Annotated in this window: 140 protein-coding genes and 1 pseudogene (1 of these 141 running past the window's edge); 89 read left to right on the top strand and 52 right to left on the bottom strand. The window is 62.2% G+C overall.

Features of this window, described 5'->3' with window-relative positions:
- Nucleotides 1–107 carry the 5' portion of an SgcJ/EcaC family oxidoreductase gene (locus V6M90_RS13225; RefSeq protein ID WP_305427214.1) on the bottom strand. The gene continues 412 nt to the left of window position 1, outside the view, so only the first 107 of its 519 coding nucleotides appear in the window; it begins with the start codon at nucleotides 105–107; the stop codon falls past the left edge of the window.
- 156 nt (nucleotides 108–263) lie between these two features.
- Between V6M90_RS13225 and V6M90_RS13230 the strand changes: the two genes are divergently transcribed.
- The 17 genes from V6M90_RS13230 to V6M90_RS13310 all read left to right on the top strand — a co-directional run bounded on the left by V6M90_RS13230 (nucleotide 264) and on the right by V6M90_RS13310 (nucleotide 20,355).
- Entirely contained in the window at nucleotides 264–1,430 is a 1,167-nt protein-coding gene (locus tag V6M90_RS13230; protein ID WP_332846646.1) for a sensor histidine kinase, read from the top strand.
- Entirely contained in the window at nucleotides 1,427–2,080 is a 654-nt protein-coding gene (locus tag V6M90_RS13235; protein ID WP_003174209.1) for a response regulator, read from the top strand. Before V6M90_RS13230 ends, V6M90_RS13235 begins: the two co-directional genes overlap by 4 nt.
- Nucleotides 2,077–4,392: an ATP-binding protein gene (locus tag V6M90_RS13240; RefSeq protein WP_332846647.1), complete on the top strand. Its 2,316-nt coding sequence runs from the start codon at nucleotides 2,077–2,079 to the stop codon at nucleotides 4,390–4,392. The genes V6M90_RS13235 and V6M90_RS13240 overlap by 4 nt, the downstream gene beginning before the upstream one ends.
- Nucleotides 4,389–4,877 (top strand): response regulator, encoded by a 489-nt coding sequence (locus V6M90_RS13245; protein WP_003174211.1) that lies wholly within the window; start codon nucleotides 4,389–4,391, stop codon nucleotides 4,875–4,877. The genes V6M90_RS13240 and V6M90_RS13245 overlap by 4 nt, the downstream gene beginning before the upstream one ends.
- A 36-nt stretch (nucleotides 4,878–4,913) precedes the next feature.
- Nucleotides 4,914–5,444 (top strand): sterol desaturase family protein, encoded by a 531-nt coding sequence (locus tag V6M90_RS13250; protein ID WP_003174212.1) that lies wholly within the window; start codon nucleotides 4,914–4,916, stop codon nucleotides 5,442–5,444.
- Between the two features lie 416 nt (nucleotides 5,445–5,860).
- Nucleotides 5,861–6,772: a methyl-accepting chemotaxis protein gene (locus V6M90_RS13255; protein ID WP_370694855.1), complete on the top strand. Its 912-nt coding sequence runs from the start codon at nucleotides 5,861–5,863 to the stop codon at nucleotides 6,770–6,772.
- Nucleotides 6,773–6,781: 9 nt separating this feature from the next.
- Entirely contained in the window at nucleotides 6,782–7,150 is a 369-nt protein-coding gene (locus V6M90_RS13260; RefSeq protein WP_003174214.1) for a response regulator, read from the top strand.
- A 22-nt stretch (nucleotides 7,151–7,172) separates the two neighbouring features.
- Entirely contained in the window at nucleotides 7,173–7,460 is a 288-nt protein-coding gene (locus V6M90_RS13265; protein ID WP_078733386.1) for an STAS domain-containing protein, read from the top strand.
- A gap of 41 nt (nucleotides 7,461–7,501) precedes the next feature.
- Nucleotides 7,502–9,541, top strand: a complete 2,040-nt coding sequence (locus V6M90_RS13270) for a chemotaxis protein CheA (RefSeq protein WP_332846648.1) — start codon at nucleotides 7,502–7,504, stop codon at nucleotides 9,539–9,541.
- 29 nt (nucleotides 9,542–9,570) lie between these two features.
- Complete coding sequence (locus V6M90_RS13275; RefSeq protein ID WP_003174217.1) at nucleotides 9,571–11,229, top strand: methyl-accepting chemotaxis protein; 1,659 nt, start codon at nucleotides 9,571–9,573, stop codon at nucleotides 11,227–11,229.
- Between the two features lie 36 nt (nucleotides 11,230–11,265).
- Entirely contained in the window at nucleotides 11,266–11,805 is a 540-nt protein-coding gene (locus V6M90_RS13280; RefSeq protein ID WP_003174218.1) for a chemotaxis protein CheW, read from the top strand.
- Between the two features lie 9 nt (nucleotides 11,806–11,814).
- Nucleotides 11,815–12,624 (top strand): CheR family methyltransferase, encoded by an 810-nt coding sequence (locus V6M90_RS13285; RefSeq protein WP_003174219.1) that lies wholly within the window; start codon nucleotides 11,815–11,817, stop codon nucleotides 12,622–12,624.
- Entirely contained in the window at nucleotides 12,621–13,151 is a 531-nt protein-coding gene (gene cheD / locus V6M90_RS13290) for a chemoreceptor glutamine deamidase CheD (RefSeq protein ID WP_003174220.1), read from the top strand. The genes V6M90_RS13285 and cheD overlap by 4 nt, the downstream gene beginning before the upstream one ends.
- Nucleotides 13,114–14,196 (top strand): protein-glutamate methylesterase/protein-glutamine glutaminase, encoded by a 1,083-nt coding sequence (locus tag V6M90_RS13295; RefSeq protein ID WP_003174221.1) that lies wholly within the window; start codon nucleotides 13,114–13,116, stop codon nucleotides 14,194–14,196. Before cheD ends, V6M90_RS13295 begins: the two co-directional genes overlap by 38 nt.
- Nucleotides 14,197–14,506: 310 nt before the next feature.
- Nucleotides 14,507–15,748 (top strand): multidrug efflux RND transporter periplasmic adaptor subunit MexE, encoded by a 1,242-nt coding sequence (gene mexE, locus V6M90_RS13300; RefSeq protein WP_078733419.1) that lies wholly within the window; start codon nucleotides 14,507–14,509, stop codon nucleotides 15,746–15,748.
- 15 nt (nucleotides 15,749–15,763) lie between these two features.
- Nucleotides 15,764–18,943: an efflux RND transporter permease subunit gene (locus V6M90_RS13305; RefSeq protein WP_078733393.1), complete on the top strand. Its 3,180-nt coding sequence runs from the start codon at nucleotides 15,764–15,766 to the stop codon at nucleotides 18,941–18,943.
- Nucleotides 18,940–20,355 (top strand): efflux transporter outer membrane subunit, encoded by a 1,416-nt coding sequence (locus tag V6M90_RS13310; RefSeq protein ID WP_141063935.1) that lies wholly within the window; start codon nucleotides 18,940–18,942, stop codon nucleotides 20,353–20,355. The genes V6M90_RS13305 and V6M90_RS13310 overlap by 4 nt, the downstream gene beginning before the upstream one ends.
- A 118-nt stretch (nucleotides 20,356–20,473) precedes the next feature.
- Here the strand turns inward: V6M90_RS13310 and V6M90_RS13315 are convergent, their stop codons facing one another.
- On the bottom strand, nucleotides 20,474–21,490 hold the full coding sequence (locus V6M90_RS13315) for an AraC family transcriptional regulator (RefSeq protein ID WP_332846649.1): 1,017 nt from the start codon (nucleotides 21,488–21,490) through the stop codon (nucleotides 20,474–20,476).
- Between the two features lie 168 nt (nucleotides 21,491–21,658).
- On the opposite strand from V6M90_RS13315, the gene efeU reads away from it, so the two are divergent.
- From efeU to efeO (V6M90_RS13335), 4 genes are read left to right on the top strand one after another with little or no spacing between them, the layout of a single operon-like run.
- Entirely contained in the window at nucleotides 21,659–22,504 is an 846-nt protein-coding gene (efeU, locus tag V6M90_RS13320; RefSeq protein WP_078824855.1) for an iron uptake transporter permease EfeU, read from the top strand.
- Nucleotides 22,505–22,514: 10 nt separating this feature from the next.
- On the top strand, nucleotides 22,515–23,717 hold the full coding sequence (gene efeO, locus V6M90_RS13325) for an iron uptake system protein EfeO (RefSeq protein WP_332846650.1): 1,203 nt from the start codon (nucleotides 22,515–22,517) through the stop codon (nucleotides 23,715–23,717).
- A 14-nt stretch (nucleotides 23,718–23,731) separates the two neighbouring features.
- Nucleotides 23,732–25,033, top strand: a complete 1,302-nt coding sequence (efeB, locus tag V6M90_RS13330; RefSeq protein WP_332846651.1) for an iron uptake transporter deferrochelatase/peroxidase subunit — start codon at nucleotides 23,732–23,734, stop codon at nucleotides 25,031–25,033.
- Nucleotides 25,034–25,061: 28 nt separating this feature from the next.
- Complete coding sequence (gene efeO, locus V6M90_RS13335; protein WP_003174229.1) at nucleotides 25,062–25,883, top strand: iron uptake system protein EfeO; 822 nt, start codon at nucleotides 25,062–25,064, stop codon at nucleotides 25,881–25,883.
- 61 nt (nucleotides 25,884–25,944) lie between these two features.
- Here the strand turns inward: efeO (V6M90_RS13335) and V6M90_RS13340 are convergent, their stop codons facing one another.
- Nucleotides 25,945–29,661 (bottom strand): hypothetical protein, encoded by a 3,717-nt coding sequence (locus V6M90_RS13340; protein ID WP_332846652.1) that lies wholly within the window; start codon nucleotides 29,659–29,661, stop codon nucleotides 25,945–25,947.
- 149 nt (nucleotides 29,662–29,810) lie between these two features.
- Nucleotides 29,811–31,154, bottom strand: a complete 1,344-nt coding sequence (gene pssA, locus V6M90_RS13345) for a CDP-diacylglycerol--serine O-phosphatidyltransferase (RefSeq protein WP_078824859.1) — start codon at nucleotides 31,152–31,154, stop codon at nucleotides 29,811–29,813.
- A 123-nt stretch (nucleotides 31,155–31,277) separates the two neighbouring features.
- On the opposite strand from pssA, the gene V6M90_RS13350 reads away from it, so the two are divergent.
- Complete coding sequence (locus V6M90_RS13350; RefSeq protein WP_042944779.1) at nucleotides 31,278–31,841, top strand: TetR/AcrR family transcriptional regulator; 564 nt, start codon at nucleotides 31,278–31,280, stop codon at nucleotides 31,839–31,841.
- 40 nt (nucleotides 31,842–31,881) lie between these two features.
- Nucleotides 31,882–32,361, top strand: a complete 480-nt coding sequence (locus V6M90_RS13355; protein WP_003174233.1) for a nuclear transport factor 2 family protein — start codon at nucleotides 31,882–31,884, stop codon at nucleotides 32,359–32,361.
- A 68-nt stretch (nucleotides 32,362–32,429) separates the two neighbouring features.
- Here the strand turns inward: V6M90_RS13355 and V6M90_RS13360 are convergent, their stop codons facing one another.
- Together V6M90_RS13360 and V6M90_RS13365 are read right to left on the bottom strand one after the other, a co-directional pair.
- A complete protein-coding gene (locus V6M90_RS13360) occupies nucleotides 32,430–33,578 on the bottom strand; it encodes a PQQ-dependent sugar dehydrogenase (protein WP_305427221.1) in 1,149 nt (382 codons plus the stop codon).
- 11 nt (nucleotides 33,579–33,589) lie between these two features.
- Nucleotides 33,590–33,904: a hypothetical protein gene (locus V6M90_RS13365; protein WP_042945775.1), complete on the bottom strand. Its 315-nt coding sequence runs from the start codon at nucleotides 33,902–33,904 to the stop codon at nucleotides 33,590–33,592.
- A 184-nt stretch (nucleotides 33,905–34,088) separates the two neighbouring features.
- Here V6M90_RS13365 and ku point away from each other — a divergent pair, with 184 nt between their 5' ends.
- Nucleotides 34,089–34,928 (top strand): non-homologous end joining protein Ku, encoded by an 840-nt coding sequence (ku, locus tag V6M90_RS13370; RefSeq protein ID WP_078733405.1) that lies wholly within the window; start codon nucleotides 34,089–34,091, stop codon nucleotides 34,926–34,928.
- Between the two features lie 24 nt (nucleotides 34,929–34,952).
- Nucleotides 34,953–37,445: a DNA ligase D gene (ligD, locus tag V6M90_RS13375; RefSeq protein ID WP_305427222.1), complete on the top strand. Its 2,493-nt coding sequence runs from the start codon at nucleotides 34,953–34,955 to the stop codon at nucleotides 37,443–37,445.
- Nucleotides 37,446–37,463: 18 nt separating this feature from the next.
- Here the strand turns inward: ligD and lpxO are convergent, their stop codons facing one another.
- Complete coding sequence (gene lpxO / locus V6M90_RS13380) at nucleotides 37,464–38,363, bottom strand: lipid A hydroxylase LpxO (RefSeq protein WP_003174240.1); 900 nt, start codon at nucleotides 38,361–38,363, stop codon at nucleotides 37,464–37,466.
- 312 nt (nucleotides 38,364–38,675) lie between these two features.
- Here lpxO and V6M90_RS13385 point away from each other — a divergent pair, with 312 nt between their 5' ends.
- The gene (locus V6M90_RS13385) at nucleotides 38,676–39,059 is read left to right on the top strand and encodes a TIGR03067 domain-containing protein (protein ID WP_003174241.1); all 384 of its coding nucleotides are present in this window, start codon (nucleotides 38,676–38,678) and stop codon (nucleotides 39,057–39,059) included.
- 138 nt (nucleotides 39,060–39,197) lie between these two features.
- On the opposite strand, the gene V6M90_RS13390 is transcribed toward V6M90_RS13385, so the two are convergent.
- Nucleotides 39,198–40,010, bottom strand: a complete 813-nt coding sequence (locus tag V6M90_RS13390) for a class I SAM-dependent methyltransferase (RefSeq protein WP_003174242.1) — start codon at nucleotides 40,008–40,010, stop codon at nucleotides 39,198–39,200.
- A gap of 155 nt (nucleotides 40,011–40,165) precedes the next feature.
- Between V6M90_RS13390 and V6M90_RS13395 the strand changes: the two genes are divergently transcribed.
- The 3 genes from V6M90_RS13395 (at nucleotide 40,166) to V6M90_RS13405 (ending at nucleotide 44,472) form a co-directional block, all read left to right on the top strand.
- Nucleotides 40,166–41,404, top strand: a complete 1,239-nt coding sequence (locus V6M90_RS13395; RefSeq protein ID WP_332846691.1) for an MFS transporter — start codon at nucleotides 40,166–40,168, stop codon at nucleotides 41,402–41,404.
- Nucleotides 41,405–41,546: 142 nt separating this feature from the next.
- Nucleotides 41,547–43,133, top strand: a complete 1,587-nt coding sequence (locus tag V6M90_RS13400; protein WP_078733410.1) for an ABC-F family ATPase — start codon at nucleotides 41,547–41,549, stop codon at nucleotides 43,131–43,133.
- Between the two features lie 163 nt (nucleotides 43,134–43,296).
- On the top strand, nucleotides 43,297–44,472 hold the full coding sequence (locus tag V6M90_RS13405) for an MFS transporter (protein ID WP_332846653.1): 1,176 nt from the start codon (nucleotides 43,297–43,299) through the stop codon (nucleotides 44,470–44,472).
- On the opposite strand, the gene V6M90_RS13410 is transcribed toward V6M90_RS13405, so the two are convergent.
- Together V6M90_RS13410 and V6M90_RS13415 are read right to left on the bottom strand one after the other, a co-directional pair.
- Nucleotides 44,466–45,503, bottom strand: coding sequence for an alpha/beta hydrolase family protein (locus tag V6M90_RS13410; RefSeq protein WP_003174248.1), 1,038 nt, complete (start codon nucleotides 45,501–45,503; stop codon nucleotides 44,466–44,468). The genes V6M90_RS13405 and V6M90_RS13410 overlap by 7 nt on opposite strands.
- Nucleotides 45,504–45,714: 211 nt before the next feature.
- Nucleotides 45,715–46,326, bottom strand: coding sequence for an FMN-dependent NADH-azoreductase (locus V6M90_RS13415; protein ID WP_003174249.1), 612 nt, complete (start codon nucleotides 46,324–46,326; stop codon nucleotides 45,715–45,717).
- Nucleotides 46,327–46,452: 126 nt separating this feature from the next.
- On the opposite strand from V6M90_RS13415, the gene V6M90_RS13420 reads away from it, so the two are divergent.
- A complete protein-coding gene (locus V6M90_RS13420) occupies nucleotides 46,453–47,361 on the top strand; it encodes a LysR substrate-binding domain-containing protein (protein ID WP_078733414.1) in 909 nt (302 codons plus the stop codon).
- A complete protein-coding gene (locus V6M90_RS13425) occupies nucleotides 47,358–47,714 on the top strand; it encodes an MmcQ/YjbR family DNA-binding protein (RefSeq protein ID WP_305427225.1) in 357 nt (118 codons plus the stop codon). The genes V6M90_RS13420 and V6M90_RS13425 overlap by 4 nt, the downstream gene beginning before the upstream one ends.
- On the opposite strand, the gene V6M90_RS13430 is transcribed toward V6M90_RS13425, so the two are convergent.
- Together V6M90_RS13430 and V6M90_RS13435 are read right to left on the bottom strand one after the other, a co-directional pair.
- Nucleotides 47,703–48,086, bottom strand: a complete 384-nt coding sequence (locus V6M90_RS13430; protein ID WP_003174253.1) for a DUF1294 domain-containing protein — start codon at nucleotides 48,084–48,086, stop codon at nucleotides 47,703–47,705. The two genes, V6M90_RS13425 and V6M90_RS13430, sit on opposite strands and share 12 nt — an antisense overlap.
- A complete protein-coding gene (locus V6M90_RS13435) occupies nucleotides 48,083–48,913 on the bottom strand; it encodes an undecaprenyl-diphosphate phosphatase (protein ID WP_003174254.1) in 831 nt (276 codons plus the stop codon). The genes V6M90_RS13430 and V6M90_RS13435 overlap by 4 nt, the downstream gene beginning before the upstream one ends.
- A gap of 232 nt (nucleotides 48,914–49,145) precedes the next feature.
- On the opposite strand from V6M90_RS13435, the gene V6M90_RS13440 reads away from it, so the two are divergent.
- From V6M90_RS13440 to V6M90_RS13450, 3 genes are all read left to right on the top strand, one after another.
- Nucleotides 49,146–50,780 carry a methyl-accepting chemotaxis protein gene (locus V6M90_RS13440; RefSeq protein ID WP_141063949.1) on the top strand — a complete coding sequence of 545 codons (1,635 nt, stop codon included), beginning with the start codon at nucleotides 49,146–49,148 and terminating at the stop codon, nucleotides 50,778–50,780.
- A 205-nt stretch (nucleotides 50,781–50,985) separates the two neighbouring features.
- Nucleotides 50,986–51,549, top strand: a complete 564-nt coding sequence (gene pnuC / locus V6M90_RS13445; RefSeq protein ID WP_141063950.1) for a nicotinamide riboside transporter PnuC — start codon at nucleotides 50,986–50,988, stop codon at nucleotides 51,547–51,549.
- The gene (locus V6M90_RS13450) at nucleotides 51,546–52,082 is read left to right on the top strand and encodes an AAA family ATPase (RefSeq protein ID WP_003174257.1); all 537 of its coding nucleotides are present in this window, start codon (nucleotides 51,546–51,548) and stop codon (nucleotides 52,080–52,082) included. The genes pnuC and V6M90_RS13450 overlap by 4 nt, the downstream gene beginning before the upstream one ends.
- Nucleotides 52,083–52,093: 11 nt before the next feature.
- On the opposite strand, the gene xth is transcribed toward V6M90_RS13450, so the two are convergent.
- A complete protein-coding gene (gene xth / locus V6M90_RS13455) occupies nucleotides 52,094–52,888 on the bottom strand; it encodes an exodeoxyribonuclease III (protein WP_332846654.1) in 795 nt (264 codons plus the stop codon).
- A 252-nt stretch (nucleotides 52,889–53,140) separates the two neighbouring features.
- Between xth and V6M90_RS13460 the strand changes: the two genes are divergently transcribed.
- From V6M90_RS13460 to V6M90_RS13480, 5 genes are read left to right on the top strand one after another with little or no spacing between them, the layout of a single operon-like run.
- Entirely contained in the window at nucleotides 53,141–54,196 is a 1,056-nt protein-coding gene (locus tag V6M90_RS13460) for an AMP-binding protein (protein WP_003174260.1), read from the top strand.
- Nucleotides 54,197–54,206: 10 nt separating this feature from the next.
- Nucleotides 54,207–54,983, top strand: a complete 777-nt coding sequence (locus tag V6M90_RS13465; protein ID WP_003174261.1) for an ABC transporter ATP-binding protein — start codon at nucleotides 54,207–54,209, stop codon at nucleotides 54,981–54,983.
- A gap of 2 nt (nucleotides 54,984–54,985) precedes the next feature.
- Entirely contained in the window at nucleotides 54,986–55,867 is an 882-nt protein-coding gene (locus tag V6M90_RS13470) for a branched-chain amino acid ABC transporter permease (RefSeq protein ID WP_003174262.1), read from the top strand.
- 22 nt (nucleotides 55,868–55,889) lie between these two features.
- Nucleotides 55,890–56,957 carry a branched-chain amino acid ABC transporter permease gene (locus V6M90_RS13475; RefSeq protein ID WP_003174263.1) on the top strand — a complete coding sequence of 356 codons (1,068 nt, stop codon included), beginning with the start codon at nucleotides 55,890–55,892 and terminating at the stop codon, nucleotides 56,955–56,957.
- A 36-nt stretch (nucleotides 56,958–56,993) separates the two neighbouring features.
- On the top strand, nucleotides 56,994–58,325 hold the full coding sequence (locus V6M90_RS13480) for an ABC transporter substrate-binding protein (protein ID WP_003174264.1): 1,332 nt from the start codon (nucleotides 56,994–56,996) through the stop codon (nucleotides 58,323–58,325).
- A 74-nt stretch (nucleotides 58,326–58,399) separates the two neighbouring features.
- On the opposite strand, the gene nirD is transcribed toward V6M90_RS13480, so the two are convergent.
- Both nirD and nirB read right to left on the bottom strand, forming a co-directional pair.
- Nucleotides 58,400–58,762, bottom strand: coding sequence for a nitrite reductase small subunit NirD (gene nirD / locus V6M90_RS13485; protein WP_003174265.1), 363 nt, complete (start codon nucleotides 58,760–58,762; stop codon nucleotides 58,400–58,402).
- Nucleotides 58,762–61,323 (bottom strand): nitrite reductase large subunit NirB, encoded by a 2,562-nt coding sequence (nirB, locus tag V6M90_RS13490; protein ID WP_332846655.1) that lies wholly within the window; start codon nucleotides 61,321–61,323, stop codon nucleotides 58,762–58,764. The genes nirD and nirB overlap by 1 nt, the downstream gene beginning before the upstream one ends.
- A 579-nt stretch (nucleotides 61,324–61,902) precedes the next feature.
- On the opposite strand from nirB, the gene V6M90_RS13495 reads away from it, so the two are divergent.
- The 3 genes and pseudogenes from V6M90_RS13495 (at nucleotide 61,903) to V6M90_RS30200 (ending at nucleotide 67,980) form a co-directional block, all read left to right on the top strand.
- A complete protein-coding gene (locus V6M90_RS13495; protein ID WP_332846656.1) occupies nucleotides 61,903–65,889 on the top strand; it encodes a bifunctional nitrate reductase/sulfite reductase flavoprotein subunit alpha in 3,987 nt (1,328 codons plus the stop codon).
- 231 nt (nucleotides 65,890–66,120) lie between these two features.
- Nucleotides 66,121–67,125: pseudogene (locus V6M90_RS30195) on the top strand (cache domain-containing protein); the annotation flags it as partial.
- Nucleotides 67,126–67,212: 87 nt separating this feature from the next.
- Nucleotides 67,213–67,980 (top strand): methyl-accepting chemotaxis protein, encoded by a 768-nt coding sequence (locus tag V6M90_RS30200; RefSeq protein WP_408637309.1) that lies wholly within the window; start codon nucleotides 67,213–67,215, stop codon nucleotides 67,978–67,980.
- A gap of 30 nt (nucleotides 67,981–68,010) precedes the next feature.
- On the opposite strand, the gene V6M90_RS13505 is transcribed toward V6M90_RS30200, so the two are convergent.
- Together V6M90_RS13505 and V6M90_RS13510 are read right to left on the bottom strand one after the other, a co-directional pair.
- Nucleotides 68,011–68,784, bottom strand: coding sequence for a nucleotidyltransferase domain-containing protein (locus V6M90_RS13505; RefSeq protein ID WP_332846658.1), 774 nt, complete (start codon nucleotides 68,782–68,784; stop codon nucleotides 68,011–68,013).
- Nucleotides 68,781–69,260, bottom strand: coding sequence for an AAA family ATPase (locus V6M90_RS13510; RefSeq protein WP_003174272.1), 480 nt, complete (start codon nucleotides 69,258–69,260; stop codon nucleotides 68,781–68,783). The genes V6M90_RS13505 and V6M90_RS13510 overlap by 4 nt, the downstream gene beginning before the upstream one ends.
- 169 nt (nucleotides 69,261–69,429) lie before the next feature.
- Here V6M90_RS13510 and V6M90_RS13515 point away from each other — a divergent pair, with 169 nt between their 5' ends.
- Together V6M90_RS13515 and V6M90_RS13520 are read left to right on the top strand one after the other, a co-directional pair.
- Complete coding sequence (locus V6M90_RS13515; protein ID WP_332846659.1) at nucleotides 69,430–69,843, top strand: DUF2231 domain-containing protein; 414 nt, start codon at nucleotides 69,430–69,432, stop codon at nucleotides 69,841–69,843.
- Nucleotides 69,840–71,132 carry a PQQ-dependent sugar dehydrogenase gene (locus V6M90_RS13520; protein ID WP_332846660.1) on the top strand — a complete coding sequence of 431 codons (1,293 nt, stop codon included), beginning with the start codon at nucleotides 69,840–69,842 and terminating at the stop codon, nucleotides 71,130–71,132. Before V6M90_RS13515 ends, V6M90_RS13520 begins: the two co-directional genes overlap by 4 nt.
- Nucleotides 71,133–71,209: 77 nt before the next feature.
- Here the strand turns inward: V6M90_RS13520 and V6M90_RS13525 are convergent, their stop codons facing one another.
- The gene (locus V6M90_RS13525) at nucleotides 71,210–72,124 is read right to left on the bottom strand and encodes a LysR substrate-binding domain-containing protein (protein ID WP_003174275.1); all 915 of its coding nucleotides are present in this window, start codon (nucleotides 72,122–72,124) and stop codon (nucleotides 71,210–71,212) included.
- A gap of 92 nt (nucleotides 72,125–72,216) precedes the next feature.
- On the opposite strand from V6M90_RS13525, the gene V6M90_RS13530 reads away from it, so the two are divergent.
- The gene (locus tag V6M90_RS13530; RefSeq protein ID WP_332846661.1) at nucleotides 72,217–73,215 is read left to right on the top strand and encodes a DMT family transporter; all 999 of its coding nucleotides are present in this window, start codon (nucleotides 72,217–72,219) and stop codon (nucleotides 73,213–73,215) included.
- On the opposite strand, the gene V6M90_RS13535 is transcribed toward V6M90_RS13530, so the two are convergent.
- Nucleotides 73,202–74,605 carry an MFS transporter gene (locus V6M90_RS13535; protein ID WP_332846662.1) on the bottom strand — a complete coding sequence of 468 codons (1,404 nt, stop codon included), beginning with the start codon at nucleotides 74,603–74,605 and terminating at the stop codon, nucleotides 73,202–73,204. The genes V6M90_RS13530 and V6M90_RS13535 overlap by 14 nt on opposite strands.
- A gap of 301 nt (nucleotides 74,606–74,906) precedes the next feature.
- Here V6M90_RS13535 and proP point away from each other — a divergent pair, with 301 nt between their 5' ends.
- Nucleotides 74,907–76,409, top strand: a complete 1,503-nt coding sequence (gene proP / locus V6M90_RS13540) for a glycine betaine/L-proline transporter ProP (RefSeq protein ID WP_078733030.1) — start codon at nucleotides 74,907–74,909, stop codon at nucleotides 76,407–76,409.
- 51 nt (nucleotides 76,410–76,460) lie between these two features.
- The gene (locus V6M90_RS13545) at nucleotides 76,461–76,967 is read left to right on the top strand and encodes a GAF domain-containing protein (protein ID WP_141063960.1); all 507 of its coding nucleotides are present in this window, start codon (nucleotides 76,461–76,463) and stop codon (nucleotides 76,965–76,967) included.
- Here the strand turns inward: V6M90_RS13545 and V6M90_RS13550 are convergent.
- Entirely contained in the window at nucleotides 76,942–77,865 is a 924-nt protein-coding gene (locus V6M90_RS13550) for an AraC family transcriptional regulator (protein ID WP_305427234.1), read from the bottom strand. The genes V6M90_RS13545 and V6M90_RS13550 overlap by 26 nt on opposite strands.
- Before the next feature lie 164 nt (nucleotides 77,866–78,029).
- Between V6M90_RS13550 and V6M90_RS13555 the strand changes: the two genes are divergently transcribed.
- From V6M90_RS13555 to V6M90_RS13565, 3 genes are all read left to right on the top strand, one after another.
- Entirely contained in the window at nucleotides 78,030–79,052 is a 1,023-nt protein-coding gene (locus V6M90_RS13555; protein WP_332846663.1) for an alpha/beta hydrolase, read from the top strand.
- Nucleotides 79,052–80,236, top strand: coding sequence for an MFS transporter (locus tag V6M90_RS13560; protein WP_332846664.1), 1,185 nt, complete (start codon nucleotides 79,052–79,054; stop codon nucleotides 80,234–80,236). Before V6M90_RS13555 ends, V6M90_RS13560 begins: the two co-directional genes overlap by 1 nt.
- A 74-nt stretch (nucleotides 80,237–80,310) precedes the next feature.
- Complete coding sequence (locus V6M90_RS13565) at nucleotides 80,311–82,899, top strand: bifunctional diguanylate cyclase/phosphodiesterase (protein ID WP_332846665.1); 2,589 nt, start codon at nucleotides 80,311–80,313, stop codon at nucleotides 82,897–82,899.
- Here V6M90_RS13565 and V6M90_RS13570 read toward each other — a convergent pair.
- Complete coding sequence (locus V6M90_RS13570) at nucleotides 82,884–83,705, bottom strand: AraC family transcriptional regulator (RefSeq protein ID WP_003174285.1); 822 nt, start codon at nucleotides 83,703–83,705, stop codon at nucleotides 82,884–82,886. The genes V6M90_RS13565 and V6M90_RS13570 overlap by 16 nt on opposite strands.
- Nucleotides 83,706–83,802: 97 nt before the next feature.
- Between V6M90_RS13570 and V6M90_RS13575 the strand changes: the two genes are divergently transcribed.
- The 3 genes from V6M90_RS13575 (at nucleotide 83,803) to V6M90_RS13585 (ending at nucleotide 87,527) form a co-directional block, all read left to right on the top strand.
- Nucleotides 83,803–85,014, top strand: coding sequence for an MFS transporter (locus V6M90_RS13575; RefSeq protein WP_003174286.1), 1,212 nt, complete (start codon nucleotides 83,803–83,805; stop codon nucleotides 85,012–85,014).
- A 119-nt stretch (nucleotides 85,015–85,133) separates the two neighbouring features.
- Complete coding sequence (locus tag V6M90_RS13580; protein WP_305427237.1) at nucleotides 85,134–86,264, top strand: sensor histidine kinase; 1,131 nt, start codon at nucleotides 85,134–85,136, stop codon at nucleotides 86,262–86,264.
- A 96-nt stretch (nucleotides 86,265–86,360) separates the two neighbouring features.
- Entirely contained in the window at nucleotides 86,361–87,527 is a 1,167-nt protein-coding gene (locus tag V6M90_RS13585) for a GGDEF domain-containing protein (protein WP_078733021.1), read from the top strand.
- A 27-nt stretch (nucleotides 87,528–87,554) separates the two neighbouring features.
- Here V6M90_RS13585 and V6M90_RS13590 read toward each other — a convergent pair whose 3' ends face one another.
- Nucleotides 87,555–87,977: an MAPEG family protein gene (locus V6M90_RS13590; RefSeq protein WP_332846666.1), complete on the bottom strand. Its 423-nt coding sequence runs from the start codon at nucleotides 87,975–87,977 to the stop codon at nucleotides 87,555–87,557.
- Nucleotides 87,970–88,275: a DUF2834 domain-containing protein gene (locus tag V6M90_RS13595; protein WP_078733019.1), complete on the bottom strand. Its 306-nt coding sequence runs from the start codon at nucleotides 88,273–88,275 to the stop codon at nucleotides 87,970–87,972. Before V6M90_RS13595 ends, V6M90_RS13590 begins: the two co-directional genes overlap by 8 nt.
- A gap of 83 nt (nucleotides 88,276–88,358) precedes the next feature.
- On the opposite strand from V6M90_RS13595, the gene V6M90_RS13600 reads away from it, so the two are divergent.
- Entirely contained in the window at nucleotides 88,359–89,147 is a 789-nt protein-coding gene (locus V6M90_RS13600) for a helix-turn-helix domain-containing protein (protein WP_332846667.1), read from the top strand.
- A gap of 56 nt (nucleotides 89,148–89,203) precedes the next feature.
- Nucleotides 89,204–90,910: an amidase gene (locus V6M90_RS13605; protein ID WP_332846668.1), complete on the top strand. Its 1,707-nt coding sequence runs from the start codon at nucleotides 89,204–89,206 to the stop codon at nucleotides 90,908–90,910.
- 72 nt (nucleotides 90,911–90,982) lie between these two features.
- On the opposite strand, the gene V6M90_RS13610 is transcribed toward V6M90_RS13605, so the two are convergent.
- Both V6M90_RS13610 and V6M90_RS13615 read right to left on the bottom strand, forming a co-directional pair.
- Entirely contained in the window at nucleotides 90,983–91,717 is a 735-nt protein-coding gene (locus V6M90_RS13610; RefSeq protein ID WP_332846669.1) for a CPBP family intramembrane glutamic endopeptidase, read from the bottom strand.
- Nucleotides 91,717–91,935, bottom strand: coding sequence for a DUF6434 domain-containing protein (locus V6M90_RS13615; protein WP_003174293.1), 219 nt, complete (start codon nucleotides 91,933–91,935; stop codon nucleotides 91,717–91,719). Before V6M90_RS13615 ends, V6M90_RS13610 begins: the two co-directional genes overlap by 1 nt.
- 234 nt (nucleotides 91,936–92,169) lie before the next feature.
- Here V6M90_RS13615 and V6M90_RS13620 point away from each other — a divergent pair, with 234 nt between their 5' ends.
- A complete protein-coding gene (locus V6M90_RS13620) occupies nucleotides 92,170–92,595 on the top strand; it encodes a nuclear transport factor 2 family protein (RefSeq protein ID WP_003174294.1) in 426 nt (141 codons plus the stop codon).
- Nucleotides 92,596–92,607: 12 nt separating this feature from the next.
- Here V6M90_RS13620 and V6M90_RS13625 read toward each other — a convergent pair whose 3' ends face one another.
- Nucleotides 92,608–93,933: an aminotransferase-like domain-containing protein gene (locus V6M90_RS13625; RefSeq protein ID WP_332846670.1), complete on the bottom strand. Its 1,326-nt coding sequence runs from the start codon at nucleotides 93,931–93,933 to the stop codon at nucleotides 92,608–92,610.
- A 91-nt stretch (nucleotides 93,934–94,024) separates the two neighbouring features.
- Between V6M90_RS13625 and V6M90_RS13630 the strand changes: the two genes are divergently transcribed.
- Complete coding sequence (locus V6M90_RS13630; protein WP_141063970.1) at nucleotides 94,025–94,915, top strand: DMT family transporter; 891 nt, start codon at nucleotides 94,025–94,027, stop codon at nucleotides 94,913–94,915.
- Here the strand turns inward: V6M90_RS13630 and V6M90_RS13635 are convergent.
- Nucleotides 94,912–95,469 carry a YceI family protein gene (locus V6M90_RS13635; protein ID WP_003174298.1) on the bottom strand — a complete coding sequence of 186 codons (558 nt, stop codon included), beginning with the start codon at nucleotides 95,467–95,469 and terminating at the stop codon, nucleotides 94,912–94,914. The two genes, V6M90_RS13630 and V6M90_RS13635, sit on opposite strands and share 4 nt — an antisense overlap.
- Before the next feature lie 87 nt (nucleotides 95,470–95,556).
- On the opposite strand from V6M90_RS13635, the gene V6M90_RS13640 reads away from it, so the two are divergent.
- Both V6M90_RS13640 and yghX read left to right on the top strand, forming a co-directional pair.
- A complete protein-coding gene (locus tag V6M90_RS13640; RefSeq protein ID WP_003174299.1) occupies nucleotides 95,557–96,051 on the top strand; it encodes a PaaI family thioesterase in 495 nt (164 codons plus the stop codon).
- Nucleotides 96,052–96,095: 44 nt separating this feature from the next.
- Nucleotides 96,096–96,983 (top strand): YghX family hydrolase, encoded by an 888-nt coding sequence (gene yghX / locus V6M90_RS13645; RefSeq protein ID WP_003174300.1) that lies wholly within the window; start codon nucleotides 96,096–96,098, stop codon nucleotides 96,981–96,983.
- Here the strand turns inward: yghX and V6M90_RS13650 are convergent.
- Entirely contained in the window at nucleotides 96,980–97,855 is an 876-nt protein-coding gene (locus V6M90_RS13650; protein ID WP_141063972.1) for a LysR family transcriptional regulator, read from the bottom strand. The two genes, yghX and V6M90_RS13650, sit on opposite strands and share 4 nt — an antisense overlap.
- A gap of 132 nt (nucleotides 97,856–97,987) precedes the next feature.
- On the opposite strand from V6M90_RS13650, the gene ampC reads away from it, so the two are divergent.
- Nucleotides 97,988–99,142: a class C beta-lactamase gene (gene ampC, locus V6M90_RS13655; RefSeq protein ID WP_080547098.1), complete on the top strand. Its 1,155-nt coding sequence runs from the start codon at nucleotides 97,988–97,990 to the stop codon at nucleotides 99,140–99,142.
- 4 nt (nucleotides 99,143–99,146) lie between these two features.
- Here the strand turns inward: ampC and V6M90_RS13660 are convergent, their stop codons facing one another.
- The 4 genes from V6M90_RS13660 to miaE form a co-directional block, all read right to left on the bottom strand.
- Entirely contained in the window at nucleotides 99,147–99,299 is a 153-nt protein-coding gene (locus V6M90_RS13660) for a hypothetical protein (protein ID WP_332846671.1), read from the bottom strand.
- A gap of 96 nt (nucleotides 99,300–99,395) precedes the next feature.
- The gene (locus tag V6M90_RS13665) at nucleotides 99,396–100,673 is read right to left on the bottom strand and encodes an ATP-binding protein (RefSeq protein WP_332846672.1); all 1,278 of its coding nucleotides are present in this window, start codon (nucleotides 100,671–100,673) and stop codon (nucleotides 99,396–99,398) included.
- Nucleotides 100,674–101,381: a response regulator gene (locus V6M90_RS13670; RefSeq protein WP_003174305.1), complete on the bottom strand. Its 708-nt coding sequence runs from the start codon at nucleotides 101,379–101,381 to the stop codon at nucleotides 100,674–100,676. It lies immediately after the preceding gene.
- A gap of 173 nt (nucleotides 101,382–101,554) precedes the next feature.
- Nucleotides 101,555–102,157, bottom strand: a complete 603-nt coding sequence (gene miaE / locus V6M90_RS13675) for a tRNA-(ms[2]io[6]A)-hydroxylase (protein ID WP_332846673.1) — start codon at nucleotides 102,155–102,157, stop codon at nucleotides 101,555–101,557.
- Nucleotides 102,158–102,306: 149 nt separating this feature from the next.
- Between miaE and V6M90_RS13680 the strand changes: the two genes are divergently transcribed.
- Nucleotides 102,307–103,170: a universal stress protein gene (locus V6M90_RS13680; protein WP_003174307.1), complete on the top strand. Its 864-nt coding sequence runs from the start codon at nucleotides 102,307–102,309 to the stop codon at nucleotides 103,168–103,170.
- A gap of 70 nt (nucleotides 103,171–103,240) precedes the next feature.
- Here the strand turns inward: V6M90_RS13680 and V6M90_RS13685 are convergent, their stop codons facing one another.
- Nucleotides 103,241–103,711, bottom strand: coding sequence for a DUF1289 domain-containing protein (locus V6M90_RS13685; protein ID WP_042944807.1), 471 nt, complete (start codon nucleotides 103,709–103,711; stop codon nucleotides 103,241–103,243).
- A gap of 396 nt (nucleotides 103,712–104,107) precedes the next feature.
- On the opposite strand from V6M90_RS13685, the gene acnB reads away from it, so the two are divergent.
- Nucleotides 104,108–106,717 (top strand): bifunctional aconitate hydratase 2/2-methylisocitrate dehydratase, encoded by a 2,610-nt coding sequence (gene acnB, locus V6M90_RS13690; RefSeq protein ID WP_042944809.1) that lies wholly within the window; start codon nucleotides 104,108–104,110, stop codon nucleotides 106,715–106,717.
- A gap of 118 nt (nucleotides 106,718–106,835) precedes the next feature.
- On the opposite strand, the gene V6M90_RS13695 is transcribed toward acnB, so the two are convergent.
- The gene (locus V6M90_RS13695; RefSeq protein ID WP_078824912.1) at nucleotides 106,836–108,113 is read right to left on the bottom strand and encodes a serine/threonine transporter; all 1,278 of its coding nucleotides are present in this window, start codon (nucleotides 108,111–108,113) and stop codon (nucleotides 106,836–106,838) included.
- Between the two features lie 397 nt (nucleotides 108,114–108,510).
- Here V6M90_RS13695 and V6M90_RS13700 point away from each other — a divergent pair, with 397 nt between their 5' ends.
- Nucleotides 108,511–109,035, top strand: a complete 525-nt coding sequence (locus V6M90_RS13700) for a cysteine hydrolase family protein (RefSeq protein ID WP_332846674.1) — start codon at nucleotides 108,511–108,513, stop codon at nucleotides 109,033–109,035.
- A gap of 1 nt (nucleotide 109,036) precedes the next feature.
- On the opposite strand, the gene V6M90_RS13705 is transcribed toward V6M90_RS13700, so the two are convergent.
- Nucleotides 109,037–113,863 (bottom strand): NEL-type E3 ubiquitin ligase domain-containing protein, encoded by a 4,827-nt coding sequence (locus tag V6M90_RS13705; protein WP_332846675.1) that lies wholly within the window; start codon nucleotides 113,861–113,863, stop codon nucleotides 109,037–109,039.
- 198 nt (nucleotides 113,864–114,061) lie between these two features.
- On the opposite strand from V6M90_RS13705, the gene V6M90_RS13710 reads away from it, so the two are divergent.
- The 5 genes from V6M90_RS13710 to V6M90_RS13730 all read left to right on the top strand — a co-directional run bounded on the left by V6M90_RS13710 (nucleotide 114,062) and on the right by V6M90_RS13730 (nucleotide 118,979).
- On the top strand, nucleotides 114,062–115,015 hold the full coding sequence (locus V6M90_RS13710; protein WP_003174315.1) for a 2-hydroxyacid dehydrogenase: 954 nt from the start codon (nucleotides 114,062–114,064) through the stop codon (nucleotides 115,013–115,015).
- 129 nt (nucleotides 115,016–115,144) lie between these two features.
- Nucleotides 115,145–116,212 carry a phosphotransferase family protein gene (locus V6M90_RS13715; RefSeq protein WP_332846676.1) on the top strand — a complete coding sequence of 356 codons (1,068 nt, stop codon included), beginning with the start codon at nucleotides 115,145–115,147 and terminating at the stop codon, nucleotides 116,210–116,212.
- A 9-nt stretch (nucleotides 116,213–116,221) separates the two neighbouring features.
- Nucleotides 116,222–116,989 (top strand): SDR family oxidoreductase, encoded by a 768-nt coding sequence (locus V6M90_RS13720; RefSeq protein WP_078824917.1) that lies wholly within the window; start codon nucleotides 116,222–116,224, stop codon nucleotides 116,987–116,989.
- A gap of 70 nt (nucleotides 116,990–117,059) precedes the next feature.
- Nucleotides 117,060–118,493 (top strand): MocR-like pyridoxine biosynthesis transcription factor PdxR, encoded by a 1,434-nt coding sequence (gene pdxR / locus V6M90_RS13725; protein ID WP_332846677.1) that lies wholly within the window; start codon nucleotides 117,060–117,062, stop codon nucleotides 118,491–118,493.
- A gap of 84 nt (nucleotides 118,494–118,577) precedes the next feature.
- Nucleotides 118,578–118,979, top strand: a complete 402-nt coding sequence (locus V6M90_RS13730; protein ID WP_003174320.1) for a cupin domain-containing protein — start codon at nucleotides 118,578–118,580, stop codon at nucleotides 118,977–118,979.
- A gap of 70 nt (nucleotides 118,980–119,049) precedes the next feature.
- On the opposite strand, the gene V6M90_RS13735 is transcribed toward V6M90_RS13730, so the two are convergent.
- A complete protein-coding gene (locus V6M90_RS13735; protein ID WP_332846678.1) occupies nucleotides 119,050–119,679 on the bottom strand; it encodes a DNA-3-methyladenine glycosylase I in 630 nt (209 codons plus the stop codon).
- A gap of 216 nt (nucleotides 119,680–119,895) precedes the next feature.
- Between V6M90_RS13735 and V6M90_RS13740 the strand changes: the two genes are divergently transcribed.
- From V6M90_RS13740 to V6M90_RS13750, 3 genes are all read left to right on the top strand, one after another.
- Nucleotides 119,896–121,221, top strand: coding sequence for a C4-dicarboxylate transporter DctA (locus V6M90_RS13740; protein ID WP_181408615.1), 1,326 nt, complete (start codon nucleotides 119,896–119,898; stop codon nucleotides 121,219–121,221).
- A 112-nt stretch (nucleotides 121,222–121,333) separates the two neighbouring features.
- The gene (locus V6M90_RS13745; RefSeq protein ID WP_042944812.1) at nucleotides 121,334–122,035 is read left to right on the top strand and encodes a FadR/GntR family transcriptional regulator; all 702 of its coding nucleotides are present in this window, start codon (nucleotides 121,334–121,336) and stop codon (nucleotides 122,033–122,035) included.
- 16 nt (nucleotides 122,036–122,051) lie between these two features.
- Nucleotides 122,052–122,738 carry a GntR family transcriptional regulator gene (locus V6M90_RS13750; protein ID WP_141063980.1) on the top strand — a complete coding sequence of 229 codons (687 nt, stop codon included), beginning with the start codon at nucleotides 122,052–122,054 and terminating at the stop codon, nucleotides 122,736–122,738.
- 75 nt (nucleotides 122,739–122,813) lie between these two features.
- Here V6M90_RS13750 and V6M90_RS13755 read toward each other — a convergent pair whose 3' ends face one another.
- Nucleotides 122,814–127,682 carry an NAD-glutamate dehydrogenase gene (locus V6M90_RS13755; RefSeq protein WP_141063981.1) on the bottom strand — a complete coding sequence of 1,623 codons (4,869 nt, stop codon included), beginning with the start codon at nucleotides 127,680–127,682 and terminating at the stop codon, nucleotides 122,814–122,816.
- A 487-nt stretch (nucleotides 127,683–128,169) separates the two neighbouring features.
- On the opposite strand from V6M90_RS13755, the gene V6M90_RS13760 reads away from it, so the two are divergent.
- From V6M90_RS13760 to V6M90_RS13815, 12 genes are all read left to right on the top strand, one after another.
- Nucleotides 128,170–128,523 (top strand): hypothetical protein, encoded by a 354-nt coding sequence (locus V6M90_RS13760; protein WP_042944814.1) that lies wholly within the window; start codon nucleotides 128,170–128,172, stop codon nucleotides 128,521–128,523.
- A gap of 165 nt (nucleotides 128,524–128,688) precedes the next feature.
- On the top strand, nucleotides 128,689–129,648 hold the full coding sequence (locus V6M90_RS13765) for an AAA family ATPase (RefSeq protein WP_003174327.1): 960 nt from the start codon (nucleotides 128,689–128,691) through the stop codon (nucleotides 129,646–129,648).
- 5 nt (nucleotides 129,649–129,653) lie between these two features.
- Nucleotides 129,654–130,586: a DUF58 domain-containing protein gene (locus V6M90_RS13770; protein ID WP_141063982.1), complete on the top strand. Its 933-nt coding sequence runs from the start codon at nucleotides 129,654–129,656 to the stop codon at nucleotides 130,584–130,586.
- A complete protein-coding gene (locus V6M90_RS13775) occupies nucleotides 130,583–131,077 on the top strand; it encodes a DUF4381 domain-containing protein (protein WP_003174330.1) in 495 nt (164 codons plus the stop codon). Before V6M90_RS13770 ends, V6M90_RS13775 begins: the two co-directional genes overlap by 4 nt.
- Nucleotides 131,070–132,158: a vWA domain-containing protein gene (locus V6M90_RS13780; protein ID WP_332846679.1), complete on the top strand. Its 1,089-nt coding sequence runs from the start codon at nucleotides 131,070–131,072 to the stop codon at nucleotides 132,156–132,158. Before V6M90_RS13775 ends, V6M90_RS13780 begins: the two co-directional genes overlap by 8 nt.
- Nucleotides 132,155–133,894 (top strand): tetratricopeptide repeat protein, encoded by a 1,740-nt coding sequence (locus V6M90_RS13785; protein WP_332846680.1) that lies wholly within the window; start codon nucleotides 132,155–132,157, stop codon nucleotides 133,892–133,894. Before V6M90_RS13780 ends, V6M90_RS13785 begins: the two co-directional genes overlap by 4 nt.
- A complete protein-coding gene (locus V6M90_RS13790) occupies nucleotides 133,891–135,531 on the top strand; it encodes a BatD family protein (RefSeq protein WP_332846681.1) in 1,641 nt (546 codons plus the stop codon). Before V6M90_RS13785 ends, V6M90_RS13790 begins: the two co-directional genes overlap by 4 nt.
- A 468-nt stretch (nucleotides 135,532–135,999) precedes the next feature.
- Nucleotides 136,000–136,245, top strand: coding sequence for a DUF6124 family protein (locus V6M90_RS13795; RefSeq protein WP_332846682.1), 246 nt, complete (start codon nucleotides 136,000–136,002; stop codon nucleotides 136,243–136,245).
- A gap of 461 nt (nucleotides 136,246–136,706) precedes the next feature.
- Nucleotides 136,707–136,961 (top strand): DUF6124 family protein, encoded by a 255-nt coding sequence (locus V6M90_RS13800; RefSeq protein ID WP_332846683.1) that lies wholly within the window; start codon nucleotides 136,707–136,709, stop codon nucleotides 136,959–136,961.
- 174 nt (nucleotides 136,962–137,135) lie between these two features.
- Nucleotides 137,136–138,377, top strand: coding sequence for an exonuclease SbcCD subunit D C-terminal domain-containing protein (locus tag V6M90_RS13805; protein ID WP_003174335.1), 1,242 nt, complete (start codon nucleotides 137,136–137,138; stop codon nucleotides 138,375–138,377).
- The gene (locus tag V6M90_RS13810) at nucleotides 138,374–142,012 is read left to right on the top strand and encodes an AAA family ATPase (protein WP_332846684.1); all 3,639 of its coding nucleotides are present in this window, start codon (nucleotides 138,374–138,376) and stop codon (nucleotides 142,010–142,012) included. Before V6M90_RS13805 ends, V6M90_RS13810 begins: the two co-directional genes overlap by 4 nt.
- Nucleotides 142,009–142,602 carry a glutathione S-transferase gene (locus V6M90_RS13815; RefSeq protein WP_332846685.1) on the top strand — a complete coding sequence of 198 codons (594 nt, stop codon included), beginning with the start codon at nucleotides 142,009–142,011 and terminating at the stop codon, nucleotides 142,600–142,602. Before V6M90_RS13810 ends, V6M90_RS13815 begins: the two co-directional genes overlap by 4 nt.
- Before the next feature lie 39 nt (nucleotides 142,603–142,641).
- Here V6M90_RS13815 and V6M90_RS13820 read toward each other — a convergent pair whose 3' ends face one another.
- The 3 genes from V6M90_RS13820 to V6M90_RS13830 all read right to left on the bottom strand — a co-directional run bounded on the left by V6M90_RS13820 (nucleotide 142,642) and on the right by V6M90_RS13830 (nucleotide 144,430).
- Entirely contained in the window at nucleotides 142,642–142,821 is a 180-nt protein-coding gene (locus tag V6M90_RS13820; protein ID WP_003174339.1) for a hypothetical protein, read from the bottom strand.
- 156 nt (nucleotides 142,822–142,977) lie between these two features.
- Nucleotides 142,978–144,153 (bottom strand): lactonase family protein, encoded by a 1,176-nt coding sequence (locus tag V6M90_RS13825; RefSeq protein WP_042944817.1) that lies wholly within the window; start codon nucleotides 144,151–144,153, stop codon nucleotides 142,978–142,980.
- A complete protein-coding gene (locus tag V6M90_RS13830) occupies nucleotides 144,140–144,430 on the bottom strand; it encodes a DUF5629 family protein (protein WP_042944819.1) in 291 nt (96 codons plus the stop codon). The genes V6M90_RS13825 and V6M90_RS13830 overlap by 14 nt, the downstream gene beginning before the upstream one ends.
- A gap of 173 nt (nucleotides 144,431–144,603) precedes the next feature.
- On the opposite strand from V6M90_RS13830, the gene V6M90_RS13835 reads away from it, so the two are divergent.
- Together V6M90_RS13835 and V6M90_RS13840 are read left to right on the top strand one after the other, a co-directional pair.
- Nucleotides 144,604–149,289: a hypothetical protein gene (locus V6M90_RS13835; RefSeq protein ID WP_332846686.1), complete on the top strand. Its 4,686-nt coding sequence runs from the start codon at nucleotides 144,604–144,606 to the stop codon at nucleotides 149,287–149,289.
- Nucleotides 149,290–149,446: 157 nt separating this feature from the next.
- Nucleotides 149,447–149,884 (top strand): hypothetical protein, encoded by a 438-nt coding sequence (locus tag V6M90_RS13840; RefSeq protein WP_042944821.1) that lies wholly within the window; start codon nucleotides 149,447–149,449, stop codon nucleotides 149,882–149,884.
- Nucleotides 149,885–149,944: 60 nt separating this feature from the next.
- On the opposite strand, the gene V6M90_RS13845 is transcribed toward V6M90_RS13840, so the two are convergent.
- A complete protein-coding gene (locus V6M90_RS13845) occupies nucleotides 149,945–152,320 on the bottom strand; it encodes an efflux RND transporter permease subunit (RefSeq protein ID WP_332846687.1) in 2,376 nt (791 codons plus the stop codon).
- Nucleotides 152,321–152,335: 15 nt separating this feature from the next.
- On the bottom strand, nucleotides 152,336–153,376 hold the full coding sequence (locus V6M90_RS13850) for a WD40/YVTN/BNR-like repeat-containing protein (RefSeq protein ID WP_305429622.1): 1,041 nt from the start codon (nucleotides 153,374–153,376) through the stop codon (nucleotides 152,336–152,338).
- Nucleotides 153,377–153,683: 307 nt separating this feature from the next.
- On the opposite strand from V6M90_RS13850, the gene V6M90_RS13855 reads away from it, so the two are divergent.
- Nucleotides 153,684–154,799 carry a Gfo/Idh/MocA family protein gene (locus tag V6M90_RS13855; protein WP_332846688.1) on the top strand — a complete coding sequence of 372 codons (1,116 nt, stop codon included), beginning with the start codon at nucleotides 153,684–153,686 and terminating at the stop codon, nucleotides 154,797–154,799.
- A gap of 116 nt (nucleotides 154,800–154,915) precedes the next feature.
- Here V6M90_RS13855 and V6M90_RS13860 read toward each other — a convergent pair whose 3' ends face one another.
- The 10 genes from V6M90_RS13860 to V6M90_RS13905 all read right to left on the bottom strand — a co-directional run bounded on the left by V6M90_RS13860 (nucleotide 154,916) and on the right by V6M90_RS13905 (nucleotide 168,398).
- Nucleotides 154,916–156,619 carry an AMP-binding protein gene (locus V6M90_RS13860; protein WP_305427262.1) on the bottom strand — a complete coding sequence of 568 codons (1,704 nt, stop codon included), beginning with the start codon at nucleotides 156,617–156,619 and terminating at the stop codon, nucleotides 154,916–154,918.
- Between the two features lie 31 nt (nucleotides 156,620–156,650).
- A complete protein-coding gene (locus V6M90_RS13865; protein ID WP_003174349.1) occupies nucleotides 156,651–157,949 on the bottom strand; it encodes an acetyl-CoA C-acetyltransferase in 1,299 nt (432 codons plus the stop codon).
- Complete coding sequence (locus V6M90_RS13870) at nucleotides 157,946–158,836, bottom strand: MaoC/PaaZ C-terminal domain-containing protein (protein WP_003174350.1); 891 nt, start codon at nucleotides 158,834–158,836, stop codon at nucleotides 157,946–157,948. The genes V6M90_RS13865 and V6M90_RS13870 overlap by 4 nt, the downstream gene beginning before the upstream one ends.
- 4 nt (nucleotides 158,837–158,840) lie before the next feature.
- Complete coding sequence (locus V6M90_RS13875) at nucleotides 158,841–160,184, bottom strand: 3-oxoacyl-ACP reductase (RefSeq protein ID WP_141063991.1); 1,344 nt, start codon at nucleotides 160,182–160,184, stop codon at nucleotides 158,841–158,843.
- 67 nt (nucleotides 160,185–160,251) lie between these two features.
- Nucleotides 160,252–162,777: an acyl-CoA dehydrogenase gene (locus tag V6M90_RS13880; protein WP_305427264.1), complete on the bottom strand. Its 2,526-nt coding sequence runs from the start codon at nucleotides 162,775–162,777 to the stop codon at nucleotides 160,252–160,254.
- Nucleotides 162,778–163,007: 230 nt separating this feature from the next.
- Nucleotides 163,008–164,462 (bottom strand): outer membrane protein transport protein, encoded by a 1,455-nt coding sequence (locus V6M90_RS13885; RefSeq protein WP_003174353.1) that lies wholly within the window; start codon nucleotides 164,460–164,462, stop codon nucleotides 163,008–163,010.
- 131 nt (nucleotides 164,463–164,593) lie between these two features.
- A complete protein-coding gene (gene praB / locus V6M90_RS13890; RefSeq protein WP_003174354.1) occupies nucleotides 164,594–165,088 on the bottom strand; it encodes an alkane oxidation protein activator PraB in 495 nt (164 codons plus the stop codon).
- A 132-nt stretch (nucleotides 165,089–165,220) separates the two neighbouring features.
- The gene (gene praA / locus V6M90_RS13895; RefSeq protein ID WP_003174355.1) at nucleotides 165,221–165,715 is read right to left on the bottom strand and encodes an alkane oxidation protein activator PraA; all 495 of its coding nucleotides are present in this window, start codon (nucleotides 165,713–165,715) and stop codon (nucleotides 165,221–165,223) included.
- A gap of 112 nt (nucleotides 165,716–165,827) precedes the next feature.
- A complete protein-coding gene (locus V6M90_RS13900; RefSeq protein ID WP_332846689.1) occupies nucleotides 165,828–167,108 on the bottom strand; it encodes an alkane 1-monooxygenase in 1,281 nt (426 codons plus the stop codon).
- Nucleotides 167,109–167,408: 300 nt separating this feature from the next.
- Nucleotides 167,409–168,398, bottom strand: a complete 990-nt coding sequence (locus tag V6M90_RS13905) for an alpha/beta fold hydrolase (RefSeq protein ID WP_042944825.1) — start codon at nucleotides 168,396–168,398, stop codon at nucleotides 167,409–167,411.
- A gap of 275 nt (nucleotides 168,399–168,673) precedes the next feature.
- Between V6M90_RS13905 and V6M90_RS13910 the strand changes: the two genes are divergently transcribed.
- From V6M90_RS13910 to V6M90_RS13920, 3 genes are read left to right on the top strand one after another with little or no spacing between them, the layout of a single operon-like run.
- Complete coding sequence (locus tag V6M90_RS13910; RefSeq protein ID WP_003174358.1) at nucleotides 168,674–170,203, top strand: flavin-containing monooxygenase; 1,530 nt, start codon at nucleotides 168,674–168,676, stop codon at nucleotides 170,201–170,203.
- Complete coding sequence (locus V6M90_RS13915) at nucleotides 170,200–171,090, top strand: SDR family NAD(P)-dependent oxidoreductase (protein WP_042944827.1); 891 nt, start codon at nucleotides 170,200–170,202, stop codon at nucleotides 171,088–171,090. The genes V6M90_RS13910 and V6M90_RS13915 overlap by 4 nt, the downstream gene beginning before the upstream one ends.
- 15 nt (nucleotides 171,091–171,105) lie before the next feature.
- Nucleotides 171,106–171,948: a metal-dependent hydrolase gene (locus V6M90_RS13920; protein WP_141063995.1), complete on the top strand. Its 843-nt coding sequence runs from the start codon at nucleotides 171,106–171,108 to the stop codon at nucleotides 171,946–171,948.
- Nucleotides 171,949–172,171 lie beyond the last annotated feature (223 nt).

The raw sequence follows: 172,171 nt of genomic DNA on the forward strand, positions 1-172,171 counted from the left end.
GGTGCCTGGGCCACCTCACGGTAGACATAGGGTGACGTCTGCGCGGCCTGAACCAAGGGTGCGCTGAAGGCAAGAACCAGGGCGATCGAAGCGGCTTTGAAAGTCATTGCAATACTCCAGGGGTTGTCGTGGCGCCCACTTTGCCAACCCGCCCGCCGTGCGCCATCGGCCAACCGGGGGCATTTGCCTATGCCATTTGGCAGATAGCGCTCAACCGCCCCGGCAAGGTCTAATAGCCCCCTCGCGCCCCTGAGCATCCCGTTATGCAGAACACACCCTTTGACCCCGGTAGCGCCCTGGCCATGCGCGCGCATTTCAGACAATCGGAAAGTCGCACCGCACGCCTGCGCCTGTTGGTGGACACGGGCCAGGCATTGGCGCAGTTGGCCCCCGATGTCATGCGCGAACGCGTGCTGACAAGGGCCTGCGGCTTCCTCGCGATGGACCACGGCGTGCTGCTGGAATGGGAGGCCGAGGGCGACGCCCAGATCACGGCTCGCCATGGCAGCCCCGCGCGCCTGGCCAACCTGGCCGCCCTCGCCGACCGCGACCTGCGCGCGCCACGCTGGCAGACGCAGCCGCACAGTGCTTTGCAGGTGCCGTTGTGCGGCAGTCACGGCGCGGCCTTTGGCATGTTGATCGTGAGCAACAGCGTCAGCCTGCGAGCGCCGGAACATGAGGACATCGAATCCCTGCAACTGCTCGCCACGCTGCTGGCCACCCATGTGGAGAACCACCGCCTGCTGACCACGCTCAAGGCGCGCGACCGCACGCTGTCCGACCTGGTCAACCGCTTGCTGCATGCGCAGGAAGATGAACGCAAACGGGTGGCCTACGACCTGCACGACGGCCTCGCACAGACCCTTGCCGGTTTGCACCAACGGCTGCAAGGCTTCGCCGGTCGCTGCCCGGACCTGCCGCAGGCATTGAGTGCGGACTTGCAAGCGATCCTCAGCCTGGCCCAGCACTCTGTCGGCGAGGGCCGACAACTGATCGCGGGCCTGCGTCCCACCGTGCTGGATGATTTCGGTGTGTTCAAGGCCCTCGATAAAGAAGCCGATCGCCTGCGTGACGCCGGGATCGATGTGGTGTGGCAGGCGCAGTGCGAAACGCGACTGCCCAGCCAGGTGGAAATCGCCCTGTTCAGGATCGGCCAGGAAGCCATCAACAATGTGCTCAAGCACGCACAGGCGAGCCAGGTGCGACTGGCGCTGGTGTTGCGCGACGCGACGGCCGTGCTGCAGTTGGACGACAACGGCAGGGGTTTCATCTGCGAACAACCACGCGATGCCGCCCAGCACCTGGGGCTTGCCACCATGCATGAGCGCGCCAGCTTGCTGGGCGGTCTTTTCAGCTGCGTCAGTGCAGTCGACGGTGGCACGCAACTGCAGGCCCGTGTGCCGATACAGCCCCAGGGAGCCGCGCAATGAGCCCGGTGTTGCGCCTGGTACTGGCGGACGATCACGAAGTCACCCGCACCGGTTTTGTCGCGCTGTTGGCCGGCCACCCGCAGTTCGAGGTGGTCGGCCAGGCCCGTGACGGACAACACGCAGTAGAACTGTGCGAGCAACTGCTGCCGGATATCGTCATCCTCGACATCCGCATGCCGGTGCTCAATGGCCTGGGCGCCGCGCGCTTGCTGCAACAACGCTTGCCGGACCTGAAGGTGGTGATGTTCACCATGGACGACAGCCCCGACCATCTGGAAGCCGCGATGAATGCCGGTGCGGTGGGCTACCTGCTCAAGGATGCCAGCCGTGACGAGGTGATCCAGGCCTTGCAACAGGTGGCCGCCGGCGGCGAAGCGCTCAATACGGCGGTCAGTGCGCGGCTGTTGCGGCGCATGACCGAGCGCCAGGCCAGCGGTGCCGCGCCCGCCGAACACCTCACGCCGCGCGAGCGTCAGGTATTGGGCCTGGTCGCCAATGGCATGAGCAACCGTGCCATCGGTGAGCAGTTAGGCATTACCACCGGCACGGCCAAAGCCCATGTGGAACGGGTGATCGGCAAGCTCGGCGCGGCCGACCGCACCCAAGCCGCCGTGCGTGGCATCGCGCTGGGCCTGGTGGTGCAACCATGAAGCGGCGCTGGGCCGACTTGCCATTGCGGGGCAAGGCCTTGGTGGTGATTTCGCTGCCGCTGGTGGTGCTGTTGTTGTCGCTGGTGCTGATCTACATCACCGAACGGCAGACCGCCCGCGCCGAAGAGGATGTGCGCCGGGTGCTGCGGGTGCAGGGCGATATCCAGGCCGTGCACACCCTGCTCGCCGAGGCGGCGGCCAGTGTACGCGGTTACCTGCTGACCCGGCGCGAGGACTTCCTGCCCAGCTATTTGAACGCCAGGCCGCAGATCGAGGCGGCGCTGCATCGGCTCGACCGCAACGTGCGCGACCCACGGGTGCGCGAGCAACTCAGTGCGATCAAGCCGTTGATCGACGGCAAGGTCGATGGGCTGGAGGAGATGCTCAAGGACCGCGACGCCACGGCGGAATCGATTGGCGCCATTCTGATCAGCAACAAGCACATTCTCGATGCGTTGCGCCAACACATCAGCAGCATGCTGACCCTGGAAGAATCACTGCTGGCCGAGCGCAGCGCCGCGGCGTCCGAGACCCGTCAACGGCTGTTGCTGTCGACCTGGCTGGCGGCGATCTGCGGGCTGTTCGGCGCGATTGTCGCGGTGCTGTTCCTGTCCAAGGGCATTGTGGCGCGGGTACAGAACGTGCAACGCAATGCGCAACGCCTGGCGCTGGGTCAGCCGTTGCTGGCGCAACCGCCGGAAAAGGATGAGATCGGCCAGTTGGGCACGCGCCTGGTGGAAGCCGGCGTGCTGCTGGCTGAACGCGAACGCGCCTTGCGCGACAACGAAGAACGCTTGCGGCTGATCATCGACGGGGTCAAGGACTACGGGATCTTCGCCCTTGACACAGCAGGTCACGTCACCAGCTGGAACAACGGCGCCGAACGCATCAAGGGCTACACCGAGCAGGAAATCATCGGCCGGCATTTCTCGCTGTTCTACCTGCCCGAGGAATGCCCGCAACACCCCGAGATGGCCTTGCGCGAGGCGACCCGCGACGGCGACTACACCGAAGAAGGCTGGCGCTGCCGCAAGGATGGCACGCGTTTCTGGGCCAGTGTGGTGATTACCGCGCAGTACGACGGCACCGGCGCGTTGCGCGGCTTTTCCAAGATCACCCGCGACATCACCGACCGCCGCGCCGCCGAAATAGCCCTGCGCACCGCACGCGAGGAAGCCGAGCGCGCCAGCCGCGCCAAAAGTGAGTTTCTGTCGCGCATGAGCCACGAGCTGCGCACCCCGCTCAATTCGATCCTGGGTTTTGCGCAGTTGCTGGACATGGACGCGGCCAAGACGCAAAAGGCGCATGTCGGGCATATCCTGCGCGCCGGCCAGCACCTGCTGACGCTGATCAACGAAGTGTTGGACATCGCCAAGATCGAAGCGGGAAGCCTGGCGCTGAACATCGCCCCACTGCCGTTGACGCAGGTGCTGCAAGAGGCACTGACGCTGGTATCCCCCATGGCGACCGACGCGGGTATTGAGTTGCAGCCGCTGCCCACCCTGGCGGCCGACATTGGCATCGTCGCCGACCGCCAGCGCCTGACCCAGGTGCTGCTGAACCTGCTGTCCAATGCGATCAAATACAACCGGCGCGACGGGCAAGTGAGCATCGAGGTGACTGTCGACGCGCAGCGCATCGGCGTGTCGGTGTGCGATTGCGGCAAGGGCATCGCGGCCGATCACCTGGGGCAGCTGTTCACCCCCTTCGAGCGTCTGGGCGCCGACCCGAATGTGGAAGGCAGCGGCCTGGGCCTGGCGCTGAGCAAAAGCCTGCTGGAAAACATGGACGGCCAGTTGCACGTACACAGCCAGGCCGGCATCGGTTCGCGTTTCACCCTGGAATTGCCGTGGGTACGCCTGCACGCCCCGCAAAGCCTTGCATTACCGCTCATCGACAGCGAACTCAAGCGCCCTGCCCCGTTGACTGGCGCGTTTCAGGGCAAGGTGCTGTGTATCGAGGACAACCTCTCCAGCCTCGCGCTGATCGAAACCCTGCTGCAACGTCGGCCGGGGATAAAACTGCTGTCGAGCATGCAAGGCCAACTGGGCCTGGACCTGGCCGCGCAGCATGGGCCGCAGTTGATTCTGCTGGATGTTTCCCTGCCGGACATCGACGGCTTGAGAGTGCTGCAACGCCTGCGTCAGTCACCGGTCACCCACGCCACCCCGGTGCTGATGATCACCGCCGACGCCAGCGACCGGACCCGCCTGGCCTTGCAGGACGCAGGCGCCACGGCGGTCTTGAACAAACCCATCAACGTGCCTGCGTTTCTCGCCCATCTCGACCAGTACTTCCCGGAGCCCGCGTGAACACCGACCTGCGTATTCTGATCATCGACGACCAACGCCCTAACCTCGAACTGGTGGAGCAACTGCTGGCGCGCGAAGGACTGACCAACGTGCTGAGCAGCACCCAGCCGCTGCTCACCCTGGAACTGTTCAACAGCTTCGAGCCGGACCTGGTGATCCTCGACCTGCACATGCCCGAGTTCGACGGTTTTGCGGTGCTGGAGCAACTCAACCGGCGCATCCCCCACGACGAATACCTGCCGATCCTGGTGCTCACCGCCGACGCCACCCGCGACACGCGCCTACGTGCCCTGGCGCTGGGTGCCAGGGACTTCATCAGCAAGCCACTGGACGCGCTGGAAACCATGTTGCGGGTATGGAACCTGCTGGAAACCCGCGCGCTCTACAAAACCTTGCGCAGGTTGGTACCGGCGCAGCGGATCGAGTTGTTGCAACGGCGTGAATCAACGGGCAATCTCCACGCCGCCGGGGACACTCCGGCCTAGCTCCCCCATCGATCGCACCTCAAGGATGGCCCGCACATGGCGGCTTCGAACAAATGGCTGATGTCGTCAGTCGCGTATTACCTGGATTTCTTCACCATCCCCTTGTTCATCGGCTTTGCGCTGTGGCTGGCGCCCCTGGATCCATGGCAACTGCTCGCCGGCCTGCTGGCCTGGACGCTGGTGGAGTATTCGGCGCACCGCTTCCTGTTCCACTCGCTGTACCGCCGCGAACACTGGACCCACCACGTTGATGTACTGGCCTACATCGGGGTGTCGAGCTGGAAAACCAGCACCACCTTTGCCGCGCTGCTGCTGTTTGCCTGGTACACCGGCCTGACCTCGGCGTTCATCGGCGCGGTGACCGGCTACTTCTATTACATCTCGGTGCATTACGTGATGCACCGCCCCGCGCATTGGGCGTACCGCTATATTCCGGGGCTGGTTGCCAATCACGACCTGCATCACCGCCAAGGCATCGAGAAAAACTTCGGCGTGTCCTCGCCATTGTGGGATCACGTGTTTCGCACCTTCATTCGCACGCCGGCGCGGGTTGAACGCGTGGAGTGAAGGTAACGTACCCGTCATAAACCAGACGGAAGGCATATAGAGAGGACTAAAGTTGCGGCGAATGGGGCGGATAACTTCTATGTTGTTTATATCCGCAATACTGTTCAAGGACCGAACTCATGACCCCGAGTCAATCCAGCCGTACTGCCCTTCCCGGTCATCCGCGTATTCTTTGGTTCGCTTTACTCCCAGTCATCCCCGCCGCCGTCTGGATACTCCTGCAGTCCGCGTCGCCGGCCAACCTGGCGGCCTGCGCGGTGCTGGCGTTGATCGGCCTCGGTGCCTGCGCCTGGAGCGCAAGGGCGCAGCACGAGGCGGTGCGCCGCGCCCTTGCGCGGCAAGCCCCTGGCGCCACGCAGGCCGCGCAACAGAGCGCGGATTCACGGGCACAACTCGACGAAGTCTTGCTCGGCGCCATGCCGATCTGGGCCAAACAGGTGGAAAGCTCGCGCCAGCAGACCGAAGACGCCATTGTCAGCCTGGCTAATCGTTTCACCGGTATTTCCACGCGGTTGCAGGACACTGTACAGGCCTCACAGCAAGCCGCCGGCGAGCTCGATGGGCAGGCCGCCGACGGCGCCCTCAAGGTGCTGGCGCGCAGCGACAGCGAGCTGAGCCAGGTCATCGATTCCCTCAGGGCCGCCCAATCGAGCCGCGACCAGACCCTGTCGCAAGTACGCAGCCTCACGGCCTATACCGGTGAGTTGCGCAGCATGGCCGCCGATGTGGCGGCGATCGCGGCACAAACCAACCTGCTGGCCCTCAACGCGGCGATCGAAGCAGCACGCGCCGGTGACGCCGGCCGTGGTTTTGCGGTGGTGGCCGATGCGGTGCGCAGCCTGTCGAGCAAGTCCAGCGAGACCGGCCAGCAGATGTCGGCCAAGGTCGACATCATCAATAACGCCATCAACCAACTGGTGCAAGCGGCCTCCAGCAGCGCCGACCAGGACAGCCACTCGGTGGCCGCGTCCGAGCAGAGTATCCAGCAGGTGCTTGAGCGCTTTCAGACCATCACCGGTCACCTGGCCGACTCCGCCGACCTGCTCAAGCAGGAAAGCTACGGGATTCGCGACGAGATGACCGAGGTGCTGGTCAACCTGCAATTCCAGGACCGGGTCAGCCAGATCCTCAGTCATGTGCGCGACAACATGCACGCCCTGCATGAGCACCTGCTGCAGGCCAGTCAGGCGCCGGACCAGCCGGTGGCCGTGGATGCCCGGCAGTGGCTGGCGCGTATGGAGGCTACCTATGCCACCGACGAGCAGCGGCGTACGCACCATGGCACCACGGCCGTGCAACAGAGTTCAGAAGACATCACCTTTTTCTAGGAGCAGAGCATGGCGAAGAATGTATTAGTGGTCGACGACTCGAGCAGCGTGCGGCAAGTGGTCGGCATCGCCTTGAAAAGCGCCGGCTACGACGTAATCGAGGCGTGCGACGGCAAGGATGCCCTGGGAAAGCTCAACGGGCAGAAGGTGCACCTGATCATCAGCGACGTGAACATGCCCAACATGGACGGCATTACCTTCGTCAAGGAGGTCAAGAAGCTGGCCAGCTACAAGTTCACCCCGATCATCATGCTGACCACCGAATCGCAGGAATCGAAAAAAGCCGAAGGCCAGGCCGCGGGCGCCAAAGCCTGGGTGGTCAAGCCGTTCCAGCCGGCGCAGATGCTGGCGGCGGTGTCCAAATTGATCCTGCCCTGATCGCTAACGGCCCGGAGGCCCCATGCCCATCATCAGCGAAACAGTCGAAGGCATCGCCCGCGTGGGCATCGAGGGCGAACTGACGATCTACACCGTGGCCGAACTGGCCGCCGAGCTGCTGCCCCAACTCGGCACCGCGCCGCGCCTGGAGCTCGACCTGTCGCAGGTCACGGAAATCGACGGCGCCGGCCTGCAATTACTGGCGGTGATCCACCGTGAGGCCACAGCCGGCGGTACGCCGGTAAGCCTTGTCGGACAAAGCCAGGCGGTGACCCAAACGTTGCAATTATGTGGCGGCACTGTCTTTTAGCGCGCCCTACCCCGATCAACGAGCGACAAAGGAATGTCCAGGTGAGTATTAATCTCGATCAGGCACAGCAGACCTTCATCGCCGAAGCACGCGAGCTGTTGCAGGTCATGGAGCAATCCCTGCTGCAACTGGAGAGCGAGCCAGGTGATGAGGATGCCATTGGCGCGGTGTTTCGCGCCGCACATACCATCAAGGGCTCGGCCGGGCTCTTCGGCCTGGCGCCGATCGTGGGGTTCACGCATATCGTCGAAGACGTGCTCGACCGCCTGCGCGACGGCAGTGTGACGGTGGATGCGGGGCTGATCGCGGTGCTGCTCAAGTGCGGCGACCACATCCTCGAACTGATCGAGGCGGTCGACCACCACGGCGGCGCGCTGCAACCTGCGACGCTGGCGCGCGGTGAGGTGTTGCGCGAGGCGCTGAGTGCCTATCAGTCGCTGCAGACCGCCAGCGCCGCCATCGAAACCTTTGGCGCGGATGACGCGCCCCAGGCCGAGGTGCTCTGGCACATTTCCCTGCGCTTCGGCGTGGACGTATTCCGCAATGGCATGGACCCGTTGTCCTTCCTGCGCTACCTCGACACGTTGGGCCAGGTGTTGCAGGTCACAACCCTGACCGAGAGCATTCCGCCCATGGACGCCTGGGACCCGGAAAGCTGCTACCTGGGCTTCGAGATCGACCTGCGTTCGAAGGCCAGCCACACCACCCTTAATGAAGTCTTCGATTTCGTACGCGATGACTGTGAAGTGCACATCCACGCCGTCGATGAGCCGAGCGACAGCGGCGCCATCACCAGCACCGAGCTGGTCACCCAGGCCGCCCCCGGCCCCGTGGAGACGGCGCAACAGCGGGTGGCGACGACCAACGAAGCCAAGCCCCGGGACGGCAGCTACGTGCGGGTCAATGCCGACAAGCTCGATGAACTGATCAACTTGGTCGGCGAACTGGTCATCGCCAGCGCCGGCGCCAGTCTGCTGGCCCGCTCCTGCAACAACGACCCATTGCAGGAAGCCACTTCCACCGTGTCGGGGCTGGTGGAAGAGATTCTCGACGGCGCCCTGCACCTGCGCATGATCCCCATCGGCGATACATTCAATCGCTTCCGCCGCGTGGTGCGCGATGTCAGCCAGGAGCTGGGCAAGGACATCGACCTGATCATCAGCGGCGCGGAAACCGAGCTGGACAAAACCGTGGTGGAGAAAATCGGCGACCCGCTGATGCACCTGTTGCGCAACGCCATGGACCACGGCATCGAAAACGCCGACGCCCGGCGCGCGGCCGGCAAATCGACCAAGGGCCACCTGAGCCTGAATGCCTACCACGACTCCGGCAGCATCGTGATCGAGATCGCCGACGACGGCGCCGGCCTCAACCGCGAACGTATCCTGGAAAAAGCCCAGGAACGCGGGCTGGTCGCCAGCGGTGCGGTGCTCACCGACCAGGAGATCTACAACCTGATTTTCGAAGCCGGTTTCTCCACGGCCGAGGCCGTCACCAACCTCTCCGGGCGGGGCGTCGGCATGGATGTGGTCAAGCGCAATATCACCCTGCTGCGCGGCACCGTCGACCTCGACAGCCGCCCGGGCCAGGGCACCGTGGTGCGCATTCGCCTGCCGCTGACCCTGGCGATCATCAATGGCTTCCTGGTGGGCATCGACCAATCCACCTACGTGATTCCGCTGGACATGGTCCAGGAATGCATCGAGCTGGACGAACGCCAGCGCCAATCCAGCCGCGACCAGGGCTACCTGGACCTGCGCGGCGAGGTGTTGCCGCTGGTGGACCTGCGCGAGCACTTCAACCACGAAGGCCCGGCGGCCCGCCGTCAGAACGTGGTGGTGGTGCGCTATGCCGAACACAAGGCCGGGCTGGTGGTGGATGACCTGCTCGGCGAGTTCCAGACCGTGATCAAACCCTTGGGCAAGCTGTTCGGCGCGCTGCGCGGCATCAGCGGCTCGACCATTCTGGGCAGCGGTGCGGTGGCCTTGATTCTGGATGTGCCGGCACTGCTCAATCAAATCGTACAACAAGAAGCGCGCACGCCTCAGGTGCCACCGTCGGCCTCGGTCGTCGTGCGCTGAAGCATTTGTAATTCCATGGAGGTTTCCCGATGAAATGGTTCTACGATCTCAAGATTTCCACCAAGTTGATCAGCTCGTTCCTGGTGGTCCTGGCGCTCACAGCGGGCATGGGCGCGTTCGCCATCCTCCAGCTCGGCGCCGTCAACCATGCGGCGCAGGAGATCCGGGGCAACTGGATGCCGTCGATGCGCGCGGCGGCAGGCATGCGTTTTTTTGCCGCCAACTACCGACTGAAAGAAAACCGCAACATCAGCACCGAAATTGCCGAGGAAAAAGCCCAGGCCGAGCGTGAAGCCGTGGAAGCGCGCCAGCAGTTCGAAACCCGGCTGGGCACCTACGAACAACTGTTGTCGAACGACGAGGACCGTCAGCTGCTGGTCAGCGTGAAGAGCGCCTGGAGCGCTTACCTGGCAGCCAGCCTGCAATTGTTCGAGCTGTCCCGGCAGAACCAGGAAGCCCAGGCGCGCGCCCTGCTGCGCGGCGAATCCAAGGTGCACTTCGACGAGCTGACCAGCCGCTTGCAGAAAATGGTCGAACTCAACGACGCCGGCGCCACGGTAGCCGGTGACAGGGGCTCGGCGCTGTATGAAGAATCACGCCTGTTGATCATTGTGGTACTGGGCGCGGCGCTGCTGATCGGCCTGGGGCTGGCGCTGTTCATTGCGCGGATCATTTCCCGCCCACTGCGACTGGCTGCAAGCGCCGCCGAGCAATTGGCCGAGGGCAATCTCAATACCCCTATCGCGCCAGGCTCGAAGGATGAAACCGGCATGGTGCTCAACGCCATGCGCAATATGGTCGGCAAACTGGCGCATATCATCGGCGAAGTGCGCAACGCCGCCGACAACCTGGCCAGCGCCTCGGAGCAAGTCAGCGCCACCGCGCAATCGATGAGCCAGGCCACCAGCGAACAGGCCGCCAGCGTCGAGGAAACCAGCGCGTCGGTGGAGCAGATGAGCGCCAGCATCAACCAGAACACCGAAAACGCCAAGGTCACCGATGGCATGGCCAGCAAGGCCGCCAAGGAAGCCACCGACGGCGGCGAGTCGGTGCAGCAGACGGTGGTGGCGATGAAGAAAATCGCCCAGCGCATCAGCATCATCGATGACATCGCCTACCAGACCAACCTGCTGGCGCTCAACGCCGCCATTGAGGCTGCACGGGCCGGCGAACACGGCAAAGGCTTTGCCGTAGTCGCCGCCGAAGTGCGCAAACTGGCGGAACGCAGCCAGGTGGCCGCCCAGGAAATCGGCGAGTTGTCGTCCAGCAGCGTGGACATGGCCGAGAAAGCCGGCAAGTTGCTCGACGAGATGGTGCCCTCGATCAACAAGACCTCCGACCTGGTGCAGGAAATCAGCGCCGCGTCCGAGGAACAGGCCGCTGGTGTCGCGCAGATCAATACGGCCATGACCCAGCTCAACCAGGTCACCCAGCAGAACGCCTCCAGCAGCGAGGAACTGGCCGCCACCGCCGAAGAAATGAGCAGTCAGGCCGAGCAGCTGCAACAAGCCATGAGTTTCTTCGTGCTTGACGCCACCCCCAGGGCCGCGGTGCAAAGCAGCCACGTAGACAGCCAGGGCAGCAAGCCCAGCCGTCAGCCACCGCGCCCGGCACCGCAGGCTCCGCGCCAGGCCTATGCCTACAACATGGCCAGCGCCCCGGACGAATCGGAATTCACCCGTTTCTGATGCCAGGCATCGACACGGGCTTATAGGGAGAATGACATGGGTGCAGTGATGACTACCCGACAGGCCGCGGTTACGGCCGATGAGGATGCCCAATACCTGACCTTCATGCTCGGCGGCGAGATGTTCGCCATCGGCATTCTGGGCATCAAGGAAATCATCGAGTACGGCAGCCTGACGGTGGTGCCGATGATGCCCGCGTTCGTGCGCGGCGTGATCAACCTGCGCGGCGCCGTGGTGCCGGTGGTGGACCTGTCGGCGCGGTTTGGCCGGGCGAACTCGGCGATTACCCGACGCTCCTGTGTGATCATCATCGAGGCGAGCACCGAAGATGGTCAGCCCCAGGACATCGGACTGCTGGTGGACACGGTATCTGCCGTGCAAGAGATCCCGGCGGCGCAGATCGAGCCGCCGCCCAGCTTCGGCGCGCGGATTCGTGCCGACTTCATCGGTGGCATGGCCAAGGTCGAAGGCAAGTTCGTGATTGTGCTGGAGGTGGACAAAGTGCTGTCTATCGATGAGATGTCCAGCCTGGCCGAAAGCGCCCAGGGCCCGGCGCTCGACCTCGACCCGCGTTGAGGTGTGATCATGGCAGACACCTCTTCGCTCAATGACCGTGAGTTCGGTCAGTTCCAATCCTGGTTGTACCGGGCGGCAGGCATCAACCTGTCGCCGGCCAAGAAAGCCCTGGTGGCCGGGCGGCTGTTCAAGCGTCTCAAGCACTATGAGCTGGAGAGCTATGGAGACTACTTCAAGCTGATCATGAGCGATCAGCGCAAGGGTGAGCTGCAAGTCGCGCTCGACCTGCTGACCACCAACGAGACCTATTTTTTCCGCGAGCCCAAGCACTTCGACTTTCTACGTCAGCAGGTGCTGCCCAAGGCCGCGCCGGGCAAAGTGTTTCGCGTGTGGAGCGCGGCCAGCTCGTCGGGCGAAGAACCCTACAGCCTGGCGATGACCCTGGCCGAGGCCCTGGGCACCACGCCCTGGGAAGTGGTCGGCTCGGACATCAGCACCCAGGTGCTGGCCAAGGCGCGCACCGGGCATTATTCGATGGAGCGCATCGGCACCCTGCCCCAGCCGCTGTTGACCAAGTACTGCCTCAAGGGCATCGGCCGTCAGGAAGGCACCTTCCTGATCGACAAGAGCCTGCGCAACCGTGTCAGCTTCGTGCAGGTCAACCTGAACGAACCACTGCCGGGCCTGGGCGAATTCGATGTGATTTTCCTGCGCAACGTAATGATCTATTTCGACCAGCAGACCAAGAGCCAGGTGGTCGCTCGCCTGTTGCCGCTGCTCAAACCCGGCGGCCATTTCATCATCAGTCACTCCGAAAGCCTCAATGGGGTGAACGACACCCTGAAGCTGGTGGCACCGTCGATTTACCGCAAGCCATGAAAAAGCCCCTCGGTGCGGCCGAAGTGGTGTTGGCGCCAGGCCAGGTCAGTTTTATGACGCGGCCGACGCGCCTGCGCACCCTGCTCGGCTCCTGCGTGGCGTTCACCTTCTGGCACCCGCAACGGCTGATCGGCGGCATGTGTCATTTCATGCTGCCGGCACGTTTGCGCCATGATCAGCCCCTGGATGGCAAATACGGTGACGAAGCGCTGGAGCTGCTGCTTCAGCACGCGCGCGCCCATGGCACGCAGGCGCAGGATTATCAGGTGAAGGTGTTCGGCGGCGGCGAGATGTTCCCTGCACAGCAGTATTTGCCGGCGCGCAATGTGGCCAGCCTGAATATCCGCGCGGCGCTGGCCCTGGCCGAGCATCATCACTTGCATCTGACGGCCCAGGACATGGGCAGTACCGGTTATCGCACCATCGTGTTCGACCTGTGGAACGGCAACGTCTGGGTCCGGCATCAACCAATGGGAATCCTTGAAAACAATGCCTTCCAAAAAAATCAGTGTATTGCTGGTCGATGACTCGGCCGTGGTGCGCCAGGTGCTGCTGGCGATCTTCAACGACACGCCGGACATCCACGTCATGGGCGCGGCGTCCGACCCGATCTTCGCCATGGACAAACTCGCACGGGAATGGCCGGATGTGATCGTGCTGGATGTGGAAATGCCGCGCATGGACGGCATCACCTTCCTGCGCAAAATCATGAGCGAGCGCCCGACGCCGGTGGTGATCTGTTCCTCACTGACCCAGAAAGGCGCGGAGACGTCCCTGCAGGCGCTGTCGGCCGGCGCGGTGGAAATCATCACCAAACCCACCACCGGCTTGAAAAACTTCCTGATCGAGTCGGCGCCGGAGCTGGTCGCGGCGATCCGCGCGGCTGCCAATTCCAATGTCAAGAACCTCGGCAAGCGCACTGCGCGACCGACCCCGGCCCCTGTACCGGCGGGCAAGCTCAGTGCCGATGCGATCCTGCCCGCCGCCAACGGCCAGGCCATGGCCCAGACCACCGAGCGCATCGTCGCCATCGGCACCTCGACCGGCGGCACCCAGGCGCTGGAGGCCGTGCTGACGGCGCTGCCGAGGGTGTGCCCGGGCATGGTGATCGTGCAGCACATGCCGGAGAAATTCACCGCATCATTTGCCGAACGCCTCAACAGCGTGTGCCAGATTGAGGTGCGCGAAGCGCGCAACAATGACCGCATACTCCCAGGCCTGGCGCTGATCGCCCCCGGCGGCAAGCACCTGATGGTCACTCGAAGCGGCGCCTTCTATCACGCGCAAGTCATCGACGGGCCGCTGGTCAACCGGCACCGGCCGTCCGTGGACGTGCTGTTTCGCTCGGTGGCCAAGTTTGCCGGCAAGAACGCCACCGGCATCATCATGACCGGCATGGGCGACGACGGCGCCCGTGGCCTCAAGGAAATGCTCGATGCCGGTGCCGCCACGGTGGCCCAGGACGAGGCCAGTTGCGTGGTGTTCGGCATGCCCAAGGAAGCCATCAAGCTCAATGCCGCCCAGCGCATCATGGCGTTGCAGGATATTCACCAGGCGATTTTGCATAAGTGAAAACACCTGTGGCGAGGGAGCTTGCTCCCCTGACGTCCTGATAGCCGACACGTATCTGGCTGATTGCCCACATTTAGGCTGCGGCGCGTCAGTTAGATAGCCGTGCTCCCGAGGCGACCCGCCAGGCCTGACTGCTTCATCAAGTATTATCACGCCTATTGATAGCCCCCTAACGAAACCCCCAGGCTAGAGGGCTAATCTCGCGCTTATATCATTCCGAATGATAGTTACCTTTGCTTCATTCGATTCGTGACATACCGCGTCCCCGCGCATGATCCGCCCATCTCAAATACATTGGCGGATGCACCTCATGGAACAGTCATTCAAACCTTTGCGCTTCCCCCTGGCGATCCTGGCCGTGGTGGTGATGAGCGCGTGCGGCAAGACCCCGGAACAAGCGGCCGCCATGCCGGCGGCCAAAGTCAGCGTGGCCAAGGTGCTGGAACAACCGGTCAACGAGTGGGACGAATTCACCGGCCGTCTTGAAGCGCCGGAAACCGTACAGATTCGTCCACGGGTCTCTGGCCAGATTGACCAAGTCGCTTTCACCGAAGGCGCTTTGGTCAAGAAAGGCGACCTGCTGTTCCAGATCGACCCGCGTCCGTTCCAGGCTGAAGTGCGCCGCCTTGAAGCCCAGCTCGCTCAAACCAAAGCCGCCGCCACCCGCAGCGACAACGAAGCCCAGCGTGGCGAACGCCTGCGCCAGAGCAATGCGATCTCCGCCGAACTGGCCGACTCGCGCACCACCGCCGCCCAGGAAGCCCGCGCCGCCGTCGCCGGGATCCAGGCGCAGTTGGACCTGGCCAAGCTGAACCTGAGCTTCACGCGCGTGACCGCGCCGATCAGTGGCCGCGTCAGCCGTGCCGAAATCACTGCCGGCAACCTGGTGACCGCCGATACCACCGCACTGACCAGCGTGGTCTCCACCGACAAGGTCTACGCCTACTTCGACGCCGATGAGCGCGTGTTCCTCAAATACACCGAACTGGCTCGCCAGGGCCGTCGTGGCGCCACTACGCCAGTGTACCTGGGCCTGTCCAACGAAACCGGCAACCCGCACCTGGGCCAGATGAACTTCGTCGACAACCAGGTCAACCCGGCCACCGGCACCATCCGTGGTCGTGCGGTGTTCGATAACAGCAAGGGCGAATACACCCCTGGCTTGTATGCGCGCCTGAAGCTGGTGGGCAGCGGCACCTACTCCGCTGTGCTGATCAACGACGAAGCCGTGGGCACCGACCTGGGCAAGAAGTTCGTGCTGGTGATGGAAGGCGACAAGCCGGCCTATCGCTCGGTGGAACTGGGGCCGAAGATCGAAGGTTTGCGCATCGTGCGCAGCGGCCTGAACAAGGACGACACCATTATCGTCAAGGGCCTGCAGCGCGTGCGTCCGGGCTCGCCGGTCGCACCGGAAACCATTCCGATGGCCAGCAAGGAAACCCTCGCCGCCTTGGCCCAACAACGACAAGCGCTTGAAGCCAGCAACCTGGAACAAGTGGCGCCGGAAAAACCCGCGCCCAAACTGGCCAGTGTCGCGACTCCACGCGGTTAAGGGATACGACTCAAGATGAATTTTTCCAAGTTCTTCATTTCGCGGCCGATCTTCGCAGCGGTGCTTTCGCTGTTGATCCTGATCGCCGGCGCGATCTCGCTGTTCCAATTACCGATCAGCGAATACCCGGAAGTAGTGCCGCCGACCGTGGTGGTGCGCGCCAACTTCCCGGGCGCCAACCCCAAGGTCATCGGTGAGACCGTGGCGGCCCCGCTTGAGCAGGCCATCACCGGTGTCGAGAACATGCTGTACATGTCCTCGCAGTCGACCGCCGACGGCAAGCTGACCCTGACCATCACCTTCGCCCTGGGCACCGACCTGGACAACGCGCAGGTGCAGGTGCAAAACCGTGTGACGCGTACGCAGCCAAAACTGCCGGAGGAAGTGACGCGCATCGGTATCACCGTGGACAAGGCCTCTCCCGACCTGACCATGGTGGTGCACTTGACCTCCCCGGATCAGCGTTACGACATGCTCTACCTGTCCAACTACGCCCTGCTCAACATCAAGGATGAGTTGGCGCGCCTGGGCGGCGTGGGTGATGTGCAGCTGTTCGGCATGGGCGACTACTCCCTGCGCGTCTGGCTGGACCCGAACAAGACGGCTTCACGCAACCTGACCGCCACCGATGTGGTGACAGCCATCCGTGAGCAGAACCGTCAAGTGGCCGCTGGCGCCCTCGGTGCGCCGCCTGCGCCGAATGCTACCGCCTTCCAGTTGTCGGTGAACACCCAGGGCCGTCTGGTCACTGAGGAAGAGTTCGAGAACATCATCATTCGTTCCGGCGATAACGGTGAAATCACGCGTCTCAAAGACATCGCACGGGTCGAACTGGGTTCCAGCCAATATGCCCTGCGTTCGTTGCTCAACAACCAGCCGGCAGTGGCGATCCCGATCTTCCAACGTCCGGGATCCAACGCCATCGAGATTTCCAACGAAGTGCGCAGCAAGATGGCGGAGCTGAAAAAGAGCTTCCCGCAAGGCATGGACTTCAGCATCGTCTATGACCCGACCATCTTCGTGCGCGGCTCCATCGAAGCGGTGGTGCATACGCTGTTCGAAGCGCTGATCCTGGTGGTGCTGGTGGTGATTCTGTTCCTGCAGACCTGGCGCGCTTCGATCATCCCATTGGTGGCGGTGCCGGTATCGTTGATCGGTACGTTTGCGGTGATGCACCTGTTCGGCTTCTCGCTCAACGCGTTGTCATTGTTCGGGCTGGTATTGGCCATCGGTATCGTGGTGGACGATGCCATCGTTGTGGTGGAGAACGTCGAGCGCAACATCGAGCTGGGCCTGGAACCGTTCCCGGCGACTGAAAAAGCCATGAGCGAAGTGACCGGCCCTATCATCGCCACCGCGCTGGTGCTGTGCGCGGTGTTCATTCCAGCGGCGTTTATCAGCGGCTTGACCGGCCAGTTCTACAAGCAGTTTGCCTTGACCATCGCGATCTCCACGGTGATCTCCGCGTTCAACTCGCTGACCTTGTCCCCTGCCCTGGCCGCCGTGTTGCTGCGCAGCCATGACGCGCCGAAGGATCGCTTCTCCAAGGTGCTCGACAAGATTTTCGGCGGCTGGTTGTTCCGTCCGTTCAACCGCTTCTTCGAGAAGGCCAGCCACGGTTACGTCGGCACCGTACGCCGAGTGATTCGCGGCAGCGGCATCGCCCTGTTCCTGTACGCAGGCCTGATGGTGCTGACCTGGTTCGGCTTTGCCCATACCCCGACCGGTTTCGTACCGGCCCAGGACAAGCAATACCTGGTGGCCTTCGCCCAGCTGCCCGACGCCGCGAGCCTGGACCGTACCGAAGACGTGATCAAGCGCATGTCCGAAATCGCCTTGAAGCAACCGGGCGTGGACAGTGCGGTGGCCTTCCCTGGCCTGTCGATCAACGGTTTCACCAACAGCCCGAACAGCGGCATCGTGTTCGTGACCTTGAAACCGTTCGACGAGCGTAAAGACCCGAGCATGTCGGCCGGTGCGATTGCCGGCGCCTTGAACGGCCAGTACAGCAACATCCAGGAAGCCTACATGGCGATCTTCCCACCGCCGCCGGTACAGGGCCTGGGCACCATCGGCGGGTTCCGCCTGCAGATCGAGGACCGTGGCAACCTGGGTTACGACGAGCTGTACAAGGAAACCCAGAACATCATTGCCAAGAGCCATAACGTGCCGGAGTTGTTCGGCCTGTTCACCAGCTACACGGTCAACGTGCCTCAGGTCGATGCCGCCATCGACCGGGAAAAGGCCAAGACCCACGGCGTGGCGATCAGCGACATCTTCGACACCCTGCAGATCTACCTGGGTTCGCTGTATGCCAACGACTTCAACCGCTTTGGCCGCACCTACCAGGTCAACGTGCAGGCAGAACAGCAGTTCCGCCTGGATGAAGACCAGATCGGCCAGCTGAAAGTGCGCAACAACAAGGGCGAAATGATCCCGTTGGCGACCTTTATCAAGGTCAGCGACACCTCGGGACCGGACCGTGTGATGCACTACAACGGTTTTATCACCGCTGAAATCAACGGCAACGCCGCACCGGGCTACAGCTCCGGCCAGGCCCAGGCCGCGATCGAAAAACTGTTGAAGGATGAACTGCCCAACGGCATGACCTACGAGTGGACCGACCTGACCTATCAGCAAATCCTCTCGGGCAATACCGCGCTGTTCGTGTTCCCGCTCTGCGTGCTGCTGGCGTTCCTGGTACTGGCCGCCCAATACGAAAGCTGGAGCCTGCCACTGGCCGTGATCCTGATCGTGCCGATGACGCTGCTGTCGGCGATTACCGGGGTGATCATCTCCGGCGGCGACAACAACATCTTTACCCAGATCGGCCTGATCGTACTGGTGGGCCTGGCCTGCAAGAACGCGATCCTGATCGTCGAGTTCGCCAAGGACAAACAGCAGGAAGGCCTCGACCCGCTCGCCGCGGTACTGGAAGCCTGCCGCCTGCGTCTGCGGCCGATTCTGATGACCTCGTTCGCGTTCATCATGGGCGTGGTACCCCTGGTGTTCTCCAGCGGTGCCGGTGCCGAGATGCGCCATGCCATGGGTGTGGCGGTGTTCTCCGGGATGATCGGTGTGACCTTCTTCGGTCTGTTGCTGACGCCAGTGTTCTACGTACTGATCCGTCGCTATGTGGAGCGCCAGGAAGCGCGCAAAGCGGCCAAGGCCTTGAAGCTGGAGACACAGCAATGAGTGTGAACGTCTTTTTGCCGAGCTTGCTGGTACTGGCGTTGAGCGCCTGTGCCGTGGGCCCGGACTACAAAACCCAGACCCCGGAAGCGGCGAACATCACCGCCGCCGCCGATGCCAAGCAGTATGACCATGCCAAGTTCGAAGGCATCTGGTGGCAACAGTTCGACGACCCGACCCTGAACCAGTTGGTCACTCAGTCGCTGCAAGGCAACCGTGATCTGCGCGTCGCCTTTGCCCGCCTGCGGGCGGCACGGGCGATCCGCGATGACGCCAGCAATGACGCCATGCCGACCATCACCAGCCGCGTCAGCAGTGACCAGGGCAAGGGCCAGGTCCCGGGGCAAACCTCTCGCCGGATCAAGACCGAGCGCTACGACCTCGGCCTGGACATGGCTTGGGAGCTGGACCTGTTCGGCCGCATCCAGCGCAACCTGGAAGCCACCGACGCCGACCAGCAAGCCGCCGAGGCTGACTTGTACCAGCTGCAAGTCACGATGATTGCCGAACTGGTGGACGCCTACGGTCAACTGCGCGGCGCGCAACTGCGTGAACGCATCGCCCTGGACAACCTGAAGAACCAGCAGGAGTCGCGCACCATCACCGTCAGCCTGCGCGATGCCGGGGTGGGCGACCAGCTCGACGTGGAACGCGCCGACGCACGCCTGGCGGCGGTAGAAGCCAGCGTGCCGCAACTACAAGCCGAACAGGTGCGCGAGCGCAACCGCATCGCCACCCTCCTCGGCCAGCGCCCCGACAAGCTGAGCGTGGACCTGAGCCCGAAAGACCTGCCGGCGATTGCCAAGGCGTTGCCGATCGGCGATCCAGGACAACTGCTGCAACGGCGCCCGGACATCCTCAGCGCCGAGCGCAAACTGGCCGCCGCCACCGCGCGCATCGGCGTGGCCAAGGCCGACCTGTTCCCACGGGTCAGCCTCAGCGGCTTCCTCGGCTTTACCGCCGGGCGTGGTTCGCAGATCGGCTCGGCCGCGGCGAATGCCTGGTCCCTGGGCCCGAGCATCACCTGGGCCGCGTTTGACCTGGGCAGCGTGCGCGCGCGTCTGCGTGGCGCCGACGCCGAAGCTGATGGCGCGTTGGCCACCTACGAGCAACAAGTGCTGCTGGCGCTGGAAGAATCGGAAAATGCCTTCAGTGATTACGGTAAACGCCAACAGCGCCTGGTCTCGTTGATCCGTCAGAGTGAGTCCAGCCGCGCCGCCGCCGACCTCGCCGCGATCCGCTACCGCGAAGGCACCGTGGACTTCCTGGTCCTGCTCGACGCCCAGCGCGAACGCCTGGCCGCCGAAGACACCCAGGCCCAGGCCGAAGTCGACCTGTATCGCGGGATTGTGGCGATCTACAAGGCGCTGGGCGGCGGATGGCAGCCGGATACGGTCGTCGCGACGGCCAAGTAACGTAAAGAGCTCCTTTGGTTGGTCGCATCCAGCCAATTTTTAGCCCCGTGATCGATTCGGTCATGGGGCTTTTTTTGTTTGAAATATCCTAAAAAATTGAAAACAAGACCCTTACGTCCTACGTAGCCTCATTAAGAATCAAACTCCGATAATGCCCCGGATTTGACCCGCTCCACTTACGAAACGCTTTATAAAACGAACTGGTATCAGCAAACCCCAATCGCTCGGCTATCTCGGCAAAACTGATCTGCGGCTCTGCCAGCCACACGATAGCCAACTCCTTGCGCACGCTGTCCTTCAACCCCTGATAGGTCTGCCCTTCTTCCGCCAGGCGGCGGCGCAAAGTCGAAGCGGAAATACAGTGAACCGCCGCCAGGCCCTCGGTTTCCGGCCAGGTATCGGGCGGCATCTGACGCAGGTCGTGCTTGATACGCATGGCCAGGCTGTCGGGATCGCGGTATTTGACCAGGATGTTGGCCGGCGCCTGGGCAAGGAAGCGCTTGAGTTCTTCCGGGCTGCGCTTGATCGGCAGGTCGAGGCACTCAGCGGAAAAAATCATGCGCGTACGGGGTCGGTCAAAGCGCAGGTTGTCTGAAAACATCACCCGATAATCATCACAAAAATCCGGCGGCGGGCAGCGCAACTCGATGGCCAGGATCGGGATGCGCCGCCCGGCCAACCAGCAGGCGACGCCGTGCACGATCATCCAGTAGGTGAAATAGGTAAAGGCGCGATTGGGCTCGACATCGGGTTCCAGCAACACAATTTCCGCAAGGCTCTGTTGGCGCACCAGTTGCGCCGGCAGGTGTTCCAGCATCAGCGAGAGGAAGCCCAAGCCGGTTTCCAGGCCGGCCGCCAGGCTCGGTTGCGCGATGGCCGCCCGGCAGAGAAACGCCAGGCTGCCGGACTTGAGCCTGCGCGGGTCCATGCCGAAAAACTCATCATCGCAACGCCGCGCCAGCAAGCGCCACAGGCGTGCATAGGCAGCCGCCGGCACGCGGGCGGCAGGCTGTTGCAGCAGCGCCGGGTCGATCCCGACTTTGCTCAGGGCCTCGGCGGTGGCCGCCCCCGGCACGCAGCTCTGCAACAAGGCTTCGCGCACCAGGTGGATGGAGATGGTGTCTTTTTCCGACATGGGCAGTGGGGCAATCCGCTCGTGCATAAGGTGGCGTGCATCATAAGGGCGGTTGCGCTTTGCCACCACCGTTCAGCCGCCGTTCAGCAAAAGTCAATATTTCACGTTTAGCAATGAGTATCATTATGTTACAACTTAGCACCCTATCTAATGACCCTGCGGTGCTGAATGCTCGTCCCTTTTCTGATCATGCTGCGCGAAGGCATTGAAGCAGCCTTGATCGTTGGCATCATTGCCAGCTACCTGCAACAGACCGGCCGCGGCCAGTGGATGCCCGCCGTGTGGATTGGGGTGTTCCTCGCCGCTGCGCTCGCCCTGCTGGTGGGCGGCGGCCTGGAACTGGTCAGCGCCGAGTTCCCGCAGAAACAACAGGAGCTGTTCGAAGGCGTGGTCGGGCTGGTCGCCGTGGGTATCCTCAGTTCAATGGTGTTCTGGATGCGCAAGGTCGCGCGCTCGATCAAGCATTCACTGCACGCCTCCCTCGATCAGGCGCTGGCCGGGTCCAGGCACCAGGTCATCGCACTGATCCTGATGGTGTTTTTCGCCGTGGCCCGCGAAGGCCTCGAAACCGTGTTTTTCCTGCTGGCGGTGTTTCAGCAGAGCGAAGGCCCCGGCGCACCGCTGGGCGCCCTGCTCGGCCTGGTGTTGGCGATTGTGGTGGGCTTTTTGATCTACACCGGCAGCATGCGTTTGAACCTGGGTGCATTCTTCCGTTGGACCGGCCTGTTTATCCTGGTGGTCGCGGCCGGCATCCTCGCCAACTCGGTGCAGGCCCTGCACGAAGCCGGGGTGTGGAACCACCTGCAAAGCGTGCTGTTCGATTTCAGCGCCGTATTGCCAATGGACAGCCCATTGGGCTCGGTGCTGGCCGGCATGTTCGGCTATCAGGAAGCACCGACCGTCAGCACGCTGGGTGCCTACCTGATTTACCTGGTGGTGGCGCTGGTGATGTTCTTCCTGCCCGCGACGCCGGCCAAGCCAGCCGCTGCCCCTTCTTCCGCTTCCAGCCAGTAAGGACCGTCTCTTGTCCAACCCAACGCCTCAACCTGCCCCGCCATCCCGCGCCTTGCGCTGGGCGGTGGCCGGCTCGGTGGTCGTGATGATCGCCGCCGGCGGCCTGTTCTACTATGCATCGCAACTGGCCGCCGCCAAGCGCCAGGCCAACAGCAATGAAATCGCGGTGACCATCCATGGCCACGCCTGTGAACCCAATGCGCTGACAGTGCCTGCCGGACGCGCGAGCTTTCGCATCATCAACCGCTCCGAACGGGCGGTGGAATGGGAAATTCTCGATGGTGTGCTGGTGGTCGAAGAACGCGAAAACATCGCCCCCGGCCTGAGCCAGGTGATCAATGCCAACCTGTTGCCGGGCGACTATGCGATCACCTGCGGCCTGCTGAGCAACCCGCGTGGCACCTTGCATGTGACCCCCACGGCGGCATCCGATGCCCAGGCCAAGGCCAAGCCGTCGATGGTGGCGTTTATCGGCCCGCTGTCGGAATTTCGTGTGTACTTGAGCAGCCAGGGCATTGCGCTGGTCAAGGCCACGACCGCTCTGCAACAGGCGATCGAGGCCGGTGACCTGGCCCAGGCCCAGGCGCTGTATTTGCCGGCCCGCGCGGCCTACCAGCGCCTGGCCCCGGCAGCCCAACGCCTGGCGGAACTGGACAATGCCATCAACGCGCGCGCCGATTACTTTGAAAAACGCGAGCAGGACCCGGCCTTCAGCGGCTTCCATCGCCTCGAATACAGCCTGTTCCAGCAACGCAGCCTCGATGGCCTTACACCGCTTGCGCAGCGCCTGGTGACGGATGTCACCACCCTCAGACAGCAACTGCTGGCCCAGTCCCTGCCACCGGAACAACTGGTGAGCATCGTGGTGCGCAACCTCAACAGCCTGGCCGATGCACGCGCCCTCAGCGGTGAAGAAGAACGTTACAGCCACATCGACCTGAACGGTTTCGCCGCCAACCTGGAGGCCGCCCACAAGGTGGTGGAGCTGATGCGCCCGCTGCTGACCAAATCCGGCGCGCAGCTGTTGCCGAAAATCGACAGTGCCCTTGCCGCGTTCGATGCCGAACTCGCAGGCTTTAAGGTCGATAACACTTACAGCACGTACGACAGCGTTACCGTCGATCAGCGCAAGCAGATCGCCGACAAGGCCAAGGCTCTGGCCGTTGCACTCGATGGAATCGACCCCGCCCTTGGCCTTTCCGGCCTGCAGTGAAGACGACCGCACAAATGAGTGATACCCGACAGTTTGATGCACAACGCCGCCGTGTCCTGCTGGGCATGGCCGCCACCGGCGCAGCGATTGCCGGCAGCAGCCTGGCCTGCCCGGCCATGGCCGCCGCCGAGCAAGTCACCACGGCTCCGCGCAGCGACAAGACCCAGGACCACCACGACTTTTTTGGCCCGCACCAGAGCGGCATCGTCACCCCGCGTCCGGCCTGCGGCATGGTCGTGGCGTTCGACGTACTGGCCAGCGACCGCGAAGACCTGGAGCGCCTGTTCCGCACCCTGAACGAACGCATCAGTTTCCTGATGACCGGCGGCCCCGTGGCGCAGGTCGACCCGAAACTGCCGCCTACCGATTCCGGAATCCTCGGCCCGGTGGTCACACCGGACAACCTCACGATCACGGTATCCGTCGGCGAGTCGCTGTTCGATGAGCGCTTCGGCCTCGGCGCCGTCAAACCCAAGCGCCTGAGCCGCATGGTCGGCTTTCCCAACGATGCGCTGGAACCGGCGCAGTGCCATGGCGACTTGAGCCTGCAGTTCAGCTCCAATACCCCGGACACCAATATCCACGCCTTGCGCGACATCGTGAAAAACCTGCCCGACCTGCTGCTGGTGCGCTGGAAGCAGGAAGGCAGCGTGCCGCCCCAGGCGCCCGCCAAGCCCGGCACGCCTGCGCAGAGCGCGCGTAACTTCCTGGGTTTTCGTGACGGTTCGGCCAACCCCGACTCCAACGACGACAAGGCGATGAACCAGATTGTCTGGGTACAGCCCGGCAGCGACGAGCCCACCTGGGCGGCCCATGGCAGCTATCAGGCAGTGCGCATCATCCGCAACTTCGTCGAACGCTGGGACCGCACGCCCCTGCAAGAACAGGAAAGCATCATCGGTCGGGTCAAGACCACCGGCGCGCCCATGGACGGCCAAATGGAAAGCCAGGTGCCCGACTACAGCAAGGACCCGCACGGCAAATTGACCAAGCTCGATGCGCATATCCGCCTGGCCAACCCGCGTACTCCGCAGACCCAGGCCAACCTGATCCTGCGTCGGCCGTTCAACTACTCCAACGGCGTCAACAAAAACGGTCAATTGGACATGGGGCTGCTGTTCATCTGCTACCAGGCTGACCTGGAGAAAGGCTTTATCAGCGTGCAAACCCGGCTCAACGGCGAACCACTGGAGGAATACCTCAAGCCGGTCGGCGGCGGGTACTTCTTCACCTTGCCGGGGGTCACCGGCCCTAAAGATTACCTGGGACGCACGCTGCTCGCGGCTTCGCACCCCCAAACCACTGCCAATACCTGAAACCAACCCCCACAGCGGAAACCGTCCCATGAAGAAGTCGACTCTCGCGTTGTCGTTGTTAATGACCCTCTCGCCCCTGGCCGCCTTCGCCGCCACGACGGCGCCGCTGGACCTGGTAGGCCCGGTATCGGACTATAAGATCTACGTCACCGAACAAATCGATGAGCTGGTGACCCAGACCCAGGCATTCACCGACGCCATCAACAAAGGCGACCTGGCCACGGCCAAGAAGCTCTATGCCCCGACCCGCGTGCACTATGAATCCATCGAGCCGATCGCCGAACTGTTCAGCGACCTCGACGCGTCCATTGACTCGCGTGTCGACGACCATGAAAAAGGCGTGACCGCCGAGGACTTCACCGGTTTCCATCGCATCGAATACGCGCTGTTCTCGCAGAACTCGACCAAGGGCCTGGAGACACTGACCGCCAAGCTCAACACCGACGTCAGCGACCTCAAGAACCGCGTCGACGGCCTGACCTTCCCGCCGGAGAAAGTCGTGGGCGGTGCCGCCGCCCTGCTCGAAGAAGTCGCCGCCACCAAGATCTCCGGCGAAGAAGACCGCTACAGCCACACCGACCTGTATGACTTCCAGGGCAACATCGACGGCGCGAAGAAAATCGTCGACCTGTTCCGGGGCCAGATCGCGCAGCAAGACAAGGCATTCCTGACCAAGGTCGACAAGAACTTCGCCAGCGTCGACAAGGTCCTGGCCAAGTACAAGACCCAGGACGGCGGCTTCGAGACCTACGACAAGGTCAAGGAAAACGACCGCAAGGCGCTGGTGGGGCCGGTCAACACCTTGGCTGAAGACTTATCGACATTGCGTGGCAAGCTGGGTTTGAACTGATACACCCCCTCAGGTAACGCGGCAGAGGTCGGCCGGCCCTGGCCACCTCTGCCTCCGGGGCTCAGGCAACCGGCATGGCCGAAGGTTTAAAGTCATGCAAGGGTGTGCCGAACGGTACGCCTTTTTCAGGATCGGTCGCATACCAATGCTCACCGACCTGAATGGCATGAATGACGACCCCTTGTGAGGTTCCGGCTGTACCGGTTTGCACAGGCGTTGACGCGCGACTCCAACCTCCGGCCAGCCAGTAAGCCCTCAGTTTTTCCTCGACGGTGACCAAATGCGGAGCCGCCTTGCCCAGCCTGGAGACGCCGCCGGCCAACAAAGTGATTTTGAACAGGCCTTTGAGCCCGGCATCGACCAGTTGTGCATAACCGTCCGCCGGGTTCATGGCCGCGCTGGTGAACAACACCGATTCCTTGATGAAGTTAAACGCCCGGTCACCGAAACGGGCCACCGGTTTTGACCAGGCGATTTTGGGCGTGACGGGCGCCACGGTGCTTCCCAACCTGCGCACGATGCCGATGACCGGGTTGGGGGTCAGCCCCTTGCCTGCGCGCAACAGCGACCGCACTCGACCGCCGGCCCCCAGGGCCAGTCCTCCCACATCCAACGCAAGGTTGAATAAACCACTGCCGATGTTGCCGTTCGTAAAATCCTGGTACGCCCCCACAAATGGCACGAGCCCCGTCAGAATCGCTTTTTCACGTGCTAGCACTTCACGCCGCCGCTCCAGCGGTAATGTGCCTTTGGCCCTGGCAAGCATTCCATCGGCGGACTCATAGAAATTATCCTGGGCAATACGCGTCGCAATCTGGTTGATCTTCGGCGAAGCGAAGCTGTTGGGCACCTCAGTACTCAGCGAGTCACCCGTCGCCGGCGCTTCACCGGGGATCGGCGCACCGAGTGCTTCGATGATCACCTTAGACGTGGTATCGGCGCGCGGCACGCTACCGTTTGCATAAGCGTCAAAGTCCACGGCCAGAGGAAACCCACCTGTAAAGGCGACCACGTAGGCACCCTGCAGACCCAAGGGGTTAGGCTTGCCGGCAAGCACGTCGCCCAGCCTCAGTGTTTTGGGAAGGTCGGTACGCTTGACGATTTTCCCATTGGCAAACACTTCGTAATAACGCACGGTGGCGCCGTGTTGAACACGCATCAACGTACCTTGCAGGCCTTTGGCCGCGGCCCGATGCGCCGCCGTTTCTTCGACCGGTGGCAGGCCCGTTTCCGCGCGCAAGGTAAACAGCCTGACCTGGCCTTTTTCCAGGAACTGGCGATCGGCCAAAGGGAGTTCGGCAAACATAAGCTTGAGTTGAGTGCCATAGGCTTTCTGCAACCGTTGGCGGTGCTCGTTGACCGCCGTCTGTACGAGGCTGTCGAGGTCGGGCAGCCGTCGAATACGTGCATCCAGTTCGGCACGTTTGTCCGCTGGCGCTGGGACACCCTGATGGATCTGAAAGGGCGTCGATCTGGGCTGCACCAAGCTCTGCGGCATGTCGTCGGCAAGTACCCATTTGCCGGGTATCAGGTCGCCGGTCATGTACGTTTCTATCAGGGAGCGTGTACGCGGCTCGGAAATGGGCAGGTTGCGACGAGCGTCAACGTCGGCAATCAAGACCTTCATTTTTTCAAGCTGGTCGGGCGTAACGTCTGGGAAAACCTTGAGCAATTGTTCGCTGGCCAGGGACCGACGCATGGGCAGATCAATCAGCGTGTTTACGGCTTCATTGACCTCGCTGCGCTGCTTGAAGAACGCTTCGCTGGCGGTCTTGACCGCCGATGGGGGGTGTTGACCATCCACGGCTGCGGGAACGACACCGTTGAGCACCGCCCAATCAAGCAACACCTTGAGCGCTTCCAGCTGAACCAGGGTAGCCTGGCCCTCACTGGTGGGCGCCAGCGTTGTCAATTCACTGACCTGCTCCTCGCTCATCCTGCGGGAGGTCCCAGGCGCCGTGCGCTCCGCCATCGCCGCCCCGAGGCGCAGTTCCATCCAGGCGGGCGTGCCTATGTGGATCGACTGAGGCACATCCCGCACCAGAAACTCGGGAGCCGCCTGTGCAAAGCCGATATGGGCCGCCAGTGCTGCCATCTTAGGGTCCAGACCGTGGTGATCTTGCAGGTGCTTCTCTACCTCGCCGCGTACCGCGCTGAAGGGGCGCCCCATATTGGCGGGTTGGTACAGGTTGTAGTCGGCGATATGGCCCGGCTTGGCCGGTGCGTTCGGATCGGCACGCAACTTGAGCGCGGCAATCACCAATTGTTGTCGCACGGGCTTGGACAATGGCGTGCCCTGCCATTTCAACAGTCGCGCCAGTTGCTCGCCCAGTGTCAGCGCCTCTTGGCTGTCGAGCAGCTTCTGCAGGTGTTCACTCGGGTGCTGTTGCAGCGCCTGTACACTCTGTTGATCGAGATAGCCCAGACCTCGCGGGCTTGCGCCCTTCCAGTTGTCGTCGAGCCAAGCCTTGAGGAGGGTTTTGTCCTCTGGTGTCAATTGACCGGGTGACCACTCATCGTCCATAAGACCGCTGTAATTTCCAAGGGCCGGAGCCGGCGGTAAAGCGGTGCGCAGCCACTGCACTGCATTGCGCGTCTCGCCAGCGGTTCGGGGCGAGCCGAGGCCCTTGTGATCAAGAAGCTGGCGGATGTCGTAATAAGGCTGCGAATACACGGCATTTCCACGGGTTTGGCTCAGGCTGACCAACGCGCTCAAATCACGGCCCAGGGCCGTCACCTGCGTGACGTAGCTCGTCACGTCGACCCACTCGCCTTCGCTGGTCCGGTGCTCGAGTTTCCCTTCGCAAATCCGAAACGGCTGGCCGGGCCAAAGCAGCTCTTTGCTTTTGAGCAACGCTTGCAGGTCAGGCGATTGGCTGAAGGCCTGAAGACGCTCGCGAAGGGGCTGATCATCCGCTGCCAACGACGAGTCGACCGACAGTGACGCCTGCTGCTGCGACAAATCGACAGGCGTATCGTCAGGCAGGTCCTTGAATTGACCTTGCAGGTATTCGGCCAGGTAGGCGCGCTCATCCAGATCACCAATGGTTTGTCGAACACGCACCACGCCGCTGCTTATTCGCTGATACGGCTCGGGCGACATCACCAGCCCCGAAGTGCGCAGTTGTGTAATGATCTGCGCGCGCTCATCTGTTTCGGCTGGTAACGGCATGCCAAACGCCTGCATTACCAATGAATGAGGCACCCAGTCTTCATCACCGGCCAGGTAATCGACGCCCTTGTCCGCCGGGTCCAGCAGATCCCTGATCGCACGCAGTTTCACACTGGCCTGCCACCAACCGGAGCCGTCCGAGGTATTGAATGTGACGGCCGTGCGCACACCGTTACGGTTGACGTAACCGCTCACGGTGTCCTTGCGAAACGTCAGGGTATCGGTCTCCAACCCCTTGCTGGTGAACCACGCCTGTAATTCAGGGTGGGCCAGAACTTGTCGATAGACAGCCAACGCCGGGGCCAGGGAGGTACCCGGCGGCACTTGCACTACGGAATACCCGTCTTGCATCGAGTTGAGCAGACGCTCTCCGAGAAGCTTGTCGGCAGCCCTGCGATCCGGGTTGGCCACTTGCGCCGAAGACAGGGTCCAGCGGTGTGCGGGCGCCAGTGGTGATATATCCCCGGATTCTCGTCGTGTGCGTCGTGCAGAAGCAGACGCCAAAGGCGGTTGAGGCGTCGTCAACTGGCCGGCGACCATGGCGTCCGAGGGATAAGCATGAGGGATGGGCGTAGCGGGCGAAGCGGTAACAGGCATTATCGACATGAACGTTGCTCTTTCGGATTGACCCATGAAGGATTAACCCGCCCATCCCTGAACGGATGGGAGGCACTCTAGAAAGTCTGTCTATGAACAGGTTATCGGATACTTCTGCCCCTCAAGTGGGAATGCGGCGCCGCCACCAGTGGGAAAATTTACAGGATCCGGTACAGCAAGCGCTCGATCCGCACCCGACTGACCCGGCGCAGGAATTTGCCGACTGCGGGTGGGTAGTCCACCAGGGTCTGCAACTGCTGGTAGCCGCCGATGCGCGTGGCGTGCTGGAAAATCTGCGCCAGCTCCGCGCGCCGTGGCGCCAGCCACTGGGCCTTGGGATCATCGATCAGCAAGGCGTTTTCCAGGTCGAGGCGGAACGCTCGAGGGTTGAGGTTGTTGCCAGTGAGCAAGGTGTAACGCTCATCGACCCACATGCCCTTGAGGTGGTAGCTGTTGTCGCCGTCGTGCCACAGGTGCAGGTTGAGTTGGCCACTGTCGATCATTGCCTGATGGCGCTTGGCGAAACGGCGCAGGCTGATTTCGTACAGGTACGGCAATGCCGCAATGACCTTGAACGGCTCGCTGGGCGGGATATAGAAGTCGTTGGCGGTCTTGTCGCCGACGATGATGTCGATCTTCACGCCGCGCGCCAGGGCGCGGTTGATTTCGCGGGTCACCGGCAGCGGCAGGTTGAAGTATGGCGTGCAGAGGGTCAGTTGCTGTTGGGCGCTGGCGATCAGCTCCAGGATCACCCGGCTCAACGGGTTGTTCTTGCCGACGCCCAGCAAAGGGCTCACCGACAAATGGCCATTGGGCAGTTGCCCGGCCGTGGTGTCGTAGGCCGCGTGTTTGAGACGGCTGCGCAGGTCGCCGATGTCGTTGCGCAGGCTGCGGGTGGTGGGCGGGTTCGGCAGGTCGAGACGGTGCACCGCCTTGGATGCCACCAGGCCATGCTCCACCAGGTGCTGCATGGAGTCGGCCAACGGTTGGCTGTGGATCAGGTGGTAACGGTCGAAACGGTACTTGTCGAACTTGTGCAGGTACACGTTGTTCAGGCTGGCACCGCTGTACAGCACGGTATCGTCGATCACAAAGCCCTTGAGGTGCAGCACGCCGAACAGCTCGCGGGTTTGCACCGGTACGCCGTACACCGGCACTTCACTGGCGTGGCTCTGGGTCATGGCCTGGTACCAGGCACTGTTGCCCGGCTGCTTGCCGGCGCCGATCAGCCCGCGCTGGGCGCGCAGCCAGTCGACCACGACGACGATATCCAGCTGCGGCCGCGCGGCCTTGGCCGCGTGCAGGGCGTCGTAGATCTCTTGCCCCGCTTCGTCCTGCTGCAAATACAGCGCGACGATGTAGATACGCCGGGTGGCCTGGGGGATTTTTTCCAGCAGGCAGCGCCGATAAGCATCGGCGCCGGACAGCACCTCAATGGCTTCGGGTGTGACTGGAAAACCACGTAGCTTGGGCAGCAGGGAGCGTTTGAAGAACGACGGCATAAGGCTCGCAATGGGTCGAATCCGAAGAGGGCCCGAGCTTACACCATGAGCCTGCTCAGGTCTCGCTACCGGGCATGGAAAATTTTATCGACAAAGAAGAACGATCGTTCTACTATATTAAGCATGAACGACATGCCCAGTAATGAAACCCGCGACATTATCCTCGACGTCACCGAGAAGTTGATCTATCGCCATGGCATTGCCGCCACCGGCATGGATTTACTGGTGAAAACCGCCGGCGTCTCGAGAAAAAGTATCTACCGCTACTTCGCCAATAAAGACGAATTGGTGATTGCCGCCCTGCAACGCCGCGATGGGCGTTGGATGCACTGGCTGCGTGGCGAAGTCGAACAGGTCGACGGCAGCGGCGCACGCTTGCTGGCGGTATTCGCCGCCTTGAAAACCTGGTTCGGCTCGGCGGATTTCCGCGGCTGCGCCTTCATCAACACCAGTGGTGAAACCGGCAACCCGAACGACCCGGTGCGCCTGCTGGCCAAGGCCCACAAACAAAAGCTGTTCGAGTACCTGCTCGAACTCTGTACCGCACATGGCACCCCCGACCCCGGACGGCAGGCCGCGCACTTGCTGATCCTGATCGATGGCGCCATCACCGTTGCCCTGGTGATGGGCGATTCAACAGCCGCTGATAATGCGCAATGCATGGCGCAAACGTTATTGGGACTGTGAACGCACGCTGGCGCAACTTCTTCTTAACAGGAGTCATGACATGTCATCCACCCCAGAAACACGCCCGCCCCTCCCGCCGTTCACGCGTGAATCGGCCATCGAAAAAGTGCGCCTGGCCGAAGACGGCTGGAACTCACGCGACCCACACCGTGTATCCCTGGCCTACACCCTCGACACGCAATGGCGCAACCGCGCCGAGTTCGCGCATAACCGCGAAGAAGCCAAGGGTTTCCTCACGCGTAAATGGGCCAAGGAACTGGATTACCGACTGATCAAGGAGCTGTGGGCCTTTACCGATAACCGCATCGCGGTGCGCTATGCCTACGAATGGCACGACGACTCGGGCAACTGGTTCCGCTCCTATGGCAATGAGAATTGGGAGTTCGACGAGAACGGCCTGATGGCCCACCGCTTTGCGTGCATCAACGATATGCCGATCAAGGAAAGCGAACGCAAGTTCCACTGGCCTTTGGGCCGCCGCCCGGATGATCATCCGGGGCTGTCCGACCTGGGCCTGTAAAACCTGCGGGAGGGGCAGTGCCCCTCCCACAGGTGGATCGCTCTCCGGTTATGGATTGCCGACGCAGACTAGTCCTGGTTCAAACCGACCCGATACAGCGCGCCGTTATCCTCATCCGTAAGCACATACAAAAACCCATCCGGCCCCTGCCGCACATCGCGAATCCGCGCCTTCAACCCACCCAGCAAGCGCTCTTCATGCACCACCTTGTCGCCATCGAACTGCAAGCGAATCAGCTCCTGGCTGGCGAGCGCGCCGATAAAGACGTTGTGCTGCCACGGCTTGAAGCGATCGGCATCGTAGAACGCCATGCCGCTGATACCCGGTGATTTCTCCCACACATGACGCGGCTCTACCGTGCCTGCAACGGTTTTGCCCTTGGCTTCGGGAATCGGTGTCAGGGAGTAGTTGATGCCGTGGGTCGCCAGCGGCCAGCCATAGTTTTTGCCGCGTTCGATCACATTGATTTCATCGCCACCCCGAGGCCCATGTTCGTTTTCCCATACCGTGCCGCTCCAGGGGTTCAATGCCAGGCCCTGAGGATTGCGCTGGCCATAGGACCAGATTTCCGGGCGTACGCCTGCCTGGCCCACGAACGGGTTGTCATCCGGCACGCGGCCATCCGGGAAGATCCGCACGACTTTGCCTTGCAGCTTGTCCAGGTCCTGGGCGGTGGGCCGGTCATTGTTTTCGCCAAGGGTCACGAACAGGTAGCCATCACGGTCGAACGCCAGGCGCGAACCGAAGTGATTGCCGGTGGACAGTTTGGGCTCCTGGCGCAGGATCACCTTGAAATCGGTCAAGCCGCTGAGGTCGCTCGCCAGGCGCCCACGACCCACCGCGGTGCCGGCCGTGCCGCCCTTGCCGCCGCCTTCGGCGTACGACAGATAGACCATGCGGTCTTCCTTGAAATCGGGCGACAACACCACATCCAGCAAGCCGCCCTGCCCCTTGGCCCACACCTGCGGGACGCCGCTCAACGGCGCGGAGAGCTTGCCGTCCGGGCTGACGAACCGCAGATGGCCGGGACGCTCAGTCACCAGAAAACCTTGCCTGTCCGGCAGGAACGCGACGGCCCAGGGATGATCCAGGCCTTGGGCGATCGGCGTGACGGAAAGGCTGCCTTGTTCGCTCGGGAACTGTTGGGCATCGGCGGCGTAAACGGCGCTGATGCTGGTTGCACAGATAACGGCTAGCAGGGTTTTGCGTAGAAACATAAGGCGCGTCCTTACCGGCGATTGCCGTTGGCATCATAAGTGGGGGCTTTGGTTTCGGTGGCCGGCCGGCTGGGCGCTGCATCGCGCGTGGGGTAGCGATTGCCGATGCCGCCGTTTTCCAGGGTCGGTGTGCGTGTGGTCGGCCCGGTCTGAATCCCGCGAACCGCCGGCGCACTGGGCTGTGTGCCCTGCATGCTGTTGGGGTTGGCGCGGTGAATGGGGCCGTTGTTGCCGTTATTGTTGCCGGGCAGGTTCTGCGCCTGGGCAGCGCCCGCAAGTGCCAGGCCTAAGGCCAGTGCCGCAAGGTGACGCACAGCAGTGTTCATGACAATGCCTCTCTGGAACGGAAAATACGTGCTTTCGATAACACGCTACGCCCAGGGTTCGGCTTTGGTAACTAAATACTTCCTCATCAGGTGTAACACAATCTGTCCGCGTATCCGTTCGGGGAAACTTTTCCCGCAGCCTCCGAGTCACCAGAACACAGGCTCTGACAGAGGAATCGCACGCATGCCAAGGGCAATCTGGAAAGGCGCTATCAGCTTCGGTTTGGTCCATATCCCGGTGTCGCTAGTATCGGCCACGTCTTCGCAAGGCGTGGATTTCGACTGGCTCGACAAACGCAGCATGGACCCGGTGGGCTACAAGCGCATCAACAAGACCACCGGCAAGGAGGTCACCAAGGAGAACATCGTCAAGGGGGTGGCCTATGAAAAAGGCCGTTACGTGATCCTCAGCGAAGAAGAAATCCGCTCAGCCCATCCCAAATCCACCCAGACCATCGAGATCATCGCCTTTGTGGCCAGCGACCAGATCCCGCTGCAGAACATCGACACCCCTTACTTCCTCGCGCCGGATAAACGCGGTGGCAAGGTGTATGCACTGCTGCGTGAAACCTTGAAGAAAACCCGCAAGGTGGCCCTGGCCAATGTCGTGCTGCACACCAAGCAGCACCTGGCGGCGCTGATGCCGCTGGAGTCGGCCCTGGTGCTGGTCATGCTGCGCTGGCCCGCCGAGGTCCGCGGCCTGGATGAACTGGAACTGGGCAGCGATGTGACCAAGCCCAGCCTGGCCAAGGGCGAATTGGACATGGCCAAGCGCCTGGTGGAAGACATGAGTGCCGACTGGCAGCCGGATGAGTATCGCGACAGCTTCCAGGACAAGATCATGGCGCTGGTGGCCAAGAAGGCCAAGGCCGGCAAGATCGAAGACGTGGAGTCCCAGGAGGGCAGCGACGAGCGCAAATCGGCCGACGTGATCGACCTGACCGAACTGCTCAAGCGTAGCCTGGCAGGCAAACCGGCGGCCAAAAAAACCGCCGCGAAGAAATCCTCGAAAAAGGCCTCTTGAGCCTGCCGATGCCTGGAGAATCCTATGGCAAAGCCCCTGAGTGAGTACAACCGCAAACGCGATTTCGAGATCACCGCCGAACCTTCGGGCGAGGCATCCGCGCGTAAACGCAAGGCGTCGGCGCTGTCCTTCGTGATCCAGAAACACGATGCCAGCCACCTGCACTATGACTTTCGCCTGGAACTGGACGGCGTGCTCAAGAGCTGGGCCGTGCCCAAGGGCCCGAGCCTGGACCCCAGCCACAAACGCCTGGCGGTGCATGTCGAGGATCACCCGCTCAGTTATGGCAGTTTTGAAGGCAGCATCCCGGCAGGCCAATACGGCGCCGGGGACGTGATTGTGTGGGACCGGGGCGTGTGGCAACCCCATGACGATCCCCATAAGGCCTACGCCGCCGGCAAACTCAAGTTCACCCTGGTCGGCGAAAAGCTCTCCGGCGACTGGGCCTTGGTGCGCACCCGCCTCAAGGGCAGCGGCGACAAGGAGCAATGGCTGCTGATCAAGGAAAAGGACCAGCAAGCCCGCCCCGCGAGCGACTACGACATTGTCGAGGCCGAACCGAACAGCGTGCTCAGCGAAGCCACCATCGACACGCCCAAGGCCCGGACCACAGCCAAGCCCAAAGCCAAAGCCAAGCCAAAGCCCAGCAAAAAAACCACCGCCCTGCCCGAGGAGTTCACCCCGCAGTTGGCCACGCTGGTTGACCGCGCCCCCGAAGGGGCTTGGCAGTACGAGGTCAAGTTCGACGGTTACCGCATGCTGACGCGCATCCGCGACGGCGAGGTACGTTTGTTCACGCGCAATGGCCATGACTGGACCGACCGCTTGCCGCGCCAGGCCAAGGCCCTGCAAGCGCTCAAACTCAAGGACAGCTGGCTCGACGGCGAGGTAGTCAGCCTTAACGGCGATGGCTTGCCGGATTTCCAGGCGCTGCAGAATGCATTCGATATCGGCCGCAGCCTGGACATCGTCTATTACCTGTTCGACGCCCCCTTTCTTGAGGGGCAGGACCTGCGCCAGGCGCCCGTCGAGGAGCGTCGTGCGGCACTCAAGGCCGCGCTGGGTCGTAGTCGAAGCAAGCTGCTGCGGTTCTCCGAAGCCTTTACCGCGCACCATCAGGATATCTTCGAAAGCGCCTGCGACCTCGCTTTGGAAGGCGTGATCGGCAAGCGCTTGGGCAGCCCCTATGTGTCCAGTCGCAACAGCGATTGGATCAAGCTCAAGTGCCGCCTGCGCCAGGAGTTCGTGATCGTCGGCTATACGCGCCCCCAAGGCTCGCGCAGCGGCTTCGGCGCGTTGCTGCTGGCGGTGAATGACGCGTCAGGGTTGGTCTATGCCGGTCGCGTGGGCACCGGTTTCGACCAGGCATCGCTGAAGAACATTTACGCACAGTTGCAGCCCCTGGAACGTAAAACGTCTCCCCTGCAAAAAACCTTGACCAGTACCCAGGCGCGCGGCGTGCACTGGGTGGAACCGACGCTGGTCGGCGAGGTGCAATTTGCCGAATGGACCCGCGAAGGCGTGGTGCGCCAGGCCGCATTCGTCAGCCTGCGCACCGACAAGCCTGCCGCCCAGATCGTGCATGAACAGCCGCGTGCGGCCAAATCCCTCAAGAACAAGCAACCGGTCAAGAACGTGAACATCACCCACCCCGAACGCGTGATAGACCCGCAAAGCGGCACGCAAAAACAGCAACTGGCGCAGTTCTACGACAGCATCAGCGAATGGATCCTGCCCTTCCTGCACCAACGGCCCGTGTCCCTGCTGCGGGCACCGGAAGGAATCGAGGGCGAGCAGTTCTTCCAGAAACACGCCGAGCGCCTGGCAATTCCCCACATCCGGCAACTGGACCCGTCCCTGGACCCCGGTCATGCGCGCCTGATGCAAATCGACAACGCCCAGGCGCTGGTGGGAGCCGTGCAGATGGGTACCGTCGAGCTGCACACCTGGGGGGCGACCTCGGACAAGATCGAAACCCCGGACCTGTTTGTCCTCGACCTCGACCCGGACCCGGCGCTGCCCTGGAAAACCATGCTGGAAGCGGCGCAACTGACCTTGTCGGTACTCGACGAACTGGGGCTTGAGGCGTTCGTCAAAACCAGCGGCGGCAAAGGCTTGCACTTGGTGGTGCCGCTGGCACGCCGCGACGATTGGGACACGGTGAAGGCCTTTGCCAAGGCCGTCGCGCAATTCATGACCGCACAACTGCCCGAACGCTTTACCGCCACCAGCGGGCCAAAAAATCGCGTCGGCAAGATCTTTATCGATTACCTGCGCAATGCCCGCGGCGCCAGCACCGTGGCGGCCTATTCGGTGCGCGCGCGGCCGGGGTTGCCGGTGTCGGTGCCGGTCAGTCGTGGGGAATTGGAAGGGTTGCGCGGCAGCCAGCAATGGACCGTTGCCAACCTGACGCAGCGCTTGCAGGCGTTAAAGGAAGACCCGTGGGCGGGTTATGCCAATCGGCAGAAAATCAGCAGGAAAATGTGGGACAAGCTGGGCGCCAAGCCACCGCAGTGACAGGCGCCCGAAGCGGTTTCAGATCCATATGAAGAGCAACGCCAGGGCGGCGAAAATCACCCACTGCTCCAGGTAATAGCGCGTCCGGTTGCGCTTTTTCAGCGCCTTGCCGCGCAAGCGGATCTTGTACAGGCGCGTGAACGCACGGTTGAGTGCGCCCGTCTTGTCGCCCTCATCGTTCGGCGAGCCGGCGGCAGCCATCACGGTACGGCTGAACCAGCGATTGAACGCCGCCGCCCAGCGGTATTTCATTGGCCGCTCTACGTCGCAGAACAGAATGATGCGGTTATGCTGCGTGGTGTTTTCGGCGTAATGGATGAACGTCTCGTCGAACATCACCGGCTCACCGTCGCGCCAATAGTAGTTTTCGCCGTCGACATTGATGTAGCAACCCGGATCATTCGGCGTGTCCAGGCCCAGATGATAGCGGTAGGAACCGGCATACGGGTCACGGTGGCGCACCAGCTTGGAGCCCGGCGGCAGCTCGGCGAACATCGCCGCCTTGATCGAGCCGATGCTTTGCACCAACTGCGTGGTGCGCGGGCACAGCTTCATGGCCGACGGATGGCTGTCGCCGTACCACTTGAGGTAGAAACGCTTCCAGCCCGACTTGAAAAACGAGTTGAAGCCCACGTCGTTGTACTGCTGTGAACGCTTGATCTCGCCTGCGCGCAACAAGTTCTGGCCTTCCTGGCGAATCTCTTCCCAGTGCTCCTGCAAAGGGCTCAGGTCGGGAAAATCGCTGGGAGACAGGTACGGTCGGCTTGGCAGCTTGGAAAACAGGTACAAAAAGCAGTTGATCGGCGCCAGGAAGGTCGAATGATCACTGAGCTGGCGCCCCAGCGTGTGTCGCACCCGGCCACGCAGGTGTACATACGCAATGGAGACAACGTAGAGAGCAACAATGATGAGTTTCAAGGGATTTCGTCACACGTCAGAAGAAAACAGGCTACCCCTGCGTGCCCACAACGGCCGAGGATAATAGCAGCACCTGAAATCACAATTCACACAGGCGGCACGACCGGTTGGATGGCAACCGGTGCATGAGCATTGGCCCATATTTAGCCATATTTTGTAACCAAAGGTTAGCCAAAATTTGTGAAAAGCTGTCTACGGCGGCTATTCGAGAGGATGATAGCGGCGAGGAGCAGGCCCTGCGCCCTCACCCATTTGAATCGGCCAACCGGCCAATAACGCGTCAAAGCACCCGTACCTCAGAAAAGGATTTTCATGCCTCCCCTTTCAGATCCAGACTTCCAGGCCCTACAAGGTGCGTGGGAGCAGACCTCACTTGAAGACAACGGTGTACTGAACCCCGCCGACGCCCATAGCGCCCCCGGAGCAATCACCACGATTACCGGCGATCGCTTCCAAGTCACGACAGTGCATGGCGAGGTACTGCTGGCGGGTCGGTTTTTCCTGGACAGCAGCACTTTCCCCAAGCGCATTACCTGGATCGACGCCATAGGCGCTGACGCAGGCAAAGAGTTACCCGCCAGTTACCGGCTTGAAGGCGATGTGTTTGTGTTTATCGCTGCCGATGAGGGCATGCCCAGGCCAATCAGGTTCAGCACCGGTCCGGGCCAGACCATGCGGACGTTCGTCAGACGTTAATGAGCGGTAGGCCATCCGAACGTGCGACATTTTTTTCACAAGGCCTTCACGTTCTGGCCGATAGGGTAAAGCCTACCTACTCCAGTGAATCCCTTGGCCCGCTTCCCTCGCGGGCTTTTTTTCGGGCGCATGAATGGCTCAGGCGGGCCGCTTGGTCGCGACGAGGGTAAAGCAGAGCGGCAATTGCGCGGACTGGTACTCGTACTGGTCGTAGAGTTCTTCACGATTGGAATGCGCATACTCCTGCAACTCGCTGATCCGCAGGTCGGCGCCTATCGCCGCGTTGAGAATGTCCCCAAGGGTGTGTACGAACCAATAGGACGTCGGTCCGGCGGTCTCGGCCTGGCCTTCGTAGACAATGGCTTCGCGCAAGACAAAAGGCTCGCGCTGAAAGTAGGAACTGGAAGGCTGCAACGGGTTTTCGGCCTTCGGATCGAACATCTCGAGGAACGGATGGGTTTCATACATCACCAGCGCCCCGCCGGGTTTCAAGGTGCTGGCGACATGCTGCATGAACAGCGCCACATCCGGCATCCAGCCGAGTACGCCGATGGTCACCAGGGCAATGTCGAAGCGCTCGTGCAGGCGCGGTGGCAGGTGATGGATATCGCTTTCGATAAATTCAGGATCGTGGGGCGAGCGTGCGGCCAACTCGCGGGCCTGCTCGAGAAACGCCCGGGACTGATCCACCCCCACCACCGACCTCGCACCGAGGCCAAACAGTGACAGGCTTTCACGTCCGTTGTTGCAGCACAGTTGAATCACGTCCTTGCCAGCCACGCCGATATCCTGCAGCACGCCGGTCAGGGTGCCGTCGAGGCAGGAAAACTCGGAATTGCCGACCGCCCTCTGCAGCGCGGTCCAGGTCTCGGTGGTTCTATGCAGGCTGGCGGATTGGTTCCAGGCGTCCTTGTTGCAGGCAATTGCTTCTTGAGCCGAAGGCATGTCCATTTGCGTCTCCAGATAATCACTAAACCGAGTAAGGAACATAAGCCACCTGTTCGTCGAACAAAATACCCTGGCGCGCGTGAAACTAATGTCAAATCGTGCAGGTCATTTACGCAATGAGCGCTCAGCCGTTGAACGCCCCTCCCGAAGACATCGCCGTGGCCCACCACTCCGACCTGCGCACCACCCTGTCGCTGGACAGCCTGAATTTCTTCCTGGCGGATGTTCGCGATGGCCTCGGCCCCTATCTGGCGATCTACCTGCTCGCGGTGCACCAATGGGACCCCGCGAGCATCGGCGTGGTCATGACGCTCGCCGGCATCGCCGGTTTGATCAGCCAGGGCCCGGCGGGCGCACTGATTGATCGCACCCGCAGCAAACGCGCGGTGATCGTGGTGGCCGCGCTGCTGGTCACTGCCGCGTGCCTGATGCTGCCCTTTGTCAGTTCGTTCGGCTGGGTGGCATTGACCCAGGCGGCCAGTGCCGTCGCCGCCTCAGCCTTCGCCCCGGCGATATCCGCCATTTCCCTGGGCATCACCGGGCCCCGCGCGTTTACCCGTCGTACCGGACGCAACGAAACGTTCAACCATGCCGGCAATGCCGTGGCTGCCATGCTGGCCGGGGGCCTGGCGTACCTGTTCGGTCCGGTGGTGGTGTTTTACCTGATGGCCTTTATGGCGGTGGCCAGTGTCGTCGCGGTCAGTTGCGTGTCGGCCAAAGCCATTGATCATGAGGTGGCGCGAGGCTTCGATCCCGCTCATCACAGCGATCATGAGCAGCCGTCCGGCATCAAGGTGTTGCTGGCCAACCGGCCGTTGCTGTTGTTCGCGGTCTGCTGCGCGCTGTTCCACCTGGCCAATGCCGCGATGTTGCCGCTGGTCAGTCAGAAGCTGTCGCAGATCAACCTGCACATGGCCACGCCGCTGACCTCGGCGTGCATCGTTGCCGCGCAACTGGTGATGGTGCCGGTGGCCTGGCTGGTGGGCGCCAAGGCCGATGTATGGGGGCGCAAGCCGTTGTTGCTGGTCGGCTTCATGATCCTGCCGCTGCGGGGCGTGCTGTACACCCTGTCCAACGACCCTTACTGGCTGGTGGCGGTGCAAATGCTCGATGGCATCGGCGCGGGCGTCTTCGGCGCGCTGTTCCCGGTGATCGTCAAGGACCTGACCCAAGGTACCGGGCGCTTCAACGTGAGCCTCGGCGCGCTGTCCACAGTGTTTGGCCTGGGCGCGGCCTTGAGCAACAGTCTCGCCGGTTTCGTGGTGCAACAGGCCGGCTACGACGCAGCGTTCCTGACCCTGGCCGGTGTGGCGGCGGTGGCGCTGGCGCTGTTATGGCTGGCGATGCCGGAAACGTTGGAACGCCCCTCTTTCGCGTGCCATACAACTGTCGCCTGAGATATGCGACAATGCGCGCCAAATTCCAACACACATCCCCCATTTTTTGCTCAGCGACCGGGTTTCGCGCCTTGATGTCGCTGTTGATGCATGCCTGACGGCGCCTGCCGCCATGCTCGCAACCCATTGATAGGTAAAGTAATTGATCTCCACAGCTAACATCACCATGCAGTTCGGCGCCAAGCCGCTCTTCGAGAACGTCTCGGTCAAGTTCGGCGCCGGCAACCGTTATGGTTTGATCGGTGCCAACGGTTGCGGCAAGTCGACCTTCATGAAAATCCTCGGCAGCGACCTCGAGCCGTCCGGCGGCCAGGTCATGCTCGAACCGAACGTGCGCTTGGGTAAACTGCGCCAGGACCAGTTCGCCTATGAAGAGTTCACCGTGCTCGATACGGTGATCATGGGCCACGAGGAGCTGTGGAGGGTCAAGGCCGAGCGCGACCGTATCTACTCGCTGCCGGAAATGAGCGAGGAAGACGGCATGGCCGTGGCCGAGCTGGAAACCGAATTCGCCGAGATGGACGGCTACACCGCCGAGTCCCGCGCCGGTGAGCTGCTGCTGGGCCTGGGTATCCCCCTGGAACAGCACTTCGGCCCGATGAGCGAAGTGTCCCCAGGCTGGAAACTGCGGGTCTTGCTGGCCCAGGCGCTGTTCTCCGATCCCGAAGTGCTGTTGCTCGACGAACCGACCAACCACTTGGACATCAATACCATCCGCTGGCTGGAAAACATTCTGACCCAGCGCTCCAGCCTGATGATCATCATCTCTCACGACCGTCACTTCCTGAACAGCGTGTGCACCCACATGGCTGACCTGGACTACGGCGAGCTGCGCCTGTTCCCGGGCAACTACGACGAGTACATGACCGTGGCGACCCAGTCCCGCGAGCAACTGCTGTCGGACAACGCCAAGAAGAAGGCGCAGATCTCCGAGCTGCAATCCTTCGTCAGCCGCTTCTCGGCCAACGCCTCGAAAGCCAAGCAGGCCACTTCCCGCGCCAAGGCGATCGACAAGATCCAGCTGGCCGAGGTCAAGCCGTCGAGCCGCGTGAGCCCGTTCATCCGTTTCGAACAGAACAAGAAACTGCACCGCCAGGCGGTCATCGTCGAGCGCATGGCCAAAGGCTTTGACGGCAAACCGCTGTTCAAGGACTTCAGCTTCCAGGTTGAAGCGGGCGAGCGCGTGGCGATCATCGGCCCGAACGGTATCGGCAAGACCACCCTGCTGCGCACCCTGGTCAATGAACTGACGCCGGACGCGGGCAGCATCAAGTGGACCGATGCCGCGGAACTGGGCTACTACGCCCAGGACCACGCCCACGACTTCGAAGACGACGTCACGCTGTTCGACTGGATGGGCCAATGGACTCAAGGCGAGCAAATGATCCGCGGCACACTGGGTCGCATGCTGTTCTCCAACGACGAGATCCAGAAGTCGGTGAAGGTAATCTCCGGTGGCGAGCAAGGTCGCATGCTGTTCGGCAAGCTGATCCTGCAAAAGCCGAACGTCCTGATCATGGACGAACCGACCAACCACTTGGACATGGAATCGATCGAAGCGCTGAACCTGGCGCTGGAGAACTACCCAGGCACGCTGATCTTCGTCAGCCACGACCGTGAGTTCGTATCGTCCCTGGCCACCCGCATCATCGAGTTGAGCGCCAACGGCGTGATCGACTTCAGCGGCACCTATGACGACTACCTGCGCAGCCAGGGCGTGGTGTTTTAAGAACAGCGATCAGCTGTTAGCTACAAGCAGCAAGATAGAGCCCTGTCCACTGTGACGGGGCTTTTTGCGTCTGATTGAGCGCTGTGATTAATAGTTAGGCTGCTTCCTTTTCCCCCAAGCCCTTGCCATGATGCCCTCACCGCCCGCCAGCGAACGAATATCCATGTCCAATGCCGCCCCCTCCTCCCTGTCGATCACCCTGCAGATCGTCTCCATCGTCTTCTACACCTTTATCGCCTTTATCTGCATCGGCCTGCCGATTGCGGTCATCCCTGGCTATGTGCATGAGCAACTGGGTTTCAGCGCGGTGGTGGCCGGGGTGACCATTGGTTCGCAGTACCTGGCCACGCTGCTCAGCCGGCCCATGGCCGGGCGCGTGTCGGATAACGTCGGCACCAAGCGCGCGATCGTGCTGGGGCTGGCGGGCATTCTGGTCAGTGGCGTGCTGACGTTTTTCGCGACTCTGCTGCACAGCGTGCCCGGCTTGAGCCTGGGCATTCTGATCGTCGCACGGCTGCTGCTGGGCGTGGCCCAAGGCTTGATCGGCGTGGGTACCATCAGTTGGTGCATGGGCCAGGTCGGCGCCGAGCACACGGCGCGTTCGATTTCCTGGAACGGTATCGCCTCGTATGGCGCCATCGCCGTGGGTGCGCCACTGGGTGTGGTGATGGTGGCCGACTATGGCTACAACAGCCTGGGGATTGCGCTGACGGTATTGGCCGCGTTGGGCCTGGTGCTGATCCGCAACAAGCCGTCGGTGCCGGTGATACGCGGTGAGCGCCTGCCATTCCGGGCGGTGTTCGGGCGTATCGCCCCGTTTGGCGCCAGCCTGTGCCTGGCGTCAATCGGGTACGGCACCCTCACCACCTTCATCACCCTGTATTACCTCAATCGCGGCTGGGCCGGCGCGGCGTACTGCCTCACGGTATTTGGCGTGTGTTTTATCCTGTCGCGGCTGGTATTCATCTCGGCGATCAGCCGTTTTGGCGGGTTTCGCGCAGCGATTGCCTGCATGGCCATCGAAACCCTGGGCCTGGCGCTGCTCTGGCTGGCGCCCACCACCAGCGTGGCGTTGATCGGCGCCGGGCTGACCGGTTTCGGTTTATCGCTGGTCTACCCGGCCCTGGGCGTGGAAGCGATCAAGCAGGTGCCCAACAGCAGCCGGGGCGCGGGCTTGAGTGCCTATGCGGTGTTCTTCGACCTGGCCCTGGCGATTGCCGGGCCGTTGATGGGCTTTATTGCGCTGAACCTGGGCTATGGCTGGATCTTCTTTTGCGCGGCACTGCTATCGGCCACAGCCTTGGGCCTGACCTTGCTGCTCATGCGCCGCGCCTACTGATCAGCCGTTTGCAGGCCGGCGCGTGAAGGTTCGCTGAGGGTATGCGCAAAAAACCGCCCGGCCTCGAAAATCAGGTCACGGTGAATGCCTTCGCGGTCAACCCCATCGGCATCGGTGCAAATGGCCGGCATCGCCGCCAGTTGATCACTGTCGCACGGGGCCATGAACACGAAGTGCCCAGCCCCGGCCAGCAGTTTGAAATCCGGTGGCTGCGGCAGTTTGCGCGCCAGGGCCGCCGCGTTTTTGTCCACCGCAACCAGTTTGTCGCCGTCACCGCTGTAGAGCAGCACTGGCACATGCACGTCGGCCAGGGTATGGCGACCGAACATCAGGCTCAGGGGCGCCATCAACATCAGTGCATGGATACGCGGGTCCGATTGCGGTTGCAAGTCATCGCGGTCCATCACCAACTCGCCCTTGGTAGTGCAGGCGTCGCGGTCTTCCGGGCGCTCCTGGCAATAGCGACGCAGGCGGTCGAAATCCGGTTTGGCGCCCGCCAGGATCAGTGCGGTTTCGCCACCGGCGGAATAGCCGATAACGCCCACCTGATCGACGTCGACGAAAGGCGACAGCATCGGGTCCGCCAACGTCGCGGTGATGGCTTCGGAAATCTGGATCGGCCGGCCGTACAGATTGCTCAGCGTGCCTAAGCGACTGTGGTCTTTATAGTTGTCGCCGGGATGCAGCACCGCCACCACCACAAAGCCTTTGCGCGCCAGCGACGTGGCCAGGTCATGCAACGCCAGTGGCGTACCGGTGTTGCCATGGGACAGCATCAGCATCGGGAAACGGCCGATGGCGATTTTGGAGTCTTCGGTGGCGGCGACGCGATAGGCGCCCAATTGCGTGGAGCGCTCGGCGTCGGTGGAAGGATAGAACGCGACGGCTTTCATCGGCTGCAAGTCCAGCGGGTCGAGAAAACTCATGCGATGAAAGCCCACACTCCAATGGGGGTGCGGCGCAGGCGCGGCGTGCACTGAAATCAGGCTGCCGAGCAGGGAGAGAACCATAACAGCACAAAGACGCATCATGGGGACGTCCACCTTTGCTGCGTGAGAACCGACATGTCGAATGAAAAGTCCAGGGTATTGAACCCATGCTTGCACAACCTGGGCCACATCAGAAAAGACAGCGTACAAACGAAAAAACTCCGTACTCCGTTCGCGTTCAGACGAGCAGAATACAGAGTTTAGGCGCCCAACCTCAGATTGAAACCGAGTAGAGGCCAAATTTACACAAGTCTTACGCTGCGGCGAACAATTCTTCGTTGATACGTACGTTGGCGTCGCTCATGGCTTTGTTGCGCACTTCATCACCATAGGCCAGGCCTTCGGCGCGCACCACTTCGATGTCGGTGATGCCAAGGAAGCCGAACAGCAGCTTCAAGTAGTCGACGTGAGCAGCGCCGGACGCTTGACCCGCATGCAGGCCGCCGGAGGTGGACACGATGATGACTTTCTTGTTGCCGCACAGGCCTTCCGGGCCGGCTTCGGTGTAGCGGAAGGTCTGGCCGGCGACGGCAATGCGGTCGATCCAGGCTTTGAGTTGCGTCGGGATGGTGAAGTTGTACATCGGCGCACCGACGACGATGGCATCGGCGGCAAGGAACTCGGCCAGCGACGAGGCGCTCAGTTCAGCTTCGTGCTTCTGTGCGGCATCACGCAATTCGGCAGCGGTGCCCAATGCGCCCAGGGTCGCGCCGGAAAAGTGATTGATGGCGTCGCTGGCCAGGTCGCGGTAAGTGACCTCCACACCCGGCTCAGCGGCTTGCCAGGCTTTCACTACGCCAGCGCTGAGCTGACGGGAAGCCGAGTTGTCGCCGAGGATGCTGGAATCGATGTGCAAGAGTTTCATGGTGGATCTCCGAGGTGGGATCGACAAGGGCGATCTGATGGCGTTGATCCTACGCATCAATCCAATAGTCGATAAGCTGCCTGAAATGCGATAGTTTGTCCTACTGACAGGACAATAGGCAGCAGTATGCAAGACCTGAACGATCTCTACTATTTCGCCAAAGTCGTCGAAGCCGGCGGTTTCGCGGCCGCCGGACGGCTGCTGGGCATCCCCAAGTCGCGACTGTCGCGGCGCATCGCCGAGCTGGAAGAACGCCTGGGCGCACGCTTGCTGCAACGCACCACCCGCCAATTGACCCTTACCGCCGTGGGCGAACGCTACCTGCGCCATTGCCAGGCGATGCTGTTGGAAGCCGAGATGGCCGATGAAGCCGTGGCCAGTATGTCCAGTGAGCCGCGTGGGCGTTTGCGGGTCACTTGCCCGGTGGGTTTGGCGCAAAACATGATGCCCGACGTGGTCGCCGGGTTTCTTGCCGCCTACCCCCAGGTGCAACTGGAGATGACCCTGGTCAATCGCCGTGTCGACCTGGTCGCCGAAGGTATCGACGTGGCCCTTCGCGTGCGCGATCTGGGCGACGAAGACCCGTTGCTGGTCACCAAGCGCCTGCGCCCGGCCCAGACCGTGCTGGTTGCCAGCCCCAACTTTTTAAACGGACGACAGGTCGGCACCCTCGACGACCTCAAGCAGCTGCCGATACTTGGCGCACTGGAAGCGGATCGCATGGTGCACCAACGCATTCTCGATCCCCAGGGCAACCCCCAGGACCTGGTGATGGAAGCACGTCTGGGGGTTGATGACTTCAATGTGCGCAAGGCCTGCGCCATCATGGGCCTGGGCTTCACCGTGCTGCCGATGATGTATTGCGAAGAAGAACTGGCCAGTGGCCGTCTGGTGCAACTGCTGCCGCAATGGTCACTGCCGGGCGGCTGGCTGCAGGCGGTGTACCCGCATCGACGTGGCGTGCTGCCGGCCATTCGCGCCTGGATCGATTACCTGGAAGAAGGCTTTAAAAGCTGCGGAGACCGCCTGCTATGAAAATGACCGAAGAACAAGTCGCCACGTTCTGCCTGAGCCTGCCCGGCGCGCGGGAAGACTACAAATGGGGTGGCGTGCGGGTGTTTTCGATCGCCGGCAACAAGATGTTCGCCCTGCAGGGCCTGCGCGGCGACTCGTTGGCGTTCAAGGTCGACAAGGACCTTTTCCTGGGCCACGTGGACCGCCCCGGCATCCACCCCGCGCCGTACCTGGCGCGTGCGCAGTGGATCATCATGAACACGCCCTACCCGCTGGGCGCCGAGGAGTTGCGCGACCTGCTGCGGCGCTCCCACCAACTGGTGGTGAGCAAACTGCCCAAGCGCACGCAGATCGGCTTGCGGCTAGAGGACTGACAACAAGGTGCCGCCCAGAAACAACTGGTCCAGCCAGAACACCTGGTGCAGCAACACAATCACCCAGAACAGCACCTGGTAAGAGACCTTGCGCGTCTTGTGACGAAACACCTGCTGGGCAATCAACGCCCCCGGCCAACCGCCCGCCAGTTCCACGGCGTGGAGGATGTTTTCCGGGGTACGCCAACGCTCGGTCTGGGCTTTGCGCTTGTCGCTCCAGTACAGCAGGAATGCAATGACACTGACCACGCCATAGGCCGCCAGCGGAATCACCGTTTCGCCGCGCCGCCACACCAATACCGACCCCAACAGCGGCGCCGCGCATAACAACGCAAAAATCACCGCTTTCAAGCGCGGGTGCTGGATATTCATGCCTTGGCGGCCGACCAGTCGATCCAGCCGAACTGCCAGGTCGCCAGGATCAACAGGCCGAACCCGATGCGGTACCAGGCAAACGCCGCATAGCTGTGGCTGGCGATGAACTTGAGCAGGCCCTTGACCGCGATCATCGCGAAGATGAACGAGGTGATAAAACCGATGGCGAACACCGGTAGATCGGCCGGCTGGAACAGGTCGCGGTACTTGTAGCCCGAATACACCGCGGCGCCGACCATGGTCGGCATAGCCAGGAAGAACGAGAACTCGGTGGCGGCCTTGCGCGACAGGCCGAACAACAGGCCGCCGATGATGGTGGAACCGGAGCGCGAAGTGCCCGGAATCATCGCCAGGCATTGGGCGAAGCCGATCTTCAGAGCGTCTTTCCAGGTGATGTCGTCAACAGTCTCGGCGTGCACTTCATGCGCGCGGCGCTCGGCCCACAACATGACGATGCCGCCCACCACCAGCGCCGTGGCCACGGTGATCGGGTTGAACAGGTAATGGTGAATCAGGTCGGCGAATATCACCCCCAGCGCCACCGCCGGCAGGAACGCGATCAACAGGTTGACCGTGAAACGCTGGGCGTTGCGCTGGGTCGGCAAGCCGGTGACCACGTCCAGGATCTTGCGCCGGAACTCCCAGACCACCGCCAGGATGGCGCCGAGCTGGATGATGATGTTGAACGCCATCGCGCGCTCGCCGCCGAAGTCGAGCAAATCGGCAACGATGATCTGGTGCCCGGTGCTGGAAATCGGCAGGAACTCCGTAAGCCCCTCGACTACCCCAAGAATCAATGCCTGAATGGCGGTCCAAAAATCCATGCTTCCCCCAAAGGTCATGCCCAGTGGCATGCCTTGTTGATCTTTTAATTGGTTCACTGACGACGCGTGCGTTTTATGGCCCGGCGTTGATGATGATCAACGCCGGCCTGCAAAATTTCGTGAAAAATCAGGCAGTACTCAGGTTTTACGATTTCAGGCCGAAAGCCTATCAGACAAGGCGTAAAAGTCGATGCGACGCCCACAATTATAAAAAGCCCGGAGTGACAGGACGATGAACAGTTTGCGCAATATGTCGATCAGCCGCCGCCTTTGGCTGATCCTGATAGTCGCCGTGCTCATGCTGATGGCCCTGGGTCTGCTGATGCTCAAGCAGATTCATGACGACCTTTACCAGGCCAAAAGACAACAGACCCAACACGTGGTGCAGACCGCCAGCGGCATCCTGACGTTTTATCACAGCCTCGAAACCACCGGCGTGATGACCCGTGACGCCGCGCAAAAACAAGCCCTGAGCGCGGTGCGCGGGCTGCGGTACGACCATGACGATTATTTCTGGATCAACGACCTCACGCCCGTGATGATCATGCACCCGACCAATCCCAAGCTCGATGGCCAGAACCTTTCGGCGATCCGCGATCCGGACGGGTTTGCGATCTTCAACGAGTTCGCCAGCCTGGCCAAGGCCAAGGGCGCCGGCGTCGTCAACTACCGTTGGCCCAAGCCGGGTGCCGAAGCACCAGTGGCCAAGACCTCCTATATCCAACTGTTTGAACCCTGGGGCTGGATCATCGGCTCCGGCGTGTACGTCGACGATGTACAGGCCGAGTTCAGCGCCCAGGTATGGAAAGCGTCGTTCATCCTGCTGGGCATTGCGCTGGTGATGGGTTTGCTGGTGGCCCTGATTGCCCGCAGCATCGTGCAACCGCTGCAGGCGGCGGTAAATGCCATGGGCAATATCGCCAGCGGCGAAAGCGACCTGACCCGCAGTCTCGAAACCCACGGACGCGACGAAGTGACCCAGTTGTCCCAGCACTTCAACAGCTTCACTGCCAAGCTGCGCCAGGTGGTCGGCCAGTTGCAGGCCTGCGCCAACGCCCTGGGCGAGTCCTCCACGGAGCTGGGCAACAACGCCAGCCAGGCCCATGAGCGCAGCCAGCAACAGTCGCAGCAGATGGAGTTGGTGGCCACCGCGATCAACGAAGTCACCTACGGCGTGCAGGACGTGGCCAAGAACGCCGAGCACGCCGCCAGCGAAATGCGCGAAGCCGAAGCACAGGCCCAGCAAGGCCAGGTCAATATCGACGGCAGCCTGCAGCAGATCGACCAGTTGTCCAACACCATCAGCCAGGCCGTGGAAGTGATCCGCACCCTGTCCAGCGAAAGCACGCAGATCGGAGGCGTGCTGGAAGTGATCCGCTCCATCGCCGACCAGACCAACCTGTTGGCGCTCAACGCCGCGATCGAAGCCGCGCGTGCCGGCGAGCAAGGTCGCGGGTTTGCCGTGGTCGCCGACGAAGTGCGGCTGCTGGCCCAGCGCACGCAAAAATCCACCGCCGAAATCCAGCTGATGATCGAGCGCCTGCAGGGCCACTCGGAAGCGGCGGTCAAGGTGATCAGCGACAGCCACAGCGCTTCGCAGCTGACCATCGAACAAGCCGGCCAGGCGGGTGCGAGCCTGACGGCCATCGGCCAGGCCCTGCGCAACCTCAACGGCCTGAACGCGTCGATTGCCAGCGCCACCCTGCAGCAAGCCCATGTGGTGGAAGATATCAATCAGAACGTTACCGAGGCGGCGGGGTTGTCCCACAGCACGGCGATAGCGGCGGAACAGTCGAGCCTGGCCAGTGCGCAGCTGCGCGGCTTGAGTGAACAGCTCGACGGGTTGCTGCGCCAATTCAAGGTCTGATGCGGCTCCACATGTGGGAGGGGCTTGCCCCCGGTATAGGTAATCCGTAGCTGCCGAGCCTTGGCGAGGCTCGGCAGCTACGCAAAGCTTTCGGGCGCAAGTCGAATCATCGCACTGCCCCTTCCACATTTGCCCTCCAGCGTTTTGAAGATTGCTGACCTCTGGTTACAATCACCGCCCTCTCCCACTCTCCCAAGGATCCACCATGTCCGGGCTTGAACTGTTCGCCGCCGCCCTGGGGGTGATCGCTGTCTGGCTGACGGTCAAGCAAAACCCCTGGTGCTGGCCCATCGGCCTGGTGATGGTGCTGCTGTACACCTGGGTGTTCTACGACGTGAAACTCTATTCCAACGTGCTCCTGCAGGTGGTCTATGCCGCCTTGCAAGTCTACGGCTGGTGGCAGTGGACCCGCGCCGGCGAGGTCAGGCAAGAGCGCCAGGTCACGCGCCTGGGTTGGCCCGCGATCATGGTCAGCCTGGCCGTCGGCGCCGTGGGCAGCTTGTTGCTCGGCGCGGCCATGGCCCACTGGACCGACGCTGCACAACCGTGGCTCGACGCCGCGCTCACCGGTTTCAGCCTGGTGGCGCAAATGTGGATGGCGCAGAAGCGCCTGCAGTGCTGGCCGCTGTGGATTGCGGTGGACGTGATCTTTGTCGGGCTGTTCCTCTATAAGGGCCTCTACCTCATCGCCGCGCTTTATGCACTGTTCACCGTGATCGCCGTGCAAGGCTGGCGCGAATGGCGCGCCGACCCGGCGTTGCGCACATGAAGGTGGTGGTACTGGCGGGCCCCGAATCCAGCGGCAAAAGCTGGCTCGCCGCTGAGTTGCACGCGCACTTCGGTGGCTTGATGGTCGGCGAATACGTGCGTTATTTCATCGACCATCATCAGCGCGACACCTGCCTGGCGGACATTCCTGACATCGCCCTCGGCCAACTGGCCTGGGAAGACGCCGCGCGTGCAACGCAACCCAGGCTGCTGATCCTCGACACCCACCTGCTCACCAACAAACTCTGGAGCCAGACCCTGTTCGGCGACTACCCGGCATGGCTGGACGATGAGCTGCTGGCGCGCCACTACGACCTGCACCTGCTGCTCTCGCCCGAAGACGTCGAATGGACCGCCGACGGTCAACGCTGTCAGCCGGAGCTGGCAGACCGTCGCGCGTTTTTCCAGGGCAGCCTGGACTGGATGCAGCAGCATCACCAGCCGGTGGTGGTGATTCGCGGAGATTGGGCAGCGCGCCGCAGCCAAGCGTTCGCGGCAGTGGAGCAGTTGCTGGTCGCGCCTTCACACGCCTGACAGCCCTGGCCTTAACGTTTTTTACGCGTAGCCAGTTGAATCCAGGTCGGCGCATGATCACTGGCATGCGGTTCGTTACGCACCCAGGCGTCCACACCGGCATCTTTCAAATAAGGCGTGAGTGCCGGGTTGAGCAACAGGTGGTCGATGCGCAGGCCAGAGTTTTTCTGCCAGTGCTGACGAAAATAGTCCCAGAACGTATACACGCGCTCATCCGGATACAGATGCCGCAGCGCATCGGTCCAGCCCTGGGCCAGCAGCCGCTGATAACAGGCGCGGCTCTCGGGTTGCAGCAGGGCATCCTTGAGCCAGGAGCGCGGGTTATAGATGTCCAGGTCAGTAGGCACCACATTGAAATCCCCCGCCAGGAGCACGGAATGCTCACTGGCCTGCAGCGCGCCGGCGTAGTCGATCAACCGCTCGAACCAGGCCAGCTTGTAGTCGAATTTCGGCCCAGGTTGCGGGTTGCCGTTGGGCAAATACAGGCAGCCGACCAATACGCCGTGCACGGCCGCTTCGATATAGCGGCTTTGGTTGTCGCTGTCATCACCGGGCAAACCTCGCCGGCTCTCCAGCGGCTGGGCATCCCGCGCCAGGATCGCCACACCGTTCCACGACGCCTGGCCCAGGCAAATCGCACCGTAACCGGCAGCTTCGAAGTCGGCGTAGGGGAACAGGCTTTGCGGCAGCTTGAGTTCTTGCAGGCACACGATATCGGGCTGCTCACGCGCCAGCCACTGCAGCACGTTGGGCAGTCGGGCACGCAGACCGTTGAGATTGAAGGTGGCGATTTTCAGCGCTTTCATGGGGTGGGATCCTTCCAGGGCTCTTTGGGTAGAGCCTGGAAGGCGCACAGATGTTCCATCCACGCATGCCCTGTGGAATCGCGGCGCTCAGGGCCGGCGCGAGTGTTGGCGCAGCAACAGTCGCCGGACAGCTTGTGCTGAATCCACACAGCCCCGCGCCGCAAATACGATCATATCCATTTGAAATAAAACAAGTTATTCCTCTGGCATGGTGCGTGCAATCACCTTCATATAACCCTGAAGGATGCCCCCATGCCCCACACCCTGCCCCAGGCGCTGTTGCGCCAAGCCCAGACCCGCGGTTCAGCGGTTGCCTTGCGCTACAAGCGTCTGGGCATCTGGCAGGTGCGCACCTGGAGCGAACTGGCTGCCGATGTCGGTGGGCTCGCCGCTGCTCTGCACCAGCGCGGTTTCAGTGGCAGCGATGACCTGCTGATCATCAGCCAGGCGCGCCCCGAAGCCTTGCTGCTGGCATTGGCCGCGCAGTGGCTGGGCGGCAGCGTCACGTTGCTGGACCCGGAGCGCGACAACCGCACGCTGCTGGCCAAATTGCGACCGGCTTTTGTGCTGGCGGAAGATGTGCACGCGGTGCAGCAAATTGGTGAACACGGCGTGCGGGTGTACCTCGACGGACGCGGACTGAATCGCCTGCACACCGCTGGTTTGATCGCCTATGCCGACTTGACCACCAACGCTCCCGTCCCCGCCTGCGCCACGCAAACCAGCGCCCTCGCCTTTGTGTATCACACAGACACCACCGCTCAATTAAGCCATGCCCAATTGCTGGCCGGCGCCCGCACCCTGATCACCCGTGAACACTTGACCTGCGACGAAGAAGCGCTCGCCGCCAGGGTATTCGCCGCCAGCGGCCAGGCGCGCTACCTGCTCGCGCCCTGGCTGCACGCCGGCTTTCGCCTGAATTTCCCGGAAGCCCTGGCCACCCGCGACACCGACCGCCGCGAGCTGGGCCCGACCCTGGTGCTGGGCACCCGCGAATCCTACGGGCGCCTGGAACAGTGGGTGGCTGAACGTCTGCCGCTACCGGGGACGTTCAGCCATCGCCTGTACCGCTGGGCCATGCAGCCCACGTCCTCGCCCGTTCGACGCTGGCTGGGCCACTGGCTGGTGCGTCGTCCGTTGCTCGATGTACTGGGCATGAGCCGCCTGCGCGTGCCGTTGCTGGTGGGGCCGCCACTGAGCGCGCAGAGCGCGGCATTCTTCGGCGCGCTGGGCGTTGATCCCAGACATTGGCACGAGCCTTCGCCGCGCCACGAACCCACCGACCACTTACTGTCCCAGACTGTCTGACGAGCCCTCCATGCGCGCACCCACTGAATCGGTATTACTGCGGCTCGATGACATCTCCCTGTCGTTCAAGGGCATCAAGGCCATCACCTCCATCAGCTTCGACGTCAGGGCCGGCGACATCTGCGGGCTGATCGGCCCCAACGGCGCCGGTAAAAGCTCGCTGCTCAATGTGATCAACGGCGTCTACCACCCCCAGAGCGGCAGCATCCGCTATGCCGGCCAGACCCGTCGACGCATGCGTGCGCACCAGGCCGCCGAGGGCGGTATCGCGCGCACCTTCCAGAACATCGCGCTGTTCAAGGGTATGAGCGTGCTCGACAACGTGCTCACCGGACGCAACCTCAAGCGCCGCAGCACCTGGGTCGAACAGATGCTGCGCCTGGGCCGCGCCCCGCGCGAGGACGACGCCCACCGCCTGCACGCGGAAAAGGTCATCGCCTTTTTGCAGATCCATCCCTGGCGCCACGTACTGGTGGGCACCCTGCCCTACGGCCTGCAAAAGCGGGTCGAACTGGCCCGCGCCCTGGCCTGCGAACCGACCCTGTTGCTGCTGGATGAACCCATGGCCGGCATGAACGCCCAGGAAAAGGCGCACATGAGCCAATTCATCCGCGATATCAACCACGAGTTCGGTACCACCGTGGTGTTGATCGAACACGACATCGGCGTGGTGATGGGCTTGTGCGATCACGTGGTGGTGCTCGACTACGGTCGCAAGATCGGCGACGGCACGCCTGAGCAGGTCCGTGCCAACCCGGATGTCATTGCCGCTTACCTGGGTACCTGAACATGGAATTTTTCTTCGAAGTGCTGATCGGCGGCCTGTTGGCGGGCGTGATGTACGCCCTGGTGGCGATTGGTTTTGTGCTGATCTACAAGGCCTCCGGCGTGTTCAATTTTGCCCAGGGCGCCATGGTGCTGTTCGCCGCGCTGACCTTCGTCAGCCTGCTTGAGCGCGGCTTTCCGTTTGCCTGGGCATTCCTGGCCACGCTGGCAAGCCTGGTGGTGCTGGCGCTGCTGATCGAGAAAGTGGTGCTGCGGCCGCTGGTCAATCGCCCGCCGATCATCCTGTTCATGGCCACCCTGGGCCTGTCGTACCTGATCGAAGGGCTGGCGCAGTTTCTGTGGGGCGCCCAGGTGCACGGGTTGGACCTGGGCATCGCCGATGAGCCGCTGGAAATCCGCGGCATGCTGCTCTCGCAATTCGACCTGTTTGCCGCCGGCACCGCCGCCCTGCTGGTGCTGGCCCTGTCCCTGCTGTTCAACAAGACCCGCATCGGCCTGTCGTTGCGCGCGGTGGCCGATGACCCAATGGCGTCGATGGCGGTGGGCATTCGCCTGCCGCGCATCTGGGCACTGGTGTGGGCGGTGGCCGGGTTTGTCGGGCTGGTGGCGGGTTTGCTCTGGGGCGCGCGCCTGGGCGTGCAGTTCTCGCTGTCGCTGGTGGTGCTCAAGGCGTTGCCGGTGCTGATCATCGGCGGATTCTCGTCCATTGGCGGTGCGATTGTCGGCGGTTTGGTCATCGGCGCAGCGGAGAAAATCGCCGAGATCTACCTCGGGCCGATCATCGGCAGCGGTATTGAAAACTGGGTGCCTTACGTCCTGGCCCTGCTGTTTTTGCTGGTACGACCGGCCGGGTTGTTCGGCGAGCGTGCAATCGAACGGGTTTGATGGTTTTTGAGGAACTGCCTGCATGCTGTATCAAGAAGTCGGTCAAATCAGCACCTCCTACGCGGCCGAGCGCCGCACCTTTCGCCTGCGCCAGGACCGTATCGGGCTATGGCTGCTGCTGGGCTTTGCGTTTGTGGCGATGCCCTGGCTGGGCAATGACTATTGGTTCAGCGCGATTCTGGTGCCGCTGCTGGTGCTGTCCCTGGCCGGACTGGGCCTGAACCTGCTGACCGGCTACGCGGGCCAACTCTCGTTGGGCTCGGCGGCGTTCATGGCGGTGGGTGCGTTCGCCGCCTACAACCTGCAACTGCGCGTGCCGGGGTTGCCGCTGCTGTTGAGCTTTGCCCTGGGCGGCGTGATCGCCGCGCTGGTGGCGGTGTTCTTTGGCTTGCCGAGCCTGCGGATCAAAGGGTTCTATTTGCTGGTGGCAACCCTGGCCGCGCAGTTCGTGGTGGAGTGGGTGCTCACCCGCTTCAGCTGGTTTACCAACGACAACGCCTCGGGGGTGATCACTTCACCGCCGCTGTTGATTGCCGGGCTGGATTTCAGCTCGCCGCGCGGCCGTTATGTGCTGACGCTGGCCGTGGTGGTCGCGCTGTTCTGGCTCGGCAAAAACCTGGTGCGCAGCGAGCTGGGCCGCAACTGGATGGCGGTGCGCGACATGGACACTGCCGCGGCCGTGATCGGCATTCGCCTGCTCAAAGCCAAGCTGCTCGCGTTCGCCATCAGTGGCTTCTACCTGGGCGTCGCCGGTTCGCTGTGGGCCTTCACCTACCTGGGCACCGTGGAGCCCCACGGCTTTGACCTGAGCCGCTCATTCCAAGTGTTGTTCATCATCATTATCGGCGGCCTGGGCAGTGTGCTCGGCAACGTGCTGGGCGCGGCGTTCATCGTGTTGTTCCCAATCCTGCTGGGCAACCTCTTCGCGTTGTTGCCCGCCGGTTTGATGGACGCGGGCCAGCTGGAAAACATCCAGAAGATGCTGTTCGGCGCGCTGATCATCACCTTCCTGATCAAGGAACCGGAAGGGCTGGCCCGCCTGTGGCAGCGCTTTCGTCAACGGGCCAGGGTCTGGCCGCTGCGTTACTGAACTCATACCCCCTATCGCTCCCGAGGAATCGCCTTCATGACACACCGCTTATCGCTGCGCCGCCTGGCATTGGGCCTGGCCGTGATCACCGCCACCCTCGCAGGTACCGCCCAGGCTGCCAACGAACAGTACTTTCCGCTGCAAAGCTACCGGGTCGGGCCCTACGCCGCCGGCGGCACGGGCTTCTTCGGCGGGTTTATCGATTACCTGCAATACGTCAACGCCAAGGGCGGCGTGAATGGGGTCAAGTTGACCTGGAGCGAATGCGAGACCGAGTACGTGGTGGAAAAAGGCGTCGAATGCTACGAACGCCTCAAAGGTGGGCTCAATGGCGCACCGGCGGCGGCCACCAACCCATTGTCGGTGGGCATCGCCTACGCCACGCTGGACCGCTCGACGGCCGACAAACTGCCGCTGATCACCATCAACCACGGCCGTACCGATTCCACCGACGGCAGTGTGTTCCCCTACGTGTTTCCGCTGCAATTGAACCCGTATTCGGAAGTCTCGGCGATCATCAATTACATCGGCCAGCGCGAAGGCGGTGCCGACAAGCTCAAGGGCAAGAAAATCGCCGTGCTCTATCACGGTTCGCCCTACGGCAAGGAAACCAACGGCGTACTGGAAACCCTGGCGAAAAACGCGGGCTTTGAGCTGACGTTGCTCGAAGTGCCGCACCCCGGCAACGAACAACAATCGCAATGGTTGAACATCCGCCGCCTCAAACCGGACTGGGTGATCCTGCGCGGCTGGGGCGTGATGAACCCGGTGGCGCTCAAATCGGCGCAGAAAGTCGGCTACCCCGCCGATCACATCATCGGCAATATCTGGAGCAACTCGGAAGAAGACGTGGTGCCGGCCGGCAACGCGGCGAAGGGTTTTATCTCGATCACCACGCACCCATCGGGCACCGACTTCCCGGTGCTGCAAGGCATCAAGCAAAGCGTGGTGGACGCCGGCAAAGGCAACCTGGCCGATCCGAAGCGCTTCGGTACGGTGTACTACAACCTCGGCGTGGTGAACGGCATTCTCAACGTCGAAGCCGTGCGCCTGGCGCAGGAAAAATACGGTGCCAAGCCCTTGACCGGCGAGCAGGTTCGCTGGGGCTTCGAACACCTCAACCTGGACGACGCACGCCTGCAAGCCCTGGGCGCCAAAGGCCTGGTGCAACCGCTGAAACTCTCCTGCGCCGACCACGAAGGCGGCGGCGCGGTACGCTTCCAGCAGTGGGATGGGCAACGCTGGAACCTGATCAGCGACTGGGTGCAGGCCGACCGCGCCTTGCTGCGGCCGATCATCGAGGCATCGGCGGCGCAGTATGCGAAAGAGAAAGGCATTGCGCCGAGGGATTGCAGCAAAGAGCAATGAGGTTTAAATGCGCTTCAAATGTGGGAGCAAGTCGAACCGTCGCACCGCCCCTCCCACATTTGGGCCGCATTGCCTCAGTTGACTCCGAGCTCCACCACCCCCTCGTTCAACCGCACCGGCCACACCCGCAAGCGCTGGTTCGGCGCCTCCAGGCACTGGCCGTCCTGTAGCCGGTAGTGCTGTTTGTAGATCGGCGCAGCCACTACCAGATCCCCCTTGATACTGCCCACCAGGCCACGTCCGATCACGTTCGCGCCGGATTCCGGGTCGTGGTTGTCGATGGCGTACAGCGTCTGGTCCTGCATATCGGGCAGGTAGAACAGCGCCACCTGCGCGCCGTCGAGCCACACCACCACGCCGGAGTTACTCACCAGGTCGGTCTCGTTGCACACGCTTTTCCAGGTGGCCAGGTGTCGCTGAGTATTGGGCTGGCTCATCAGGCAATCTCCTCGATGACGGGAATCAGGTTGAGTTCGGCGGCCATGATCGGCCGGCGCTGGCCGCGCTCCTGGACAAAGTGGATGTCCGGGTCGGGGCGCTTGTCGTTGACGAAGGTGCGGAAACGCTTGAGTTTTTCCGGGTCCTTGAGGGCGTTGGCCCATTCGCACTCGTAGCGATCCACCACCTGCTGCATCTGCGCTTCCAGCTCGGCACCCAGGCCCAGGCTGTCGTGCAGGATCACGTCCTTGAGGAAATCCAGGCCGCCTTCCAGGCTTTCGCGCCACACCGAGGTGCGTTGCAGCTTGTCGGCGGTGCGGATGTAGAACATCAGAAAGCGGTCGATGTACTGGATCAGCGTGGCGTCGTCGAGGTCAGTGGCAAACAGTTCGGCATGGCGTGGGCGCATGCCGCCGTTGCCGGCGATGTAGAGGTTCCAGCCCTTCTCGGTGGCGATCACGCCGACATCCTTGCTCTGCGCTTCGGCGCACTCACGGGTGCAGCCGGACACCGCGAACTTGAGCTTGTGCGGCGAACGCAGGCCCTTGTAGCGGTCCTCGATCAGCAGCGCCATTTTCACGCTGTCCTGCACGCCGTAGCGACACCAGGTGCTGCCCACGCAAGACTTCACCGTACGCGTGGATTTGCCGTAGGCATGCCCGGTTTCGAAGCCGGCGGCGATCAGCTCGGCCCAGATGTCCGGTAGCTCATGCAGTTGCGCGCCAAACAGGTCGATGCGCTGGCCGCCGGTGATCTTGGTGTAAAGGTCGTATTTCTTCGCCACTTCACCGATCACGATCAGCTTGTCGGCAGTGATCTCGCCGCCCGGAATGCGCGGTACCACCGAGTAGGTGCCGTTCTTTTGCATATTGGCCATGAAGGTGTCGTTGGTGTCCTGCAACGGCACCAACGAGGTGTCCATGATCGGCTGGTTCCAGCACGACGCCAGGATCGAGCCCACCGCCGGTTTGCATACATCACAGCCAATATGGCCACGACCGTGCTTGGCCAACAGTTCCTCGAAGGTGAGGATCCCTTCCACGCGTACCAGGGCGTACAACTCCTGACGGGTATAGGCGAAGTGTTCGCACAGGCTCTTGTCGACGCTGACGCCACGGGCAATCAGCTCATGCTCGAAGACTTGCTTGAGCAAGCCGGCGCAGCCCCCGCAACCGGTGCAGGCCTTGGTCTGCGACTTGAGCAGGCCGAGGTCGCTGCAGCCGGCATCGATGGCCGAGCAGATCGCGCCCTTGTTGACGTTGTGGCACGAGCAGACGGTGGCCGATTCCGGCAACGCGCCAGGGCCCAGCGTCGGCGCGCCGGCGGACGACGGCAGGATCAGGCTGGCCGGTTCGGCCGGCAACGCGATAGCGTTCTGCATATATTGCAGCAAGGTGTCGTAGTAGCTGTTATCGCCGACCAGCACCGCGCCGATCACGTGCTTGCCGCTGGCGTCCACCACCAGCCGGCGGTAACTGGCGCTGGCCTCGTCGATGAACTGATAGCTGCGCGCGCCCGGCGTGTGGGCATGGGCGTCGCCGATGGAGCCTACGTCGACGCCGAGCAGTTTGAGTTTGGTCGACATATCGGCACCGACAAAGGGCTCGGCGGCCTGCCCGCACAACAGCGCGGCGACGCCTCGGGCCATCTGGTAGCCCGGCGCGACCAGGCCGAACAGGCTGCCGTTCCACGAGGCGCACTCGCCAATCGCATAAATATGCGGGTCACAGCTCAAACATTCGTCGTTGATCGCCACGCCGCCGCGCGGGCCGATCTCCAGGCCGGCCTGGCGCGCCAGGGCATCCTGGGCGCGGATACCGGCGGAGAATACGATCAGATCGGTTTCAATGAATTCGTCATTGGCAAAGTTCATGCGGTAGCGGTACTGCTCGCCCGCGCTGATCGACTGGGTGGCGCGGGACAGGTGCACACCGACGCCCAAACGCTCGATCTGGGCCTTGAGCGCCAAGCCGCCAAAATCATCCAATTGCACCGGCATCAGGCGCGGCGCGAATTCAACCACGTGGGCTTCCAGGCCGAGGCTTTTGAGGGCATTGGCCGCTTCCAGGCCGAGCAGGCCACCGCCGACCACCACGCCACGCCGGGCATTGGCCGCCGCGGCGCGAATGGCATCAAGGTCTTGCAGGGTGCGATACACCAGGCGCGAATCGCCTTCGGCGCCTTCAATCGGCGGCACGAACGGATAAGAGCCGGTCGCCAGTACCAAGGTGTCGTATGCCACGCAGCCTTGGGCGGTGATCACCTCGAGGCGCGCGCGGTCGATTTCCAGTACTGGCACGCCCAAGTGCAAGGTGATGCCCGGCGTCTGGTACAACGACGCCTCGGACAGCGCCAGCGACTCGGCATCGCGGCCGGTGAAGTACTCGGACAAATGCACACGGTCGTAGGCACGCATCGGCTCTTCGCTGAACACATGCAGATGGTAGTGCTCCAGCGCACCGCGTTCGATCAGTTGCTCCACACAGTGGTGGCCGACCATGCCATTGCCGACGACGACCAGGGTTTTCAGCTCTTTCAGATTGGCGTTCTTGGAATTCATATCAGCACCCGACAACACTCATCACGGTTAAAAAAAGCAAAAAAAAACGCCTGAAACCTTGCGGTTCCAGGCGTCTTTGCCTGTTCTTTGGCGGGATCGGTTCGGACGACATCGCCGGATCCATCGCTTTATGCCCATGACCTGTATGGCCTGTCGATCGTCGTTGACCGAGTGGGGTTGAGGGTGAGCTTGCAGGCTCTGTGCCAATTGGCCACGGAGCCGCATGCACGGCCACTAAAGCTGCCTACCCCTGCCAGATCCCCTTTGATTGCGCCTCCCGCTGGTGCACCTCGCCTCATAAAAGTGCGTTTCTGTGGCGAGGGAGCTTGCTCCCGCTGGGCTGCGAAGCGGCCCTTGAAGCGGGCTCCAGCTGCGCTGTCGGACGGGAGCAAGCGCCCTCGCCACGGTGCGTTATCCAATTGAAATGAGAAGCTGGCGCGTGACTTGCTAGGAACACGTCAAGAGCAATCAACGCTGATTGCCCACACACGACAAAGGCGCCGTGCAGCCCCCGTTTCCAAACGGAGGGTTGCAGGGCGCTTTTTTGTTGTCGGGCAGAAAAAGTATCGAGGGTGACGGATGGCAAACCAGAACGTACGCAGCGTGTGTCCTTATTGTGGGGTGGGCTGCGGCATCGTCATGCAGGTCGAACACAATAAAGTGGTCAAGGTGATCGGCGACAAGGCCCACCCCACCAACGCCGGTCGCCTGTGCACCAAGGGCACCACTTGCGGGCAGGCCATCGCCGATTCAGGGCGCATGGAAAATGCCTACCTGCGTGAGCAGCGTGACCACGACCCGGTACGCCTGGCCATGGACACGGCCATCAGCGAAACCGCCGGCCGCCTGCGCGGCATCCTCGACACCCATGGTCCCAATGCGCTGGCGTTCTACGTGTCCGGGCAGATGTCGCTGGAGGCGCAATACCTGATCAACAAGTTGGCCAAGGGCTTCGTGCGCACCCGCCATATCGAATCCAACTCGCGCCTGTGCATGGCCAGCGCCGGCAGCGGCTACAAACTGTCGCTGGGCGCCGACGGGCCGCCCGGCTCCTACGATGACTTCGAGCGCGCCGACCTGTTCTTTGTGATCGGCGCGAATATGGCCGACTGTCACCCGATCCTGTTCCTGCGCATGATGGACCGGGTCAAGGCCGGGGCGAAGCTGATCGTGGTCGACCCACGGCGCAGCGCCACCGCCGATAAGGCCGACCTGTATCTGCCGATCAAACCGGGCACCGACCTCGCCTTGCTCAACGGCCTGCTGCACCTGCTGGTGAAAAACGGCCACACCGACCCGGCCTTTATTGCTGCGTTCACCCAGGGCTGGGAGGCCATGCCCGGTTTCCTTGACGACTACCCGCCGCACACCGTCGCCGAAATCACCGGCCTGGCCGAAGCGGATATTCGTCAAGCCGCCGACTGGATCGGCGCGGCCGACGAGTGGATGAGTTGCTGGACCATGGGGCTGAACCAGAGCACCCACGGCACCTGGAACACCAACGCCCTGTGCAACCTGCACCTGGCCACCGGCGCGATCTGCCGCCCCGGCAGCGGGCCGTTTTCCCTCACCGGCCAACCCAACGCCATGGGCGGCCGCGAGATGGGCTATATGGGGCCTGGCCTGCCGGGGCAACGCTCGATGCTGGTGGAAGCCGATCGCGCCTTTATCGAGGACCTGTGGCAGATCCCCCCTGAGAGCCTGCCGCGCGAGGCCGGCGGCGGCACCGTGGCGATGTTCGAAGAAATGGCTGCCGGGCAGATCAAGGCCTGCTGGATCATCTGCACCAACCCGGTGGCCAGCGTGCCGAACCGGCAGACCGTGATCGACGGCTTGCGCAGCGCCGAACTGGTGATCACTCAGGATGCGTTCCTCGACACCGAGACCAACCGCTACGCCGACATCCTGCTGCCCGGCGCGCTGTGGGCCGAGGCCGAAGGGGTGATGATCAACTCCGAACGCAACCTGACCCTGATGCAAAAAGCCGTCGAGGCGCCGGGCGACACCTTGCCCGACTGGCAGATCATCGCCAGGGTCGCGTGTGCAATGGGCTTTGCCGACGCCTTCACCTACGCCTGCGCCAGCGAGGTGTTTGAAGAGATCAAACGCGCCTGGAACCCCAAGACCGGCTACGACATTCGCGGCGCCAGTTACTCGCGTCTGCGTGAACAACCGCTGCAATGGCCCCTCGCCGCCGCCGATGCGCCGGCTCGCAACCCGATCCGCTACGTGCACAACGGCGCGATCACCTTCGCCACCGACAGCGGCAAAGGTCAGTTCTTCGCCCGCCCGCATATGCCGCCGGCGGAAATGCCCGATGACACCTTCCCCTTCGTGCTCAACACCGGCCGCGTGCAGCACCAGTGGCACACCCTGACCAAGACCGGCAAGGTCGCCACCTTGAACAAGCTCAACCCCGGCCCGTTCGTGGAAATTCACCCGGAGGATGCGGCACGCCTGGGCATCAAGGCCAAGGATTCGATAGAGGTGCGCTCCCTGCGTGGCCGCGCGGTGCTGCCCGCGGTGATCACCGACCGCGTACGCCCCGGCAGCTGTTTTGCGCCCTTTCACTGGAACGATGTGTTTGGCGAACACCTGGCGATCAACGCCGTGACCCACGACGCCGTCGACCCGATTTCGCTGCAGCCCGAATTCAAGTGCTGCGCGGTTGCCCTGGCGCGGGTCGAGCTGATCGACCACCAGTTCCTCGACCAACCGGGCACCACCCATCCTGACCTTGCAGGGAACCTCGCCATGTCGCGCCTGGACGCCTTCGCCGAACTCGCCGGTATCCGCAATGTACCGGCGCCGCTCCTGAGTGAGAGCGAGCGCACCTACCTCGCCGGGTTCCTCAGCGGCCTGCAATCGAGTGTCGGCCGCCAGGTCGAAGGGGTGCCGGTGATGCCGGCGAGCGCACCGTTGGCCCAGGCGTCGCGCGTGTGGCTGGACGGCTTGCTCGGGGGGCTATTCAGTCGCACGCAAACCACCCCGGCGCCCTCCCCCGATGTCACCTTGTTGTGGGCCTCGCAAACCGGTAACGCCGAAGCGCTGGCCGAACGGTTTGCCAAACGCCTGCGGGAGGCCGGTATCAGCGTGGAGCTGAGCGCGATGGCGGACTTCCCGGCCAGCAAGTTGGCCAGCACGCAGAACCTGGCGCTGATCAGCAGCACCTTCGGCGACGGCGACGCGCCGGACAATGGCGAAGCGTTCTGGCACAGCCTCAGCACCGTCGAGACACGCCTGGAGTCCCTGCGCTTTGCGGTGCTGGCCCTGGGCGATCCTAATTACGACCAGTTCTGCAAACACGGCAAGCGCCTCGACCAGCGGCTGCTGGAACTGGGCGCCACGCGCCTGTTGGAGCGGGTGGACTGCGACACCGAATTCGAAGAGCGCGCCGATGCCTGGCTGATGCGCTTGCAGCAAACCCTGCACCCGACCAAGTCCATCATCCAAGCCACACCTGCCGGCAAAACCAAGCTGCATGGCTCACGGCTGCTGCTCAACCGGCACCTGAACCCCCACAGCCCACATAAGGAAACCCGCCAGTTCGCCCTCGATCTCGCGGACTCCGGGCTGACCTATGAAGCCGGTGATGCCCTGGGTGTGCGGCCGCGCAACTGCCCGGAATTGGTCAGCGAATTGCTTGACCTGACGCGCCTTGACGCCAACACCACGGTGAGCATCGACACCTTCGGCGACGTGCCGCTGCAACAGGCCCTGACCCAGCATTTCGAAATCGCCCGGCCCAGCAGCGAAACCCTCGCCTTTATCGCCGAGCGCAGCGCCAACCCAGGCCTTGAGCAGTTACTGCGGCCCGAGCACAAGAGCGAACTGAACGACTGGCTGTGGGGCCGGCAACTGGTGGATGTGCTGCAGCACTACCCCATCGACTGTTCGGCGGACGAGTTGCTCGGCACCCTCAGGCGCCTGCAACCGCGCTTGTATTCGATCGCCTCCAGTGCCAAGGCGCACCCTCGGGAAGTCCACCTCACCGTGGCGGCGGTGCGTTATGGCAAGCGCAAGGGCGTGTCCTCGACCTTCCTCGCCGACCGTGTCGGTGACGGCGAGGTGCCGGTGTTCGTGCAGCCGTCCAAACACTTCCGTACACCCCGCGACGGCGATGTGCCCATGATCATGATCGGCCCCGGAACCGGTGTGGCGCCGTTCCGCGCGTTTTTGCAGGAGCGCCGCGCCCTGGGGCATCAGGGGCGCAACTGGTTGTTCTTTGGCGAACAGCACGCCGCCAGCGACTTCTACTATCAGGACGAACTGCAAGGCATGCAGCGCGACGGTTTGCTCACCCATTTGAGCCTGGCGTTTTCCCGTGACCAGGCACAAAAAATCTACGTGCAGGACCGCATCCGCGAACAGGGCGCCGAGCTGTGGCGCTGGTTGCAGGACGGCGCCAGGCTTTACATCTGCGGCGATGCCAGCCACATGGCCAAGGATGTCGACCAGGCATTGCGCCAGGTGGCTCAAACCCACGGCGGGCTTGGCGCAGAGAGTGCCATCGAGTACTGGCGCCAGTTGAGCGAGCAGAAACGTTATCTGCGTGATGTGTACTGATTGGATACAGAACAATCGAGTTTTGTATTGTGTACAAAAAACCCTAAAGTTTTATCCAGTCATGGCCGAGACATCATTGATAGCAAATCGCCGGTGTTCTTTTTATAGAACGTGACGATTTAACCGCCCTCTACGCCGATGGTCGTCTCGATGAAAATAAAGAATAAGCTGGTGCTGGCTTTTGTCTCCGTTGCGTTTATCCCGGTAAGCCTGGTGGCCGTGATCTCTGTGATGAACACACGGACCCAGGCGGTCGATCAGTTCATCGACGGCAGTACCCGGGAAATCCGCCAGATCGATGGCAACATCCGCCAGTTCTTCGACGGCACGCAGCAAAACGTCGATCAGATGGCCACCGATCCTGTGTACACGTCTATCGATACGCTGAAGAACTACCAGCCCGCCGACGCGGCGAGCCAGCCGATGCCCGCGCCGGCGCAAGCCGTGATCGACCGCTTCGCGCGCTTTGGCGCCACCCACCCGGCGGCGGCGATCCTGTCCATCGGCCTGGAAGACGGCACCTACGTCAAATGGCCGGATGACCCGCAACTGGCCAAATACGATCCGCGCGCGCGCCCCTGGTACAAGGCGGCGATGGCCAGCCCCGGCAAAACCGTGCGCACCCCGGCGTATTACTACGACAAAGACGACGTGGCCCTGGTGGGCACCGCGCGGGCGTTGCTGGACAACGCCGGCAAAGCCAAGGGCGTATTCGTGGTCAGCGTGTCGCTGAAAAACCTCACCGAGCTGGTCAAGAGCATCAAGCTTGGCGAAAGCGGCTACGTGATGCTGATCGAAGACGGCGTGGTGCTGGTCGACCCGCGCGACGCGGCCCATAGCTTCAAACCACTCAAGGACCTCGGCGCGGCCTATGCGCACCTGGCGGATACAACGCAGGGCTCTACCGAAGTGGAGATCAATGGCGTGCGCTATATGGCCAACGTGTGGACCTCCCCTGGCCTGGGCTGGCGTTATATCGGCCTGATCGAACACAACGAAGTCATGGCCGAAGCCACGCGCATGACCTACATCACCGCGATCATCGTCGCCGTGCTGGTGCTGGTCTTCGGGTTGCTCGCGGCGGCGTTTTCCAAGGTCATCGTCAAGCCCATCGGCCAGGTCAGCACCGGCTTGCAGTCCATCGCCGAGGGTGAAGGCGACCTGCGCCACTCGCTGCAGGTGCAAGGCAAGGACGAAACCGCCGAACTGGCGGGCTGGTTCAACAAGTTTCTCGCGGCCATTCGCCAACTGATCCAGCACATCGGCGCCGCCTCGACCAACTTGCAGAACGCCTCCAAGGTCAACAGCGAGGTGGCGCATAACATGAACGAGGCCGCCGGACGCCAGCGCGAAGCGGTGGAACTGGTGTCGACCGCGTTCAATGAAATGGTCGCCACGGCCAACGAAGTGGCCCGCTCTTGCAGCAGCGCCGCCGAGTCGGCCGAGAACGGCCACCGCCGTGTGGCCGAGGGCAAGCAGCAGATCGAGGTCACCACCGACAACGTCAACCGCCTGGGCCGGCGCCTGAGCGAATCGTCCCAGGCCATGGTCGAGTTGGAAGCCGGTAGCCGCAGCATCAACCAGATCCTCGGCACCATCCGTGCGATTGCCGAACAGACCAACCTGCTGGCACTCAATGCCGCCATCGAAGCCGCCCGCGCCGGTGACCAGGGCCGTGGCTTTGCCGTGGTGGCCGACGAAGTGCGCGCACTGGCCAAGCGCACCTCGGACTCCACCGGCGAAATCGAACACCTGCTCGGCACCCTCGGCAGCAAGACCGAGGAAGTCACGCAAAAAATGAGCAGTTGCCTGGACCTGTCAAAGGCCAGCGTGTCGTCCATCGAAAGCGCACGGGGCAGCTTTGAGGGGATCGAACTGTCGGTCAACGAAATCCGCGACCAGAACCTGCAGATCTCCGCCGCCGCAGAGGAACAACACAGCGTGGCTGAGGAGATCAACCGGCATATCCAGCAGATCTACGACGAAGCGCGGCTGGTGGAAAGCCTGGCCAACTCGGCCCAGGACGACTCGGGACGGTTGTCGGACCTGTCGGATGAGCTGAATGGGCTGGTGGGGCGGTTCAAGTCGTAGAACGTTGGCAACAACCCAGACCGGCGGTGGCTATTGTTGAAGTGAAACCATCCAGCTTAGAAAAGCTTGAAGCCGGGTAGAAAAGTGACCGGCCTCAGCCTCAGGGTTTCTGGCTTCGAACAAAAAGAACGCTACCTGGGTCACCTTGGCCGGATAACATCGGACGAACATCGCTGCATGCTCTTCAAGTGTTTGAGGCCATGACGATGCAACATCCAGGCACACGGCATGCGTGGCCCTGATCAGTTTTCGCGAGGCTTCACGCTGCAGGCGAAGGCGCACCTGCTCGGTATCGGCGCGTGCGATGCGGGCAAGGTACCCGGCCAGCACCTGTTCAACGTCACCGTTCACCGCCAGGGCGATTTCACGGGACGGCCGAAACCGCTCGAAGTGCTGCGCCAGGTCGTTGCCCCAGATGCAACGGCAATGGTGCTTGAGCCAGTAGCCCCAGCTATGTCTGTTTTCGGCCGCCAGTGCCTGCGAGCGGCTGCCGATATCGAAATCGATCTTACTGACCTGGGGATGTCGCTGCTCCAGTGCGTGGCGGATCGCCTCCAATTGTTCCAACACCTGCGCAGTTGCCGGTTCGTGCAGCACCAACGTGAGGTCCAGGTCGGAAACACCGGGTACGGCATCCCCTCTCGCGACGCTGCCGTAAAGATAAATCCCGTCCAACCCGATGCCCGCCTGCGGGAGCGAAGCGCAAACATCGGCAAGCAGTGGCTGGTATTCACGCTGCACCGGTCGATCCGAGACAGTGAGGATAAAGCCTTGCGCATCCAGGCCCGTAGCCGCAGTTCTCATGCGCGATGCACCTCAATCACCACCCCCTCCTCTTCACTCGGCACACAAAAATGGCGCGTGATCAGATCAAACTCGGCATCCGTCGCGGCGAAATCATGCTCACCGCGCGCATTGCGTGCATGCAGCCGTGCGCGGCACGTGTCGTCGTCGAGTTCGAGGTAGTGCAGGCGGTGCGGCACCTGGGCCGCCTGGGCCAGGCCAAACAGCCATTCGCGCTGGCTCAGGGTATTGGCCGGAAAATCCAGCACCACGTTGTTGCCTGACGCCAGCAGATTGATGACCAGCGGCCCCATGACGCCACGAATGCGCTGGGCGCAGCGCAGGTAATCGGCCAGCGACAGAATTTCACCGGGGTACAACTGCGCAAGCCAATGGTCTTCGCCGAGCAGTATCGCGCCGTGTTCAGCGGTGAGGGTGTTGGCAAGCGTTGACTTGCCCGAGGCGATCTTGCCGCACAGCAGGTGCAGGGTCGGCATGGGGGCTTTCCTTTGTGTGGCCTTGAAGCATGCCATCTTTGACGCTGTTTCATAACATTTCAGCGTCAATTGCCCTGAACTTTCCTACTGGCGCTGCGTTCACTTCCTATGTGCTGCCCCGACCTGGGGCGTTGATAACGTTGGAAAACAACAAGGAGCCGCCGCCACCATGACTACCCTCGCAACTTATCGACCCACGCCAGGCCCGCTGCACGCGACGTTGCTCGCGGGCACCGTGCCGTTGTTCCTTGGCGCCCTGCTCAGTGACATTGCCTACGGTCAGACCTACCAGATTCAATGGGCCAACTTCGCCTCCTGGCTGATCGCCGGCGCGCTGGTGTTTGCCGGGCTCGCGCTGTTGTTTGCGCTGGTCAATCTGGTGCGCGCCGAACACAAGGCCGGGCAACCGCTCGTGTACTTTCTACTGGTATTGGCAACCTGGGTGCTCGGGCTGATCAACGCCTTCCAGCATGCCAAGGACGCCTACGCGACGATGCCCGCGGGCCTGGTGCTGTCGGCAATTGTGAGCGTGCTGACGCTTGCGGCGACCTGGACCGGCCTGCGTTCGGGAGGTGCCCGATGAAAACGTCGCACACGTTGACGCTGTTGACTGCGGCCCTGCTGTTGAGCGCCTGCGGTGGCGAAGGTGACAAGACCCAGGCCCGCGGCCCCGATCCCAAGCTGCCGGAGCAACAGAGCAGCTTGGTACCGAGCATGAAAATCGCCGAGCCAACCCCCTGGGGCGAGCAGAAACCCAAGGTGCCGGAGGGCTACAGCATCACCGCCATCGCCACCGACCTGGCCATCCCGCGCCAGACCCTGGTACTGCCCAACGGTGACATCCTCATCGCCGAGGGCCGCGGCGGCAGTGCGGCCAAGCTCAAGCCCAAGGATGTGATCGCCAGCGTGATCAAGGCCCAGGGCAACACCCAGGTCAAGGGCGGCAACCGCCTGACCCTGCTGCGCGATGCCGACGGTGACGGCACCTACGAACTGAAAACAGTCTTCGCCGACAACCTCAACGCGCCCTACGGCCTGGCGTATGCCGATGGCAAGCTGTATGTGGCCAACCAGGATGCACTGCTGCGTTTCGATTACACCGATGGCCAGACCAAAGCCGACGGCGTACCGACCAAGGTTACCGACCTGCCGGCGCAGATCAACCATCACTGGACCAAATCCCTGACCATCAGCGCCGACGGGCGCCAGCTGTATGTGGGCATCGGCTCCAACAGCAACATCACCGAGCGTGGCATGGAAGTGGAGATCGACCGTGCCATGGTCTGGCAGATCGACGCCGCCACCGGCGCGCATAAACCCTACGCCACCGGCCTGCGCAACCCCACGGCCCTGACCCTTCAACCCGGCACCGGGCAACTGTGGACAGTGGTTAATGAACGTGACGAACTCGGCCCCGACCTGGTGCCCGATTACCTGACGTCGGTGCGTGAAGGCGCCTTCTACGGCTGGCCCTACAGCTACTGGGGCCAGAACGTCGACCCGCGCGCGCAACCGCAGAACCCGGCCAAAGTCGCCGCCGCGATCAAGCCGGATTACAGCCTGGGCTCCCACGTAGCCGCACTGGGCGTGGACTTTTCCATCCCGGCCATGGGCGAGAAGTTTGCCGATGGCGTGTTCGTCGGCGAGCACGGCAGCTGGAACCGCCCGAACCCGGTGGGCTACAAGGTGATCTTCGTGCCGTTCCGTGATGGCAAGCCTTCGGGCGAACCGATTGATTTTGCGACCGGCTTTCGTGGGGATGACGGCAAGACCCGCGGTCGTCCGGTAGGGGTGACGGTGGACCCCAAAGGTGCGCTGATCATCGCCGATGACCTGGCCAACACCGTGTGGCGGGTGACGCGGACTCAGTAGCCGCTGATACCTGTCTGCCTGATGGAGATCCAAATGTGGGGGGCGCAGTGGGGGAGTGACGGGGACCCCAAAGGTGGTCAGCTGTCACCTTCACTCTGCAACTGCGCCTCCAGCCAGCCCAGCAACGCCGCTATCTCTGCCCGGCTGCCCGCCTCTTGATGCCGGTAAATCGAAATCGCCTCGGGCAGATACACCCGCTCGGCGCACGGCCGCACCAGCGCACCACTTTCAATCAAACGGCCCGCCGTACGCTGCCAACCCATGGCGACCCCGTGCCCCTCCACCGCCGCCTGCAACATCAGCGGGTAGCTATCGAACGTGACACTGCGCGCATCCTCGGCCAATGCCTGACCGAACACTTGCAACCAGCTCTCCCACTCCATCAGGTGCGGAGGCTCGGAGCTGTGGTGCAAAAACGTGCATGACTGCAAATCGGCCAGTGACAGGGGTTTTGGCGTGGCGAGGTAAGCTGGACTGCACACCGGAAATACTTCGTCGGAGGCGGTGAACATCAACGGATGCGCGCCGCTGGCGCGCCGCGTGCTTTGCAGGGCGACGTCGAAGGGACCCGTGAATTCCGTCAAGGGTCGGGTGGAAGTCACCACCTGGATTTCGATCTGCGGGTATTGCTGGTGAAAGCTCGACAGGCGCGGCATCAGCCAATAAAACGCCTCACACAATTGACAGAGCAGTACCACCCGATTGCTGTGCGGTGAGGCCCGTAGGCGCGCGGCGCTGTCACGGATGCTGTGCAATGCGTCGCTGACTACCCGCGCCAGGTCATGTCCTTCCTGGGTGAGGAACACCGCACGGTTGCGCCGATAAAACAGCTTCACCCCGAGGTTGTCCTCCAGCCCGCGTATCTGGCGACTGATGGCGGCCTGGGTGATGTGCAGCTCATCACCGGCCTTGGAAAAACTGCCCAGGCGCGCCGCCGCTTCAAACGGCAACAAGCTGGCCAGGGGCGGTAGGGTCTTGCCGAGTGTATTCATGATTTCAGGTTATGCATTCAGGGCCGAGAACTCGTTTGTAGCACAGCGGCACGCCTGGGCACCATGCATCCATTTCCTGATGGATAACCCTGATGAACTCAATGCAAACATCGATGCTCGCCGGCGTGATGCTGGCGGTGGTGGCGACCCTGGGTTGGGCGCTGAACTTCATCACCCCTTACGTCAGCGGCGCCTACAGCCTCTACGACCTGATGGTGGTGCGGTTTCTGATCGCAGGAATAGTGGGCCTGGTGGGCACCCTGCTGTGCCGGGCCCACCTGCGTGTGCTCGGGCCTGGCCAATGGTGCGTCGCCGCTGCGCTCGGTGCCCTCGGTTGCCTGGGGTACGGCGTGTGCATCGCTGCGGGTGTGGTGTTCGGCGGCCCGGTACTGACGCCCGCGTTTGTCGGTCTGGTTCCGGTGTTGCTCGCGCTGGTCGGCAACGCCCGCGACAAGACCATACAGTGGCGTCGGCTGGCGGCACCGCTGGCCTGCGTAACGGCAGGCTTGTTGCTGTCGAACCTCAGCAGCGTGCATCAGCCGTCATTGGGCATTGTCGCCTGGCTGGGCGGGCTGTTTTTTTCGGTGAGTGCAGTGGCCTTGTGGATTGGCTTCAGTGTGATCAACCAACGGCAATTGATGAAACTGCCGGCGTCGGCCACCGGGCTTTGGAGCGCCTTGATGCTGGTGGGTGCGGGTATCTCGACGTTGTGCCTGCTACCTGGGGTGCTGGCCCTGGGCTTGCTCAAACTGCCAACCCTGGGCTTCAGCCTGAGCCAGGCAGGGCCGCTGTATACCTGGGGTTTGATCATCGCGGTGATGTCCACCGTGGTGGGTGCCTGGGCCTGGAACGCCGCAACCCGGCGCCTGCCCATGGTGCTGAGCGGGCAACTGATTGCCCTCGAGTCGCTGTTCGCCACGCTGCTCGGCCTGTGGTTTCACGAGCGCTGGCCAACGCCGATGGAAGCCGCTGGCCTGGCCGCCGTGTTGATGGGAGTGGTGATGGCGGTGCGGATCATCCTGACCGGGGCAAGCGTCCCTGTAAAACGGGGCTTGATCGACTCAAGCCCCGGCCGCTTTACAGATCAGTGATTTCCTTGTGACGCGGCACCAGGCTCTTCATCACGCTCCAAGCCACCAGATACGCCAGCGCGCAGATAGCGAACATGATCATGTAGCCGGTGTGGATGTCGTTGATCGACTTGTAGTAATCGAACACCCAGCCGCCGATCTTGGTCATCACCACGCCGCCGAGACCACCGGCCATGCCTCCAATTCCCACCACCGAGGCCACGGTTTTCTGCGGGAACATGTCGGACACGGTGGTGAAGATATTGCACGACCACGCCTGGTGCGCGGAGGCGCCCACGCCGATCAGCAATACCGGCACCCAGAAGCTGATATAGCCCAGCGGCTGCGCCAGCAACACCACCAGCGGGAACAATGCGATCACCAGCATGGCCTTCATACGCCCGTCATACGGCGCATCGCCGCGCGCCATGAAGTAGCTGGGGAACCAGCCGCCGCCGATGCTGCCAACCATGGTCATGCTGTACAGCACGGCCAGCGGCATCACGATATCGGCGCCTTTCATGCCGTACTGCGCCGACAGGTAAGTGGGCAGCCAGAACAGGAAGAACCACCACACGCCGTCGGTCATGAACTTGCCGAAGGCAAAGGCCCAGGTCTGGCGGTAGGTCAGCAACTTGAACCACGAGACTTTTTTCTCGACCGTGCCGGCGGACGCCTTGGCGAACGGCTGCAGGGTCTGGTCGCTACGGATGTAGGCCAGTTCTTCGGCCGAAAGACGTTTTTGCTGCTCGGGCTTTTCGTACACCGCCGCCCACACCGCGACCCACACGAAGCCGAGCATGCCGATGACCATGAAGGCCGCTTCCCAGCCCCACATGCCGGCAATCAAGGGCACGCAGATCGGCGCCAGGATCGCGCCGACGTTGGCACCGGAGTTGAAAATGCCAGTGGCCAGGGAGCGTTCTTTCTTCGGGAAATATTCGGCGGTGGCCTTGATCGCAATCGGAAAGTTACCCGCCTCGCCAATCGCCAGTACTGCGCGGGAGAGCATGAAACCGGCAATCGACACCGGAATCACCGCCAGCCCGATGGCGCCGCTGACGGCAGCGATGCCCTCGCCCATCGGCACTGAGAACGCGTGCATGATCGCGCCGGTGGACCAGATCGCAATCGCGATCACATAGGCGGCCTTGGTGCCGATCTTGTCGACAAAGCGCCCGGCGAACAGCATCGAGATCGCATACACAAACTGGAACACCGCCGCGATGTTGGCGTAGTCGGTGTTGCTCCAGCCAAACTGCGTCGACAGCTGCGGCGCCAGCAGGCTGAGCACCTGGCGATCAAGGTAGTTGACGGTGGTGGCGAAAAACAGCATCGCGCAGATGGTCCAGCGATAGTTGCCGACCGCCTGGCCAACACGATGGGCACTGATGGGCTCGTTCAGATTCATGGCATCACTTTTATTTTTGTTAGGTAGGACATATGTAACGTCATATGTCGTCGTACAACTGTGGCTTTTATATCGGGCCGCCATCGGGGTGTCAATCTGAAAATTCGCGAATTGTCCAGGCATTGCTTGGTTACCAGACGTTTCAAGAAAACCCAGTTGTAGGATGACAAAAGCGATTTTTCGTCAATCGAGAAAAAACACGCCTGGAGGTGAATTATTTCACCTGCGCTTGTATCTGAACTGACAGAGCGGTGCTGTCGCGGTGATAGCACCTCCCCTGTTCGGTTTTAGAGTGGTCCGCATGAAATTACGAAAAAAAAGCGTCAAGCCCATCGGGCTGAATGACATCACCATTGTCGACGACACCAAGGTGCGCAAGGCGATCACCGCCGCCGCCCTGGGCAATGCCATGGAATGGTTCGATTTTGGCGTCTACGGGTTTGTCGCTTATGTGCTCGGCAAGGTGTTCTTCCCGGACGCCTCGCCCAGCGTACAAATGATCGCCGCACTCGGTACGTTCTCGGTGCCGTTCCTGATTCGCCCCCTGGGCGGCCTGTTCTTCGGCGCGCTCGGCGATAAATACGGGCGGCAGAAAGTCCTCGCGGCGACCATCGTGATCATGTCGCTCAGTACATTCGCCATCGGCCTGATCCCCGGCTATGCGTCCATCGGTATCTGGGCGCCGATCCTGTTGCTGCTGTGCAAGATGGCCCAAGGTTTCTCGGTCGGCGGTGAATACACCGGGGCCTCGATTTTCGTCGCCGAATACGCGCCGGACCGCAAGCGCGGTTTCCTCGGCAGTTGGCTGGACTTCGGCTCCATTGCCGGTTTCGTGCTGGGTGCGGGTGTGGTGGTGCTGATTTCGAGCGTGCTGGGTGAAGCCGACTTCGAAGCCTGGGGCTGGCGCCTGCCGTTCTTCCTCGCCCTGCCCCTGGGCATCATCGGCCTGTACCTGCGCCACGCGCTGGAAGAAACCCCGGCGTTCCAGCAGCATATGGACAAACTTGAACAAGGCGACCGCGAAGGCCTGAGCCACGGCCCCAAAGTCTCGTTCAAGGAAGTCGCCACCCAGCATTGGCGCAGCCTGCTGACCTGCATCGGGATCGTCGCGGCCACCAACGTGACGTACTACATGCTGCTCACCTACATGCCCAGCTACCTGTCGCACAACCTGCACTACAAAGAAAACAGCGGCGTGCTGATCATCATCGCGATCATGGTCGGCATGCTGTTCGTGCAGCCGTTCATTGGCTTTGTCAGCGATAAGATCGGCCGCAAGCCGTTCATCATCACTGGCAGTATCGGCCTGCTGTTTCTGTCCATTCCGGCGTTCATGCTGATCACCAGCGGCAAGATCGGCCTGATCTTCGCCGGCCTCCTGATCCTGGCGGTGATCCTCAACTTCTTTATCGGCGTGATGGCCTCGACATTGCCGGCAATGTTCCCCACTCACCTGCGCTACAGCGCACTGGCCAGCGCGTTCAACGTTTCGGTGTTGATCGCCGGTGTCACCCCGACCGCCGTGGCCTGGCTGGTGGAAAGTACCAACGACCTGTACATGCCCGCCTATTACCTGATGGTGTTCGCCGTGGTCGGCCTGATCACTGGCCTGACCATGAAGGAAACCGCCAACAAGCCCCTGCGTGGCGCGGCACCGGCGGCGTCGGACATGGAAGAAGCCAAGGAGTTGCTGCAGGAACACCACGACAATATCGAGCAGAAGATCGAAGACATCGATGCCGAGATTGCCGAACTGGAAGCCAAGCGCAAGAACCTGGTGCAACAACATCCACGTATCAACTAAACCCTGACCCTGCGTGGTGGCCGAGGCCACCGCGTTAAAGGAGTGTCCAGCATGCTTGCGAGCGTCACCGCCCCACAATCGTTACTCAGCGCGCAAGAACGCGCGGCGATTGCCGAAATAGAAGCCACCACCAGCATCCTGCAATTGGTCACGCGTCTTACCAATATGCGATTTGCCGGCATCGCCAAGTTCACTGACCAGGAATGGATCGTGTGTTCGGCGTACGACCCCATGGAAATGGGCATCGACGTGGACGATGTACTCGACCTGGAAACCACCCTGTGCAGCGAGTTCTGCGTCAACCCCCAGACCTTGTTCATCCCCCAGGTCAGCGCAGACGGCCGCTTTGCCGCGCGGCCCGTGGTCAAGCAATACGCAATCGAAAGTTACGCGGGAGCACCGATCTTCCTCCCCGACGGCCGCCTCTTCGGCGCACTGTGCGCGCTGGATTCCCGCGCGATGCTGTTCGACGACCCCAACCTGCCGGAAACCCTCAGCCTGTTCGCCCGGCTGATCGGCTGTATTTTTTTCGCTAATTTGACCGCGACTGATCACTGAGCATCGACTTGCCGCGTAATCCGGCAATGTCGCGTTTGGGCGGCACGCCGAACAGCCGGCTGTACTCGCGGCTGAACTGCGACGGGCTTTCGTAGCCCACCTTGAACGCCGCGCTGGACACGTCTTGATGCTCGTTGAGCATCAACCGGCGAGCCTCGTTCAAGCGCAACCACTTCTGGTACTGCAACGGGCTCATTGCCGTGAGCTGGCGAAAATGATGATGAAACGTCGCCGCGCTCATTTGCACCCGCGCCGCCAATTCTTCCACGCGCAACGCCCCATCATAATTGAGCTTGAGCCAGTCGATGGCCTTGGCGATCCGGTAGCCCTGCCCGTCGACCGCGCAGATCCGGCGCAACCGACCGGCCTGATCGCTCTGCAATAGCCGGTAGTGGATTTCGCGCTGAATCAACGGGGCGAGCACTGGGATGGCTTGCGGCTCGTCGAGCAATGCCACCAACCGCGCAAGCGCTTCCAGCAGGCCGTCCGTGACCGTACCGATCCCCACGCCTTTGAGTACCGAGCGTTCCCGCTGGGGCGGCAGCTCACTCTGCGCGATCAGTTCGGCCAGGATGCGCAGGTCCAACCCGAAGGTCAGCCCCAGGCAGGGCTGCCGGGCGCTGGCCTCAAGCACTTCGGAATTGGCCGGAATATCCAGCGATGTCACCAGGAAACGCGAGGTGTCGTAGGGATAGCCCTCGCCGCCCACCCACAGCTGCTTCCTACCCTGGACGACCAGCACGATGCACGGCTCGACCATGCACACCACTGGCGCCTGAGGGTGCTCACGCCGGTAAAAACCCAGACCCGGAATCGGCATCGGGTAGTCGCCGGGGGTGGTGACCCTTGAACCAATGGACTGCACCAGCGCATCCAGCGGCGATTGAGTGATCTTCATGACAGGCCCTTTTCTGATCACCGGACTTTACCCCGCCCCGCCCTTGGGCGTCTGCCGCAATGCCGCAGACTCAGAGGATCAGGCAAGTAATCCAGTGTAATGCCCTACAGAACAGCGCCCGCCCTGGGGAAAATGTGCGGACCAACCCCTTCAAGGATCCGCCCATGAAACGCCTCTTGCTCACCCTGGGTCTGCTGGTGACGTCTTTTACTGCTCTGGGAGCCGACATGTCCAACGGTGCCGACAACTTCTACACAAGCAACAAGGTGACCGTTGAAAAAGTCACCTTCAACAATCAATACGGCATGCAGGTTGCGGGCAATCTGTTCGTGCCGAAGAACCTTGCACCGTCGTCGAAAAACGCCGCCCTGATCGTCGGCCATCCGATGGGCGCCGTCAAAGAACAGAGCGCCAATCTCTACGCCACCAAAATGGCCGAACAGGGTTTCGTCACGCTGTCGCTGGACCTGTCGTTCTGGGGCGAAAGCGCCGGCACACCGCGCAATGCCGTGCTGCCCGACCTATACACCGAGGATTTCAGCGCAGCGGTGGACTTCCTCGGCACCCGGTCCCTTGTCGACCGCGAACGCATCGGCGTGATCGGTGTCTGCGGCAGCGGCAGTTTCGCCATCGCCGCGGCAAAGATCGACCCACGCCTCAAGGCTATCGCCACGGTCAGCATGTATGACATGGGCGCGGCCAATCGCAATGGCCTCAAGCACGGCCTGACCCTGGAGCAACGCCGCCACATCCTGTTGCAAGCGGCCAATCAGCGGTATGTGGAATTCCGGGGTGGCGAAACCGTCTACACCGGCGGGACGCCCCTGACACTGACCGGCAACCCGATCGGCGACGAGTTTTTCGATTTTTACCGCACACCGCGCGGCCAGGTCACACCCGCCGGGGCCTCGCCGCAGACCACCACCATGCCGACGCTGACCAGTAACGTGAAGTTCATGAACTTCTACCCGTTCAACGACATCGAGACGATCTCTCCGCGCCCACTGCTGCTGATTGCCGGCGCCAACGCGCATTCCCTGGAGTTCAGCGAGGACGCCTACCAGCGTGCGGCCGAGCCCAAGGAGCTGGTGATCATTCCCAACGCGGGTCATGTGGACCTTTATGATCGGGTCGAGCTGATCCCGTTCGCCAAGCTCACCGCCTTCTTCAACAGTCATCTCAAGTGATGGTTCATGACTCACAGGCACCGCGCTGGGGCGCGGTGCTTGCCCTGTCCCTGGCGGCGTTTGCGCTGGTTGCCTCGGAGTTCATGCCGGTGAGCCTGCTGACCCCGTTGGCCGCTGACCTCGGCGTGACCCAGGGCCAGGCCGGCCAGGGCATTTCGGTGTCGGGGTTGTTTGCCTTGTTCACCAGCCTGATGATTGCCACCGTAGCGGCACGGGTTGACCGCAAGCGCCTGCTGATGGCGCTGACACTGTTGATGATCATGTCCGGCACGGTCGTGGCGTTCGCGCCGAACTACCTGGTATTCATGCTGGGCCGCGCGCTGATCGGCATCGCCATCGGCGGCTTCTGGTCGCTGTCGGCCGCCACCGCCATGCGCTTGGTGCCCGAGGCTCAGGTGCCGCGTGCGTTGGCCATGGTCAACGGCGGCAACGCACTGGCAACGGTGATCGCCGCGCCCCTGGGCAGTTTTCTCGGTGGTGTGATTGGCTGGCGTGGGGCGTTTTTCTGCGTGGTGCCGGTGGCGGTGATTGCGCTGGTATGGCTGCTGGTAAGCCTGCCACCGATCAAGACCCGCGCGAGCGCAAAAACCGCCAACGTACTGTGTTTGATGAAGCAGGCGCCCGTGGTGATGGGCATGCTGGCCGTGAGTGTGTTTTTCATGGGCCAGTTCATGCTGTTCACCTACCTGCGGCCGTTTCTGGAGAGCGTCACGCAGGTGAGCGTGTCCGGGCTGTCATTGGTGCTGTTGACACTGGGCCTGACCGGCCTGGCAGGCACGTTCCTGATCGAGCGTTTCCTCAAGCACAGCCTGTACCGCACGTTGATCGCTATCCCGGTATTGATGGCCCTGATTGCGATGGCGTTGGTTGCCTTCGGCAGTTCGACGCTGCTGACCACTCTGTTGCTAGGCGCTTGGGGCCTGGTGGCCACTGCCGCACCGGTAGGCTGGTGGACCTGGCTGGCCAACACCCTGCCCGAGGACGCCGAGGCCGGGGGTGGTTTGATGGTGGCGATCATTCAGTTGGCCATCGCGACGGGCGCCACGATGGGTGGTGTGGTATTTGACTTCAGCGGCTATCAGGCGACGTTTGAGTTGAGCGCGGCGCTGCTCTGCGTGGCGGCGCTGCTCGCGCGGATGGCACAACGCGCCAGTGACCGCGCAGTACACTGCTGCAACGCCTGATGGGTTAAATATTTCCCCAGGGCCGCCGATAGCCTGTCAAACCCCTGACTTGCCGCGAGGCCCTGCGCAAACTAATGCCCAACTCTCTCGCCCCTCTCGTTCGCTCGCTCTCCACTCGCACCAGCCTGTCGCTGACGCGCACCTCATTGTTCAATTTCATGATCCTGCTGGCAGGTGTCTTTGCGGCCGCGGCGTACTCGCTGATCTACCTCGCCCATGACATGGATCACTCGGAAGAGGCAGAAAGCGCATTCCATACGGACAAAGCCATGCAGTCCATGGAAAAAAACATGCGTTTGATGGTCAAGGACTACGCATTCTGGAGCGATGCCTATAGGCATCTGCACCAGCAGGTAGACATTGACTGGGCCTATACGCGCGCAAATGTCGGCGCAACGCTGTTTCATGATTTCGGTTTTCAGGGTGTGTTCGTGGTCAACGACGCCGACCACACCGTGTATGCGGTGATCGAGGGCGAACAGCAACCCATTGAGATCAGCGAGTGGCTCGACCAGCCCATGACCTCGATTCTTGAACAGGCACGGGCGGGGATTGAAAACGAAACATCGATGAGCACCCTCATCAACGTGCGCGGCAGCCCGGCACTGGTGGCCGCCGCCGCCATCACGCCGGGCACCGACCCGACGGTGGTCGTCGATGACCGGCAAGCCTCGGTGCTGATTTTCGTCAACATTCTCGACGGCGCCAAACTGGGTGCCATCGGCGATGACTTCGGCGTGACCAAGCTGCACATCGCCACACCCGCCGACATCGCCAAGGGCCTCTCCCTACCGCTTGGCGACAAGGGCAGCGCGGGCAGCCTGTACTGGCAGCCGGAGCAACCCGGCAAGCGTTTGATGGGCGTAGCCCTGCCGCTGTTGGGCCTGGCCGCGTTGCTGGTGTGCCTGATGACCTGGGTGATTTTACGGCGCAGCACCGCGGCCGCCCTCGCCCTCGATGCCAGCCATGACTCGTTGCAAAACAGCCAGAACGCCTTGGCCACCAGCGAAGCGCGCTTTCGCGATGTGGTCGAGGCCAGTTCCGATTGGGTGTGGGAAATCAATGCCGATTGGCGCTTTACGTATTTGTCGGAACGCTTCGAAAACGTGACCGGGCTGGCCCGTAATACATGGATCGGCGCGGCCATGAACGACCTGCTGGAGACCGAAGACGGCTTGCTCTCACAGTGGTTGTGCACGCCCGGACGCCGCCCCGACCTCAGTGTGCAATGCCTGTACCTGGACGCTCAGGGGCAAGAGCGCACCACCCGCTTGTCGGCGCGGCAAATGCCCTGTGGCGGGTTTCGCGGCACGGCCACCGATGTGACCGAAGAAGTCGAGGCGCGTCGGCGTATTGAGTTTCTGTCTCTGCATGACGCCCTGACCGGCTTGCCCAACCGCACGCGCCTGCAAGCGTTCCTCGACAGCAAACTCAAGGCGCTGCCGCCCCCTGAATGCCCACTGGTCATGCTCAGCCTGGACCTGGACCGCTTCAAGCCGGTCAACGATTTGCTCGGGCATGCCGCTGGCGACCGCGTGCTCAATGAAGTATCGAGCCGCCTGAGCGCTTGCGTGCGCCATGGCGACCTGGTGGCGCGGGTCGGCGGCGATGAGTTTGTGCTGATCCTGACCGATGCCGGCACGCAGGACGACGTCGAAAACCTGTGTCGGCGTCTGATCGGCTCGATCGAGCAGGCTATTCGCATTGAGGATCAGGACGTATTTATCAGCGCCAGCATCGGCATCACACTGGCACCCAATGATGCCAGCGAGGTCAGCGAGCTGCTGCGTTACGCCGATATCGCACTGTACGAAGCCAAGGCCGCCGGGCGTAATACCTGGCGCTTCTATTCGGGCGAGATGAACGCGCGAATCATCGAGCGTCGCCGCCTGGAAAGCGACCTGCGCTACGCGATAACGCATGGAGAATTGCGCCTGCACTTCCAGCCGCGCTATCGCATCGCCGATGGGCAGATGGTCGGAGCCGAGGCGCTGGTGCGCTGGCAGCACCCGGTGCGCGGACTGATTGCCCCGGACACCTTCATCCCGATTGCCGAAGAGTCGGGGCTGATCCTGTCACTCAGCGACTGGGTGCTGGCAACCGCCTGCGCCTGCGCCGCCCAGTGGCCGGGCAACCTGTTCGTGTCGGTTAACCTGTCGCCCATCGAGTTCAAGCGCGGCCACCTGGTCCAGCGCGTACGTCATGCGCTGGATGCCTCGGGTATCGATCCGGCGCGGGTGGAAGTGGAAATGACCGAGAGCGTGATGCTCGAAGACGCCGTCGGCGCCCTGGAGGTGATGCACGCGCTCAAACAACTGGGTATTCGTATTGCCATGGATGATTTCGGCACCGGGTACTCTTCCCTGAGCTACCTGCGCGCCTTTCCGTTCGATGGGCTGAAGATCGACCGCAGCTTCCTCACCCGCCTGGAGGACAGCGACGACGACAAAGCCATCATCCAGGCCATCGTCGGCCTCGGCCGCGCCCTGGCCCTCACGGTGACCGCCGAGGGCATCGAAACCGCCGAGCACCTGGCCATGATCAAGGCGGTGGCCTGCGACGAGGGCCAGGGTTACTTTCTCAGCCGGCCGATGGATGTCGACGCATTCAACGGTCTGCTCGCGCAAGACACGCAACAAACCAAGAGCTATTTGAAAAAGTGACTCGGCGTCTTGCCGAATTGCTTCTTGAACATGCTGGTAAACGCGCTCGGGCTGTCGTAGCCGAGCGCCAGGGCCACGTCGATAATCTTCTCTCCCACCGCGATGCGCTCCAATGCCAGCAGCAAACGCGCCTGCTGGCGCCATTGCCCGAAGGTCATGCCGGTTTCCTTGCGAAACAGGCGCTGGATGGTTTTCTGGTCCAGGTCCAGGCGCTCGCTCCAGTGCGCGACGGTGGAGGCATCGCCAGGGTCCTGTTGCAGGGCCAGGCAAATGTGCTGGATGCGCGGGTCGGCAGGCTGCGGCAGGGATAGCGGCAAAGCGGGCAACAGGGCCAGTTCGTCGAGGATCAGGTGCATGATTCGCGCATCCCGCGAGTCCTCGGCATAGGGCGGCTTGAGGCTGACCGAAGCCTTGATCAGCTCACTCAACAATGGCGAGATGCTCACCGCCTTGGTCTCGGTGGGCAGGTTGGGGAAGCTGTCGGCGCGGACAAACACGCTGCGCATTTTCAGCGGCCCCACGCAACGCAGGGAATGCACGTGCCCGCAGGGCATCCAGAAGCCGCGATTGGGCGGCACCGTCCACTGGTTCTGCGCCGAATGCACGACCATCACGCCTTCCGTGGCGTAGAGCAGTTGATGCTTCTCGTGACTGTGGTCGGGGATCACCCAGTTTTCCGGGTAATCGGTGGCCGAACTGATCACGGCCCAATCGCCCTCGTCGATCTCTTGCAGGAATTTATCCAGGGATTTGATCATTTCGCCCTTTTTGCGACAGTTGTCGCCCCGATTTCGTGAGACAGGCATTTTGTGCGAATCTAGCATAAACCCCGAAACAATTTGAAATGAGCAGCCGGCTTAAGTACTGGTTGCCCCTGTTCGCTGCCTTGTATGGAATGCCTGCATGTCGACACTCACCGCGTCACCCGCTGCTGCAACCAGTACACCCCACGTCAGCCCCTTGGTTATGCGTATCCTTGGCGCCTGCGCCCTGGCGCACCTGATCAACGACCTGATCCAGGCCGTGCTGCCATCGATCTACCCGATGCTCAAGGCCAACTACGGACTGACGTTCACCCAGGTGGGGATGATCACCCTGACCTTCCAACTGACCGCCTCGCTGCTGCAACCGTGGATCGGTTACCACACCGACCGCCATCCCAAGCCCTGGCTGTTGCCCGCCGGGATGGTGTGCACCTTGGTCGGCATCCTGATGCTGGCGTTTGTCGGTACGTTCCCGGCGATCCTGCTGGCGGCGGGACTGGTGGGCGTGGGCTCGTCGACCTTCCACCCGGAAACCTCGCGCGTGGCACGCCTGGCCTCCGGCGGCCGCTATGGCCTGGCGCAGTCGACCTTCCAGGTCGGCGGCAACACCGGCAGCGCCTTGGGGCCCCTGCTGGCGGCGGCGATCATCATTCCCTACGGCCAGGGCAATATCGCCTGGTTCGGCCTGTTTGCGGTGTTTGCGATCCTGGTGCTGTACGGCCTGAGCCGCTGGTACCGCAACCATCTCAACCTGTTCAAGCTCAAGCAAGGCGGCAAGGCGACCCATGGTCTGTCCAAAGGCCGCGTGACCTTTGCGCTGGTGGTGCTGGCCGTGCTGGTGTTTTCCAAGTACTTCTATATGTCCAGCCTCACCAGCTATTTCACCTTCTACCTGATCGAAAAGTTCAGCCTGTCGGTGGCCAGCTCCCAGTTGTACCTGTTCCTGTTTCTCGGCGCCGTGGCCGCGGGCACGTTTTTCGGCGGGCCGATCGGCGACCGCATCGGGCGCAAGAAAGTCATCTGGTTCTCCATCCTCGGTGCCGCGCCGTTCACCCTGGCCCTGCCCTATGTCGACCTGTTCTGGACCGCCGTGCTCAGCGTGGTGATCGGCTTTATCCTGGCCTCGGCGTTCTCGGCCATCGTGGTGTTTGCCCAGGAACTGGTGCCGGGCAATGTGGGGATGATTGCCGGTGTGTTCTTCGGCCTGATGTTCGGTTTCAGCGGGATCGGCGCGGCCCTGCTGGGTTTGCTCGCCGATAACCACGGCATCGAGTACGTCTACAAGCTGTGCTCGTTCCTGCCGCTGGTGGGCATCCTGACGATCCTGCTGCCGTCGACCAAAGGCGTGTGACCGACCCGCTGCGCAGCGCTCTTGCACTGCGCAGCGTCACACCGACCAAATCGTGCTTAAATCCCTGTTTGGCAGCTCCGCGCGCGTCTCTGCGTATCGCCACTTGCAAGGATTACCGCATGCGCCTGTCAGATTTTATCCTTAGCAACCTCGAGCCGATCCTGCAGGACTGGGAAGATTTCGCCAGCACCATCCAGACCCCGGGCGCCGCCCTGGACCAGGAGGGCCTGCGCGACCACGCCGCGCAGATGCTGCACGCCATCGCCCAGGATCTGCGCACCACGCAGACCGTGCAGGAACAGCTGGACAAAGCTCAGGGCCTGGCCCCACAGGAAGAAGAGGAAACCCCTGCCGAAACCCACGCGGTGACACGCCTGATGGCGGGGTTCTCCATCGACCAGATGGTGTCCGAGTACCGTGCGCTGCGCACCAGCGTGCTGCGCCAGTGGCTCAAGCAGATCAAGGGCGGTACGGCACTGGATGTGGAGGACATGAACCGGTTTCATGAAGCCATCGACCAGGCCCTCGCCGAATCCATCGCCAGCTATTCGCGCGCGGTGGAAGCCTCGCGCAATGTATTCCTCGGCATTCTCGGTCACGACTTGCGCACACCGTTGGGCGCGATTTTGCTCGGTGCCGACATGCTCAGGCGCTCGTCATCGGGTGGCGAACGCAATACCCGGGTGGCCACGCAGATCTACACCAGTGTTCAGCGCGCCAGCCAGATCGTCGGCGACCTGCTGGACCTGACACGCTGCCAGATGGGCCCCGGCATTCCGGTCAGGCGCACGCCGCTCGACCTGACGCCGATCTGCGAGCGCATCGTGGCGGAGATCCAGACATTCGATCCGCAAGCGCAGCTGCGCTTTGAGCCACACGCCTCGGTGGTGGGACAGTTCGACGGCGCGCGCATGGAACAGGTGTTCTCCAACATCATCGGTAACGCCGTGCATCACGGCGATCGGCACTCGCCCATCGCCGTGACGCTGGCAGTCACGCCATACAATTGTGTGTTCAGCGTGCACAACCACGGCACCCCGATCCCGCCGGATGTGCTGCCCTTCATTTTCAATCCCATGGGGCGCTTTTCCCAACGCTCGGTGATTGAACATGGCCCGACCGAAGGCTTGGGGCTGGGCCTGTTTATCGCCTCCGAAATCGTCGCGGCCCACCAGGGCTCGATCGAAGTCGAGTCCGACAGCCAACACGGCACGGTGTTTCGCGTGACGGTGCCGCTGAACGGCGCTTGAATACGTTAATAGCCTATAGCCACCAATGCTCCGAAAATGCCGGCGGAACGCTTACAATCGCGTTTGTCCACGCACCTCAGGCAGATCCGGCAACACATGACACTCGACCCTCCTACGATTTTGGCCCTCACCGTCGCCCTGGCCGCCGCGGCCGCACTCTATCTCGCGGTGGAATGGCGCAGCGTGCGCGAACCGTCGCTGCTGTTCTGGAGTGCCGGGTTCGCCACCATCACCCTGGGCTCCACCCTGGCCCTGCTACGCATCAACGGCTTTTTAGTCATCGGTGTCTGGTTCGCCAACGGTTTGCTGGTGACTGCACACTTTCTGTTTTTGCTCGGCGTGGCACGGTTTACCCAAGTGCGCGTATCGCGTGCGTGGTTCCTGATGGTCGCTGTCTGGTTCGGCATGCTGGCCTTGCCGACTGACCCGACAGGGTCCAAAACCATGCTGGCGGTGCAGTCCCTGCTGGTCGCCCTGCCCACCTTGCGCGCCAGTTTCCTGCTGCGGCCCCATGGCCGGTCCTTGAGCGTGGGGGCGGTGCAACTGCGTTTCGTGCTGCTGATCCATGGGATGTTCTACGTGGCCAAGGCCCTCTCGGTGGTGATCCCCGGCACCCTGATCGACCTCGCCGCATTCAAGGGCGAAATCATCCAGATTTCCCTGGTGGAAGGCGCAATGGCGATCATGTTGATCGCCCTGTCCATGACCGGCTCCGAGCGCTACCGCCGTGAACAACAGATCGCCCGCCTCGCCGCCCGCGACCCACTCACCGCCCTCTACAACCGCCGCGCCCTCGACCTGCGCGCCCCGCACCTGCTGGCCCGGATCTCCCCGGCCCAACCCGGCGCCCTGCTGCTGATCGATATCGATAATTTCAAAGGGGTCAACGACCTCCATGGCCACACGGCGGGCGACCGTCTGTTGATCGCGCTCAGCGAAATGATCCGCAGCGTCGTGCCCAAGGGCGCACTGGCGGCACGCTTGGGCGGCGATGAATTCGTGATCCTGCTGAGCCCGGCGTCAACCGAACAGGTTGTCGAACTGGGCAGCGGCTTGCGCGGGCAATTCCAGCAACTGGCGGCGCAAAGCTTCAGCACCCCGGAACCGGTGACATTGAGTATTGGGGCGAACCTGTTCGATCAGCCACCGGCGAGTCTGGCGGCGCTGATTGAGCAAGGGGATTCGACGTTGTATGAGTCCAAGCGTGGGGGGCGCGACAGTATTCGGTTGGTGGACAACACGGGGCCGAGTGCCTATGGCTGATGACGGTGCGGTGGCCTCAGGCGCCGTTCATATCAACCGCAGCATCGTCACACCGCCGAGTCCCAACAAACACACCGTCCCCATCCCATACGCCAGCGTGCGCCACGGCTGCCACCCTGCCAGATACGTCACCGTATGCACCAGCCTGGCCAGGGTGAAACCGCCGGATAACCAGGCTGTCGCCACGGGCGCTGCCGCGAGCGCGACACCCAACCCGCCCAGCACAAAAAACAGCGGAATATTTTCCAAGTCATTGACCCAGGCTTTACTCGCTCGGCCAACCTGTGGCAGCTCCGTTGAATGCGCAGCACGTCTGAAGAACGCAGCATCTTCAACGTTAGTGAATACCCGTGCGCGAAGGCGGAAGTATCCCTGGTAGCAGGAAATCGCAAACATCTTCACGCACAGTACCAGCACACACAGGGCGTAGAGCTTAAGGGGATCATTCATCGCGCCCTCCATTGACCACGATGTAAAGCAATGGCCCCACCGACACAAACACCGCCGTCAACACAAAGTACGGCACCACCGAGGCTACCGATCGCCCTCGCCGCCGTGCATCCCGGTACATCCACACACACGCCAGTATCGCCATCAGGTACAGGTCAATCACCACCTGCGCGGTATCCGGCCGTGACATCAGTTCTCGCCCGAAGGCCAGCAGCGATTGCTCGGCGGTGAGCATCGTAGCCAGGGTGTAGAGCGAAAACCCGAGCAACGCGGCCAGGGCGATAGAGGATCGGGGCATGGTCTGTTCCTTGAGGTGATCGAGGCCCACCTTAGTGATAAGGTTTGGCCCCTCGCAATGACCTCGGAGGTCATCGACACGCCATGGACCCCCCTGTTACCGCCGGCGAATACCTGCGCCAGATACGCCGCCAGGCCGCGTTGAGCCAACTCGAACTGGCCTTGATCACTGGGGTTTCCCAGCGCCATCTCAGCTGTATCGAGACCGGCCGCGCCAAGGCTGGCGCGGCTACCTTGCACACGCTGCTGACGGCACTGGACACACCACTGGAATACGCCAACCGCGTGTTCCTCGCCGCCGGTTACGCCCCCCGCTACACCGCCACCCCGCTCGCCTCGCCGGCCATGGCTGCGATTCGCGAAGCGCTCAGCCATGTGCTGCACGCCAATAACCCCGCGCCGGCGATCCTGTTGGGCAGCGAGTGGCAGGTGCTGGCGGCGAACGCCGGCACCGCTGTGCTGTTTGAGTTGGTAGGGATTCCGGCGCAGACGGCCGATGGCCTGAACCTGCTGACTACCTTGCTGCAGCCTGGCGGCCTGGGTGATCACCTGCTCAACGCCGAAGAGATCCGCACCCTGGCCTGGCAACGGGCGACCCGCGAAGCGCTGAGCAATCCGGGACTGGCCGCATTGCTGGCGAACCTGCCGCAGCCCACCCACACCGAATTGCCCGATGAAATGCCGCCGCTGGTACTCACACGCATCCGCTCAAGCCGGGGCGAGTTGAGCTTTCTGTCGACCTTCACCACCTTCGGCATGCCTCAGGACATCACCCTGACCTCGTTGCGTATCGAGCATCTGATTCCTGCGGACGACGCAACCTGGCAGGTGATGCGCGGCGCCTACGCCGATTATGCCGCGCTGGTTTTGTGAAATACCTGTACGTAGACTGCGCAGATACCACAACTGAAGGCGGCGAAGAAAACGTCATGCAAGTTACCGAAGTCTCCATTGCCCAATTGCGCGCTGCGCTTGAATCCGGCCAGACCACCGCGGTTAAACTGGTCAAGGCTTACCTGGCCCGGATCGATGCCTACGACGGCCCGCAGACCGCCACCGCGTTGAACGCGGTGGTGGTGCGCAACCCGCGAGCCCTTGAAGAAGCCGAGGCGTCCGATGCGCGCCGCGCCAAGGGCGAAACCCTGGGGCCATTGGACGGTATTCCCTACACCGCCAAAGACAGCTACCTGGTCAAAGGCCTGACCGCGGCCTCCGGCAGCCCGGCGTTTGCCAGGCTCGTTGCGCATCGCGACGCCTTCACCATCGAACGCCTGCGGGCCGGCGGCGCGATCTGCCTGGGCAAGACCAATATGCCGCCGATGGCCAATGGCGGCATGCAGCGCGGTGTGTATGGCCGCGCCGAAAGCCCCTACAACGCCCGCTACCTCACCGCGCCGTTTGCCTCCGGCTCCTCGAATGGCGCTGGCACCGCAACGGCGGCCAGCTTTGCCGCGTTCGGTCTGGCGGAAGAAACCTGGTCGAGCGGACGTGGCCCGGCGTCCAACAATGGCCTGTGCGCCTATACCCCGTCGCGCGGGGTGATTTCGGTGCGCGGCAACTGGCCGCTGACCCCGACCATGGACGTGGTGGTGCCGTTCGCGCGCACCATGGCCGACCTGCTGGAAGTGCTCGACGTGGTGGTCGCCGAAGACCCGGACACCCGTGGCGACCTGTGGCGCCTGCAACCCTGGGTGCCGATCCCCAGCGTTGCCTCGGTGCGCCCGGCTTCTTATGCCGAGCTGGCTGTCGGCACTAAAGCCCTCGCCGGTAAACGCTTCGGCGTGCCACGCATGTACATCAATGCCGACCCCGACGCCGGCACCAGCGAACACCCCGGCATCGGCGGGCCGACCGGGCAGAAGATCAACACCCGCGCCAGCGTGATCGACTTGTGGCAAGCCGCGCGCCAGGCGCTGGAGGCTGCCGGCGCCAACGTCATTGAAGTGGACTTCCCGCTGGTGTCCAACTGCGAAGGCGACCGTCCCGGCGCGCCGACGGTATTTACCCGTGGTTTGGTGTCCAAGGAATTCCTGCACGATGAGTTATGGGAACTGTCAGCCTGGGCGTTCGACGACTTCCTGCGCGCCAACAACGACCCGGCGCTCAACCGCCTGGCGGACGTGGACGGCCCGCAGATTTTCCCCCACGACCCCGGCACCCTGCCCAACCGTGAAGACGACCTCGCCGCCGGCATGGACGAGTACGTGCGCATGGCGCAGCGCGGCATCACGCCGTGGAACGATATCAGCAGCCTTCCCGACGGCCTGCACGGCCTGGAGCAAACCCGGCGCATCGACCTGGAAGACTGGATGGACACACTGGGTCTGGACGCGGTGCTCTTCCCCACCGTCGCCGACGTCGGCCCGGCGGACGCCGACGTGAACGAAGCCAGCGCCGACATTGCCTGGAGCAACGGCATCTGGGTGGCCAACGGCAACCTCGCCATCCGCCACCTGGGCGTGCCCACCGTCACCGTGCCGATGGGCGTGATGGCGGATATCGGCATGCCGGTGGGGCTGACGTTTGCCGGGCGTGCTTATGATGATTCGGCGTTGTTGCGTTTTGCGGCGGCGTTTGAAGCGACCGGCAGCAAGCGCCTGGTGCCACCGCGCACACCGCCGTTGGCAGAGGAATAAACGCGATTCGCAGGTGTGCGGGCTTGCCTGCGATGGGCAGGGGTATCTACACAGGTTTGAGTGGATCTCAAATCAGCTGCTATAGGGCACGGCAATCAACAGGATTGCCGTACCGTGGGTCAGCGTTGACGCCAGCACACCGTAGCGCATACACACCAAGGCGCAGGCCACCCCCTCCATCAGGGTAAATAGCAACACTGGCAACCCCAACTGAGTAACACTCAGCGCCAGGAAGGCATGGCAAGCCGCGAAGGCCACGCCACTGATCAAGACAGCCCTGAGAGGTTTCATCTGCTGCTCCAGATAGCCCTGCAAAAAACCGCGAAACAGCACCTCTTCCAACGCGTTGGCGCCATAGGCCAGCACCACCATGCCGGGCAACCACGCCCAGTAACCGGGGATCGCCGCGCCATCGATCGCCTGATAAAGCCGCAGCGGCGCGCCAATCAGACAGCCGACCGCCAGGCCAACCACCACGCCTGCCAGTCCACGCCCTTTGACCCACACAACCAGTCGCCACAATTCGGGCGCCACCCCTGCAAGCAATACAATCAATAGCAGCGCCAGACAACCCAATGCGCCCAACACAAGGGTATTGGCCGAAAAGGCGATCTCTAGGTCGCTGCCGAGCGCCCACAGCCCCAACGGCGTCATCGCATCGCGCATCAGCACAAACGCCGCCAGCAAGATCAGGATACGCATCGCCGCCAATGAGCGTGGCGTAAGCGCCCACCACACGCCAAATAACAGCAGGCCAGGCAGCAGATGAAGAAGGTAGTTGACCAGCACGCCGAGGGCGGACGTCATCACGCCCCTGAGTCCGCATTGCGACGTAGCCACTCATCCACCACGTCACCCATCGTCTTGGGCGTTTCGTCGCGAATCCACGCCATGAACGGGCGGTCGAATTTGAACGTGGGGCCACAGTGCAAAAGCATGAAGCGGCGTACGTTCTGGGTGTTTTTATAGTCAGGGGTCACCGGCGTGGCGCGGGTGATGGGGTTGCTGTGCCAGTCAAAATCCATTTGTGTGCTCGGGCAGTTTTAATCTCGGCGCTAGCATAGCCAGTGGCCAGGTCGCCAGGAAGTCCCAACACTGGATTTGATGAAATCCCTCAGCGTGTTGAGACATCGTATAAGAATAAAAATCGCGCCTTTACCGGTTATTTCAAATTTTTCTTTCCTTCCTACAATAAAATATTGCATGGTTGTACGACGACTAAAACGGTCGCACACCCCAACAACAATAAGGAACCCTCCATGCAAAATGTCAAAGCGCTGATCGGTTTTCTGTGCCTGTTCAGCGGCTACGTGGCCGCCGCTCCTGCCGATCAAGACGTCGCCCAAGCGGTCGACCACCTGACCCAAGCCATGCTGCATAAAGACATCAAACAGCTGCAGGCCCTCACCGCCGAGAAGCTCACTTACGGCCACTCCAGCGGCAAGATCCAGAACAAACAGGAGTTCATTGCCGATATCGAGACCGGTCGCAGTGGCTTCAAGACCCTGGAAATGCAAAAACAGACCATCACCCTGCAAGGCGATACCGCCCTGGTGCGCAACCACTTTCACGCCCAGGCGGTAAACAGTGGCGTCGAAGTGCCCACCGACATCGAGAACTTTCAGGTGTGGCAGAAGCAGAAAGGCCACTGGCTGTTGATCGGACGCCAGGCGTTCAAATTCTGATCGCCAGCGGGCTCACCACGCCACCCCTTGGCGCACCTTGAGCAACGCCCCGCGCAGCGCCGGCATGTCCACCGAGCCCAGGGCCAGACGCAATGCGTGGGGCACATGGGCCGAGACGGCGAATGGCTCGGCGGTGGACACGCACACCCCCTCGCGCTGCAGGGCCATGGCGACTTGATCGGCGCGGGCGTCCTCCGCCAACGGCAGCCACAAAAAGTAGGATGACGGGTGGCTGATGTACGTCAACCCCTTCAGTACCTGCGCCGCCAACGCCTGACGCGCCTGGGCGTCCTGGCGCTTTTGCGCCTCCAACTGCGCCACGGTGCCATCTTCGAGCCAGGCCACCGCAATGGCACTCATCACACCAGGCACGTTCCAGGTGGTGGCCATGATCGCGCGCTCGAGCTGTTTTACCCAGGCAATCGGCGCGGCGACAAACCCCACCCGCAGCCCGGTGGCGACACTCTTCGACAACCCGCCCACATACACCGTGCGCTCCGGTGCCAGACTCGCCAACGGTGGCGGTGCGTCTTCGGCCAGAAACGCGTAAGCCGCGTCCTCGATGATCATCAGGTTATGCTGACGGGCGATGGCGACCAGTCGTTCGCGCTGCGCCAGGCCCATGACCCAGCCCAATGGATTGTGCAAGGTCGGCATGCTGTACACCGCGCGCACCGGGCGCTTGCGACACAGGGCGTGCAGGCAATCCAGGTCCGGGCCCTGGGCGGTCACGGGGATGGCGACGATTTCCAGCTGCAGGGTCTCGGCCAGCACCTTGAACCCCGAATACGTCAACGCGTCCACGGCGACCACATCCCCCGGCTTGAGCAGCGCCATCAAGGTGACCGCCAAACCATGCTGGGCGCCGCCGACCACCAGCACCTGCGCGGCCTCCACGGTCAGGCCCCGGCATGACAAGTGCCGCGCCATCGCCGCTCGCTCATGCAAGCGACCGGCATGGGGTTGATAACGCAGCAGTGCCTCCAGGTCGCCGGACAGCGCCAACTGGCGCAACGCCGTGCGCAGTAGCTCGGCCTGGCCCGGCAACGAGGGGTAATTAAAGTTGAGGTCGAGCATGCCGGCCGCCACCGCCATTTGCCCACTGCCCTGCCCCGGCGGCAACGAGATCTCGCGCACAAAGGTGCCACGCCCGATTTCGCCGCTGACCAGGCCCATGGCCGCCAGCTCCGTGTATACGCGACTGGCGGTGACCAGAGCCAGGCCATGCTCGGCCGCCAATTGGCGATGGGTGGGCAGACGCGTGCCGGCGGGCGTTTGCCCCGAGCGGATGGCTTCGGCAAAAGAGTCAACCAGCCGTTTGTAACGGGCGCGGGGCATGGGCGCTGTATCCATGACAATTTTTTGATTGTCTTAATCTTCAATCCTAGGATGGCTCTTACGCAATCTTTTCTTATTTCGGACGCCCACCATGGAACGCACCTCCCCCATCGGCAGCCTGGACAGCAGCACCCAGGGTTGGATCAACGGTTTTATCGGCGTGCTGATTTTCAGCGGCTCGCTGCCCGCGACACGCCTGGCCGTGATGGAGTTCGACCCGGTATTCCTCACCCTGATCCGCGCCACCATCGCCGCCGTGCTGGGGCTGCTTGTGCTGTGGCTGTTCAAGCAGAAGCGTCCCGCACGCCGTCAATGGGGCCCGCTGGTGATCGTATCCCTCGGCGTGGTGATCGGTTTCCCGCTGCTCACCGCCCTGGCGCTGCAATACGTGACCTCCGCGCACTCCATCGTGTTCATCGGTTTGCTCCCCCTGGCCACCGCGCTCTTTGGCGTACTGCGCGGCGGCGAGCGGCCACGTCCGGTGTTCTGGCTGTTTTCGATACTGGGCAGCGCACTGGTGATGGGTTACGCGGTCGCACAGGGCTTGAGCGCCGCGCCCGCCGGCGATCTATTGATGCTGTTGGCGGTGCTGGTGTGCGGCTTGGGGTACGCCGAGGGCGCCACGCTGTCACGCAGCCTGGGCGGCTGGCAAGTGATCTGCTGGGCGCTGGTGGTGTCGCTGCCGGTGGTGCTGCCGCTGAGCCTGGTGCTGGCACCGTCCGACTTTACCGGCATCAGCCTGCCGGCCTGGCTCAGCCTGGCTTATGTAGCCTTGTTCAGCATGCTGATCGGCTTTGTGTTCTGGTACCGTGGGCTGGCTCAGGGCGGCATTGCCGCCGTTGGCCAGTTGCAATTGCTGCAACCGTTCTTCGGCCTGGCGCTGGCGGCGGGCCTGCTGCACGAACAGGTGAGCCTGGGCATGGTACTGGTGACGGTTGCCGTGATCGGCTGCGTGGCCGGCGCCAAGCACTTCGCCCGCTAGCGCTGTGGCGCAACCATCTTGAACTTGATGCGGATGTCGTTGGAGACCACGCTGTTACCGGCCCACTCCCCCTCGCCGATCTTGAAGTCGCCACGTTTAAGGATCAGTTCGCCGTCAAAGACACCGATGCCATCCTGCTCCTTGAGCAGCACCTGCACATCCACCGGGCGCGTGGTGCCCTTGATGGTCAGGTTGCCGCTGATACGGAAGCGGTTTCCCCCCAGCGCCTTGACCCCGGTGGATTCATACACGCCCACCGGATAGGTCGCCGTATCGAACCAGGACGGGCGTTGCAGGGTGTCATTGGCCTCGTCACTGCCCGCATTGATGCTGGCGAGCTGAATCTTGAGCACTGCATGCGCCGCCTCCGGTTTCTGGGTGTCGAAGGTCAACGTGCCGTCGAACTGGCCGAACGTGCCGTACACGCGCTGCCCCAATTGCTTGTAGGTAAAGCTGATTTGACTGGCGGCGGGGTTGACGTCCTTGTACTCCACGGCCTGAGCGTTGGCGATACAAGCCAAAGCCAGGGCAAGCGCTAAAATTCGACGTTTCATGCACCGCTCCGCAAAAGGTTGACTGTATTCCCATCAGGCGCTCGTCCTGCTAAACAGAGTAGCCACTCACCACCACAAGGACTTTGCATGCACGTCCCGTCCCTACAAGACATCACCGCCCCGGAAGGCATTTGCTTCGGCTGCGGCGGCAGCAACCCCCACGGCCTGCACCTCAAGAGCCGCTGGGATGAAGACCGCATCCACGTCATCGCCGAGTACCAACCCGACGCCCAGTACACCGGCTGGCCGGACCTGGTCTATGGCGGCCTGATCGCCATGCTGGTGGATTGCCATTCCAACTGGACCGCCATGGCCTGCCATTACCAGGCCGAACACCGCGAACCCGGCAGCCTGCCGCGTATCGATTGCGTCACCGGTAACCTGGGCATCAAATTCATCAAGCCCACCCCCATGGGCGTCCCCCTGACCCTGCGCGCGCGGGTCGACGGCGACGTGGGGCGCAAAAGCCGCGTGATCTGCGAGGTATACGCGGGCGACGTGCTCACCGCAATCGGCGATTCGGTGTTCGTGCGCGTCGACACCGGGCAACTGGCCGCCGCCGCCCATGGCCGTAACGGCTGAACCTGGTCTACATTGATGGGCACCGCCAATCGAGGACTGCACCGATGACTCGTCTCACCGCGAAGGACTTTGCCCCCGAACTGCTGGAACTCTACGACGGCTACGCCCACGGCAAGCTCAGCCGGCGCGAGTTTCTCGACCGCGCGGCATTGTTCACCTTCGGCGGCCTGACCGCCTCGGCACTGCTGGCGGCGCTGAGCCCCAACTATGCCCTGGCCGAGCAGGTGAAATTCACCGACCCGGACATTGTCGCCGACTACATCACCTACCCCTCGCCCAAAGGTAACGGCACGGTACGCGGCTATCGGGTGCGTCCGGCCAAGGCTGCGGGTAAGTTGCCGGCGGTGGTGGTGGTCCACGAAAACCGTGGCTTGAATCCGTATATCGAAGACGTCGCCCGACGCCTGGCCAAGGCCGGGTTTATCGCCCTGGCCCCCGACGGCCTGACCTCGGTCGGCGGCTACCCCGGCAACGATGAAAAAGGCGTGGCGCTGCAACAGACCGTCGACCCCACCAAACTGATGAACGACTTCTTCGCGGCCATCGAATGGCTGATGCAGCACGACAGCAGCACCGGCAAAGTCGGCATCACCGGCTTCTGCTACGGCGGCGGCGTGACCAACGCGGCGGCGGTGGCCTATCCTGAGCTGGGCGCGGCCGTTTCGTTCTATGGGCGCCAGCCGCAGGCCCAGGACGTGCCGCGGATCAAGGCGCCGATCATGCTGCACTTCGGCGAGTTGGACACACGGATCAACGAAGGCTGGCCGGCCTATGAGCAAGCGTTGAAAGCGGCAGGCACGACCTATGAGGCATTCATCTACAAGGGCGCCAATCATGGGTTCCATAATGATTCGACGCCGCGCTATGACGAAGCGGCGGCGAACCTGGCCTGGGAGCGCACACTGGGCTGGTTTCGCAAATACCTGAGCTAAAGCGAACACGATTCCAGCAACCAGTCCTTGAAAGCCGCCATCGCGGGCGTCTGCGTCCGCGACTGAAGGCGCGTCAACCAATAGCTGCCCGTGGTAATAGTCACATCGAACGGTTGGCGAATCACATCGGTGGACAGCTGCCGGGTGAACATCATTGCTGGCGCCAACGCCACGCCGATCCCTTGCAACGCCGCTTCCATCATTGCCAACGAGGAATCAAACACGATGCTGCGCGGCATCACGGTATCGGCGGGCAACCCGGCGGCCTGGAACCACAGGTTCCACTCATCGGCGCGGTAAGAGCGTAGCAAGGTGTGTTTCAACAGGTCATCCGCCGTGCGCAGTTGCTCGGCGATTGACGGCACGCAGAGCACGCTCAACGGCGCCACCAACAGTTGGCAGGCGTCAGTGCCGTGCCAGGCGCCAGCGCCGAAACGGATCGCGTAATCCAAGCCTTCGGCAGCCACGTCCACACGGTTGTTATGGGTGGACAGACGCAGATCGATAAACGGGTTGCGACTGTGGAAATCCGGCAGGCGCGGCAGCAACCAGCCCACCGCGAAGGTGCCGACCGCGCCCACGCTGAGCACCTCCCGATAATGCCCGCCTTCGAACTGGTCTAAGGTGTTGGTGATGCGGTCGAAAGACTCGTGTACCACCGGCAGCAGGGTTTCGCCTTCACGGGTCAGCATCAGCCCCCTGGGCAAACGCTTGAACAGGATGACATTCAACTGCGCCTCCAGGCTCTTGACCTGATGGCTGACCGCCGCCTGGGTCACACACAGTTCGATGGCCGCCCGAGTAAAGCTCAGATGCCGGGCCGAGGCTTCGAATGCCCGCAGGGCATTGAGGGGCAGATGGGATCGCAGCATGTCTTAACCTTAGTTTTTCTAATGACTGGTGCGAGATATCATCGGTTGTCGAAGGGTCGCACTCTGCCTAGATTTGCGTCGTTCGCGAAGACCTTGGTCATCGGCCCGTCACTTATATGGAAGCCAGATTGTATGTACGAAAAATCCTTTATCAATGCACGAACCGTCCTTTTTTCAGCGCTTTTACTCGGTGCCGGGTCTTGCGTCGCCGCCACCGACCTGCGTGCGGTCGTGGACAATAACGTCGAACCACTGATGCAGCAACAAGGCATCGCCGGCCTGTCCGTCGCCGTGATGAACAAGGGTCAAGTGCAATACTTTAACTACGGCGTAGCCTCCAGGGACACCCGGCACCCCGTCAGCCAGGACACACTGTTCGAAATCGGCTCGGTCAGCAAAACGTTCACGGCAACCCTCGGCGGTTATGCCCAGGCCACCGGCAAACTCAAGCTATCGGACAAGGCCAGCGAGCACTTGGCCGCCTTGAAAGGCAGTGCCTTCGACCAGATCAGCCTGCTGCAACTGGCCACTTACACCCCCGGCGGCCTGACCTTGCAATTTCCCGACTCGGCCGACAGCGCCGATCGCATGCTCAACTACTTCCAGCACTGGAAACCCACCTACGCGCCCGGCGCGCAGCGCCTGTATTCCAACCCGAGCATCGGCCTGTTCGGCTACCTGGCGGCGCAAAGCATGGGCCAGCCGTTCAGGGTTGCCATGGAGAAGACCCTGCTGCCAAGGCTGGGCCTGAAGAGCACCTATGTCAGCGTCCCCGCCGACAAGGCCGGGCTGTATGCCCAGGGCTATGACAAGCACCAGAAGCCGGTGCGCGTAAGCCCTGGTGCACTGGACAGCGAAGCCTATGGCCTCAAAACCAGCGCCCAGGACCTGGCGCACTACGTGATGGTCAACATGCACCCCGACACGCTGGAAAAACCCTTGCAGCAGGCCATCGACACCACCCACACCGGTCATTACACCGTCAACGACATGACCCAGGCCCTGGGCTGGGAGTACTACCCTTACCCGATCACGTTGCAAGCGTTGACCGACGGTAACTCGACACCCATGGCGATGGAGCCGCACAAGGCCAGCTGGCTGGCCAAACCCCAGGTGCAGCCCGCTAACGTGCTGTTCAACAAAACCGGGTCTACCGGTGGCTTTGGTGCCTACGTAGCGTATGTCCCGAGCAAGGACATCGGCGTGGTCATCCTGGCGAACAAGAACTACCCGAATGCCGAGCGGGTGAAGGTGGCGCATGCAATCCTGAGTGCGCTGGACCAATAAGCCGCTACCTGAGGATGCACTTGTAGTAATCGTCTTCAGGTTCAGGCTGGGAGTGGATATCACGGATAAACCCTTCCAGCCGCTGGGTGTTGCGCTTGGCAAAGTGCCGTCGAATGAGGTCCAGGCTCTGGAGTAACTGGTCGTATTCGCCTTCCATCCCGGATCAACATCGCACCTATCGATGAGCCCCTCACGCCGTAGACGCTGCAGTCAGCTATAAACCGAGGCAATTCACGGGCTGACGGATCGTCCATTAATGCGCATACGCCCACGTCATCCGAAACGACGCCCCGCCCCATTCCGAATCCAGCACGCACACCTGCCCGCCGTGCCATTGCGACACCCGCTGCACCAGGGCCAGGCCCAGGCCAAAGCCGCCGGTGCGACGGTCGCGGCTGGCGTCCAGGCGCATGAAGGGTTGGAAAATTTTCGTTCGGCCCTCCTCGGGCACGCCGGGGCCGTCGTCGCAGACACGGACCTCATAACCACTGCCAAACCTGATCAGCGACACATCCACGCGACGTTCGGCGTAACGGATGGCATTGCGCAGCAGGTTGATCACCGCTCGCGCCATGAAGCGCGGTTCGATCAGAATGAAATCCACCTCACAGGTACGCAGCGACAGTTGAATCCCCGCCGCCTCTGCCTCCAGGGCTACGCTGCCGATCACGCTGTCGAGCCAGCTATGGGCTTCTATGCGCTCGCGGGTGACCTGGGTAGCGCCGCGTTCCAGGCTGGCGTATGTCAGCAGCTCCGAGACCATTTCTTCCAGCTCGCCCAGGTCGGCGTACATGTCGGCAATCAGCGCGCCGCGTTGGCGCGGGTCGGTCTGTTGCTTGAGCTGGTCAAGCTCGAACGACAGACGCGCAATCGGCGTGCGCAGTTCGTGGGACACCGCGTTGGTCAGCTCACGCTGGTTGGCGATCAGGTTTTCGATGCGTTCGGCCATCTGGTTGAAGTGTCCGGCCAGCTCGCGCACGGTGGAGCGGCGCGCCAGCAGGATGCGCGACCCCAAGTCGTTGTCGCCGAAACGCTGTGCGGCCAGGCGGATGTGCTCCAGGTCGCGCCAGTGCGGACGTACCCAGAAATACAGGACGATCGCCAGGCACACCCCGAGAAAACCATAGGCCCACAGGTACAGCCACTTCGGTTCTTCCGGCAGCTTGATTTCCAGCAACTGCGGGCCACCGTCGATATTGGCCAAAAACTCGTTGAAATCGCCGCGCACCACCAGCAAGCCGTCGCCCAGCAAGGTCTGTTCGCGCTCGGTGAGGGCCTGGCTGTTTGTTGGCACCAGTTTCAGGCGCAGCCCGTAATGGGATTGCAGTTCGGCCAATCGGGCCTGGCGTGCATCGCCAGGCACCGGCCGCAGTTGCTCCACCAGACCATAGGCTGGGCCACGCATGGCTTCGCGGTTATAGGTTTCGTTGGCTTCGGGCAACAGCTCGTCGAAGGTGTAGTTGACCAGCCAGATCGCCCCCGCCAGGCCAAGTGCGAGAATCACATACAGGCGCAGAAACAGGCGCAGCATCTAGACCTCCCACGCAAACGGGTTGAACAGATACCCCTTGCCCCAGACGGTCTTGATGCACACAGGTTCACGCGGGTTGTCGTTGAGCTTGCCACGCAGCTTGCTGATGTACACGTCGACGCTGCGGTTAAGCCCGTCAAAGGCAATACCGCGCATGCGGTTGAGGATGTCGTCGCGCGACAGGAGGGTGCCCGCGTTGCTGGCCAGCAGCCAGAGCAGTTCGAACTCCATGGTGGTCAGGTCGATCGTGTCCTCACCCAGGCTGACCACCCGGCAACTGCGGTCAATGGCCAGCCGCCCGAACGCCAGCGCACCGCGCACGGTCGGCTCCGGCGCCTGGCGGCGTTGCAGCGCACGCAGGCGCGCCAGCAGCACCGGCGGCTTGATCGGCTTGATCACATAGTCATCAGCCCCGGATTCCAGGCCGAGGATATGGTCCAGGTCATCTTCCTTGGCGGTGAGAATCACGATGGGTGTGTCCGACACGCTGCGAATCTCGCGGCACACGTGCAAACCGCTCTGGCCTGGCAACATCAGGTCGAGCACGACGATCTTCGGTTTGAAGTCCAGGAACGCCGCCAAGGCCTCGTCGCCCCGGTGCACCACCCGCACCTCAAAACCATGCTGCGACAGAAAATGCGCGATCAGCCCTGCCAGCTTTTCGTCGTCCTCAACGAGCAGGACCTTGCCCAGACCCAGGTTTTCCATACGTTCTCAGTGTGCAGTCGCGGATTGAAGAGCGGGCATTATAGGTGGCAAGCCGAGCAACTGAATCAACGCTCCGGCAGCAGTCGACGAAGCTTCATGTTTTTAAGAGTTTTTAACAAATGACCTGCAGTTTTTAACACCATCCACCGAGCGTTGTATGCGCAAGGCCTGCCTCAGGCCGGCACGCCACTGTGAAAGCGGAACTCGACATCGGGTGACTCGATCAATGTTTGCTCGGCCGCCCTCACCCGCTCGATTACCTGGGCGATATCCCGGGCCTCGCCATACTGGTGGGCCAGCTTCAGGTAACCCTGGAAGTGCCGAGCTTCGCTTTTGAGCAAACCGAAGTAGAACTTGCCGAGCTCTTCGTCCAAATGCGGCACCAGCGCCTCGAAGCGCTCGCAACTGCGCGCTTCGATAAAGGCGCCGACTACAAGGGTATCCACCAGCTTCACCGGTTCGTGGCTGCGCACCACTTTGCGCAAACCCGAGGCATAACGGCTGGCATGCAGCTGGCGCAGCTCGATCTTGCGCTTTTTCAGCAGGCGCATGACTTGCTCGTGGTGCACCAGTTCTTCGCGGGCCAGGCGCGACATCATATTGATCAGGTCGACATGGCCATGGTACTTGGCAATCAGGCTCAGGGCGGTGCTGGCGGCCTTGAATTCGCAATTCTTGTGGTCGAGCAGCAGGGTTTCCTGATCGGCCAGCGCGGCCTGGACCCAGGCGTCGGGGGTGCGGCAACCGAGGAATTCGTGGATTTCGGGCAGGTTCATCGGGCTCACGGGCAAAGGATCACAAAAGGCCGGCGATTATACCGACCACGCGGCAGACCACCAGCCACCGGCCTTGATGTGCATCAACATGACGCGCGGCGAGCAGCAACTATAGTTATTCCACGCCCCCCCTTTTGGAGATCCCGACCATGCAAGCCATCCGCAGCATCCTGGTGGTCATCGAACCCGAGCATTCAGAAAGCCTGGCCCTCAAACGCGCCAAGTTGATTGCCGGGGTGACCGGTGCACACCTGCACTTGCTGGTCTGCGACAAGCAGCATGAGCATTCGGCGCTGTTGAGCCTGCTCAAGGCCGGTTTGCAGGAGGACGGTTACAGCGTGACCACCGAGCAGGCATGGAATGACAGCCTGCATGAAACCATCATCGATGTGCAGCAGGCTGAAGGTTGCGGCCTGGTGATCAAGCAGCACTTCCCCGACAGCCCGTTGAAAAAGGCGTTGCTGACGCCGGCGGACTGGAAGCTGTTGCGTTATTGCCCGACGGCAGTGCTGTTGGTCAAGACCGCCACGCCCTGGGCCGGCGGGGTCATCCTGGCGGCGATCGACGTGGGCAACACCGACGGTGAGCACCGCTCGCTGCACAACTCGATCATTGATCACGGCTTTGATATCGCCAGCCTGGCCAAGGCGCAGTTGCACGTGATCAGCGCCCATCCGTCGCCGATGCTGTCGGCGGCGGACCCGACGTTTCAACTCAAGGAAACCATCGAGGCGCGTTATCGCGAGCAGTGCAGAGCGTTCCAGGCCGAGTTCGACGTGGATGACAGCCACTTGCATATCGAGGAAGGTCCGGCGGATGTGCTGATTCCCTTTGCGGCGCACAAATACCAGGCGGCCGTCACCATCATCGGCACCGTGGCGCGCACCGGCCTGACCGGCGCATTGATCGGCAATACGGCGGAAGTGGTGCTCGACAAGGTAGAAGGCGACGTGCTGGTGCTCAAGCCGCAGACGCTGATGGATCACTTGGAAGAGCTGGCAACCAAGGCCTGACGCTGATCCCCAAAACAATGAAGATCAATATGTGGGAGCAAGCCCTCTCCCCCATTCTGGACTTGTGTTGTCAGTCTGCGAGCGCATCTCTCAGAAACCCCGGCGCGATATAGCGCTGGTAATGCGCCTCGGACAGGATAAAGAACTCACGATCGATGGCATCGCGCAGGTCCGGCAAGGTCCAATCACGAAACTCCGGCAGCAGCACCATGCCATAGGCTTCCAGGTTGGAGATCACCCGTGCGCCCCGGGCGATCAACTGGTACGCCCAGCAATACTCGGACTGGTGCGGCACGAAGCGGATCTTGCGCTGTTCCAATTGGCTACGCAGGGTTCTCGGGTCAAAAATCTCCACTTTGCCGGCCATCACCTGCACCAACAGCTGCTCCAACCGCAGCCACACCGCGCGTTTTTCCTCTTCGCCATAGCCATTCCACTGGACCACTTCATGGTGGAAACGCTTGCAACCACGGCACACAAGATCGCCGTAAACCGTGGAGCACAGGCCGACGCAGGGGGTCTTGATGGTTTGGTTGGGCATGGGCAACGACACGCAAATCAGCGAAACAGTGTGCCATGTTAGCCCTTTGTCTAAGGTTGATCATCCAGCAAACTTGCGGTGGCAACTTACCTTTAGAATTTTTTTGCCGTAGAATCATCCGGCCTTGTAAGGCGCCAATAATCCGCTGGAAGCTGTTTTCAAAGCGTCACGAGCACAGTCGTTCCTTCAGAACGGTATTGGCGCGGGTTTGACCCCGGCAGGTCAAAAACCGCGCCAACCCTCATCAGCTCCGTTCTGCAGGCGTAAAACTTTGAAAGCAGCTTCTGTGAGGAATGCCGGCAGCGCTGGCTTTGCGGCCCAAAAAGCCCCCGAGCGCATGCGTGCCGTTCATTTCTGGATGAGCGTCCCGTGGGACCACTGATGAGGGTAATAACTGTGCTTGAAGCCTACCGCAAACATATCGAAGAGCGTGCAGCACTGGGTATCGTTCCCCAGCCGCTTAATGCCGAACAAACCGCAGGCCTGGTCGAGCTGCTGAAAAATCCTCCGGCTGGCGAAGAAGAATTCCTCGTTGACCTGATCACCAACCGCATTCCACCAGGTGTTGACGAAGCTGCCTACGTCAAGGCCGGTTTCCTGTCCGCCCTGGCCAAGGGCGAAGCCACTTCCCCCCTGCTCGACAAGAAACGCGCCGTTGAACTGCTGGGCACCATGCAAGGTGGCTACAACATCGTGACGTTGGTCGAGCTGCTGGACGACGCCACGCTGGCGCCTGTCGCCGCCGCCCAACTCAAGCACACCCTGCTGATGTTCGATGCGTTCCACGACGTGGCTGAAAAAGCCCGCAACGGCAACGAACACGCCAAAGGCGTGATCCAGTCCTGGGCTGACGGCGAGTGGTTCCGCAACCGCCCAACCCTGGCCGACAAGATCAGCCTGCGCGTGTTCAAGGTCACCGGCGAAACCAACACCGACGACCTGTCCCCTGCCCCGGACGCCTGGTCCCGCCCCGACATCCCGCTGCACGCCCTGGCCATGCTGAAAATGGCCCGCGAAGGCATCGTACCGGACGAGCAAGGCAAGACCGGCCCGATGAAGCAGATCGAAGAGATGCGCGGCCAAGGCTTCCCGATCGCCTACGTCGGTGACGTGGTCGGTACCGGTTCGTCGCGTAAATCGGCGACCAACTCCGTACTGTGGTTCTTCGGCGACGACGTCCCTTACGTGCCGAACAAGCGCGCCGGCGGCTTCTGCTTCGGCAGCAAGATCGCGCCAATCTTCTACAACACCATGGAAGATGCCGGCGCACTGCCGATCGAATTCGACGTGACCAACATGAACATGGGCGACGTGATCGACCTGTACCCGCATGCTGGCAAAGTCTGCAAACACGGCACCGACGAAGTCCTGACCACCTTCGAAATGAAAACCCCGGTGCTGCTGGACGAAGTCCGCGCCGGCGGCCGTATCCCGCTGATCATCGGCCGTGGCCTGACCGACAAGGCTCGCGCCGAGCTGGGTCTTGGCCCTACCGACCTGTTCAAGCTGCCTGAAGCGCCTGTCGACACCGGCAAAGGCTTCACCCTGGCGCAAAAAATGGTCGGCAAGGCCTGCGGTCTGCCGGAAGGCAAAGGCGTTCGCCCAGGTACTTACTGCGAACCGAAGATGACCACCGTGGGCTCCCAGGACACCACCGGTCCGATGACCCGTGATGAACTCAAAGACCTGGCGTGCCTGGGCTTCTCGACAGACCTGGTGATGCAGTCCTTCTGCCACACTGCGGCCTATCCGAAGCCGATCGACGTGACCACCCACCACACCCTGCCTGACTTCATCATGACCCGTGGCGGTGTATCGCTGCGTCCAGGCGACGGCATCATCCACAGCTGGCTGAACCGCATGCTGCTGCCGGACACCGTCGGCACCGGTGGCGACTCCCACACCCGTTTCCCGATGGGCATCTCGTTCCCGGCCGGTTCCGGTCTGGTCGCGTTCGCCGCAGCCACTGGCGTAATGCCACTGGACATGCCGGAATCGATCCTGGTGCGCTTCAAAGGCAAAATGAAGCCTGGCATCACCCTGCGTGACCTGGTTCATGCCATTCCTTACTACGCGATCCAATCGGGTCTGTTGACCGTAGAAAAGAAAGGCAAGAAAAACGCCTTCTCCGGCCGCATCCTGGAGATCGAAGGCCTGAACGACCTGACGTTGGAACAGGCTTTCGAGCTCTCCGACGCCTCGGCCGAACGTTCGGCCGCCGGTTGCACCATCAAGCTGTCCAAAGAGTCCGTGACCGAGTACCTGAACTCCAACATCACCCTGCTGCGCTGGATGATCGGCGAAGGCTACGGCGATGCACGTACCCTGGAACGTCGTGCTCAAGCGATGGAAGCCTGGGTAGCCAACCCTGAGCTGATGGAAGCCGATGCCGACGCCGAATACGCCGAAGTCATCGAAATCGACCTGGCGGAAATCAACGAGCCGATCCTCTGCGCGCCAAACGACCCGGACGACGCCCGTCTGCTGTCCAGCGTTGCCGGCGAGAAGATCGACGAAGTGTTCATCGGTTCGTGCATGACCAACATCGGTCACTTCCGCGCTGCCGGTAAGTTGCTGGAACAGGTCAAGGGTCAGCTGCCAACCCGTCTGTGGCTGTCGCCGCCGACCAAGATGGATGCTCACCAACTGACCGAAGAAGGCTACTACGGCATCTACGGCAAGGCCGGCGCACGCATGGAAATGCCGGGCTGCTCGTTGTGCATGGGTAACCAGGCACGTGTTGAGCCGAATTCGACCGTGGTGTCGACCTCGACCCGTAACTTCCCGAACCGTCTGGGTGATGGCGCGAACGTCTACCTGGCCTCGGCCGAGCTGGCGGCAGTCGCCTCCACTCTGGGTCGCCTGCCGACCGTCGAAGAGTACATGGGCTACGCGGCCAAGCTGGACACCATGGCCAGCGACGTCTACCGCTACCTGAACTTCGACCAGATCGCCGAGTTCCGCAAGATCGCTGCAAGCGCCAACATCCCGGTGATTCAAGCCTAAGGTGTTGATGTGAGGAACGCCGCGTATCGCAAGGTACGCGGCGTTTTTTTATGCCTGGAATACAGTGTGATATCAACACAAAAACAACTGTATGCAGTCAGGCAGACCGCACCGGGGCTCAAGCAATAAACGAATACACCAACGCCGTAATCGCCACCAGGCCGACTGCAGTGACAAACACATTCGACGCCTGCCCACGGTACTTGGCCATGGCCGGTACTTTACGAATGGCGTACATCGGCATCAGGAACAGGATCGACGCGATAATCGGGCCGCCAAGGGTCTCGATCATGCCCAGGATGCTTGGGTTGAGCGTGGCCACGATCCAGCACACCACCAGCATGAACGCAGCGGTCATACGGTCCAGCGTCTTCGGTGCAGGACGACGGCCACTCTTGAGCACCAGGCCCTTGAGGCCTTCACTGGCGCCGATGTAGTGACCCAGGAACGACTTGGCAATCGCCACGAATGCAATCAACGGCGCGGCAAACGCGATGGTCGGGTTGTTGAAATGGTTGGCCAGGTACGACAGGATCGACAGGTTCTGCGCCTTCGCTTCGGCCAGTTGTGCCGGCGACAGGGTCAGTACGCAACTGAACACGAAAAACAGCACCATCACCACCATCAACAGGTGCGCACGGGACAGGATCTGCGAGCTGCGCTCATCGGCGTGGGCGCCGTACTGGCGCTTCTGGTCAACCGCGAAGGCCGAGATGATCGGCGAGTGGTTGAACGAAAACACCATTACCGGAATTGCCAGCCACAGCGTATTGAGCAACGCCGAAGGCGCCGGGACCACGCTGGCCGTGCTGAGGATGCCGCCATTCCAATGCGGCACCAGGTACACGGCGAGGAACAGCAGCGCAACGATAAACGGGTACACCATCAGGCTCATGGCCTTGACGATCACTTGCTCGCCGCACCGCACCACCGCCAGCAGGCCGAGGATCAGCACGAACGACAGGATCGCCCGTGGCGGCGGCAGGATGTGCAGCTGGTGTTCCATGAAACTGCCGACGGTGTTGGTCAGCGCCACGCTGTAGATCAGCAGGATCGGGAAAATCGCAAAAAAGTACAGCAAGGTGATCAGCGCACCGGCCTTGATGCCGAAGTGCTCTTCGACCACGTCGGTAATGTCGGAGCCTTCACGGCCGGACAGAACGAAACGGGTCAGGCCACGGTGGGCAAAGAACGTCATCGGGAACGCCAGCAACGCCAGGACCACCAGTGGCCAGAAGCCCCCCAGGCCCGCGTTGATCGGCAGAAACAGGGTGCCGGCGCCAATGGCGGTGCCGAACAGGCCGAGCATCCAGGTGGTGTCCTGGCGGCTCCAGCTCGAGAGGGTTGCAGGTGTCGTTGCATAGCGTTCGTCGACGCTATTGGCCTGATCATTCATCCGGTCGGATCTCCGCATTTACACGGCCGGGACGAGTCAGAAAAACCTGACAGGCAGCGCCCCGACCATAGAAGGGGCCGGATTGTCCGGGATTCTTTCGAATAAGCAAAGACTTAGCTGAGGAGCGGTGCACCGGTGCAGAGGCTCCAGTGCTGTGCAAAGCGCCGGTAGCGAAGGTGTCTGGCGTTGACAGCGCACTGCCCGTCCCAGCATGATCGGGCCATGAACCTCACTGCGCTGACCCTCACCCGCACCACCACCACGCCCGCTTATGGCGGGTCTCGCGGTGGCTGTGGGTGCTTGAGCTAAACACTTCACAGACAACCCAAGGCCCCGCCAGCAATGGACGGGGCCTTTTTATTGCTCCGCCCATCCGGCAATCAAAAGGAGCAACACCATGGCTGAAGCACTGCTGATCATCGATATGCAAACCGGCTTGTACGAAGGGCCGGACAAACCCTTTGAACGTGAACGCGTGCTGGGCATCATCAACCGGCTGATCCTGGGTGCCCGCCGCGCAGGCGCGCCGATATTCGTCGCGCGACACACCGGCCCGGCAGGCTCGCCCCTGGAGGCAGGCAGCCCGCTCTGGCAGGTGTGGCATGAACTTGAGGTGGACGAGGACCGAGACCACTTGTTCAATAAAACCCGCCCCAATTGCTTCCAGGGCACCGACCTGGCGCAGCAACTGCGCACATGCGGGGTAACGGCGTTGGTCATCGCCGGGATGAAAACCCAGTTCTGCATAGACACGACCTGCCGCGCGGCGGCAGAGCTGGGATTCACCGTGCGCCTGCCCGAGGACGCTCATACCTGCATGGACACTGCGGCGCTGAAGGCCGAGGCGATTATCGAGCATCACAACGCCACCCTGGCGGGGGCATTCGTCCAGCGTGTAAAAGCACTGGATGTCTGGCCCTGACTCAGCCAACCAGCAGGTCGGGGGCCAGTACCTCGACCAGCCTTTGCGACAAGGCCGTCGTGGTGAGCATTCGATACGACGCTTCGTTCTCATTGCGAAAGTTTTGCATGATCGACTCCATGTAACGGTCTGCGTCGCTTAAGGTCAGGGCCTGGTGCTCGATCCTGGCCATCTCCAGCGCCGCTTTGTCGCGCACCGCGCTGAAATGCTGCGCATAGTAGGTGCGCAGATAGTCGCGCCAGAGTTCCTGCTGCTGGATGAACTCGAAGAACTCGCTTGTCTGCTCCCGCCGCAGGACGCTGACGACAGCCGCATCCAGGGCCGCCTCCGACACGTCGACTTGCAGGGCGACATTCAGGTCCGGCGGCTGCAGCGGCAACCGCAGCCGATCGGCCAAACCGGCTCGATAGGCCAGGCTGATTTGTAACTGGCGCACCTGGGAAAGCGGCTCGACGCTGGCGCGGGCGCCGATATCATTCAGCGCAACGCGTTCCACCGCCGCCAGGCGGAACAACCCACGCAGCAGCGCGATCAACGTGACCTCCACCGGTATACCTCTTTCATCGGCACTGCGCAGGGCCCGATAGGAGGCCGTGTGCACCTCAATACGTGAGAACTGGAAGATCGCCTGATCGACATCGGCGTTGCCAAATCTTGACATCCTGAACACCCGTTGACGCAGCTGCGCGTCCTCGGCAACGTAGTGCAGCACGGCCCAGACACGGTCCCTGAGGTAAGTGTAAGTCGCGCTGAAATCCGCGGTCTCACGCAAGTGCCAGATCATTTCGAAAAAAGCCGAGGCGTCGGGGACGGCCAGCAGCGAGCCCCAGAGCTGGCGCTTGCCGCGCGCATCGGTCGCAGGGACCCTGTCCAACCACGCCATGCACTGCTCACGCGTCGCCATGAAGCGTCCCACCCCCAAGGGCGGGCGCGGGGTCGTAACGCCGAAACTGATACCGCTCACCTGTCGATACGCGATCATCCTCTGCAACACCGTTTGCGCCAACGGATTGTCCCGCAGATAAGTCCCCGCGTTGACACTGCGCGGCGCACTGAACACCTCTTCGGGGACATGCGCGATACGGTTGTCACGCAAATCGAGGATATTCAACATGCTCAAGCCCCAAGTGCCAGATGGCCACTGCGAAATACCCGTTGCGCGCAACGAGAGCACTTCCAGCCGGCTCATGGAGGCAATCGCTGGCGCCAGGTCCATCTGAGCATTGAAGTCCAGGTTCAGCACGCTCAAGCGGGTCAGCCCGGACAGCCGGTTGACCGCACCAGGCGTTAAACGGATCTGGTTTTCACTCAGGTCCAGGTGCTGGAGTCGGGTCATATCTCCCAGCGCCGCAGGGATTTGCCTCAGAAAATTGCCACGCAGGCTTAAGGTCCTGAGCTTGGTAAAACGCCGCAGGAAGGCATCCACGCCAGCGCCGCAGCCGACTCGCTCCATCAACAGCGTCCCCACATGAGCGAAGCCGGCACCCAAGTCAGGCAAGTCCCCCAGGGGCCGCATCGCAAACTTCAACTCGAAGAGCACACCATCGGTGGTCAAGCGTGTCTGGGTTTCCTTGCGCCAGCACCGAATGATCTCGCGTAACGCCGCGGCCTTGGCGTCTGTCGCCACCTTCAGGCGCACACCCTGGGCGTCCTCGTACCAGGTCTCACGGGTCTGCCATGCGAGCAACGTCGTGCGCAGTCGCTCATACTCCAGCCTGAGGGTTTCCAACTGCCTGAGCACCGACACCTCGTCCGCGCCCAGGGTAGCAAGCCATTCACTGAGCTGGTCATCGGACCAGCGTGGGTAAAGCCATCGCGCCCGTGTCAAGGCGCTGGGCAGCGCTGGGCGTACCGGAGCGAAAGCACTGGCCAGCGGCAGTAAATCGAGTCGCGGTGCGGACGCCAGGCCCATGGGCGAAACAGCCTCGACCCCGCCCCTGCCGAGCTGCAGCCCTTGCGCACTGTAGGCGCGACGCAACAGGGCCGTGCGGATGATATCGCCCGCCAGCGCCGTGCCTTCGCTATCGTTTTCCCGGCCCAGCGCCTTTCTGCGCTTTGGCGAAAGCCCTTGCCACAACGCCTTGAAAAAATGCGCCGACGTACGCCCGGCCAGATCGCTGATTTTGTCGGTGTTGGCATCGAAGACCTGAAAACCCTCCGGCGAGGCCCGCATTTCCAGCAATTGCGGCGCCAGTTTCGGACCGGCCTCGGCCACCACTTCGATTGTTCCATTGGCCGACACCTCGACAATGCGCAGGTGCAGGCCGTTAAACCATCCCACCAGGTGGGTCATGTTGTCGACCACCAAACGGTAGGTATCAGCACCTGCCGAGGTGCCGATGTAAAGCCCCTCGAAAACTCGGCAACCCTTGATGCGCGGTCGATAACGCCGAACCTCCTCATCCAGACGCAGCGGTACGGCGGACTGCTGCAACTGCGTCAACTCGCTCTCGTCGGCATGGCGCACCAACTCATCCGCGACACTGGCCGGCAGGTCGGGATAACGCTGGGTCAGTACACGCCCTACGTCGCCCGTCTGCGGTTCAATGCGCTGGTAGAGCCAATCGAACAGTTGCCGCCTGCTGCCCAGTCGTGCCCGTGTCGCCAGCACGTCGGCCAACGCCCGGGCTTGCTCACTCGGAACGCGGGATGCCTTTGGCAGCAGGCTGGCGCGCTGCGTCTCGTTGAGCCCGGCCAACAGCCGCTGATACAGGCTTCCTTGCTTGAGCTGCGCCGGCGTCAGCGCAATGGTTTGATGCTGCGCCGACAATGCCTCGGGGGCAAACAATGCCAGGGGCTCACCGCGCTCGCCGAAAAAGCGCACCGCCCGATCCGCAGGCCACTGTTCGAGGGAAACCAGCAACTGCACCTGCAGCGCCGGCTCGGCCACCGGCGCCGTATCGGGTATGGCCAGTTGTGCGATAAAACGCTCAAGGCGCGCATCGATGCGAAAACGCCGCGCCGTATCTTCCAGCAGCGCCGGCGGCCATGTACTTTCCACCAGGCTTTGCAACATACGGTCGTCGATGCCGCTGACCGCCAGGATCTTGCTCGCGGTGTCATCGGGAATGTCTTCTATTGAATAGCCCAAACGGCGAAATCGTTGCAGCCCCGACCATTGGCTGACCAGTTCGTTGTCGTGCAGCCAGGCCCCGACCCCATTGGTTTGCAGCAGCGGCCGATAACCCGGGCGCAGGCCGGCAGGCTTGATTTCCCAAAGCGTGCTGGCCTCCCTGGGTGCAACCCCGTAGAGCGCGCCCTCGATCTCAACGTAGTCCTGGCCCTTGTAACTCAGGATGCCCCTGGCGTCGGCCTTGACCCACTGCGGCAAGGTAAACGACTGCCGATAGGGTGCGACATCGGGTTTCCATAATTGCTGCCGCCCGCCTTGACCCTCGATCAACCAAAGACCGTCGAGAAACGCCGAGCGCCGCGCCGCCCGATACACTTTCGCGCCTCCTGCACCGACCGCGGAGACGGCAGCCATCAACAGCAGATTCTCCAATGTATCGAACAAATAGTTCGTGGCTTGCTCCTGCTCGCCCTCGTACCAGCTGTCGATGCCGTGATAAATACTCGTCAACACGTCCAGTGCCGCCAGCCCCAACATGACCTCACCCACTCCGGGAATGAACGAGGCGCCGATCATGGCCAGGTTCAAGCCGACGGCCTTGTAGGTATCCAGCCTGCGCAGGCGGCTTTTCTCATCTTCATCATCGGTCGGCACCACCAGCAGCCGAGCATCGGCCAAGGTGCGATCGGCACGCTGACGGTACATTTCGCTGAATAAATCCCCCGCAACCGGCTCTCTGGCAAACGTTATGTAGCGGGTCTGCGGGGGTAGCGGCGAGCCGGTGTGCTCCAGCAGCTGAGCCCTGACCTTTTCGACAAACACAGACTTGTCCTTGAGCGCGATCAGGCCCGTGAACCAGTCCCTGAAGGCAGCATCTCGCAGACGCAGGCTCAGCGCTGCCTCGATGTCCAGGTGCGTAACGTATTCCTTGAGCGGGTGCAGCAGGTCGTCGGGCAGATAAAGTACGCAGCGCCGGTCACCCTCGGCGGGCGCTGTCGCAGGCCCCATCACGAACATGTCATGCACCCGTACCCCGGCGCAGGTTATGCGCGTCACCTGCATCTCATTGTTGCCAAGCTTCACGGGGGACTGGCCGCGCCGCAGTCTTATCAGCATCTCGTGGACATCCCGGCTGATATGGCCTTTGCCTAACGCCACATGCGTCTGTACTTCGAACCGCTGCGCACTGTAGGTCACGCAGCGCTCCCTCAGGTCGCCCGCCTGGGGGCCTGTGTTGAGCAATTGCGCGAGACACGTCTGGTATTGCCGGCCCAAGTCCAGCGTCCTGCACAACTGCGCAAACTCATGGGGCTCGATCGTCAGTATCCGATTGTCTGCGCCAGTGACCGCCGCCGGCAGGTATAAACACGAATCGGCGTGATAGTTGCCAGGCTCGGTCTCGGACAGTTCGAAGTTTTCATACGCTGCCGCCAGCACATCGCGTTCCACCGGTTCGATCAATACGCGGTGTAAGCCAAAGAGTCGCGATTGGCTGCGAACATGCTGGAAAACAACGCCTCGGATATCCAGGGTTTCACCCAGCGCGCGTGCCAGCGCGTCGGTGAGCAGCGGCGTGCAGAATTGCTCGGGAGAGGGCAGGTAATCGAACAGCTCCTTGGCCCGGGCTTTGGCGGGATAACTGGTCAACAGGCTCTGCAGCAGGTCACCCCGCAGCTGCGAAGACGCGCCGGACAACCACGGCGGCGCCTGGCGTTTGACAAGGTTGAAAAAAACCCCTTCTTCGACAGGGGTCATAGCGATCACAGGAGCGGTAGCTGGCGTGCCGGGCATCATATTCAAGCCTTAAAAAACAATTCGCCAGCCTAGCCTTTGCCTCGCCGTTAAAAGCACAGATAAATCAGCACCTGGTGTTCGCACCGTTGCGCCATGCCCGCAATCGGTCCTGAAAATATCGCATACTGGCACCCTCGACCGCCCTCAGGAGATCCGCTCATGTCCACTACCATTCTGGTATTGGTGGAAACCATCAACGATTACCTGCCGATCATCGAGAGCAACGACTTTCACGTGATCCTGGCGCCGACGCCCGCCGAACGCGCCCAGGCGATCAAGACCCAGGGTGGCCAGATCAAGGCTGTACTGACCCGTGGCCCGTTGGGTTTGTATGCCGAGGAAATCGCCGCGCTGCCACTGCTGGAAATCATCTGCGTGATCGGCGCCGGTTATGAACACGTAGACCTGCAGGCCGCCAGCAATCGCGGGATCGTGGTCACCAACGGCGCCGGGGTCAATGCGCCGACGGTGGCCGACCACGCCATGGCGCTGTTGCTGTCGCTGGTACGCGGCATCCCCCAGACCGATGCCGCCGTGCGACGCAGCGAATGGCCCAAGGTGATGCGCCCGTCCCTGGGCGGCAAGCAATTGGGGATTCTCGGCCTGGGCGCCGTGGGCCTGGAAATCGCCAAGCGCGCATCGCTCGGGTTTGGCATGGAGGTGAGTTATCACAACCGCCAGCCTCGCGACGACGTGGACTACACCTACTGCGCCACCGCCGTGGAACTGGCACGCACCTCGGACTTCCTGATCCTGGCCACGCCCGGCGGCGACGGCACGCGCCACCTGATCGATCGCCATGCCCTCGATGCCCTGGGACCCAATGGCTACCTGGTCAATATCGGCCGTGGCAGTGTCGTGGTCACCGCCGACCTGATCACCGCCCTTGAGCAACGCCGTATCGGTGGCGCCGCGCTGGATGTGTTCGACGACGAACCGAAGGTGCCCGACGCCCTCAAGCGCCTCCCCAACACCGTGCTCACCTCCCACGTTGCCGGCCTGTCGCCCGAGGCCGCCCATGACACCGTGCAACGGGTGGCCGACAACCTGGTGGAGTTCTTCGCCGGCCGCCCGGTGCTCACGCCGGTCACCCTGCCCGCGCCCGCAAAATGACCGATCAGGCACGCTGATCATCGTTTAACACGCTAACCTATTAAGCCGCCCCGACCTTGTCGGTGGGCGGCTGCGCGCATTAGATTAGCCAATAGTCCAAGGCCTTAAAAATAAGCAGAAGGGATAAGCATGGCGCTGAACGACCAATCGACCCAGATTCGCCCAGGCGAAGAACTTGATGCCGGCCTGATCGATCCCTACCTCAAGGCCCATATCCCCGGCCTGAGCGGCACGCCCATCATCAGCCAATTCCCAGGCGGCGCGTCCAACCTGACTTACCTGCTGGAATACCCTGGCCAGGAATTCGTGCTGCGCCGCCCACCCTTTGGTCACAAGGCCAAGTCCGCCCACGACATGGGCCGCGAATACCGCATTCTCAACCAGCTTAAAGACGGCTTTGCGTATTGCCCCAAGGCTTATGTGCATTGCACCGATGAGTCGGTGATCGGCGCCGAGTTCTATGTGATGGAGCGCGTCAACGGCATCATCCTGCGTTCCGACCTGCCGGTCGAACTGGGCCTGGACGCGACCCGGACCGAGGCGCTGTGCAAGAGCTTCATCGACAAGTTCGTCGAACTGCACCAGGTCGACTACACCGCCTGCGGCCTGGCCGACCTGGGCAAGCCGCAAGGTTACGTAGCGCGCCAGATCCGTGGCTGGGGCGATCGCTACGAAAAAGCCCTGACCCCCGACGCGCCCAGATGGGAGGCGGTACGCGCCTGGCTCAACGACAAGATGCCGGCCGACCACCCCACCTCCAGCATCGTGCACAACGACTACCGCTTCGATAACGTGATACTCGACCCGCACAACCCGATGCAGATCATCGGCGTGCTGGATTGGGAACTGACCACCCTCGGCGACCCGTTGATGGACCTAGGCAACACCCTCGCCTACTGGATCGAAGCCGCCGACCCGGCACCGGTGCAACTGATGCGCCGCCAGCCGAGCAATGCCCCCGGCATGCTCACCCGCCGCCAGTTCGTCGACTATTACGCCGAACGCTCCGGCATCCAGATCGACAACTTCGACTTCTACTACACCTACGGCCTGTTTCGCCTGGCCGGCATCGTGCAGCAGATCTACTACCGCTTCTTCCATGGCCAGACCCAGGACAAACGCTTTGCGCAGTTCATTCAGATGAACAAGCTGCTGGAGCAGATGAGCCTGAACGTTATCGATCAATCAGCCCTTTAAGGAATCCCCATGTCCAAGACCCACCTGTTCGATCTCGACGGCAAGATTGCCTTCGTGTCCGGCGCCAGCCGTGGCATCGGTGAAGCCATCGCCAAGTTGCTGGCCCAGCAAGGCGCGCATGTGATCGTCTCCAGCCGCAAACTCGAAGGCTGCCAGCACGTCGCCGATGCGATCATCGCCGACGGTGGCAAGGCCACCGCAGTGGCCTGCCATATCGGCGAAATGGAACAGATTACCCAGGTGTTCGCCGGCATCCGCGAGCAGTTCGGCCGCCTGGATATCCTGGTCAATAACGCGGCCACCAACCCGCAGTTCTGCAACGTGCTGGACACCGACCTGGGGGCGTTCCAGAAGACCGTCGACGTGAACATCCGCGGCTACTTCTTCATGTCGGTGGAAGCCGGCAAGCTGATGCGCGCAAACGGTGGCGGCAGCATTATCAACGTGGCATCGATCAACGGCATTTCCCCGGGCGTATTCCAGGGCATCTACTCGGTGACCAAGGCCGCCGTGATCAACATGACCAAAGTGTTCGCCAAGGAATGCGCCGAGTTCGGCATCCGTTGCAACGCCCTGCTGCCGGGTCTGACCGACACCAAGTTCGCCTCGGCGCTGGTGAAGAACGACGCAATCCTGAAGATGGCCCTGGCGCAGATCCCCCTCAAGCGGGTGGCCGACCCCAGCGAGATGGCCGGCGCGGTGCTGTTCCTGGCCAGCGATGCATCGAGCTACACCACCGGCGTGTCGCTGAACGTGGACGGTGGCTTCCTGTCCTGACATCGCCTGGGTTTGCTCGGATCGATTTGCGGGTAATCTTGACGCAGATCGATCTGTCCCAGGATGAAACATGGAATTGCACATTGTCATCACCGGCCGCAAGGACCTGGCTGCCCAGCTTTATCAGCAATTGCGCGAAGCTATCGCCACCGGACGACTGTGCGCAGGCGCGCAACTACCACCGAGCCGGCTGCTTGCCGAGCAATTGGGCATTTCGCGCAAAACCGTATCGGATACCTACGCCACCTTGACTTACGAAGGCCTGCTGGTCGGCAGGATTGGCCGCGGCACCTTCGTCAATGCCTGGGCACCACAGCCTGACCGCCTGCAAACCGCCACCGACCTGGCCTGCGCCGATAACCTGGCGCAATGGGCCGCACTGCCCTCGCCCATGCGCCACCCCACCCGCGACAGCATCTTGCGCTACGAATTTATCGGTGGCGCCACCAGCCGCCACCAGTTCCCCCAGGATGAATGGCGCCGTTGCACCCAGGATGCCCTGCGCCGTATCGCCCAAAACAGCGGCTTCTACAGCCAACCCGAAGGCCTGCCCGCGCTGCGCAGTGCGATAGCCGGGCATATCGCGTTTTCCCGTGGGGTCAAATGCCGCGACAACGACATCGTGGTCACCAACGGTGCGCAACAGGCGCTGGACCTGCTTGCCCGCGTCATTCTGGAACCGGGCAGCATCGTCGCCATGGAAGACCCCGGCTACAGCCCGGCGCGCCAGTTGTTCATGGCGATGGGAGCCAGCGTCGCCAGCGTGCCGGTGGATGATCAGGGCATTCAGGTCGACCGGATTCCCGAGGGCACACGGCTGATCTACGTGACCCCGTCCCACCAGTTCCCCCTCGGCATGCCCATGAGTCCGGCGCGCCGCGAAGCCTTGCTGGCGCGTGCGTTCGAACTGGGGGCGATCATTATCGAAGACGACTACGACAGCGAATTCCGCTACGAAGGCCGGCCCACCGACTCCCTGCAAAGCATGGACACCCGTGGCGTGGTGACGTATGTGGGCACTTTCTCCAAGACCCTGCTGCCCGAGCTGCGCCTGGGCTACCTGGTACTGCCACCGGCGATTTACCCTGCCGTGCTCAAGGCCAAGCAATTGACCGACCAGCACAGCTCCACCCTGCCGCAATGGGCACTGGCCAAGTTCATCAGCGAAGGCTACCTGCTCAAGCACATCCGGCGCTGCCACACGGTGTATGCCGGGCGCCGCGAACGCATCCTGCACCGCCTGGCGGGCGACTTGTCGCCGTGGTTCGAGGCGGTGCCCACCGTGGCCGGGTTCCACATGGCCGCGCTGTGCAAAGTACCGGTGGATATTGCGTTGCTGATGGGCCTGGCGCGCCAGGCGGACGTCGGCTTGTACCCGCTGGATGTGTTCTTCCATGACGCGCCGGTGCGCCAAGGCCTGATCATCGGGTTTGGGGCCATCGAGACCCTCGACATCGACCCGGCGCTGGACAAGGTGCGCGATATTCTCCAGCAGATTGGCTAGGGGGTTTTACCGTGGATTGGTTATTGGTCGCTCGAAACGCCCAGCGTACGGTGAGCAGGTCTCGAACGACTAGGAAACCTCACCATGAAACGCCTGCTCGCCATCCCCCTGATGCTCGCCTCCGTCAGCGCCTTTGCCCACGAGCCCGTGTACAACCAGGAATCGATCAAGGTCCTGCAAGAACACCCCCTGGCCAACGTACCCGGCAAGAAAACCCTCATGCTCACCGTGAGCTACGCCCCTGGCCAGGCCACCGTCCCCCATAGCCACACCGGCACGGCCGTGGCCTATGTGCTGGAAGGCGCGGTCACGTCACGGGTCAACGATGAGCAGGCGAAGACTTACACGGTTGGAGAGTCATTCTACGAACCGGCCGGTTCGCGGCATTTCGAGTCGAGCAATGCCAGCCAGACCCAACCGGCCAAACTGCTGGTGGTGATAGTGTTGGATGACAAGGCGGAAGTACTCACCCCCCTCCCAAAATAATCAGCCACACCCGCAGTCGGAAATGTGGGTGGGGGGCTGAATGTGCGAGGGGCTTGCCCCCGCCCACAGGTTAGGGACGTTTGAACTGGTGCCGCAGATCTTCAATGCCCTTACGGCAGAAGCACCCTTCAAGGTGATCATTGACCATCCCCATCGCCTGCATCAGCGCATACATCGTGGTTGGACCCACGAACGTCCAACCGCGCTTCTTCAAGGCTTTGGACAGTCGCACCGAGGCCGATGAGGTGGGATTGCCCGTCCAGTAATCCAGGTCCACCACGGCCGGGCGCTCCTCAGGGCCGGGCTCGAACGCCCACAACCACCGCGCCAGCGAACCGGTTTCATCCACCAGTTCACAGGCCCGGCGTGCATTGTTGATGACGGACGCGATCTTCGCCCGATTGCGCACAATGCCGGTGTTCTGCATCAAGCGCTCGATATCCGCTTCGCCATATTGCGCGATACGACGAAAATCAAAGCCCTCGAACGCCCCTCGAAACTGCTCGCGCTTGCGCAGGATGGTGATCCACGCCATGCCCGCCTGGAAACCTTCCAGGCAAATCTTCTCGTACAGCTGGATATCGTCCGCCACCGGCACACCCCACTCGTGATCGTGGTAATGCGGGTATTCGGGCGCCGAGGCGCGCCACGTGCAATAGCTGCGGCCTGTCGCGTCGGTGGTCAGTCCTGGTGTATCCATCCATCACCTCATGTGCCGAAGGCGGATGATAAGCGAAAATTTTTGCACACCACCAACCGCTCAAGCATCGCCCTCAGCGACCCACTGGTCAGACCGGGACTCGTCAACCGACGAATAATGTCTTGTTATTTCAAAAATACCTGGCCTAGACTGGCGACGCACTGGACTTACCGGTATGACCACAACAATTAAGCCCTGGAACCACCGGGGCGCCGAATAGAGATCCCTCCCATGCTCAGATGGTGCTCGCGTTCGATTTTCCTGCAAGTCGTGATTGGCCTGATGCTTGGCATCATCTGCGGCCTGGCCCTTCCCGAATTCTCCTCGCAACTCAAACCCTTGGGTGACGGTTTTATCAAGCTGATCAAAATGCTGATTGGCCTGATCGTGTTCTGCGTGGTGGTCAGCGGTATTTCCGGCGCCGGCGACCTGAAGAAAGTCGGGCGCATCGGCCTCAAGTCGGTGATCTACTTTGAAGTGCTCACCACCATTGCCCTGGTGATCGGCCTGATCATGGCGTTCAGCACCGGTATCGGCCAAGGCGCCAATATCCACCTGGAGCAACTGTCCTCCGCCGGTCTGAATGAACTGGCCGACAAGGGCCAGCACATCAAAGGCACCAGCCAGTTCCTGATGGACCTGATCCCCAACTCGGTGATCGGCGCCTTTGCCGATAACAACGTGCTGCAAGTGCTGTTGTTCTCGGTGCTGTTCGGCAGTGCGCTGAACCTGGTGGGCGAAGCGGCCAGCGGCATCACGCGGCTGATCAATGAGCTGAGCCATGTCATTTTCCGCATCATGGGCATGATCGTGCGCCTGGCACCCATCGGCGTGTTCGGCGCGATCGCCTTCACCACCAGCACCTACGGCCTGGATTCGCTGCAGCATCTGGGCAGCCTGGTGGGCTTGTTCTACCTGACCTGCTTCGCGTTCGTCGCGCTGATCCTCGGCCTGGTGATGCGCGTTTCAGGGTTGCGCATGCTGCCGCTGCTCAAGTACTTGCGCGAAGAACTGCTGATCGTCATGGGCACCGCCTCCTCCGACGCGGTACTGCCGCAAGTCATGCGCAAACTCGAACACCTGGGGATCGGCAGTTCCACCGTGGGCCTGGTGATTCCGACGGGGTATTCGTTCAACCTTGACGGCTTCTCCATCTACCTGACCCTGGCCATCGTATTTATCGCCAACGCCACCGGCACACCGCTGTCGATGACCGACCTGCTGACCATCCTGCTGGTGTCGCTGATCACCTCCAAGGGCGCCCACGGCATCCCCGGTTCGGCACTGGTGATTCTGGCGGCGACACTCACGGCGATCCCGGCGATTCCGGTGGTAGGGCTTGTGCTCGTATTGGCGGTGGACTGGTTCATGGGCATCGGCCGCGCCTTGACCAACCTGATTGGCAACTGCGTCGCCACCGTGGCCATCGCCCGCTGGGAAAAAGACATCGATATCCAACGCGCCAATAAAGTGCTCGACGGCGAACAAGGGTACGCCTTCCAGACCAGGAAGCCGGTGTTGCCGGCGCATCAGGAGTTCTAAAAGCAACACGGACAAATGTGGGAGGGGGCAAGTCGAATCGTCGCACCGCCCCTCCCACCGTTGAGCAGCGTTAATTGGATCAATGTATTCGCAACATCAAGGAGTCATCGACGTGATCAGCACCTCAACCGTCGTCAATTCAGTCGTAGAAAAACTGCGCGCCGCACTCAAGCGGGGCCAGTGGCGGCGTGGCGAAATGCTGCCCGGCCAACGTGAGCTGGCCGAACAACTGGGCATCAGCCGCCCCAGCCTGCGCGAAGCGGTGATCGTGCTGGAAACCCTCGGCCTGGTGCGCTCCATGCCCGGCAAAGGCGTGGTGGTGCTGGAAACCAGCGTCAGCGAACCGCAATCGACCGACGCCGTGGCCGACGCCAGCCTCGAAGACATTTTGCAACTGCGCTACACCCTGGAACCGTTCATTGTCGGCCTGGTCGCCCAGACCATCAGCAGCAAGGATGTCGGCCAACTGCGCCTGACCCTGATGGATATGCGCGAAGCCCTGGATGCAGGTGACGCCGAAGCCGGGATGAACGCCTACATCGGCTTTCACGAAGAGCTGTTCGCCCTCACCTCCAACCCGATCTTCCAGAACGTGGTGCAGCAGACCAGCAACGCCCTCAAGCAAAGCGCCCAAGTGCTGCGCAATTCTCCCGAGCACTTGGCCGAACGCCTGCAGGAAAACGAAGCCGTGGTGCGTGCCATCCGTAACAAGAACAGCGCCCTGGCCAGCGCCGAGATGCGTCGGCACATCCTCCAGGAAGGCCTGCGCATGGGCATTGCCTTGAACATCCCGGATGACCATCTGGGCAGCTGACTTTTTGGAGACGACCATGACCGCCCACGCCCTGCAACGCGAGCCTTTCCTCCCTGCCCTGCGCCTGGCGGCCGGTAAAAAGCCTTCAGTGGATGACATCTACCCACGGCTGTTCGACGCAATCCTCGAACAACGCATCGCCCCGGCCAGCCGCTTTACCGAAGAAAGCCTGGGCGAAACCTTTGGCGTGAGCCGCAGCGTGATTCGCCGAGTGCTGGCCAAACTGTCCCACCAACAGGTGATCATCCTGCGTCCCAACCAACGTGCCCAAGTAGCGGCGCCGGATGCACAGCAGACGCGGCAGATTCTGGAAGCGCGGCGCATGACCGAGATCACGGTGGTGCAACTGGCCTGCGCCCAGGCGACAGCCGCACAGATACGCCAGCTACGCGAATTGATCGCTCGCGAGCATGAGTGCATCGAACACAACCAGCGCGGGCCGGCGATTCGCTTGTCGGGGGAGTTTCACCTGCACCTGGCGGCCATTGCGGCGAATGCGCCACTGGCGCAATTCCTGAACAGCCTGGTGCCGTTGACGTCCCTGGTAATCGCCCAATATGAAGCGAAAGCCTGCACGTATTGCGCGTGGCAGGAGCATGTGGCGATTGTGGATGCGGTTGAACGACGGGATTCGAACGCTGCTGTGGCGTTGATGACCCAACACCTGGATCACCTGGAAAGCAAATTGCTGAAACACCACTGACCTCCAGAACAAGAGAAGATCCAAATGTGGGAGAGGCGGGAACAAGCCCCCTCCCACAGGTGTTTCACCAAGGCATCAAGCCGGTTGCAGCACCGACTGACCGCTCAACGCCAGGTCCAGCAACTCACGGTTGGCCACCGCGTACATGGCGTAGTCCGTGCCGACCGCGGCACGAATTTCCACCATCATTGCGCGCCAGCGATCGGCCATGTCCTGGTGCTGCTCAAGCCACAGGGCCACACGGGCTTCCATGTCTTGTGGCGCGTCGGCCATTTGCAGTACCGAGATGGTGATCGCCCGTTGCTGCCAGTCCACATCGTCGCGGAATGCTTCGCGGGCCTGGGCCTGCCAGTTGTTGGCTACCGGCAGATCGCTGATCTGCTGCAGGTACCATGGCAAGTCCAGGGCGCTGCCGACGGCGAAGTAGGCCTTGGCCACTTCGGCGGCGTCATGCCCGGTCACGTCGGCGGCTTCGATGATCGGCAGCAAGGTGTACAGGTGGGTCGTGCCTGCAACCATGCGCGCCAACAACTCCGGTACACCGGCTTCGGTGTAGGCCTGGTAGCGGGTCTGCCAGCCTTCGCGGGTCGGGCCTTCCAGCAGTTCGTCGAGCTTGAGGCCCAACGCGGCCAGGTGCGGACCGAAGTGCGCGGTGTCACGCCCGGCGTCCTGCTCGTTGCGACGGCTGCGCAGGAACCAGCGCGTAGCGCGGCGGCCCAGGCGCATCAGTTCGTCCATCAGCTCCAGTTGCACCTCGGCGGACACCTGGTGGTCCAGCGCTTCGATCTGACGGAACCAATGCGGGAGATGGAAGATGTCACGCACGATCACATAAGCGCCCGCCACATTCGCCGGGCTCATGCCGGTCGACTCTTTGAGTCGTTGAACGAAGGTGATGCCCATGTGGTTGACCAGGTCGTTGGCGATCTGGGTGCTGACGATCTCACGCTTGAGGCGGTGGCGACGCATGGCTTCGCCGAACTTGGCCACCAGGCTCGGTGGGAACGCGGTCTCCATGTCACGGGTCAGGTAGTCGTCATCCGGTACCAGCGACTTGAGCAGCGCTTCCTTGAGGTCGATCTTGCTGTAGGAGATCAGCACCGACAGTTCCGGACGGGTCAGGCCCTTGCCGGTCGAGGCGCGCTCGGCCAGTTGGTCTTCGGTCGGCAGGTACTCGATGGCACGGTCCAGCTTGCCACGGCCTTCCAGGTCGCTCATCAGGCGCTTGTACTCGGCGGCACGCTCGTAAGCCTTGCGCGCGGCCAGGGACAGGGCCTGGGTCTGCTTGTAGTTGTTGCCCAACACCAGGCTGCCGACTTCGTCGGTCATGCTCGCCAGCAACTGGTTGCGTTGCTTGTCGGTCATGTCGCCGGCCTGCACCACTTCGTTGAGCAGGATCTTGATGTTCACTTCGTGGTCGGAGCAGTCCACGCCACCGGCGTTGTCGATGAAGTCGGTGTTGGAACCGCCGCCATTGAGGCCGAATTCCACGCGACCCAGTTGGGTCATGCCGAGGTTACCGCCCTCGCCCACCACCTTGCAGCGCAGCTCGTTGCCGTTGACGCGCAACGCGTCGTTGGCCTTGTCGCCCACATCGGCGTGGCTTTCGATGCTGGCCTTGACGTAGGTACCGATGCCGCCGTTCCACAACAGGTCCACCGGCGCCTTGAGCAAGGCGTTCAGCAGTTCGGTCGGGGTCAGCTTGTCGGCCTGGATGTCGAAGCGTTCTTTCATCTGCGGCGAGATGGCAATGCTTTTGGCGCTGCGCGAGAAGATACCGCCGCCTTCGGACATGATGCTGGTGTCGTAGTCGGTCCAGGCCGAACGCGGCAGCTCGAACATGCGCTGGCGCTCGACGAAACTGGTCGCCGGGTTCGGGTTCGGGTCGATGAAGATGTGCAGGTGGTTGAAGGCCGCGACCAGTTGCAGCTTGTCGGACATGAGCAAGCCGTTACCGAACACGTCACCGGCCATATCGCCGACGCCGACCACGGTGATGCTGTCTTCCTGCACGTTGATGCCGCGCTCACGGAAGTGACGCTGCACACCGACCCACGCGCCCTTGGCGGTGATGCCCATTTTCTTGTGGTCGTAACCGGCCGAACCGCCGGAGGCAAACGCATCACCCAACCAGAAGCCGTAGTCGATGGCAATGCCGTTGGCGATGTCGGAGAAGGTCGCAGTGCCCTTGTCCGCCGCCACCACCAGGTACGGGTCATCGTCGTCATGACGCACGACGTTGGCCGGCGGCACCAGCGCGCCGTCCTTGAGGTTGTCGGTGATGTCCAACAGGCCGGAAATGAAGATGCGGTAGCAGGCGATACCCTCGGCCGCGATCTCGTCACGGCTGCCGCCCAATGGCAGGCGACGCGGCAGGAAGCCGCCCTTGGCGCCCACCGGCACGATCACCGAGTTCTTCACCTGCTGGGCTTTTACCAGGCCCAACACTTCGGTGCGGAAGTCTTCTTCACGGTCGGACCAGCGCAGGCCGCCCCGCGCAACGTTGCCGAAGCGCAGGTGCACGCCTTCAACCCGTGGCGAGTACACGAAGATTTCAAACTTCGGCACCGGCTTGGGCAGCTCAGGGATCGCACGCGGGTCGAACTTGAAGCTGAAGTACGACTTGTTCTGGCCGTTGGCGTCGGTCTGGTAGAAGTTGGTGCGCAGGGTGGCCTTGATCAGGTCCAGGTAGCGACGCAGGATGCGGTCTTCGTTGAGCACCTGGACGTCGTCCAGGGCGCTGAGGATCGCTTGTTCCAAACGTTGCTGCTTGTCTTCCAGGTCGTCGGCGGTAAGCTTGCGCGCCAGGTAGAAGCGGGTCTTGAACAACCGGGTCAATTCGCGGGCGATGTCGGTGTGGTTGTTCAGGGTGCTGGCGATATAACCCAGGTCGAAGCCCAGGCGGATCTGCTTCAGGTAACGGGCATAGGCACGCAGCAATGCCACGTCGCGCCACGGCAGGCCGGCGGTGAGAACCAGGCGGTTGAACGCATCGTTCTCCGCATCGCCATGCACGATGTGCACGAACGCGTCCTGCAGGGTGTCGTTGAGCTGCTGGATATCCAGGTTCACGCCTTCGGCGGCGATGAACGCAAAGTCATGGATCCAGAATTCGCGGCCATTGGCGTGGCGCAGACGGTACGGGAACTCGCCCAGCACGCGCAGGCCGAGGTTTTCCAGGATCGGCAGCACGTCGGACAGTGCCAGCGGCGTGTCGGCGTGATACAGCTTGCAATGCAGCTCACGCTGGCCGGAAACCTGGCCCAGCGGCTGATAGAAGCTCATCACCAGCGGGTTGGCTTCGGTGAGGCTGAGCAAATGCTGCATGTCGACCACAGCCGAATGCGCAGCGAAACGCTCGCGGTAGCCGGCCGGGAAGCCTTTCGGGAAATCCGCCAGCACGTTGGTGCCATGGGCTTCGCCGAAGCTCTCCACCACCAGGCTCGCGTAGTCGTCCTGCCAGCTGCGGCAAGCCTGCACCACTTCTTTTTCAAGTTGCAGCGTGTCGATGTCGAGACGGTTCTTCGGGTCGACCCGCAGGATCAGCTGGACACGGGCCAGCACGGATTCGGAGAAGAAGGTCCAGAACTCGCAGTCCGAGGCTTTCAGGCGATCCATCAGCACTTGCTGGATCTTCTGGCGAACTTCGGTGGAATAGATGTCGCGCGGTACATAGGCCAGGCAGTAGCAGAAACGACCGTACGGGTCTTTGCGCAGGAACACGCGGATCTTGTTGCGTTCCTGGATCTGCACAATCGACATCACGGTGCTGAACAGCTCGTCGACCGGGGTCTGGAACAGGTCATCGCGGGGCAGCACTTCAACCACCTGCGCCAGCTCCTTGCCCAGGTGCGCCTTGGCCTGGAAGCCCGAACGGCGTTCGATCTCGGCGACTTTGCGGCGGATGTACGGGATGACTCGCACGCTTTCGCCATACACCGACGAGGTGTACAGGCCCATGAAGCGGCATTCCTTGATGACCTTGCCGTCGGCATCGATCTCGCGGATCGACACGTAGTCCGGGTAGGCCGGACGATGCACACGGCTTGGGTGCGCGGCCTTGGCGAACGACAGTACGGTCGGCTCGCGCAGGTAGGACACGGCATAGTCTTCGATGCGCAGGTCGTCGGCGGTGAGGCCGGCACGCAGCAGCTTGGTCAGACCGAGGAACGAGCTGGCGTCATATTCGATATGGCCGCCGTCCGCCTCGTCACGTACCACGAATTCTTCATAGCCCAGGAAGGTGAAGTGGTTGCCCACCAGCCATTCCAGGAAGTTCTTGATCTCGGCCTTTTCTTCGCCGTCGATGCCGAACGGGCTGGCGTCGATACCGGCCAGCAGATCCTGGACCTTGGCTTTCATCGGCTCGAAATCGGCCACCGCCACGCGCACTTCACCCAGCACCTGCTCCAGCTCTTTGCTCAGCACATTCAGTTCGGCCGCGTTGGCGCAGCGGTCGATTTCCAGGTACATCAGCGATTCTTGCTCGATGCCTTCGCCCTGGGTGCCCTTGGGCAACACTTCCAACAGCTCGCCCTTGCTGTCACGCCGCACGCTGAGCACGGTGGTCTGCAGGGTGTGGATGCTATAGCCACGACGGTTCAGCTCGGTACGCACCGAGTCCACCAGGAATGGCAGGTCATGGTGCAGCACTTCGACCGCGGTGTGGGTCGACTGCCAGCCATGACGTTCGTAATCGGGGTTGTAGACCCGCACCTGCGGTTGGGTGTGGTCAAAGCGCTCAAGCAGGCGCCAGGCAGACAGGGTGCAACCGGCCAGGTCGGAAAGGCGACGCTGGGTCAGTTCGTCCAGGGAAATGATGCCGAAGAATTGTTCAGCGAACAGCGCCACTTGTGGCAGTGCCTGTTCACTGATGTGCTGCGCCAGTGCCGCTTGCAGTTGATGCTGGAAGTCGGCCTTGCTGGCTGCGGTGAAGAACGCCATCTGTGGTACTCCGCTTGGGCTTGTTATTGATGGAAGCGTCGCGTGTTATCCCCTTGGGGGGACCGTCAGCTCTGTTCGCTGGTAACGAGTTAAGCACCATAAACGAATCAGGGTGACAGGTGGGTGAAGCTGGACAGGACAGTCAGGTCACATACAACTTCCATAAGATGCGCACCTTGCCGGGTGACGTTACGACGGGCAGGTCAGGCGCCCGGAACGCGCGCATCCGTTGCGCAGCTTAACGAGTGTAGAAGCACTGCTCTTGCAGCGCTGCGACATATTCGGTCATCGGTAAGCAGGCTTGGAGTTGCGACGGGTGCAACCCGGAAGTTGCGGGGCAAAAACAGGCAGTTTTCAAACCTGCGAGTACCGAAAATGACTGGCTTTGCCCGTCAGGTCATGCCCCGTTGTGACACGGGATGCAGCAGAAAATTCGCCGCAATGGCACAATTGCCGCGCCGCGCCCTTCCCCCAGACAGGATTTCCCATGCTGCAATTTAAAACCGACGCCCTGATGGCCACGCCGTGCGACGACGAAGAAGACAACATGGCCATGCTTTGCTGCCACGGAAAAAACGGCGAGATGTTCATGCTGACCCGTTACCCGGATGAGGATGAGGTCGAACTGACCTGGGATTACGAGCCCTCTACCCTGGATGGGCTGAAGGTGACGCTGGGCGACACCACCCTGTTGGTGGAGCTGGCCACTGGTGATGCCGATGCATTGGGTGGCAAGGATCAGTTGCAGATCACCCACTCCACGGCCGCATCCGACCTGGCCGAGGTGGAGCAAACCCTGCAGAACATCCTCAAAGGCACCGGCACCTACACCCGAATTTAAGCCCCCTCCCACATTGCCCCTGCTCCTGCACAAATTTCCTACAAGTTTTGCCAAAAATACCCGTTACGCCGTTAGTCGCCACACCCCTCGATGCATTAAAGTAATGCCCCCCAGCCCGTGTTCGTTGCACAGCACGCGGGCTCATCTTTCCAGGAACCGTCATCGATGGAACATCGTGAAGCGCTGCTCGCGCTGCGAACCTTTCTTTCTACGCAGATTCTCGGCCAGGAAAAACTCATCGATCGCCTATTGATCGCCCTGCTCGCCGACGGCCATATGCTGGTCGAAGGCGCGCCGGGGCTGGCCAAGACCAAGGCCATCAAAGAGCTGGCCGAGGGCATCGAAGCGCAGTTCCATCGTATCCAGTTCACGCCCGACCTGCTGCCGGCCGACATCACCGGTACCGAGATCTATCGTCCGGAAACCGGCAGCTTTGTGTTCCAGCAGGGGCCGATCTTCCACAACCTGGTGCTGGCCGACGAAATCAACCGCGCGCCGGCCAAGGTGCAGTCGGCCTTGCTCGAAGCCATGGCCGAGCGCCAGGTCAGTGTCGGACGCAGCACCTATGACCTGTCGCCGCTGTTTTTGGTGATGGCCACGCAAAACCCTATCGAGCAGGAAGGCACCTATCCGCTGCCCGAAGCCCAGCTCGACCGTTTCCTGATGCACGTCAAGATCGGCTTTCCCGACGCGGCCGTAGAGCGGCGCATCCTGCAACAAGCCCGTGGCGAAGCGCTCAACGGTGAAACCAAACCCGAGCGCCGCGTCAGCCAGCAGGCGATCTTCGCCGCGCGCAAGGAAATCCTCGGCCTGTACATGGCCGATGCGGTGGAGGAATACCTGGTGCAACTGGTCATGGCCACGCGCACCCCGGCCAAGTTCGACCCGGAGATGGCCGAGTGGATCGCCTATGGCGCAAGTCCGCGCGGTTCCATCGCCCTGGACCGCTGCGCCCGCGCCCATGCCTGGCTGGCCGGGCGTGACTTCGTGAGCCCGGAAGATATCCAGGCGGTGCTGTTCGACGTGCTGCGCCATCGCATTATCCTGTCGTTCGAGGCCGAAGCCGCCGGTATTGACCAGGACCGCGTGGTGCAACGCATTCTCGACGTCGTTGCCGTCGCTTGAAATCGATGAACGCAAGCGCAGGGGTCCGCGTCACGCTCAGCGAGCTGATTGAGATGCGCCACCGCGTGCGCGAAGTGCAGCTGTTTTCGACGCCGAGCCAGCGCAGCCCGTTGATCGGCCTGCACCACTCCAAACTGCGCGGGCGCGGGGTCGACTTCGACCAGGTGCGCGTGTACCAGGCCGGTGACGACGTGCGAACCATCGACTGGCGGGTGACCGCACGCACCCAGGAACCGCACACCAAGCTGTTCCACGAGGAGCGCGAACGCCCGATTTTCATCATGGTCGAGCAAAGCTGCCGGCTGTTTTTCGGTTCGGGGCAGATGTTCAAGTCGGTGCTCGCGGCGCAGGCGGCGAGTTTGATCGGCTGGGCGGCGCTGGGGCATAACGACCGGGTCGGCGGGCTGGTCTTCGGCGACAACGAACACTACGAGATCAAACCCCGGCGCAGTAAACAAAGCCTGCTGCAACTGCTCAACCGCCTGGTGCGCGTCAACCAGAGCCTGGACACCGAAAGCCACCCGGAAGCCGACGCACTGGGCATGGCCTTGCGCCGTGGCCGCGAAGTACTACGCCCCGGCAGCCTGGTGATCGTGATCTGCGACGAACGCGCGCTCAGCGAAGGCGCCGAACAGCAACTGAGCCTGCTCTCACGCCATTGCGACCTGCTGCTGTTGCCGATCTCCGACCCGCTCGACCACGCCCTGCCCGCCGCCGGGTTGCTGCGCTTTGCGCAACGAGGCGCGCAACTGGAACTGGACACGCTCAACGTCGACCTGCGCCAGGCCTACAAGGCCCAGGCCGAAGCGCGCATTGCACGCTGGGAGTTGCTGGCACAGAAACTGCGGGTGTTGCTGATGCCCTTGAGTACCCAGAGCGAAATGGTCGAGCAACTGCGCGAATACCTCAACCCGCAACGCCCGGTTAAAAAACAATGAGCAGCCTCGACCAACTGCAACCGCTGATCGCGCCGCCGGCCATCGGCTTCTGGCCGCCCGCGCCAGGCTGGTGGCTGTTGCTGCCGGTGATCGCACTGCTCGGCTGGGGCCTGTGGTCGCTGCGCCGTTTTCTGCCCACGCGGCGCCCGGTGGCGCGAGCCGAACAACCGTTGGACCCGCTGCGCATCGCCGCCCTGGCCGAACTGGCGCTGATGCCCAAACCCTACGACGGCGCACCCGCCGGGGCCTGGCTGCAACAACTCAACGGCCTGCTCAAACGCCTGTGCCGCAACGACTACCCCTACAGCCAGAGCCACACCCTCAACGGCCGCAAATGGCTGGCGTTCCTCGACAATCGCTGCCCGGCCGCCGGCCTCACACGCTGGATGGTCCTGGTGGAAGGCGCCTACAAGCCCGAATGCAAACTCGATGACAAGGCGATTGCCGGCCTGACCCAAGCGATCGACACCTGGATTCGCAAACATGTTTGAGTTTGCCTGGCCGTGGATCTTCGCCCTGCTGCCTTTGCCCTGGTTGATGCGGCTCATGCTGCCCGCGGCCGACAGCGGCGAGCCGGCACTTAAAGTCAGCTATCTGAGCGACCTCGAAGGCCTCGCCCGGCGCCGTGCCCGGGTAAACCTGCCGGGCTGGCGCCAGCAAGCGCCGTTCGTGGTGCTGTGGCTGTTGCTGTTGACCGCCGCCGCGCGCCCGGAATGGCTGGGCGAACCGCTGCCGATTGCCGCCAGTGGCCGCGATTTGCTGGTGGCGGTGGACGTGTCCGGCTCCATGGATTTCCCCGATATGCACTGGCGGGACGAAGACGTGAGCCGCCTGAGCCTGGTCAAACACTTGCTTGGCGACTTTCTGCAGCAACGCGAAGGCGACCGCGTGGGCCTGATCCTGTTCGGCAGCCAGGCCTACCTGCAGGCGCCGCTGACCTTCGATCGCCGTACCGTACGCACCTGGCTCGATGAAGCGCGCATCGGTATCGCCGGCAAGAACACCGCCATCGGCGACGCCATCGGCCTGGCACTCAAGCGCCTGCGCCAGCGCCCGGCACAGAGTCGCGTGCTGATCCTGGTCACCGACGGCGCCAACAACGCCGGGCAGATCGACCCACTGACCGCCGCGCGCCTGGCCGCCGAAGAAGGCGTGAAGATCTACCCCATCGGCATCGGCGCCGACCCTGAGCAGACCGGCTCGCTGGGCATCCTGGGCGTGAACCCGAGCCTGGACCTCGACGAACCTGCGCTCAAGGCCATTGCCGCCGCCACCGGCGGGCAGTATTTCCGCGCCCGTGACGGCGAAGAGCTGCAAGCGATCAAGCAAACCCTGGACACACTTGAACCGGTGCAACAACAACCGACCCAGGCCCGCCCGGCTCAGGCGCTGTACAGCGGCCCCCTGGCGTTGGCGCTGCTCTTGAGCCTGTTGCTGGTCATCCAGGAACGCTGGCCAAACAACGCGTTGCAACGCGCGCTTAACAAGCTGTCGAGCAAAGGCATTTTCCTGCCGCAAAGCCCTGAATGGCGCCAGCGCCTCAAACGCCTGCGTTTGCGGAGGCGTCGATGATCGACCTGTGGCCGCACCTGTTACGCCCCTGGTGGCTGCTGCTGCTGCCGTTGCTCGGCTGGCTGCTGTGGCAACTGTGGCACCGACAAAAGCGCGCCGGGCGCTGGCAGATGATCCTGCCGCCGGCGTTTCACGCCGTGCTGCTCAGTGGTGGCAGCGGACGCGAAAGCAAATCCCCCTGGGTGGTGCTCGGCATTGCCTGGCTGTTGGCCCTGTTGGCGCTGCTCGGTCCCAGTTGGCAGCGGGTTGAGCAGTCCAGCCAGAAACCGTCCGACCCGCTGGTAGTGCTGCTGGAACTGACCCCGGAAATGCTCGCCACCGACAGCCCGCCCAACCGTCTGGAACAGGCCCGGCGCAAGCTGTACGACTTGCTGCAGGCGCGCACCGATGCGCAAACCGCCATCGTCGTCTATGCCGGCAGCGCGCACACCCTGGTGCCGTTGTCGGATGACCTGGCCACCAGCCGCAACCTGCTCGAGGCCCTACGCCCTTCGATCATGCCCGAGTCCGGCCACCGCGCCGACCTGGCCGTCGACAAAGCCCTGGGCCTGCTCAACCAGGCGGGCCTGGGCCAGGGCCGCCTGTTGCTGATCGGCTCGTCGCTGTCCAAGCAGGAACGCCAGGGCATTCGCCTGCTGCTGCAAAGCAACCAGGCGCCGAGCCTGTCGATCCTCGGCATCGGCAGCCGCGAAGGCACGCCAGTGACCCAGGAGAGCGGCGAATTCCTCAAGGACGAACAAGGCGCGATTCTGGTCCCGCGCCTCGACAGCCCGACCCTCAAGGCCTTCGCCAGTGAAATGGCCGGGCGTTACCGCGCCGCGCGCCTGGACGACAAAGACCTGCGCCAGCTCGGCGTGCTCGACCCACCCCAAGCCTTGCGCAACGACGGCCAGTTGCTGCACCTGGACACCTGGGCCGACCAGGGTTACTGGCTGCTCTTGCCGCTGCTGTTGCTGGCCGCCTGCGCCGCGCGCCGCGGCTGGCTGTTCTGCCTGCCCTTGTTGCTGTTGATGGCTCCCCAGCCCAGCTACGCCTTCGAGTTCCAGGATTTGTGGCTGCGTCCCGACCAGCAAGGCCAATTCCTGCTGAAGAAAAAACGCCCGGCCGAAGCCGCCGAACACTTCCAGGACCCGCAATGGCAGGGCGTGGCGCTGTACGAGGCCGGCAACTACGCCGAGGCCATCAAGCGTTTTGCCGAAGGCAATGACGCTTACTCCCACTACAATCGTGGCAATGCCCTGGCCAGGTCCGGCGAGCTGGAGGCCGCGGTGGACGCCTACGAACAAGCCCTGGAAGCTCAGCCCGACCTGCAACCGGCGCTGAAAAACAAAGCCCTGGTGGAAACCCTGCTGCAGGAACAGGCGCGGTCCGAGCCCGAGCAGCCGGCAAAAAACGAAGATGACGAAACCGGCCAACCCGGCCAAACTGCGCAACCGGGCGCCAGCGGGCAAAACGCCACAGGCGGCGAAACCTCGACCCAGGGTCAGGGCGAAGCCGGCACCGGTGAGCCCCAGGCCGGCACCCCAGCGCAACCCGGCGGCAACGAAGTACCGGGCAGCGAGCTGGGCGACGAACACACCACCACCCCGCCGCTGCGCACCCATGACGCCAGCCTCGACGGCGAACACCGCCAGGCATTGGAACAGTGGCTGCGGGAGATCCCGGACAACCCCGGCGAACTGCTGCGACGCAAATTCTGGTACGAACAGCAACAACATCAGGACAAGACGCGATGAGCCGCCGCACCACCCTACTGCTCCTGCTGGCGTTATCGGCGGGCCACGCCCAGGCGGCAAGCCTGGTCGCCAGCGTCGACCGCAGCCGCCTCAATTCCGGCGAAACGGTCGAACTGACGGTGGAATCGAGCGATGTGACCCAGTTCGGCAAACCGGACCTGTCACCGCTGGATGCGCAGTTTGAAGTCAGCGGCACGCGCCAGATCAACCAGCTCACCACCCTGGGCGGCGACAACCACGCCACCACCCGCTGGATCATCACCCTGCTGCCCAAGGAAAACGGCACCGTGGTCATCCCGCCCCTGCAAGTGGGCGACTACCAGACCCAGCCCATCATCCTGCAAGTGCTGGAAACCGCCAGCCAGAACACCAACGCCGAGCTGGCGCCGGTGTTTATCGAAGCCAATCTTGACCAACCCAACGTGTACGTGCAGGCCCAAGTGCTGTTGACCGTGCGCGTGTACCACTCGGTATCGCTGTACGACGACAGCAGCCTCACGCCGTTGCAGATTCCCGACACACGCGTGGAACAACTGGGCGAGTCGCGCACCTATGAAAAAGTCATCAACAGCATCCGCCATGGCGTGATCGAAACCCGCTACGCGATCTACCCGCAGCACAGCGGCAGCGTGACGATCCCCGCACAGACGTTCAGCGCAACGCTGGTGGAGTCGCGCCCGCCGCAGGAAAACACCCTGCAAGGCACCAAGCCCGGCAAGTTGATCCACGTCAGCTCAGCGCCACTCACATTGACAGTCAAGCCCAAGCCCGAGCGGTATCCGGCCGACGCGCCCTGGTTGCCGGCGCGCAGCCTGACCCTCACCGAGGGCTGGAACCCGGAGCCTGAGCACGTACAGGTCGGCGACTCGCTGACCCGCAGCCTCACGATCAAGGCCGAGGGTTTGTCCAGCGCCCAGTTGCCGGCGCTGCCCAGTACCGACATCAACGGCCTGCGCCGCTACCCGGACCAACCGGTGCTCGGCAACCAGACCAGTGACCGCGGCCTGGTCGGAAGCCGCGAAGACCGCGAGGCACTGGTGCCCAACCGCGTCGGCGCGCTCGAACTGCCACCGGTGGAAGTGCTGTGGTGGAACACCCACGAGGATCACCTCGAACGCACCAGCCTGCCGGCCCGCACCCTGCAAGTGGCCAACAACCCCAGCCTGGTGGTCGACACGCCGGCCACGCCCACCATCATCACCGCCCCGGATGACAGCCGCCTGTGGCTGTGGCAACTGAGTACCTTGCTGCTGGCCTGCACCACCCTGCTCGGCTTCGGCCTGTGGTGGCGCGCCCGCCGACAACCGGCGGTACAGCGCGCCACGCAAACCGGCCCCAGCCCACGCACTCTGCTCGATGACCTCAAGCGCGCGACCCAGGCCAACGACCCCCACGCCACCCGCCAGGCCCTCGACGCCTGGGCCCGCCAGCAACCGGAAACCCTGGCGGACATGGCGGCGCGGTTCGTGCCGTTGTCGGATGCCTTGGATGGGTTGAATGGCGCGTTGTACAGCGAGAGTGGCCAGTATTGGTTGGGCGAGGAACTGTGGCGCGCGATCAAAGCCATTCCAATGGCCGAGCGCGAGCAAGACCCGGCGATGGATAGCACCAGCCTGCCGCCGCTGTATCCCAAATAACCCCCTGCATCCCAGACACACCACAAATCAAAATGTGGGATGGGGCTTGCTCCCGATGGCGGTGTGTCAGCAATAAATAAAGTGACTGACCCACTGCTATCGGGAGCAAGCCCCCTCCCACATTCGATCTGCGTCGTCCGGTCGACATGCATTGTTAAAGGCCAGCAGTCCATATCCCTTTAATTTGCAGGACGTTTCCTAGACAATCCTTCGGCCTTGCGCCTGCTCATTTCACTGGCTAGCCTTCGCTTCGTCGCTGCATATCAGCGATCGGGTGTGAGAACCCGGGAACCAGTAGGCGCCAAACGCCACAACCGTCGGAACCATGCTTTATGGCGGCTGTGTGCGGGCAGACTTCGGTCTGGCCGGAGTCCTACTGTCCGGTTTTCTCACCCCGCACATAGCTGCCACCCTTTTGTCGAGTGAGACCGATACCGGGATGGCTTCATTTTCAGTAGGAGTTCATTCATGAACAAAATCGTCCCCGACCCACCCTGCGCCCCCCTCTTCGTCGCCCACGAAAACCTCAGCTTCGAAGACGCCATCGCCAGCATATCCTCACTGCTTCGCTGCGCCGCCACCACCGCCACCGAAACGGCCGAAGGCTTGACCGGCACCCAGCGCGACATGGCCTGCGCCACCGAGCACCTGATCGACATGGCCCGCACCCTCGCCGACCGGGCGCTGGATTGCCTGCAACCACCCCCCAACTAACGCCGCATAACCGTGTGGGAGGGGCGGTGCGACGATTCGACTTGCTCCCGATAGCGGTGGGTCAGTTGAATAATGTATGACTCATACACCTATATCGGGAGCAAGCCCCCTCCCACACTCGATTTGTGTCGTCTGGTGAAATGCATTGTTAAAGGCCAGCAGTCCATATCCCTTTAATTTGCAGGACGTTTCCTAGACAATCCCACGGCCTTGCGCCTGCTCACTTCACTGGCTAGCCTTCGCTCCGTCGCTGCATATCAGCGATCAGGGGTGAGATCCTGTGATGTACGGAGCCAAGTGCCACAACCGCGAGCAACATGCTCTATGGCGGCTGTGTGCGGGCAGACTTCGGTCTGGCCGGGTGCTCCTGTACCGGTAATCTCACCCCGCACATAGCTGCCACCTTTTGACGAGTGAGATCGGCAAAAGACTGGCTCCCAATCCAAACAGGAGCTTTACCCATGAACAAAATCGTCCCCGACCCACCCTGTGTCCCCCTCTTCGTCGCCCACGAAAACCTCAGCTTCGAAGACGCCATCGCCAGCATTTCCTCCTTGCTGCGCTGCGCCGCCACCACCGCCACCGAGACGGCCGAAGGCTTGACCGGCACCCAGCGCGACATGGCCTGCGCCACCGAGCACCTGATCGACATGGCCCGTACCCTCGCCGACCGGGCGCTGGATTGCCTGCAACCCACCCCCACTAGCACCGCATAACCCCTGTGGGAGGGGGGCTTGCCCCCGATGGCGGCGGGTCAGTTGAACAATGTATGACTGATACACCGCTATCGGGAGCAAGCCCCCTCCCACAGTTGACCTGTGTCGTCCAAAGCGCCGCATTCACATAACAGGTAAACTCCCCTCCTTTTCATCTTCTCCACGGAGTTCGCCTTGCGTCTGTTCCACACCTCCGACTGGCACCTTGGCCAAAACCTGCACGGCCAGGAACGCGACTTCGAACACGCCTGTTTCCTTGAATGGCTGCTGGGCCAGCTCAAGACCCATCGTCCGGATGCGCTGCTGATCGCCGGCGATATCTTCGACACGGTCAACCCGCCGCTCAAGGCCCAGGAGCGGCTGTACGATTTCATCATCAGCGCGCACGAGCAAAACCCCGACCTGACCATGGTGATGATCGCCGGCAACCACGACTCCGGCTCGCGTATCGAATTGCCCGCGCCGTTGATGCGGCGCCTGCGCACGCATGCGCTGGGCCGCGTGCTGTGGCTGGATGATGGCCAGTTGGACGCCGAGCGCCTGCTGATCCCGTTGCCGAATGCCAAAGGCAAGATCGCCGCCTGGTGCCTGGCATTGCCTTTCCTGCGCCCGGCGCAAGTGACCGGTGCACAGCTGGGTGACGATTACCTGCGCGGTATCGGCCTGGTGCATGAAGGGTTGATCGCCGCCGCCAACGCCAAACGCAAAAAAGGCCAGGCGCTGATTGCCATCAGCCATGCGCACATGGCGGGGGGCTCAGTGTCGGAAGACTCCGAACGCAGCCTGATCATCGGCAATGCCGAGGCGCTTCCCGCCAAACTGTTCGACAACAGTGTCGGCTATGTTGCCCTCGGTCATTTGCACAAGCCGCAAAAGGTCAATGGCGAAGAGCGCATTCGCTACAGCGGCTCGCCGATTCCGCTATCGTTTTCCGAAATCGGCTACAAGCACCAGGTTCTCGATGTGACATTCCAGGGCCAGGCCCTGGTCAGCGTCGAACCGCTCTTGATTCCCCGCTCGGTGAACCTGCAACGCCTGGAAGCCGCGCCCCTGGCCGATATCCTTAAACAACTGGCCGACCTGCCCGACATCGATCTGCTCGCCGAAACCCAGCGCCATCCCTGGCTGGAAGTACGGGTACGCCTCGACGAGCCGCAACCGGACCTGCGCCAGCAAATCGAAACCGCCCTGCAAGGCAAGGCCGTGCGCCTGGTGCGCATTGCCGCCGAATATGCCGGCAAACGCGGCCAGGACGAGGCTGACGACGCGCGCCTGATCGAACTCGACCAGCTGACGCCGCAGGAACTGTTCAGCCGCGCCTGGCAGGACAGCTACGGCAGCGAGGTGGATGAACAGACCTTGAAAGACTTCGCCGTGTTGCTCCAAGACGTGCAGCACGAGGAGGAACAGCCATGAAAATTCTTGCCATCCGCCTGAAGAACCTGGCCTCGCTGGCCGGCCCGTTCGAGATCGACTTTACCGCCGAGCCCCTGGCCAGCGCCGGGCTGTTTGCGATCACAGGCCCCACCGGGGCCGGTAAAAGCACCCTGCTCGACGCGCTGTGCCTGGCGCTGTTTGGCGCCGTGCCGCGGCTGGGCGACACCGGCCAGGCGAAAATGCCGGATGCCGACACGGACATTTCCATCGGCGACCCGCGCACCCTCATTCGACGCGGCACCGGCGGCGGCTATGCCGAGGTGGATTTCGTTGGCGTCAGCGGCCGTCGCTACCGCGCGCGCTGGGAAGCCAACCGCGCCCGCGACAAGGCCAGCGGCAAGTTGCAGAACAGCCGCCAGAGCCTGATCGACCTGGACAGCGACCAACTGCTGGCCAGCCAGAAAACCGAATACAAGACCCAACTGGAACTGGCCCTGGGCCTGAATTTCGAGCAGTTCACCCGCGCCGTGCTGCTGGCGCAAAGTGAGTTCAGCGCGTTCCTCAAGGCCAACGACAACGAACGCAGCGAACTGCTGGAAAAACTCACCGACACCGCGCTGTATACCCGCCTCGGCCGCCGCGCATTCGACAAGGCCAAAGAGGCCAAGGACGCGCACAAGCAGTTGCAGGACCAGGCCACCGGCGTGGTGCCCCTGGCTGCCGAGGCCCGCGCCGAACTGGATCAGCAACTGGCTGACGCCCAGCAACAGTTCAAGCTCCAGCAGGCTCAACTCAAACAGTTGGAGTTGCAGCACACCTGGCTCAAGGAACTGCGCGAATGGCAGGAGCGCCAGCTCGACGCCACGGAACACGTGCAACGGGCCCAGGCCAACTGGAACAACCTGGCCGCACAACGCCAGGACCTGAGTTGGCTGGAGCAGTTGGCACCGCAACGCCATCACTTCGCACGCCAGGCGGAACTGAGCACCCTGCTGACGCCTTTGGCCACGCAGATTCAGGAGCACGTCCAGCAGCAAAGTGCGTTGCAGACCCGGCAGGAGCAGGCCCAACAGCAGTTGGCCGGCGCCCAGGCGGCACTGGCCGACGCCCTGAAAAGCCAGGCTGATGCCGCTGCGCTGCTGCGTCAGGCCTTCGAAGAGCAAAGCACCCTCGCCCACTTGAGCAAAGACCTGGCCAAGCGCAGCGAAGAGCACCTCCAGCAGCACAGCGCCTGCACCGAAGGCCAGACCCAGCTCAATGGTTTGCTGGACAAGCAAGCCCAGGTTGCCGGTCGCCTGCAACGCCTGGGCGCCGAGCTTGAACGCAGCGCAGCCCTGGCACCGCTGAGCGAGGGTTGGACCTACCAGCGCGAGCGCCTGCAACAGCTGATGGTGATTGGCAGCCGCCTGAAAAAGGGCCAGGAAGAACTGCCGCAACTGGAAGCACGCGCCACCCGTGCCGCCGAACAGTTCAGCGCACAGCGCGACTCGCTGGACCTGCTGTACCAGGAGGCCGGTGCCGAACCCCATGCGGTGGCCGAGCAGATTCAACTGCTCGCCAGCCTGTTGCAGGACAATCGCAAGCAACAGCGCGCCTTTGAAGACCTGACACGTCTGTGGGAAAGCCAGCAACAGCTCGACCAGCAAGCCGCCGCGCTGACGCAAAAGCTCGCCGACGCCCAGCAACAACGCGAGCAACTCAACCAGACCGGCCTGCAAGCCAAAGCTGAACTGACGGTTGCCGAGCAGACATTGACGGTGACCAAACAACTGCTCGAGCGCCAACGCCTGGCGCGCAGTGCCAGCGTCGAGGAACTGCGCGAGCAGCTACAGGACGACCAGCCGTGCCCGGTGTGCGGCAGCCATGAGCATCCGTATCACCAACCCGAAGCGTTGCTGCAAAGCCTCGGCCGCCATGACGAAAGCGAAGAGGCCACGGCGCAGAACGCCGTCGACACGCTCAAGGAAAAACTCACCGAACTGCGTGCCGAAGTCGGCGGGCTGATTGCCCAGCAAAAAGAGTTCCTGCAACAGCAGGAGCAGTTGGCCGCGCAACAACAGGCGCTGAAACCGAGCCTGGATGCGCACCCGTTGGCCGCATCACTGTTCAACCAGGACGCCGCCAAACGCAGCCCTTGGCTGGCTCAGCAACTGGCCCAGCTGACGCAAAGCATCACCCAGGACGAGCAACGCCAGGCCGCCCTGCTCAACCTGCAACAAAACGTCGGGCGTTTGCAGCAGCAATTGCAAGCCGCCCAGGACGCCAGCCAGCAGGCGCGCCAGTTGCTGGTGGACCAGCAGCGCGAACTGTCCAACGACCGCGAACGCCTCGACGAAGAACTCAATGCCTTCGCCAGTCTGTTGCCGGCCGAGACCCTGGAAGGCCTGCGCAAGGAACCTGCGGCCACCTTCATGCAGTTGGACCAACAGGTCAGCCAACGCCTGGAGCAACTGGGCCATCAGCGCGATGAGCTGGCCGAGCAGCAGGAACGCCAACAGGCCATCGAGAAACAACAGACCCACCAGCAGCATCGCCAGCAGCAACTGGAGACACTGGCCCAACAGGTCGGCGAACTGACCACCCAACAGCAGGCCGCCCAGCAGACACTCCGCGACCTGCTCGGTAACTACGACAGCGCCGAACAGTGGCAGCAGCAACTGGAGCAGGCCGTCGCACACGCACGCCAAGGCGAAACCGACACCAACCAGCAACTGCAAGACACCCGTACTGCGCTGGTGCAATTGGCCGCCGACCTCAAGGCCCAACAGCAACGCCAACAGGCGCTGCTTGCCGAACAGCAGGCGCTCGATAGTCGTCTTCACGAATGGCGCGGCCTGCACCCCGAACTGGATGACGCCGGCCTTGCCCGGTTGCTGGCCTTCGACGAAACGCAGATCAACGCACTGCGCCAGCAGCTGCAGCACAGCGAAAAAGCCGTCGAACAAGCCCAGGTCCTGCTGCAGGAGCGCGAACAGCGCCTGGCCGAACACCAGGCCCTGCACAACGGCAATCTCGACGCCGAACAGCTGGACAGCACCCTCGCCACCCTCAACCGGCAATTGGCCGAAGGCGAGAAACAGCTGGCCGAACTGCGCGCGCGCCAGGCCGAAGACCAGCGTCGCCAGGACGCCAACAGTGCCCTGGCCGACCAGATCGCCACGGCCTATGACGAGTGGCAGCGCTGGGCACGCCTGAACGCGCTGATCGGCTCGGCCACCGGCGACACCTTCCGCAAGATCGCCCAGGCCTACAACCTCGACCTGCTGGTGCACCACGCCAACGTGCAATTGCGCCAACTGGTGCGCCGCTACCGCCTCAAGCGCGGCGGCAGCATGCTTGGCCTGTTGGTGATGGACACGGAAATGGGCGACGAGCTGCGCTCGGTGCATTCGCTGTCGGGCGGTGAGACGTTCCTGGTGTCGCTGGCGTTGGCCCTGGGCCTGGCGTCCATGGCGTCCAGTACGTTGAAGATCGAATCGCTGTTTATCGACGAAGGTTTCGGCAGCCTCGACCCCGAGTCGCTGCAATTGGCGATGGACGCGCTGGATGGCCTACAGGCCCAGGGCCGCAAGGTGGCGGTGATCTCTCACGTGCAGGAAATGCACGAGCGCATCCCGGTGCAGATCCAGGTCAAGCGCCAGGGCAATGGCTTGAGCACGCTGGAGGTCAAGTGAGCGAGGCGCTGCTGTATTCGTTCAGGCGCTGCCCCTATGCCATGCGTGCGCGCCTGGCATTAAGGTACTCGGGCGTTGCCGCGCGCATCATCGAAGTCAGCCTCAAGGCCAAGCCGGCCGAGATGCTGGCGCTGTCGCCCAAGGGCACGGTGCCAGTGTTGAGCGTGGACGGCCAGGTGATCGATGAGAGCCTGGCGATCATGCAATGGGCACTGGCGCAGCATGACCCGGACAATTGGTTGCTACAGGGTGAGCCTGCGGTGCTGGCGTTGATTGCCGAGAATGACGGGGGCTTCAAACATTCCTTGAATCGATACAAGTACGCCGAGCGGTACCCGGAGCAGCCGATGGAATTCTATCGAGCCGAGGGCGAGGTGTTCTTGAGCAAGCTTGATGCGCTATTGGCTGGGCGTGATTACTTGCTGGCCGATCATCTGAGCCTGGCCGACGTGGCACTGGCGCCGTTTGTGCGCCAGTTTGCCCATGTGGATCGAGCGTGGTTTGCCGCCACGCCGTATCGGCGGTTGCAGGCCTGGTTGCAGCGTTTTCTGGAAGCGCCGCTGTTTATCGCAGTAATGGCCAAGATTTAAGGCAGGCTCGATCCACATTGGACCTCTGCGGCCTGAAGCTCAGTGCTGGTGTTTGTGATCCAGCGCAGCGTAGAAATTGGCGCTCTGTTGCAGGTATTTCTGGGTGTAGGCACTGGTGCTCGATTGCTTGCCGGCAACCTCCACACTGGCCGAAGCCGGCAGTGCAACAGTGGCCGATACAGCGGAAGCAGCGATAACAGAGAAGAGATTGAAGTTCATGGCGGTAACCCTCGTGTTCGTTTGGTTGAGTGGCCGGGGAAGGCCTTGGAGCCAAACTTACGCCCGAGGGTTGAACCTTAGAAATGCTTTGAAACAGTAGCCGCTATTAATAGAATTAATACCAAGAGTCAGGCCCCGCACTCCGGGGCCTGTGGCTTATTGACGCAGCAGAAACTTGAGGTCACTGGGGGCGTCGATCGGCAGTTTTTGCACGGTCTTACCCAACAGGCCGGTCTTGGGATCGCGTTCAACCACCACGATTTCATTGCTTTTCTGATTGGCGATCAACAAGAACTTGCCGCTGGGGTCCAGGCTGAATTCGCGCGGATGGTCGCCTTCTACCGAGCGCTGCTGCACCTGCTTGAGGTGAGCGGTGGCCGGGTCGATGCTGAACACCAGGATATGGTTGGCCGTACCCCGGTTGCTCACATACAGGAACTTGCCGTCGCTGGAGGCATGCAGCGCCGCGCCGGCTTTGTCCGACACCGGTTGCCCGGTGGCGTAATCCACCAACTGGGTTTGGGTCAGCTTGCCGTCGGCGTAGTCGAACACCGCCACCTGGGCGCTCATCTCGGTGGTCAGCCAGGCGTGCTTGCCATCGGCGCTGAACAGCAGATGACGCGGGCCGCTGCCCGGTGGCAATTGCACCGATGCAGGATTGGCCGGGGTCAACGGCTGCTCGTGGTTGGCCTTGGGGTCGTAGCGGTAGGCAAACACCTTGTCGGCCCCCAGGTCCTGGACGAACACGTACTTGCCGTCCGGCGACGACACCACCGAGTGCACATGGTTGGACGCCTGGCGCTCAGGGTTGACGCGGCTGGCCGGATGCGCGCTCAGCTGCACCGGCGGCGAGAGTTTGCCCGAGGCGTCCACCGGCAGGATCGCCAGACTGCCACCCGGATCTTCCATCACCGAGTAGTTGGCGACGAACAGGTAGCGCCCGTCAGCGGCGAGGCTGGAGTGGGTCGGCTCGTTGCCCAGGCTCTGTACCTGGTTGATCAAGGTCAGTTGATGATTCTGCGGATCAATGCGGTAACTGCTCACACGACCGACCGCGTCTTTTTGCCCAGGACCATTCTCGTTGACCACAAACAGGTGTTGCTGGTCTTTGGAAACCGTCAGCCACGAGGGGTTGGCGGCCTTCGCGGCCAATACCGGCTTGCCCTCGAACTGGCCGGTGCGGCTATCAAATTGCAGGCGGTAGATGCCTTCGCTGGTACCGGCGGTGTAGCTGCCCACCAACAGTTCATAGGTAGCGGCCGGTGCAGCCTGCACCGACATTGCACCGACACTGCCGGCCATCAGCAGGGGCCAGAATTTACGCATCATCATCGGCTTCATCCTCGTCATTATTGTTATCACCCGTGATCGCACTCAAGCAGACCAGACGATGCTCGCCGTCTTCGTTCACCAGCAGCCAGCTTTGCAAGGTCTCATCAAAAGTCGCGGCACTCAGCTGTTCTGGACTGAATGTCCAACGTTTGAGTTCCCGACCATCCATGCTTTCGATCCGCAGGTGCTGATCGAAGGTGAAGTCGAAGGCGTGGAGGTCATTGATGATCAGCATGTCGCTGGTGGTCAGAGCAGTCGTCAGGGTGTCGGCAGTCATTACGGAATCAGTCATCTGAATAAGAAGAGCAGGCATGATAGGCGAGTTTCGCCCCCGCACCCAACGTGCCCTGTCGCTTGAGGTATTTGAATACCCCTCCTCCCACGCCAACCCGGCGTTAAGTAATCGGGCATCGCATCGATGCCCACTGACTGCACAGAAGAGACCTCAAGATGCCATCCTCTAACCTTTCCACCCCGACCGTGGCGCAAACGGTCAGCGCCCAATTCACCAGCCGTCCCACGTTCGAGTCCGTCGTGCAGCGCACGCTGGCGGCGGCGATCAACGAACGTTATCCGGGCCTGACGCTGGACTGGCCCACGCTTCAACTCGCCATGCCGATTGCCGGCCGCGCCTGGCAGTTCGAACCCTTCCTGCCAAAAGTACTCGACTACCTGGCATCCGGCCTGCCTGTGGACTTCAACGAGGTGGACACCCTTGCACCATACCTCACCCAACACACACCGACGCCGATCAAAACACCCGCCGGCCATCGGCTGGACATGCAAGTGATCGACACCCTGGTGCGCGAGCTGCCTTGGTCAGTGCCCATCGGCCTGCAAAATGCGCTCAGCGACTATTGGAACCCCACCCCTGAAGACCCCACCAACCGCTGGCACTGGCTCAGTGATACCCTGCGTGACACCCTGCAATTGGCAGCCCTCAAGCAACCGGGTTTGACTGAGGCCGAGCGTGACACCCTGCAGCAGGTGATCACCTGCCCCACCCATGGGCAGCGGGTGCAACGCTATGGTGAGGCGGCGACCTACGCCTACACCCTGGAAACCAGCCTGCACAATGGCGACGACCAGGACAGTGTGCTGCTAAGTCCGCGACTGTTGCTGGTGCGCAAGCTCGATAGCGACGTGGTTGTGTTGTTGTGCCGGCCCGATGGAAGAACCGAGTCGTTCACATCGATAGACGCACTCGGCCAATACTGGGGCGAGTACACCGCCAACCAATACGCCATCAGCGCCATGACCTGGAAGCGCTATGAGGTTCAGAACAATGCCTTCGACCAGCAGGCGGCGTTGATCCTGAATCGGCAGTTGCAGCAGATCGGAGCACTGCGCCTGCCCAGCTACGCAGGATTAAGCACCCTGCGGGCGCTGTACTGCGAAATCAGCGACCCTGCGCATTATTTTCTCGACGCCACGCCAGTCGACCCAACAATTGCCAGCGCATTGCGCGCAAAACTGCCAGGCTGGCTGCAACAGGCAACCGCCGACCAGCGTACGGCCTATCGTCAATACAGCCTCGGCCTGGCCAGCAGTACCCTGCTCAACCAGGGCCGGACCTTTCTCAGCGATGTCACTGATCTCCATGCGTTTACCGTCAACGCCCTGTCCCAAGCCCTTGAAAACACCGCAAAGGCCAGCGGTGCCGAGGTAGCTCCCGAGTCCTGGCACCCCGATAAGGTGCAACTGACCTTCACCCACTACATCGGCGCGATCGGTGCCGTGGGCATCCCGGCCATCCAGCATATGAGCCTGACGGAACTGGCGATCAAAAACCTGGTGGGCCAGCCCAACGGGACATTGACGTTGGCACACACAGCCGGCCTCTCGCTGCCCGCCTGGTTGACGCCGGACTACATAACGCGCACCGATGGGCTGATTGAGACGGTCGATATCGGCAAGACCTACCCCGATTACCTGAACAAACAATTGCTGGTCCAATCCACGCAGTCCACGAAGCGCTTGCGGATGTTTTCCGAGCAACTGCGCAACCAATTACCGCTGCTGGCGCTGGAACTGCACCTGAAGCACGAAGCGGCGATCACGGCCCTCGGCGCACGTTACGTCGCGGCGCTGGTCCAGGCCGACGCAGAGGCGCGCCAGGTCGACGGCAACAGGGTGGTCATTCGCAGCCTCGCCCTGCTGCGCAAACCGCAAGCCCAGCCGGACGTGGTCGCCAATATGTTCATCATTGAAGCCCTGGACAATACCCGGGGCCCGCATGTGCTCTACCGGCCGCTGTACGCTGATTCATTGCGCGAATTCGCAACACGCCAGGACGTGTTGAACGCCATCGCCCAACCGGGCCCGTTGCAAGCCAGTGTGCTGACCTGGCTGCCCGATGCGGCGCGGCCGATCTATGCCAACGGCGGTTTCCTGGAACCGCATTATGTGCGCTTCGGCCTGGGTGACGAATTTGCGCCACTCACGGCGACCCCCCCGCCAGCCGAGTTAGCGAACGACGGCGCCAGCCACGAATTGCTGCACTACCTGCTGAACGGACGGCTGTTCGAGTACCTCTATGGCAGCAACGCCAGTACCTTGGTCGGCCAGGCACGCAGTGAAACGGTCTCCAACCGCAGCAGCCGTTGGGCGATGTTCCTGGAAACCGGCGGCGTCCTGTTCTCGAGCTTATTGATGCCGCTGTTGCGCGGGCCGGCACTGTTAACGGCCTGGCTCGTGACACTGGCGTCAAGTCTTCAGGAAGACCTGCCGACGCTGGAGAGCAGTGACCCGATAGCACGGGAGCTGGCAGGTGCCGATTTACTGATTAACCTGGCGGGGGTGCTGAGTGACGTAGTGGCAGTGACGGCGCTGGCTACCGCCCTGCCCGCCCGACTCAAAGAACAGGTACTGCGCCCACCGGCCCCACGACTGTTGCCGGAACAGTGGCCGCGCCCCAAGGCGCCGCGGGTGAGCGAAGGCGCCGTGGTCATGGCCGATCAAAGCCCAGGAGAACGAAGCCTGGTGCTGGACCTGAGTTTCTCCAGCGTGCGCAATCGCCTGTCGGCCGAACAAACGAGAAAGCTGTTGCGCTTGAGTGTGCCGCGCCCGTCACCGCTGCCGACGCCCGTACTCACGGGCCCCCGCCGAGGCCTGTATGTGATTGACGGAGCCTGGCATGTCTTGATCGATGAACACCTCTACCGGCTCAGCCCGTTGGCGGACGACAGCTTCGTCATCATCAACCCTTTCGATGCCAGTCAGCACGGGCCTTACGTAAGAGCCGATGCTCAGGGCCGCTGGTCGGTGGACCTCAACCTGCGCCTGCGCGGTGGCATGCCGCCCAAGCGCATCGCTGCCGAACGTCAACGCAAGGCACAGCGAAAGCTGCAGTTGCAGGACCAGTTTCAGGACTTCGTGTCCCAGCAAGTCCCCCTGCAAAAAGCCGCTGATATCGCGCAAAGCGTGATGGAAAAGTCCGCACAAGACCCGCGCTTTACCCCGCAACAACGCGCCGGCCATCGCCAACAGTTCGATGCGGCCCTGCAGCGCCAGATGGCGCAGTTCCAGGTGATTTTGCAGAGCGCGAACGAGCGCATTGAACACGGCATTCCACTGCGCCCCGAGACCGTTTTGACGCTGATGGAAAACACCGTCAACACGGCGCGCAAATCCGTGGTGGTGGCTGAAGCGGACCGCGCGCAGCTGTATGCCGACAACATCCCATTCACCGCCGGGGGGTTGCCGCTCAAGCAGATCGTTCTCAAGGAGTACTCACGCTACCTGACGTTTATAAAGGCGTTGAGTGAAATCAACCAGCGCGCCCTGACCGGTCTGGAACTCAAGGATCGGTACCTGGCGGCGCTCTACGACAAGGGCGCAGAAGGCGTGAAGGTGTTCGAGCGCCTGACCAGCGACCGCCCGGAGGCCGAAGTCAGCTTTTTCAGCGTGGCCGGACTGCACCTGATGACCCTGCGCATCTTGAGTGTCAAGGAAGCGAGCGTCGGCCTGCTTGAGGGTTTGAATGCCATTATCGACCCGTTGAGGGTACAGGTGCGCTCCCACTCCGAACTCAAGACACTTGAGCTCAGCGCGACCGAGCAGCGCGAAACGCTGGAGAGCCTGGTCGAACACTACGGCCAGGCCCTGGACGGTTTGCAAGGCATTCGCGAGATAAATGCGCAGGAGCTGGAAACCGACTACTTCGACCAAATGTTCAAACTCATCGAAACCCTCTATGAAGATACCAGCCAGCAACTCGCCAACGACGTCAAGCCCTCCCCCCATCCACGCAAACGCCCGCTCAAGCGCCCCAAGATCAGCGTCGGGCGGCCGCAAAAAAAGCTGATCAAGACGCGCAGCGGTGCTGTCCTGATCGGCGATCTGAAGCCCGCCGACACGAACACTTCCATAGACGTGGTGGAAATGCACGCGGAGGACAATCAGCAACTGATTGCCACTTACTCGCGTCACGGTGACGTGTGGGGCGAAATGCACGTTGCGACGCCGCCTCAACCGCCTGCGCCGACGCGCCCGCTCAATGTCATCAAGGGCGAGGCGCGAAAACTGTTCGCGCAGCTGGACGAATATCTCGAGGGCGCAGAACGTTATCAAAAGCGCTGCCGATATCCGCAGGAAATCGAGGAGCTGATGAACAACAACGCGACCCGCCTCGACACGACCGCCACCGAGCTGGACATGGCGATTCAGGCGCAACCCGCCGAGTCGCGGCTGGCGGCCGATCAGACGTTGGTCGAGCACATGCGCCAGGGCGCCCTGCGCCTCAAACAAAAGGGCCACGCACTGCGCACGGCGCTGAGCCTGGCGCTGCCTCCCACCCACGGCAATCTGCAGTTTTTGTTCAATCAGCAGTTGATACAAGTCGCAAGGCTGGGCGAGCGCATCCAGCTGACAGGCGCGCGTAAAGACTTCATCCAGGAGTACGCGATCAACGACCGGCGCGGTTACCCGCTGTGGTATGCGCACTTTCACTACGCCACCGCGCAAACGCCCAAGGCCGACTACGGCGTGGCGCACCTGAAGACCGTCGCCCAGCGCAAACTAAGCTATTACTCCCTGCTGGACATGGCACACAGCCCACAGGCCGTAGTGGACGTGCATCGCGGCATGCTCGGTAAAAACCTGGCCGAGCGCTGGTTCCTGCCATTGGCGACCTGACCGGGGCGGCGGTGGCCGGCTCGCGTCGGCCACCCGTGCAGGTCAGATCCGGAAACGAATAGCCGGACCTACGCTAATCAACGCGTCCAGGGTATTTCGCGCAGAGGTTGAAACAGCTGATAACGCATTTCGCACATTGGCCTTGCGACCAGTCGCTATGTTTCGCCTCAGCGTTATGTCCGTTCACGCCAAGGAGGCGTCCGCCAATACCGAACGAACCATCCTGTTTCAGAAAAAGAACCTCAGCGATCCACAGCGCCGGGATACCGTCAACCCCCTGGGCTGGAACGATATGCTGCAAGATCAGGCCGACAAGCTTGAGCAGATCGCCCGGCAAACCGAAGCCAGCCATGGTAACGGCCAGAAGCCACCGAACTGGTCGCCCAATGGCGTGCCAGCGCCAGCGAGCTACAGAAGGCGCGCCAGCATTGCGCCGACGGCTACCAGGTGCTGCCGCCCAAACCGGAAAATCCCGTCCCAACGCACCAAGACCCGGAAAGACTTGATCCGGGAAGCCAACAATCAGGGGGTAGAGCAAATCACCCGCTCGCGGATCGCGCCGCCCTTGGATGACAAGCTGTTTCTGAAGTTATAAACGCGAAGCCGGTTGAGGGGCAACTGCCCTCAACCGGCCAGGTGGTGGGATAACGCGAGTTTAGTGAGCGAACAGCGAATTGCCCTTCTGCCCCGCCAGCTTCTCGGGTTTGATCAGGAACCGCGCCAGCGCCGGCAGCAGCCACAGCGCGCCGAACATGTTCCACAAGAGCATGAAGGTGAGCATCAGGCCCATATCGGCCTGGAACTTGATCGCCGAGAAGATCCAGGTGCACACGCCAATGGCCAGGCACAGGCCGGTGAACAGCACGGCTTTACCGGTGGATTTGAGCGTCTGGTAATACGCTTCCTGCAAGGGCAGGCCCGCGCGCAGGAAGCTTTCCAGGCGGCTATAGATGTAAATGCCGTAGTCCACGCCAATGCCCACGCCCAGCGCCACCACCGGCAAGGTCGCCACCTTGACGCCAATGCCCATGAACGCCATCAGCGCGTTGCCCAGTACCGAAGTCAGCACCAGCGGCAGCGCGATGCACAGGGTCGCGGCCCAGGAGCGGAAGGTGATCATGCACATGGTCGCCACGCAGAGGTACACCAGGATCAGGATGGTCAGTTCCGATTCCTTGATCACCTCGTTGGTGGCCGCTTCGATCCCGGCATTACCCGCGGCGAGGATGAATTCCAGGCCGTCCTTGTTGTTCTCCCTGGCGAAGTCCTGCACCGCATGCACCGCGCGGTCGAGGGTTTCGGCCTTGTGGTCGTTGAGGAACACCAGCACCGGCGCCAGGGAGCAATTGTTGTTGTACAGGCCGTCGGCACGGGCGATGGAGTTGTTCAGCACGTCGGGGTTACGCGACAGGGTTTCCCACTTCAGGTTGCCCTCGTTCATGCCCTTGATCATCTGCTTGGACACGGTCACCAGCGAGATCGCCGACTGGACGCCCTCGGTGTTCTGCATCTTCCACATCAACTGGTCGATCGGCGCCATGGCTTCATAGCGCGAGCAGCCCTCGGCCTTGGTCTTGACCATCACCACCAGTACGTCGGAGCTGGTGGAGTAGTTGCTGATGATGAAGTTGTTGTCTTTGTTGTAGCGCGAGTCCGGGCGCAGTTCCGGTGCGCCCTGGTCGAGGTCGCCGATCTTGAGGTTCTGGCTGTACCAGAGACCGCCGCCAAACGCGACCAGTGCCAGCAGGACCGAGACCGGTGCCACTTTGGCGCTGGCGAATTTGGACAGCAGGCGCCAGAACGGATGGTCGCGGTGCGCGTCTTTCTTGCTCCTGGCGATGGCGCGGTGGCTGATGCCGGCATAGGAAATCGCCACCGGCAGCAGGATCAGGTTGGTGAACACGATCACGGCCACGCCGATGGACGCACCGATGGCCAGTTCACGGATCACACCGATGTCGATGATCAGCAGGGTAATGAAGCCCACCGCATCCGCGAGGATCGCGATCATCCCCGGCAGGAACAGTTGGCGGAAGGTACGCCGTGCCGCAGTGAGTGCGTTGTCTGCCTCGCTGGATTGCAGGGCGATGCCGTTGATCTTCTGCACGCCGTGGGAAATACCGATGGCGAAGATCAGGAACGGCACCAGCATCGAGTACGGGTCCAGCCCGAAGCCGAAGAAGTGCATCAGCCCGAGTTGCCAGACCACCGCCACCAGCGTCGTGCTCAACACCGCGACGGTGCTGCGCAGGCAGTTGGTGAACCACAGCAGCAGCACCAGGGTGATGACAAATGCGATGCCGAAGAACAACACCACCATCACCAGGCCGTCGATCAGGTCGCCGACCTTCTTGGCAAAGCCGACGATGTGGATCTTGACGTTGGGGTTCTGCGCTTCGAACTTGTCGCGGATCTTGTCTTCGAGCTCATGGGAGAACTTGCGATAGTCCAGGGCCAGCAACTTGCCCTGGTCCTGCGGGTCCGGGTAGGCCTCCAGCAGCGGGATATCGACGATGCTCGACTTGAAATCGTTGGACACTAGACGCCCGACCTGGCCGGACTTGAGCACGTTGTTGCGCAGTTGGTCGAGGCTCTGCGCCGAGCCGTTGTAGCTTTGCGGGATGACTTCGCCCCCGGCAAAACCCTCTTCGGTCACTTCGGTCCAGCGTACGCTGGGGCTCCACAGCGACTTGAGGCCCGAGCGGTCGACGCCGGAGATGTAGAACACCTCGTCGTTGATCTGGCGCAGGGTCTCCATGTAGTCCTTGGTGAAGATGTCACCGTCCTTGGCCTCCACCGAAATGCGCACGGTGTTGCCCAGGTTCGCCAGGTCGTTGCGATGCTCCATCATCTTTTCGATGAAGGGGTGCTTGAGGGGGATCATCTTTTCAAAGCTGGTGGACGGGCGAATCAAGGTCGCCTGCCAGAACAGGAAAATGCTCACCAACAGGCAGATGATGATCACTGCCGGGCGGTTGTTGAAGATCAGGCGCTCAAGAAAGGTCGCTTTATCGTTGTGATGACTGCTCATGCTTTCCCCGCCTTTTTATTGTTTTGTCGGTTCAGCGCCGGCTGGCGTGGCAACACGCACACCGCCCTGCCCCGCGAGGATCAAGTTTCCATTACCCGCCGCCGTGACCGCCGACAGCGAAATGCGATCCGGGCGATTGAAGACGCTGAAGGTCTGGCCGTCGTCGTGGCTCACCACCACGCTGCCGCCGTTGCCGACCACCACGATGGAACCATCCTCCAGCAAGGCCGCGCCCGACAAACCGAACTCCAGGGCACCCCGCGCGGCGTTCAATTGGACCTGCTCCCAGGTGCCGCCGAAATCCGTGGAACGGTAAAGGTTGCCGCGCAAGCCATAGGCCAGAAGCGTTCGCGCCTGCGCGGTGCCGATCACGCCAAACAGCGAGCCCTCGTAGGGGCCTTCGAGTTTTTCCCAGGTCTGGCCGTCGTCGCTGGAGCGGAACATGCTGCCCTGCTCGCCGACGATGAACAGGCCGGCGTCCTTGATCTGGGCGATGGCATTGAGGTGGTATTGGTCTTCGTTGTCGAGGCGGTCGCTGACGTCGGCCCAGGTCTGGCCGCCGTCGGTGGTTTCGATCAGCGCACCGTAGGCGCCGACGGCCAGGCCGTGGCGGGTGTCGTTGAACCACACATCGAGCAACGGCGCTTCGCGCTTGAGGTCCTGGTATTGCTGGGTCCAGGTGGCGCCGCCATCGGTACTGGCGAGGATTTGCGCATCATGGCCCACGGCCCAACCATGTTGTTCATCGGCAAAAAATACCGCGGTGAGCAACTGCCGGGTCGGCACTTTGGCCTGGACCCAGGTGGCGCCCTGGTCGTCGGAATAGAGGATATGCCCGCGATCACCGACCGCCACCAGGCGCTTGCCGGCATGCACCACGTCGATCATCAGGCCTTTGGCGGCCTTGGGGGATTCAATCGCAAACACTGCGGCGGCGGGGGTATCGCCGGCGGCGTGGACGGCGGTCGGCACCGCGACGGCGCCAAACAGCGAGAGCGCTGTGGCCAGCAACGCGACCCTGCGTGCGGCGCGTGGGCGGCAAACAACCCAACCCATGACAGGCTCACTCATAGACCTTTCTCCTATTTATTATTGTTAGGTCTTGCCTTGCGGGGCGCCGAAACCTGCAATCTAGAGCGCCTGAAGGAAGCAGGGGCCATCCTATCGGGCTTTGGAATCGTCTGACAATCAGCGCTACGTTATCTTTTGTTAACTGACGGCTTTTGGCCATGTGGTGAATATAGTCGCATTCGCCAGGCTGATTGCCGAGCGAGGAATGAATTTTTATTCCATCTATTGAATTTAGAGAATTTTTATTCCATTAATACGCACTCTGAAAACAATAATCCAAAGGACCACGGCAATGCGTGAACTCGGAATCGGCTTGATCGGCACAGGCTCCATGGGCCGAGCCCATGCCCTGGCATTCAACAATGCGCGGGCGGTATTCGAGCTGCCGGTACAGCTCAAGCTGGCCGCCCTGGCCGATGCCGACACCGAACGCGCCCAGCGCTGCGCCACCGCCTGGGGTTTTGCCCAGGCCCATGGCGACTGGCAAGCGTTGATCAACGATCCCAAGGTCGATGTCGTGGCCATTACCACCCCCAACCACTTGCATTACCCCATGGCCATGGCGGCCATCGCGGCGGGCAAGGCGGTGTATTGCGAAAAGCCCCTGGCCGTGAGCCTCGAACAGGCCGACGCCATGCGCCGTGCCGCCAGCGCCGCCGGTGTCGTCACGCGGGTGGGATACAACTACCAGCACAACCCGATGATCACACTGGCACGGCAGATGATCGCCAATGGCGAACTGGGCGACATCATCAGCTTCCAGGGCGAATTCAGCGAAGACTTCATGGCCGACCCTGCATCACCGTGGTCATGGCGCTGTGAAGTGGCGCACGCCGGCGGCGCCCTGGCGGACCTCGGCAGCCACTTGCTGTCGATGGCGCGGTATCTGGTCGGCGATGTGGTCAGCGTGTGCGCCGACTCCCACACCGTGCATGCCCTGCGCCCTGCGGTAAAAGGCAGCAACGACCTCAAGGCCATCGCCGTGGATGACCAGGTGCATGCGCTGCTGCGTTTCGCCAACGGCGCGCGCGGTACGGTGAGCAGCAGTTGGCTCAAGCAGGGCTACAAGAATCACCTGAGTTTTGAGATCAGCGGGACCAAAGGCACGCTGGCCTTCGACCAGGAGCGCTTGAATGAACTGCGCCTGTGCCGTGTCGGCCAGGACGGTTTCCAGCGTTTGCTCGCCGGCCCGGCCCTGCCCGGTTATGCAGCGTTCAGCCCGGCGGCGGGGCATCAGTTGGGCTACAACGAGTTGAAAACGCTGGAGGTGCAGGAGCTGATCATGGCCTTGGCCGGGCAAGGGGCGGATGGTACTGATTTTGAGGCGGCGTGGGAGGTGGAGCGGTTGGCGACGGCAATTCGCGTGGCGGCCCAGGAAGAACGTTGGGTCAACGTGAACTCGGTTTGAAGCACAATGCAACCCCCTTTGAGAGGAGCTGCATTGTTTCTGCCTTGGCTTCTTAGAACCGACCGATTCTTAAGTCAATCGCCCCTCCCACATTTGATCACCGACATACCTTTAAATCAGCGCAAGGCTCGGCGCAGTACTTTGCCCACGGTGGTCTTGGGCAGCTCAGTGCTGCGAAACTCCACATACCTGGGCACCTTGTAGCCAGTGAGGTATTCCCGGCAGTGGGCGAGGATCTGCTCCTGGGTCAGGCTCGGGTCCTTGCGCACCACGATGATCTTGACCTTCTCCCCGGTCACCCCATCCTCGACGCCAATCGCCGCCACTTCGCTTACACCTGGGTGCAGCGCCACCACGTCTTCGATTTCATTGGGGTACACATTGAAACCCGAGACCAGGATCATGTCTTTCTTGCGGTCCACCAGGCGGATGTACCCGCGTTCGTCCATCACGCCAATGTCTCCGGTGGACAACCACCCCTCGGCATCCAGCACTTCGGCGGTCGCTTCCGGGCGTTGCCAGTAGCCTTGCATGACCTGCGGGCCGCGCACTTGCAGTTCGCCCTGCTCGCCGATATCGGCCAGCTCGCCGTCTTCGCGCATAAAGCGCACCCAGGTCGACGGCAGCGGCACACCGATGCTGCCGGTGAAGTCCATCTCGCGCATGCGTGAAATATCGATGGGGCTGATGCTCACCACCGGCGAGCACTCAGTGAGGCCATAACCTTCGATAATCGGCAGCCCGGTGACTTGCTTCCAGCGTTTGGCCACCGCCGTGTGCGTGGCCATGCCGCCGGCGATCACCAGGCGCAGGTCGGAAAAGTCCCGCGCACAGAACGCCGCGTTTTCCAGCAAACCGTTGAACAGCGTATTGACCCCCGCGATGCCGTTGAAGCGCTCCTTGCGCAGGATCATCTGCACCCGCTTCACGTCCCGCGGGTTGGCGATCAGGATGTTGCGCCCGCCCAGGCACATGAACATCAGGCAATTCACCGTCAGCGAGAAGATGTGGTACAGCGGCAGCAAGGTAACGTTGGTTTCCTGTTTGTCCTGGTTCAACTGATCACCGACCCAGGCCTTGGCTTGCAGCAGGTTGGCGATGATATTGCGGTGGCTGAGCATCACGCCCTTGGCATCGCCCGTGGTGCCGCCGGTGTATTGCAGGAAGGCCAGGTCATCAAGGGCCAGGCTCACCGGCACGTGGTTCAGCGCCCGTCCGTGTTTCAAGGTCTGGTTGAAACGCACCGATCCCGGCAGGTTGAACGCCGGCACCTGCTTTTGCACGCGACGCAGGATGAAGTTCATCGCGGCGCCTTTGAAGCTGCCGAGCAAATCACCGATGGCCGCCACCACCACGCGCTTGACGCTGCTGCCGACGATGACCTTTTCCAGGGTGTGGGCGAAGTTCTCGAAGATCACCACCGTTTCGGCGCCGCTGTCCTTGAGCAAGTGCTTGAGTTCATGGGCGGTGTACAACGGGTTGACGTTGACCACCACGGCACCCACCAGAATCGTGCCGAGCAGGCAGATGGGATACTGCAAGCAATTGGGCATCATCAGCGCCACACGGTCGCCAGGCTTCACGCCTTGGCCCTGCAGCCAGGCGGCGAACGCGATGCCCTGTACCTGCCAGTCGGCGTAGGTCATTTCGGTGCCGATGCTGACGTAGGCTACGCGCTCGCGGAATTTCTCCAGGTGCTCCAGGAACACTTCGCGCAACGACGGGTAGTTCTCGATAGCGGCATCGATGTCTGCCGGGACGCCGGGCAGGTAAGCGTTCAACCACACCCGTTCGGTGTGTTCCAGGCTGATAGCGTTCATGGCAGTCTCCTTGTTGTTGTTTTGGTTGGCGCTATTTTTCGACGATGGCGGTAATGCCCAGCCCGCCCGCCGCGCAGATCGAGATCAACCCGCGACCACCGCCGTTTTCATCAATGGTCTTGGCCAGCGCCGCCAGTTGCCGGCCACCGGTGGCGGCGAACGGATGGCCGCAGCCGAGCGAACCGCCGTTGACGTTCATTTTGGCGCGGTCGATGGCGCCCAGCGGCGCGTCCAGGCCCAGGCGTTCGCGGCAGTAATCGGGGTCTTCCCAGGCTTTGAGGGTGCACAGCACCTGGGCGGCGAAAGCCTCATGTATCTCGAAGAAATCGAAGTCGGCAAAGCTCAGGCCCTCGCGCTTGAGCATGCGCGGCACGGCGTAGGCCGGGGCCATCAGCAGGCCCTCGCTGCCGTCGACGAAATTCACCGCCGCCGTCTCGCCGGTACGCAGGTAGGCCAGCACCGGCCAGCCATTGGCGGCGGCCCATTCCTCACTGGCCAGCAGCACCACCGAGGCGCCGTCGGTGAGCGGCGTGGAATTGCCCGCCGTCAGGGTGCCGTTGCGCCGGTCGTAGGCGGGTGACAAACCGGCGAGTTTTTCCAGGCTGGCATCGGCGCGCAGGTTGTTGTCGCGCGCCAGGCCACGATGAGGACTGATCAGGTCATCGAAAAAACCGCGTTGATAGGCCGCCTCCAGGCGTTGGTGGCTGACGAGGGTCAGTTCATCCTGGGCCAGGCGCTTGATCTGCCAGCGCTGGGCCATGGCTTCGCAGTGCTCGCCCATCGACAAACCGGTGCGCGGCTCGCCATTGCGCGGCAGCAGCGGCTTGAAGAACATTGACGGGCGCACCTTGAGCAAGTGCTTCAATTTGTCCCCCAGGCCCTTGGCGCGGTTGGCCGCGAGCAAGGTGTGGCGCAGGGATTCGTTAATGCCGATGGGCGCATCGGAGGTGGTGTCGGCGCCGCCGGCGATGCCCACCTCGATCTGGCCGAGGGCGATTTTATTCGCCACCAGCAGCGCGGCTTCCAGGCCTGTGCCGCAGGCCTGTTGCACATCGTAGGCCGGGGTTTCGGGAGACAGGGTGGTCGACAGCAGCGATTCGCGCGCCAGGTTGAAGTCCCGCGAATGCTTGATCACCGCGCCGGCGGCGAACTCGCCCAGGCGCTGGCCGTGCAGGTTGTAGCGGTCCACCAGGCCCTGCAGCGCGGCCACCAGCAGGTCCTGATTGCTGTCGTGGGCATAGACGGTATTGGAGCGTGCAAAAGGAATGCGGTTGCCGCCAATGATCGCCACACGGCGGGTGGCGGCCGGGTTGAAGCTGTAGTCACTCATTTAACGCTCTCTTTCCAAATGAACAGCCCGCGCATATGGGGTTTGTCGCCGGCAAAATTACGCACTTCGAACTCACGGCGCGGGCCGGGCATGGGGTGACTCCAGAGGGCGACCTGGCCGGGCAGGAAGATCGGCAACTTGAAGTCGCAATGGGCCTCGGCCTGGTCCAAACCGCCCGGCGGTTGCCGGGCGGCAAGCGCGCGACCCAGGGTCCACATGCCGTGGGCGATGGCGCGGCGAAAACCAAAGATCTTCGCGCCGATCATTGAGGTGTGAATCGGGTTGAAATCTCCGGAAACCTTGGCAAACCGTCGGCCCAGATCGGCCGGCAGCATCCAGCGTTGGGTACGTATCAGGCCCTTTTCCTGCAACGGCAACCCCGCGTCCCAAGGCTCGCCGACCGGGTTTTCGACATCCCGGCGCAGGTACAGGCTGTCGCTTTCCCATACCAGAGTGCCCGCGCCATAAGCCCGCGTGGCGATGCTCAGCGCCTGGCCCTTGGGGTGGGCGACCCAGCGTTCGCAATACACCTCCAGGCGCAGCGCCTGGCCCTCCTGCAAGCGCTGGTACTGCCGAATGCGGTTGGCCAGGTGCACCATGCCGCTGGCCGGGTACGGAAAACCCGGCCGTGTCAGCAGCATCAGGTGCAACGGGAACGCCAGCACGTGGGGATACGACAGCGGCACGCCCTGCTCGCGCCGGAATCCGCAGGCCCGGCCATACGCGGCGATGTCGGCAGCGGACAGTTCCACCGCCGAGCGCACCAGGCGCTCCCTGGGCAGCGTCGGCGCGCCGTCGAGCTTGGGTTTGCGCAGCGCGCGCAAGCCGTCCAGCAGCAGGCGCGTGCGTGAGGGCGGCGGATCGATGATCTGCGTTACATAGTCCATGGCGTCAGGCTCCCAGCAGACTTTGGCCGCATACGCGCACCACCTGGCCATTGAGCCCGCCCGAGGCCGGGTGGGCCAGCCAGGCGATGGTCTCGGCCACATCGATGGGCTGGCCGCCCTGACTCATCGAGTTCATGCGCCGCCCCGCTTCGCGAATCATCAGCGGGATCTTCGCGGTCATCTGGGTCTCGATAAATCCCGGCGCCACGGCATTCACCGTCACCTGTTGCGCCGCCGCACGCGGGGCCAATGCCTGCACCAGACCGATCACCCCGGCCTTGGAAGTGGCGTAGTTGCTTTGCCCAAGGTTGCCGGCGATGCCGGAAATCGACGATACGCACACAATGCGCCCGCCAGGGTTCACGCCCTGGTTTTCCAGCAGCGCATGGCTCAGTTGCAACGGCGCTTGCAGGTTGACCGCCAGCACACTGCGCCAGGCGGCTTCGGGCATTTTGGCGATGGTCTTGTCACGGGTGATACCGGCGTTGTGCACCACCACATCGAACGCGCCATATTGGCCGACATGGGCCAGCAGCAATGCGGCGGCATCCGCCGCGGTGATGTCCAGCGGCAACGCCGAGCCGCCGACGCTCGCGGCGGCCTGTTGCAGCGCATCCTGGGCCTGGGGCACATCCACGCACACCACATGGGCACCGTCGCGCGCCAATACCTGGGCGATGGCCAGGCCAATGCCACGGGACGCACCGGTGACCAACGCACGGCGGCCGGCGAAGGGGGCGTCCCAGTTGACGGCGGTGTGGCCGTCCACGGTTTTTTCCAGGCGCACCACTTGCCCCGACACATAGGCCGAGCGGCGCGACAGGAAGAAACGCAGGCTGCTGTCCAACGCGTCTTCGGCACCCGGTGCCACGTAGAGCAGTTGCACGGTGATCGCTCGGCGCAGTTCCTTGGCCAGCGAACGCACCAGGCCTTCCAGGGCGCGTTGGGCGATGGCCTGCGGCACGTCCCGGCAGTGTTCCGGCGCGGTGCCGAGTACCACCACGCGCGCATGCTGGCCGAGGCGCTTGGCGTTGGCGTGAAAGAATTCGTACAGCGCGTCCAGCTGTTGCACGTCGCTGACGTCCGTGGCATCGAACACCGCGCCCTGCACCTTGACCGTCGAGGGTGCCTGCAACGTCGCCGGGGTGGCGACGACGGTGTCGGTGGCGCTGAAAATGCGCTGCACCTCGCCGGTCAGGCGCCCTGCCCCGGCGATGATCACCGGGTTGGCCAACGCTTGCTGGCCGCTGCGGTGGCGTTGCAGCGGCAAGGGTTGCGGCAAGCCGACGGCCTGGGCCAGGCGACGGCCCCAGGGAGAATTGACGAATGAAAGGTAACTGTCACTCATAGGTAGTTCCACTCACAACACTGTGTTGGCCTTGTAAACCCGATCCCACACTGACCGCGTTCCTTCTCTAATTCACCGGCGCGTTTTCGCCCTGGCTGGTACGCCGCTTGGCGACCGGTTCCAACGCCTGCTTGCGCTGCTGCAATGCCTCCAGCAAGCCAAAGTCCTGCGCAAAGTCGTCCACCTGGATCGCGTGGTCGGCGTATTGCACGTAGCGTGCGAGCAATGCCTCGTCTTCATCGCTGATCAGGTCCAGCGCCCGTGCCTTGACACGCCAGGCGGTAAACGCCGTGGTGGAGATCGGCAACGGATCGATCAGGCCCTGCTTGATGGCGGGCTTGAGCCGGGCGTCGATCAACTCGACTTGCGGCAACAAACGGAAACCCAGCTCGCCGTAAGCCAATTTGTCGATTTCCGGACGTGGGATGTAGGAATCGGCCAGCAACCGGTCGCGGGTTTCGCCCGGTATCTGCACCACCTCGGCCACCCGTGCCAGCAAATGATCCGAGGGTTTGCGCAGCGGGATGCCGAACGGAAAGGTCAGGCCGCGCACCACGCTCGCTGCAGCTTTGGAGGGATAGTTATCGAGCACTTCGGCGAGGGCTTCATGGGCACGCAGCAAAGCATCCTGCGCCGACCAGTGCACCAGCGGCAGGTCGGCCTGGGGCCGGCCGTCATCCTCGAAGCGCTTGAGTACGCAGGACAGGATGTACAACTGCGACAGCATATCGCCCAGGCGCCCGGTGATACTCTCCTTGCGCTTGAGGGCCGCGCCCAGCACGCCCATGGAAATATCCGAAAGCAGCGCCAGCACTACCGACAGCCGATTGGCCTGGCGGTAGTAGGACGCCAGCGCCGGGTCAGTCTTGGCCGGGACGGAAATCAGCCGTCCACCGGTCAGCGCGTGCACCACTGCCCGTACGGTGTTGGCCAGCGCAAAGCTCACATGGCCGAACATTGCGCTGTCGAAGTCTTCCAGCGCCTTGCGTCGGTCCGGGTTGCGCGCCGCTTCCATCTCGCGGAACACATAGGGATGGCAGCGAATCAGGCCCTGGCCAAAGATGATCAGGCAACGGGTCATGATGTTCGCGCCCTCCACCGTAATGGCGATGGGGCTTTGTTGGTAGGCACGGGCCAGGAAGTTGTTCGGGCCCATGCAGATGCCTTTGCCGGCCACGATGTCCATGCCGTCATTGACGATGATCCGCGCGCGCTCGGTGACGTGGTACTTGGCAATCGCCGAGATCACCGACGGTTTTTCACCGGCATCCAGGGAGGCCACCGAGACCTTGCGCACCGCGTCGCACGCATATAAGTGCCCGGCCATGCGCGCCAGCGGCGCCTGTACCCCTTCGAACTTGCCGATGGGCAGGCCGAACTGCTTGCGCATCGCCGCATAAGCGCTGGTGCCGCGCACTGCGACTTTGCCCAGGCCGACGTTGGCCGATGGCAGGGAGATCGCGCGACCGGCGGCCAGGCATTCCATCAGCATGCGCCAGCCCTTGCCGACCTGTTCGCGGCCGCCGATCACCCACTCCAGAGGGATAAACACGTCCTTGCCGGTGGTCGGACCGTTCTGGAACACCGCGTTGAGTGGCCAGTGGCGGCGGCCGCTGTTCACACCGGGATGGGACGTTGGGATCAAGGCGCAGGTAATACCCAGCGAGCCTGGCGCGCCGAGCAAACCGTCAGGGTCTTCGGCGCGAAACGCCAGGCCGAGCACGGTCGCGATGGGCCCCAGGGTGATGTAGCGCTTGTCCCAGGTCACACGGAAACCCAAGACCTCCTCACCCTCGTGGGTGCCTTTACACACGATGCCCAGGTCGGGAATCGCCCCGGCATCCGAGCCGGCATACGGGCTGGTCAGGGCAAAACACGGAATATCTTCGCCACGGGCCAGGCGCGGCAGGTAGTAGTTGCGCTGGGCGTCGGTGCCGTAATGCAGCAGCAATTCGGCCGGGCCCAGGGAGTTGGGCACCATCACCGAAATCGCCGCCGCCGAGCAGCGCGTCGACAGCTTCATCACCACCTGCGAATGCGCGTAGTGGGAGAAGCCTTTGCCGCCGTACTGCTTGGGAATGATCATGCCCAGCAAGCCTGCGTCCTTGGTGTACTGCCAGGCCTCGGGAGACATGTCCTGCCAGACCTGGGTCGTTTCCCAGTCGTTGGCGATGTCGCACAGGGTTTCCACTTCATTGTCGAGGAACGCTTGTTCCTCGGCGCTCAGGCTCGCCGGCGCGGCGCGCAGCAGGCGCTGCCAGTCGGGCTTGCCGCTGAACAACTCGGCATCCCACCACACGGTGCCGGACTCGATGGCCGCGCGTTCCGTCTCGGACATTGCCGGCATGATCGTACGAAACAGCCCCAAAGCCTTGCTGGTCAACAGGGTGCGGCGCAGGGGTTTGATTGTCATCAACACGGCGGGCACCACCACCAGCACGGCCGCAACGGCGATGCCGACACCCGCGACCACGTTGAACAGATAACCGATTGCCAGCCAGACCAGGCCGACGCCCAGCCACAGCGCCGCGCGCGCCTGTCGATACGCCAGGGCAATCGCTGCTGCAAAGCCCACCAATAACCAGATAATCATGGGGATACCTCTATTCGATTCAGGGTACGGCCAATACGCGGAACGCTCGTGGTGAACGGCGGCGTAAAACCACACTACAAACTGCGTAACACAAATTCAAATTTTGTTTTGAAATTTTTATTTAATGCTGGGGCGAAAAAATAGCGGCTGAACGGGTCAGCCTTGGTTCCATCGACACGTACCAGCGGGTAAAGGCATCAAGATGCGCTTGATGCCCTCCCCATCAGCGATCAGAACGCGTAGGTGGCCGACAGGCTGACGACGTCACCCGACGACTCGGCCTTGCCATTGAGGCTGGCACCGCCGAGTCGATCCACGTTCTGCGTCTTGAGCTTGACCTCTTGCACGAACTGGTGGGAATAGGCCAGGTCAACACTCAGCCCCTTGATTGCCTTCACGTCGTAACCCGCCCCCAGGGACAGGAATGTGCGGTCGCCATCCGGGATCCGTGGGTCGCGGGTCGAATTGCGCGTCGGCGTCTGGTCCAGGGCGACACCCGCGCGCAAGGTCAACTCATCGGTCACGCGGTAGTCACCGCCGAGGGAGTACATCCAGGTGTCCTTATAGTTGTAGGGAATGGACACAATGGTATTGCCGCCGGATTTGAGCGTCAGGTCTTTAAATGATGACCACTGCGTCCAGGTCACGCTGGCGCCCAGGGTGAAACGGTCGTTGAACTGGTGCACCCAGTCCAGGCCGGCCGTGGCGGGAATATCCAGTTGGACACTGGCATGTGCGCCGTCCGGGGCCAATTCCAAGCCTGGGTAGGCGGTATTCACCAAGGTGCCGCTGCCGCCAAACGGGCTGGGCTGGGTCATGAGGTTGTAGGAAAACTGATCGGCGTACATGTTGTATTTGCCGGTCATTTTGTTCTTGATCTTGGCGTGGTAATTCAAGCCAAGGGTGTCTTGCTCAGTGGGCTTCCACACGATACCGGTAAACCAGCCGGCCGAAATATTGTCGACTTTGACGCGCATCAGCGCGTCGCCGACATCCGATGGAAAATTGATCCCGCCCAGCTCTGAATCGGACACTGCGGCGGCAGACAACAAATCGACGTTCTGGCTGACGAAGCCCTTGCTGTGCTGCACGATCACGCCACCACCAATGGAAAACTGATCGTTGACCTTGAACGACAGGGAGCCGGTCAAACCTACCGTTTCGATTTTGGTGTCCACGGCAAAGTCGCGCAGTTTCGAATCCTGATCCCAGGTGGAACGCATGCCTTGGGGAACGACCTGGCTCAAGCCGAAGGCGAACCGATCGCCCAGGGGCATCACCATAAAGCCCGTCGGCAACCAGGCAGTAAACCCACCTTGCCCACCGTCGTTGTTATTGACCGTGGTGGCCGCAATATCGGGAAAACCATTGGCGTCCAATGGCGTATTGGAAATCGGGTTGCCCGCATAATCGGAGGCGTCGCCCTTGTACTTGATTTTGATACGCGCGTAGTCGACGGTAAATTGCGCAACATTGTGATCGACAAAGGCCATGGCCGCCGGGTTGTTGTATGCCGAGCTGGGGTCGTTCTTGAACAGCGAACCACCGCCGAATGCCCTTCCCCACCCTGGCGCGCCGTAGGTAGGAGTGGAAAAGCCGCCGGCGTGAGCGGGCGTGGTCACCATCGCCCCGCCTATCAACGCCAGCCCCAGCAAAACCTGCACCTGTTGTTTCTTATTATTCATGCGGCACTCCTTAGTGTTATCTCTCTGAGCCAGCCCTGCCGGTTCAACTGGCGGCCCGCGACTCATGAACTGGCGCCTGCGACAGGCGCCAGTTTTCAACGGGTGATCAACCCTTCGTCCTCACGCGCTCTTCAAGGCACGATAGTCAGCGCTGGGCTTGGGGTAACGCTCAGGCTCACCACGGTGCAACTGCCGCTCAGAGCCTGGTTGCTCGCAGTCAACACGCCGCCGCTGTAACCCACGGCGATGGTCGACGGGCCGCAATTGGAGGCTGGATACAGAATCGAGCTGGCGATGGTGTAGCCGACGTTAGTCACCGAGCCCACAGCCGCGCCAGTGGCGGTCAAGGTCCATGGCAAACCGGTGATTTTTGGCAGCGCGCACAGGCCACCACCCGTGACCGCCACGCCAGTGATCTTGGCCACACCGGTCGCATCGACATTCCCGGTAAACGTAGCACCGCAGTTAACGGTGGCCTGGAAGGAAGAAGGTGATTTCACCGAGATCGTGCCTGGCGCGGTGAAGCTGGTATTCACTGGAGAGATGCTGTACGCGTTCGCCATGGAAGCCGCACCCATGCAAACAGTCAAAGCAGTCAACGACACGAGAGTTTTAAAGCTTTTCATTGTTTTTCCTCACATGTAATGGCGAGTCATTCGCCGGGGGTAATGGCCATGAACGAGAGGTCACGGTGAAACTGCAGAACTTCCCTTTCCAGCCAAATCTCAATTCAATTACCGCTGCACACATGGCGTGCGTTATTCGACAACTTTAAAAGTCGGCGGCATCTTGATCGACACCGTCTTGATCTTGCAGTCTTCGCCAATCGGTACATTGGCCGCTTCCAACTTGCCGGTGGCGTTGTCCCAGGTGCCATCGGCCGTCGAGGGCCCGCATTTACCACCGAGACCGAAGGCATGAACATCCACGCTGATCTTCGACATGGAGCCGCTTTTCGTATCCTTGGCGACCAGTACCCACGGCAAGTTGATGGCTTCGACCCGGCTGCACTTGAGGCCGCCGTCAAATTCAACTTTTTCGACATTCACCGAAGAGCCATCAGCCGCAACATTGCCCGCCACCTTGATGGTGCAATCGGCGCTGATCAGCGCGCCCTTGGAAAAACTGATGGGCCCCTGGGCCGTAAAGGCGCTGCCGGCCGGTTCGATGCGGGCGGCCTGGGCCTGGTGATAGGCAACCAGGCCCAGTGCGGCCAGCACGATATGGGCAGTGAACTTGGCGGGTGTGTGCATGGTGTACGTCCTTCCCATTCATTATTGTTGTTCGGGTCAAACCAGTTTCTCGGGGCGATAACAGCCAGCGCGGTATTCAAGCCCCGCGTCTGCAACTAACGTGTTACTTCGTTTAGAACGGCTTGGCGCTGTTGCTGTACTTCTCCAGATACTTCAAACGCTGTGACGGCTGGAGATTGGTCAGGGTGATATCCCCGGCATAGTGATTGATGACTCGATGATCCATTCGACGTCGCCACAAGTACGGTACATAGGCCCAGACAATCATGCTTGCGTAACCGTAGGGCAGTTGCGGCGATTCATCGAAGTGGCGCAACGACTGATAACTGCGTGTCGGGTTGGCATGGTGATCGGAGTGCCGTTGCAACTGGAACAGAAAGATATTGGTGACAATACGATTACTGTTCCAGGAGTGCCGTGGCGAACAGCGCTCATAACGACCGTTGGGCAACTTCTGGCGTTTAAGGCCGTAGTGCTCGACGTAGTTCACCACTTCCAGCAACGAGAAGCCGTAGATGCCCTGGATGACCAGAAACGGAATGACCGCCGCGCCCAGCCAGGCAATCATCGCGCCCCACAACACCACGCTGTACATCCAGGCACTGAGCACGCCGTTCTTCCAGTGCCACACCGGCAGGCCGAGTTTGCGCAGGCGTTCGCGCTCCAGGTTCCAGGCCGACTGTGCGCTGAACCACACCGAGCGCGGCAGGAACGCCCAGAAACTCTCACCCAGGCGCGAACTGGCCGGATCTTCCGGGGTGGCGACACGTACGTGATGGCCACGGTTGTGCTCGGTGTAGAAATGCCCGTAGAACGTCGGGGCCAGGGTGACTTTGGCCAGGAACACTTCCAGCGCGTTGGGCTTGTGCCCCAGTTCATGGGCGGTGTTGATGGCGATGCCGGTGGCGGCGCCCGTCGACATGGCCATGCCCAGGTAGGTGAACCAGCCTGGCGCGCCATGCAGTTGAGCGCGGGCAGTGATGTAACTGGCCGCATGAGACAGCCAATGGGAGGGATCGAGACCGGCACTGGCCTGCACCAACCCGCCCTGGATGATCCATTCGATGCCGCCGGCGGCCAGCCAACCGGTGATCACCACCGATGAGATGACCAACAGCACGCCGGTGTAGACGATCCAGCGGTAGTAGCGTTGGGATTCAAGGTGACCTACGGCGGATTCGGGCGGGTTGCTCACGTCTTCGCCGAGCAGGCCGTCGATCAAGGGGATGAGACCGAAGATCACCAGTACGCCCACCCACCACAACGACTGGATGCCGGTGCTGATCGCCAGGGCGCCGGACAATAGCGGCGTGGCCAGCGGCATGATGCCCAGCCACCACAGGTGACGCTTGCCGTCGGCCCACACGGTGGGTGCTGCCAGCGTCGGGTTCATGACAGCCTCCGGATAAGGCAAGCGGCCAGGGAAGACAGATTCAGGGAGCACTGGGCACCCCGAAAAATCAACCATGCGATAAAAGACGTTTTTTTCATTTTTATTCGCTCTTAGGCATTTCAAAAATCATTTCAAAATAAATATTGAAATATTTTTTTAAATAAATAGCGCGGAACCGTTAGGTCGTCAACTATTTTTTCGAGCCCTTTCGGACGTGACCGGGCAGTCTCTTTTTCAACCCCTGGGCCAGCCGTCTAGAGCAAGTGTTTCAGACCGTGCGACCGGCAACGAATGTGAGGTTTATTGGTTCGAGAGGGCAAAAGGCGGGTGCAGGATCGTGGCGTTCTGCACCGACTGTGCACGCTTGGCCACCTGTTGAACCGCTTCAACGACACACGCCGTGGCGGTGATGGGCAGCATGTGACCGCGCCCTTGCACCAGTTGCAGCTTGAGGCCCGGGACCTTGTCGGCGAGGGCCTGGCCGTGCCTCCTAAAGTCCAGCACCGTATCCTGCGCGCCATACACCAGACCGATGGGCAAGCGCAGCTGCGGGTAGCGCTCGACCAGGCGTGGCAGGTGATCGTTGACCAGCGCTATCTCACTGGAGGCGGCATAGAAGTTGGCGGGACGCATACCCAGCAGCCCACCGCCACGGGTGGCGAAATCGTCCGGGGCCGGGTCCGGCGCGAACACGCCCTTGACCACTGAACGCCTTGTCAGCAGACCTATCGGAACGGTCAAGGTGTGAGCGACCCAGCGACGCAGCCACGCCGGTCTCACCGCCAGCGACCAGAACACCACGGGCAACATGGGTTGGGGGTGGGTCAGCGGGGCCACCAGGACCAGGCCGGACACCGCCTCGGGATGATCAAGGGCCAACGCCAGGGCGATCGCCCCACCCAGGGAATGCCCCAACACCAGCGGTTTATCCAGGCCCAACGTGCTGATCAAAGCTGCGATTTGCCGCGCCTGGGCCGGCAGGTCCGCAGCGGTGCCTTTGTGGCGCGTGGAATAACCTGACCCCGGTCGGTCGAGGGTGATGACGCGAAAATGCTCGCGCAACTGGCCGGACAAGGCATAGGTCAGGTTGCGACTGCTGCCCATCAACCCGTGGATCATGACCACCGGCGGTCCGTCGCCCTCCTCGTAATAATGAAAGCGCTCGCCATCCACGTCGACAAAGCGCCCGGTGCTCGGCACCGCCGCTTCAATACGCCGCGTCATCCACGTACTGAAGCCCCACAACAGCGCGCTTGCGCCCGCCGCAGCGGCAATCCATTCCACAGCCATAGCTCGGTCCTCTGCTTCCCTGCGGCTGGTCACCCGACCGGAATTGATCGGGGCCACAGCCATCGCCCATTCCCTGGCCCCGAACCCGTACATGAGGTGCTCGTCCGTCGGACAAGACCTACAGAAGACATACGGCCCTAGCGTAAGCGATATTTTCAGGTAGATTATTTAAAATCTTTTTTAAAATAATTAATTCAATTTTCCTTTGCAATGGTGTTTTATCCGAAAGACAAAACAAAAACAGGAGCACATCCGATGCCCACGAAGGACAGCCTATGAATGCCCACAATGATTTGATCGACATCGCCATCATCGGCTCAGGCTTTGCCGGCCTGTGCATGGCCATCCAACTCAAACAGGCCGGGTTTACCGACTTTTTTATCGCCGAGCAGGCCGATAGCCTGGGCGGTACCTGGCGAGACAACCACTACCCCGGCTGCGCCTGCGACGTGCAGTCCCATGTGTATTCGTTTTCCTTTGCACCCAACCCGGAGTGGACACGCCAGTTCGCACCGCAGGCGGAAATCCGCGCCTACCTGGAGCAATGCGCCACGCGCTTCGGGTTGGCGCCCTACCTGCGTTTCGGCATGGGCCTGCAGCGTGCGGTGTTCGATGAGTCGCAGCAGCGCTGGCAGTTGAGCTTCGGCGACGGTCGCCAGGTGAGTGCGCGGGTACTGGTGTCCGGCATGGGCGGCCTGTCGCGTCCGGCGTTGCCGGATATTCCAGGGCTGGACAGCTTCAAGGGCAAGGCCTTCCACTCCCAGCAGTGGGACCACGACTACGTCCTGAAGGGCAAACGCGTGGCGGTGATCGGCAGCGGTGCCAGCGCCATTCAGTTTGTGCCGCAGATCGCACCGCAGGTGGCGCACCTGGATCTGTTCCAACGCACGCCGCCGTGGATCATGCCCAAGCCCGACCGGCGGATTTCCAGCACCGAACGCTGGCTGTTCAAGCACCTGCCCTTTACCCAACGCCTGGTCCGCAGCGCCTTTTACTGGGCGCTGGAAGGCCGCGTGGTGGGCTTTGCACTGAACCCACGGCTGATGAAAATGGTGCAGAAAGTCGCCCTGCGCCACCTGCATAAGCAGGTGGCACGTCCTTCCCTGCGCAAGACGCTGACGCCGAACTACACCCTCGGCTGCAAGCGCGTGCTGATCTCCAACGACTACTACCCGGCGTTGTCGCGCAGTAATGTCGAAGTGGTCAGCGACCGCGTGCTGCGTGTCGAAGCCGACGGCGTGATCACCGCCGACGGTATCAAGCACCCGGCCGATTGCCTGATCTTCGGCACCGGCTTCCAGGCCACCGACCCCCTGCCCCGCGACTGCATCATCGGCCGCGGCGGCGTCGACCTGATGGACAACTGGCGCGAGGGTGCCCACGCCTACAAGGGCACCACCGTGCCGGGCTATCCCAACCTGTTCCTGATCATCGGGCCCAACACCGGCCTGGGGCACAATTCGATGATTCTGATGATCGAGGCCCAGGTCACCTACATCCTAGACGCGCTCAAGCAGATGCAGCGCCATCGCATCGCCACGGTGGACGTCAAACCCACGGTGGAAAGCGCCTATAACCGCGACCTGCAGGACAAGCTCAAGCGCACCATCTGGAACACCGGCGGCTGCCAGAGCTGGTACCTGGACCCACGCACCGGCAAGAACACCACCCTGTGGCCGGGTTCGACCTGGCGCTTCAAACAACTCACCCGTCAATTTGCACTCAAGGACTATGTGGTCGACCTGCTGCCAGCCACCCCACCGCTGGCGTCCCCCCACCTCCGTGCAGAAGGGAGCCTGACATGAAGACATTCAACGGTCGCGTGGCGGCCATTACCGGCGCGGCATCCGGCATGGGTCGTGCGTTGGCCCTGGCGCTCGCGCGGGAAGGTTGCCACCTGGCATTGGCCGACAAGAACGCTCAGGGTCTGGCTCAGACCCTGGACTTGATCAAGACTTCAACCCTGTCACCCGTGTTGGTCACCACCCAGGTGCTTGACGTGTCGGACCGCCAGGCCATGTACGCGTGGGCCGCGCGCTGCATGGCCGAACATGGCGAGGTCAACCTGGTGTTCAACAATGCCGGGGTGGCGCTGTCCAGTACCGTGGAAGGCGTGGACTATGCCGATCTGGAATGGATTGTCGGCATCAACTTCTGGGGCGTGGTGCATGGCACCAAGGCGTTCCTGCCGTACCTGAAGGCCAGCGGCGACGGCCATGTGATCAACACCTCCAGCGTGTTCGGCCTGTTCGCGCAACCCGGCATGAGCGGCTACAACGCCACCAAGTTCGCGGTGCGCGGGTTCACCGAGGCGCTGCGCCAGGAGCTCGACCTGCAACGCTGCGGCGTCTCGGCCACGTGCGTGCACCCCGGCGGCATTCGCACCGATATCTGCCGCAGCAGCCGGATCGACGCCAACATGACCGGTTTCCTGATCCACAGCGAACAACAGGCCCGTGCCGATTTCGAAAAGCTGTTTATCACCGACGCCGACGAGGCCGCAAAAGTAATCCTGCATGGCGTGCGCAAAAATAAACGCCGCGTGCTGATCGGCCGCGACGCCTACTTCCTCGACCTGCTCGCCCGCTGCCTGCCGTCGGCCTATCAAGCGCTGGTGGTGTTCGCCAGCAAGCGCATGGCCCCCAAAGCCCGCACGCCGGTATTCGAAACCAACGACGAGCCCCGCCTCTGAACAGGAGCACACCCCATGCTACCCATCCGTCGCGATATCCGCTTTGCCCTGCCCGCCGAGCGCATCACCAACTGGCACGAACAGGGCCCGTTCATCACGCATTTTTTCAACGCTTTGTCACTGCTGTTTCCCCAGGGCGAACTGTTCTTCATGGACAGCGTGCGCCACTATCGCCAGCGCATCGACGACCCGCAATTGAAAAAACAAATCCAGGGTTTCATCGGCCAGGAGGCCATGCACAGCCGTGAACACGTAGCCTACAACGACCTGCTCCAAGCGGCGGGCCTGCCGGCGCACACCCTGGATCGCCGACTGAAATTCATCCTCGACCTGCAAAAAAAACACGTCGCACCGTCGTTCAATCTGGCGATCACCATTGCCCTTGAACACTACACGGCGATGCTGGCCGAGATCCTGCTGAGCGACCCGTCACGCTTCGGCAATTCGCTCAAGGGTTATCAGCAAATGTGGTATTGGCATGCCCTCGAAGAAACCGAGCACAAGGCTGTGGCGTTTGATGTGTGGAACCGCGTGATCAAGCCCGGCCCCATGCGCTATCTGCTGCGAACCGGGGCCATGCTCACTACGACGGTATTTTTCTGGCTGGTGGTGCTGGATTTCCACATGCGCCTGTTGGTTGCTGACCGCAAGTCGGGCGGACATCTCAAAGGTTTCTGGCGCATGCTGAAGTTTCTTTACGGCCCCAAGGGAGTGTTCCCACGGATGCTTAGGCCATGGCTGCACTACTTCAAGCCGGGTTTCCATCCGTGGGACCACGACAACCGCGCGCGCCTGGCGGGTATCGACAGGTTGGTCGAGGAGATCGAGCAGACTCGGCGCGGCTACCAATCGGCTTAGTTTTTTCGACGAAGCGTTTTTTCATTTTTTTGCAGCCACATCAATTAGTTAGCCACTGAGTAAGTGCCATTCAAATCCGTCCCCTTTTCGATGGTCCCCTTTTCGATGCTGAGCATTAAACCCCACTGATAAGAAACCCGCCGAGACAGGCTGTGTGAAAACACACTGATGGTGGTTCCAGCAAACGCCCCGACTTGTTCGGGGCGTTTGCGTTTGTGCTCAC

Origin of the sequence: Pseudomonas lactucae, assembly GCF_036688725.1 — a bacterium.
GTDB lineage: Bacteria > Pseudomonadota > Gammaproteobacteria > Pseudomonadales > Pseudomonadaceae > Aquipseudomonas > Aquipseudomonas lactucae.

Excerpts from the sequence above, each read along its gene's own strand:
- V6M90_RS13230 (WP_332846646.1), top strand. The coding sequence starts at position 264 with ATGCAGAACACACCCTTTGACCCCGGTAGCGCCCTGGCCATGCGCGCG.
- V6M90_RS13235 (WP_003174209.1), top strand. The coding sequence starts at position 1,427 with ATGAGCCCGGTGTTGCGCCTGGTACTGGCGGACGATCACGAAGTCACC.
- V6M90_RS13240 (WP_332846647.1), top strand. The coding sequence starts at position 2,077 with ATGAAGCGGCGCTGGGCCGACTTGCCATTGCGGGGCAAGGCCTTGGTG.
- V6M90_RS13250 (WP_003174212.1), top strand. The coding sequence starts at position 4,914 with ATGGCGGCTTCGAACAAATGGCTGATGTCGTCAGTCGCGTATTACCTG.
- V6M90_RS13255 (WP_370694855.1), top strand. The coding sequence starts at position 5,861 with ATGCCGATCTGGGCCAAACAGGTGGAAAGCTCGCGCCAGCAGACCGAA.
- V6M90_RS13260 (WP_003174214.1), top strand. The coding sequence starts at position 6,782 with ATGGCGAAGAATGTATTAGTGGTCGACGACTCGAGCAGCGTGCGGCAA.
- V6M90_RS13265 (WP_078733386.1), top strand. The coding sequence starts at position 7,173 with ATGCCCATCATCAGCGAAACAGTCGAAGGCATCGCCCGCGTGGGCATC.
- V6M90_RS13275 (WP_003174217.1), top strand. The coding sequence starts at position 9,571 with ATGAAATGGTTCTACGATCTCAAGATTTCCACCAAGTTGATCAGCTCG.
- V6M90_RS13280 (WP_003174218.1), top strand. The coding sequence starts at position 11,266 with ATGGGTGCAGTGATGACTACCCGACAGGCCGCGGTTACGGCCGATGAG.
- V6M90_RS13285 (WP_003174219.1), top strand. The coding sequence starts at position 11,815 with ATGGCAGACACCTCTTCGCTCAATGACCGTGAGTTCGGTCAGTTCCAA.
- cheD (WP_003174220.1), top strand. The coding sequence starts at position 12,621 with ATGAAAAAGCCCCTCGGTGCGGCCGAAGTGGTGTTGGCGCCAGGCCAG.
- V6M90_RS13295 (WP_003174221.1), top strand. The coding sequence starts at position 13,114 with ATGCCTTCCAAAAAAATCAGTGTATTGCTGGTCGATGACTCGGCCGTG.
- mexE (WP_078733419.1), top strand. The coding sequence starts at position 14,507 with ATGGAACAGTCATTCAAACCTTTGCGCTTCCCCCTGGCGATCCTGGCC.
- V6M90_RS13305 (WP_078733393.1), top strand. The coding sequence starts at position 15,764 with ATGAATTTTTCCAAGTTCTTCATTTCGCGGCCGATCTTCGCAGCGGTG.
- V6M90_RS13310 (WP_141063935.1), top strand. The coding sequence starts at position 18,940 with ATGAGTGTGAACGTCTTTTTGCCGAGCTTGCTGGTACTGGCGTTGAGC.
- V6M90_RS13315 (WP_332846649.1), bottom strand. The coding sequence starts at position 21,490 with ATGTCGGAAAAAGACACCATCTCCATCCACCTGGTGCGCGAAGCCTTG.
- efeU (WP_078824855.1), top strand. The coding sequence starts at position 21,659 with ATGCTCGTCCCTTTTCTGATCATGCTGCGCGAAGGCATTGAAGCAGCC.
- efeB (WP_332846651.1), top strand. The coding sequence starts at position 23,732 with ATGAGTGATACCCGACAGTTTGATGCACAACGCCGCCGTGTCCTGCTG.
- efeO (WP_003174229.1), top strand. The coding sequence starts at position 25,062 with ATGAAGAAGTCGACTCTCGCGTTGTCGTTGTTAATGACCCTCTCGCCC.
- V6M90_RS13340 (WP_332846652.1), bottom strand. The coding sequence starts at position 29,661 with ATGTCGATAATGCCTGTTACCGCTTCGCCCGCTACGCCCATCCCTCAT.
- pssA (WP_078824859.1), bottom strand. The coding sequence starts at position 31,154 with ATGCCGTCGTTCTTCAAACGCTCCCTGCTGCCCAAGCTACGTGGTTTT.
- V6M90_RS13350 (WP_042944779.1), top strand. The coding sequence starts at position 31,278 with ATGAACGACATGCCCAGTAATGAAACCCGCGACATTATCCTCGACGTC.
- V6M90_RS13355 (WP_003174233.1), top strand. The coding sequence starts at position 31,882 with ATGTCATCCACCCCAGAAACACGCCCGCCCCTCCCGCCGTTCACGCGT.
- V6M90_RS13360 (WP_305427221.1), bottom strand. The coding sequence starts at position 33,578 with ATGTTTCTACGCAAAACCCTGCTAGCCGTTATCTGTGCAACCAGCATC.
- V6M90_RS13365 (WP_042945775.1), bottom strand. The coding sequence starts at position 33,904 with ATGAACACTGCTGTGCGTCACCTTGCGGCACTGGCCTTAGGCCTGGCA.
- ku (WP_078733405.1), top strand. The coding sequence starts at position 34,089 with ATGCCAAGGGCAATCTGGAAAGGCGCTATCAGCTTCGGTTTGGTCCAT.
- ligD (WP_305427222.1), top strand. The coding sequence starts at position 34,953 with ATGGCAAAGCCCCTGAGTGAGTACAACCGCAAACGCGATTTCGAGATC.
- V6M90_RS13385 (WP_003174241.1), top strand. The coding sequence starts at position 38,676 with ATGCCTCCCCTTTCAGATCCAGACTTCCAGGCCCTACAAGGTGCGTGG.
- V6M90_RS13390 (WP_003174242.1), bottom strand. The coding sequence starts at position 40,010 with ATGGACATGCCTTCGGCTCAAGAAGCAATTGCCTGCAACAAGGACGCC.
- V6M90_RS13405 (WP_332846653.1), top strand. The coding sequence starts at position 43,297 with ATGTCCAATGCCGCCCCCTCCTCCCTGTCGATCACCCTGCAGATCGTC.
- V6M90_RS13410 (WP_003174248.1), bottom strand. The coding sequence starts at position 45,503 with ATGATGCGTCTTTGTGCTGTTATGGTTCTCTCCCTGCTCGGCAGCCTG.
- V6M90_RS13415 (WP_003174249.1), bottom strand. The coding sequence starts at position 46,326 with ATGAAACTCTTGCACATCGATTCCAGCATCCTCGGCGACAACTCGGCT.
- V6M90_RS13420 (WP_078733414.1), top strand. The coding sequence starts at position 46,453 with ATGCAAGACCTGAACGATCTCTACTATTTCGCCAAAGTCGTCGAAGCC.
- V6M90_RS13425 (WP_305427225.1), top strand. The coding sequence starts at position 47,358 with ATGAAAATGACCGAAGAACAAGTCGCCACGTTCTGCCTGAGCCTGCCC.
- V6M90_RS13430 (WP_003174253.1), bottom strand. The coding sequence starts at position 48,086 with ATGAATATCCAGCACCCGCGCTTGAAAGCGGTGATTTTTGCGTTGTTA.
- V6M90_RS13435 (WP_003174254.1), bottom strand. The coding sequence starts at position 48,913 with ATGGATTTTTGGACCGCCATTCAGGCATTGATTCTTGGGGTAGTCGAG.
- V6M90_RS13440 (WP_141063949.1), top strand. The coding sequence starts at position 49,146 with ATGAACAGTTTGCGCAATATGTCGATCAGCCGCCGCCTTTGGCTGATC.
- pnuC (WP_141063950.1), top strand. The coding sequence starts at position 50,986 with ATGTCCGGGCTTGAACTGTTCGCCGCCGCCCTGGGGGTGATCGCTGTC.
- V6M90_RS13450 (WP_003174257.1), top strand. The coding sequence starts at position 51,546 with ATGAAGGTGGTGGTACTGGCGGGCCCCGAATCCAGCGGCAAAAGCTGG.
- xth (WP_332846654.1), bottom strand. The coding sequence starts at position 52,888 with ATGAAAGCGCTGAAAATCGCCACCTTCAATCTCAACGGTCTGCGTGCC.
- V6M90_RS13460 (WP_003174260.1), top strand. The coding sequence starts at position 53,141 with ATGCCCCACACCCTGCCCCAGGCGCTGTTGCGCCAAGCCCAGACCCGC.
- V6M90_RS13465 (WP_003174261.1), top strand. The coding sequence starts at position 54,207 with ATGCGCGCACCCACTGAATCGGTATTACTGCGGCTCGATGACATCTCC.
- V6M90_RS13470 (WP_003174262.1), top strand. The coding sequence starts at position 54,986 with ATGGAATTTTTCTTCGAAGTGCTGATCGGCGGCCTGTTGGCGGGCGTG.
- V6M90_RS13475 (WP_003174263.1), top strand. The coding sequence starts at position 55,890 with ATGCTGTATCAAGAAGTCGGTCAAATCAGCACCTCCTACGCGGCCGAG.
- V6M90_RS13480 (WP_003174264.1), top strand. The coding sequence starts at position 56,994 with ATGACACACCGCTTATCGCTGCGCCGCCTGGCATTGGGCCTGGCCGTG.
- nirD (WP_003174265.1), bottom strand. The coding sequence starts at position 58,762 with ATGAGCCAGCCCAATACTCAGCGACACCTGGCCACCTGGAAAAGCGTG.
- nirB (WP_332846655.1), bottom strand. The coding sequence starts at position 61,323 with ATGAATTCCAAGAACGCCAATCTGAAAGAGCTGAAAACCCTGGTCGTC.
- V6M90_RS13495 (WP_332846656.1), top strand. The coding sequence starts at position 61,903 with ATGGCAAACCAGAACGTACGCAGCGTGTGTCCTTATTGTGGGGTGGGC.
- V6M90_RS30200 (WP_408637309.1), top strand. The coding sequence starts at position 67,213 with ATGAACGAGGCCGCCGGACGCCAGCGCGAAGCGGTGGAACTGGTGTCG.
- V6M90_RS13505 (WP_332846658.1), bottom strand. The coding sequence starts at position 68,784 with ATGAGAACTGCGGCTACGGGCCTGGATGCGCAAGGCTTTATCCTCACT.
- V6M90_RS13510 (WP_003174272.1), bottom strand. The coding sequence starts at position 69,260 with ATGCCGACCCTGCACCTGCTGTGCGGCAAGATCGCCTCGGGCAAGTCA.
- V6M90_RS13515 (WP_332846659.1), top strand. The coding sequence starts at position 69,430 with ATGACTACCCTCGCAACTTATCGACCCACGCCAGGCCCGCTGCACGCG.
- V6M90_RS13520 (WP_332846660.1), top strand. The coding sequence starts at position 69,840 with ATGAAAACGTCGCACACGTTGACGCTGTTGACTGCGGCCCTGCTGTTG.
- V6M90_RS13525 (WP_003174275.1), bottom strand. The coding sequence starts at position 72,124 with ATGAATACACTCGGCAAGACCCTACCGCCCCTGGCCAGCTTGTTGCCG.
- V6M90_RS13530 (WP_332846661.1), top strand. The coding sequence starts at position 72,217 with ATGAACTCAATGCAAACATCGATGCTCGCCGGCGTGATGCTGGCGGTG.
- V6M90_RS13535 (WP_332846662.1), bottom strand. The coding sequence starts at position 74,605 with ATGAATCTGAACGAGCCCATCAGTGCCCATCGTGTTGGCCAGGCGGTC.
- proP (WP_078733030.1), top strand. The coding sequence starts at position 74,907 with ATGAAATTACGAAAAAAAAGCGTCAAGCCCATCGGGCTGAATGACATC.
- V6M90_RS13545 (WP_141063960.1), top strand. The coding sequence starts at position 76,461 with ATGCTTGCGAGCGTCACCGCCCCACAATCGTTACTCAGCGCGCAAGAA.
- V6M90_RS13550 (WP_305427234.1), bottom strand. The coding sequence starts at position 77,865 with ATGAAGATCACTCAATCGCCGCTGGATGCGCTGGTGCAGTCCATTGGT.
- V6M90_RS13555 (WP_332846663.1), top strand. The coding sequence starts at position 78,030 with ATGAAACGCCTCTTGCTCACCCTGGGTCTGCTGGTGACGTCTTTTACT.
- V6M90_RS13560 (WP_332846664.1), top strand. The coding sequence starts at position 79,052 with ATGGTTCATGACTCACAGGCACCGCGCTGGGGCGCGGTGCTTGCCCTG.
- V6M90_RS13565 (WP_332846665.1), top strand. The coding sequence starts at position 80,311 with ATGCCCAACTCTCTCGCCCCTCTCGTTCGCTCGCTCTCCACTCGCACC.
- V6M90_RS13570 (WP_003174285.1), bottom strand. The coding sequence starts at position 83,705 with ATGCCTGTCTCACGAAATCGGGGCGACAACTGTCGCAAAAAGGGCGAA.
- V6M90_RS13575 (WP_003174286.1), top strand. The coding sequence starts at position 83,803 with ATGTCGACACTCACCGCGTCACCCGCTGCTGCAACCAGTACACCCCAC.
- V6M90_RS13580 (WP_305427237.1), top strand. The coding sequence starts at position 85,134 with ATGCGCCTGTCAGATTTTATCCTTAGCAACCTCGAGCCGATCCTGCAG.
- V6M90_RS13585 (WP_078733021.1), top strand. The coding sequence starts at position 86,361 with ATGACACTCGACCCTCCTACGATTTTGGCCCTCACCGTCGCCCTGGCC.
- V6M90_RS13590 (WP_332846666.1), bottom strand. The coding sequence starts at position 87,977 with ATGAATGATCCCCTTAAGCTCTACGCCCTGTGTGTGCTGGTACTGTGC.
- V6M90_RS13595 (WP_078733019.1), bottom strand. The coding sequence starts at position 88,275 with ATGCCCCGATCCTCTATCGCCCTGGCCGCGTTGCTCGGGTTTTCGCTC.
- V6M90_RS13600 (WP_332846667.1), top strand. The coding sequence starts at position 88,359 with ATGGACCCCCCTGTTACCGCCGGCGAATACCTGCGCCAGATACGCCGC.
- V6M90_RS13605 (WP_332846668.1), top strand. The coding sequence starts at position 89,204 with ATGCAAGTTACCGAAGTCTCCATTGCCCAATTGCGCGCTGCGCTTGAA.
- V6M90_RS13610 (WP_332846669.1), bottom strand. The coding sequence starts at position 91,717 with ATGACGTCCGCCCTCGGCGTGCTGGTCAACTACCTTCTTCATCTGCTG.
- V6M90_RS13615 (WP_003174293.1), bottom strand. The coding sequence starts at position 91,935 with ATGGATTTTGACTGGCACAGCAACCCCATCACCCGCGCCACGCCGGTG.
- V6M90_RS13620 (WP_003174294.1), top strand. The coding sequence starts at position 92,170 with ATGCAAAATGTCAAAGCGCTGATCGGTTTTCTGTGCCTGTTCAGCGGC.
- V6M90_RS13625 (WP_332846670.1), bottom strand. The coding sequence starts at position 93,933 with ATGCCCCGCGCCCGTTACAAACGGCTGGTTGACTCTTTTGCCGAAGCC.
- V6M90_RS13630 (WP_141063970.1), top strand. The coding sequence starts at position 94,025 with ATGGAACGCACCTCCCCCATCGGCAGCCTGGACAGCAGCACCCAGGGT.
- V6M90_RS13635 (WP_003174298.1), bottom strand. The coding sequence starts at position 95,469 with ATGAAACGTCGAATTTTAGCGCTTGCCCTGGCTTTGGCTTGTATCGCC.
- V6M90_RS13640 (WP_003174299.1), top strand. The coding sequence starts at position 95,557 with ATGCACGTCCCGTCCCTACAAGACATCACCGCCCCGGAAGGCATTTGC.
- yghX (WP_003174300.1), top strand. The coding sequence starts at position 96,096 with ATGACTCGTCTCACCGCGAAGGACTTTGCCCCCGAACTGCTGGAACTC.
- V6M90_RS13650 (WP_141063972.1), bottom strand. The coding sequence starts at position 97,855 with ATGCTGCGATCCCATCTGCCCCTCAATGCCCTGCGGGCATTCGAAGCC.
- ampC (WP_080547098.1), top strand. The coding sequence starts at position 97,988 with ATGTACGAAAAATCCTTTATCAATGCACGAACCGTCCTTTTTTCAGCG.
- V6M90_RS13660 (WP_332846671.1), bottom strand. The coding sequence starts at position 99,299 with ATGGAAGGCGAATACGACCAGTTACTCCAGAGCCTGGACCTCATTCGA.
- V6M90_RS13665 (WP_332846672.1), bottom strand. The coding sequence starts at position 100,673 with ATGCTGCGCCTGTTTCTGCGCCTGTATGTGATTCTCGCACTTGGCCTG.
- V6M90_RS13670 (WP_003174305.1), bottom strand. The coding sequence starts at position 101,381 with ATGGAAAACCTGGGTCTGGGCAAGGTCCTGCTCGTTGAGGACGACGAA.
- miaE (WP_332846673.1), bottom strand. The coding sequence starts at position 102,157 with ATGAACCTGCCCGAAATCCACGAATTCCTCGGTTGCCGCACCCCCGAC.
- V6M90_RS13680 (WP_003174307.1), top strand. The coding sequence starts at position 102,307 with ATGCAAGCCATCCGCAGCATCCTGGTGGTCATCGAACCCGAGCATTCA.
- V6M90_RS13685 (WP_042944807.1), bottom strand. The coding sequence starts at position 103,711 with ATGCCCAACCAAACCATCAAGACCCCCTGCGTCGGCCTGTGCTCCACG.
- V6M90_RS13695 (WP_078824912.1), bottom strand. The coding sequence starts at position 108,113 with ATGAATGATCAGGCCAATAGCGTCGACGAACGCTATGCAACGACACCT.
- V6M90_RS13700 (WP_332846674.1), top strand. The coding sequence starts at position 108,511 with ATGGCTGAAGCACTGCTGATCATCGATATGCAAACCGGCTTGTACGAA.
- V6M90_RS13705 (WP_332846675.1), bottom strand. The coding sequence starts at position 113,863 with ATGACCCCTGTCGAAGAAGGGGTTTTTTTCAACCTTGTCAAACGCCAG.
- V6M90_RS13710 (WP_003174315.1), top strand. The coding sequence starts at position 114,062 with ATGTCCACTACCATTCTGGTATTGGTGGAAACCATCAACGATTACCTG.
- V6M90_RS13715 (WP_332846676.1), top strand. The coding sequence starts at position 115,145 with ATGGCGCTGAACGACCAATCGACCCAGATTCGCCCAGGCGAAGAACTT.
- V6M90_RS13720 (WP_078824917.1), top strand. The coding sequence starts at position 116,222 with ATGTCCAAGACCCACCTGTTCGATCTCGACGGCAAGATTGCCTTCGTG.
- pdxR (WP_332846677.1), top strand. The coding sequence starts at position 117,060 with ATGGAATTGCACATTGTCATCACCGGCCGCAAGGACCTGGCTGCCCAG.
- V6M90_RS13730 (WP_003174320.1), top strand. The coding sequence starts at position 118,578 with ATGAAACGCCTGCTCGCCATCCCCCTGATGCTCGCCTCCGTCAGCGCC.
- V6M90_RS13735 (WP_332846678.1), bottom strand. The coding sequence starts at position 119,679 with ATGGATACACCAGGACTGACCACCGACGCGACAGGCCGCAGCTATTGC.
- V6M90_RS13750 (WP_141063980.1), top strand. The coding sequence starts at position 122,052 with ATGACCGCCCACGCCCTGCAACGCGAGCCTTTCCTCCCTGCCCTGCGC.
- V6M90_RS13755 (WP_141063981.1), bottom strand. The coding sequence starts at position 127,682 with ATGGCGTTCTTCACCGCAGCCAGCAAGGCCGACTTCCAGCATCAACTG.
- V6M90_RS13760 (WP_042944814.1), top strand. The coding sequence starts at position 128,170 with ATGCTGCAATTTAAAACCGACGCCCTGATGGCCACGCCGTGCGACGAC.
- V6M90_RS13765 (WP_003174327.1), top strand. The coding sequence starts at position 128,689 with ATGGAACATCGTGAAGCGCTGCTCGCGCTGCGAACCTTTCTTTCTACG.
- V6M90_RS13770 (WP_141063982.1), top strand. The coding sequence starts at position 129,654 with ATGAACGCAAGCGCAGGGGTCCGCGTCACGCTCAGCGAGCTGATTGAG.
- V6M90_RS13775 (WP_003174330.1), top strand. The coding sequence starts at position 130,583 with ATGAGCAGCCTCGACCAACTGCAACCGCTGATCGCGCCGCCGGCCATC.
- V6M90_RS13780 (WP_332846679.1), top strand. The coding sequence starts at position 131,070 with ATGTTTGAGTTTGCCTGGCCGTGGATCTTCGCCCTGCTGCCTTTGCCC.
- V6M90_RS13785 (WP_332846680.1), top strand. The coding sequence starts at position 132,155 with ATGATCGACCTGTGGCCGCACCTGTTACGCCCCTGGTGGCTGCTGCTG.
- V6M90_RS13790 (WP_332846681.1), top strand. The coding sequence starts at position 133,891 with ATGAGCCGCCGCACCACCCTACTGCTCCTGCTGGCGTTATCGGCGGGC.
- V6M90_RS13795 (WP_332846682.1), top strand. The coding sequence starts at position 136,000 with ATGAACAAAATCGTCCCCGACCCACCCTGCGCCCCCCTCTTCGTCGCC.
- V6M90_RS13800 (WP_332846683.1), top strand. The coding sequence starts at position 136,707 with ATGAACAAAATCGTCCCCGACCCACCCTGTGTCCCCCTCTTCGTCGCC.
- V6M90_RS13810 (WP_332846684.1), top strand. The coding sequence starts at position 138,374 with ATGAAAATTCTTGCCATCCGCCTGAAGAACCTGGCCTCGCTGGCCGGC.
- V6M90_RS13820 (WP_003174339.1), bottom strand. The coding sequence starts at position 142,821 with ATGAACTTCAATCTCTTCTCTGTTATCGCTGCTTCCGCTGTATCGGCC.
- V6M90_RS13825 (WP_042944817.1), bottom strand. The coding sequence starts at position 144,153 with ATGATGATGCGTAAATTCTGGCCCCTGCTGATGGCCGGCAGTGTCGGT.
- V6M90_RS13830 (WP_042944819.1), bottom strand. The coding sequence starts at position 144,430 with ATGACTGCCGACACCCTGACGACTGCTCTGACCACCAGCGACATGCTG.
- V6M90_RS13835 (WP_332846686.1), top strand. The coding sequence starts at position 144,604 with ATGCCATCCTCTAACCTTTCCACCCCGACCGTGGCGCAAACGGTCAGC.
- V6M90_RS13840 (WP_042944821.1), top strand. The coding sequence starts at position 149,447 with ATGTTTCGCCTCAGCGTTATGTCCGTTCACGCCAAGGAGGCGTCCGCC.
- V6M90_RS13845 (WP_332846687.1), bottom strand. The coding sequence starts at position 152,320 with ATGAGCAGTCATCACAACGATAAAGCGACCTTTCTTGAGCGCCTGATC.
- V6M90_RS13850 (WP_305429622.1), bottom strand. The coding sequence starts at position 153,376 with ATGGGTTGGGTTGTTTGCCGCCCACGCGCCGCACGCAGGGTCGCGTTG.
- V6M90_RS13855 (WP_332846688.1), top strand. The coding sequence starts at position 153,684 with ATGCGTGAACTCGGAATCGGCTTGATCGGCACAGGCTCCATGGGCCGA.
- V6M90_RS13860 (WP_305427262.1), bottom strand. The coding sequence starts at position 156,619 with ATGAACGCTATCAGCCTGGAACACACCGAACGGGTGTGGTTGAACGCT.
- V6M90_RS13865 (WP_003174349.1), bottom strand. The coding sequence starts at position 157,949 with ATGAGTGACTACAGCTTCAACCCGGCCGCCACCCGCCGTGTGGCGATC.
- V6M90_RS13870 (WP_003174350.1), bottom strand. The coding sequence starts at position 158,836 with ATGGACTATGTAACGCAGATCATCGATCCGCCGCCCTCACGCACGCGC.
- V6M90_RS13875 (WP_141063991.1), bottom strand. The coding sequence starts at position 160,184 with ATGAGTGACAGTTACCTTTCATTCGTCAATTCTCCCTGGGGCCGTCGC.
- V6M90_RS13880 (WP_305427264.1), bottom strand. The coding sequence starts at position 162,777 with ATGATTATCTGGTTATTGGTGGGCTTTGCAGCAGCGATTGCCCTGGCG.
- V6M90_RS13885 (WP_003174353.1), bottom strand. The coding sequence starts at position 164,462 with ATGAATAATAAGAAACAACAGGTGCAGGTTTTGCTGGGGCTGGCGTTG.
- praB (WP_003174354.1), bottom strand. The coding sequence starts at position 165,088 with ATGAAAAGCTTTAAAACTCTCGTGTCGTTGACTGCTTTGACTGTTTGC.
- praA (WP_003174355.1), bottom strand. The coding sequence starts at position 165,715 with ATGCACACACCCGCCAAGTTCACTGCCCATATCGTGCTGGCCGCACTG.
- V6M90_RS13900 (WP_332846689.1), bottom strand. The coding sequence starts at position 167,108 with ATGAACCCGACGCTGGCAGCACCCACCGTGTGGGCCGACGGCAAGCGT.
- V6M90_RS13905 (WP_042944825.1), bottom strand. The coding sequence starts at position 168,398 with ATGGCTGTGGAATGGATTGCCGCTGCGGCGGGCGCAAGCGCGCTGTTG.
- V6M90_RS13910 (WP_003174358.1), top strand. The coding sequence starts at position 168,674 with ATGAATGCCCACAATGATTTGATCGACATCGCCATCATCGGCTCAGGC.
- V6M90_RS13915 (WP_042944827.1), top strand. The coding sequence starts at position 170,200 with ATGAAGACATTCAACGGTCGCGTGGCGGCCATTACCGGCGCGGCATCC.
- V6M90_RS13920 (WP_141063995.1), top strand. The coding sequence starts at position 171,106 with ATGCTACCCATCCGTCGCGATATCCGCTTTGCCCTGCCCGCCGAGCGC.